Genomic DNA, 230,686 nt, shown 5'->3' on the forward strand with positions numbered 1-230,686 from the left:
ACGGGGACGACCAGCTCGGCCAGGGCAAGGAGAACGTCCGCCAATTCCTCGTCGACAACCCCGAGCTCGCCGACGAGATCGAGAACAAGATCCTCGTCGCCCTGGGGGTCGCCACGGGAACAGCTCCCGAGGCGGCCAGTCCGGACCCCGACGCCGGTGAGCCTGTCGACCCCTCCGAGGACGCCGGCTTCTGACATCCGCCATGGTTCGTTACACCGACCCCGACGAGCACCCCGACCTCGGGCCGCGCGAGCGCCGACCCGCGTCCTCGCCCGCCGAGCGCCTCGCGCGCCTGAGGGAGAAGAACGCGTCCCTCACGGGGACCGAGGCCGTGGAGGCCGCCCGTGAGGTCGCCCTGCGGCGCCTGGACGCCCGATCCCAGTCGCGTCGCGAACTCCTCGACGCGATGACCTCCAAGGGATTCGCGCCGGAAACGGCCGAGGAGGTCGCCTCCCGACTCGAGGCCGTCGGACTCGTCGACGACCGCGCCTACGCGGCGATGATCGTCCGCGACCGATTCGCCACCACGGGCAGGACCGGTCGAGCGCTGACGGAGGAACTCCGCCGCAAGGGGATCCCCCCGGGGATCATCGACGAGGCCCTCGCCCAGATCGACGAGGACGCCGAACGCCATCGAGCCGCCGACCTCGCCGAACGGAGGCTGCGGTCGATGGGAGGGGTCGACCGGGAGACGGCGTTCCGCAGGCTCTCGGGCATGCTCGCCCGCAAGGGGTACTCCCCGGCGGTCGCCTCGGCCACGATCCACGACGCCCTCGACTCTCGCGGCCAGGAGACGGGCGGCGGGCAATGGCGCGATTGGGAGGCGGATGATGAGCCTTCCTGAGCGAGCGACCGGCGCACTGAGCCCCGTGGACGTCAACGCCCTGGTGGAGGGCCTCACGGCCCGCGGACTGACGATCGCGACCGCCGAATCACTCACGGGCGGCGCCCTGTGCGCCCGGCTCGTCGACGTGCCCGGCGCCTCGGCGGTCGTCCGCGGGGGAGTATGCGCCTACGCCGTCGGCGCCAAAGCCGACATCCTCGGCGTCGATCCCGAGCGCCTGGCCGTCACCGGCCCCGTCGACCGGGAGATCGCCATCGAGATGGCCCGGGGGGCGGTCCGACTCTTCGGAGCCGATATCGGGGTGTCGACCACCGGCGTGGCGGGACCGGGCCCGGACGGCCCCCACCCCGCGGGCACCGTCTACATCGCCTGCGCGCACCCCGCGGGCATCCTCCACGACCGACTCCTCCTATCCGGGGGGAGGGCGCAGGTCCGTGCCGCGACCGTCGACGCGGCCCTCCGCCTCGTCGCCCGTGCCCTCGCATCCGCCGCCCCGACCCGCTGACTCCTCCACGCGAAGAAGACCCGGGGAGAGGACGACAAGGAGGACGGGGGAGAGTATCCTCCTCCGCGCGCAGGGGAAGAAGACCTCGCGCCCATACAAGCCCGCTCACGCCGAACTGGCCTCCTCCACGCGCAGGAGAAGAGGACGCCGGTCCGCCGGTGTCTCGCGAGTGGACGGGGGCTCCTTCGCGCGCAGGGGAAGAAAACCTGCGGACCGTGCCCCGGGCCGCTCGGGACAAGGGCCGGTCGAGCCCGACCGGCCAAGACGACTAGACTTCCCCTCGATGACTACCGCGACCCCCAGCCAGCAGACCGGCGCGCCCTCCCTGCCGCGCACCTACGCCGTACGCACCCTCGGATGCCAGATGAACGAGCACGACTCCGAGCGCATGGCCGGACTGCTCGAAGAAGCCGGACTCGTCCCCGTCGACCGCGTGCCGCAGGCCGCCGCCCGCGCGACCGACGCCGGCGACATGGGGGCCGACGTCGTCGTCATCAACACGTGCTCCGTGCGCGAGAACGCCGCGACGCGCCTGTTCGGAAACCTCGGGCAGCTCGCCGCCGTCAAGCGCGAACGGCCCGGTATGCAGATCGCCGTCGGCGGATGCCTCGCCCAGCAGATGCGCGACGGCATTATCGACAAGGCCCCGTGGGTCGACGCCGTCTTCGGCACCCACAACATCGACGTCCTGCCCGTCCTCCTGCGCCGCGCCGAGCACAACCGCGAGGCCTCCGTCGAGATCGAGGAATCCCTCAAGGTCTTCCCCTCGACCCTGCCCACCCGGCGCGAGAGCGCCTACGCCGCATGGGTGTCGATCTCCGTGGGCTGCAACAACACGTGCACCTTCTGCATCGTCCCCCACCTGCGCGGCAAGGAGCGCGACCGGCGCCCCGGCGAGATCCTCTCCGAAGTCCAGGCCGTCGTCGATCAGGGCGCCATCGAGGTCACCCTGCTCGGGCAGAACGTCAACTCCTACGGGGTCGGATTCGGCGAGCGCGGAGCCTTCGCCGCCCTCCTGCGCTCCGTCGGACGGATCGAGGGCCTCGAACGCGTCCGCTTCACCTCGCCGCATCCGGCGGCGTTCACCGACGACGTCATCGACGCCATGGCCCAGACGCCCACCGTCATGCCGAGCCTGCACATGCCGCTCCAATCCGGGTCTGACGCCGTGCTGCGCCACATGCGCCGCTCCTACCGGCGCGAGCGCTTCATGGGGATCCTCGACCGGGTGCGCGCCTCCATCCCCGATGCGGCCATCACCACCGACATCATCGTCGGCTTCCCCGGGGAGACCGAGGAGGATTTCGCCCAGACCCTCGAGGTTGTCGAGGAGGCCCGTTTCTCCTCGGCCTTCACCTTCCTCTACTCCCCCCGGCCCGGGACACCTGCCGCCGACCGCGACGACCAGGTGCCCGACGACGTGGCCCTCGAGCGCTACCAGCGGCTCGTCTCCCTCCAGGAGAGGATCTGCGCCGAGGACAACGCCGCCCTCGTCGGCCGCGAGGTCGAGATCCTCGTGTCCGAGGGCGATGGGCGCAAAGACGGGGCGACCCGCCGCATCTCCGGGCGGGCCCGCGACAACCGCCTCGTCCACGTCGCCCTGCCCGCCGGCTACGACGCGGAGCGCCGGCCCCGCCCCGGAGACATGATCCGAGCCCGCGTCACCCACGGCGCTCCCCACCATCTCATCGCTGACTCCGCCCTGTCCGGCGGGCTCTTCGAGGTTCGGCCGACCCGCGCCGGCGATGCCTGGCAGGAGCGCCAGGCTGCGCGAACCGAGACGACGGCGGTCTCCCTGGGGCTGCCGAGGCTGCGCGTCGGCGCCTGACCCGCACGACGAGGGCCACCACTAGGACCATGGGTCCGGTCGAGAGGGCGTGTCGGAAAAAGACACCGGTTCGAACCGAGCGAATACCCTCACCGGAGAGACTCCACCGGGGGAGGCGTCATAGGCTGACTGAGTCGCCGACTTCACAACGGGGTGAAGTCGGCGTCGCCTCACGATCGGCGCCGAGCCGAACTCACGCGCCGACGCACTCGCGCAACGACGTCATCGCCTGATGGGAGACCACCAGTCCGCGCCTGACCATCGTGTGGATCTGCCGGTCCGACAGCCCCTCGCCGACGAAGAAGCGCGTGACGAGGACGAACGCCGATTCCCCATCGGATTCCAGGGCGAAGACCGTCGGCTGGAGGTGATCCGCGTTCCACCCGTTCGCCAGCCGCCGGAGCTCCTCGGGCCCCAGCCGCGTCGTCGCCGCCGCGTCGAGGTCCATCCGGGCCTCGAGCTGCATCCACGGGCAGTCCGCGGGCTCCCGGTGAACCTGGAAGCGTTGCCCCTCGATCTGCGTGACGACGACGAACTCGCCGCGCCCATGACTCAGCCCGTCGCCGGCGAGCACCGCCTCGATGCGCTCAAGGGTCACCGGGAGGACCTCGGTGCCCCACTTCGCCGCCGGCTCGTCGGGAGCCGGACCGGCGGCCTCCTCCCGACCGGCGGTAGGAGCCGTCGCAGGGGTCGCGGAGGACAGGTCGAACGGCAGCGGATTCGAGGAATCCCCGTCCAGGGAGAAGGTCTTCCACTCAGGCATCGGCGGCCTCCTTCGACCACGGGTCGGTGAACTGCTCGTCGAGGCGGGCCATCGCCCCGATGGACGCGGTGACGAACTGGCGGACCTCGGCCGCGACCTGCGCGTCGCTGGCGCCCGCGGCCCACGTGAAGGTGTGCTGGAGGCGCACCGTCGCGGGACCCCCCTGATCCCCTCGGATGACGCACACCTTGGGCAGGTAGAGCGTCGCGTTGAGCCGGCCCGCAGCCTCCTCCAGGGCCTCGGCGTGCGCGGGGGAGAACGACCGCGGGTAGTCGGCGACCCCCTGAACGGGGCGCCCCTCGGGGACGATGATCCGCAGGACGCGTCCCGGCAGGATCGCCGCGACCTGGTTCTCGCCCCCGGTGAAGGGCACGATCCCGATCCGGGTGAGGGCCTGGCACACGCGCGCGAGCGTGACGGCGGGGGTGTCGATGGTCGTCATGGGCCCAGACTACCGGTTCCGACGAGGCGCCCCCGCCCGGCGCCGACGGCGAGGAGCGGGAGGACGGGGCCGGTGGAGTGGAGAGGAACGGCATGGAAGGACGGCGAGTAGAGGAGGATCGCCGAGCGGAAGGGATCGGTGGGCGAGGGAATCTGCGCCGAGTGGGGGAGAGACGCCCGGGCGAGGCTCCGTACACTGTCCCCATGCCCACCGACCCCGCACCGCCGACACCGGCCGCCCGCGTCGACGCCGTCTCCTGCCCGCCGCCCGTCGGCTGGACTCCCGATCGGCTGATCGTCGGCGTCGTCGGACCCACCGCCTCGGGCAAATCGGATCTCGCGCTCGACCTCGCCGAGACCCTCCCCGGGGACCTCGGCGCGACCGGCGCGGGCGAGATCGTCGGAGCCGACGCCCTCCAGCTCTACCGGGGCATGGACATCGGCACCGCGAAAACGCCGGTCGATGAGCGGCGCGGCATCGCCCACCACCAGATCGACGTCCTCGACGTCCTCGACGAGGCCTCCGTCGCCCGCTACCAGGATCGGGCCCGCTCCGACATCCGCGCGATCCACTCGCGCGGAGCCGTCGCCGTCGTCGCCGGAGGATCGGGCCTCTACCAGAGGGCCCTCCTCGACGTCATCGACTTCCCCGGCACCGACCCGCGGGTCCGGGCACGGCTCGAAGACCAAGCCGCCGGGCCCCTCGGTCCCCGGGGGCTCCACGAGCGCCTCGCCCTCCTCGACCCCGCGTCGGCCGAGCGCATCGACCCGCGCAACGCCCGGCGGATCATTCGCGCCCTCGAAGTCATCGAGATCACCGGGCGCCCCTATTCCGCGCACATGCCCGACCGGCGCTTCGCCGCCCCCGCGATCATGGTCGCCCCGCGCCACGACCTCGACGCCCTCGACGACAGGATCGCCCGCCGAACCCGGGCGATGTTCGACAAGGGACTCGTCGAGGAGACCCGCGGGCTCGTCGACCGGGGGCTGCGCCGGGCGAAGACCGCCTCCAAGGCCACCGGATACGCCCAGGCCCTCGCCGTCATCGACGGGCGGATGAGCGTCGACGAGGCCATCGACTCCGTCGCCCTGGCCACCCGGCAACTCGCTCGGCGCCAGATCAAGTGGCTGCGCCCCGACCCCCGGGTCGTGTGGATCGACGCCTCCGGGCGCGATCCCGGGAGGATCCTCGCCGAGGCCCGCGCGGCCGTCAGGGAGGCGGCCGACGCCCACCGGAGAACCCATGGGGCCCAGGACTCGGCCGAACCCGGCCTGTGAGCGCGAGCTCCCCTACGCCCTCCTCGACGGCGACGGATCCGACGACCCGCGCCGACTCGCCTGCGCGCTCGGGCCTTCGCCTCGGGCGCCCGGCTGATCGCGTCCACGCGCGCCGACTCGCCTGCGCGCTCGGCCTCAGGCGCCGGGGCGTACCTCGATGATCCGGTACCCCTTCTTCGACGCGAACTTCACCGCCCGGTACCCCCGTCCGCACAGCCACGCGATGAGGGAGTCTGCGCCGAGATTGCGCTGGACGACGAGGTAGGCCCGGCCGTCCTCGGACAGGAGCGAGAGCCACTCGTCCAAGAGGCGGTGCATCGCCTCCTTGCCGATCCTCACCGGCGGGTTCGACCAGATGACGTCGAAGCGGTCCCCGCGCTCGCGGGACGCCGCCAGGGCCTCGTCGGCCGGCGCGACCGTCAGGTTCTCGCAGCCGTTCGCCCGAGCGTTGCGGCGCGTGAGATCCAGCGCCCGGGAATTGACATCGACGGCGAGCACCGCGGCCCCGGGCGACTCCAGCGCCATCGTCACCGCGATGGGCCCCCACCCGCAGCCCAGGTCGAGCAGAGAGCCCCGATCGGGCAGGGAAGGGGCCAAGTCGAGGAGCTGGCGCGTCCCGAGGTCGAGCCTGGAGGCCGAGAACACCCGCGGCGACACGAGCATCCGCAGGTCGTGGCCGCGCGAATCGAGGAGCAGCGTGCGCAGCTCCTCGTCGGCGGCGGGCCGGTGATCGGTGAAGTACTGTTCGTCCACCCCACGAGCCTACCGGGCGTCGGGAGCGCCGATTGCGCCGGCGGCGAAGAACAGCGGGGGAGCGCCTCAGACGACGGCGGAACATGACACACTGAAGCCCGGTCGACACAAGGAGAATCCATGACCCATCCCGCCGAGCACGACGATCCTCGCACCCCGGACGATGCGGCGCGGCGCGCCCAGGACGTCGTCGCGCGGATCCTCGCCCGGCAGGGGACGGCGCTGGCGTCCACGGCGGGGCAGGACCGCAGCGGCGACGAGGGCGACCTCGAGCGCGAGGCCCGGGCCGGCACCCGCCGCGTCCAGGGCCTGGCCCACGACCGCGAGGAGATCTCCGAGGTCGAATACCGCCAGGTCCGCCTCGAGCGCGTCGTCCTCGTCGGACTGCGGATCGACACGACCGAGGAGGAGGCCGAGAACTCGCTGCGCGAACTCGCGGCCCTCGCCGAGACCGCCGGATCGGAGGTCCTCGACGGGCTGATCCAGCGGCGCTCCCAGCCCGACCCGGCGACCTACCTGGGATCGGGCAAGGCCAAGGAGCTCGCCGACATCGTCGCCGCCTGCGACGCCGACACGGTGATCGTCGACGAGGAGCTCTCCCCGTCCCAGCGCCGCGGCCTCGAGGACGTCGTCGACGCGAAAGTCGTCGACCGCACCGCCCTGATCCTCGACATCTTCGCCCAGCACGCCAAATCCCGGGAGGGCAAGGCGCAGGTCGAGCTCGCCCAGCTCGAGTACCTCCTGCCGCGACTGAGGGGCTGGGGCGACTCGATGTCGCGCCAGGCGGGAGGGCGCGTCGCCGGCGGCGCGGGCATCGGGTCGAGGGGGCCGGGCGAGACGAAGATCGAGCTCGACCGGCGCCGCATCCGCACCCGCATGGCCAAGCTCCGCGAGGACATCCGGAAGATGGAGCCCGCCCGGCGGACCCAGCGCCTCGCGCGCCGACGCGGCGCCGTCCCGTCGGTGGCCATCGCCGGCTACACGAACGCCGGGAAGTCGACGCTGCTCAACCGGCTGACCGGCGCCGGGGTCCTCGTCGAGGACGCGCTCTTCGCGACCCTCGACCCCACGGTGCGCCGGGCGACGACCCCCGACGGCCGCGCCTACACGCTCACCGACACCGTCGGCTTCGTCCGCAACCTGCCGACCCAGCTCGTCGAGGCCTTCCGCTCGACCCTCGAAGAAGTCGGCGAGGCCGACGTCATCGTCCACGTCGTCGACGCCGCCCATCCCGATCCCGTCGGCCAGGTCGAGGCGGTCCGCTCCGTCCTCGCCACCATCGAGGGGGCCGCCGACATCCCCGAGCTCATCGCCCTCAACAAGGCCGACCTGGCCACCCCCGAGCAGCTCGCCCTCCTGCGCACCGCGTTCCCCGGGGCGGTCGCCGTCTCGGCTCGCACCGGATTCGGCGTCGACGACCTGGCCCGCGTCCTCGAGGGCATGCTCCCGCGCCCGCGCATCGAGGTCGACCTCGTCGTCCCGTACTCGCGCGGCGACCTCGTCCACGCCGTCCACGAGGACGGGGAGGTCTCCTTCGAGGAGTACGTCGACCGGGGGACCCGCGTCGTCGCCCGCGTCGACGAGGCGCTCGCGGCCCGCTTGCGCGAGGCCGCAGCCAGTAGCGATGACTGAAAGCCCGGGGGAGGGCGCCGCCGGGACCGAGAGGCGTCAGGCCGCCGGGACCCGAAGCCTGGGCGACGAGGCCGCGCGGGTCCTCGCGGGCGTCGTCGAGTCGATGGGAGGGCAGGCCCGCGAGGGGCAGTCCCTCATGGTCGAGCGCGTCTGCTCCGCCATCGAGGAGAGGACCCGCCTCCTCGTCCAGGCGGGCACCGGGACCGGCAAGTCGATCGGGTATCTGACGCCCCTCCTCACCCACTGCGCCCGGACCGGCGTGCGCGCCCTCGTCTCGACCGCCACCCTGGCCCTCCAGCGCCAGATCATCGCCAAGGACGCGCCCCGCGTCGTCGACGAGGTCGCCGAGGCCACCGGCGTGCGCACGAGGGTCGCCGTCCTCAAGGGGTGGTCGAACTACGCGTGCCTCCATCGGGTCGGCGGCAGATACCCCGCCGAGGGGGCCCTCTTCGACATCGCCGACGCCGAATCCGCCGACGCCGAGCCCTCCTCGGACCTGGGCCGCGAGATCCTGAGGATCCGGGAGTGGACGGCCTCGACCGACACAGGCGACCGCGACGACCTCGTCCCCGGGGTCTCCGATCGCGCGTGGCGCTACGCGTCCGTCTCCGCCCGCGAATGCCTCGGGCGCCAGTGCCCCCTCGTCGACGAGTGCTTCGCCCAGGCGGCGCGCGACCGGGCGAACGAGGCGGACCTCGTCGTCACCAACCACTCCCTGTTCGGCATCCACGCGACGAGCGACTCCGACCTCTTCCCCGGCGTCGACGTCATCGTCGTCGACGAGGCCCACGAGCTCGCCGACCGCGTCCGGGACCAGGCGGCCCGCGAGGTCTCCCAGGCGATGATCGGACGCGTGTCGCGCGCCCTGCGGACCCACGCGAAGATCCCCGTCGAGCCGATCGAGCAGGCCGCGGCCGCGCTCGCCGCGGCCCTGGGGCCCCTCGACGAGGGACTGGTGACCGCCCGACCCGAGGCGCTCGTCCTGGCGATGAACGAGGTGGGCGCGGCCGCCCGCCAGGCCGCCACCGCCATCCAGGCGAGCCATGTCGACCAGACAGCCAAGCTCCTGGCGCGCGGGGCGCTCGACGAGCTGCTCGACGCCCTCCGGGCCTGGTCGGACGATCCCGCCCGGTCGATCACCTGGGTGACCCGGCCGGAGGAGTCTGGCGGGGAGAGGCTGTCGATCGCGCCTCTGGACGTCGCCGTCCCCCTGGGGACCGCGGGGTACGGGGACAGGCCGACGATCCTCACCTCGGCGACGCTGGCGCTCGGCGGCTCCTTCGACGCGATGGCCCGGCAGACGGGCCTCATGGTCTCCGACATCGCCTGGGAGGGCGTCGACGTCGGATCTCCCTTCGATGCGGCCCGTCAGGGGATCCTCTACGTCGCGACCCACCTGCCCGACCCGGGGCCCGCCGGTCCGAGCCCCGAGGCCCTCGACGAGCTCGTCGACCTGGTCCGGGCCTCCCGAGGCGGGGCCCTCGTCCTCTTCTCCTCGTGGCGGGCCGCCGAGGAGGGCGTCCGCGCCCTGCGCGAGCGCACCGACCTGGAGATCCTCGTCCAGGGGGAGGAGACGCTCTCCTCCCTCGTCGCCGGGTTCCGCCGGTCGCGCGACTCGTGCCTCGTCGGGACGATGTCCCTGTGGCAGGGGGTCGATGTCGTCGGCGACGCCTGCCGGCTCGTCGTCATCGACCGGATCCCCTTCCCCCATCCGGCGAATCCGATCGCCAAGGCGCGGGCCATCGACGCGGAGAGGAACGGGTACAACGGGTTCCGGTCCGTCTCCTTGACGCATGCGGCGCTCCTCATGGCGCAGGGCGCGGGCCGGCTCCTGCGGTCGACCGACGACCGGGGGGTGGTCGCGGTCCTCGACCGGAGGCTGCGCACGAAGGGCTACGGGGGGTTCATCCTCGCGTCGATGCCGCGGATGTGGCCGACGCAGGATCCCCGAGTCGTCCGCGAGGCGCTGGGACGCCTGTCCCAGGAGCGCCCGCGCTGACCGGGTCGGGGCGCCGGAGCCGGCGGGTCCGCTGATCGGGGGCTGTTGCGCAGGCCGCGACCGGGGGACAATGGGGATGCTCGAAACCTCAGAAGGAGAGAACCCCGTGGAACCCGACGTCAAGACCCTCTACCCCACGAAGTCGGCTGGACGACCCTCGAAGATCGCCGTCGTCGGCGCCGGGGCGGTCGGAACCGCCGTCGCCTACGCGTGCGCGATGCGCGGCGACGCGCGCTCGATCGTCCTCCAGGACATCAACAAGGCGAAGGTCGAGGCCGAGGCCCTCGACATGGCCCACGGCATCCAGTTCACCCCGTGCGGCTCGATCGAGGGCTCCGACGACGTCGAGATCATCCGCGGCTCGGACCTGGTCATCGTCACCGCGGGCGCCAAGCAGTTGCCGGGACAGTCGCGTCTGGAGCTCGCCGGTTCGACGGTCTCGCTGATGAAGAAGATCGTCCCGAACCTGACCGCCGTCGCCCCCGACGCGGTCTTCATGTTCATCACGAACCCCGTCGACGTCGTCACCTACGCGGCGTTGAAGATCACCGGCCTGCCCCGCACCCAGGTCTTCGGGTCGGGTACGGTCCTCGACACGTCGCGCCTGCGCTACCTCGTGTCGCGGGAGACGGGGGTGACGACCCGCAACATCCACGCTTACGTCGCCGGTGAGCACGGCGATTCGGAGGTCGCCCTGTGGTCGTCGGCCGAGATCGGCAACGTCCCGCTCAAGCACTGGGGGCCGACGCTGTCCGGCAGGCTCTTCGACTCCGAGCTGCGCCGGGAGATCGCCGACGAGGTCGTCCAGTCCGCGTACAAGATCATCGAGGGCAAGGGCGCGACGAACTACGCGATCGGCCTGGCGGCGGCCAATATCGCGGGCGCGGTCCTGCGCGACGAGCAGCGGGTGCTGACGATCTCGACGCTCTTGGAGGACTGGGAGGGGATCTCGGACGTGTGCATGGCGGCGCCGACGATCGTCGGCCGCGACGGGGCGGGTCGCGTCCTCACGCCGCCGTTGACGCTCAACGAGCGCGACGGGCTGACGGCGTCTGCGGAGCGGCTGCGCCAGGTCGCCCGCGATCTGGGGTTCTGATCGTCGATTCTGTGAGCACGGGGCCGGAGTCCATGGGGGCGCCGGCCCCGTCCCGCGCGCCACATGCGATGAGGAGCGGGCGCGGGGAGCGGGGGTCGATCACAGGGAGCGGATCACGGTGACGACGCGGCCGAGGACCGTCGCCTCGTCGGCGGGGATGGGGGAGTAGTCCTCGTTGCGGGGCAGGAGCCACACGTGCCCCTGCGAGTGGGAGAGGACTTTGACGGTGGCCTCCCCGTCGATCATGGCGGCGACGATCTCGCCGTCGTGGGCGGTGGGCTGGGATCGGACGACGACGTAGTCGCCGTCGAGGATGCCGGCGTCGATCATCGACTCGCCGCGGACCTCGAGCATGAAGAGGGAGCCCCGTCCGGTCAGGCGCGTCGGGAGCTGGAAGACGTCCTCGACGTACTGCTCGGCGGTGATGGGCGCTCCGGCCGCGATCCGCCCGACGAGGGGGATGCCCGACGAGTCGTCCTCGACGAGGCCGGCGGGCAGGTCGACGGTGACGACCCGGGCGGCGGGGGCCGCCAGGGCGGGTTCCTCGTCGGCCCCGAGGAGTCGGCGGCCGGCGTCGGTGACGTCGAGGGTGCGGGCCCGCGAGTCGTGGCGCTGGATGAGTCCCCGCGATTCGAGGGCGTCGAGGTGATGCTGGACGGTCGAGGGGGAGGCCAGTCCTACGGCGGTGCAGATCTCGCGAACGGACGGGGGGAAGCCGTGGTCGCGGATCCCGGTCTGGATGGCGGCGAGGACCTCGATCTGGCGCTGGGTCGGCTGGTCGTCGCCGGTCATGGCGGGTCCTCTCGTCCGGGTGGGGACGCAGATGCCCATGGGCCCTGGTCCACTGGTTCAGTCAGGCTATTCGAGCTCGGCGCGGATGTGAAACACATGTTCGAGCGGGTCTCGACATCCATCACCATCACTGATATCGTACAGGTGTTCGACGAACATATGTACGATTTCGGGAAGAGGAGGCGCTGATGAGCGCGATGACACTGGTCCCCACCGGGGGCGCCGAATCCCCGAGGCGCCGGCTGCTGGCCGTCGTCCCCGATCCCGTCGACGCCGAGGTCCTGTCGATCGACTCGGCGCCGTCGGCCCGGCGCCGTAGGCGCGCCCAACTCGCCGAGGAGCCGGCGATGCGCCGACGCCCGGCGGCGCCCCGGGCGGGGGATCGGGCGATCCGCGTCCCCCTCGGGCGCTTTCTCATTCATGGCGCGGTCGTCGTCTCCCTCGGCCTGGCGGGGGTCGGCGCCGGGATCCTCGTCCAACCCGATGCCTATGCCGGTCCGACCCGCGTCCACTCGGTCGTCGCCGGGGACTCCATGTGGAGCCTCGCCCAGGGGGTCGACACGGATCGTCCGCTCGAGGAGGTCGTCGTCGATATCGAGCGCCTCAACGGCCTCGACGGGGCCCTCGTCCAGGGGCAACGGGTCCTCGTGCCCGTGCGCTGATCGGCCCGACCGCCTGGGGCCGTCGATCCCCCGGCGGGACGGTCCCGGCCTCGTTCCCCGGGTCTGCGGGGCGGGGCGTTCGCCCACGCGGGCGGGACATCGGAGCGCGTCACCGTGTAGCGTGGGGGAGTGCACTGCCCGTTCTGCCACAACCCCGATTCGCGCGTCGTCGACACTCGCATCGCCGACGACGGCGCCTCGATCCGGCGCCGTCGCGAGTGCACCTCCTGCAAGAAGCGCTTCACCACCCTGGAGACCTCGTCCTTCCAGGTCGTCAAGCGCTCCAGCGTCGTCGAGCCCTTCTCCCGGGACAAAGTCGTCTCCGGGGTCAAAAAAGCCTGTCAGGGGCGCCCGGTCTCCGACGACGACCTCGCGCTCCTCGCCCAGCAGGTCGAGGAGGCGCTGCGCTCGACCGGCGTCTCGAACGTCTCCTCCGACGAAGTCGGTAAAGCGATCCTCCCGTTCCTGCGCGACCTCGACGAGATCGCCTACCTGCGCTTCGCCTCCGTCTACCAGGCCTTCGACAGCCTCGACGACTTCGCCGACGCCATCGCGGCGCTGCGCGACGACGACCCGGATCCGGCTCCCGCCGCCCGCCCCAAACGGCGATCCCCGCGCAGCCGCAAGAGCGCCGACGCCCCGACCCTCCTCGACGACTGACCGCCCGAGCCCAGGGGGACCGGGCGCGCCTCACTGACGGGGCATGCGCTCCGTGAACGCCCGGATCTTCTCGGCGGCCGAATCCGCGGCCTCGAGGATCTGGTCGCGGACCTTGCGCCGCATGACCTTGCCGAGCTGGGAGCGCGGGAGCTCCGAGACGACGACCAGCTGACGCGGCAGGGCGTAATGGGACAGAGACTTGCCCGCCCACTCGCGCAGATCCGCCAGCGTCACCGAGGCCCCGGCCTCCAGGACGATCGCGGCGACGACGTCCTCGCCCGACGACCCCGCCGGGATCCCGATGACCGCGACGTCGCGCACCCCCGGCATCGAGCGGACGGCGTCCTCGACCTGGCTCGGATAGACGTTGAACCCCGACGAGTTGATCATCTCCTTGCGCCGATCGGCCATGTAGATGAACCCGTCGCGCTCCTGGACGAGGTCGCCCGTGCGCAGCCACCCGTCGGCGAAGACCTCCTCCGTCTCGTCCTCGCGCCCCCAGTAGCCGGAGAACACCTGAGGGCCGGAGACGATGAGCTCGCCGACCTGCCCGTCGGCGACGTCGACCGACGGATCCTGCGGGTCGACGATGCGGATGCGCGTCGACGGGAAGGGCAGGCCCAGCGCTCCGGGCCTGCGCGCCGACGACAACGGGGACCCGAGGATCACCGGGGAGGCCTCGGTCATCCCGTAGCCCTCGATCATCAATCCGCCCGTCGTCTCCTCCCAGCGGGCCGCGAGTTCCGGCGACAGGGGCATCGCGCCCGACAGGGAGAACGTCATCGACGACAGGTCCGACTCCATCTCCGCGGCGGTCGTCAACAGTCGCTCGTACATCGGCGGGACCCCGAGGAAGAACGTGCACGGCAGGCGCTTCTGACTGGTGAGGATCATCGTCGTGTCGAACTTGGGGAAGAGGGCTATCGTCGCCCCCAGACTGATCCCCGCGAGGAAGCTGATCGTGAAGCCGAATGCGTGGAACAGGGGTAGGACGCAGTAGAACACCTCCGCCCCCTCGTGGAGGACCGGCACCCACGCCAGGGACTGGGCGACGTTGGCCATCAGGCAGCGGTGCGTTAGGCACGCCGCCTTGGGGGCTCCCGTCGTTCCGCCGGTGTGGATCAGCAGGGCGATGTCGTCCGGCGAGGCCGGGCAGGCGGGCTCCCACGGCCTGGCTCGGTCGACGATGACGTCCCAGGAGCGGGCGCGGGCCGGCGGGACGGCCGTCAGCTCGTCGCGGCGCGCCCGGGCCGAGGCGATCGGCAGGGACAGGAGGAGGCGGCTCATCGGCGGCAGGGCGCGCGTCAGGTCCATCGAGAAGATCCGCACGCCGGGGGCGAGGAAGGAGAGCTTGTCGAGACTCTTCGACCAGGCGACGACGACACGGGCCCCGTGGGATGCGAACTCCTCGGCGAGCTCCTTTTGCGGGGCCAACGGGTTGTGCTCGACGACGATCGCCCCCAGCTGCATCGTCGCGAGGATCGCCTCGACATGCTGCGGGCAGTTCGGCATGACGAGGGCCACCCGGTCCCCGGGGCGCACGCCGGCCTGGGCGAGCGCGCTGGCGCCTCGTCGCATCCTCTCGGCGAGCTCGGCGTAGGTCGTCTGGGAGGAGAAGAAATCGAGGGCGACGCGCTGCGGGTAGCGGGCGGCGACCTCGTCGACCATCTGGGGGATCGTCCGATCGGGGACGGCGATCGACGTCGCCACCCCTGGGGCGTATCCGGCGCGCAGCCGCTCGGTCAGGTCCATCGGCATCCTCCTCGTCTCGAAGAACTCACCCTACGGTACCGTAGGTTGTGAGTGCTCTTCACACACCGAAGAAGAGGTGTCCACGGCCCGGGGCGCGGATGACGACCGCGACGACCACGGCCTCGTCGGCTTCGCCCGGCGCCCGACTCGGGCCGGATGCGGGCCGGCGACGGAGCCGAGCGCCGCCCTGAGCACCTACCAGGGCGTGACGGTCATGCGGATCGTGTCGGGCATCATCCGGATCGTCTCCAGGGCGCCGGTCGGCAGCTGGGACGAGATGTCCGTCAGGGCGTAGCCGATCTGGCCGCGCGTCGACAGGATCTGCCCGCCGATATTCGCCCCCGACTCGGCGAAGGTCTGATTGACGCGGGCCAGGACGCCGGGAGTGTTGCGGTGGATCAGGCGGATCCGGAACCGGGACTCGTCCGAGGCCGGCAGCTGGAGGTTCGGCAGGTTGACGCTCATGTCCGTCGACCCGGTCCGCTCGTAGTCGCCGATCTTCGAGGCGACGAAGCGCCCGATGTCGTACTGGGCCTCCTCCGTCGACCCGCCGATGTGGGGGGTGAGGATCACGTTGTCGAGCCTGGCCAGCGGGGACGTGAAGGGATCTCCGTTGGCCTTGGGCTCCTCCGGGAAGACGTCGACGGCCGCCCCGCCCAGGTGCCCGGAGACGAGGGCGTCGTGGAGGGCGTCGATATCGACGATGAAGCCCCGAGACAGGTTGATGAACATCGCCCCCGGCTTCATCATCGCGAACTCGCGGGCGCCGATGAGGCCGCCGTTGGACTCCCTCCCGTCGACGTGGATCGACACGAGGTCGGCCTCGCGCAGGACCGACTCCATCGTCGGCATCCGCGTCGCATTGCCCAGGGCGAGGCGCTCGGCGGTGTCGTAGAAGATGACGTTGAGGCCCATCGCCTCGGCGAGCACCGACAGCTGGGTGCCGATCGACCCGTAGCCGATGATCCCCAAGGTGCGCCCGCGCACCTCGTGGGCCCCGTCCGCGGACTTGTCCCAGATCCCCCGGTGGAGCCGCGAGTTCTTCACGGTGACCCGGCGCGTCAGATCGATGATCTCCCCGATGGCCAGCTCGACGACCGATCGGGTGTTCGAGTACGGGGCGTTGAACACCGCGATGCCGCGCTCGGCGGCGTGAGCCAGGTCGATCTGATTCGTCCCGATGCAGAAGGCGCCGATCGCCTGGAGGCCCGGGCGGGCGTCGAGGACCCGGGCCGTGACCTCCGTCTTCGAGCGGATACCGAGGTAGTCGACGCCGTCGAGGGCCTCGATGAGCTCGTCCTCGTCGAGGGCGCCGCGCACCCGTTCGACGTCGACGCCGGCGCAGGCGAAGACCTCGTCGGCAGCGGAATGGGGGTTCTCCAAGAGCAATGCGCGCGTCATGGCCCCCATGGTCCCAGACAACGCCTCCTGGTCAAACCGGGGGCCGCCAGGCGGGCGCCGACGGCGGGAGCCCCGCCCCGCTCAGTCCCATTCCTCCATGCCCCGCGGCAGGTCCCCGGAGTGGACGACGCGCACGTCGTGGGTCGCCCTCGTCAACGCGACGAAGAGATCGCCCGGCCCGTCCGCGAGGATCTCCGAGGGCTCGACGAGGACCACCGAATCGAACTCGAGGCCCTTGGCCGCCGCCGCCGACAGGACACACACCCGCTCCGACAGCCCCGAGTCGCCGCGCAGGTCGGCTCCCCAGGCGACGGCGCGCTCCTGGCCGACGAGGACCGCGACCCTCCCCGAGCCGGCCCCCGACGCCTCGTCGAGGCGCGCGCAGGCGGCGTCGACGCCCTCGTGGGCCGCCGCCCACAGGGGATCGCGGTCGCGCGGGGCGGGCCCCGACCCGGGGACGAAACACGTCGAATAGCAGTCCTCGACGTCGCGCACCGCCGTCATCGGGTGGAGCACCGGCCGATCGTTGCGCGCCATGACGGCCTCGGCGAGCGCCGTCAGCGTCCGCGGCGTCCGGTAGGACACGGTGAGCGCGTACTCCGTCTCCAACGCGCGCGCCGCCGGCCCCAGGGCCTGCGCCCACGTGAGCGGCCGCCTCGGGCCGCGCCGCTGGTCGAGATCGCCGACGACGGTGAAGCTGCGCGCCGGGCACCGCCGCAGGAGCGCCCGCCACGCCATGGGCGACAAGTCCTGGGCCTCGTCGACGACGACGTGCCCGTAGGTCCACTGCCGATCCGCCATCGCCCGCTCCGCCAGCGGCGTCCACTCCCCGGGGGGCCGGGTCGAGGCGGCGAGCATCTCGGCGGTGACGATCCCGCCCCCCAGGCCCTGCGACTCGATCGCGCTGCGCGCCCGCGCGACGTCGGACCCGTCGTCGCCGGAGTCGTCGTGCGAGGACCGGCCCCGGCCCGGCATCGGGCCCAGGAGCTCCTCGAGCTCATCGATCAGCGGGACGTCGGCGCTCGTCAGGGGGGCGGTGCGCGCCCGCACGAGGACGGCCAGCTCGTCGCCCCGCAGGGGATGGCCCGCCGCCCCGTTGGCCCGGGCGAGGACCTCGGGGCGCGAGTAGAGGCGCGAGAGCAGGGTCGTCGGCGCGGTCGGCATCCACGCGAGGTTGATCGCCCGGCGCGCGTCCGCGGAATCCCGGATCTCCCCGAGCCAGGCGGTCACCTCGTCGGCCAGGGGGGCGCCGGACGCGTCGACGTCCCCGGCCTCCACGGCGAGGCGCTCGGCGAGGACCCGCATGACGTCGAGGGCGAAGGACTCGCGGGCCGCGTTGTGCGGGCGCCCGGACCTCTTCGCCCGGCGCACCGCGGCCTCGACGTCCCCGCGGCGCAGGACGACCCGCCGGTTCCACACCCGCAGCTCCTGATCCGATTCGGGGATTCGGACGAGTCCGAGGACGGCCTGCTTGAGGATCCGGGACCAGGCCGGCAGCCCCTTGAGGCGGGCCGCCTCGTCGGAGTCGACGCCCCGCGGGCGGACCCCGGGGACGAGGTCGTCCAGCGTCATCGACACGACGCCGGTCTCGCCCAGGGAGGGGAGGACCTGCTCGATGTAGCGCAGGAAGATCCGCGAGGGGCCGACGAGGAGGACGCCGGAGCGCTCGAGGCGCTCGCGCTGGGAGTAGAGGAGGTAGGCGATGCGGTGGAGGGCGACGGCGGTCTTGCCCGTCCCCGGGCCGCCCTGGACGACGACGAGACCGCGTTCGGGGGCGCGGATGATCCGATCCTGCTCGGCCTGGATCGTCGCGACGATATCCCCCATGCGCCCGTCCCGGGCCGCGTCGAGGGCGGACATGAGGGCCCCCTCGCCCTGCAGGTCGAGGTCGCGGGTGCGCGGGTGGGAGGCGTCGAGGAGCTCGTCCTCCAGGGCCGTGACACGACGGCCCCGCGTCGTGATGTGGCGGCGCCGGACGACCCCGGCGGGGTCGACCGCGGTCGCCTGGTAGAAGGGCCGGGCGGCCGGCGCCCGCCAGTCGATGAGAAGGGGGGAGCCGGACTCCTGGGACAGGGAGGCCCTGCCGATGTGGTGGGTCGTTCCCGAGGCCATGTCGAGGCGGCCGAAGACGAGGCGCTCCTCGATCCCCTCGAGGCGGGCGGCGACGTCGCCGAGGTGGGAGGAGATCGCGTCGCGCTCGGTCCACGCCTGGGCGTTGCCGACGCCGTGGACCGCGTGCGAGCGGCGCTGGCGCTCGCGGTAGGAGGCGCGCAGATCGTCGAGGCGCTCGTAGGCGCGGTCGACGAACCCCTGCTCGGGCAGGGGGCCGGTCGCGTCGTGGGGTGGTGTGCTCATCGATGCTCCCGCCTGTCGTTTCGGCCATCCATTGTGCCTCATCGGCCCGTCGACGCGCCGCGACGGCGGAGGGAGGGCCCCGCCTGACGGGATTCGCCCTCGGCTCAATCGGGGGGCCTCCCAAGACGCGGCGCCCGCCTCCGAGTAGCGTTACGGGCAGGAGGAGAACAGGAGGAGCGATGGTCCGCGATCTCGATGAGGCGCTGTACGAGCGGGGCGAGGCGTTCGGGGCCCGGGCGAAGATCCTCGTCATCCATTTCGACGGCGCGATGGACGCCGGCGGAGCCGGGCGCATGGCGGTCTCCCAGATGCTGCGCTCCCTCCAGGTCGAGCGCGTCGCCACCTTCGACTCCGACCTCCTCATCGACTACCGCTCCCACCGCCCCCTAGCCGTCGTCGAGAACTGGGTGACGACGGGGCTGGCCGCGCCGATCGTCGCCCTCGACCTCGTTCACGACGACCTCGGCCGGCCGATCCTCGTCCTCCACGGGCCCGAGCCGGACGCCCGCTGGGAGTCCTTCGCCGCGTGCGTCGCCGGCATCGCCGAAAGGGCCGGGGTCGAGATCTCCTTCGCCTTCCACGGGATCCCCTCGGGGGTCCCGCACACGCGGCCCGTGCCCGTCCACGTCCAGACGACCGACGCCTCCCTCCTGCCGGACCAGCCGCAGATGGCCAACGTCATGCAGTTCCCGGCGCCGATGACCTCGTTCCTCCAGTACCGTCTCGCCGAGCGCGGGGTCGGGGGGATGAACCTCCTGGGGGCGGTGCCCTACTACATGGCCGACACCCCGTACCCGTCGGCCTCATCGGCTCTCCTGCGCTCCCTGTCGGAGTTCGCCGACCTCACCCTGCCCGTCGGGGACCTCGAGCAGGGGGCCGCCCAGGATCAGGGGACGATCGAGCAGCTCATCGAGGCCAACCCCGACATCATGCACACGGTGACGATGCTCGAGCAGCACTACGACATGTGGACCGGCGAGGGGGGCGCGATCCCCCTCAACGGACTGGGCCAGCGCGCCGGCGTCTCCCAGGCGGCGAAGACCCCCAAGGATATCGGCGACGTCATCGAGGCCTATCTGGCGAACGTCTCGCGCCTCCAGGAGGGCCAGGACGAGGAGTCCTCGCCCGCCGCCGTCGGAGGCGACGAGGACGCCCCCGACACGCTGGAGGACGCCCTGCGCCGCGTCGAGGAGCGGCGGCGCCATCCCGGCGCGAGAACGGGAGCGGCCCCCCGCCACCGGGCCCCGGCCTCCCCGGAGCCGGAGGGGCGCAGCCGCCCGTCCGCCGACTCGGAGCGGGACGACGCCGATCCGGACGGCGCTCGGCGGAACGGGGACGGGTAGGGTTGGGACTAGTCGCCCGCCGGCCCGCGGCCGATCGACTCGTCGGTCAGGGGGCGGGCTCCTGCGATCCACGCGATGAGGTCGGCTCCGCGGGTCGCCCGCGCGGGCAGCGGGAGGCGGCGCAGGGCGCGATCGAGGTCGTCCATGTCGATCGGGTCGGCGCCGTCGGCCGGCGCCTGGGCGACGACGACGACATTCCCGCGCCGCCCCGACCGGCCGACCTTGGGGTCCTGGATCGAGGCGACGATGTCGAATTCCTCGAGGACAGCCGCCAGGTCGACGCGGGCGTCGGCCCCGCCCCCGTGGGCGCAGTTGAGGAGGTAGAGCCCGGCGGGTCTGAGGGCCCGGCGGGCGCTCGACGCCGCTTCGACGGTCCGCAACTGGTCGGGGACGCGGCCGTCGGCGAAGGCGTCGCGCACAATGACGTCGAGGGAGGAGGGGCGGGTGGAGTCGAGGACCTCCCGGCCCTCGCCCACGCGGATCCTCACCTCCGGTGAGCGGGGGATCGGGAAGTGATCGCGGACGACGGCGGCCAGGGCCGCGTCGATCTCGACGGCGCTCTGGCGGGACCCGGGGCGGGTGCGGGCCCAGGCGGTCGCCACTGCGCACGCCGCCGCGCCGATGTGGAGGGCGCGCACGGGGGCGGGCGCGGGCCGCGCGGTGTCGAGGGCGCACGTCAGGTGCTGCATGTACTCGAACTCGAGGACCTCGGGATGGTCGGCGTCGAGGCACGAGGATTCGACGCCGTTGAGGAGGAGCGTCGCGCGGGCCCCCTCCCAGCGGATCTCGGCCTCTCCGGAATCGACGGGGAAGCGGTGGGAGCCGCGTCCAGATGCACGTGCCATGGGCGACACTGTATCGGTCAGCATCCGATGCCCCGGAAGGAGGGACCGTGTCGAACGCTCCGCGCGATGCGCGCACCCGCAGGCATTGGGGCGATGACGACTCCCAGACCCCGATCCTCCACGTCGATATGGACTCCTTCTTCGCCCAGGTCGAGATGCAAGAGGACCCCTCGCTCGTCGGCCGCCCCCTGGTCGTCGCCGGGCTGGGCAACCGCGGAGTCGTCACCTCGGCGACCTACGAGGCGCGCGCCCTCGGCGTACGAGCGGGGATGCCGACGGCCCGGGCGCGGGCGCTGTGCCCGGGAGCCCGCTTCGTCCAGGGGAGCCGGGGGGTGTATTCGCGCTACTCGCGGCGGGTCATGGGGATCCTCTCGGAGATCACCCCCGTCGTCGAGCAGGTGAGTATCGACGAGGCATTCCTCGACGTTTCGGGGGCCCGGCGCCGACTCGGCTCGCCGACCGCGATCGCGCGCGAGCTGAGGGCCCGGATCCGGGAGGAGGTGGGGCTGCCGGCGTCGGTGGGGATCGCGTCGACCAAGTCGGTGGCGAAGATCGCGTCATCCAACGCCAAGCCCGACGGCCTCCTGCTGATCCCCCGCGACCAGACGACGGCCTTCCTCCACGGCCTGCCTGTCGGGGCCCTGTGGGGGGTGGGGGGAAGGACGGGGGCGGTCCTCGAACGCGAGGGGCTGACGACCATCGGGGACCTGGCGCACGCCCGGGTCGATCGCCTCGCCCGGCTCCTGGGGCCGGCCGCGGCCCATCACCTCCACGACCTCGCGTGGGGGATCGATCCTCGGCCGGTGCGCGCGGGGCGGGAGGAGAAATCCGTGGGCACAGAGCGGACCTTCGACCGGGATGTGCGCTCCCGAGACCAGATCGGCCAGTACATCCTCGCCGCCTCCCATGAGTGCGCCCATCGTCTGCGCGCGGCCGACGTAGTCGGGTGGACCGTGTCGATCAAGATGCGCGATCCCTCCTTCCAGACGGTGACAAGGTCGATGACGCTGCCCGTGCCGACGGACCTGGGGCGCGACATCGCGGCGGCCGCCGGCGAGCTCTTCTCGCGCGAGGCGATGCCGGTCGGGGGAGTGCGGCTCTTCGGCGTGCGCGTCGAGGGACTGCAATCGCGGGCCCAGGGGGTCCCCGTCGTCCTCGACACCGATGAGCGTCCCGAGCAGGCCGAACGGGCGATGGACCGTATCCGCGACCGCTTCGGCCCCGGGGCGATCACGCCGGCCTCGCTCCTGGCCCCCGAACAGGAATCGTCGGTTGGGGACGTCGAGCATTAGACTCGGATCGATCGTCCACTGCGAGGAACGAGGAGGTGCATCGTGGCTCTGTCCGAGTACGAGAAGCGGGTTCTCGAGGAGATGGAGGCCGACCTGCGCCGGGCGGATCCCGGTCTGGCCTCTCAGATGTCCTCCGCGGCATCGTCGGCGGACCCGTCGGGCAAGCGCCCGAGTCCGCGCCGGATCGGCCTGGGGGCCCTCATCGCGATAGCGGGTTTGGGAGTGCTCATCGCCGCGGTGTCCTTCGGCTATTCCCCGTGGACGATCCTCCTGGGCGTCGTCGGCTTCGCGCTGATGGTCGGGGGGATCTTCTTCGCGGTCACCCCCGGGGCCTCCTCGACCGATTCAGGTAAGGCCCGGTCCGGCCGCGCGTCCGGAGGATCGTCGTGGTCGGCGTTCCTCGCCGATCAGGAAAGACGGTGGGACGAGAGGCGCTGATCCAGGCGCCGGGCTGATCCGGGGCGCATCCGCATAGACGGATGCGCCCTCGTCTGCGTCGGCCCGCTCATGCGCTCGGATCCGATGGGGCAACGGGAGCGAACGTTATCGACGTCCCGTGCCCCCGCCTCGTCGGCCGCCCCGCGCCGTTCGACGACGACCCTGGCGCCGGGGCCCGCGCGGGCATCCCCGACACTCCCCGGCGACTGCGGCCGACATCGAAGAGCCCGCCCGTCCCGACCGATGCCCCCGACTTCGCGAGCGCTTCGCCCCGCCCCTGGACGGGGCCTGTCGCATCGCTCCCCGTGGGGCTGCGCGCACTCCTCCACATCGCTCCCCGGGGTCCCCCACATCGCTCCACGCCCGTGCTCCTCGTGTACGGCCGCTCGGCCGCCCAGACGGCGAGGGAGGGTCGTCGGCGGCTAGACCTCGCGCATTCCCGCGCCCTTTTCCTCCGTGCCGACCCGCCATCGGCGATCTCCCCCCTCCGCACCGCCTCGGGCCTTCGCGCGATCTTCACGGCGACACGCTAAAAATTCTCCCCACTTTCCTCCACCATGTTTTTTCCTTGTGATTACTTGGAAAAGAATGGTTAAGAAGCGTGGTATCGAGAGAATCTGCCCCCATAAACGGGTTCTTGTGGGTTAAAGTGGGGGATCATGGTGAGCGGGGGAAGGCGGTGAGACATGTTCCTGGGGACCTACGAGCCCAAGCTCGACGACAAGGGGCGCATGTTCCTCCCCGCCCGCTTCCGCGACGACATGGAGGGCGGCATCGTCCTCACCCGCGGTCAGGAGCACTGCCTCTACGCGTTCCCGGCTGCGGAGTTCGAGAACATGACGCGCGACCTCCTGCGGGCCCCCCTGTCCTCCAAGCAGGCCCGCGACTGGATCCGCGTCATGCTCTCGGGCGCCTACAAAGAGGTCCCTGACAAGCAGGGGCGGATCTCCGTCCCCGCCGATCTGCGGGCCTACGCCGGTCTCGACCGCGAGCTGACCGTCATCGGCGCCGGCTCGCGCGCAGAGATCTGGAACTCCTCGTCCTGGAGCGAGTACCTCGCAGTCCAGGAGGAGGTCTTCTCCAACACAGCAGACGAAATCATCCCCGGGATGTTCTGACCCGCACCTCCAGGTCTCCGCCCGCTGTTCCGACATCACTTCCCCGATGGCGGAGCACGGTGGGGGACCTGGACGTACGGGCCGCCCCGCGACCGGACCAGACGAGGAGCCGAGGTGACCCACACGCCCCGAGCCGCGCACCTGCACACCCCCGTGCTCCTCGACGAATGCCTCGACATGCTCGCCCCCGCGATCGACGGCCCCGGCGCCGTCCTCGTCGACGCCACCCTCGGCATGGGCGGCCACGCCGAGGCGGCCCTCACGAGATTCCCCGACCTGCGCCTCATCGGCATCGACCGCGACCCCCAGGCCCTCGCCCTCGCCTCCGAGCGCCTCGCGCTCTTCGACGACCGCTTCACCCCCGTCCACGCCACCTACGACCGCATCGACGAGGCCGTCGCCGACCACGGCCGGGACGGCGCCGTCGACGGCGTCCTCATGGACCTGGGCGTCTCCAGCCTCCAACTCGACGAAACCGACCGAGGTTTCTCCTACGCCCATGACGCGCCCCTCGACATGCGCATGGACCCCACCTCGGGACCCTCCGCCGCCGACCTGCTCGCCACCGCCGACGAGCGCGAGCTCACCCGGATCCTCAGGTCCTACGGCGAGGAGCGCTTCGCCCCGCGCATCGCCCGCCTCATCGTCCGGGCCCGCGACGAACGCCCCCTGACCCGTACCGGACAGCTCGTCGACCTCGTCAAGGAGGCGATCCCCGCGCCCGCGCGCCGCACCGGCGGCAACCCCGCCAAACGGACCTTCCAAGCGCTGCGCGTGGCCGTCAACGACGAGCTGCGGATCCTCCAGGACGCCCTGCCCCGCGCCCTCGGAGCCCTGAGGGTCGGCGGGCGCCTCGTCGTCGAGTCCTACCAATCCCTCGAGGACAGGATCGTCAAGGACGTTCTGCGACGAGGATCCACCGACTCGGCGCCCCCCGGACTGCCCGTCATCCCCGACGACATGCGCGCCAGCCTCCGCCTCCTCACCCGCGGGGCCGACCGCGCCCACGACGCCGAACTCGCCCACAACCCCCGATCCGCCTCCGTGCGCCTGCGCGGAGCCGAACTCATCCGCCCCTGGAAGGACCCCGCATGAGCGCCGCACCCGCCGCCACCCGTCCGGCCTCACGCCCCGAGCGCCTCCACGACGCCGCCCGCGAACTGCGCGTCATCGAGGGCGAGCGCCCGTCTCGGTCCATCGTCCTGCGCTCCCTGGCGGCCTGCCTCCTCGTCATCGCCGCGATCCTCGCCTCGATGGTCCTCAACACGCGGATGGCCCAGACCTCCTTCGCGATCCGCGACCAGCAGATCCTCCTCAACGAACTCGACGCCGAGGCGTGGACGATGCAGGCCCGGCTCGAAGAACTCGCCTCCCCCTCCTCCCTCCAACGGGCGGCCGAGGCCAACGGCATGGTCCCCGCCGGCCCCACCGGCTTCATCACCCTGAGCAGCGCCACCGTCGAGGGCGGCACCCCAGCCCGGTGAGGAAGGGGCAGGTCATGACGACCAGGAACAGACGATCCCGATGGATCCTCATCGCGACCGTCATCGCCCTCGTGATCTGCGCGGGCCAGCTCGTCTACCTCCAGATCGTCATCGGCCCCACCCTCGCCAGCGAAGGACAGGCGGTGCGGACCCGCTCGACCGCCATCGAGCCCAAACGAGGACGGATCGAGGACGCCACCGGCGTCGTCCTCGCCGACTCGATCCTCACCTACGACCTCGCCGTCAACCAGGTCAACATCGCCTCCTACATCCACCGGGACGACGACGGCGTCGTCATCGGCCGAGGTCCCGCCGAAGCGGCGCGCCAACTCGCCCCGCTCCTGGGGATGAGCGAGGCCGAGGTCGGCGGGCTCCTCGTCGGAGACTCCACCTACCAGTACGTCAAGCGCCACGTCGACGTCGTCACCTACCGGCAGATCCGCGCCCTCGACATCTACGGGATCGAGGCCGAGGCCGTCTACGAGCGCACCTACCCCAACGGCAACGTCGCCGCCCCCGTCATCGGCACCGTCAACGCCGAGGGCATCGGCTCGTCCGGCCTGGAAGCCGAATACGACACCCTCCTCACCGGGGTCGCCGGCGAGGAGGGCTACGAGATCGCCCCCAACGGGGCCGTGATCCCCGGGGCCAAGAAGACCCTCGTCGAGCCCACCGACGGCGCCTCCCTGAGCGTTACCCTCCACGCCGACCTCCAGCACCAGGTGCAGGCCCTCCTCGACGAGCGCGTCGTCCGCCACGAGGCCGAATGGGGGGCCGTCGTCATCGAGGACATCTCCACCGGGAAGATCCTCGTCATGGCCGACTCCGGGTCCACCGAGCCCGACAACGCCAAACCCCAGCCCGTCGCGGCCGTCCAGTACGCCTTCGAGCCCGGATCCGTCGGCAAGGTCCTCACCATCGCCTCCGCCCTCGACCACGGGGCCATCACTCCGACCACCCCTTTCACGGTCCCCGACACCCTCGACCTGCCCGACGCCGGAGGCCCGATCACCGACTTCCACCCGCACGAGGTCGAAACCCTCACCGCCACCGGGATCCTCGCCGAATCGTCGAACACCGGGACCGTCCTCATCGGCCAGAAGCTCTCCGACGAGCAGCGCCACGAGACCTTCACCGCCTTCGGGCTCGGCCAGGGCACCGGCATCGAACTGGCCGGCGAATCCCCCGGGCTCGTGCCGCCCTGGCAGGACTGGGTCGGGCGCGACCGCTACGTCAACATGTTCGGCCAGGCCTACATGATGACCGCCCTGCAGGAGGCGTCCGTCATGGCGACGATCGGCAACGGGGGAGTGCGCCTGCCCCCGAGGATCGTCAAGTCCTGGACGAACCCCGACGGCACCGTCGAGGCGCCCGCGCCCGCCGAACCCGTTCAGGCGATCACCGCCGAGCACTCCCGGCAGCTCCTGACGATGATGGAATCGGTCGTCGCCGCCGACACCGGTACCGCGAGCACCGCCAGGGTCGACGGCTACCGGCTCGCCGTCAAGACGGGGACCGCCGACATCATCATCGGCGGCGAGCACGGGATCGTGTCGACGACCGCGGGGATCGTCCCCGCCGACGAGCCTCGGCTCGCCATTTCCGTCGTGCTCTACAATCCGAAGGTCGCAGTGATCTCGTCGGACTCGTCGGCGCCCCTCTTCGGGGACATCACCGAGACCGCCGTGCGCAGCCTCGGCATCCCCGCCTCGGCGCAGCCCGCCGAGCTCTACCCGACGAACCCGTGAGCACCGACACGACGAGGCACCAGGGGCCAGGCCCCGGAGGGAGGACCATGCACCGGTCGACCGAGTGGATCGCCCGCGCGGTTCGCGGCACCCACCACGGCGAGGAGACCCTGGTCGTCGGACCAGTCGTCACGGACTCGCGCGAAGCCGGTCCCGGGAGCCTCTACATCGCCCGCAGGGGCGAGACCTCCGACGGCCACGACTACGTCGCCGCCGCCCGGCGCGCCGGCGCCGTCGCCGTCGTCGTCGAGAAGGCCGTCCCCCTCGACGAGGCCGACGGCCTCGCCCAGATCGTCGTCGACGACTCCACGCGGGCGCTCGGCCTGCTCGCCCGCGCCCACCTCGACGACCTGCGCGACCGGGGGCCCCTCGACGTCATCGCGGTCACCGGCTCGGCGGGGAAGACGACGACGAAGGACCTCCTCCTGCAGATCCTCTCCGCCGACGCGCCGACCGTCGCCCCCCGCCTGTCCTACAACAACGAGGTCGGGATGCCGCTGACCGTCTTGTCGTGCGACGAGACGACCCGCCACCTCGTCCTCGAGATGGGAGCCTCGGGCCCCGGGCACATCTCCTATCTGACGTCGATCGCCGCCCCCGACGCGGCCATCGAGCTCATGGTCGGGCACGCCCACCTCGGCGGCTTCGGGTCCGTCGAGGGGATCGCGGAGGCCAAGGCCGAACTGATCCGCGGCTCGCGCCCGGGCGCCCCGGCGATCCTCAACGCCGACGACCCGAACGTCCTCGCGATGGCCCCCCTCGCCACCGGCCCCGTCGTCCTCTTCTCGGCGGGCGGCCGCTCCGACGCCGACGTGCGCGCCGAGGACGTCGACATCGACGGCTCCGGCCACGCCGCCTTCACCGTCATCGCCCCCGAGGGCTCCGCCCCCATCCGGCTGGGGCTCGTCGGCGCCCACCACGTCCACAACGCCCTGGCGGCCATCGCCGGGGCCCGGGCGCTCGGCATGGGCCTGCCGCGGATCGTCGACGCCCTCAACGCGGCGACCGCCCTGTCGCCACACCGGATGGACGTGCGCGACCTCGTCGTCGACGGCACGGCCCTGACCCTCATCGACGACTCGTACAACGCGAACATCGACTCGATGCGCGCCGCGCTGGACGCCCTGGCGGCCATCGGGCGCGGGCGCCCCCGCATCGCCGTCCTCGGCGAGATGCTCGAACTGGGGCCGACGAGCCCCGACGCCCACCGCGAGGTCGGCCGGATCGCCGCGGCCGCCGGCGTCTCGACGCTCATCGCCCTGGGCGACGACGCCCCCCACTACCTCGACGGCGCCGGGCCGTCCGTCACGGGGATCTGCGCCGCCGGCGTCGACGAGGCCGTCGCGGCCCTCCTCGACGCCCTCGCCGACGGATGCGCGGTCCTCGTCAAGGGATCGTACGGATCGCACTCGTGGCGCGTCGCCGACGCGCTCCAGGACAGGGGGGCCCGTCGATGATCGGGATCATTGCCGCCTTCATCATCGCCATGGGGCTGTCGATCGGGACGACGCCCCTGCTGATCCGCTACCTCGTCACACACCAGTACGGCCAGTTCATCCGTCAGGACGGCCCCACCCAGCACCTGACCAAGCGCGGGACCCCGACGATGGGGGGGCTCGTCATCATCGTCGCCGCCGTGGCCGCCTGGATCATCGGCGCGTCCATCGCGGGCGTCGGCCCCTCCTGGTCGGGAGCCTGCTTGGCCTTCCTCGTCGTCGGCCTGGGGACCATCGGGCTGCTCGACGACGGCATCAAGATCATGCGTCAGCGCTCCCTGGGACTGCACGCCGGCGCCAAGCTCCTCGGCCAGATCGGCGTCGCCTCGCTCTTCGCCTGGGCCGTTCTGAGCCGGCCGAACCACGACGGCGTCACCCCGGCGTCCATGGCGGTCTCCGTCACCCGTCCGACGGCCCTGACCTTCGCCGCCGCGGGGCTGATCGTCGGCGCGATCCTCTTCCTCCTGTGGACGAACTTCGTCGTCGCCGCCTGGTCGAACGCCGTCAACCTCACCGACGGCCTCGACGGGCTGGCGACCGGATGCTCGATCTTCGTCTTCGGCGCCTACACGTTCATCGCCTACTTCCAGCGCCTCCAGTCCTGCGGGATCGGGGACGGGCTGGAGAACGCGTCCGCCTGCTACACGACCCGCGACCCCCTCGACCTGGCGATCTTCTCCGCCGCCCTCGTCGGGTCCCTCGCCGGTTTCCTCTGGTGGAACGCCTCCCCGGCGCAGATCTTCATGGGCGACACCGGCGCGCTCGCCCTGGGCGGGGCCGTCGCCGGTCTGTCGATGCTCACCCACACCGAGTTCCTCGCGATCGTCATCGGCGGCCTCTTCGTCGCCGTCACCCTGTCCGACGTCATCCAGATCTCCGTGTTCAAGATGACGCGCAGGCGCGTCTTCCGGATGGCGCCCCTCCACCACCACTTCGAACTCACAGGATGGCAGGAGGTGACGATCGTCATCCGCTTCTGGCTCGTCGCGGCGATCTTCGCCATCGCCGGGGCCGGCCTGTTCTACGCCGAGTGGGTGTCGAGGCTGTGACCGGCCCCGTCGCCGTCATCGGCTGGGGCTCGTCGGGCCGCAGCGCCGCCCGAGCCCTCGTCGACCGGGGGCGCGAGGTCGTCGCCTTCGACTCGCGCGAGCCCAGCGGACCGGCGGACGCCGCGATCGCGTCCGTCCCGGTCGTCGTCGAGCCCGACGCCGAACGCATGGCCGACCTCGTCGTCGAGGCCGCCCCGAACCTCGTCGTCGTCTCCCCGGGCGTGCCCGCTCGCTCGCCGGTCTTCGCGCGCTGCGCCGCGGCCGGCATCGACGTGTGGGGGGAGGTCGAGCTCGCCTGGCGCCTCCAGGAGGACGGGCCCCATGCGGGCCGCCCGTGGCTCGTCGTCACCGGCACCAACGGCAAGACGACGACCGTCGGCATGCTCGGGTCGATCCTGCGCGCCGCCGGCGAGGAGGTCCTCGAGGTCGGCAACATCGGCACGCCGATCACCCGCGCCATCGACTCCGACGCGAGCGTGTTCGCCGTGGAGCTGTCGAGCTTCCAGCTCCACACGTGCCGCACCGTGTCCCCCCGGGCGTCGGTGTGCCTCAACGTCGACGCCGACCACCTCGACTGGCACTCGACCGTCGAGGCCTACGCCGCCGACAAGGCCAGGGTCTACGAGAACACGCGCGTCGCCTGCGTGTACCCCGCCCACGACCGGCGCGTCGAGGCGATGGTCGAGGGGGCCGACGTGGTCGAGGGGGCGCGCGCCATCGGCATCGCCCTGGACGCCCCCGCAGTCTCCATGCTCGGCGTCGTCGAGGGGATGATCGTCGACCGGGCCTTCATCGAGGACCGGCGCACCAGCGCCCTGCGGCTGGCCGACCTGACGGACCTCGAGGGCGCCTACGGCCCCCGGCCGACGCCGGCCGTCGTCATGGACGCCCTGGCGGCCGCCGCCCTGGCCCGCGCCCACGGCGTCGCCCCCGAGGCCGTCGAGGAGGGGCTGCGGGCCTTCCGGCCCTCCGGACACCGGCGCGCCGTCGTCGCCCGCGCCGCCGACCTGACGTGGATCGACGACTCGAAGGCGACGAACGCCCACGCCGCCGCCGCCTCTCTCGCCGGGATCCCCGACGCCACCGCCGTGTGGATCTTCGGGGGCGACGCCAAGGGCCAGGACTTCACCGGCCTCGTCGAGCGCGTCGCCCCGCGCCTGCGCGGCGTCGTCGTCATCGGCGAGGACCGCGCGCCCCAGCTGGCCGCCCTGGCCTCCGGCGCCCCCCGGGTGCCGGTCGTCGAGGTCGACGGGCACGAGGACTGGATGTTCTCCGTCGTCAACGAGGCCGTCGCCCTGTCGCGGCCGGGAGACACCGTCGTCCTCGCCCCCGCGTGCGCCTCGTGGGACCAGTTCGACGACTACGGGCAGCGCGGCGACGCCTTCGCCGACGCCGTCCGGCGCCTCGCCGAGCAGTGGGGGGAGCCCCATGCCCCGGCGTAGGCGGCTGCGCGACCTGACGTGGAGGATCCCCCGGGAGCGCCTGCCCCGGGTGGCCTTCGGCGATCCTGACTCGGCCCCGCGCGAGCCGAATCCGGTGACGACCTACTACCTCGTCGTCGTGCCGGCCCTGATCCTCACGCTGTTCGGCCTCGTCATGGGCTTCTCGGCCCAGGCGGTGACGAACATCGCCGACGGGGAGGACCCGTACCTGGCGTACCTCAAGCCCCTCGGCGTCATCGTCGTCGCGGTCCTCCTGGCCGCGCTCACCCAGATGGTCCCCGCGAGGGTCTTCTACCGAGTCGCCGTCCCGGTGTTCGTCGGCGCGCTGATCCTCCAGTCCCTCGTCGTCACTCCGCTGGGCCTGTCGGCCGGCGGCAACTCGAACTGGGTGAAGCTCCCGGGCCTGCCCGCCTTCCAGCCCTCCGAGTTCCTCAAACTGGCGCTCGTCGTCGTCCTCGCCCGCCTCGTCGACCGCCGGGGGACGCGCATCGGCGATTGGCGCCAGATGGGCGTCGTCGTCGGGCTGCCCGTCGTCGTCTCCCTCGTGGACGTCATGCTCGGGCACGACCTGGGCACGATGATGGTCGTCTTCTCGGCCGCCGTCGGGTGCCTGTGGGTCGGAGGGCTCAAGGGGGCGTGGTTCCGCAACATCGGCCTGCTCGTCGTTCCGGTCCTCGGGTTCATCGTCGCCTCGAACCCGACGCGCATTAAGCGCGTTCTCGCCGTCCTCCCGGGGATGCGCCCGCCCAGGGACCTGTCCGCGCCCGAGCAGATCGACCACTCGTGGTGGGCCTTCGGTGCCGGGGGCCTGACGGGTCTGGGCCCCGGGGCTTCCCGGGAGAAGTGGAACTATCTGCAGGCGGCGCACACGGATTTCATCCTGGCGATCATCGGCGAGGAGTTCGGCCTCCTGGGAACCCTATCGGTCCTCCTGTGCATCGGGCTGCTCGTGTGGGGCGCGGTGCGCGTGTGCCGCGAGGCCCAGACGCTCTTCTCGGCGATGATCGCCGGCGGCGTCGCCTCGTGGATCGGCGCCCAGGCGGTGATCAACATCATGTCGGTCACCGGCATCGGCCCCGTCATCGGGGTCCCCCTGCCCCTCGTGTCCTATGGTGGGTCATCGTTCCTGTTCACCGCGGTCGCGGTCGGGGTGGTCGCCTCGCTGGCTCGCGGTCGGGCGGGAATGAAAATGTGGGGAGGGCCGGACGAGGCCTGGGCCGGGCGGGACCCGAGGGTCGCGCCGAGGCGCCGGAAGGCCCGCTGACGCCATCGCACCGAGGAGGACCGATAATGAGCGCACGGATCGTCATGGCGGGGGGCGGGACCGCCGGGCACGTCAATCCCCTCCTGGCCACCGCCCACGAACTCGTCGCCTCCGGATGCGATGTGACCGTCATCGGCACCGAGGAGGGCCTCGAGGCCCGGCTGGTCCCCGCCGCGGGGCTCGACCTCGTGACGATCCCCCGGGTCCCCCTCCCTCGACGCCCCTCCGCTCAGCTCCTCACCCTCGTCCCGCGCTGGCGTCGGGCGGTCGACCGCTGCGCCGAGGCCCTCGCGGGGGCCGACGCCCTCGTCGGGTTCGGCGGTTACGTGTCAACGCCCGCCTACCGGGCCGCGGCCAGGCTCGGCGTCCCCGTGGTCGTCCACGAGCAGAACGCCCGCCCGGGCCTGGCCAACAGGGTCGGGGCCCGTCGCGCCGCCGTCGTCGCCCTGACCTTCGCCTCGACCCCGTTGGCCGCGCGCGCGGGGCGCACGCAGGTCGTCGGCCTCCCGTTGCGCCCGGCGATCGCGGACCTGGCGCGGCGCCGGGAGGATCCCGACGCGGCGCGGGGGGCACGCGAGGAGGCGGCCGCGCGCCTGGGCATCGACCCGAGCCGGACGACCGTCCTCGTCACCGGGGGGTCCCTGGGGGCTGTGCGCCTCAACGAGGCGGTCGCGGCCGCGGCGCGCGACCTGCCCGAGGGCGCCCAGGTCGTCCACTTGACGGGGCGCGGCAAGGACGCCCCCGTGCGCGAGGCCATCGCTGCCGCGGGGGCGGCCGACCGGTGGCTCGTCCTCGACTATCTGACGACGATGGAGGACGCGCTGGCCGTCGCCGACCTCGTCGTGTGCCGGTCGGGCGCGGGGACGGTCGCGGAGATGACGGCGCTGGGCCTGCCCTGCGTCTACGTGCCGCTGCCGATCGGCAACGGGGAGCAGCGCCTCAACGCCCGCGACCACGTCGGGGCCGGCGGCGCGGTCCTCGTCGACGACGACGACTTCACCGCCGAGGCGGTCCGCACGCGGGTGTGGCCGCTCGTCGGATCCGACCGGCTCGTCGAGATGGCGCGGGCTTCGCGCGACCTGGGCGGGACGGACGCGGCGCGCGCCTTGGCCGATCTCGTCATCGACGCCGCCGAGGGGAGGATCCGGCGATGAACGACGCGACGTCCGTGCGAGGCTCCTACCACCTCATCGGGATCGGGGGGGCGGGCATGTCGGTGGTCGCCGAGCTCCTGGCGGCGCGCGGCGCCCGCGTGTCGGGTTCGGACCGCGCGGAGTCGCCGGTGCTCGAGCGGCTGCGCGCCCTGGGCGTCGACGCGCGCGTCGGCCATGACGGCGCGCACGTGCCCGAGGATTCGACGGTCGTCGTCTCGACGGCGATCCGCTCGACGAATCCGGAGCTGGTCGCGGCCCGCGAGCGCGGCCAGGAGGTGGTCCACCGCTCCGAGGCGCTGGCGGCGGCGGCGTCGGGGATGCGCTTCGTCGCGGTCGCGGGGGCGCACGGCAAGACGACGACCTCCGGGATGCTGGCGGTCGCCCTGCGCGAGGCGGGCGCGGATCCGTCGGTCGCCGTCGGCGGGACACTCCCGCAGTTCGGCTCGGGCGCTCACCTGGGGTCCGGGGACGTCTTCGTCGCCGAGGCCGACGAGTCGGACGGCTCCTTCCTCAATTACCGGCCGGCCGTCGAGATCGTCACCAATGTCGAACCGGATCACCTGGACCGCTACGGGACTCGCGAGGCCTTCGAGCGGGTGTTCGTCGACTTCTCCGACCGCCTGGTCGACGGGGGGCTCCTCATCGTCTGCGCCGAGGACGAGGGGGCTGCCCGCCTGGCCCGCACGGCTGCCGGGCGGGGACGTCGCGTCGTGGCCTACGGGCGCCCCGAGCGCTCCCTCATCGCCCCGGATGTGCAGATCCACGGGGTCGATGCGCGCGAGGCGGGCGCGGCCGCGGTCCTCGTGCGCGGCGACGACCGGGTCGAGCTCGCGCTGTCGGTGCCCGGCGAGCACAACGTCCTCAACGCGGCGGCCGCGTGGGCCGCGGGCGTCGAGGTGGGGATCGCCCCGGAGGCGATGGCGCGGGCCCTGACGGCGTTCACCGGGGCCGCCCGGCGCTTCGAGACGCGCGGGGAGGTTGGCGGGCGCCGGCTCGTCGACGACTACGCGCACCATCCGACGGAGGTCGCCACCGCCATCGCGCAGGCCCGTCTCGTCGCCGGCGACGGCGGTGTGTGCGTCGTCTTCCAGCCCCACTTGTACTCGCGGACCCGGATCTTCGCCGAGAGGTTCGCCGAGGCGCTCGCCGGGGCGGACCGGGTGGTGCTCACCGACGTCTACGCGGCGCGCGAGGATCCGGAGCCGGGAGTCGACGCGACGTTGATCTCCGAGCGCGTCGAGGGGGCGCGCTATGTCGAGGACATGCACGAGGCCGTCCGCTCGGCGGCCCGCGGCGTCGAACCTGGCGGGATACTGATGCTCATGGGGGCCGGGTCGATCACGACGTGCGCCGACGACGCCCTCGAGGAGTGGCGGCGCATGGAGGAGGGCCGGTGAGGCCCCCTCGTCCGAGGCGCCCCGCCGCTTCCGACGGGCGCAACCGGGAGGAGGGGCGTGCCGCGATCTCGCCGGCCGCAGAGGAGGGGGCTGCGGCGGGGCCGCGGGTAAATCGGCGCTCGGTCCTCGGTCGGGGCGGCGACGAGCGGCGCGACGAGCACGTCACGCCCCTGCAGGGCACCCCGGCGGGGGGCCGCGCGCCGGCTCGGCCCGATGCGACGAGGCGCGGGCCGGTGCGGCGCCTGTCCGGTCCGATCGGGCAGGGGGACGCGGCGGCGGTCCTCGGGCCGGCCTCGTCCTCCCGGGCGGCGGTGAGTATCGCCGATCGCCGGCGCGAGAGGCGGCGGGCGCGGACCATGCTGCGCCTCAACAGGGTCCTGACGGGCGCCGTCGCGCTCGGCGTCGTCGTCGTGGCGGCGTGGGTCGCGTTCTTCTCCCCGGTGTTCGCATTGTCGGCGTCGAATATCGAGGTGACGGGGGTCGATGGGACGTCGGTGACGGTCGATCAGGTGGTGTCGTCGGTCGCCCCCTACGCGGGCGTTCCGCTGACGCGCCTCGACGCGGGAGAGGTGGGGGCCGCGGTCGAGGCCCTTCCGGCGGTCAAGGACGCGCGGGTCGAGCGGCGATGGCCGACGGGGCTGGAGATCGCGGTGGTCCAGCGGACGGCGGTGATGTTCACGACCGGGCAGTCCGGCTACTGGCTGGTCGACGACGAGGGCGTCGCCTTCGAGGAGGTCCCGGAGACCCCCGCGGGCCTGCCGCAGGCGGTGCTGCCCGACGACGAGACGCGGGCGGGGGCGGCGGCCGACGCCCTGGAGGTGTGGGCGGCGCTTGACGAGTCGGTCCGTGGCCTCGTCGGCTCGGTCGAGGCCGACGGGTCGACGATCCGCCTGCTCCTCGCGTCGGGCGCGGTCGTTTCATGGGGGACAGTTGAGGACAGCGCGCTCAAGGCCCAGGTCCTGGCGATCCTCATCGATCAGCGGCCCGCCTCCGTGTACGACGTGTCCGCCCCCACGCATCCCGTGACGTCCTGAGGGGTCGCCGACGCTCGACACGCCCGCGCGCCTCCTTGAAGGGGGGTGGGGTCGCGCCTACCTTGTGCGCGCCACACACACGACCGAACATCAACCTTCGACTTGAGGTTGAAGGTCGATGACAACGGGGGAGAGCAGCACATGGCCGCACCGCAGAACCATCTCGCAGTGATCAAAGTCGTCGGCGTCGGCGGGGGCGGGGTCAACGCCGTCAACCGGATGATCGAGGTCGGGCTCAAGGGCGTCGAGTTCATCGCCGTCAACACCGACGCCCAGGCCCTCCTGATGTCCGACGCCGAGACGAAGCTCGACATCGGCCGCGACCTGACCCACGGCCTCGGGGCGGGAGCGGACCCCTCCGTGGGCCGCAAGGCCGCCGAGGACCACATCGATGAGATCAGCGCCTCCCTCGAGGGCGCCGACATGGTCTTCGTCACCGCCGGCGAGGGCGGCGGCACCGGCACGGGCGCGGCCCCCGTCGTCGCCAAGGTCGCCCGCGACGCGGGGGCCCTGACCGTCGGCGTCGTCACCCGCCCGTTCTCCTTCGAGGGCAATCGCCGCGCCGCCCAGGCCGAGACCGGCGTCGAGACCCTGCGCGACGAGGTCGACACCCTCATCGTCATCCCCAACGACCGCCTCCTGGAGATCTCCGACTCGAACATCTCCGTCCTCGACGCCTTCCGGGCCGCCGATCAGGTCCTCCTATCCGGTGTCCAGGGCATCACTGAGCTCATCACCACGCCCGGCCTCATCAACGTCGACTTCAACGACGTCAAGTCCGTGATGAAGGACGCCGGGTCGGCCCTCATGGGCATCGGCGCCGCGACCGGGGAGGACCGCGCGCTGCGAGCCGTCGAGACCGCGATCTCCTCGCCGCTGCTCGAGGCGTCCATCGACGGCGCCCACGGGGTCCTCATGTTCTTCCAGGGAGGGTCGAACCTCGGCCTTCAGGAGATCTACCACTCGTCGCAGCTCGTGCGCGAGGCCGCCCACCCCGAGGCGAACATCATCTTCGGCAACGTCATCGACGACGCCCTCGGCGATGAGATCCGCGTGACGATCATCGCCGCCGGATTCGACGAGAGCCCCGAGGCCCGCGCCCCCCAGACCGCGGCCGCCCCCTCGATGCGCCCCGCGCCGGCGGCCGCCCCCGCCGCCCAGACCGAGCGTCCCCTCGGCGAGGTCCCGCCGGCGGCCCCCGCCCACCGGGCCGCCCCCGAGGTGCCGACCCGCGCCGCCGCGATGCCGTCGGCCCAGACGCGGGACCGGTCCCGCGTCGAGCCGATCCGCAATGCCGATCAGTCGCTGGAGGTCCCCCGCGTCTTCGACGAGGAGGCCGACGCCGTCGACGATCTCGACGTGCCCGATTTCCTCCGCTGACGGTGGAGAGCCTGACCCTGGGCGGCGCCCGGATCCTCCTGACTCAGGCGGGTCCGGGCGCCGACCCGTACCGGGGGAATCTCGGACTGCACGTCGGCGACGACCCCGAGGCCGTCCACCGCCGACGCGGAGCCGTCCGCGAGACCATCGGCGCCCCCGTCGCATGGATGGAGCAGACGCATTCGACGCGCGTCGCCCTCCTGCGCCCCGTCGACGGCGGCCTCGAGGCCACCGTCGACGGGCAGGGCGTCCGCGTGGGGGAGCGCGCGGGAGGGGAGTGGGGGCCGATCGACGCCGACGGCCTCGTCGTCGACGCCCGGGACTGGCCCTCAGCGCCGGCCGTCGCGGTGATGACCGCCGACTGCCTGCCGGTCCTGCTCGCCGCGGACCGCGGCGGCCTCGTCGCCGCCGTTCACGCCGGGCGCCGCGGACTCGTCGGCGGGATCCTCGATCGAGCGGTGGAGATCCTCCGCGAGCTCGGGGCGACGCGGATCGACGCGCTCATCGGCCCGTCGATCTGCGCGGGATGCTACGAAGTCCCCGACGCGATGCGCGACGAGGCCGCGGGAGTTCTGCCCGGGGCGGCGGCGCGGACGACGTGGGGGACCGCCTCCCTCGATCTCGTCGCAGCGGCCGTCGGGCGCCTGACGGGCCTGGGATGCCGGGTCGACGCCGATCCGCGCTGCACCCGCGAGGACCCGCTCCTCCACTCGTTCCGGCGCGACCCCGGATGCGGGCGCCAGGCGAGCGTCATCGCCGCGGCCCCCCCGGATCTGAGCACCCCGTCGGCGCGCCTGCGGCCCCCTCGTCGATCGGCGCATTAGTTTGTGCAGTGCCGCTTCACGGGTCAGGAGGACATGATGAGCGAATCTTTCGGTGCACGGGCACGCAACTTCTTCGGCTGGGCTCCCGCCGATGACGACCTCGACGTCGACGACCGCTTCGACGAGTACGAGGAGCCCGCGCCGCTGGCGGAGGTCGCGCCGCTCGACCGCGTCGCCCCCTCGCGGATCCAGCGCCCCGAGACCCGCGCCGAAGCCGAGCCCGCCGCGGACCTGTCGCGCATCGTCACCGTCCACCCCGAGGGCTACTCCGACGCGATGCTCATCGGCGAGGCCTTCCGCGCCGGGACCCCCGTCATCATCAACCTCACCGAGCTGGCCGAGCCCGAGGCCCGCCGTCTCGTCGATTTCGCGGCCGGCCTGACCTTCGGCCTGCACGGTGCGTTCGAGCGGGTGACGAACCGCGTCTTCCTCCTGTCGCCGAGCACCGTCGAGGTGTGCGGGTCGACCAAGAACGGCCACCGCGGCCCCCTGTACACCCTCGGCTGATCGTGCTCGCGATCATCGCAGACCTCATCAGCCTGATCGGCGGCGCGATCCGCATCGTCGCCGGCCTCTACCTCCTCGTCCTCATCGTGCGGATGATCCTCGACTGGGTGCGGCTCCTCTCCCCGTCATGGCGTCCAGCGGGCGTCCTCCTTCCGGTCGCCAACGCCCTCTACTGGCTGACGGACCCCCCGCTCAGGTTCTTGCGCCGCTACATCCCGCCGCTGCGCCTGAGCGGAGGAGTCTCCCTCGATGTCGGGTTCATGGTGCTCTTCCTGGCGGTGCTCCTCGTCCGCAACATCGGCGGGGCCCTCCAGGCCATGTTCTGAGCGAGGCGGACGGCCCTGGCCGACGCCCGGCGGAGGGCTGTTTCGGATGAATGTCCTGTGAACTGGGGTGATTAGTGGTGCCGGTGTTGCGGAGTCGGCTATCATCAACGTGTTGTGTTAATCGGCGCTCGACATTGAGGGCGCTGAGATGCGCGCAGGAGTACCGCTTCGCCGCGTATCGCACCCCTAAGACCGAGAGGCGAGGAAATGGCTCTGCTCACCACTGAGGACGTCCTCAACAAGAAATTCCAGTACGTGAAGTTCCGCGAGGGATACGACCAGGTCGAGGTCGACGAGTTCCTCGACGAGGTCGTCTCGACGATCTACACGCTCCAGATGGAGAACCAGGACCTCAAGGAGAAGCTCGAGGCGGCCGAGCGCCGCATCGCCGAGCTCTCCCACGACGAGGCCCCGGCCCCCGCCGACCACGAGCCCGCCCCCGTCGCGGCGTCGGTCGTCGAGGAGCCCGTGGCCGCGGCGCCGATCGTCGAAGAGCCCGTCGTCGAGGCCCCGGTTGTTCAAGAGCAGCCCATGTCTGAGTCGGCCCAGTCCGCGACCTCGATGCTCGCCCTCGCCCAGCGCGTCCACGACGAGTACGTGCGCGACGGCAAGGAGGAGTCCGATCGGATCGTCGCCGAGGCCCGCGCCAAGGGCGACGAGATCATCGCCGACGCGCAGAAGCAGCACGAGACGATCCTCGCCCAGCTCGACCAGGAGCGCGGCCTCCTCGAGACGAAGATCAACGAGCTGCGGACCTTCGAGTCCGAGTACCGCTCGAATCTGCGCGGGCACTTGGAGACCCTGCTCTCCGAGATCAACGCGGGCGGCGAGGCCTGAGTCCCTTTTCCCCCCTCGTCGATGGCGGTGGCGCGGTGAGCGCCACCGCCATCGACGCGCCAGACCCGTTGGAGGACGCACACGATGATGACCCGGACCACTGCTCGACGAGCCGATCGGGGGTCCGCGATCGTCGGGCTCACCCTCCTTCTCATCTCCGTCGCCTCCGATCAGGCGACCAAGCAGTGGGCCCTGAACGGGCTCACCGAAGGAGAGCGGGTCCCCCTGGTCTCGGATCTCCTCACCCTCCAGCTCGTCCACAACTCGGGGGCCGCCTTCTCCCTGGGGGCGGGGTCGACCTGGGTCTTCACGGTCTTCACCGTCCTCATCCTCGCCGGCCTCGTGCTCGTCTGGCGCGCCCACCCGTCGATGAGCGCGCGAGCCGCCATCGGGCTCCTCGCCGGCGGCGCCATCGGCAACCTCATCGATCGGATGGTCCGGCCCCCCGCCATCGGTCAGGGGCACGTCGTCGACTTCATCAACTACAACGGCTGGTTCGTCGGCAACGTCGCCGACATCTGGATCGTCGTCGCCGCCGCGTGGCTCGCCCTCGTCCTCACCTCCCGGCAAGATCGCGCCGACGGCGGTCGTGAGCGCCGATGACCCGGCCCCGGATCCTGCCCGTCCCCGACGCGCTCGTCGGCGAGCGCGTCGACGCCGCCCTGTCGCGGATGCTCGGCATGTCGCGCAGCCGCTGCGCCGACCTCGCCGCCGACGGCCTCGTCCTCGTCAACGGGGCCCCTGCCTCGAAATCCGATCGCCTGACCGCCGTCGACCTCCTCGAGGTGACGATCCCCGAACCCGACGACGCACCCGCGCCGGTGACCGGCATGGACATCCTCTACGACGACGACGACCTCGTCGTCGTCGACAAGCCCGTCGGCGTCGCCGCCCACACCGGCCCCGGATGGGACGGGCCGACCGTCCTGGGCAACCTCGAAGCCGCGGGCTACCGGATCACCGGCTACGGCCCGCCCGAGCGCCAGGGGATCGTCCACCGCCTCGACGTGGGGACGTCCGGCGCGATGATGGTCGCGAAATCCGAACTCGCCTACTCGGTGATGAAAAGGGCGTTCAAGGAGCGCACGGTCCGCAAGATCTACCACGCGGTCGTCGCCGGCCACCCCGATCCGGCCTCCGGCACGATCGACGCCCCCATCGGGCGCCACCCCTCGCGCGAGTGGCGCATGGCCGTCGTCGACGGCGGCAAGAGGGCCGTCACCCACTACGACACCCTCGAGCTCATGGCCGGCGCGGCCCTCCTCGACATCCACCTGGAGACCGGGCGCACCCACCAGATCCGCGTCCACATGGCGGCTGTCGGCCACCCGTGCGTCGGCGACGTCTTCTACGGGGCCGATCCCGTCGCGGCCGACAGGCTCGGGCTCGGCCGGCAGTGGCTCCACGCCGTCGAGCTCGGGTTCTCCCACCCGAGGACTGGGCTGGCGACGACGGTCCGGTCGCCCTACCCGGAGGATCTGCGCCGCGCCCTCGACCGCCTGCGGGAGGCCCGGCGATGAACGGGCCGACGCCGGCCCCCGGCGCGCAGGTGCGCGTCGTCGAGGCCACGACGCGGGACCAGCGCCTCGCGTCCCTGGCGGTGCGCTGGGAGGTCTTCGTCGTCGAGCAGGGCTGCCCCCTCGTCCTCGAGATCGACGCGAGGGACATGCGCGACGACGTCGTCCACCTCAACGCGGTCGACCCCAGCGGCCTGACGGTCGGCACCTGCCGGATCATCCCCGACGCCCCCGGGCGCTACCACCTCGGCAGGATCGCCGTCCTCGCCGGGCATCGGGGCCGGCGCGTGGGCGCCGCCCTCGTCGAGGCCATGCACGCGGCCATCGCGGCGCGAACCCCGGTCGGGGGGTCGGCGCTCGTCCTCCTCGACGCCCAGGTGCGCGCCCGCGGCTTCTACGAGGCCCTCGGGTACGCGATCACGAGCGGCGAGGTCTTCATGGACGCCGGCATCGAGCACGTCGAGATGGCCCGCAGCATCGAGGGCACCCTCTCCAGGTGAGAGCCTCGGAGGCTACGATCTGACACATGGCTACAGACTCCTTCGTCCACCTGCACAACCACTCCGAGTACTCGATGCTCGACGGGGCGGCGAAGACCAAGGCCATGGCCGAGGAGGCCGCCCGTCTCGGGCAACCCGCCATCGGCCTCACCGACCACGGCTACCTCTTCGGCGCCTACGACTTCTACTCGAACTGCGTCAAGGCCGGCGTCAAGCCGATCATCGGCCTCGAGGCCTACGTGACGCCGGGGACCAGCCGCTTCGACCGGCAGAAGGTCACGTGGGGGGAGCCCTGGCAGCGCGGCGACGACGTGTCCGCCTCGGGCTCGTACAACCACCTGACGCTCATCGCCTACTCGACCCAGGGGATGCACAACCTCTTCAGGCTCGGCTCGTACGCCTCCACCGAGGGCCAGTTCGGCAAGTGGCCGCGCGCCGACAAAGAGCTCCTGAGCCGGTTCCACGAGGGGCTCATCGTCTTCACCGGATGCCCCTCGGGCGCCGTCCAGACCCGCCTGCGCCTGGGGCAGTGGGACGAGGCCGTCCGCGAGGCCGCGGAGCTGCGCGACATCTTCGGGCCCGAGAACTTCTACGTCGAGCTCATGGATCACGGCATCGAGTTCGAGCGGCGCACCCAGAAGCAGCTCCTCGAGCTCGCCGAGCTGATGAAGGCCCCGCTCGTGGCGACCAACGACGCCCACTACGTCAAGCGGGAGGACCGCAAGATCCAGGACGCCCTCCTGTGCATCAACTCCGGATCGCGGATCAACGACCCCGACCGCTTCAAATTCGACGGCGACGGCTACTACATCCGCCCCAGCGAGGAGATGCGCGAGATCTGGAAGGAGCTCCCCCAGGCGTGCAACTCCACCCTGGAGATCGCCGAGCGCTGCGAGGTCTCCTTCACCACGACCGCCGAGGGCGCGAACTACATGCCGGAATTCCCCGTGCCCGAGGGCGAGGACAAGACCTCGTGGTTCATCAAGGAGGTCGAGCGCGGCCTCAACGACCGCTTCCCCCAGGGGATCCCCGACGACGTGCGCAAGCAGGCGGAGTACGAGCAGAACGTCATCATCTCGATGGGGTTCCCCGGCTACTTCCTCACCGTCGCCGACTACATCAACTGGGCCAAGTCCGAGGGGATCCGCGTGGGCCCTGGGCGAGGCTCGGGTGCCGGATCGATGGTCGCCTACGCGATGAAGATCACCGAGCTCAACCCCCTCGAGCACGGCCTGATCTTCGAGAGGTTCCTCAACCCCGAGCGCATCTCGATGCCCGACTTCGATGTCGACTTCGACGAGCGCCGCCGCGACGAGGTCATCGAGTACGTCAAGCGCAAGTACGGCGAGGACCGGATCAGCCAGGTCGTCACCTACGGGACGATCAAGACGAAGCAGGCCCTCAAGGACTCCGCGCGCATCCTCGGCAGGGACTTCAAGGTCGGCGAGCAGCTGACCAAGGCCCTGCCCCCGGCGATCATGGGCAAGGACATCTCGGTCCACGGCATCTTCGACCAGAAGGACAAGCGCTACGCCGAGGCCACCGAGTTCCGCAAGTTCTACGAGGACAACCCCGACATCCACGAGGTCGTCGACTACGCCCTCGGCCTGGAGGGCCTGACCCGCCAGTGGGGCGTCCACGCGTGCGCCGTCATCATGAGCTCCCACGTCCTCACCGACATCATCCCCATCATGAAGCGCCCCCAGGACGGGGCGATCATCACCCAGTTCGACTACCCGACGTGCGAGACCCTCGGCCTGCTCAAGATGGACTTCCTCGGCCTGCGCAACCTCACGGTCATCTCGGACGCGCTGGAGAACATCGCCCTCAACGGCAAGCCCGACCCGGACCTCGACCACCTCGACACGGCAGACAAGGCCACCTACGAGCTGCTGTCGCGCGGGGACACCCTCGGCGTCTTCCAGCTCGACGGCGGCGGGATGCGCGACTTGCTCAAGCTCATGAAGCCCGACAACTTCGAGGACATCTCGGCCGTCGGCGCCCTCTACCGGCCCGGCCCCATGGGCGCGAACTCGCACACGAACTACGCCCTGCGCAAGAACGGGCGCCAGGAGATCGTCCCGATCCACCCCGAGCTCGCCGAGCCCCTCGAGGAGATCCTCGGCACGACCTACGGCCTGATCGTCTATCAAGAGCAGGTCATGCAGATCGCCCAGAAGCTCGCCGGGTACACGCTCGGCCAGGCCGACATCCTGCGCAAGGCGATGGGCAAGAAGAAGAAGGAGGTCCTCGACCAGCAGTTCAAGGGCTTCCAGCAGGGCATGCTCGACAACGGCTACTCCAAGGAGTCGATCCAAGCCCTGTGGGACGTCGTCGTCCCCTTCTCCGCGTACGCCTTCAACAAGGCCCACTCGGCGGCCTACGGGCTCGTCTCCTACTGGACCGCCTACCTCAAGGCGAACTTCCCCACCGAGTACATGGCGGCCCTGCTGACCTCGACGAAGGACAACAAGGACAGGCGCGCCCTGTACCTGGCCGAATGCCGCCACATGGACATCGAGGTCCTCCAGCCCGACGTCAACGCCTCCCTGGGCAACTTCGCCCCTGACGGCGAGGCGATCCGCTTCGGCCTCAACGCCGTGCAGAACGTCGGCGCCAACGTCGTCGAGGCGATCGTCCAGACCCGCAAGGAGAAGGGCAGGTTCGCCTCCTTCCAGGACTTCCTCGACAAAGTCCCCCAGGTCGTGTGCAACAAGCGGACGATCCAATCCCTCATCAAGGCAGGCGCATTCGACTCGATGGGGCATACCCGACGCGCGATGCTCGCCCGGTGCGACGAGGCGATCGACGCGATCATCGACGTCAAGCGCAACGAGGCGGTCGGGCAGTTCGACCTGTTCGGCGGCCTCGACGACGACGCGGGGGGCGGCTCGTCGCTGGCCATCGAGATCCCCGACGTGCCCGAGTTCGACCGCAAGCTCAAACTCGCCCAGGAGCGCGAGATGCTCGGCCTGTACGTGTCTGACCATCCGCTGCGCGGCGTCGAGTCGTCGCTCGCCCGCTATCAGGACGTCGAGATCGCCCAGGTCGTCGGCGCGGACGACCCGTCGACGATGTCCGACCGCGTCGTCAAGATCGCGGGGCTCGTGTCCGGAGTGCAGACGAAGGTCACCAAGCAGGGCAATGCGTGGGCGATCGCGACGATCGAGGACCTGTCGGGCTCGGTCGAGGTTCTGTTCTTCCCGCGCTCCTACGACACGATCCAGTCCTACCTCGCCCAGGACATCATCGTCCAGGTCGAGGGGAAGGTGAACGTCCGGGACGAGGGGATGGCCGTCTACGGCCAGTCGATGACGCTCCTCGACCTGTCGGACGGCTCCGACCTGCCCCTCGACCTCCAGTTGGCGACCTCCAGGTGCACGCCCGATCTGCTCACCCGCCTGCGCGGCGTCCTCGAGGCCTTCCCCGGCGGGTCGCCGGTGCGCCTCCACCTGCGCGAGCCCGGGCGCACGACGGTCGTCGAGCTCGACCCGAAGCTCAGAGTCGCCCAATCCAGCGCGTTCTTCTCCCATGTCAAGGCCGTCGTCGGACTCGACGGGGTGATGAACCAGGGGGGCTGATCGGCCGGTCAGCCGACGACGCGCACGCGCGCGGCGAGGAGCCCCCCGGGAGCGTCCACCTCGACGAGATCGCCGTCGGCGAGCCGGTGCCCCCGGCGGGTGTCGATCGAGCCGTTGACGACGACGTCGCCGCCCTGGACCATGGCGCGCGCCATGGCGCCGTCCTCGGCCAGGCCCGCGAGTTTGAGGAATTGGCCGAGCCTGATCTCGCCGGTGACGTCGACAACGGGGGGCTCGGGCATGATCTCCTCCAACGGACGAGGGCGGACGCGGTCGCCGGCCATTATCCCATCGGCGCGGGATCCCAGCGGCCCGGCGGTCCGCGCCCCGGTTGTCGGGGCCGTCGACGACGATCATCGCCTACCCTGGCACCATGAAGCGCATTGATCTGACCGGCCGACGCGTCTCGGCCGCAGAACTCGCCCGCGTCCTGCCCCGGGCCGCCCTCGACACCGCCGGGGCCGCCCGGGTCGTCGCCCCGATCATCGATCGGGTCCGCGACGAGGGGGCCCCCGTCCTCTACGAGCTCGCCGAGCGCTTCGACCGCGTCCGCCCCGAGCGGCTGCGCGTGCCCGCGCGTGCCCTCGACGACGCCCTCGCGGGCCTCGACCCCGCCGTGCGCGCCGCGCTGGAGACCGCCATCGCGCACGCGCGCATCGGCCACGCCCAGCAGATGCCCGTCGGCGCCGAGGCGACGATCGTCCCCGGCGGCACCATCGTCCAGCGGTGGCTGCCCGTCTCCCGCGTCGGCCTGTACGTCCCCGGGGGTCTGGCCGTCTACCCGTCGTCCGTCGTCATGAACGCCGTCGCCGCCCAGGTCGCCGGCGTCGGCTCCATCGCCCTGGCCTCCCCGCCGCAGGCGGACTTCTCGGGCCTGCCCCACCCGACGATCCTCGCGGCCTGCGCCCTCCTGGGGATCGACGAGGTGTGGGCGGTCGGCGGTGCCCAGGCGATCGCCGCCCTCGCCCTCGGCGTCGTCGACGGCGACGACGAGCTCGCCCGCGTCGACGTCGTCACGGGCCCCGGGAACATCTACGTCGCCGCCGCCAAGCGCCTCGTCCAGGGCGAGGTCGGCATCGACGCCGAGGCGGGCACGACCGAGATCGCCGTCCTCGCCGACGACTCCGCCGACCCCGTCTTCGTCGCCGCCGACCTCATCAGCCAGGCCGAGCACGACCCGGCCGCCGCTTCCGTCCTCGTCACCGACTCGCCGGCCCTGGCCGACGCCGTCGACGAGCAGATCGCCATCCAGGCCCGCCGGACCCTCCACACTGAGCGGATCCTCACCGCCCTCGACGGCCCCCAGTCCGGCATCGTCCTCGTCGACGACCTCGACGAGGGTCTGCGCGTCGTCGACGCCTACGGGGCCGAGCACCTCGAGATCCACACGGCGAACGCCCGCGAGGACGCCCTGCGGGTGCGCAACGCCGGGGCGATCTTCGTCGGCCCCTACTCGCCGGTGCCCCTGGGCGACTACGTCGCCGGATCCAACCACGTCCTGCCGACCGGGGGCACCTCCCGCTTCGCCTCCGGGCTCAACGTCACCCAGTACCTGCGCAGCCAGCAGGTCGTCGAGTACACGGCGGACGCCCTCGACGCCCTGACCGACGACCTCGTCGCCCTGGCCGAGGCCGAGGGCCTGCCCGCCCACGGGGCCGCCGCCCGGATCCGCCGCGCCCGGGGAGGACGCCGATGACCCGCCTGCCCGTGCGCGCCGACCTCGCCGGACTCGAGCCCTACGGCGCCCCGCAACTCGACGTTCCCGTGCGCCTCAACGTCAACGAGAACCCCTACGCCCCCTCGCCCGACGTCGTCGACGACATCGCCCGGTCCGTCGCGCGGGCCGCCGCCGGCCTCAACCGCTACCCGGACCGGGATTTCTCGGAGCTGCGAGCGGCACTGGCCGACTACCTCGCCGCCGAGTCCGGCGTGCGACTCGACCCCGCGCTCATCTGGGCCGCCAACGGGTCGAACGAGGTGATGACCCAGATCCTCCAGGCCTTCGGCGGCCCCGGCCGCACCGTCGTCTCGTTCGCTCCGACCTACTCGATGTACCACGAGTACGCGCGGGACACGAGCACCCGGTGGGTCCAGGGATCCCGGCGCGCCGACCACTGCCTCGACCTCGAGGAGGTCGAGCGGATCCTGCGGGCCGAGCGGCCCTCCGTGGTGCTCCTGGCCAGCCCGAACAACCCGACGGGCACATCCCTGCCCGTCGAGGACCAGCGGCGCGTCCTCGATCTCGCCGCCGGAACGGGCCCGCTCGTCGACGGGGGGCCGAGCGCCTCCCTCGTCGTCGTCGACGAGGCCTACGGGGAGTTCCGCCGCGACGGGGTGCCCTCGGCCCTCGAGCTGCTCGCCGACCACCCGCACCTCGTCGTCTCCCGGACGATGTCGAAGGCCTTCGGGATGGCGGGCCTGCGCCTGGGCTACATGGCGTGCGACCGGCGGATCATCGACGCCGTCATGCTCGTGCGACTGCCCTACCACCTGTCCGCCGTCACCCAGGCGGCCGCCCTGGCGGCCCTGCGCCACAGGGACGAGCTCATGGCCCAGGTCGCGGGCCTGCGCGCCGAGCGCGACGGCCTCGTCGACTGGCTGCGCTCCAAGGGCTTCGACGCCCTCGACTCCGACGCGAACTTCGTCCTCTTCGGACGCTTCGACGACCGCGACGCCGTCTTCCGCGCCCTGCTCGACCGGGGCGTCCTCATCCGCGTCGTTGGGCCCGACGGGTGGCTGCGCGTCAGCGTCGGCACCCCCGAGGAGACTCGCGCCTTCACCACAGCACTCGAGGAGATCACCGCATGAACGCCCCCCGCACCGCCGTCATCGACCGGGCGACCTCGGAATCGAGGATCCACCTTGAACTCGACCTCGACGGCACCGGCCGCACGGACATCTCGACGTCGGTCCCCTTCTACGACCACATGCTCACCGCCCTGGGCAAGCACTCCCTCATCGATCTGACCGTCCGCGCCGAGGGCGACATCGACGTCGACGTCCACCACACGGTCGAGGACACGGCGATCTGCCTGGGCCTGGCCCTCAAGGAGGCCCTGGGGGACAAGCGGGGGATCCGCCGCTTCGCCGACGCCACCGTCCCCCTCGACGAGGCCCTCGCGCGGGCCGTCGTCGACGTCGCGGGCCGCCCCTACGTCGTCCACTCGGGCGAGCCCGCCGGTCAGGAGTACCACCTGATCGGCGGCCACTACACGGGGTCGATGACCCGTCACGTCTTCGAGTCCCTGACCTTCAACTCCGGGATCTGCCTGCACATGACGGTTCTCGCCGGGCGCGATCCCCATCACATCGTCGAGGCCCAGTTCAAGGCCCTCGCGCGGGCTCTGCGCACGGCCGTCGAGAAGGACCCCCGGGTCGACGGGATCCCGTCGACCAAGGGCGCGCTCTGAGCGCCGTGGCCCGCGCTACAGTGGCCTGATCGGGAAGGGGCGGTGATGAACGACCACGACGACATCGACGCGCAGTTCCGCGACCTCGTCGCCGGGCTGGAGGACTCCGACGGGAGCCTCGACGCGGCGGAGGGGCCCGACGCGGGCGGGCGACCCGCCGAGGACGGTCGCGACGCCGACGACATCCCCGTCGACGAGTCCCTCCACCTGGAGGGGGGTCGGCTCTCGGTCGGCCTCGTCCTCGCGCCGATCTCCTCGCCCGAGGCCCTCCATTCGCTCCTGTCCCTGACGGGGATCCGCGAATCCGTCGTCCGCCTCAAGCCGTGGACCGGGGTGTGGCTGCGCGTCGAGACGCGTCCCACCGCCGAGGACGAGTTCGACGACCTGCTCGCCGACACCAAGCCGATGCCCGAGGCCGTCGACGCGGTCGCGCGCGTCGTCTCGCGCCTGTCGAAGTACGGGGCGGTCGCCCTCATGTCGTGGCTCGTCGAGGGCGAGGGCGCCGAGCCCGGCGTGTCCGGCCGGATCACGGCCCAGCGGTACGTCGCCGGCCGGCCCGAGGACCCCATCCCCGCGGGCGTCCTCCTCGGGGCCATGCCGCAGGCCGCCGAGGACCTCCTCCTGGGGCGCACCCGCCCCGGCGACTACGGCGATTCGGTGTCCTCCCAGGGCGCCAGGCGACGCCCCGGCGGTCCCATCGGCTGGTTCACGAAGAGACGGGGGTCGTGATGGCGCGCATCGTCGTCCTCGATTACGGATCGGGGAACGTCCGCTCGGCGTGCCGGGCCCTCGAACGGGTCGGGGCCCGGGTCGAGCTGACCGCCGACGCCGACGCCGTCCTGGGGGCCGATGGGCTCTTCGTGCCCGGGGTCGGGGCCTTCGCCGCCGTCATGGCGCAGTTGCGGGCCGTCGACGCGCCGCGCCTCATCGACAGGCGACTGGCCGGCGGCAGGCCCGTCATGGGCGTGTGCGTCGGCCTTCAGGTGATGTTCGAGCGGTCCGCGGAGAAGGGCGAGCACGAGGGCCTGGGGCAGTGGCCCGGACGGGTCCTCCTCCTCGACGCCCCCGTCGTCCCCCACATGGGCTGGTCGAGGGTCGAGGCGGGGGAGGGGTCCGTCCTGTTCAGGGGGGTGGAGGACCAGCGCTTCTACTTCGTCCACTCCTACGCCGCCGTCGACGACCCCGCGGCGCTGCTCGACGGGGGGCGAACGACCCCGCCGTTGACGAGCTGGGCGGTCCACGGGGCGTCGCGATTCGTCGCCGCCGTCGAGAACGGCCCCCTGTGCGGCACCCAGTTCCACCCGGAGAAATCCGGGGACGCGGGCCTGACCCTGCTGGAGAACTGGATCGCCTCGCTCTAAGGCCCGGCCTCCCGCTCAGAGGGCCTCCTCCTCTTCCACCGTCCACCAGCGATCCGCCGAGGCGCGATCCCCCCACTGAAAGGCCCGACATGCCGGCACTCATCCTCTTGCCCGCGGTCGATGTCGTCAACGGCCAGGCGGTCCGCCTCACGCAGGGCGAGGCCGGCACCGAGACCGTGTACGGCGCCTCGCTGGACGCGGCCCGCTCCTTCGTCGAGGAGGGGGCGCGGTGGCTGCACCTCGTCGACTTGGACGCGGCTTTCGGCCGGGGGTCGAACGCGGCCCTGCTGCAGTCGATCACCGCTCAGCTGCCGATCGACGTCGAGCTCACGGGCGGGATCCGCGACGACGAGTCCCTGCGCCGCGCGCTGGACGCTGGCGCCCGGCGGGTGAACCTCGGAACGGCGGCGATCGAGAACCCCGAGTGGACCGAGAGGGTCATCGGCCGGTTCGGCGATCGCATCGCGCTGGGGCTCGACGTGCGGGGCGAGACCCTGTCGGGGCGGGGCTGGACCACCGAGGGCCCCGATCTGTTCGAGACGATCGCCCGCTTCGACGCCGCCGGCTGCGCGCGCTACGTCGTCACCGACGTGTCGCGCGACGGGATGCTGTCGGGGCCCAACATCGACCTCCTCGCCCGCGTGTGCGCGGCCACGGACGCGGCCGTCGTCGCCTCGGGAGGGGTCTCGTCCCTCGACGACCTCGAGGCGCTGCGGGGCCTCGTCGGCGCCGGCCTCGAGGGCGCGATCATCGGCAAGGCCCTGTACTCCGGGCGCTTCACCCTCGCCGAGGCGCTCGCGGTCGCCGGCCCCCAGGACCGGCCGTGAGCGGCGCGACGGGACCCCTCCTCACCGAGGAGCAGCGCGCGAAGCTCGCCCAACGACTGGCGATGCGCAGCCGAGACCGCTCCGACGTCGGTCAGGCGCTGCCCATGACGGCGGCCGCGCTGGCGGTGGGAGCGGCCGACGACTGCGGGGCGGCCCGCCTGGAGGCCCTCGTCGAGGCGCTGGGCAGCGAGAGGGTCATCGTCCCCGTCCCCGTCGAGGCAGACCCGAGGGTCGCCGGGGTCCACGCGAACGCCGATCCGGACCGGTTCGACATCGATTTCGTCCGCGTCGACGCCGCCGCCGGACCCGCCCTGGCCGTCTACACCTGCGCCGAGTCGCTGGCCGCTGACCGACCCGGCGACCGGCCGATGGCCCTCGAGGCGCGCCGCGCCTGCTTGGCGGCCCTCGTCGAGACCTCCGGGCGCCTCCTCGTCGACCCGGCGGGGGCGGCCGTCCTCGTGCCCCGTCCGGCAACGGCCGCCCTCGCCCAGGGCGACCGCTGGCTGCCCGCGTGGCGCGACGCCGAGCTCGCCTCGGAACTGCGGCGCCTCGCCGGCGTCGGAGGTGCGGGCGGCGGGCCCGTGACGGACGTCAGGGTCCGCTACGCCGGGGAGGGGACGACCCGCGTCGAGATCGAGGTCGATCCCGACTACCCGCGCGCGGACGCCCGCGTCGAGGTCGACGCCGCCGTGCGGGCCGTGGGGGCCTCCCCGCGCCTGGCGGCGGCCGCGGACCGCATCGAGCTGACCCCGGTCCGGGCTGAGCGGAGGAAGGCCCGATGACCTGGGCCACTACCCGACGCGCGAGCCATGTCGGCTTCGTCGTCCAGGCGATCGTCAACAACCTCGCGCCCCTGCTGTTCATCGTCCTCCATCAGGCCTACGGCATCGACGTGGCCAGGTTGGGGCTCCTCGCCTCCTTGAACTTCGCGGTCCAGCTCCTCACGGACCTCGTCGCCATCGGCGTCATCGACCGGGTCGGCTATCGCCGCGCGATCGTCGCCGGGCACGCCTGCTCGGCGCTGGGACTGATCGCCCTGGCGGTCCTGCCCCTCGTCCTGGCGTCGCCCTTCGTCGGGCTGTGCCTGGCGATCAGCGTCTACGCGGTGGGCGGCGGCCTCCTGGAGGTCGTCGTCAGCCCGATCGTCGAGCACATCCCCGAGTCCGACCGGTCGAAGGCCGCGGGGATGGCGCTCCTGCACTCGTTCTACTGCTGGGGACAGCTCGGCGTGGTCCTCGTGACGACGGGGCTCCTCGCCGTCATCGGCGAGGGCAGGTGGTGGATGCTCCCGCTCCTGTGGGCGATCGTCCCGGTCGTCAACGGCCTGATCCTCCTGCGCGCGCCGATGCCGCCGGCGATCCCCGATGGCGAGCGCACGCCGCTGCGCGAACTGGGGGCCTCGGGAGTCTTCCTCGCGCTCCTGGCGCTCATGGCGATGGGCGGCGCGTCGGAGCTGACGATGTCGCAGTGGTCGTCGTTCTTCGCCCAGTCGGCGACGGGGATGCCCAAGCAGGTGGGGGACCTCCTGGGACCGGGCCTGTTCGCCCTCCTCATGGGCCTGGGGCGCATGTGGCACGCGACTCTGGGCGCGTCCGTCGATCTGCGCAGGCTCCTCATCGCCTCGGGGCTGGGGGCGGCGGTCTGCTATCTCATCTGCGCGGTGTCGTCGGCGCCGGTGGCGTCGCTTCTGGCGTGCGCCGGCTGCGGCGTCTTCGTGGCCCTCATGTGGCCGGGGACGTTCTCGTTGACGGCGGCGCGCTTCCCGACGGGCGGGGCGGCGATGTTCGCGGTCCTGGCGCTCGCGGGCGACACGGGGGCGACGCTGGGCCCGTCGGGCGCGGGGGTGATCTCCGAGGCGGCCGCCGTCACCTTCGCCCCGGTGTCGGCGCTTCTGCCCGATGACGGGGGGACGGGGCTGCGCACGGGGGTTCTCCTGTCGGCCCTGGTGCCGTTGCTCTTCGCGGTCGTCGTCGCGTCGCTGGGCCGGGGCCGGGCGCAGACGGAGGGGCGCCCGCGCGCGAACGCCGGCGTGTGAGGCAGTCCACCGCCGACGCGGGGCAGTGGTTTGGCCGGCGGCTCGGCCCGCTGGTAGTGTGGATCCGACCGTCCGGGCGAGCGCCCGGAATGCAAGCGGAGAGAATCCCACCTGGATCCCCGCTCGATCCGCGAGGATCGAGGTGCCGTCTCGGCGGACGCGAGGGGATCGGGTTCATGCGGTCGGCGCTTTCGCGCGTCGGCTGCACGGGCGGACCTCCGCGCGCATCGGGCGCAGCGGAGGTTTTTCGTTGCCCCGGAGAAGTTTCCGTGGAAGGAGCCACCCATCAGCGAGACTCGCATCAACGAGCGAATCCGCGTCCCCGAGGTTCGCCTCGTCGGACCCGGAGGGGAGCAGGTCGGCGTCGTCCGCGTCGAGGACGCGCTGCGCCTGGCCGAGGAGGCCGGTCTGGACCTCGTCGAGGTCGCGCCCGACGCGAAGCCGCCGGTCGCCAAGCTCATGGATTACGGCAAGTTCAAGTACGAAGCGGCCCAGAAGGCCCGCGACGCGCGCCGTAACCAGGCGAACACGCAGCTCAAGGAGATCCGCTTCCGACTGAAGATCGACGACCACGACTTCGGCGTCAAGAAGGGCCACGTCGAGCGCTTCCTGTCGGCCGGCGACAAGGTCAAGGTCATGATCATGTTCCGAGGCCGCGAGCAGTCCCGCCCCGAGGCCGGCGTCCGCCTCCTCCAGCGCCTGGCCGACGAGATCGGCGACTTGGCGACGGTCGAGTCGATGCCCCGCCAGGACGGGCGGAACATGACGATGGTGCTGGCCCCGACCAAGCGCAAGGCCGACGCCCTCAACGAGCAGCGCAAGCGCCGCGAGGCCGAGCGCGCGGAGCGCCGCGATAAGCGCGCCGAGCGATCGAGCAAGGTCCAGGCCCGGTCGGCCCGGGCCGAGGCGCCCGCCACGGAGAACGACTGAAGACAACGCGACGCCGTTGCCTGAGAAGAAGGAATAAGAGAGATGCCGAAGAACAAGACTCACTCCGGTGCCAAGAAGCGCTTCCGCGTGACCGGGTCGGGCAAGATCATGCGCGAGCAGGCCGGCGCCCGCCACCTGCTCGAGCACAAGTCCTCCCGCAAGACCCGCCGCCTGGCCACCGATCAGGTCCTGGAGACCGCCGACGTCAAGCGCGTCAAGCGCCTGCTCGGCAAGTGACCGGCTCGAACTAGGAGATATGAACACATATGGCACGTGTTAAGCGTTCACTCAACGCCAAGAAGAAGCGTCGCACAGTCCTCGAGCAGGCCTCCGGCTACCGCGGCCAGCGCTCGCGCATGTACCGCAAGGCCAAGGAGCAGGTCACTCACTCCTTCGTCTACTCCTACCGCGACCGCAAGGCCCGCAAGGGCGATTTCCGCCGCCTGTGGATCCAGCGCATCAACGCCGCCTCGCGCGCCCAGGGGATGACCTACAACCGCTTCATCCAGGGCCTGTCCCTGGCCGGTGTCGAGGTCGACCGCCGGATGCTCGCCGAGCTGGCCGTCAACGACATCGCCGCGTTCAACGCCCTGGTCCAGGTCGCCAAGGACGCGCTGCCCGCCGACGTCAACGCCCCCAGGGCCTGACGCGCGCGTGAGCCTCTCCGCCGGGCGCCCGCCCGTCCTCGACAACCCGCATTCCGACAGGGTGCGCAGGGTCGCGGGACTGGTCGGGCGCTCGGCGCGTTCGCGCTCGGGCCTCATGCTCGTCGAGGGGCCTCAGGCGGTGCGCGAGGTCGTCCGCCACCGGCGCGAAGCCGTGCGCGACGTCTACCTGACGCGCTCCGCCGCCGACCGCCATCCTCGGATCCTTCGGGAGGCCCGGGAGGCGACCCGATGGGTCCACGAGGTCAGCGACGGGGTCGCCGCGGCGATGAGCGCCGACGCCCAGGGGATCCTCGCGGTCGTGGGCCTCGACGCCGTTAAGGACGCGGCCGCGGCTCCCGCTCCGGGGTCGACGATCGTCCTGCTCGCCCAGGGGCGCGATCCCGGCAACGTGGGGACGATCATCCGAACGGCTGACGCGATGGGGGCAGCTGCCGTCGTCGCCGTCTCGGGCACGGTCGACGTGCGCGGCCCGAAGGTCGTGCGGGCCTCGGCCGGGTCGGTCTTCCACCTGCCGATCGTTCCGGCCGCCTCGTTGGACGAGGCGATCGCCCTTCAACGCCGATGGGGGTCGGTGGTCCTCGGCACCTCGGGAGGAGCGGGGACCGAGTCCCTCTCCGACCTCGTCCGCGCCGCCGAGCGCGGCGCGGGCTCGCCGCTGGAGGCGACCCACACGTGGGTCCTCGGCAATGAGGCGCGGGGCCTGTCCGAGGAGGAGATGGCGTTGTGCGATCTCCTCGTGGCGATCCCGATGACGGGGGAGGCCGAGTCCCTCAACGTCGCGTCGGCGGCGGCCATGTGCCTCTTCGCCTCCCAGCACTGCGCCCTCGCGCGCGGCTGAGCCCGCGGGGCGCGTCAGATCCGCGCCCGTGATGAGATCCGTCGTCTCACGACGAGGGGGCATCCGCGGACGCCGATGCCGTCGATTACCCTGTGACCATGATGCGCGTGGCACAGATGAGCGAGAGCGAACTCATTCGCCGTTTCGAGGAAATCCTACCCAGTGGCGACAGGACGCTCCTGGGCATCGGCGACGATTGCGCGCAGGTGGCCTCGCCGGAGGGGTCGTTCGTCGTCACGACCGACGTCATCGTCGAGGACCAGCACTTCCACCGCGCGTGGTCGGACCCCGAGCAGATCGGGGCGCGCATCGCCGCGCAGAACCTCTCCGACATCGCCTCGATGGGGGGGCGGACGTCGGCCCTCGTCGTCACCCTGGTCCTCACGCCCGACACCGAGGTCGAGTGGCTGATGCGACTCGTCTCGGGCCTGGGGGAGCGAGCCCGCGCGGCGGGCGCCGGCGTCGTCGGAGGAGACTTGTCGGCGGGGGAGAAGATGGTCCTGTCGATCACCGCCATGGGGTGGTGCGAGGCGGATCCGATCACCCGTTCGGGCGCCCGGCCGGGGGACGTGCTCGCGGCGGCCGGCCCCATCGGATTGTCCTACGCCGGCCTCGATCTGCTCCTCGGCGGCCACATCGACCCGGCCGTCCGCGACGAGGCGTCGATGGGGGTGTTCGCCGACGCGCTCAACGCCTACCGGGCGCCGACGCCGCCGCTGGAGGCGGGGCCCGCGGCCGCCGCCGCAGGGGTCCACGCGATGATGGACCTTTCCGACGGGATCGCCATGGACGGCGGGCGGATGGCGCGGGCCTCCGGAGTCGTCATCGAACTGGACGAGGAGCTGCTGGAGGTCCACGCGCAGCGTCTTCGCCCCGTCGCCGACATGATCGGCGCCGACCCACTCAGATGGGTGCTCGGCGGAGGGGAGGACCAGGGGATGCTCGCGGCTTTCGGCCCCGATACCCCGCTGCCCGACGGGTACGCCCCGTTGGGGACGATCCGGGCCCCTCGCGACGGCGAACGGCCGGCGATCCTCTTCCACGGCCGCGAGCTCCACGGGTTGTGGGACCACTTCGCCAACGACTGATCGCTTCCTCCACCACCGGCGGCGCGCCCTTCGTGAAGGAGCGCCGTGGCAGGAGGCGGGGAACGATCCGCGCTCCGCAGCTGCGCGGGACTCGAATCGTCGACTGACCGCATTCCTCGGCCCTTAGGCGACGAGCGTGTCCGATGACCGGGCGCACGGGAAACGGGAAGATCCTCGTCGAGGCTCGGTACCCGGCGATGGGCTCCGGAGGAACGAGGAGGGGCCCGCCGTACGGCGGGCCCCTCTGCTCCCATCCCCGATGACGGGGGACGGCCGACTCAGATCGCGCGAACGACCTTGTCGGACTTCAGGCACTTGGTGCACACGTTCAGGCGCTTGGGAGTCCCCTCGACCAGGGCGCGAACGCGCTGAATGTTCGGATTCCAGCGACGGCTGGTGCGAACGTGCGAGTGCGACACGCTCTTGCCGAAGCCGGGTCCCTTACCGCACACGTCACAAACGGCAGCCACGATGTTCTCCTCGGTTTCCTTGCAGTCAACCCCGCCGGGAGCGGGACGGTCATTCAACGGTGGAACCCCACCGCAGGCAACTATGACAGCGTAACGGATCCGAACAGGTCCCACCAAGTCGCCACCGCCGCGAATGCGTGTCAGGTGGCACACAACGATCGAGGGAAGCGACAATGTACGACACGCCCGAGACCGTCGATCGAACCGAGGGAACAGTGCCACTGACAGCCTCCAGCCTCGCCGCAGCCCTGGCGTCCGCGGCCGATGAAGCCGATCGGCTCGCCCCCTTCCTCAACGACCTCGACGGATGGGACGGATCCGACTGCGACACCGGGGCCAACGCAGCGCAGACCTTCGCCGCGATGTCGGCCGCGCTCAGAGCGCTCGACCCGCGCGCCACCTTCCTGTCCGGGCTCGAGATCGCCGTCGACGCGGGGATCCACCGGGGCGTCGGGCACGTCTCCTCCCTCCTGACGGGCCTGCTCGCGACCTGGGCCGCCTCCCTCGACGCCGACGCCGCCCCGACCCCCGTCTCCCTGCGGCGCATGCTCCGCTCGCTCCCCGACGAGGGCATCACCCGCATCGACGCGTCCGCCGCCGTCTCCACGATGCTCGCCGGCGCGCGCGACGACCTCGCGGGGCTCGGGGACACCCTCCCCGACGAGGACGACATCATCTCCCGCTTCTCCGCCCAGGCCCAGATGGGGCTCGTCGAGGCCACCAACGACCGCACCGGCCGCATCGACGCCGGCGGCGCCGTCCTCGCCCTCCTCCTGACCTGCCTCGACTCGTCCGTCCGCGACGACCCCGCGATGCTCGAATCCCTTGCGCAGATGCTCGCCGACCTCGCCGCCTCCACCGGAGGCGCCCCCTCGCCCCAGGCCCCGCCGCCCGGACGCGGCTTCACCGTCGACATCATCGTCCAGGGCATGCCCTCCGACCTCGTGGACGTCGTCGGCCGACTCGACTCCCTGGGGGCGCGCACCTCCTACGTCGGCCGCGTCGACCTGTTCGGCATGGGGGAGTGGCGACTCCACGTCGACACCTCCGCCCCCCTCGCCGCCCTCCCGCGCGCCGGCAGGATCCTGCGCTTCCAAGTCGCCGACGCCCGGCCCGACGACCAGATCGGCGTCGACGACCTCGCCGACGAGGGCCTGACCCACCGGGGCGTCCGGCTCCTCGAGCGCCGCCCCGTCCGCCGAGTCGAGCGGGCCCGCGTCATCGCCTGCACGCGCGCGCCCGGTCTCGTCGAGGACCTCGCCCGCGCCGGCGCCATCGTCTTCCTCGACCCCGCGGCCGACGACGCCGCCGGGCTGTGGCAGGCCGCCGCCTCGTCCTCCACCGGCATCGCCCTCATCGCCCCCTGCGACGAGGCCAGCGCCCGACTCGCCTCCTCCATCGCCCCGATGATCCCCGCCGCGGACTCCGAGGGCGGGCCCCGCCCCGGACTGATCCTCGCCGATACCGCCGACGACCTGTCCGCGCTCCTCGTCGCCCAGGCCTGCGCCCCTCTCTTCGTCCCCCAGCCCGGAGGGAGGGCCGTCGCCGGTACCATGACGACGATGCTGCGCGACACCGCCCGCACCGCCCTCGCCGACAGCGTCGTCTCGCCCATCCCGGACGCCCTCGACGACGAGGCGATGGCCGCCGCCGCGGCCCGTGTCCGCGCCAAGGGCTCGATCCGCTGCCGCCTCCTCGTCGCCCGAGGGGCCGACGGCCCCCTCGTGGCCGCCACCGCCCGTCAGATGCTCGCCCTGGAGGCGCCCGCCGTCGTCGACATCGACACGCGCGACGGCGGGCAGCCCGGCCCCAGCCTCCTCCAAGGGCTCGCCTGACGTGAACGCCCTCGACACCCCCATCGGCCTGCGCGTCCCCCAGGCGCTGGCCCGCAAGCTCGACGCCGTCGGCGTCGCCACCGTCGGGGACCTCCTCGCCCTGGCGCCCCGACGCTACTACCACTGGGGGAGGCTGACCCCCCTGTCCTCCCTGCGCGACGGCGACGACGTGACGATCCTCGCCGAAGTCGCCTCCACCAGGCTCGTGGCCAATCGGTCCGGCGCCGGCGTCCGCCTCGAAGTCGACCTCACCGACGGCTCCGACCGCATCGGCGCGACCTTCTTCGCCAAGAACCAGTACAAGCTGATCCCCCACGAGCGCCTCCTCGTCCCCGGGGCCTCGTTCCTCTTCGCCGGCAAGGTCGGCTCCTACCGGGGGCGCCTCCACCTGACCCATCCGAGCTTCGAGGGGGCCGACGGGGACGAGGAGGGCCTGCGCCGCCACGCCGAGCGCCCGATCCCCATCTACCCGTCCGTCTCGGGTCTGACCTCGTGGAGGCTCGCCCGAGCGATCGGCATGGCCCTCGACGCCCTCGACGACTCCGACGTGCCCGACGTCCTCGACGAGACCACTCGCGCCGAGCACGGCCTGCCGACCAAGGCCCGCGCCCTCAGGCTCCTCCACCGCCCCCAGACCGACGAGGACCACCGCATCGCCCGCACCGCTCTGGCCTGGGAGGAGGCCCTGATCCTCCAAACCGCCCTCGTCCTGGCCCGCGAGGGAGCGGCAGCCCGATCTGCGCCCGCGTGCCCGCGGGCCGGAAACGCCCTCCTCGACGCCCTCATGCGCGCCCTGCCCTTCGACCTCACCGACGCCCAGAGGCGCGCCGTCGACGAGATCGGCGCCGACCTGGAGGAGGAGCGCCCCATGCAGCGGCTCCTCCAGGGCGATGTCGGCTCCGGCAAGACCGTCGTCGCGCTCGCGGCCCTGATGCAGGTCGTCGGCTCCGGCCACCAGGGGGCCCTCGTCGCCCCCACGGAGGTCCTCGCCGAGCAGCACTTCTCCTCGATCACCCGGATGGTCGAACCTCTGACGGCGGACCACCCGATGCTCGACGTGCGCCTCCTCACCGGGTCGACGCCCACGGCGACCCGACGCCACATCGATCAGGCGATGCGCTCGGGCGCGCCCCTGATCGTCGTCGGCACGCACGCGCTCCTCCAGGACTCGGTGAGCTTCGCCGATCTGGGCCTCGTCGTCGTCGACGAGCAGCACCGCTTCGGGGTCGCCCAGCGCGACCGCCTGCGCTCGTCGCACGACCGGGCGGCCCATCAGCTCGTGATGACGGCGACCCCGATCCCCAGGACGGTCGCGATGACGGTCTTCGGGGACCTCGACGAAACGCGGATGACGGGGCTGCCGCCCGGCCGCTCGCCCGTGGCCACCCATCTCGTCGACGCGGCCAACGCCGCGTGGATGGGGCGCCTGTGGGAACGGGCCCGGGAGGAGGTCGACCGGGGCGGGCGCGTCTACGTCGTGTGCCCGAGGATCGACGAGGACGAGGCCGTCGCCGACTCGGACGCGGACGAGTCGGGTGCTCGCCGCCCCCCGTTGGCGAGCGTGAGCGCGGTCGCTGAGGATATCCGCACGCGCACGCCGCTGGCGGATACGGGCGTGCGCGAGCTCACCGGCCGCACGGGTGCCCAGGACAAGGCGAGGATCATGGAGGAGTTCGCCTCGGGCGCGGCCCCGGTCCTCGTCGCGACGACCGTCGTCGAGGTCGGCGTCGACGTGCCCGAGGCGACGATGATCGTCATCGTCGACGCCCAGCAGTTCGGGCTCTCCCAGCTCCACCAGCTGCGCGGGAGGGTCGGTCGCTCGTCGGCGGCGTCGATCTGCATGGCGGTCCACCGTCATGAGCTCACCCCCGCCGGACGCGAGCGCCTGGAGGCCTTCGCGTCGACGACCGACGGCTTCGCCCTGGCCGAGGCCGACCTGGTGCTGCGGCGCGAGGGCGACGTGCTGGGCGCCGACCAGTCGGGCCGGTCCTCGCACCTGGAGTTCCTCTCGGTGCGCCGAGACGCGGCGATCATCGAGGCGGCGCGGACGCTGGCGGACGGGATCGTCGCGGCGGACCCCGACCTGTCGAGGCGCCCGGAGCTTCGCCGGGCGATCGCCGATCGGTCGGGGGACTCCCTCGTGTGGCTCGAGCGCTCCTGAGGCGCGGCGGCGGGCGTGGGGCGGGGCCCGTAGAGTGTCGCCATGACTCGGATCGTCGCGGGCTCCTCGAAGGGCCGTCCCCTCGCCGTCCCCGCCAAGGGGACCCGTCCCACGTCGGAGCGGGTCCGCGAGGCGCTGTTCTCCCGGCTTGACCACATGGGGGCGATCGACGGGGCCGTCGTCCTCGACCTGTACGCCGGGTCGGGGGCGCTCGGCCTGGAGGCGGCGTCGCGGGGGGCCGGGCGCGTCGACCTCGTCGAACGCGCCTCGTCCGCGGTGCGCGTCATCGCCGCGAACATCCGGGCGACCGGCCTGGGGGCGCGCGTCCATTGCGCGGACGCCCGGGCGTTCCTCGCCGCCCGCTCGGGGGAGGAGCTGGGCGGCGATGTCGACCTCGTCCTCATCGACCCCCCCTACGACGTCGAGGAGGAGCGGCTCGCGCAGGTCCTCGCCGTCCTCGGCCCGTGGCTGCGCCCCGATGCTCTCGTCGTCGTCGAGCGTTCGGCGCGCAGTCCGGAGCCGATATGGCCGGGATTCCTCGTGCGAGAGGATCATCGGAGGTGGGGGGAGACGGCGATGTGGTTCGCGGGCCCCCCGGTGGGCGGCGACGAGGACGACGGGGGAGCGGCGCGGGAGGGGATCGTCGATGACGGGCCCGCCCCGGTGTGCGGCGGCCGATAGGGTGGTCCCATGATTTGCGCGATGATCCCCGGTTCTTTCGACCCGATCACCCTGGGCCACCTCGACGTCATCGAGCGCACGTGCCTCTTCGCCGACCGGGTCGTCGTCGCCCAGGGGACGAACCCGCGCAAGTCCTACCGGTTCGCCCCGGACGAGCGCCTCGCGATGATCCGCGAGGCCACCGCCCACCTGCCGGGGGTCGAGGCGATGGCGATGGACGGCGCCCTCGTCGACGCCGTGCGCGAGGTCGGCGCCGACCTCGTCGTCAAGGGGATCCGCGGCGGGGCCGACATCGAGTGGGAGCGCGCCCAGGCCGAGGCGAATTGGGAGATCGGCGGGGTGCAGACCGTGTGGCTGCCGACGCGCTCGGCCCTGTCGCACGTGTCCTCCTCCCTCGTGCGCGAGCTGCTCGCCCTGGGAAAGGACGCCTCGCGGTATGTTCCCGCGACGATCGCCGGGCGGATGACGGACAATGGGCGCTGACGCCGGAAACCCATGGACCTTGGAGGACCAGATGACGAATCCCGAGCCGACCACCGCCGACGACCAGGGCTGGGACGAGCCGACGGTCTACGGCCCGTCCACCGTCATCGCCGCCCTCGACCAGATCGAGGACCTCGTCGAGGCGGCCAGGGCCGTTCCCCTGTCCGCGACGATCATGCTCAACAAGGCCGAGATCCTCGATCTGCTCGATCAGGCCCGTGAGGCGCTCCCGGAGGACCTCATCGCCGCGGACGCGGTCGTCGCCGATGCCGACGCCGTCCTCGGGCGCGCGGACTCGGCCGCGGAGACGACGATCGCCGAGGCCAACAGCCGCGCGACGTCGACGCTCGAATCCGCCAACGAGAAGGCCGAGCAGATCCTCGCCAACGCCCGGGAGGAGGCTGAGCGGACCGTGACCCGCGCGAATGAGGAGGCCGAGGCGACCCGAGCCCAGGCTCGGTCCGACGCCGAGGCGACCCTCGTCGACGCGTCGAATCAGGCCGAGCGCCTGATCTCCACGGAGAACATCACGCGCATGGCCGAGGACCGGGCCCGTGAGATCGTCGAGCGGGCCCGCGAGGAGGAGGCCTCGTTGCGCGAGGGGGCGGACGAGTACGTCGCCAAGTCCCTGTCCGAGCTGTCGGGCCTGCTGTCGAACCTCCAGCGGCGCACCGACGCCGGGCGCAGGACCATCGCCGAGCGCCACGGGGTCGATGTCACCGATATCGAGCTGGCCGATGAGTGATCCCCGGCTCCTCGTCTCCCTGGCGGCCCTGCCGCGGGCCCTGGGGTCGATGCGCCACGAGGACATCGCGTGGACCGCTCCGGACGATCTGGGGACCCCGGCGATGGCGGTGCCCGAGGGGGACGCCGTCGACCTGTCCGTCGACCTGACGAGCGTCGACGACGGCGTCCTCGTCCAGATCGCGACGAGCGTCGATCTCGTCGGCGAGTGCGTGCGCTGCCTCGACGAGGTCCGCGCCCACCACGACGTGTCCTCGGCGGAGGTCTACGTCGAGCCGGCGGCGGCTCGCGCCGCTGCGGAGGACGACGGGGACGACGTGTTCGTCATCGGCGCGCGCGACACCGTCGACGTGGAGACGCAGGTGCGCGATGCGATCATCACTCTCGTCGACGAGCGCCCCCTGTGCCGTCCGGATTGCGCGGGCCTGTGCGATGTGTGCGGGCTCAAGTGGGAGGACCTGCCCGACGACCACGGGCACGAGTCGATCGACCCGCGCCTGGCCTCGCTCGCTGCCCTCCTGCCCGACGCGAGGGAGCAGGACTGATGGCCCGCGCGAAGAGGCTGCCGGTTCCCCCGCGCACCGATCTCGACGCGCTCGTGCGCGCGTGGGGGGCGGACATCGATCCCGGTCTGCTGTCCCTCGCCCTCGTCCACCGCTCCTACGCGAACGAGGCGGGCGGGATCGCGAACAACGAGCGCCTGGAGTTCCTCGGCGACTCGGTCCTGTCGATCGTCATCGCCGACCGCCTGTACCGGGATCACCCGGAGGTCCCCGAGTCGGACTTGTCGCGCATGAGGGCGGCGACGGTCTCCCAGGAGCCGTTGGCGCAGGCGGCCCGGCGGATCGACCTGGGGGCGTTCATCTCGCTGGGCAAGGGGGAGTCGCAGGGGGGCGGTCGCGATAAGCCGTCGATCCTGTCGGATACTTTCGAGGCGTTGATCGGCGCGACCTACTTGACCCATGGGATCGAGACTGCCCGAAGGGTCGTCCTCGCCCACTTGGACTTCCTCCTGGCCGACGCCCCTTCGCGCGGCCAGCATCAGGATTGGAAGACGATCCTCGTCGAGTACGCCCAGGCCCGCGGTCTGGGGGAGGTGTCCTACGAGGTCGAGGGCGAGGGACCCGACCATCAGCGGGTGTTCACCGCTCGGGTGTTGCTGTCCGGTGTCTCCGGGCCGGTCGGGGAGGGGAGGGCGTCGTCGAAGAAGCACGCGGAGAACGCCGCCGCTCGCGATGCGATGGAGCGCATGGACCCGGAGTCGGTGTGATCCTCGGACGCGTCGGGTGACGGGCCGCGGGTCGGCCCCGTGACCGGCTAGGATGCTCGGGTGAGTGAGAATGTGACTGCGCCCGCAAAGATCCGCGTGATGATCGTCGACGATCATGAGATCGTCCGGCGGGGGATCGCCGAGATCGTCGACCGAGCCGATGAGCTTGAGGTCGTCGCGGAGGCCGGATCGGTCGAGGACGCGCTGCGTCGCGCCGACCTGGTCCGACCCGATGTGATCCTCGTCGATTTGCAGCTGCCGGACGGCACGGGGATCGACATCATGGAATCGCTGGGGCAGACGCATCCGGAGATCCTCCCGATCGTCCTGACGTCCTTCGACGACGACGAGGCCCTGGCCGAGTCCTTGGCCGCGGGGGCCCGCGCCTACATCCTCAAGACGGTGCGCGGGGCGGAGATCACGGATGTCATCAAGGCGGTGGCCGGCGGCCGCGTCCTCCTCGATGAGCGCACGCTGACGCGCCGTCGGGCCGATCACGAGGATCCGACGGCGGATCTGACGCCGTCGGAGCGCAAGGTCCTCGATCTCATCGGCGATGGCCTGTCGAATCGGGAGATCGGCGAGAGGCTCGGCGTGGCGGAGAAGACCGTGAAGAACCACATCACCTCTCTCCTGTCGAAGATGGGGCTTCAGCGGCGCACCCAGGTGGCCGCGTGGGTGGCGGGCCAGCGGGCCGCCGCGTGGAGGAACTAGGCGTGACGTCTGGTGAGGTTGGCCGGTCTGCCGCGTGAGCGTCGAGGGCGCCTCGTGGGCCTCAGGTCGAGCCGAGCCGACCGGCCTGGACATCACGCCTAATGATTTCCCCGGAAAACGAAATTCTGGGTCTGTTTTTCGTGGGAAATGTTCGTTTTCAGGGGAAACGTGGTGCTGAGTGGATGTTCTGAGGAGGGACTTCACCCGGTGAACCCCAAGAGGAGCGCCCCGTTGCTGCCGGGGGCACAACGGGATCCGTTTGTTTTTCATGAGTGAAAAGACTGCGCGCGCGGTTTCGGTAGCGCTAACGTAAAAGGGTCCCTCAATGACGAGGGCGGGACAACGACGTCCATCAACGATTGTGCTCTGAAAGGACAACGCGTGAACCTCAGAAGAACCGCTCTGGGGACGATGTTGGCCGCTGCCCTGGGCATCGGCGGCCTCATCGGACCCGCATACGCGCAACCAGTGGATCAACCTCCCGGTGAGGGGGAGCCGGCCGCGACGATCGGCGTTCCCGCAGCGGTCCCGAACTCCCCGGTCGAGAAAGTCTCTGCGTGGCAGGACCTCCAATTCGGCTTATTCATGCACTGGGGCGTCTACTCGATGTTCGAAGGGTCCTTCAAGGGCCAGGCTCAGACGATCGGCTATCCCGAGCAGATCAAGGCGTGGTTGAAGATCTCCGACGAGGACTATCTCGCCGAGGCGGCGAAGATGACGGCGGACCAGTGGGACGCCGCGAAGATCTGCCAGACCGCCAAGAACACGGGGATGAACTACGTCATGGTGACGACCAAGCACCATGACGGCTTCGCCATGTGGGACACGAAGACGACAGATTTCAACGTCGTCAAGAAGACGGCCTTCGGCAAGGACCCGATGAAGCAGCTCGCCGACGAGTGCTCGAAGGTCGGCGTCAAGCTGGCGTTCTACTTCTCGATCATCGACTGGACGCAGCACGAGGCCGAGCCGTACCGGAATACGAATCCGATCAGCGAGGAGATGATGACGTCGATCATCAAGCCGCAGATCGACGAGCTGATGACGGGGTACGGCCCCATCGCCGAGTTCTGGTTCGACATGGGAGGCCCCACCGCCGACCAGTCGCAGCGCATGGCCCAGTGGGTGCACGCCCACCAGCCCAACACGATGGTCAATTCCCGGGTGTGGAACGACAAGGGCGATTTCGAGGTCGGGGGAGACAACTACGTTCCCCGGGACTTCCGTATTGGCCCTTGGGAGTCGATCCTGTCGGTTTTCCGCGACTGCTGGAGCTACTGCACCGATCGCCGGGCCGACCGTCGAGAGGGGAACATCCTGCCGAAGTCCCAAGAACTGACGAATGGCCTCATCACGACGATCTCGGGCGGAGGCCAGTTCGCCCTGAACATCGGCCCCAAGGGAGACGGCTCTTTCGACCCATTCGATCAGAAGGTCCTCGACAACCTCGCCGCGTGGATGAAGCGCCACCCGGACGCGATCACCGGGGCGAAGGCGACGTGGTTCCCCATTCCGTCCTGGGGCCGCATCACGACCAAGGGCAACGACCTGCACCTCTTCCCGAACACGTGGCGCGAGGGCGATGTCCTCACCCTGGAAGGGGTGGGAACGCGCGTCCAGTCGGTGACCGTCGACGGGACTGGAGCCCCGCTCGTCTTCCAGCAGGAGGGGACGACGCTGCGCATCACCCTCGCCGGGCAGGCCCCCGATGAGATCCGTTCGGTCATCAAGGTCTCCTTCGGCGCCGAGCCGACCTACGTGCCCACGACCCTCGTCGAGCTCGACGAGGGCACGGCGACAATCCCCCAGGCGAAGATGATCTCCCGGAACTCGGCGAAGGGCACGGGTGCGGTCGCGGTCGACGCCTACATCGTCGACCGTTCGGGGAAGACCTACGAGGACGTGCAGCTCACCCTCACCGGCTCGTTCAAGGATTCGGTCAAGTACCGGGTCTCCTACGGATCGACCTCGGTCGTGATGACCGGCGCTCAACTCAAAGCCGGTCCTTTCGGCGACGGGCTGGCGCTCGCACCCAATACGGTGACGAGGATCCGAGTCGAACTCGCTGATCCTCCCTATTACGCGCAGGCGCTCGGACTCAACGACCTGTCGATGAGGGTCGAGGCCTCCGAGAAAGCCCTGGTGGCGGGCCCCCCGGTGATCCGCCACCATCCGTCGGATCAACTCGTCAACGCCGGCCAGACAGTCGTCTTCATCGCGGCGGCGGCCTCCCGTCCGGCGGCCTCCTACCAGTGGTACAGACGCGATTCCGCCGACGCCCAAGCCGAGGCGATCGAGGGGGAGACCTCGCCGACCCTGAGCTTCACGGCGAGCGAGGAAGACAACGGAGCCCTCTTCTACGTCGTCGCGACGAACGCCCACGGATCGGCGACCTCGAATCCGGCCACGCTGACCGTGGCCAAGTCGAAGGACAACCTCGCCCTCGGGAAGGAGGCGACGCAGTCGTCGACCGGATGGGGCGGCGTCCCCTCCCGGGCCGTCGACGGGAACACGGACGGGGTCTGGGACCACGGATCGGTGGCTCACACCGGTTTCAACGCCAACCCGTGGTGGCAAGTCGACTTGGCGCAGACTCATCCCATCGGACTCGTCAAGGTGTGGAACCGAGATCCTGCGGACGACTGTCACGGCACGCCGTGCGCGAATCGGCTCTCCGACTTCTGGGTCGTCGCCTCCACCGAGCCCATCACTGACGGCATCGATCCGGAGACTCTGGAATCGAATGAGACGGTGAACGCGGTGAAGGTCCCGGGGGTCGCCGAGCGCCCATCGATCATCGATTTCGAGGGATTCGGCGCCCGGTACATCCGGGTGATCAAGCCCGGCGGCTACCGCGAGTTCGCCCTGGCAGAAGTCGAGGTGTTCGCTGCGGTCTCCGCGCAGGAGGAGCCGACGGTCTCCTCGATTGACGTCTTCGCGATGGGCGAGGGCGAGATGACGATGGCCGGTGACGGCGAGTTCCGGACGGTGACGGCTCCCGAGGGCATGACCGTTGAGATGTCGGCCGAGGTCACGGGCGATCCCGAGCCTCAGATCCAATGGCAGATCAAGAGGGCCGGCGAGTCCGAGTGGGAGCCGCTCGAAGGGACGACGGACACGATCCTCGTCGAACTGACGAAGGAGTTCAACGGCGCGATCGTCCGGCTGGTCGCGGTCAATGCCGCGGGACAGGCCGAGTCGGGACTCGTCGAGTTCATCGTCACGTCGACGCAGCCGGCGCCGAATCCGGATCCCGATCCCGCGCCGAGCCCGGATCCCGATCCCGCACCGAGCCCGGATCCCGATCCCGCACCGAGCCCGGATCCCGATCCCGCACCGAGCCCGGATCCCGACCCGGCACCGAATCCGGATCCCGACCCGGCACCGAACCCGGATCCCGATCCCGCGCCGAACCCGGATCCCGACCCGGCACCCAACCCGAAGCCGAACCCGGCACCCAACCCGGATCCCAACCCGGCACCCAACCCGAAGCCGACCCCGAAGCCGACCCCGGACGTCCCGGCGTCAGACGTGAAGGTCCTTCTCGACAAGGCGACGATCGCCCACGGACAGATCCTCACCATCACCGGACAGGGCTTCATCCCCGGCCACATGGTCCAGGCGACCCTGCACTCCAACCCGATGACGATCGGAACCGCGAAAGTCCGAGCGGACGGGACAGTCGTGTTCACCTACACGATCCCCACCACCGTCCCCGCCGGCGAGCACCACGTCGAACTCGTCGACAACGAGGCCGGATGGCACGCCGTCGCGGCCGTGACCATCAGGGCCGCGATCCAGCCGGGTCAACCGACCCCGCCCGTCCCCTCCCAGGACGCGTCGACGGACGCGACCCGGGGACACGGGGCTCCAGCGGATCAGAGGACCCGTCCCAAGTCGCCCAAAGGATCCTCCTTGGCGACGACGGGATCGGACGCGATGACCCTCGCCGCCCTGAGCGGTCTGTGCGCCCTCGCCGGAGCAGTCGCGCTGCGCCGCCGCAGGAGCTGATGCCCGGCATCGGCTGAGCACCGGAAACGGGGGGCGGGGATCCCACACGGGATCCCCGCCCCCACCTCGTTCCGGAGGCGTCCCGTCGCGCGCCCCGCCCGACGCCGACGGCACGCGATCGGTGAGCGCTCAGCCCAGCGGCGCCTCCCAGGACAATTGCGAGCCCAGACCGCCGATGCCCGGCTCGACCTCGAAGAGGCCGCCGTGGCGCCGCGCCCGCTCGCCCATGTTCGCCAACCCGGAATTGCGCGTCCGATGAGGATCGATGCCGCGGCCGTCGTCGGCGATCCTCACACTGATCCGACCGGCCTCGCCGTGGCCCGACACATCGATGCTGACGGCGGCCGCCGTCGCGTGCGCGTGCCGGGCGATATTCGACAGCCCCTCGCGCACCACCGCGACGACGTCGTCGCTCAGATCGTCGTCGACGCGGCCGTCGAGATCCTCGATGGTCGCCAGCTCCGTGTCCTCGTCGTCGTTGATGGGCCGCTCGTCGAGGGTGATGAGAAGAGACGGCGCATAGCCGAGGACCGCCCGCGTCAACGAGGACTCGCGGCGGATCCTCTCGACGAGGCCGACCGCCTGGTCGCGCTCGCGCAGATTATGAACGATCGCGCGGATCTGCCGGACAGCCTCGTCGATCGAGGCCAAGGACCGATCGAGCAGCTCCTCGATGGACCCCGGGTCGATGTCGCCGCCCGCGATCTTCTGCTTGGCGGCGTCGAGCTGCATGCCCGTCGCGAAGAGCTGCTGGATCGCGAAATCGTGGAGGTCGCGGCCGATGCGGTCGCGCTCGTCGAGGAGCGTGGCGACGTCCTCGGCGTGCCGGGCCGAGGCGAGCTCGAGGGCGAGGGTCGCCTGGGAGGCGAGGGACTCGGCGAGGGACAGCTCCGACCAGTCGAACTCCGGCGATCCGATCCGCCGCAGGAGGATGAGCACCCCCGACGAGTGCCCGCGCGAGCGCAGGGGCGCGTACAGGGCCGGACCGAACGCCGACAGCTCGGGGACGCGCATCGTCTGGGCGCGCGCCATCGAGTCGACGATCATGCCGGTCCCCTCGTTGAGGACGGACATCGCCCGCCCCTCGGGGGGGAAGACGAGGCCGAGGAGGTCGGCGGCCCCCACGCCGTCGGTGATCTCAGCGGCCCACGTGTCGCCCACCGACGGCAGGACGATGATCGCGGTATCCGCCCGGGAGACCTCGCGCACGGTCCGGGCGATGAGCTCGAGGGCCTCCTCCTCGTCGGCGCCCTCGAGCATCGTCGTCGTCAGGGACTGGGAGGCGGAGATCCACCTCTCGGTGCGCGTGGAGTCGGCGTAGAGGTGGGCGTTCTCGACGGCGACGCCGGCGGCGGGCGCCAACGCGGCGAGGACGGCGGCGTCGGCGGGCTCGAAGCCCCCGCGCTTGCCCGTCAGGTAGAGGCGCCCGTAGACCTGCTCGTGGACGAGGACGGAGACGCCGAGGAACGCGGGGGCGCCGTCGGGCACGACGACGTCGTCGATGTCGTCGGGGGTGTTGACGAGGAGATGCCCGGTGCGGGGGATCCTCGAGACGAGGGCGTCGGGCGCCGGCGGCAGGGGGGCGGCGTCGTGGTGCTCGATGAGCATCGAGGTGGCGCCCCAGGTGTCGAGGACGGACAGCGCCCCGTGGGGGGCGCGGGTCAGGGCGCACGCCTGGTCGACGAAGCTCTGGAGAGCCGCCTGCAGGTCGAGGGTGCTCGTCAGGTCGAGGGCGGCCCGCAGCAGGGCGAGGTCGGTGCGGTCTGGGCTCATCGGTTCTCCTGCTCCACGGCCCACCGGTAGGAGGCCCTGCTCTCGACGATACGCGAATGGGGGCCCCGGGCGACGATCGTCGCCGGGCCGGGGCCCTGCCGGTCGAGGACGACGACCTCGTCCGCGGCCTCGAGGGCCGACAGCCGGTGGGTGATGACGAGGATCCCGCGCGCCGGGTCGGCCGCCAGGAGAGCGTCCATCAGGGCGTCGGCGGTGGCGGCGTCGAGGTGCTCGCCCGCTTCGTCGACGATCATCAGGGGGGCCGGGGCGGCCAGGGCGCGGGCCATGAGGAGGCGTCGGCGCTCGCCGCCGGACACGGTCGTCCCGCCCGATCCGATGAGGGTGTCGAGGCCGTCGGGCAGGTCGGCGAGCCAGGGGCCGAGCCCGGCCCGGGCGAGGAGGGCGGCGGCGTCGTCGCGGGTCAGGTCGACGCGGGCGACCCGGAGGTTCTCGTAGACGGTGGTGGCGAAGACGTGGGCGTCCTCGGCGGTGACGGTGACGACGGAGGAGGCGTGGGCGCGCGAGGCCCCCCACGCGTCGACCCCGCAGATCAGGCTGCGCCCGGCGCGCGGTTCGAGCATCCCGGCGAGGGTCATCGCCAATGTCGTCTTGCCGATGCCGGAGGGGCCGACGAGGGCGATCCTGCGCCCGGGCCGCAGGTCGAGGTCGATGCCCTCGGCGACGACGGGGCCGCCGGGCCAGCCGATGGACAGCCCCCGGGCCTCGACGGCGGGCGCGGCGCCCGCGGGCAGGTCGTGCTCGGCCGTGGGCTCGTCCTCCCCGAGGAGGGCGGCGATCCGTTCGGCGGCCGCGGCCGAGCGGACGAGTTGGGCGGCTGCGGGGCCGAGCTCTGCCGTGCCTTCGAAGGAGGCGAGGGGGGTGAGGACGATGACGGCGAGGAGGACGGGGGCGAGGGATCCGGAGGCCGTGGCGGGGACGCCGATGACGAGTGCGGCGACGACGGCCAGACCCATCGCGAGCCGGTCGACGCCGGCGGCGATCGCCAGGACCCGCGAGGCGCGCGAGGTCGCGGCGGTCAGGGCGTCCTCGGTGCGCGCCAGGGTGCGGCGGACGACGGGTTCGACCCCGGAGACCTGGAGTTCGGTCGCGCCGTCCATGATCGTCATGGTCGAGGCGGCCAATTCGGTTCGGGCGCGCCTCGATGCGGCTTCGGCGAGGCGGGCGCCGCGCATCGACAGGACCGGGGCGACGACGCCGGACAGGAGGAGGCACAGGGCGAGGACGAGGCCGGTGGCGGGGGACAGGAGGGTCATCCCGATGACGGTGCCGATGCCGACGACCGCGCAGACCGCGGCGGGCAGGATCGTCTTGACGACGAGGTCGCCGACGTCGTCGACGTCGGCCCCGGTGCGGGCGAGGAGGTCCCCCCGGCGCAGCATCGTCAGGCGGTCGGTGCGCCGGCGCGACATGTGCGCGTAGAGGTTCTGTCGCAGCGCGTCCATCCCGTTGAGGGCGACCGAGTGGGAGGCGAGGCGCTGGCAGTAGCGCAGGACCGCCCGTGAGACGCCGAAGAGGCGGACGGCGGTCGCGGCCACTGTCAGGTAGAGGACGGGGGGTTGCTCGGAGGCGCGGGCGATGAGCCAGGCGCTCGTCGCGCTCAGGGCGATCGCGGAGCCCAAGCCGCAGGACCCGATGAGGATCGACAGGGCGAGCATTCGCCGGTCGATCCTCAGGAGGGGGAGGATGCGGCGCAGGGCCGTTCGTTCGGAGGGAGTGAGGAGTCGGATCATCGGGGGCCCTCCTGGAGGGCGGGGTCGAGGAAGCCCGGCAGGGCGGGGGCGGTGATCGGGGCCTGGGCCTGAGGGGTCAGGCCGGGGTGGGCGGCGATCTCGGCGTCGTCGGCGCTGCGCGTCTCGACCCGGATCCTCTCATCGGCGAGGGCGACGACGGCGCTGCGATGGGCGATGACGAGGACGGTGCGGCCCGAGCCGCGCAGGGCGCGGATCGCGTCGACGACGACGTCCTCGCTGACGGCGTCGAGGTGGGCGGTGGGCTCGTCGAGGATGACGAGGGGCGCGTCGTCGAGGAGGGCGCGGGTCAGGGCCAGGCGCTGGCGCTGGCCGACCGACAGACCGGCGCCGCCCAGGCCGATGCGGGTCGACCAGCCGTCGGGGAGGGAGTCGACGACGTCGAGGAACCCGGTGGCGCGCGCCGCCCGCACGAGGTCGGGGCCGGCCTCGTCGGCGTTGAGGTTGTCGAGGATCGTCCCGGGGGCGATGGTCGGGTTCTGGGGGACCCAGGTGATCTGGCTCCACCACGACTCGCGGTCGACGTCGGCCAGGTCGACGGGGCCGTCGGGGCCGTCGAGGAGGACACGGCCGAGGGTGGGATCCTCGACTCCGAGGATCGTCTGGACGGTGGTGGTCTTCCCCGCGCCGGAGGGCCCGACGAGGGCGCTGACCGTTCCGGGGCGGATCGTCGCGGACAGGCCGGCCGGGGCCCAGGCGCCGCGGGCGGCGACGGATACGGAGTCGAGGACGATGGTGCTGACTCGGGCGTCCGGCGCGGTTGCGGTCCGAAGAGAGTCTCCGGGCTCCTCGATGACGGCGAATGCGGAGTTCGCGGCGGCGACGCCGTTGGCGGAGGCGTGGAACTGCGTGCCGACCTGGCGCAGGGGCTCGAAGACCTCGGGGGTCAGCATGATGACGGCCAGGCCGCTGAAGAGGTCGATGTTCCCGTGGACCAGGCGCATGCCCACTTCGACGGCGACGAGGGCGACGCTGATGGTCGCGAGGAATTCGAGGACGGCGCCGGAGAGGAAAGCGATGGACAGGGTGGACATCGTCGTGCGCGTGTTGGCCCGTCCGAGGGCCCGCAGGTGGGACCGGGGGGTGTGCTCGCGGCCCAGGCCCCGCAGGGTCGGAAGGCCCGCCATGAGATCGAGGAGCTGGGAGCCGAGCCGTTCCATCGACGCGAGCTTGGCGGCGGAGGCGTCCTGGGTGAAGCGTCCGATGAGGATCATGAAGACGGGGATCAGGGGGAGGACGACGAGGGCGATGAGGGCGGACCAGAAGTCGAGGAGGAGGATCGTCAGCAGGGCGAGGGGGGTGACGGTGGAGACGAGGAAGAGCTGGGGGAGGAACTTGACGAAGTAGGGGGCCAGGTCGTCGAGGCCGCGGGTGACGAGGGTCGTCGTGTCGGCGCCGTGACGGGCGCGCCATCGGGGTCCGAGGGCCTCGGCCCGGTCGATGACGGCGGCTCGCAGGTCGCGGATCGCGGCGTCGGCTCCGCGGTGGGCGGTCGCCTCGCGCGCGGCGACCGCCAGGGCGCGGGCGACGACGACGCCCAGGAGCGCCCAGATCAGGGGCACGACGTCGCCGGGCGCCTTCTCCCCGGTGATGACGGGGGAGGCGGCTGCGGAGATCAGGAGGGCCTGGACGATGACGAGGGCGGCGGTGGCCAGGCCGAGGACCCCGGTCAGGAGGATATGCCGACGGGCCGAGCGGGCGTAGCGGAGCAATCGCGGATCGAATGGGCGCACCCGCCTATTGTGCCGTAATACAGTTCCTCGAGGAGGCGCGCTTGCCGTGGCGGCGCCATCGCGGATGAGGGGGAGGACGCGCCGATGAGCCGTGGTCTGAGGGAGGAGGCGGTCCGGTTGGTCCTGCTCCTCGTGGGCTTGACGATCGCCCATCTGGGGGTGTCGTTCTTCCTCGAGGCGGATTTGGGCTCCGACCCGTTCAACGTGCTCGTCCAGGGAGTCTTCCGGGTCCTCGACCCCGTGGCGGGCGGGGGAGCGATCACCCATGGGCGAGTCCACATGACGCTGTGCGTCCTCATCATCGTCGTCCTGCTGGTCGTCGACCGCGGGTACGTCAAGGCGGGGACGTTCGTGTGCATGGCGCTGGGTGGTCCGATCATCGATCTGTGGCGGTTCCTGATGGGATCGTGGATTCCGGTGGAGCCGTCGACGGCCATGCGCCTGGCCATGGTGGTCGTCGGGTGCGTGCTGCTGGCCTACGGGATGACCCTCGTGATCTCCTCGGACGCCGGCACCGGGCCCAACGACCTGGTGGCGGTGGTCCTCGCGGACCGGTCGGGTCTGCCGTTCTCCGTCGTCAAGATCGTCACCGACTGCCTCTTCGTCCTCGGAGGCTTCCTCCTGTCGGCCACAGTGGGGCTCGGCACCCTCGTGTGCATGGTCCTCGTGGGGATGGTGGCGGGCGTGTTCCTGCCGATCAATCGCCGATTCGTCGCCTCATCTGTGGGGCGCCTCGGGAGGAGGGCGGCGTCCGCGTCCGGGGCGCCGTCGGCGTAGGCGCGAGGACGGGGGCGGGCCGATGCGGCGCGGCCCCCGCCGTCGTGATGAAGACGGGCGGGGGCCGCGGTGGCATCGGGTCGGATCAGCCGGCGAGGAAGTTCTGGCCGAGGCGGATCGACGTGGGGTGCAGGCCGGTGCTCGTGTCGACGTCGTCGACGGACACCCGGTGGCGGAACACCCAGTACGACCAGGCGGTGTACGCCAGGACCACGGGGACCAGGCACACCGCGACGATCGTCATCACGGACAGGGTGGCGGGCGAGGAGGACGCCTGCTCGATCGTCAGGGAGTAGGCCGGGTCGATGGAGGACTTCTGGACCGCCGGGGCCATCGCGGCGAACACCCAGGCGACCGTTCCGGCGATCGCCAGCGACGAGAACGCGAAGGACTTGCCCTCGGCGCGCAGCGCCTTCTGGGAGAACGCGGCCGATGCGATGATCGACAGGGCGGCGACGAGCAGCGGGATCCATGCGAGGACCGATCCCGCGTAGGCGAACTGCCCCCAGATGAGGAGGATCGCCGCCAGAACGGTCGCCCCGATCGATGCGGGAGCCGCGATCGCGTTCGCCCGATCCCGAACCGCGCCCTCGGTCCTCAGGGCGAGGAACTGCGCCCCGTGCGCGAGGCAGACGACGACGATGACGACGCCGCCGAGCAGCGTGTACGGGGTGAGCAGGGAGAGGAATCCGCCGGTGAGCTGGTGGGCGGCTGTCGCCAGGGATCCGGCGGCTTCGGCGGGGGCCACGGCCTGGCCGGTCGCGGAGTCGATGACCTCGATGCGCATGCCCTGAACGAAGTTCGCGAAGGCGACGCCCAGGAGAAGGGGGACGAGCCAGGCGGAGACGGTGTGGGCCCAGTCCCAGTACCGGCGCCAGCGCTCCGTCGCCAGCTTCGAGCGCCACTCGAGGGCGCTGATGCGGACGATGAGGGCGAAGAGGATGAGGAAGAGGGCGAGGTACATGCCCGAGAACATCGTCGCGTACCACTCGGGGAACGCGGCGAAGGTCGCGCCGCCGGCGGTCAGGAGCCACACCTCGTTGCCGTCCCAGTGGGGGCCGATGGTGCGGGTCGCCTGCGTGCGCTCGGCATCGGATTTCGCGACGAGGGGCAGGAGCATGCCGACGCCGAAGTCGAAGCCCTCGAGGACCATGTACCCGGTCCACAGGACGGCGATGAGGATGAACCAGAGAATCGAAAGTGTCATGGCAGTGTCCTAGTCCTCAGTAGCCGAAGGAGAGGTCGCCGGCCGCGGCCGGGGCCTTCTCGGGGGTATCTGTGGTGTCCGCCTTGGAGGCGACGCCCTCGAGGGCGTAGCGCTTCATCAGGAGGAACCAGATGACGCCGAGGACGCCGTACAGGACGGTGAAGAGGATCAGCGTCGTCAGCATCTGCCAGGCGGGGACCGCGGTTGAGATTCCGGTCTCGGTCATCAGCAGGACCGAGCCCAGGCCCTCCCCGGTCGACAGCGCCTGGAGGTTGGGAACGACGACCCACGGCTGGCGGCCCATCTCGGTGAAGATCCAGCCGAAGGACGCGGCGAGGAACGGCAGGGGGAGGTTGATCAGGGCGAAGACGCCGAGCCGCTTCGAGTCGCTCACGCGCCCGCCCCGGGTGGCCCACAGGCCCCATGCCGCCAGGAGGAAGGCGATCATGCCCAGGCCGATCATCAGGCGGAAGGACCAGAACGTCACCATCTGCGGGGGGCGGAAGTCGTATTGGCCGGCGTCACCGTACTTGGCCGTGAAGTCCGCGTTCGAGTTGAGCAGGTCGACCATCCGGACCTGGATGTCGGCGACGCCCTCGGAGGTCGCGGTGAAGGAGTTGTGGGACAGGAAGGAGGCGACCCCGGGGATCTTGATGAACTGGGTCGGTTCGGAGGAGTCGTCGAGGGGGCAGGAGCCGAATTGGGCGACGGTGAAGGCGGCGCCGTCGGTGTCGACGCAGATGCCCTCTGCGGCGGCGATCTTCATCGGCTGGACCTTGACCATCTCCTGGCCCTGGACGTGGCCCGACAGGGCGGTGGTGATGCCGCCGATGAGGACGACGACCAGGCCGAAGCGGGCGATCGGGCGCCAGACCCGGCGGGCCTCGCTCGTCGCCGCCTCGGAGCCCTCGCGCTGGGCGCGGACCATCCACCACAGCCCCAGGCCGGCGACGAAGACGCCGGCGACGAGCCAGGAGGAGGCGAGGACGTGGGCGTACTCCGACAGGTAGACGCCGGAGGTGATGAGCGAGAGGAAGCCGCTCATCCCGTCGAGCTCGGCGCGGCCCGTCTCGGGGTTGAAGACGGCGCCGACGGGGTGCTGCATCCAGGCGTTGGCGGCGAGGATCCACGCGGCCGACAGCATCGTGCCGATGGCGACGCACCAGATGGTCGCCAGGTGCATCCCCTTGGACAGTCGGCCCCAGCCGAAGATCCACAGGCCGAGGAAGGTCGACTCGAGGAAGAAGGCGAGGAGGGCCTCGACGGCCAGGGGGGCGCCGAAGATGTCGCCGACGTAGCGGGAGTACTCCGACCAGTTCATGCCGAACTGGAACTCCTGGACGATGCCGGTGGCGACGCCGAGGGCGAAATTGATGAGGAGGAGCTTGCCGAAGAATCGCGTGGCCTTGAGCCACGTCTCATCGCCGGTGCGGTGCCATGTGGTCTGCATGATGGCGACCAGGAGCGACAGGCCGATGGTCAGCGGGACGAGGATGAAGTGATAGACGGTCGTGATGCCGAACTGCCATCGTCCGATCGTGACCGCGTCAAGCGCTGCTTGAGCGAGGGTCATGGTGCTCGCCTTCCCTTATATACGAGGGGGTGGGTGATGTGGACTAGTGGGACCTCGGTCCGTGGGACCAACGTCATGCACATGCGCAAAGATACCGGACCGGAGTCGGGCCGATGCCCAGAATCCGTCGATTGTGATGATTTTGGTGACATTGCTGTCGTGTCCTGCGCGTGTGGCGCCCCGCTCATCAACCCGTCGAGGGGATCGGGGCGGACTGTGCGACAATGATCGAAGAATCGGTCGTCGTGGGCGCACTTCCCGCGGCGCGAGCATCGCGAGGAGGGCCGTCGCCCCGCGCAGGTGCCGGTGCGACACCGCACTCCGACAAGATTTCCGCCCCTCGCGGGCGAGCGACGAGGACTGCCCCCGGTGCGGGAGGCGATCCGACAATTGGAGAAACGTGACAACTGAAAACACCCAGTCGGCGCCAGAAACGCCCGCTGCCTCCCTGCTGTTCCAGGCCCCCGCCTTCCAGGCGCCGGTCTTCCGGGCCCCCGAGCCGGCCGCTCCCGACGATGAGGGGGGCGACGAGGAGCCCCGGGCCAAGAAACCCCGTGCGCGACGCGCGACCACGGCTCAGGCCTCGCAGGCCACCCCGGAGGAGGCGCCCGGCGAGGAGCCGGCGCAAACCGCCGAGGACGACAAGCCGCGTCGGCGCCGCCGCTCGGCCCAAGTCGCCGAGGAGCCGGCGCAGACCCCGAAGAAGAAGGGGCGCCGCTCCGCCAAGGACAAGGACGCCGCCGAGGCTCAGGAGCCCGCCGATCAGGCCCCCTCGGTCGACGAGCCCGCCGACGAATCCCCCGCGGACGACTCCGAGGAGACCGAGGGGTCGACCCGCCGCCGACGCCGCCGCCGTACCCGTTCCACCTCCTCGTCGACCGAGGAATCAGCTGATCCCGTCGACCAGATCAAGGCCCTCAAGGGCTCGACCCGCTTGGAGGCGAAGAAGCAGCGCCGCCGCGAGGGGCGCAAGGAGGGGCGGCGCCACCACGGGATCACCGAGTCGGAGTTCCTCGCCCGCCGCGAATCGGTCAGCCGGACCATGGTCATCCGCGATCACGAGGGGCTCGACCAGATCGCGATCCTCGAGGACGGGCTCCTCGTCGAGCACTACGTCGCCCGCCGCACCCAGAAGTCGATGGTCGGCAACATCTACTTGGGCCGCGTCCAGAACGTCCTGCCGTCGATGGAGGCCGCCTTCGTCGACATCGGCCGCGGGCGCAACGCCGTGCTCTACGCCGGCGAGGTCAATTGGGACGCCGTCGGACTCGACGGCAAGCCGCGCCGCATCGAGTCCGCCCTCAAGTCCGGCGATCCCGTCCTCGTCCAGGTGACGAAGGACCCCATCGGTCATAAGGGCGCGCGCCTGACGAGCCAGATCACCCTGGCGGGCCGCTACCTCGTCCTCATCCCGAACGGGTCGATGATGGGCATCTCCCGTAAGCTCCCGGACAAGGAGCGCGCGCGCCTGAAGAAGATCCTCAAGCAGGTCGTCCCCGACGGCTCGGGCGTCATCGTGCGGACCGCGGCCGAGGGCGCCTCGGAGCAGCAGATCCGCGACGACGTCGCGCGCCTGACGAAGCAGTGGGCCGACATCGAGGCCAAGCGGAAGTCGACGAAGAGCGCGCCGGTCCTCCTGCGCGGAGAGCCCGAGCTCGCGGTGCGCGTCGTCCGCGACATCTTCAACGAGGACTTCACCTCCCTCATCGTCCAGGGCGGGCAGACCTTCCGGACGGTCCACGAGTACGTCGAGGAGCTGTCGCCCGAGCTCTCCGACCGGGTCGAGCAGTGGGTCGGGACCGAGGACGTGTTCCACGCCCATCGGATCGACGAGCAGCTCGCCAAGGGCATGGACCGCAAGGTCTGGCTGCCCAGCGGCGGCACGCTGGTCATCGACCGCACCGAGGCGATGACCGTCATCGACGTCAACACCGGCAAGTACATCGGCGCGGGGGGGACCCTCGAGGAGACGGTCACCCGCAACAACCTCGAGGCCGCCGAGGAGATCGTCCGCCAACTGCGGCTGCGCGACATCGGCGGGATCATCATCGTCGACTTCGTCGACATGGTCCTCGAGCAGAATCGCGACCTCGTCCTGCGCCGCCTCGTCGAGTGCCTGGGCCGGGACCGCACCCGCCACCAGGTCACGGAGATCACGTCGCTCGGGCTCGTTCAGATGACGCGCAAGCGCGTGGGGGAGGGGCTCGTCGAAGCGTTCTCCACGACGTGCGAGGCGTGCGAGGGACGCGGGTTCATCGTTCACGATCATCCGGTCGAGCTCACCGGCTCCCACGACCGGACGGGAGCCTCGCCCAAGTCGGGCAAGCGGAAGAAGGCGCAGGCCGAGCCCCGTCGCATCGAGGACACCCCCGAGCACGAGAAGGCCCGGGAGGCGCTGTCGGCGATCGCCGCGGCCACGCGCAAGGACGACAAGGAGGACGCGGCCGCTTCCGCCGCGGGCTCCGACGAGCAGGCGCCGGCGTCGAACGCGCAGTCCGTCGAGGCGGTCGAGGCTCCGGCTCCCAAGAGGCCGCGTCGTCGTCGGGCGGCCACCGCGGCTGTGGTCGAGCCGTCGTCGGATCCGTCTGAGGCCGTGGCGGTCGAGGCCGCGAAGGCCCGGGCCAAGGGTTCTGCGGGTCCCGAGGGGGACGCGGTTGAGCGCGTCGAGTCCGCCCCTACCGACACGCCGGCCCGTCCGCGCCGTCGGCGCGCGGCGACCGCCTCGGTCGTCGAGCCCGAGCAGGCGTCCTCTACTCCGGTCATCGACCTGCCGATCCGCGTCGAGCAGGCGCAGGAGGCTCCGCGGGCCGCGTCCGTCGACATCGCGCTGCCCGACGCGCCGTCGTCCGCGGACGCGCCGGCCCGGACCAAGCGCCGCCGCCGCGCCGTCTCGACGGGCGTCGTCGACGCGGGCTGAACCGCCCGCGGGGTGCCCAATCGCACAGTGATCGGGCGCCCCGCGGCGGGGGCCCGGCTTGCCTCGACCCCCGTCATTCCGATAAATTTGATCGTCGGTGCGACACTGCACCAACGGGAGCGCGACCGCTCGCCGGCCCCAGGGCCGATGCCGTCGAGTCCCTCCCGGTCCGTAACGAGAAGAGATGAGCTCCAACGTGGTCTACGCGATCGTCAAGGCTGGCGGCCGGCAGGAAAAGGTGTCCGTCGGCGACGTCGTCGTCGTCGACAAGCTGGCTGAGGAAATCGGTTCGTCCGTCGAACTCCGCCCGCTGATGCTGGTCGATGGCGACGCCATCACCGTCGACGCTGCCAAGCTGGACAAGGTCACCGTCAAGGCCGAGGTCGTTGACTCCGCCAAGGGGCCGAAGATCTCGATCATCAAGTACAAGAACAAGTCGGGCTACCGCAAGCGCCAGGGACACCGCCAGAAGCTGTCGGTCGTCAAGATCACCGAGATCGCCTGACCCGAACACTCGAGCAGAAAGTAGTTTCTGATGGCACATAAGAAGGGCCTCGGCTCCTCCCGCAACGGCCGCGACTCGAACGCTCAGCGTCTGGGCGTCAAGCGCTTCGGCGGCCAGCTCGTCAACGCCGGCGAGATCATCGTCCGCCAGCGCGGCACCCACTTCCACCCCGGTGACGGCGTGGGCCGCGGCAAGGACGACACCCTGTTCGCCCTGCGCGCCGGTGCCGTCGAGTTCGGCAGGAAGCGCGACCGCAAGGTCGTCAACATCGTCGAGCCGGTCTCTGCCTGAGACCGACCTCAGCAGTGGGCGTCCGGCTACGGCCGGGCGCCCTTTCGCTTAGAGCCGGGCCCCACCGCGAGGACCCCGGCCAACACACCAGCCCAGGGAGGCCCCAGTGGCAGACTTCGTCGATCGCGTGGTCATCCACGCCGCAGGCGGCAACGGCGGCAACGGCGTGGCCTCGATCAAACGCGAGAAGTTCAAGCCCCTCGCCGGCCCCGACGGGGGCGACGGCGGCAACGGCGGATCCGTGATCCTCGAAGTCGACCAGCAGGTGACGACCCTGCTGACCTACCACCGCAGCCCCCACCAGCGCGCCCAGAACGGCACGCCCGGCATGGGGGACTTCCGGCAGGGCAAGAACGGCCAGGACATCGTCCTGCCCGTCCCCGAGGGGACCGTCGTCAAGGCCCGCGACGGTCGGCTCCTCGCCGACCTGACCGGCGCCGGGGCCCGCTACACGGTCGCCGAGGGCGGCCGCGGGGGCCTGGGCAACGCCGCGCTCGCCTCGAAGGCCCGCAAAGCCCCCGGCTTCGCCCTCCTCGGCGAGCCGGGCGAGGAGCGCGACGTCGTCCTCGAACTCAAGTCCGTCGCCGACGTCGCCCTCGTCGGATTCCCCTCGGCCGGCAAATCCTCCCTCATCGCGGCCATGTCGTCGGCCCGACCGAAGATCGCCGACTACCCGTTCACCACGCTCATCCCCAACCTCGGCGTCGTCCAGGCCGGGGAGGAGCGCTACACGATCGCCGACGTGCCCGGCCTGATCCCCGGGGCCTCCACCGGCAAAGGACTCGGACTCGACTTCCTGCGCCACATCGAGCGCTGCGCCGTCATCGTCCACGTCCTCGACACCGCCACCTACGAGGCCGACCGCGACCCGGTCGCCGACCTGAGGACCATCGAGTCCGAACTGGCCGCCTACCAGGGCGACCTCGGCGAGGTCGAGGGGTACGTCCCGCTGATGGAACGGCCCCGCGTCATCGTCCTCAACAAGATCGACGTGCCCGACGGGCGGGACCTGGCGGAGATCACCCGTCAGGACCTCGAGGCCTTCGGCTGGCCGATCCACGAGGTCTCCGCCGTCACCCACGAGGGGCTGCGCGAGTTCTCCTTCACCCTGGCCCGCATCGTCGGCGAGCACCGGGCCGCCCTGCCGGCCATCGCCCCGGCCCGCCCGGTGATCCGCCCCGCGGCCGTCGGCTCGCGCGACAAGGTCGCGGTGACGCCGGTCGACGTCGACGGCGAGCGCGTCTACCAGGTCCGCGGCGAGAAGCCGGAGCGCTGGGTCCGCCAGACCGACTTCTCCAACGACGAGGCCATCGGCTACCTCGCGGATCGGCTGGCCGCCGCCGGCGTCGAGGACGCCCTCATGCGCGCCGGCGCCGTCGCCGGGGACACCGTCGTCATCGGGGATCTCGACGACGGCGTGATCTTCGACTGGGAGCCGACGCTGACAACCGGGCCCGAGCTGCTCGGCCACCGCGGCACAGACCTGCGCATCGACCAGCCCTCGCGGCCCACCCGCAAGGAGAAGAGGGAGATCTACCATCAGGTCATGGACGCGAAGTCCGCGGCCCGCGACGAACTGTGGAACGAGCGCCAGTCGGGCCTGTGGACCGACGCGAACGGGGGCGACGGCCGGTGAGGGGCCTGACCGACGCCAGGAGGATCGTCGTCAAGATCGGCTCCTCGTCGCTCACCCGTCCCGACGGGGGCCTCGACCTCAACCGGATCGACTCGGTGGCGCGCCTCATCGCCCGCTGGCGCCTCGGGGACGGGACGGACGAGCGGGACGCCGTCGTCGTGTCCTCCGGGGCGGTCGCCGCCGGCCTCGACCCCCTCAGGCTCTCGCGCAGGCCCCGCGACCTGGCCTCCATGCAGGCGGCGGCCGCGATGGGCCAGGGGCTCCTCGTCGCCCGGTGGACCGCGGCCTTCCACGCCCACCACCTCGACGCCGCCCAACTCCTGCTGACCACCGAGGACGTCATGCGCCGCGAGCACTACACGAATGTGCGCGCCGCCCTCGACAAGCTCCTCGGCTTCGGCGTCATCCCCGTCATCAACGAGAACGACGCGGTGACGACCCGGGAGGTCCGCTTCGGGGACAACGACCGACTCGCCGCCTCGATCGCCCAGATGATCCAGGCGGACGCCCTCGTCCTGCTCACCGACGTCGACGGCCTGTACACCGCGCCGCCCTCGCACCCGGGCGCCGAGCTCATCCGCGAGGTCCGCACGACCGACGACCTCCACTCGGTCCTCGTCACCGGGGCGGGGTCCGCCGTCGGCTCGGGCGGCATGGCGACGAAGGTCCAAGCCGCGTCGATGGCCGCCAACTCGGGGATCGGCGTGGTCCTGACCAGCGCCGATAACCTCGGCGAGGCCCTCGCCGGCGAGGACGTCGGCACGTGGTTCGAGCCGTCGCGCACGCGCCCGGCGTCCCGTCGGCTGTGGATCGCCCACGCCGCCCCCTCGCGCGGGGAGGTCGTCGTCGACGAGGGGGCCGTGCGCGCGATCATCGACGGGAAGAAGTCCCTGCTCGCCGCCGGGGTGACGAGGGTCCTCGGGCACTTCGAGGCGGGGTCGGTCGTCGACGTCGTCTCCGAGGCGCGCCTCATCGCCCGGGGCGTCGTCGCCTACGACTCCGATTCGCTGACGTCCATCGCGGGGATGAGCGGCGCCGACCTCGTCGCCTCGGGCTGGGAGCACCCGCGCCCCGTCGTCCACCGCGACGACCTGGCGCCACTGGTCTGACGCGGCTCCCCGCCCGAGGCTCTCCCCGGGCGGAGAGGGGCCGACCGGGCGGGCCGGTCCCGTCGGGCGTGCGCGCGCCGCGGTATGGGATCATGAACGGGTGAACGACACCACCGTTGATATCAGCGCGTTGACAGACGCGGCGCGCGCCGCGTCCCGGGTCCTGTCGCGCGCCCGGTCCGGGCGCAAGAACGACGCTCTCGCGGCGATCGCCGCCGCCCTCGTCGACCGTTCGGGGATGATCCTCGACGCGAACGCCCAGGACGTCGAGCGGGGGCGGGCCGCGGGGATGAGCGATGGGCTGCTCGACCGCCTCGCCCTCGACGAGGCCCGGCTGCGCTCGATCGCCGCGTCCGTGCGCGACGTCGCCGCCCTGCCCGACCCGGTCGGCCAGGTGCTGCGCGGATCGACGAACGACCTGGGGCTGCGCATCACCCAGGTGCGCGTCCCCCTGGGGGTCGTCGGCATGATCTACGAGGCGCGCCCCAACGTGACGGTCGACGCGGCGAGCCTGGCCCTCAAGGCCGGCAACGCGGTGATCCTGCGGGGAGGCAGCGCCGCCGAGGCGTCGAACCGGGCGATCATCGCCGTCATGCGCGACGCGTTGGCCGGCGTCGGCCTGCCCGCCGACCTCGTCCAGACGGTCGACCCGTGGGGGAGGGCCGGCGCCCAGGCGATGATGCGGGCGCGCGGCGGCATCGACGTCCTCATCCCCCGCGGAGGAGCGGGGCTGATCCGCGCGATCGTCGAGGAGTCCCGCGTGCCCGTCATCGAGACGGGGACGGGCAACTGCCACGTGTACGTCGACGACGGCGCCGACCTGGCGACCGCCGAGGACATCATCATCAACGCGAAGACCCAGCGGGTCGGCGTGTGCAACGCCGCCGAGACGCTCCTCGTCCACCGGGCGGTCGCCGAGGACTTCCTCGCCGCGGCCCTCACTCGGCTGACGACGGCGGGGGTGACGATCCACGCCGACGAGGAGGCCCGCCGGATCGCCGCGGGCGATGCATCGATCGATGCGGGGATGATCGTGGCCGCCACCGAGGAGGACTGGCGGACCGAGTACCTGTCGATGGACCTGGCGGTGCGCGTCGTCGACTCGCTCGACGAGGCCATCGACCACATCCGACGCTATTCGACGGGCCACACCGAGGCGATCTGCACCCGGTCCCTCGAATCCGCCCGCCGCTTCACCGCCGAGGTCGACGCCGCGGCCATCGCCGTCAACGCGTCGACGCGCTTCACGGACGGGGCCCAGGTCGGGTTGGGGGCCGAGATCGGGATCTCGACGCAGAAGCTCCACGCGCGCGGGCCGATGGGCCTGGAGGAGCTGACGACGTCGACGTGGATCATCGAGGGCGCCGGGACGGTCCGCCCGTGAGCGCCGAGGCCGGCCCCACGGCCCCCGCCCAGAGCGAGGGCGCCGACGGGGGGCGCCGCCGCAGGATCGGCATCATGGGCGGCACCTTCGACCCGATCCACCACGGGCATCTTGTGGCGGCCTCGGAGGTCATGGACGTGTTCGACCTCGACCAGGTCGTGTTTGTGCCTGCGTCGATGCAGCCCTTCAAGACGGGGCGCCGGGTGACCCCCGCCGAGCACCGCTACCTGATGACCGTGGTCGCGACCGCCTCGAACCCGCGTTTCACGGTGTCGCGCATCGACATCGACCGCGCGGGGACGACGTACACGATCGACACGCTCACGGACCTGGCGGATGAGTACCCGGAGTCGGACTTCTTCTTCATCACGGGGGCGGACGCGCTCGCGCAGATCCTCCAGTGGAAGGACTCCGACAGGCTCTTCGAGATGGCGCACTTCATCGGGGTGACCCGACCCGGCCACATCCTCACCGACCACGGGCTGCCCTCGGACGCGGTGTCGCTGCTGGAGGTGCCGGCGATGGCGATCTCGTCGACGGACTGTCGTCGCAGGGCGGCCCAGGGGCAGCCCGTGTGGTATCTCGTGCCCGACGGCGTCGTCCAGTACATCAAGAAATACGACCTCTACCGGGCGGCGGAGGCCGCGCCGGTGGTTGAGGAGGAGAAGTGACCCTGCCCGCCCCCATCCGCGACCTGGCGGTCGTCGCCGCCACGGCCGCCTCCGACAAGCTCGCGTCGTCCCCGGTGCTCGTTGACGTGTCGGGCCGGCTCGCGCTGGCCGACGCGTTCCTCGTCGTGTCGGCCCCGACGTCCAGGCAGGTCCGGGCGATCGGCGAGGAGATCATGGACCGCTTGGCCCGGGAACGGGGGGTTCGGCCCCGGAGGATCGAGGGGCGCGCCGAGGCGACGTGGATGCTCATCGATTACGGGGATCTGGTCGTCCACGTGTTCGGCGATGAGGAGCGCGAGTACTACGCGTTGGAGAAGCTGTGGGGCGATGGCCTGGCGGAGGATCTGACGGCGGAGGTGGAGCCGGGCCCCCGTCCGGCATCGGGTGCGGCGGTGATCGCGTGAGCGCGTCGCGCATCGTCTTCGTGCGCCACGGCCAGACGGATTTCAACGTCGAGCGGCGTTTCCAGGGTGTCGTCGACCGTCCGCTCAACGAGGTCGGGCGCGGTCAGGCGCGCAGCGCGGGCGCGGTGCTGGCGTCGCGGCTGGGCCGGGAGTCGGCGCAGATCGGCGTCGGCCAGGTGACGGCGTCGGGCGGGGGCGTGCGGGTCGTGTGCTCGCCGTTGTCGCGGGCCCGTGAGACCGCTGAGATCCTCGTTGCGGCGTTCGACGAGGCGGGGGTCGCGTGCTCGCGCCCGGTGGACGACGATCGACTGATCGAACGGGCCTACGGCGTGTTCGAGGGGCTGACGGTCGATGAGATCGTCGTCGGCCACGAGGCGGAGCTGGGGCAGTGGCGGTCGACGGGCGAGTGCGCTCTGGCGGGGATCGAGGCGTCGGACGAGGTCGGGCGGCGCGTCCACGAGGCCGCGTGCGAGGCGGCCGGGGCGTGCGAGGACGGGGAGGCGCTGGTCGTCGTGTCCCACGGCAGCGCGATCGTCAGGGGGCTGGTGACGTTCTTGGGGTTGGATCCGTTGGCGTTCGACGGGCTGCGGGGGTTGGACAACTGCCACTGGTCGGAGCTGGTTCTGGCCGGCGGCGGGGGCTCCGGCGCGTCGGGGGAGGCGAGGTGGCGCCTGGCGGCGCACAACGTCGGGCACCGCGAGGACGTCCTGGGGGCGTGAGGCGGGGGCGCCGGGTCCGGGGGCGGGTGCGTCGGTCGGGTGCCGAGACGGCCGCGTCGGGGGCGGGCGAGAGTCGGGTCGGGGGCCCCGGGGTGCTGTCCGATCGTCGTCCTGCGGTGATCTGGGGGGCGGTAAGCCCCTAGTCGTGGTGTGGCGGTGTCCTCCTCGGCGATGGGGCTTCGCGCTGCGAGTGCGGGCATCTGGGTATCGGTGGTGGGGTCGGGTGTGGCGACCGGCATAGTCGGCTGATTTTGCACATCGCGGATCGGACCGGTATCTTTATCAAGTCGTCCTGAGAGGGACGATGAACTGAATACGGGGCTATGGCGCAGTTGGTAGCGCGCTTCCATGGCATGGAAGAGGTCGGGGGTTCGAATCCCCCTAGCTCCACCGGCGTGAGGTCTCGGGACATCGTGAACGGATGTCCCGAGACTTCGTTTATTTCCCGGGTCGTCGTGGGGCTTCTGTGTGTGCTCGGGGTTTTCGCGTGCCCGGGTGAAGCCGGCGAGTCGTCCCGTATCGGCGCTCAGGGGCCTCGGTGGCATGGGTGTCCTGGGCACCGCCTAGCGGTTTCCCCGGAAAACGAAATTCTGGGCCCGTTTTTCGCAGGAAATGTTCGTTTTCGGGGGAAATCGTGGGAAGGGTGGGGCGGTGAGCGGGCTGGTGGCCGCCTCGTACGTCCCGTGTCCTGTTGCCTCTGTGCGCGGTCTTTTCGCGTGGTAGTCGATGCATGAGGTTGTCGGGCATGAAGCGGTTTTTCGTTACCACCGCCGACCGCAGGCGCCTGTCCTGCGTGAGCGTGGGTGCAGCGGACACGCTTGTTCTTTTCGAGGCCGGGCTCGGCATGGGGGCGCGCTACTGGGGGCCGGTCACGCGGATGCTCGCTGAGGACTACCAGTGTGTGTCCTACGACCGGTCCGGATTCGGGAGCAGCGATCCCGATCCGCAGCCTCGCACTCTCGACCGGCTCGCCGACGACCTCATGACGGTGGTCGGTCGTATCCCTCACCGCGTCCTCATTCTCGTCGGGCACAGCTGGGGAGGTCCGATCATTCGTGCGGCTTGCGCCCGCCCCGGGTATTCCGACCGCATAGCGGGGCTCGTCCTGGTCGACCCCAGTGATGAGACCCTGACCGACGAGTACGCGGCGTGGCAGCTCGCCCTCATGCGGCCCCTGACGGTCCTTGCCGCCCGGGTGAAGCTGCTCGGCAGGTCGGTCGACCCCCTTGTGCGGGGCCTGCCCGATGACGACCGACGAGTGCTTCTCGCCTCGTGCACCACGGTGTCGGCGGCGCGAGAGGTCTCTTCGGAGCTGAAAGAATTCTTGCCTGAACTACGACGCCTCGACGGCGTGGAGCCCCACGTGCCCACGGTGCTCATCAGCGGGGCCACGACCGACCGGGGGGGAAGAGAAGCGATCGCTGCGCGACCGCATCCACCGGGCGCATCGGATGAGCGCGCGACGGTGGGGCGCAACGTTCATTGCGGCTGCGGAATCGGGCCATCGTGTTCCCGTCACGGAACCGGGGCTCATCGCGAATGCGGTGCGTGAACTGGCCCGGACGATCGACGGCGGACCGCGGCCCTGAGCCCCCGAGCCTCGAACGGCCTCACGCACGACGACGGCCGGGCAGCTCACCTGCGACGAACTGAGTTTCCATAGAATTCCCCGGGGTTGAGCACACGATGATTGTTTGCGCCGACAATGGTGCTGACCATGAATAAAGCGCCGATGGCTTCGACGCGATCACCAAGTCGCTTCAGCGCGCCTTCCCGGTTGGAGAATATGTCGGCTCGGTCGAGTCGCAGCTGAACGGATCGGGCATCTGGTTGACGACAACCGGTGGAGCAGTCGTTGTCGTTGTGACTTCGACGAATGTGTGTGTCGCTTCCGCGTGACCTCCTCATCGTGCGGGGCGCGGGCGACGATGGCGGCCAGGACGGGGCGTCGACAGTTCGCTCGTCCGGTGAGAGGGGATAGGCGCGCGACGCGGCCCGTCAGGTGGAGGTGGAAGGCGGTCGTCGAGGGCGCGGCCGGGCGAGCCGGGGATATGGGATCAGAACGGATGCGCCCAGGGTTGGTGTCCGGCGAACCCGCGGTTCTCGCCAGTGAAGTCGGCGCGGTCGCCGCGGGAACAAAGCCGTTCGCGAGGCCGCTGATGCGCTGGTCGTGCAACGGGGGACCAAGTTGTCAGACAACTGATCTATTCTTTGGTACTGCGGTACTGAAGATCAACGAAGGAGTTATCTGATGAAAAATCGCGTCCGATGCTGGACAGCCGGCATCGCCGCCTCACTGCTCATCGTCTCGGGCCTGGCGACGCCGCCGGCCCCGGCGGTCGCCGACGACGCGGGAGCCCCTTCCTCGCGAGGGGCCGACCAGCCCACGGTCAGCGTCGACGAGAAGACGATGACCGACCGGCACGCCCTCGCCGAACGCGTCGACGGAAAGGTCTACTACCGTATTCCGTCGATCACGGCCACGCCGAAAGGCGACCTCATCGTCGCATTCGACGAGCGCCCCCTCAGCGCCAACGACCCGGGCAAGCGGGCCACCGAGGGATTCAACGGCGAGGACTGGTTCCTCGGGATGAAGGAGCGCGGAATCGCCACGTGGAAGAACGGCGAGGACTCGCCCAACCCCAATTCGATCAAGCAATGGCGCTCCACCGACGGCGGTCGCAACTGGACCGACGACGGCTACATCTGCCGAGGGAACCCCGTCGGCGACTGGTCGCAGATCGCGGGATGCTCCGACCCGTCCTACGTCGTCGACTGGGAAACGGGCAACATCTTCAACTTCCACGTCCTCTCCTACGAAGCCGGGCTCCAAGAATCCCAGCCGGGCAACGACGAGACCAGCCGGAACGTCATCCAGGCCCACGTGGCGAAATCGACCGATGACGGTCGCACCTGGACGACGAAGACCATCACGGCGACAGTGACCCCCGACCCCCGGGTCGCCTGGCGATTCGCGGCCTCGGGCCAGGGCATCCAGATCCGCCACGGAAAGCACGCCGGACGACTCGTCCAACAATTCACCCGCACCTACAAGCACGGAGGAGCCCAGGAGGCGTTCTCGCTGTACTCCGACGACGGCGGCGACACCTGGACTCCCGGCGCCCCCATCGGTACCGAGATGGACGAGAACAAAGTCGTCGAGCGCTCCGACGGATCGCTGCTGATGAGCTCGCGCGACCGCACGGGGAACAACCGCGTGCGGTGGCAGGCCGAATCCTTCGACGGCGGCGCGACCTGGACCAACGTCCGCGCGGCGGCCGACATCGTCGACGGCAAGACCAACGGCCAGCCGATCCGAGCCTTCCCCAACGCCGCCCCCGACGACCCGCGCGCGAAGATCCTCCTGTTCGCCAACGCCCAGACCCTCGTCCCGACGAACAACCGCCACAAGGGCACCATCTGGATGTCGTGCGACGACGGGCAGACCTGGCCGATCTCCAAAGTGTTCAACACGGATTCGACCGGCTACGCGACGATCGCCGTCCAACCCGACGGGCGCATCGGCCTCGTCACCGAGGACGGGAGCGGCAACACCAAGGAACTCGGGATCTACTACCGCTCCTTCGGACTGGGGTGGCTCGGCTCCTCGTGCGCGTCGATGCGCGCCGACGACGTGACCGTGAAGGGGGTCCCGGGGAGCGCCGTCATCACGGCGAGCGTCGACGCGCTCGGCGCGGACCCGACCGGCACGGTCACCGTGGAGAACCTCCCGGCCGGTTGGACAGCCGCCCCCGGCGAGGTGAGCGAGCAGAACGCCGGCGCCGTCACGATCCCCGTCGAGCTCTCCCGGGAGGCCAACGACGGCGTCTACGACCTCTCCCTGCGCTACACGAGCAAGGCCGGCGCGGTCGCCGGCGCCTCGATCCGCGTCACCGTCGAGGACGAATCGCGACTGGCCGCAGAGCACATCGCCTCCGTATGGGCGAACTCGGAGGACGCCGTCGAGGACAAGCCCATCGGGAACGCCTTCGACTCCGATCCGGCGACCTTCTGGCACTCCCAGTGGAAGAACAAGCCCGCATCCATTGAGAACAACCACGAGATCGTCATCACCTTGGACCAGCCCCACGACCTGACGAAGGTCACGTATCTGGCCCCGCAGCGCGATCTGGCCAACGGCGCGTTCAAGACGTACGAGGTGCTCGTCGCTCCTCTGGCCGACGGCGCCCGGTGCGCGGATGCCTCGTCGTGGACGACGGCCGGGTCGGGGACTTTGCCCTACGACCGACAGAACTACCTGCCGATGCTGCTGGAACCGCAGGCCGCCTCGGGCGTTCGCTGCGTGAAGATCCATGTGACGGGTGAGCAGACCGCGGGAACGAATGCCGCTGCGGCCGAGATCCGACTGTATGGAGAGCCCACGGGCGAGCCGGCGGCCCCGCTGGAGCCGGCGATCGTCTCGCGCGGGCACGTGTTCGTCGACTCGTCGCGGGTCGAGGCCGGGTCGACGGCGACATTCACCGGCTCCGGCTTCGCCGCGCACGAGCGCATCACGATCATGCGCAGCGCGGTCGAGCCCAAGGGAGATGCTCCCGGCGGAGCCCGGGGTCTCGGGGCCGCGGAGGAGATCGTCGAATTCGAGGGCGAGGCCGACGACGAGGGCGCGCTGACCTATGCGTGGAGGGTCGACGAGAACGAGGAGCCCGGTGTCCACAGCGTTCGTTTCGTCGGCTCGTACTCGAGCGCGCAGGCCGACGTGACGGTCGTCCGCGCCGTTGCGCTGACCCCGCTTCAGCCGGCCGAGCCGGTGGGGCCGGGGACCGCGCCGATGGCTCCGGACTCGACGACGCAGGACGTGGGGACGAATCCACGGACTCGCGACGAATCGACTGCCCAGGCCTCGTCCTCGACGGGGAAGACGAAGCGGTCCCTGGCTCATACGGGCGCCTCGGTCGATCCGGGCCTCGCCCTGGCGGCGATCCTCCTCCCGGTCGGATCCGGCGTCGTCCTGCGGCGCCGACGGGCCTGACGAGCGGACGAGCGCGCCGCTAGGCACGAGGACAGGGGCGGCATCCAGTTCACCGGGTGCCGCCCCGCCCATGGCGATCATCCACGACCCCCGAGCGGGCCCGCCGGGGCGAATGCGTCGAGAGCCGACGGGGGCCTCAGTGGGTGTTCTATCCCCTCCGACCCCTGGCGCCCCATCCGTCCGGCTCTCCGTCGAGGCCGAACCGAGCAAAATACCGCTGATCGGATCGATTCCGACAGCGCGCTCGCGGGAGACGCTCTACTCGGATCGCCCTCAGGGACCCGAGCCCCCTTGTCGGCGTGCCCGCGAATGGGGAGGAAGACCCGGGGGCGAAGAGGTGGGCCCGGCCAATCGGCCGGGCCCACCGTCATGGCTCCGCGGGGAGCAGCGGCCTCAGGCGGCCGGGGACATGTAGCCCTCGGTGACGACCGGCTTCTGCTCGGGGCGCCCCTCCATGAGCTTCGACAGCGCCAGGTGCAGGACGAAGGTGAGGATCAGGGCCCCCAGTCCCGCCGGGAAATCTCCCGGCAACGGCAACCGGTACTGGAAGGCGATGCCCGCGATCGCGCCGACGACGAACGAGATGACCGCGGGCCAACGCACCGCCGGCAGCCTCGTCGGATCGGCCGTCGCGTACTCGCCGGGGCGCACGACGTAGAAGTCCGCGAGGATCGGACCGGCGAGCGGGACGAACGCCGCCCCCAGGATCGTGATGAAATCGCCGAAGAACAGGGAGTAGAAGCCGAGCGCGCCCAGGACGGTGCCGAGCGCGCCCACCACGATGACGATCCGGCCGCGGCGCAGCCTCCAGCCGACCGCCTCGGCCGCCGGCCCCAGGTACAGGGCGTTGCAGTACAGCTCCGACATGTTCGTCGTCCACAGGGCGATGACCCACAGGGCCACGCCCAGAACCGTCAGGACCAGTCCGTTGTCGACCATCCACGAGATGAAGTTCGAATCGCCCGTCGCGATCGAGCCCGTGTAGCCGATGAGGTTGAGCAGCGGGTTGGTCAGGATGAAGCAGGCGCCCGCCCCGATGAGGACGTGCGTCGAGCGCTTCGCGTACCGGAAGATGTCGACGCCCATGATGACGCCCGCGATCCACGCGCCGATGATCACCGTGATCGCCGACCCCAGAGACAGGCCCGCCCGGGTCCCGGCCTCGTCGAGGACCCGGCCGAAGCCGCCGAACTCGCCGACCATGAGGACGGCGACGACGACGGCGACGACGAGGACGAAGGGGGCCGCGGCCGCCGAGATCTTCTCGATCGCCGAGATGCCCTTCCACGCCGACCACGTGAACACCGCGCCCCAGAACAGGCACAGGAGGACGTACTCCAGCGTCAGCCCGTTGACGACCGTGATCCCCGTCAGGTCGCCGACGGCGACGTCGAAGATGTCGCCGACCATGCCGACGATCGACGCGAACCAGCCCAGCGTCAGCATCGCCATGATGAGCATCGGCAGGACGATGCCCGTGCGCCCGTAGGAGAATCGGGAGATCAACGACAGGTTGAGGCCCGTGCGCATCGCCGCGTACCCCAGGGCGAAAGTCAGGGCCAGGAGGATCCCCTCGCCCAGGAGGATCGCCGCGACCGCCTGCCCGAAGGGCATGCCGGCGGCCCCTCCCTGCCCGGCGAGCTGCCCGCCGACGATCAAGCCGGTCGGCACGTAGCCGAAGCCCACCCAGATGGCGAACATCGACCACCATGAGCGCCTGGCGGCGCGCGGCACCGGTTCGAGCATGTACTCCTCGTGGTCCTCCGCGACCGGGGCGGGGGAGTCGATGGGGGAATGACTCATAGGGGTTCCTTCCAGTGTGATGGGATCAGAGCCGCCCTCGCAGCGCGAACTCGTCGGCGATCTCCTCGCGTGTCGCCCTCGTCGAGACGAGGACCGACAGGAGGAGTCGGGATTTGCGGGCATCAAGCCATCCGGCGCCGATGAGGCCCCGGCGCAGCAGGTCGACCTCTGAGCCCGGGTACCCGTACGAGTTGCGGGTCGTCGTGCCCGCGCCGGTGCGCGACGCGAAGACGACGGGGATGCCCGAGGCGACCGCCTCCTCCGCGGCGTCGGCCATGGCGACGGGCACGTGGCCCGATCCCATCGCCGAGATGACGAGGCCGCGCGGGCGGGACGCGCAGATCGCCCGGATCGCCTCGCCATCGTCGTCGAGGCCGGCCATGAGGATCGGGATGCGCGGGGCGTCGGGCGGGGGCAGCGGCAGGGGACGGGGACGGCCCACCGGCGCGTAGGCGACGACGACCTCCCCTTCGACGACCTTGGCGACGGGGCCCCAGCTCGTCGACTTGAACGCGGTCAGGGCGTTCGCGTCGACCTTGGTGACGAGGGACGCCAGGTGCGCCTCGTCGTTGAGGACCGCGAGCGCCCCCATCGATCGGATCCTCGGTTCGAGGGCGACTCGGACCGCGGCGACGAGATTGCCCATCCCCTCGGCTCCGGGGTCGTCGCTGGCGCGCATCGCGCCGGTGACGATCAGGGGCTCGGGGCGATCCCATACGAGGTCGAGGAGGTAGGCGACCTCCTCCAGGGTGTCGGTCCCCTGGACGATGACGACGCCGCGCGCGCCCTCGTCGACCGATCGACGGGCGAAGCCGATGACGCGCACGACGTCGGCGATCGTCAGTTCGGGGGAGCCGAGCCGCGCGAGGGTCGTCGACTCGATGTCGACGCCGGGGAGCCACGTCGACAGGGGAGCGGCGAGCTGCTCGCCCTCGACGGCGACGGCCACCGGCCCGTCGGGGCTCGAGGCCGCCATGGAGATCGTGCCGCCGGTGGTGCCGATGGCCACGCGTGGACGCATATCCGAGAATCCTCCGAAAATTGATGCGCGCTTGGCGCGTTCTTGAATGAAACTCTGGCAGGATTTTAACTGCTGTGTGAGCGCTCGCATAATACAGTGGCATCACGACACGCAACTCATCCCGGCAGAGAGGAAACCATGACCGATCAGTCCCAGGTTGGAAAGAACCACTGGTACCGCAACGACGACATCCCCGGCGTCCCCGGACCCGACCGGGAGATCATCGGCTACGGCGAGAAGCCCCCGCGCGTGCGCTGGGACAACGACGCCAAGGTCGCCATCAACATCGTCATCAACTACGAGGAGGGCTCCGAGAAGACCTTCGCCATGGGCGACGCGTGCAACGACGGCATGTACGAGCTGCCCTTCGAGGTCGACGACCAGCGCGACCTCGCCAAGGAGTCGATGTACGAGTACGGGTCGCGCGCCGGCATCTGGAGGATGTTCCGCACCTTCGACCGCTACGACGTCCCCGTCACCGTCTTCGGCGCCGCCGTCGCCCTCGAGCGCAACCCCGAGGTCGCCCGCAAGATCAACGAGCGCGGAGACGAGATCGTCGGGCACGGGTACCGGTGGATCGACCACTACGAGTACTCGCGCGAGGAGGAGAAGGAACTCATCGACCTGGCGATGGACTCCTTCCAGAAGACCCTGGGCCGCCAACCCGAGGGATGGTACTGCCGCGAGATGTCGGTCAACACCCGCGAGCTGCTCGTCGAGGACGGCCGCTTCCTGTACGACTCCGACTACTACGGCGACGACCTCCCCTTCTGGACCTTCGTCGGCGACAAGCCCCACCTCGTCGTGCCCTACTCCCTCGTCGTCAACGACTGCCGGTACATCATGGGGACCGGGTTCGCCGCCCCCTCGGACTTCGTCGAGGTCGCCAAGCGCACCCTCGACCAGCTCCTCGACGACGGCGACGACTGCGGCCGCATGATGTCCATCGGCATCCACCCGCGCATCACCGGCAACCCGGCCCGCATCAACGGCCTCGCCGAGTTCATCCGCTACGCGCAGGCCCAGGAGGGCGCGGTCTTCATGACCCGTTCGGCCATCGCCAAGAAGTTTATCGAGCAGGTCCCCGCGCCGGCCTCGGCCCAGGAGCGGCTCAACCGCTGACCCGCGGCGCCCCGAGCAATCGAGGCGCGAGCGGCCGCCCGGAGGCGTATGCCCCCGGGCGGCCGCTCATATCCGGAGCCCGGACCCCGCGGGCCCGCGTCGTCCCCGGTCCCGTCACAGCGGTCGATCGCCGGTCATCCGGGCCGCCGTCGCGGTCAGCTCGCGCTCGGCCGCAGCGGGGTCCTCGGCCCGCAGTCGCCGGATGTAACGCGCGTAGACGATCCACGCCCCGCCCAGGAACACGACGACGCCGCCGATGTTGTAGACCAGCGTCAGCCAGACCTCCTGGCCGTAGGGCAGCGTGCCCGTGATGAACACGAAGGTGAACACCACCATCATGAACGCCGCCATCGACATGCCGAAGGCGCGCGAGCCCACCCGGAACGACCGGGGGACCGAGTCGTAGTTCTTGCGGAAGAAGAAGTACGCCAGGTAGATGAACAGCGGCGGGATCAAGGCGGTGGCCGCCGTCATGTTAATGACGATCTCCAGCAGGCCGTTGATCGAGTCCGATCCCAGGGCCGGGATGATGAGGATGGGGACGACGATGAGGAACTGGAGCCACGCGGCGCGCCACGGGATCCCCTTGTCGTTGAGCTCGACGAGCCTGGGCCCGAAGACCCCCGAGGGGATCTCGGAGAAGAAGATCTTCACCGGCGTGGCCGTCCACATGAGGAGCGAGCCGAGGGTCGCGGCGAGCATGACGAAGCCGATGACCCGGTTGACGAGCCCGGCGTCCAGGCCCAGGTAGGCTCCCAGGCCTCCCATCGTCTGGAAGATGCCCGACGAGTACTCCAATTCGCCGGCGGGGACGAACACCGTCATCAGCAACGAGGCCACCGCGTACAGCAGGCCGATGAGCAGGCCGGCGAAGATGATCGTGCGGATGAAGGTCGTCACGCCGCCCTTGAGGTCGTTGATGTACACGCCGACGGACTCGGCCCCGCCCACGCCCTGGATGATCCATGCGAGCGTCCCGAAGAAGGCCCACATCGTCGCGAAGGACGACATGTCGGGGGCCATCGCGCCCACGGTGATCGGCGTCGCCGGCTCGAGGCCGCCGGCCAGCGCCCCGACGGTGAGGACGACGAAGGCCAGGGACATCGCCATCATCAAGGTGGCGCCCACGTTCGTCACCTTCCCGATCCACGTCGCGCCCTTAGTCGACACCCATGTCGCCAGGGCGAAGATCGCGATCGAGATGACGGTGATCGCCGTCTGCGAGAACACCTTCTCCTCGCCCCAGAAGGCGTAGGACGAGTAGACGAGGATGATCGGCAGGAGGGAGGCGAAGTAGAAGAGGTTGACGAACCAGTAGGAGAAGGCGCCCAGGAAGGCCCAGCGCCCGCCGAGCGACGTCTTGACCCATCGGTAGTCGCCGGATTCGGAGTCCTTGTTGAGGGCGACGAGCTCGGCGATGATCAGCGTGTACGGCAGGAAGTACAGGAGCGTGGCGAACAGGAAGGCCGGAGCCGAGGCCAGGCCGATCGACACGGAGTTGTTGATGACGTTGCGGAAGTTGAAGACGGCTGCCACCGTCATCGTCAGCAGCGCGTAGGTTCCCACGCGCGCGCGGGTTGTCTCGCTCATGATGGTGTCCTTCGGGAGGGTGTTACTTGTTGTGGAAACTGCGGCCCTCGACGGTGACCCGCAGGAGGGCGCCGGAGAAGTCCGGGGCGGGCACGAGCCGCGTGGCCTCGTGGATGTCGACGAGCAGGAGGGCGCCGGCGCCGAGGAGGATGGGCCGGTCGGGGCCGTCGGCCCCCTGCCGGTCGGACAGATCGCTGTAGGGGCAGGTGGGCGCCCAGTCGTCGCTGATGCGCACCTCGATGGACCCGGTCGCGCAGTAGACGACGCGCAGGTAGCGCCTCGAGGCTGTCAGCGACTCCTCGGCGCATTCGGGGCCGACGCCTCGCCAGGTCAGGGAGTCGCCCACCGAGTAGGCGATGCCGTGGGGCAGCCGGGCGGACGCGTCGATCGCCTCGAAGGCGCGGTCCCATTTCTTCTCGCCCGCCAGGTGGGCGCGGGCCTCATCGAGGGTGGTGAAGATCCTCATGATCGGCCTCCGGGGGCGACGGTGGACAGGGTGAGGCGGTGGTCGAAGGCCCTCCACCGCACGCGGTAGGAGTCGAGGACCTCCGACCCCCACGAGTTCGATCCCAGTCCGAGCAGCTCGGGGTCGATGTTGACCTCGATGAGGTCCTCGGGGGCGAGCTCGTCGAGGTGGCGGGCGGCGTCGAGCTGGGCGTCCGAGTACGGCAGGGCGCGGACGTTGAGCGGCCGTTGCGCGGCCTCGACGCGCAGCCCGTACCCGTCGTCGCCGGTCAACTCGGCCCATTCGACGTCTCCGCGGTTGCCCATGTCCTGGGGGACGACGTAGGGGGTGACCAGGTCGCGGACGCGGCTGCGGTGGACGCCGATGAGGTTCGCGCGCGCCGAGTCGGGGTAGTTCTCCCCGGGCCCGCGCCCGAGGTACTCGATCCGGTCGAGGCCGCCGGGCACGGCCAGGCGCACCCCGATGCGGGGGATGATGTCGTCGTAGTCGCCGTAGGGGAGTCCTGAGATCCTCAGGTGCGCCCGGCCGTCGGGGGAGATCCGCCACCGGTAGCGGCAGCGCATCCCGAAGTCCTGGGTGGGCGGGGCGATGGTCGAGGACACGTCGACGAGGACGGCGCCGTCCTCGCGGGTCCAGGAGACGCCTCGCGTGGCCTCCTGGCACAGGTGGAGCAGGCGCGGCAGCCACAGCTCATCGGCCTCCTGCCGGTGGTTGTCGATGATCGCGTGCCAGAAGGACAGGCGGGGGGCGCGGGCCAGGAGGGGGCGCCCGTCGCGCTCGATGCCGGTGAGGGAGCCGTCGACGAGGTCGAAGGAGAAGACGGCGGGTCCGGCCTCGATGACGAGGGCCTGGGCGGACGCGTCCTCGTGAACGGCGCACGCCCCGTCGGCGCCGGCCGATGGTCCCGACGGCGCCGGCGCGTGGGGGACCGGGGAGCCGAGGGGGAACTGGTCATGGGCGACGACGCGGCCGATGGGGGAGTAGGGCGTCGGCGCGGTCCTGACGACGCGGGCCGTCAGCCGGCGTGTCCCGTCGGCGCCGGTCTGGCGGGCGCTGCGTTCGGCCTCGTCGATGAGGTCGTGGACGTCGAGGTCCTCGGAGCAGCCGGGGCCCAGCTCGGGGCAGTCGATGACGCGCTCGGCCAGGGGGCGCCCGTCGGCGCTGACGTCGAGTCGCAGGGCGAGGCCCCGCAGGGGCTCGAACCACTGGCTGGAGGCGACCGTTAGCAGCCGGTCGCGCAGTTCCAGGCGGACGGGGGCGATGACCGCGGCGTACTCGGCGAGCCCGGGGCTGGGCTCGCGCCAGGGGAAGACGAGGCCGTCGATGCAGAAGTTGCCGTTGTTCGGCTCGTCGCCGAAGTCCCCGCCGTAGCGGTAGGACTCGACTCCGTCGGCGTCCACGACCCGCACGGCGTGGTCGATCCACTCCCACACGAAGTGGCCCTGGATCGAGTCCCAGCGGTCGAAGACCTCCTGGTACTCGCTCAGGCCGCCGGGGCCGTTGCCCATCGCGTGCCCGTACTCGCAGATGATCCGGGGCTTGGGGTGGGGGTGCTCGCCGAAGTCGTTCATCTGGGAGACCCGCGAGTACATCGTCGAGACGACGTCGACGACCTGCGCATGACGGTCCTCCTCGTAGTGGACGGGGCGGATCGGGTCGAGCGCCTTGCAGGCCCCGTACATCGCTCGGATGTTGCAGCCGAAGCCCGATTCGTTGCCGAGCGACCACATGATGATCGACGGGTGGTTGCGCTGGGCGAGGACGTGCCGTTCGATCCTGTCGACGTACGCGTCCTGCCAGGCGGGGTCGTCGGTGATCCTCGACAGGTCGCCGACGGTGGCGAAGCCGTGGCTCTCGAGGTCGGTCTCGGCGACGACCATGAGGCCGATGCGGTCGCACATCGTGTAGAAGCGGGGGTCGTTGGGGTAGTGGGCGGTGCGCACCGCGTTGATGTTGTGGTCCTTCATCAACTCGAGGTCGCGGGCGACGGCGTCCATGGGGATCGCCCTGCCCGCGTCGGGGTCGTGGTCGTGGCGGTTGACGCCGTGCATGACGAAGTAGCGGCCGTTGAGCAGCAGGCGGCCGTTCTCGATGCGGATGTCGCGAAAGCCGATCGGCTGGGCGACGACTTCGTCGGTCGCCGGGTCGTCGAGGCCGCCGATTCCCAGGGCGAGCGTGTAGAGCGCGGGGCTCTCGGGATTCCACCAGTCGACGTCGTCGACGAGTCCGGTGATGCTCCCGCGGCCCTGGGGGTCGACGGGGATCGTTCCGGAGGCGATCTCGCGGCGGCCGCGCCGGTGGTCGAGGATCGCCCAGGACACGTCCGCCCGGGCGATGCCGGCGACGCGGACGTCGAGGTCGATGCGGGCGGCTCCGGAGTCGTCGAGGCGCGTGCGGATGAAGAAGTCCTCGATGCGGGCGGCCGGGCGGCGCAGGAGGCCGACCTCGCGGAAGATCCCGGAGGCCCACCACATGTCCTGGTCCTCGATGTAGGTCCCGTCGCAGTACTGGCACACGACGACGGTCAGCAGGTTGTCCCCTTCGACGAGGGCGTCGGTCACGTCGAACTCGCTGCCCAGGCGCGATCCCTTGGTGAAGCCGATGGGGGAGCCGTTGACGAAGACCTCGGCGTAGGATTCGACGCCGTCGAAGCGGAGGATCCACCGGTGATCGGCGTCGAGGGAGTCGATGACGACGTCCTTCTGGTAGACGCCGGTGGGGTTCTGCGAGGGGACGAGGGGCGGGTCGATGGGGAAGGGGTAGCCCTCGTCGGTGTATTGGAGGCGACCGTGGCCGTCCATCTGCCACAGGTGGGGGATGGTGACGGTGTCGCTGTCGGGCATCGGGGCGCACCGGACGCCCGGGGGGACGCGCAGCGGGCTGTCGTAGAGGCGGAATCGCCAGGTCCCGGACAGGTCGAGGTAGCCGCTGGTGCGCTCGCGGCTGGGGATGAGTCCTTCCGAGTCGAGGCCGTCGAGGGCCTCGGCCAGGGTGGGGTAGGGGGTGAAGTGAGCGTGCGCGCGCAGTCTTCCCCGGTGGAGGGCGGCGGGGTTCTCCCACGGGTGGGCGGTCATGGCGGTCCTTGTCGTCGGTGACAATCACTCCGGTAGAAACCGGTCTCTATTATGAGGCGTCCCATCTTCACGTGATAGAAACCGGTTGTCAAGAGGGAGGAGGCGCGCCGCCGAGTCCACGTCGCGCGAGACGGGCGGCACGGGCGCCGCAGGGGCCGCGGACTCTTCTCCTGCGAACTGCCCGGGAAGCGGAACCGAGGGATCGGGCCCGGTGAGTACGAGTCGAGCTCTCGGGCGAGGACCGCCGCAGCGCACACGCCGATCCGCCGGCGCGGTGCCGCCGAATCGACACGTGTCGGGGCAAGGGGCGGGCTCGCCGGCGCGGGCGTCCTCGCATCGGCCGAATCGCCTCGCCCGGGGAGTCGGCACCGCGTCGTTCGAGCCGCCCGGGGGCGGTGCCGTCGAATCTGCGCGCATGAGGGACAATGGAGGCCGATACCGGTGCGAGCGCAGGAGTAGAGCCACACGACATGAGCAGGCGGACGACGATCAGCGATGTTGCCGCGCGCGCGGGCGTCTCCAAGGCCACGGTCTCGCGCGTCCTCTCGGGGACCTACCCCGTGTCGGAGCGAACGGCCCGCGCCGTGCGCCGCGCCGTCGACGACCTCGACTACACGGCCTCCGCCCGGGCTCGCTCGTTGGCCACCGGACGAGCCGACGCGATCGCCGTCGTCGTGTCCGAGCCCCTCGACGTGTTCTTCGCCGATCCGACCTTCTCCCGGATCCTCCAGGGGATCGCCGACGAGTTGAGCGGGACGGAGACCGTCCCCGTCCTCCTGCCCACCGCGACCCGCGCCGAGCAGCGCAAGGCCCTGCGCCTCGTCCTCAACCAGAGCGTCGACGCGGTCGTCCACCTGTCGCCATGGGTCGACTCCGGACTCCTCGACGAGCTCATCGACCATCGCGTCCCCGTCGTCCTCTGCGGGCAGGACGACGACCCCGAGCGGATGCGGCGCTTCTCCCTGGTCTACTCCGACGACCGCCTCGGCGCCGCGGACGCCGCCGAGCACCTGGTCCGGCGCGGCGCGCGCCGCCCCGTCGCGATCCTCGGCGTGCCCGATCAGCCGGCCGCCGTCGACCGCCTGTCGGGATACCGCCAGGCCTATCCCGATCTCGACGGGAGCCGGATCCGCTGGGGAGGCTGGTCCGAGGCCGCCGGGGCGCTCGCGATGCGCGAGCTCCTTGACGCCGGGGTTGATTTCGACGCCCTCCTGGCGGGATCGGATCGGATCGCCCGCGGCGCGATGTCGGTCCTCAGGGCCGAGGGGCTCGACGTCCCCGGGGACGTCGCCGTCATCGGATACGACGACCACCCCGTCGCCGTCGAACAGGCCCCTCGGCTGACGACCATCGCTCAGCCGATGCACCTCCAGGGGAGGACCGCGTGCCGCCTCGCTCGCGAGATGGTCGCCGGCGGGGAACCCCGGACGATCGTCCTTCCCACCGAACTGCGCGTTCGCGACACCGCCTGACGCCTCGTCCGCCCGGGTCGGTCTCTCGGACCGGTCCCCCGTCAGTCCTCGGCGACGGGATCGGGGCCGATCGGGGTGGAGAGCCGCACGAGGACCAGGGGCAGCGTTCGTTCGAGGAGCCCGGCCAGGTCGCCGTCGTCGCAGGACAGCCCGTCGAGCATGGACTGGTCGGCGATCCCCATGATCGCGGCGGTCAGATCCTCCAGGGGTAGGAGGCAGCGCCGCCCCAGCCGATGGAGCTCGCGATCGAGCAGGAGCGTCACACGGCTCTTGAGGGAGTCCATCCCCCTGCGCAGCCGTGTCGAGGCCTCGCCCTCCAATCGGGCGGCGTAGAGGTCGAACTCGGAGATCAGGAGGTAGAAGTCGCGCGTCAGCGGCAGGGACTCCTCGAAAAGGCCCCACAGGCGCGACAGGCCCTCGAGGGCTTCGTCCTCGGAACCGAGGGCGCCGGCGTCCTGCGACGCCGCGTCGAGAGCCGATTCGGCGGCTTCGATAACCCTCTCCCAGTGATCGGCGGCGAGCACCTGGACGAAATGGTCCTTGTCGGTGAAATTCGAGTAGAAGGCGCCGCGGGTGAATCCCGCTCGGGCGCACAGGTCGCCGATGCTCGTGCCGAGGATCCCCTGGGAGACGAAGAGCTCGCGGCCCGCATCGAGGAGGAGGCGCTGGGTCTGGGCCCGGCGGGGCGTGGCGGGCGCGGCCGAGATCCTCGCAACGGCCTGGCGCCGTTGCGACGGCTCGGGTCGGCGGGCGTCGTCGGATGCGGCTGCGGCGGTGTTCTCGGGAGCCATGTCCCCCCTTGGTGTGGTCGGCATCCACCCGAGGGTAATCGAGATCAGGGGCGCACGAGGAGCCGACACCTGATGGATGCGTTGGTGTATCCGCCGCCGATGGGATCCTGGCCCGAGGATCCGCGCGGATGCGCTCGGCGCGCACGCGGGCGCGAATGAGCCGACCGCGATTCGGATCGGGGACCCGTCATCCGCGGTCGGCTCCCGGCTTCACGCCCTCGCCGACCGGCGGAGCCCGTCGGCGAGAGCGCGGAGTCGCTCAGTGCTCGTCGTAGTGCTCCCCGTGGACGGCGTGGCGGTGCCCGTCGTGCAGGTAGTCGACGTGGTCGCCGTGCTGAACGGCTTCGTGGCCGCAGCCCTCGCCGTGCGCGTGCTCGGCGACGGTGTGCTCGGCGACGGCCTCGTGCTCGTCGTAGTGGTCCCCGTGCAGCGCGTGATGGTGGGTGCCGTGGACGTAGTCGATGTGGTCGCCGTGCTGAACGGCTTCGTGGCCGCAGCCCTCGCCGTGCGCGTGCTCGGCGACGGTGTGCTCGGCGTGGATGTCCTGCTCGGTCATGATGTCTCCTGTGTGTCGTGGCTGTGGCGGGGGTCCGCCAGGGCGTCGGTGATATGGGTGAACGCGTCGCCGACGACGTGTGCGACGTGATGGTCGTCGAGCGAGTAGGTGACCGTCTGTCCCGTTCTGGTACTGGCGATCAGATGGATCTGGCGGAGCACTTTGAGGTGCTGGGACACCAGCGGCTGCGACATCCCGGTGATCTCGACGAGTTCGCTGACGGTGCGGTCGGAGTCGATGAGGGCCTGGACGAGGCGCAGGCGCGATTCGTTGCCCAGTGCCTTGAAGAACTCGGCGACCTCGCGATGCACGTCCGGTGATGTCATGGCCTCAGCCTACGAGAGATATAAGGATATTGCAATACTTTGATTTATTGGGAACGGGGACGAGAACCACTCTCATCGACCCGCGAATCCTCGGCACGGCGCGCAGCCGCGCCCCGCCCCCTGTCCCACACGGGCAAAGCCGGTCCCACCGGGCGAATGCGAGCGCCGACCCACCGGCATCCGCCACCCCTGGGAGACGGCGACGGGCCCGCCGACCGGGACGAGGCCCCGATCGGACGGGCCCGCACGCGTGCGCCCGTGCGCGCTCGACTCACACGTCGGCGCGCTGGTTGGCCACCTGCCGCTCGCATACCGCGATCTGCTCGCGGATGATCCGCACCGTGCCCGCCGAAGCCTGCGGGTGGGCCTCGATCCACTCCCGGCCCATCTGCGCCGGATCCACCCCGTCCACATACCCGGCCAGATCCGACGGGAACAGCAGGACCGTCATGTCCTCGGCCGTGTGGAAGGTGTTCTCCGCCCACACCCGCTCGAGCGACGCGAAGTAGTCCTCGGCGAAACGCGCATAAGACCGCGGAGCGGTGCGCGCATGGGACCAGAAGCCCGAGATCATCGCCCACCGGGTGTCGTTGGGGATCGACTGATCCCGCACGACCAGCTCCCACACGCTCTCGCGGACCTCGTCCGAATCCAGGGCCGCCCGCGCGCACGCCGCGTTCTGATGCCCCGTCATCGTGTCGTCCTCGGCCTCCATCGCCGCGATCGCCTCCTCGTCGGCCAGGCCTCCGCGGACCAGGGCGATGAGCAGCGTCCACTTGACGTCGACGTCCAGATCGAGCCCCTCAAGGGTCTCCTCTCCCGAGTACAGGCCCCGCAGCGCCTCGAACTGCGCCGGCGAGGACGCGTTGCGCGCCGCCGCTTCCACGAGCATCCTCTGGGAGTCCGAGCCGGCCGCGGCAGTGCGGGCCAGGAGCATGAGGCGACGGCCCACCGCCTCCTGGGCGGCCGCCCGCGCCTCGGGGGCGACGAAGGTCCGCACCGTCTCGTCGATGTGGCGCAGCGTCAGCGTCAGCAGCTGCATATTCGTCTCGACCGGCACCGAGGCGAGAGCCAGATCCAAGTAGGCGCGCGCCGGCATCTGCGCGTCGCGCGTCATGTCCCACGCCGACGCCATGATGATCCCGCGCGTCAGGGAATCCGCGATCTTCGTGATGTTCGCCGTCGCGAACGCCAACGACTGCTCGTCCATGCGGACTTTCGCGTACGCCAGATCCCCCTCGTTGATGAGGATCATGTCGGGGCGGGGAAGACCCGCGGCCGACGCGACCTCGGTGCGCTCCCCCTCGACGTCGAGCTCCTCGACGAACACCCGGGACACGGACCCGTCCTCGCCGGCCGAGTAGCCGGCGACCGCCAATCGGTGCGGGCGCAGGCTCGCGCCCGGGGAGAACGCCTCCTGGACGACCGCCAGCGATCGCAGCGCCCCGTCCTCGTCGACCTCGATCTGCGGGCGCAGGAGCGTGACCCCGGCCTCCTCCAACCACACCCTCGACCACGCCGCGAGATCCCGGCCCGAGGCCTTCTCCAGCTCCCCGAGCAGATCCGCCAGCGTCGCGTTCGCGTAGGAGTGCGCCGTCAGGTACTCGTGCAGCCCCTGGAAGAACGCCTCGCGCCCGACGTAGGACACGAGCTGGCGCAGAACCGAGGCGCCCTTGGCGTAGGTGATCCCGTCGAAGTTGACCTCCACATCCGCCAGATCCCGGATCTCGGCGGTGATCGGGTGGGTCGTCGGCAGCTGGTCCTGCTTGAGGCCCCAGTCCTTGCGGACCATGAAGCCCGTCCACCCCTCGGTGAACTGGGTGCCCTCGGCCAGGGCCAGGTGGCTCATGAACTCGGCGAAGGACTCGTTGAGCCACAGGTCGTTCCACCACTTCATCGTCACCAGGTCGCCGAACCACATGTGCGCGAGCTCGTGGAGGATCGTGTTCGCCCGCGATTCGAGCTGGGCGTGAGTCGGGCGGGTGCGGAACACGTAGGCGTCGCGGAAGGTCACGCAGCCCGCGTTCTCCATCGCGCCCGCGTTGTACTCGGGGACGAAGATCTGATCGTACTTCGTGAACGGGTAGGCGATGCCGTACTGGGCCTCGAAGAAGGAGAACCCCTTGCGGGTGATGTCGAGGATCTCCTCGGCGTCGAGGTGCTCGACGATCGAGGCGCGGCAGTACACGCCCAGGTCGATCGTGCGCCCGTCGGAGGAGACGAGCGAGCCGGTGACCCCCTCGTAGGGGCCGGCGACGATCGCCGTGATGTACGTCGACATGCGCTCGGTCTGGGCGAAGCGGTAGACCCACGCGTCGCCGGCGGTCTCGGGCTCGGGCGTCGGGGCGTTGGAGAACACCGTCCACCCGGCCGGCACGGTGACGGTCAGCGTGAAGACGGATTTGAGGTCGGGCTGCTCGAACGTCGTGTAGACCCGGCGGGCGTCGGGCACCTCGAACTGCGAGTAGCAGTAGGCCCGCGAGTCCGCGGGGTCGACGAAGCGGTGGAGGCCCTCGCCCGTGTGCATGTACTGGCAGTCCGCCTCGACCTCGAGGACGTTGCGGGGGGCCAGGTCGTCGAGGGGGATGCGGGAGTCCTGGTGGATGATCGGATCGAGGCCGCGGTCGTTGAGGCGGATCGAGCGGATGTTGGAGGACACGAGATCGGCGAAGGTCGAGGCCCCCTCGACCGCCTCGAACTCGATGCGCGTGCGCGAGCCGAAATCGGTGTCGCCGCGCGTCAGATCGAGGTCGATGTCGTAGCTGATGACGGAGGTGATGACGTCCGCGCGGGCGCAGGCCTCGTCGCGCGTCAGATTCAAGCCCGGCATGGGATGCCTTTCGTGTCGTCGACAGGATGGGGCGACCGCGCGCCCGCGAGGGGCGCCGTCGGCCGCTGTCGAGGTGATCTTCTCATGTTCTCGCTGTTCGCGCGCCGAATGCGGGCGCGCCGGACGGGCCCTACCAGATGGCGATGCGCTCGGCGGGGTCCATCCACATCCCATCGCCGGGGCGAACCGCGAAGGCCTCGTGGAAGGCGTCGAGGTTCTTGAGGACCTGATTGCACCGGAACTCGGCGGGGGAATGGGGGTCGATGGCGAGCATCTGCACGGCGAAGCGCGGGCGCGAGGCGGTCCGCCAGATCCGCGCCCACGAGTAGAAGAAGCGCTGGGGCCCGGTGAGCCCGTCGATGACGGGGGCCGTGTCGGGGGTCAGCCCCTCCTCGGCCAGGGCCGCGGCCCACGCCTTCCACGCGATGGCGAGCCCGCCGAGGTCGCCGATGTTCTCGCCGATCGTCAGCGCCCCGTTGACGAGGTGCTCGGCGGGGGGCTCGTCGGAGTCGGCTGGCAGGGGCTCGCCCTCGGCGTCGGCCCCGACGAGGTCGGCGGGGGTCAGGGCGCCGTACTGGTCGATGAGGGCGCGGGTGCGCTCCTCGAAGCGGGCCCGGTCCTCGTCGTCCCACCAGTTCTCGAGGTTCCCCTCGGCGTCGAAGCGCGACCCCTGGTCGTCGAACCCGTGGCCGATCTCATGGCCGATGACGGCCCCGATGGCGCCGAAGTTCACCGCGTCGTCGGCCTCGGGGTCGAAGAACGGGGGCTGGAGGATCGCCGCGGGGAAGACGATCTCGTTGAGCGTCGGGTTGTAGTAGGCGTTAACCGTCTGGGGGGTCATCAGCCACTCGTCGCGGTCGACTTCGCGTGCGAGCTTGCGCCATTCGCGGTCGGTGCTGAAGGCGCAGGCCGCGCGCAGGTTCTCGACGAGCGTCCGGTCGGCGCCGACCTCCAGCCCGTCGAGGGGCTCCCACTTCTTCGGGTAGCCGATCTTCGGGTTGAAGGTCGCGAGCTTGCCCAGGGCCCGAGAGCGCGTCTCCTCGCCCATCCAGTCGAGGCCCTTGATGGACGCGGCGTAGGCGTCGAGGAGGCGGGAGACGAGGGCGTCCATGCGCTCTTTGGCGGCCGGGGGGAAGTGGCGGGCGACCCAGATGCGCCCGACGGACTCCCCGGCGACGGAATCGACGAGGCCGAGGGCGCGCTTCCACCGGGGGCGCAGTTCCTGCGTGCCGGCGAGGGCGCGGCCGTGGAAGTCGAAGTTCTCCTCGACGAACTCGCTCGATAGGAGGGAGGCGCGGGCATCGATGAGGGCGGCCCTCATCCACGCCTTGAGATCGGCCAGATCCGCGTCCGACCACAGTCGGCAGGCGGCCTGAAGGAAGTCCGGCTGGTCGATGTTGACGACGAGGCCGGGGACGACGGGCAGGCGGATCTCCCGGGCCCAGGCGCCCCAGTCGAATCCGGGGTGGTCGGCGACGAGGTCGGTCCACGCCGTGGGGTTGTCGCAGGCGAGGGGATCGCGGTTGGCGACCGCGTCGCGGTGGTGCGAGGCGATGCGGGTCTCGAGGTCCATGATCCGTCGGGCGGTCGCCTCGGCGCCGTCCGGGTCGGCGGCCCCGGCCAGGTCGAGGAGGCGGGCGACGTGGGCGACGTAGGCGTCGCGGATCGGGGCGTACTGCTCCTCGCGGTAGTAGGCCTCGTCGGGCAGCCCGATGCCCGACTGGACGATCGACACCATGTGGCGGGTCGAGTCGTGCGGGTCGGTGCCGACGTAGGCGCCGAACACGCCGCCGACGCCCTCGCGCATGAGCCGGCCCGACACGGCGGCGAGCGCGGCGGCGTCGGGGGCGGCGTCGATGGCGTCGAGGTCGGGGAGCAGCGGGGAGGCGCCGAGCGCCTCGATGGCGTCCTCGTCCATGAACTGCGAGTACAGGACGGCGATGATCCGGGCGTCCTCGTCGTCGAGGCGGCCGGCGACCGCGTCCTCGGCGATGGCGCGCTCGCGGTCCTGGGACAGGTCGCGCAGGGCGTGGAAGGCCCCGTCGATGGGCCGGTCCGCGGGGATCTCGTGCGCGTCGATCCAGGCGCCGTTGGCGTGACGGTAGAAGTCGTCCTGGGGGCGCGTCGCGGAGTCGGCGCTGGAGGTCTCGTAGACGTGGGCGAGGAGGGTGTCGGTCATGCGCCCCACTCTAGGCGGCGCGATCGGCGGGTGGCGCCGGGGGTGATGCAGACCCCGTTTTTCGTCATGTGCACATGATGATATTCCTGGACTTTTCCGCATGGGGGCGCCGAAAACGTGAACATGTCGAGTCGGTCGGCAGAGCAGGTGCACGTTTGTTCTGTCAGCGTGAACGATTCGATCATTCTTGTTGCGCAGAGGCACTATGGCATCGGCGAAGGGGCCGCGGGCCCGAACCCGAGCGAAGGGAGCGTGCTGTGAAAACCATCCGCACCGACGTCGTCGTCATCGGCGGGGGGTCCACCGGTGCGGGCGTCGTCCGAGACGTCGCCATGCGCGGCTACCGGGCCGTCCTCGTCGACCGGGCCGACATCGCTCAGGGCACCTCCGGGCGCTTCCACGGCCTCCTCCACTCCGGCGGGCGCTACATCGCCTCGGACCCCGAATCCGCCACCGAGTGCGCCCAGGAGAACGAGATCGTCAAGCGCATCAACGCCAACGCCGTCGAGGCCACCGGCGGGCTCTTCGTCGTCACCGCCGACGACGACGAGGACTACGCCGACCAGTTCCTCCACCGAGCCGCCGCCGCCAAGGTCCCCGCCCACGAGATCACCGTCTCCCAGGCCCTCGCCCGAGAGCCCCGCCTCGACCCGCGCATCAAGCGCGCCTTCGAGGTCGACGACGGGACCGTCGACGGCTGGCAGATGTGCTGGGGGGCGATCCGCTCGGCCCAGGCCTACGGCGCCACCATCCTCACCTACCACCGCGTCACCAGCATCGAACGCGACGGCGACCGCATCAGCTCGGTCCTCGTCCACGACGAGCGCGGAGGGGACGACCTGCGCATCGAATGCGCGTTCGTCCTCAACTGCGGCGGCCCCTGGGCCGGGCAGATCGCCGCCATGGCCGACTGCCACGGCGTCGACGTCGTCCCCGGCGCCGGCATCATGATCGCGATGAACCACCGCCTGTCCAACACGGTCATCAACCGGTGCATCTGGCCCGCCGACGGCGACATCCTCGTCCCCGACCACCCCGTGTGCATCATCGGCACCACCGACATCAAGGCGGAGGACCCCGACACTCTGTCGATCCCCGCCGACCAGGTCCAGCAGATGCTCGACGCGGGCGAGGCGATGATCCCCGGGTTCCGCAACGCCCGCCCCCTCCACGCCTGGGCCGGCGCCCGCCCCCTCGTCAAGGACTCCCGCGTCTCCGAGGCCGACACCCGCCACATGGCCCGCGGCATGAGCGTCATCGACCACCGCAGCCGCGACGGCGTCACCGGGATGCTGACCATCGCCGGGGGCAAACTGACGACCTACCGGCTCATGGCCGAGCGCATCGTCGACATCATGTGCGACGACATGGGGGACCGCCGCCCCTGCCGCACCGCCGACGAGGCCGTCCCCGCCGCCGAGGACCGCAGGCTCTACACCATCGGGCACCGCCTCGACGAGCTCGAGCACGGCAACGACGCCCCCAGCCGCCAACAGGTCGTCTGCGAATGCGAGCTCGTCACCCGCCAGATGCTCGAAGACGTCATGGACGCCCTGCCGGGCGCCCAACTCGACGACGTGCGCCGCCAGATCCGCCTGGGCATGGGCCCCTGCCAGGGGGGCTTCTGCTCCCAGCGCGCCACCGGCATCGCCCACGAGCGCGGCGACATCGACTCCGCCCGGGCCAACTCCCTCCTGCGTCTCTTCCTCAAGAACCGCTGGATCGGCCTGTGGCCCATCCTCTACGGCAAACAGGCCCGTCAAGCGGCCCTCGACAACTGGATCCACGAAGGGACCCTCGACGTCGAGCACCTGCCCGTCCCCGCACAGGAGGTCGTCCGATGAGAGACGCCGTCGTCATCGGAGCCGGCCTCGCCGGCCTCGCCGCAGCCATCAGGCTCGCCCGAGGAGGAGCCCGCGTCACCCTCGTGACGAAGGGGATCGGCGGCCTCCAACTCGGACAGGGCACCATCGACATCCTCGGATACAGCGGCGACCGGCGCATCGAGCACCCCCTCGACGCCATCGGGGACCACGTCGCCTCCCGGCCCACCCACCCCTACGCGCACTTCTCCCCCGAGGAGATCGCGGCGGCCGCCTCGTGGATCGCCGACCTCCTCGGCCCCGATCTGCTCGTCGGCGACCCCGCCCGCAACGTCCTGCTGCCCACCGCCGTCGGCGCCCTGCGCCCCACCGCCGTCTACCAGCCGTCGATGGCCGCCGGCATCCCCGCCGCCGGACGCGACTACGCGATCGTCGGGCTGGAGCGCCTCAAGGACTTCTACCCCGCGCTCGTCGCCGAGAACCTCTCGATGCAGCAGGGGCCCGACGCAGCGCCGATCCGGGCCCGCGCCCTGAGCCTCGACCTGGAGATCCGCCCCGGAGAGGCCGACACGACGAGCACCAATCACGCGCGCGCCCTCGACGACCCCGCCCAGCGCCAACGGCTCGTCGACGCCCTCGCCCCCCTCCTGCGCGACGGGGAGATCGTCGGCCTGCCCGGCGTCCTCGGGCTCGACGACACCGGCGCGTGGAGGGACATCGCCCGGCGCCTCGGCCACGAGGTCTTCGAGATCCCCCTCCAACCCCCCTCGATCCCCGGGATGCGCCTCAACCGGGCGCTCACCGCCCTCGTCAAGAAGGACTGCCGATTCATCCTCGGCTCGGCCGTCGCCGGCTTCTCCTCGCGCGACGGGAGAATCGTCTCCGTCGACATCTCCACCGCCGGGCGCACCACGACGATCGAGACCGCCACCGTCGTCCTGGCGGGAGGAGGATTCGAATCCGGGGCCCTCGACATGGACTCCCACGGGACCGTCTCCGACACGATCCTCGGGCTGCCGGTCCTCGGCGCGCAGGGGCAGCTGCTCCACGGCGACTTCTGGGGCGCCGAACAACCCCTGTTCCTCGCCGGACTGGCCGTCGACCGCGCCATGCGCCCCGTCGACGCCGCCGGGGCCCCCGTCTACGCCAACGTCTACGCCGCCGGCGCCAACCTCACCGGCTCCACCCGCTGGCGCGAGAAGTCGGGGGAGGGCATCGCCCTGGCCTCCGCCCTCCGCGCGGCCGACGACATCCTCGGGAGGATCGCATGACCATCGACCACTCGTCCGTCCTCGACCTGACCAGCGAGGAGCACGGCCTGCGGGCGAGCCTCGACGCCTGCGTCAAGTGCACGATCTGCGAGACCCAGTGCCCCGTCATGCGCGTCACCGACCTGTTCCCCGGACCCAAGTACTCCGGCCCCCAGGCCGAGCGCTACCGCAAGGACGGGGCGATCGTCGACAAGTCCATCGACTACTGCTCCTCGTGCGGCACCTGCTCCCTCGTGTGCCCCCAGGGGGTCAAGGTCACCGAGATGATCCACCACGCCCGCACCGACATGAAGAAGGCGAAGGGCGTCCCCTGGCGCGACCAGCTCATCGGCCGCACCGGCTTCATCGGGACCGTCATGACGCCGGTCGCCCCCATCGCCAACTGGGCGCTCGACGTCAAGCCGATACGCCTGGCCATGGAGAAGATCATCGGCGTCCACCGGGCCGCCCCCATGCCCCGGGCCGCCGGCCGCACCTTCGAGGGGTGGTTCGCCAAGCACACGCCGCTGCCCGGCTCGGGCACGAAGGGGCAGGTGATCTTCTTCCACGGATGCGCCGGCCAGTACTTCGAGGTCGAGACCTCGATCCACTCCGTCCAGGTCCTCGAGCACCTCGGGTACGAGGTCCTCGTCCCCAAGCACGGCTGCTGCGGCCTGGCACTGCAGTCCAACGGCCTGTACGACGAGTCCCGCGCGTACGTGTCGAAGCTGACGAACGACCTGCGCAAGGCCAACCGGGAGGCGCCGATCATCTCCTCGTCCGGGTCGTGCGCGGGGATGCTGCGCCACGAGGCCAAGGAGATCCTCGAGATGGACACCCCCGAGCTCGAGGACGTCGGCTCGCGGATGTGGGACATCTGCGAGTTCCTCATGCACCTGCACGACCGGGGCGAACTCGACCTCGACTTCCAGCGCATCGACGTGACGATCCCCTACCACGCCCCCTGCCAGCTCAAGAGCCAGGGATTGGGGATGCCCGCCGTCGAGCTCATGGAGCTGATCCCCGGCGTCCGGGTCGAGGAATCCGACCAGCCGTGCTGCGGCATCGCCGGCACCTACGGGATGAAGAAGGAGAAGTACGACATCGCGCAGGCCGTCGGCAAGCCCGTCTTCGACTTCATCACCCAGGTGAACGTCGAGCTCGCCGCCTGCGACACGGAGACGTGCCGCTGGCAGTTGCGCACCGCCACCGGGGCCAACGTCGTCCACCCGATCTGGCTCGTCCACAAGGCCTACGGCCTGCGCTGACCGGTCGGCGCTCCCGATCGGGCCGCCCGACCGGAGCGGACGACGGGGGAGGGGTTGCGATTCGGGGACGGAATACGGGATGTCGTCCCGCCTCGCGCCCGTTCCTGGCACGATCGAGCCATCGACGGCATCTCGGAGGTGGCCCATGACAACGTGCACGACGATCGCGCGAGCAGCCGGCCTGGCGCTCGTCCTCGGCTTGGCGGCGGGCGGGACGAGCGGATGCTCCTCGTCGGGGGCCGACTCGTCGGCAGCCCGCGACGCCATGCCGGCGGTCGGCTCGGGCCCCGCCCCCGCGTCCGAATGGGCCTTCGACGAGGAGCCGATCGGCCCCGAGGTGTCGGTCCAGCCGCAGATCATCGTCTCCGGGTCGATGCGGCTGAGCGTCGACGATCCGAAGAGCGCGCTCGACGAGGCGACGGCGATCGCCGCCGAGCACGGGGGGCAGGCCTCGACGACGGACCTCGTCGATCACGGCGACCGAATCCGTGCGACGGCGACCCTGCGCATCCCCTCCGACTCCTACGAGGAGGCGGTCGAGCAGATCTCCGGCCTCGGCGTCGTCGTCGAGCAGACGACGACCAACGAGGACGCCGGCGCCCAGATCGCCGACATCGACGCGCGCATCGCGGCCCTGACGACCTCGATCGACCGACTGAGCGGACTCATGTCCGACGCGCAGACGACCGCCGACCTCATCGAGGCCGAGCGCGAGCTGACGAGCCGCCAGAGCGAGCTCGACGCGCTCAACGCCCAGCGCGCCTGGTACGCCGATCGGGTCGCCTACTCGACGCTCGACGTGACCCTCAGCTCCGCGGCGTCGGCCGACGTCGCCTCCCCCTCGTCCTGGCAGCGCTCGTGGAGGGCCTTCGTCGAGGGGCTCGGACTCATCGCCTACATGCTCATCATGCTCGCCCCGTGGATGCTCGTCCTCGTCCCGCTGGCGCTCCTCGCCGGCTGGCTGTGGAGGAGGCGCCGGCGCCGGGGCACGTCCGGCGGGCCCGGGGCGGTCCCCCCGCCGCCCTCGGCCGCGTCCCCGATGGCCGCCCCGCCGACGTCCCCGAGCGCGGATACACTTCGAGACGACGAACCCCCAGCGGACGGACGAGGAGGCCACGGCCATGAGTGAGACCAGGAGAGCAGTCGTCACCGGAGCCTCGACCGGGATCGGCGAGGCCACCGTCGAGGGGCTGCGCGCCCTCGGATGGGAGGTCGTCGCCGTGGCCAGGCGCGAGGACAGGCTCAAGGCCCTCGCCGAGCGCACCGGATGCGACTATCGGGCGTGCGACCTGCGCGACGCGGAGGCGGTCGAGGAGATGACCCGGTCGATCCTCGCCGACGGCCCCGTCGACGCCCTCGTCAACAACGCCGGGGGAGCGATCGGCGTCGACCAGGTCGCCGAGGCCGACCCCGCCGTGTGGTCGGCGATGTACGAGCGCAACGTCCTCACCGCCCTCAACTGCACCCGCGCCCTCCTGCCGGGGATGCGCGAGCGCGGCGGCGACCTCGTCTTCCTCACATCGACGGCCGGTCACGACACGTACCCCGGGGGCGGCGGCTACGTGGCCGCCAAGCACGCCGAGAGGATCATCGCGAACACGCTGCGCCAAGAACTCGTCGGGGAGCCGGTGCGGATCATCGAGATCGCCCCGGGCATGGTCAAAACCCCGGAGTTCTCCCTCAACCGGCTCGGCTCCCAGGAGGCCGCCGACAAGGTGTACGAGGGCGTCGCCGAGCCCCTCGTCGCCCGGGATGTCGCCGACGCGATCATCTGGACACTCACGCGCCCCCGCCACGTCAACATCGATTCGATGATCGTACGCCCCGTCGCCCAGGCGACGAACACGCTCGTCGCCCGCGAGGACTGACCGCCGTCCGCACGTTGCGATAACAGCGTCCCGGTGAGAGCCGGCGCATCCTACGGAAGGCCCTCTATGCTGACCCTGGCCGATCTGAGGATCCCGATCATCGCCGCCCCCATGGCCGGCGGCTCCTCGACACCGGGGCTGGCCGCCGCAGTCGCCCGCGCCGGGGGGCTGGGTTTCCTCGCCGCCGGATACCGCAGTCCCGACGATGTCGCCCAGCAGGTCGAGCGGATCCGCGAGTCGGGGGTCGATCTTTTCGGCGTGAACCTCTTCGTCCCGGATCCTCGTGGCGCCGACCTGGAGGCAGCCCGCGCCTACCGTCGGCGCCTCGAGCCGATGGCCGAGGAACTCGGCGTCGACCTGCCGGACCCCCATCCCGATGACGACGGATGGGAGGCCAAGGTCGAGATGCTGCTCGGCCTCGACGTCCCCGCGGTCTCCTTCACCTTCGGATGCCCGCCCGCCGACATTGTCACGGCCTTCGTCCGACGGGGGACGCTGACGATCGCGACCGTCACCTCCGCTGAGGAGGCGTCTCAGGCGGCTGAAGCCGGAGTGGGGGCGCTCGTCGTCCAGGGACCCGGTGCCGGAGGACATCGGGCCGTTTTCGACGCCCTGGCGGATCCTCCCTCCCAGCCTCTTGAGGAACTCGTCGCGGCCGTGGCCGCGCGCATCGACCTGCCGCTGATCCCCACCGGGGGGATCACCTCAGCGCAGGATGTGGACCGGTGGATCCGACGGGTGCCCGCCGTTCAGCTGGGCACCGCCTTCCTCGACGCAGACGAGGCCGGAACCCATCCGGTGATCCGCACGGCGCTGCGGGACCCCCGCTTCACGAGGACGGTCGTGACCCGCGCCTTCTCGGGTCGATGGGCGCGCGGTCTCGATAACGACTTCATCGATGAGCACTCCGATGCCGCCCCCGCTTCGTATCCAGCGGTCAACCAGGTGACTGCGCCCCTGCGCGGCGCGGCTTGTGCCGCGGGAGACGCCGAGAAGATCTCGCTGTGGGCGGGAACGGAGTGGAAATCGGCGCCCCGCGGTCCCGTTTCCTCGATCATCGAAGGGCTCCTCGCATGAGAGTCGTGCAACCGCGCCATCAGTCGACGGCGTTCCTCGTCGTCGGAGGTCCCACCGTCGTCATCGACGTCGCCGGTCTGCGCCTCGTCACCGACCCGACGTTCGACGGGCCGGGCGACTACGGGGCGCTGCTCAAGACGGAGGGGCCGGCCATCGACCCCGCTGAGGTCGCCGACGCCGATGCCGTCCTCGTCTCCCACGCCGACCACGCGGACAACCTCGACGCATCGGGACGCGATTTCGCACTGGCCGCGCCCCTCATCGTCACGAATCCGGGGTCGGCTCGGGCACTGGGAGGCGCTGCCAGGGGGCTCTCCCCCTGGGAGGGGGTCGATGTCGGACGAGGGGTGCGCGTGACCGCGGTGCCGGCGACGCACGGGCCGGCCGATGGGGAGCTGGATGCGCGAGGGTGGGTCAACTGCGAGGTCACCGGCTTCGTCATCGAGGCCGGACGGGAGAGGATCTACGTGTCGGGCGACAACACGTCGATGGCGCACGTCGGGAGGATCAGGGACCGCTTCGGATCTTTCGATCATGCGGTCGTCCACGCCGGTCGCGCAACGGTGCCCGGCAAATTCTCGGGGAGGCCGCTGTCCTTGTCGTCCGAGCGCGCCTCGGCGGCCGCCCAGCTCCTCGAGGCCCCGCATGTCGTCGTGGTCCATCAGACCGGCTGGGCGCATTTCGTCGACGGGCCGGGGGCGACGATCAGGGCGTTCCGGGACGCCGGCATCCTCAACGTCCTCGATATGGCGCCGCACGGGCGCTGGTCGTCCGCCGCCCGCTGACCCGGTGCGCCGGTCGGGTGCCGGCGCACCGGCGCCGCGTCAGCGCTGCGGGGAGCGGGACTCGACGAGTCCGACGAAGGCCTCCAGGCGTCGGGCGAGGAAGTCGCGGGTCGTCGCGACGAACGCATCCTCATCGCCCTCGAAGAGGGACGGCGAGGAGGAGAGGAAGACCTCCGGCTGGCCGAGCATCGGCATGTCGAAATAGGACAGGGCCAGGAGCAGGTTCTTGTGGGCGCTGTAGCCGCCGATCCTGCCGACGGAATGACTGATGACCGTGCACGGCAGCGATGTCCAGGCCACGTCCGAGTTCGGCTTGGAGCCGACGTCGATCGCGTTCTTCAGGCACGCGGGGATCGTCCGATTGTTCTCGGGGGTGATGAAGACGATGCCGTCGCACGCCCGGACCGCCTGGCGGAACTCGACGTAGGCGTCGGGAACGGGAACGTCGGCCATGTTCGGGTCGTCGTAGTCGAAGCTGTACAGGGGCAGGGAGTCGATGGGGATGACGACGGGCTCGCAGCCCTGGGGCCACAGGCCGGTCAGGGCGCGGGCGATCCTCTTCGAGATCGCGTCTCGCCGCAGGCTGCCGATGATGATGCCGATTCTGCGGGTCATGGGAGGTCCCTCCTCGTGTGGTCGTGCCGCGGGCGCGCGCGGGCTCTAGTGGGCGTCGGGTGCGAACGGAACAACGATTCTTCGGCATGTCGAATAGTGAAGTTCGTTCCGCCTCACTTAAAGTACCACTTCGTCGCCGACACTAGATCTAGTGGTTGAGCGACCCTGTTAATCGAACATCTAGTGATGGTTGTGATTGTGAGAGGAGAACGCTCCATGCCCCAACCCCCCGGGCGCCCCCGCGCCGACATCGCGATCAAGCACCTCAGCCCCGACGAATCCCCCGACCTCGTCTACTTCTCCAGCGCCTCGGAGAACACCCACCGATTCGTCCAACGGCTCAACCGGCCCGCCGTGCGGATCCCCCTGCGCCCCCGGATCGACGGCACCATCCGGGTCGCCCGCCCCTACGTGCTCCTCGTCCCCTCCTACGGGGGAGGGGACCCCCGCGGCGCGGTGCCCCGACAAGTCGCCCTCTTCCTCAACGACCCCGCCAACCGGCGCCTCCTGCGCGGCGTCATCACCTCCGGCAACACGAACTTCGGCGAGCACTACTGCATCGCCGGACCCACCATCGCCGCCAAATGCCGCGTCCCCGAGCTCTACCGATTCGAACTCCTGGGGACCCAGCGCGACATCGACCTCGTCCGCGAGGGCCTCGACGCCTTCTGGAACGGGATCGGCGCCGACGAGCCCCCGACGGAAGACCCGCCGGGCCCCCGCAGACCCGCCCCCGACCGGGAGGCGTCCACCGCCACGTGACGGCGCGAACCACCGCCGCGCCGCCGCGCGCGAAACTGCCAGAACCACCACCCCAGGAGGACCAATGAGCACGACCCCCCAGCCCCTGACCGCCATCTCCGCGACCCCGCCCCACTACCGCCTCGACCCGACCGTCCGGCTCCGACCGATCAACTGGAACCGCATCGACGACGACAAGGACCTCGAAGTGTGGAACAGGCTGACCGCCAACTTCTGGCTCCCCGAGAAGGTCCCCCTGTCCAACGACCTGCCCTCCTGGCAGGCGATGACCGACCAGGAGCGGACCCTGACGATGCGCGTCTTCACGGGGCTGACGATGCTCGACACCGTCCAGGCCACCGTCGGCGAGATCTCCCAGATCCAAGACGCCAGGACCGAGCACGAGGAGGCCGTCTACACGAACATCGCGTTCATGCAGTCCGTCCACGCCCGCTCCTACTCCTCGATCTTCTCCACCCTGTCGAGCACCGAGCAGATCGACGACGCCTACCGGTGGGCGGTCGACAACGACCTCCTCCAACGCCGGGCCGCCACCGTCCTCGCCCACTACTACGGGGACAACCCCCTCAAGCGCAAGGCCTCGTCGACATTGCTGTCCTCCCTGCTCCTGTACGCCGGCTTCTACCTGCCCCTCCACTTCTCCGTGCGCGCCACCTTGATGAACACCGCCGACATGATCCGCCTCATCCTGCGCGACAAGGCCGTCCACGGCTACTACTCCGGATACAAGTACCAGCGGGGCCTCGAAACCCACTCGGCCGCCGAGCAGCGCGAGATGGACGAGTTCGTCCACTCCCTGCTCGCCGACCTGTACGCCCTGGAACTGGAGTACTCCGGGGAGCTCTACGAGCCCTTCGGCCTCATGGACGACGTCGCCGTGTTCGTCCGCTACAACGCGAACAAGGCGCTGATGAACCTCGGCTACCCCGCCTACTTCGCGCCCGAGACCACCGAGGTCAGCCCCGAGATCCTCGCGGCCCTGGCCCCCGGAGCCGACGAGAACCACGACTTCTTCTCCGGATCCGGCTCCTCCTACGTCATCGGCAAGGCGGAGGAGACCCGCGACGACGATTGGGATTTCTGACCCCGCAGAGCCCCGCGTCCCGATGCGGCCACCCGGTCCGGACCCGCAGACCCGCGCGGGCCCGGGCCGGCGCGGGTCTGCGCGTCAGATCCAGCCTTTGGCCCGGGCGGCTTCGGCGGCCGCGTGGCGGTTGGGGGCGCCGAGCTTGGCCATCGCGCTCGACAGGTAGTTGCGCACGGTCCCCGGGCTCAAGCAGACCCGCTCGGCGATCTCCTCGACGGGGGCCCCGTCGGCCGCCAGTTCGAGGACGTCGGACTCTCGCGGGGTCAGCGGGGAGTCGCCGGCGGCGATCGCCTCGGCCGACAACGCGGGGTCGACGTAGCGCTGACCGGACTCGATCCGACGGATGACGTTGGCGAGCTCCTTGCCCGACGTCGTCTTGGGGACGAAGCCCCGGGCCCCCGACCCCAGCGCCTTCTTCAAATAGCCGGGGCGGGCATGGCTGGTGACGATCAGGCACTTCGTCTCGGGGGCCGTCTCGGCGACGGCGCGCGTCACCTCGATGCCGTCGGCCGCGGGCATCTGCATGTCGAGGACGGCGACATCCGGGCGGGTGCGCTCGATGAGGGCGATCGCCTCAGGGCCGGACGCGGCGACGCCGACGACCTCGAGGTCGTCCTGCAGGGACAGGAGGGACTCGAGGGCGTCTCGCAGCAGGGTCTCGTCGTCGGCGACGATGACGCGGATCATCGGGGGCCTCTCTTCCTCACGGCGGTGGGCGACTCGGGCACGAACGCCTCCAGGCTGAAGGAGTCCCCGTTCATCCGCCACTCCAGAGTGCCGCCGGCCTCCTCGATCCGTCCGCGCAATCCGACCAGCCCCGATCCGTCGGACGAGGACGAGGCGTCGCGGGCGGCGTCGTTCGTCAGCTCCACCCCGTCGCCGTCGGGCCCGGTGCGCAAGCGGATGAGGGCGGTGCTCGCCGCGCAGTGGCGGACGATGTTCGTCGCCCCCTCGCGGACGACGAGGGCGAGCAGGGCGCCCGCCCGGGCGCGCACCCGAACGGGGTCCCCGACGACGCGAACCTTGGCGCCGGCCGAGGACAGGAGCGCCGCCGCGCCCGCCACCTCGGCGGCCAGGTCGGGCTCGCGATACCCGGCGATGGCGGCGCGCACCTCCGTGAGGGCGCTCCCGGCGAGCTCGTAGACCGCGCGGGATTCGGCGGCGGCGCGCGCCGCCCCCTCCGCGTCGGCGAGTTCCGCGGCGAGGTCCGACTTCAGGGCCACGGCCGTCAGCGTCCGGCCGAAGATGTCGTGCAGGTCCCGGGCGATGCGCAGGCGCTCGTCGGCGACCGCCAGGTCGGCCCTCATGCGGTCGAGGCGCTGCTGGGACTCGACCTCCCCGATGACGGTGAACGAGGTCTTCATCGTCGCGGGGGTGACGACGAGGACGAAGAGGTCGATCGCGAAGGCCGGCAGGACTCCGGACGTCACATCCGCGACCTGCGCCGGGTCGAGGAGGCGGGCGATGAGGATCGAGGCCGTGATGACGACGGCCCCGCCGACCCCCATCACGGCGTTCACCCGGTTCGAGAAGATCGGGGCGAGCGTCATGAGGAGGAGCAGCGCCGAGATCAGGAGCGCCGTGTGGAGGGGGGAGATCGGGCCCGGGCCGGGCGCGAACCCGAGGACCCCCGGGACGATGGACGCCCCGGCCAGGGCCGCCGAGGAGCGCGGCGGCCACCGGCGCGGCTGGGATCCGTCAACGAGGCGGCCGGTGACGTCGTGGATCGTCAGCGCGCAGGCCGTGGCGAGGAGGAAGTTGATGACGAGGAACAGGAGCGTCCACCCGTTGATCTCCTCCTGGCGGGCGATGTGCCCGGCGACGAAGAACGGCGCCGACGCGAGGAGGGCGAGAGCCGCCCACTCGGTCGTGTTGCGCAGTTTGCGCATGCTCGCGGTGAGCGGGGCGGGCGACGGCGAACCGCTCGCGCCCGATCCGGCGCCGCGCGTCATGGCGCCCATGGTCGCGTCCTCGCCCGTTCGAGTCGTCCCGATGGGGCTCACCGGCGCCGTCCGAAGCGCATGGTGGCCCTGGCCAGGAGGATCGCGAGCACCGTCCAGGCGCAGAGGACCACGAGGGGGCGGACGGCGGCGCCACAGGTGCCGAGGAACCCCGGGACGGCGTCGCCGCCGGTCAGGCCGATCCCCGTCAATCCGATGCCGATGAGGTCGTTGACCGCGTGGAGGGGGCTCATCGAGAAGGCGACCGCGACGCCGTGGGGCAGCAGACCCGCGGGGACCACCGTCCCGGAGGCGAGGAAGAGCACGATGAGCAGGGGAATGGTCGTGAACTGGGCGGCGGCGACATCGCTCGTCCACGAGGAGGTCCACGCGGCCGCCGCCGCCATGAACACGACGCCGCCGACGATCCCCGCGAGGGCGAGGAGCGGATTCGGCCAGGGGAACGGGAAGAGGACGAGGGCCGACGCGACCGTTCCCAGGAGGACCTGGACGACGACGATGACCGCCGAGGGCGCGCACGCGGCGACGAACGCCTCCCAGGGCGTCGCCTGCCCGGTCGCCATGCGCTGGTAGACGCCCTCGTTGCGCCGGGTCACGGCGATCATCGTCGTGTTGTAGTAGACGACGAGGAGCAGCGCCCACGAGGCGAGCGACTGAACGAGATAGGCGGAGAACGCCGTGCCTTCGAGCCGGGAGCCCAGCTGGGGTCCGAGGAGGAGGACCATCACGGGGCCCAGGAGCAGGGCGGGCAGGAGGATCAGGGGCTTGCGCAGGTAGAGGAGGACCTCGGCGCGGGTGATCGCGCCGAGGCGCTGGAGCGAGGAGCGCCGGCGGAGGCGCGGGGCCGGCGAGGGGGCGGATGCGGTGATCATGGTGGTCCTGTCGGTTAGGGGCGCGGGGCGTGCGGGTCGGCGGTCAGTGAGAGGAAGGCGTCCTCGAGAGAGGCCGAGCGGGCGTCGAACTGCTCGAGCCGCGCCCCGCGGGCGGCGGCGTAGGCGACGAGCGCGGGGACCGTATCGGCCAGGTCGGAGCTCGACACGAGGGTGCGCCCCCGTTCGTGCACCGGGGCGGCGACGACTCCGGGCAGGGACGCGAGATCGCGGTCGACGAGGGCCGGGGCGTCGGCGAAGGACACGGTCGAGGAGCGCGACGAGGCGAGGTCGCGGGGGCTCCCCTCGGAGACGATCCTCCCGCTCTCCATGATGAGGATCCGGTCGGCGAGCTGCTCGGCCTCGTCCATGTAGTGGGTCGTCAGGACGACGGTGGCGCCCTCGGCGAGCATCGAGGAGACGAGATCCCATGTGCGTCGGCGCGAGGCCGGGTCGAGGCCGGTGGTTGGCTCGTCGAGGAAGAGGACCTCGGGCCGACCGAGGATGGCCATCGCGAGGTCGAGGCGGCGCTGCTCGCCGCCGGACAGGGAGCCGACGCGCACGCCCGAGCGGTGGGCGAGCCCGGTGAGTGCCAGGGCCTCGTCGAGGGGCCGCGGGGCGTCGAGCGTCCCCGCCCACATGCGCAGGGTCTCGGCGACGGTCAGGTCGGCGGCGAATCCGGCCTCCTGGAGCATGATCCCCGTACGGGATCGGACGTCGCCGCGGTCGCGCACGGGGTCGAGTCCGAGGACGCGGACCGTCCCGGAGTCGGCCGGGGCGAGTCCCTCGAGGACTTCGACGAGGGAGGTCTTGCCCGCCCCGTTGACGCCGAGGATCGCGACGAGCTCGCCCGCGTCGATCCGCAGGCTCACCCGGTCGACGGCGGTGAACGCGCCCGGCCCCCTGCCGTAGACGCGGACCACGTCCCGTGCCTCGATAACGCTCATGTCTTTCCCTTTCCATCGTCGGTGACCCTATCCTCCCGTCGTCCCGGCAGCGCCGGTAGTGAGCCGAGTGAGGATTTCCCGTGGAGAGTGCACGACCCGCCCATGACATATGTCAGGCGAACTCGTTCACGGGTCTGCGAATCCTCGGATGCAGACGCGTGCTGCGCCGGATAGGGACGGGCATTGAGGCGCGGCGCCCTCCCGTCCTCATCGTCGGTGTCACCGGAATGGAGCGGGAGGGGAGCACGTGGAACGGCGTCATCGCTCTCCCGCTTCGACCGCTCGAGCCGTGAATCCTCCCGGAGCGCTGCCACCCACGACAGGAGCGGCATCGCGGTCGTCATAATGAGGGGCATGACTTCATGGAAACCGCCCGCCCGCGCCGACGCCGGCGCCCCGCTCATCCCCGTTCCGGGAGCGAAGGCGCTCGCGGCCCTGCCCTCGACGGGGCGCATGCCGATCCTTCAGGGGATCGTCCTGTTCTTCGGCATGGTCGCCGTGCAGATCGCTACGGGTCACCTCGTTCCGGCGCTCGTCGGCGGGTTCGGTCCGAGCGTCACGACCGTGGTGCGAGCCGCGGTCTCGCTCGCCCTCGTCATCGGGGTGTTCGTCGTGGCCGTCCGGCTGATCGGCGCACGGCCGACGACCGACTTCGAGAAGGACGGCTGGGCGGGGGAGCTCGCTGTCGGCCTCGTCCTCGGGGCCGTCCTCATGACCGCCGTCGTCGCGGTCGCCTGGATGATGGGCGCCTACCGGATCGACGGGATCAACGGGCACGCCCTCGTCGTGCAGGCCGCCGCCCAGTCGGTCCTCGCAGGCATCACCGAGGAGATGTTGTTCAGGGCGGGACTGCTGCGCCTGATCGAGCACCGGCTCGGGACGTGGTGGGCCCTTGCCCTGACCTCCCTTCTCTTCGGCGCCGCGCACCTCGCCAATCCCGAAGCCGGGGTATGGGCAGGCCTGGCGATCATGCTCGAGGCGGGCCTCCTGCTCGGCGCCTGCTACGTCGTGACGCGCCGCCTGTGGATGGTCATCGGCGTCCACGCGGCGTGGAACTTCGTCCAAGGGGGAGTGTTCTCCTCCGACGTGTCGGGAACGGGACAGGAGAACACGGGCCTGTTCGCCGCGACCATTGACGGGCCGTGGTGGGTGACGGGGGGCCAGACGGGCTTCGAGGGGTCGGTGACGGCGGTCGTCGTCTGCCTCGTCGTCGCGGTCGCGTTGATGAGGGTCGCGCATCGGCGTCGCCTCATCATCCCAGTCGGGGCGTTCCGCCATGAGGCCATCGGCCCGTGCGGTCCCATCGATCCGACCGAGGGGGCGTGCGCGCGGTGACGTTCTCGTCCTCCCGCTGCCAGCGGTACCCAGGACGCGAATCCCGCGGAAGACATCGACGCCGCGGTGGCGATCAAGGGGGCGTGGGCGATCGGTGAACCCGCTCCGAGCAGGGCGGCGCCGTCGCGATCCCGCTGCCGCTACGCCGCACCGGTGCTGAAGCACAGGGTCGGCCGTCTTCCCGGAATCGGGCATCCCCGCTGAGGCCAAGGGCACGCCGCCCGATGCGGACGCCGGCCCCGCAGTCGGCTAGAGTGAGGCGCGACAGCGATCCGGCCCCGCGCACGCGCGACGGGGGCATCACCGGGGAGTCATCCGGAAGAACGGGCCGCCTCCACGGGGCCTTACTAGAACCGGACGGGCCGGCCCGACACAGCCGACAACGAAGCGGCCCCGCCCTCGTCGACCGACGGGGAACGGGCAAGCGGGGTGGTACCGCGGGTCCCGGCGTCGCCGGTCCTCGTCCCTGTACGACGACCAGACGAGGACACCATGACGAAGCACGGCTTCTACCCCCGCCACCGCGACACCGAGGTGGACGCGAGCCCGTCCTTCCCGCAGATGGAGGGCGAGACCCTGGCCTTCTGGGCCGCCGACGACACCTTCCGCAGGTCCATCGCCTCCCGCGACGCCGGCGCGAACGGCTCCAACGAGTTCGTCTTCTACGACGGGCCCCCCTTCGCCAACGGCCTGCCCCACTACGGGCACCTCCTCACCGGCTACGTCAAGGACATCGTCGGCCGCTACCAGACGATGCTCGGCCACCGCGTCGAGCGCCGCTTCGGATGGGACACCCACGGCCTGCCCGCCGAACTCGAGGCCCAGCGGGTCCTCGGCATCGACGACGTCACCGAGATCACCCGCGACGGCGGCATCGGCATCGAGAAGTTCAACGAGGCGTGCCGCACCTCCGTGCTGCGCTACACCGACGAGTGGGAGGACTACGTCACCCGCCAGGCCCGGTGGGTCGACTTCTCCAACGACTACAAGACCCTCAACCCCGACTACATGGAGTCGGTGATCTGGGCGTTCAAGACCCTCTACGACAAGGGCCTGGCCTACCAGGGCCACCGCGTCCTGCCCTACTGCTGGCACGACCGCACGCCGCTGAGCAACCACGAGCTCAAGATGGACGACGACGTCTACCAGGACCGCCAGGACAACACCGTCACCGTCGGCATGCGCCTGACCGAGCCCATCGTCGAAGGCTCCGAGACCGGCGAGCTCGTCCTCATCTGGACGACGACCCCGTGGACCCTGCCGTCGAACCTCGCCGTCGCCGCCGGCCCGGCCATCGACTACGTCGTCGTGCGCGTCGCCGCCGACCTCGACTCGCCCGTCTCCGGCCAGGACGTCGTCCTCGCCGAGGCGCGCCTGGGCGCCTACGCCAAGGAGATCGGCGAGAACCCGCAGGTCGTCGCCCGCCTGACCGGGACGGAGCTGGCCGGGCGGCGCTACCACCCGATCTTCGACTACTACGACACGCCCGAGCGCCGCGCCGAAGGGGCCGCTCCCGGCCCCGACGGCTGGACGATCATCCCCGGCGACTACGTGTCCACCGAGGACGGCACCGGCCTGGTCCACATCGCCCCCGCATTCGGCGAGGACGACATGTTCGTCTGCCAGGAGCGCGGCATCCTCCCCGTCATCCCCGTCGACGAGGGCGGCTGCTTCACCTCCGAGGTCCCCGACTACCAGGGCCTCCAGGTCTTCGACGCCAGCAAGGCGATCACCGTCGACCTGCGCGACTCCACCGGCCCGCTGGCGCGCGTCGCCGCCGAGCGCCGCGCCGTCCTCGTCTCCCAGAAGTCGTACGTCCACTCGTACCCCCACTGCTGGCGCTGCCGCAAGCCCCTGATCTACAAGGCCGTGTCCAGCTGGTTCGTGCGCGTCAGCGCGATCCGCGACCGCATGGTCGAGCTCAACCAGGAGATCACCTGGGTCCCCGAGCACACCAAGGACGGGATCTTCGGCAACTGGCTGGCGGGCGCGCGCGACTGGTCGATCTCGCGCAACCGCTTCTGGGGCGCGCCCATCCCCGTGTGGCGCTCCGACGACCCCGCCTACCCGCGCGAGGACGTCTACGGGTCCTTCGCCGAGCTGGAGCGCGACTTCGGCGTCGAGGTCACCGACCTGCACCGGCCCTTCATCGACTCCCTCGTGCGCCCCAACCCGGACGACCCGACCGGAAAGTCGATGATGCGCCGCATCCCCGACGTCCTCGACTGCTGGTTCGAGTCCGGGTCGATGCCCTACGCGCAGGTGCACTACCCGTTCGAGAACCAGGAGTGGTTCGAGTCCCACTACCCGGGCGACTTCATCGTCGAGTACATCGGGCAGACCCGCGGATGGTTCTACACCCTGCACGTCCTGGCGACCGCCCTCTTCGACCGCCCGGCCTTCACGAACGTCGTCTCGCACGGCATCGTCCTGGGCGACGACGGGCGCAAGATGAGCAAGTCGCTGCGCAACTACCCGGATGTCACCGGGGTGTTCGACTCCTACGGGTCGGATGCGATGCGGTGGTTCCTCATGTCGAGCCCGGTCGTGCGCGGCGGCAACCTCATGGTGACGGACGCGGGCATCCGCGACACGGTCCGCCAGGTCCTCCTGCCGCTGTGGAACACCTACTACTTCTTCACCCTGTACGCGGGGGCGGCGAACGCGGGCGCGGGATTCGAGGCCGTCGAGCTCGACCTGGCCGATCCCGGGGTCGTCGCCGGCCTGGACCAGATGGACCGCTACCTGCTGGCCCACACGCGTCGCCTCGCCGAGCGGATGCGCGCGTCCTTGGACTGCTACGACATCGCTCAGGCGTGCGAGCTGGTGCGCGACCACCTGGACGTGTTGACGAACTGGTACGTGCGCACTCAGCGCCAGCGCTTCTGGGACGAGGACGCGGCGGCGTTCAACACGCTGTACACGGCGCTCGTGCGGCTCATGGAGCTGGCGGCGCCCCTGCTGCCGCTGCTGACCGAGGAGATCTGGCGGGGGCTGACGGGCGGGGAGTCCGTGCACCTCGTCGACTACCCGGTCGTGCCCGAGGCGGTGGCCGACGACGCGCTCGTCGCCGCGATGGACGAGGTCCGCGAGGTCGTGTCGACGGCTCACGCGCTGCGCAAGGCGAATCGGGTGCGCGTGCGCCAGCCGTTGGCGTCGATGTCGGTGGTCTCCGAGCAGTGCGCGGCGCTGCGCTCCTTCGCCGGGCTCATCGCCTCCGAGGTCAACGTCAAGGAGGTGCGCCTGACGACGCCGGCGGAGTCTGGCCTGTCGGTGACGACGGAGGTGTCGCTCAACCCGCGGGCGTTCTCGCCTGAGATCCGCACACTCACCTCGCAGCTGTTCCAGGCTCAGAAAGCGGGGGAGTGGCTGGTGTCGGAGGACGGGGCGTCCTGCACGTTCCCGGGGGTCGAGGCCGAGGGCGGGCCCGTGGTCCTGTCGGGCGAGCAGTTCTCCGTGTCGACGTCGGTCGACGCGCAGGAGGGGCAGGTCGCCGATGTCCTCGCGTCGGGCACGTTCGTGGTCCTCGACACCGAGGTGACCGCCGAGTTGGAGGCCGAGGGGTATGCGCGCGACGTGGTGCGCGCCGTCCAGGACGAGCGCAAGAGCGCGGGCCTGCACATCGCCGACCGGATCGACCTGGCGCTGACGGTGCCGGCGGATCGGGTCGCGGCCGTCGAGGCGCACCGGGAGATGATCTGCCGCGAGACCCTGGCTCTGGCGCTGTCGGTCGAGACGGGCGAGAAACTGGTCGTGGAGGTCGCCAAGCACTGAGCGGCGCGGCCGGTAGGGCCGCGAAGCCGGTGGAGCGCCGGCGCCCCGCGCGGGGCGCCGGCGCTCTGCTTTTGCGGCCTTCTCCCATGTCGGGGACCCTTCGTCCGAGAGCAGTCGCCTATGGCCTCGACTACACTCCTGTGCGGTGCGATTCCCGACGGCGTGAGGAGTGGCGTGGGACTGATCGACAACGTGAATACGCGTTTCGGCGATGTGCTGAAGGCCGAACTCGATGGCGGGTCGAAACTGCGCATCATGGCGGCGACCTTCTCGATCTACGCATTCGAGGCGCTGCGCGACGAGCTGGAGAAGATCGACGACCTCGAATTCATCTTCACCGACCCGGCCTTCGCTCCCGAAGAGGCGACTGATCGGATCCATAAGGAGAAGAGGACCTTCTTCATCCCCGGTCTCGCCGAGTCGTCGATCGCGGGTTCTGAGTTCGAGGTCCGGCTGCGCAACAAGCTCACCCAGAGGGCGATCGCGCGCGAATGCGCGGCGTGGGTCCGCCGCAAAGCCCGCTTCAAGGCGAATACGAGCGGCCAGCACATGCAGCCGGTCGCCCTCGTCGACGAGCGCACGACCTTCACCGGCCTGTCGGGCTTCACCTCGGCCGACCTCGGGTACGAGCGCACGAACGCCGTCTCGAACTTCGTCCATCAGACGGATGAAGGGGCGGTGTCCCGCCGGTACATCGACCTCTTCGATCAGATCTGGGCGTCGCCGGAGAAGGTCGCGGACGTGACGGAACGGGTCTGCGAATACATCGAGACCGTCTACCGGGAGAACTCCCCGGAGCGCGTCTACTTCCTCATCCTCTCCTCGATCTTCACGGATTTCCTCGAGGACATCTCCGAGGACGTCCTGCCGAATGATCGGACCGGCTTCAAAGAGACGAAGATCTGGAACACGCTCTACAACTTCCAGCGCGATGCGGCGACGGGCATCATCAACAAGCTCGAGACCTACAACGGGTGCATCCTCGCCGACTCGGTCGGCTTGGGGAAGACCTTCACGGCCCTCGCCGTCATCAAGTACTACGAGCTGCGCAACAAGTCGGTCCTGGTCCTGTGCCCGAAGAAGCTCGCGGAGAACTGGACCGCGTACAACTCGAACCTCAGGACGAATTTCCTCGTCGAGGACCGCTTCACCTACGACGTCCTGTGCCACACGGACCTGTCGCGCACGAAGGGCGAATCCCTGGGGATCCGCCTGGATCTGGTGAATTGGGGGAACTACGACCTCGTCGTCATCGACGAGTCGCACAACTTCCGCAACGCCGACTACGCGGAGGAGAAGGAGTCCCGCTATCAGCGCCTCATGCGCGAAGTGATCCGCGAGGGCGTGAAGACGAAGGTCCTCATGCTCTCGGCGACCCCGGTGAACAACCGGTTCAACGATCTGAAGAATCAACTCCAGCTCGCCTACGAGGGCGATTCTGAGAACTTGTCGAAGGCGCTGACGCTGTCGACGTCCGTTGACAAGGTCTTCTCCCAAGCCCAGGCGGTGTTCAACGAGTGGTCGAAACTGGCTCCGGCCGAGCGCACGACCGACCGGATCCTCGAGATGCTCGATTTCGACTTCTTCACCCTGCTCGACGCGGTGACGATCGCCCGCTCGCGCCGCCACATCCAGACCTTCTACGACACGACCGAGATCGGCCCTTTCCCGACGCGCTTGAAGCCGTTGGCGATTCGCGAGCCCCTGACGGATCTCGAGGGTGCTCCGACCTTCGACGAGATCTACGAGGCCCTCATCCACTTGACGATGGCCGTCTACACGCCGCTCGCCTACGTCCATCCGAGCAGGCGGGCGATGTACGAGGAGATGTCCGCCGTGACGGCCGGCAATGGACGGTCGAACATCGGACAAGGTGGCCGCGAGCAGGGATTGAAGACCCTCATGACCGTGAACCTCCTCAAGCGCCTCGAGTCCTCGGTCGCCGCCTTCCGCCTCACTCTCACTCGCGTGGCGGATCTCGTCGACCTGCGTCTTCGGCAGCTCGATGAATTCGCCGCGGCTCGGGGGACGGGCGCGGCGAACGCGACATTCGGCGGCATCGATTTCGATGCGGAGGATGCGGAAACAGTCGAGATGATGCTCGCCGTCAACGACTCGGTGCAGATCGATTTCCGCGACATCGACGACGAGTCGTGGAGGAGGGATCTTCGGGCCGATCGGGAGAGCCTGCGCGCGCTCATCGCCCAGATCGAGGGGATCACGCCCGAACACGATCTCAAGCTGCAACGGCTTCGGTCGCTCATCCGCGAGAAGCAGGAGAACCCGATCAATCCGGGGAATCGGAAGGTCATCGTCTTCTCGGCCTTCGCCGACACCGCGGCGTATCTGTACGCGAATCTCGCGCCCGCCCTGAAAGAGGCGGGTCTCGAAACGGGCCTCATCACCGGAGGGGGTGCGGGTGCGAGGACGACACTCGGTACGGGTATCGATTTTCAGACGGCGATGACCCTCTTCTCCCCGATGTCGAAGCATAAGGACGCGGTCCTCCCGAACGATCCACGCGAGATCGACGTCCTCTTCGGCACGGACGTCATCTCCGAGGGCCAGAACCTCCAGGACTGCGATTACCTGGTGAATTACGACATCCACTGGAACCCGGTGCGGATCATCCAGCGCTTCGGTCGCATCGATCGCATCGGTTCGCGCAATTCGACGATCCAAATGGTGAACTTCTGGCCGGACATCTCCCTCGACGAGTACATCAACCTCAAGGAGCGCGTCGAGAACCGCATGGTCATCGCCGACATCGCGGGCACGGCAGACGACAACGTCCTCACGTCGGAGAACGCCGATGCGCAGTTCCGCAGGGAGCAGCTGCGCAGACTCCAGGACGAGGTCATCGAACTCGAGGACGTGCGCACGGGCGTGTCGATCACGGACCTCGGGCTCAACGACTTCCGGATGGACTTGCTCGGCTACGTCGATCGTTACGGGGATTCGGCGCACTCGCCGAAGGGCCTGCATGCGGTCGTGCCCGCGGACCGGGAGAAGGGCCTGGTTCCCGGCGTGATCTTCGCGCTGCGGAACATCAAGGCGGGGGACCGGCTCAATCACGGCAACCGGCTGCATCCGCATTACCTGGTCTACCTCGACGAGGACGGGGAGGTCGTCGCGGATCATTCGGAGGCGAAGCGCCTGCTGGATCTGCTGCGCGCCGGCTGCCGACCGTATTCGGAACCGGTCGGTGAGGTCGTGAGGCTGTTCAACGTGGAGACGAAAGATGGTCTCGACATGCGTCGCTATTCGTCGCTGCTCTCGGAGGCGATCCGTTCGATGATCGAGGTCGACGAGGAGCAGTGCTTGGATTCCCTCTTCTCGCCGGGACCGACGAGGGCGGCGTCCGAGATCACGGGACTCGACGACTTCGAATTGACGGCGTTCGTCGCCGTCATTGATCCGGAGGATCGGGCATGACCGCAGATTCGGTGTTGTTCGCGTGGCCGGGGGAGTCTCTGGGCAGGAGGATCCCGAAGGAGCGGGTGTACACGGAGTCTGTTCAAGCCCGGCGCCTGCGCGAGAAGCTCGTCGGAGAGGTCGAGAGCCTCACCTGGAGTCGTCGTTTGAGCGAGGACTCGGTGAACCTCCCGGGCACGACGAAGGTCTGCGAGATCGAGGTGCTCGAGGTCGTCCTCAAGGGCGAGGAGGTCTCCGATGGTGTCCTCGAGGCGATCGATCGCGCGATTCCCCATCCTGTCGTCTTCGAGTTGCGGCGGATCCTCGGAGGTCTGGAGGAATCGCGCCAGCTCGTGGTCCTTTACGGCGCCGCCGGTGCGAAGGCGAAGCAGCGTCCGATCCTCGGGACATCGTGGGTGCCGACGGCTTCGCCTCGTACGGGTCTGCCGGTGGCTCTCGATCTGGAAGCCCTGTATGTGCGAATCGCCGCCGTCCTGGGCGGCCAGGAGGCTCGGGCGGGGGAGACTATCGCCCAGTACGGCTCCCGGATCGAGCGGATCCGGCGCCTACGAGCCGAGATCGATCGCGCGGATCGGAGGATCCGCGCGGAGAAGCAGTTCAATCGCAGGGTTGAGCTCAACGAGCGCCGCAAGGCCCTCGCTGCCGAGCTCGATGCTCTCACGAACGGAAGAATCGGAGCACACTGATGGACAAGATGAGGATGACGTCGCCGGATCTGATCGAGGCGAATATCGACAAGATCGCCGAGCTGTTCCCCTCGGTAGTCACTGAGATGTCGAGCGGGGGGGGGGGGAGCCTCGAAGAGGAATTGACTTCGACCTGCTAAGGCAGGAGCTCTCCGACCACATCGTCGAGGGCCCGCAGGAGCGCTACCGGCTGGAGTGGCCGGGCAAGCGCAAGGCCGCACTCGCGGCGAACACCCCGATCGCGAAGACCCTCCGACCGGATCTCGAAGAATCGGTGAACTTCGAGACGACGAAGAACATCTTCATCGAGGGCGACAACCTGGAAGCACTGAAGCTTCTGCAGGAGTCCTACCTCGGCAAGGTGAAGCTCATCTACATCGACCCGCCCTACAACACGGGCCATGACTTCATCTACAACGACGACTTCGCCGAGACCCGCCAGGAGTACCTCGAGCGCTCAGGCCAGGTCGACGACTCCGGCGCGCGCCTCGTCGCCAACACCGAGTCGAACGGACGCTTCCACTCCGACTGGCTCTCGATGATGTACCCCAGGCTGAAGCTGGCGAGGAACCTCCTGAAAAGTGATGGAGTGTTCGTCATGTCGATCAGTGATGTCGAGGTGGCGAATGCTAGAAGCCTACTTGATGAGATATTTGGTGAAAGAAATCTTGTTTCTCAAGTGGTAGTCAAGGCGCGTGCTTCGATTTCGAATGACAAGATCATTTCGGAGAGTCATTCGCACCTTCTGATTTATGCTCGCGATGTGACTGAACTGGATTCTCTGCGTTCATCAATTGGGATTGATCCTGACTTGTCTGGATTTTCGAATCCCGATGGAGATTCGAGAGGGGCTTGGAAAGCTGTGCCACTGGATGGTCCTGGTGGAGCGAAGAAGGGTAATCCTTATTATGAGTTTCTTGGAGTTAAAGGATTCTGGCGATATTCGGAACGTACGATGCAAGAAAAGTATGAAGAGGGTTTGATTGTTCGTTCAAAGAATGGGTTGCAACAGAAGTACTTTCTCTCTCAGGCTTGCGCGAAGAGGAAGACTGTTTCGTCATGGTGGGATGATTGTGGTTTAAATTCGACGGCGACTCGACGTCTCTCTCTGTTGATGGGAGGTAGTGTTTTTGATACTCCGAAGCCGTTGGAACTCTTGGTGAAAATAATTAAAATGTTTACGTTTGGTGAAAGTGTCCCTATTGTCTTTGATTTCTTTTGCGGTTCTTCCACGATGGGACATGCGCTTTTGTCTGTAAATGCGGAAGATGGTGCGAGGAGGCGCTTCGTCATGGTTCAACTCGATGAGAAGACTGATCCGAAGTTAGAAGCGGCAAAGGCTGGATATTCGACGATCGCAGAACTCTCTCGTGAGCGTATTCGCCGTGCGGGACGGAAGATCCTCGAAGAGTCTGGGAAGAGCGAGGACGAGCTCGACATCGGGTTCCGCGCGTTCAGAATCGATTCCTCGAATCGTCTCGACGTGCAGAAGAGCGCGGATGAGACCGTGCAGTCCGATCTTCTGTCCCTCACTTCGGGGATCGAGACTGATCGCACCAGCCTGGACCTCCTCATCCAGGTGATGCTCGAGTGGGGCCTCGAACTCTCCCTTCCGATCGTGCGCGACGACCTCGCCGGCCGCGAGGTCTTCTTCGTCGCGGACGACGCCGTGGCCGCGTGCTTCGAAGAATCCGTTGCCCTCGACCTCGTTCGTGAGATCGCCGAGCGCCAGCCGCTGCGCGCCGTCTTCCGGGATGACGCCTTCGCCTCGGACGCCGAGAGGATCAACGTCGAGCAGGTGTTCCGCGAGCTCTCGCCCGTGACCGACCTCAAGGTGATCTGATGACCGGATATCGACCGCTTGGTTTTGATGCTTCATCTTATTTGACGGAGCGAGAATACTCGATTAATGCGTTGACTGCAGATGATTTCTATAGGCGGATTGCTAAGGTGCTTGATGGGCTGACGAGTCATACGTCGCTCAATGCTCAGCTGGGGGGATCGTTGGGCTCGGCAAAGAAGCTTCTTTTGTATCGGGGTCAGGCTGATGAGAATTGGGCTTTGACTTCGAGCCTATATCGTAGAATTGTTGATAAATTTGGCTCTTATGTCTCTGTCGATGAAGTTGAGAATGTGATGCGACGTGTTGAGAATGAGATGCTTGAAAAGTGTGAAAAAGATGGTTGGCTTCGAGGGTTTAAGTCCTTTGAAAGACTTGCCGTGATGCAGCACTATGGTGTCCCCACGAGGCTTCTAGATGTTACATCTGATTGGCGAGTGGCGCTCTATTTTTCCTGTGAGTTTCTGTCGGATTGCCCTGATATTGACGGTCGTCTGTTTTTGTTGACGATCAATGTGAGGAAAGGTGAGCGGAGTAAGTCGTGGATCTCGTCTGATGACGCTGATCCAATGCGTTCAAATAATGTCTCTTGGGTTGATAAATATGTATCGGATCACTCGGCTTGGCCGGTTCTCCTTACTCCTTTTGATAGTCGCATTGCCGCTCAAAGAGCCTCTTTTCTTGTTGGTGGTTTGAGGTTGCCAAAGATTGATTCTGGGAGTAACCTTAGGAGGTGGCTTATCGGAAATGTTCAAAAGGAAGAGTCGGAAGTACTTGTTTCCGCCTTGCCGATTAATTTCTTACCTCCCGGACCATTACGTTTTCGGGAGTTTTCGAGTGGTGTTAAAGATCTTCTTCGCGTGTCACCTGGATATGGCGAAGAATCCTTGAAGGTCTGGTCGGCTTCTGCAATTAGCCTTAGGGTCCCTTCGAGATTTAAGGCCTCTCTCTGTGAGCTTCTGCGTAAAGATGGGGTGTCGCGCGAGGTCCTGTTCCCCAATGTTGAATTGCAAATGAACGGCTTGTCTGAATTTGTGGAAGCTGCAGTTGTTCAACTTGAGAGTGGGAGATATAGTCGATTTCAGCGGAAATTTAGAGAGTCGATGGGGGAATTTTTGCTGGAAGGTAAGAAGAGTTTGCGTTTAAGCTCTTCGGAATCTTCTTCGGGAATGTGAGCGCGGGGATTCTAATGCAACTGAAATTCAAGAATCAGAGGTATCAGAGCGATGCGGTCTCTTCGGTCGTCGATGTCTTCGTCGGTCAGCCCCGAGTTGAGGGGATCAACTACCGCATCGATCCTGGTGTGGCGAGTATGGACCCGGACGGCGGTGTGCAGTCGGCATTCGACGTGGATGAAACTGCGTCTGGCCTCCGGAACGAGGAAATCCAACTCTCCGCCGCCGAGCTCCTTGCGAACATCCAAAGCGTCCAGAGGCATCTACATCTCGCTCCGACAAAGTCGCTCGCTCCATCGAAGCCGGGCGCGCCCGTGGTGCCGAACCTCGACATCGAGATGGAGACCGGGACGGGCAAGACTTATGTCTACATCAAGACGATCATGGAACTCCACCGCCGCTACGGATGGTCGAAGTACATCGTCGTCGTCCCCTCCATCGCGATCCGCGAAGGCGTGAAGAAGACCTTCGACATCACCGCCGAGCACTTCCAGCAGCTCTACGGCACGAAGCCCCGCGTCTTCGTCTACGACTCCAAGCGCCTGCACGACGTCGAGCACTTTTCCGCCGACGCGGGCATCCAGGTGATGATCATCAACATCCAGGCCTTCAACTCGACGGGCAAGGACAACCGGCGGATCTACGACGTCCTCGACGAGTTCGCCTCCCGCAGGCCCATCGACGTCATCAAGGCGAACCGGCCGATCCTCATCATCGACGAGCCTCAGAAGATGAGCGCCAAGAAGTCGCTTGAGTCGCTCGCAGAGTTCAACGCCCTCATGGTCCTGCGCTACTCGGCCACCCACAAGATCGAGCATGTGAAAGTCCACCGACTCGACGCCGTCGACGCCTACAACCAGAAGCTCGTCAAGAGGATCGCCGTCCGCGGCATCACCGTCAAGGGCCTCGCCGGCACCACCGCCTACCTCTACCTCGAAGAGATCGAGGTGAAGAAGGGCTCATCTCCCCGGGCCCGCATCGAACTCGAAGTGCAGACCGGCAGCGGGATCAAGCGCCGGGTCAAGAGGATCGACAAGGGGACGAACCTCCACGACCTCTCGAACGGCCTCGAAGCGTATCGGGGCCTTGTCGTCACCGACATCGACGCCGTCCGCGACCTCGTCGAACTGTCCAACGGAGACGTCCTCATCGCCGGCCAACTCGCCGACCGCGACGCCACCGAGGAGACGAAACGGCGCATCCAGATCCGCGAAGTCGTCCGCGCGCACCTCGACAAGGAACGCCGACTCTTCAACCGCGGAATCAAGACCCTGTCGCTCTTCTTCATCGACGAAGTCGTCAAGTACCGCGACTACTCGCGCGAGGACACCCTCGGCGACTACGCGCGGATCTTCGAAGAGGAGTACACGGCCGCCCGCGAGGAGATCCTCGGCGAACTCGACCTCGACGACGACGCCGTGAACTACAGGAAATACCTCGAGCGCGACGAGGTTCGCGCGGTCCACCAGGGGTACTTCTCCATCGACAAGAAAGGGCGCCTCGTCGACGGGAAGATCTCCGGCCGCGGCGACGACAAGGGACAATCCAGCGACCAGAGCGCCTACGACCTCATCCTCAAGGACAAGGAGCGCCTGCTCTCCTTCGAGGAGCCCGTCCGGTTCATCTTCTCCCACTCGGCCCTGCGCGAAGGATGGGACAACCCCAACGTCTTCGTCATGGGCATGCTGAAGAAATCCGACAACACCGTCTCCAGGCGCCAGGAGATCGGACGCGGCCTGCGCCTCGCCGTCGACCAGAACGGCGAGAGGCAGGACTCCGCGCAAGTCGGCGACCGAGTCCACGAGATCAACGAGCTCACCGTCGTCACCGACGAGTCCTACACGGACTTCGTCGACGGACTTCAGAAGGAGATCGCGGAGACGCTTTCCGCCAGGCCCCGCAAGGCGGAAGCCGCCTACTTCGAGGGCAAGACCGTCGAGAACGCCGAAACCGGCGAAGAGCACACGATCACCCTCGACGAGGCGAAGCGCCTCCATCACTGGCTCGTGCAGAACGACTTCATCGACTACGACGACGAGATCACCGACACGTGGCGCGCCCGCGCCGACCTCGAGGAGATTCCCGAGCTGCCTGCCGAACTCGCGCCCTACCACTACCAGGTCGCCGCCCTCGTCGACTCCCTCATCGCCGACATCCCCCTGCCCGTCGATGGGCGCAAGCCCAAGGCGATCCCGCTCAACGAACGCAACTTCGCGCGCAAGGAATTCCAAGCCCTCTGGAAGCGCATCAACCACCGCGCCGTCTACCAGGTCGAATTCGACTCCGACGAACTCATCGCCAAAGCCGTCGCGCACCTCGACAAGCACCTGCGCGTCGACCCCCTGCGCTACCTCGTCGAATCGGGCGTCCAGCGCGACGAACTCGACGCCGACGACCTCGCCAAGAGGACCGGCTTCACCGCCTCCCGCACGCGCACGCGGCAGGAGACCGTCAGCGCCTCCTCCTCCGTCCGCTACGACCTGCTCGGCGAGATCGCTGAGAAGACGCGCCTCACCCGCCGGACCTGCGCCGAGATCCTCACCCGGATCCGCCCCGAGGTCTTCGCGCACTTCAAGCGCAACCCCGAGCAGTTCATCACCGACGCGGCAAAACTCATCAACGAGCAGAAGGCGACGACGATCGTCGAGCACCTCGCCTACGACGCCCTCGACGAGACCTTCGAATCCTCGATCTTCACTGAGAACCAGAGCAAGGAGGACTTCACGAAGGTCGGGGAGAAGCTCGAGAAGCACATCTACGACTACGTCGTCACCGACTCGGCCGTCGAGAGGCGGTTCGTCCAGGCGCTCGATAGGAGCGCCGAAGTCGCGGTGTACGCGAAACTGCCCAGGGGCTTCGTCATCCCGACGCCCGTCGGCGACTACACCCCCGACTGGGCGATCGCCTTCACCGAGGGCAGCGTCAAGCACGTCTACTTCGTCGCCGAGACGAAGGGCTCCTTGTCGACCCTCCATCTCAAGGGCGCCGAGCAGGCGAAGATCGAATGCGCTCGGCGCTTCTTCGAAGCCGTGAGTCGCAAGAACGGGGGAGAGGTCGTCTACGACGTCGTCACCGACTACGACGAACTCCTCAGGCTCGTCGTCGGCTGACACCGAGGGAGCATCGGGGCGCGCGTGGGACGATCCGCTTGCACCGCTCTTCTGATCCTGTTGCTCGCGATCGTCGACGGACCGTTCTCAAGATTATAGCATGTGCTATATTCGGAGTGTGGAGGAGACCCTGAGCGAGATCGCCGAGCGCTGCGACCGCGCCGTCGTGGACGCGCGAGCCGAGCTCGTCGCCGCCATTCGCCGCAGCAGGCGTCAGGGCCTCACCCAGGAGCAGATCGCGACCGCGACAGGGCGCAGTCAACCGGAGATCCACAGGCTCCTGCGCTTTCACGGCATGACCCCCCTCGGCAAACGAGTCGCTCGGCATCGCGGGCGTATCGAATCGACGGTCGCGAGCCTGGGAGGAAGCGACCCCCGCATCTTCGGCTCGGTCGCAACCGGACGCGACGATTCCGATTCGGACGTCGACATCCTCTATTCGGCCGGATCCGCGGTGTCGATGCTCGCCCTCGCCCGCGCGCAAGAGGAGCTCTCGAAGGCCATCGGCACCCCTGTCGAGATCATCGCGGAATCAGACCTCGCTCCCTGGGCGAAGCGGCGGATCCTCGAAGAGGCCGTGCCGCTATGAGTAGGGAACGCAGGGCGCCCGAGCAACTCGTCGCCGAAGCGCTCTTCCGCTTCGCCAAGGCCGTGGCCTATGCGGATTCCGGACTCGATGAAATGGCGATCGAAGGGAATGGCGTGCCGGATCCGAATAAGGACATCGCCGTCCCGCTTGGGCGAAAGACCGCTGCGCCCTCGGCGAGCATCGCGCGAGCGGTCGGGTCATCGCGTCGTCGCCAGGCGCCTCGAGATCCCCTCGCAGTGGGAGCGCAATAGCTCCTCGACATCGCGGATCCGCGAAAGGGACTCCGCAGGCGCGGTGTCCGAGAGCTCTTCGACGGCGATCGCGAAGGCCTCCGGGACGACAAGCGCACAAGCGGCGACGAAATCCAGGAGCGAATCCCCGTCGACATCGAGCGCCTCCGCGAATCGCAGAACATGGTCGCGGCGTACCTGCGACATCGCTTTCTTGCCGCCGATCCCCATCGCGAGCTTCTCGTAGGGGATCGACTGACCCAGGCCGGTCGCGACGTCGTACATGTGTGCGAACACCGCGGATCCATCGGTGAGGATCGCGGAGAAATTCTTCGCATGCCCGTCGGGAGCGGCGACGATCCAATTGAGAAGGACGCCTCTGGCGAAGAGGTCGATCTGCTCCTCCGCGGTGCCTGTCCTGCGGAGAGCGGAGACGATTCGGGTGGGCGTGACCTCGTACTTGCGGTCGGGAAGGGTCGAGGTCGATTGGCAGAAATCCTCCTGGTGGAGCCTGTAGAGAGTCCCTGCGTGATCTCGGTAGCGGTCGTAGCGGGTCACAACGATCGTGGGGATGTTGTCGAAGAGCTTGAAAGCCGACTCGGCGATCAACGGGAAGGGCATCGTCGGACCCAGTACGCGCCCCGCGAGGAGGAGTGCTCGCATGGTGAGATGCTCCAGGAGGGCGTGATCGTTCAAACCTGGGATTCCCGGCTTGAAGATGTGCGTTGTCGCCTGGGAACCGCGCGCCTCGAACCATCGGTCGTTCTCCAGGCGCAACGCGAACTTGCTCTGCTGGCCTCCAAGGGACCAGTGCTCGCCCTCGGCGATCCAGGGACTCGCCGGGCTTGAAACGCTCTCTCGTAAGCGGGCGGCGATCCGTTCCTCGTCGATGGGGACGAGGGCATCGTCCTCGTTTCGGCCCGCCGGATCTTCTGGGATGAATTGGACGGCGCCGGGGCAGTCCATGCCGATCTTCTCCAAGAGGGAGAAGGGGTTGTTCGCATTCGCCCCCGTCCGGCGCGCGGTGGCGGAACGGACCTCGGAGTTCTCCGGCAGGAGTCCTTCGATATAGGCCCGTGTGAGGCGGGGCGGGATCGGGCGCGTCGAGGGCTCGAAGGCCAACGATAGACGCGGAACGCCCTCCATCGGGGGAGCGGTGAGAGTCGTCTTCCCGCGGTCGTCTTGATCGAGGTGCCCGATCGTGCGGCCGTTCATCACCATGAGGAGGCGCTTCATCGGCGGCGACCCGTATTCTCGTCGGCAAGCGCGTCCTCGGCCGTCGCGGTCCGTGTCGAGAACGAGCGGAGCGCCGCGTTGATCGCCCTCGAAAGCTCCTGCGTCGGCGGAAGAGAACTCTCGCTCGTTCGCTGGGCGTCGTCCGCGCTTCCGCCTGCTCGTCCGATCGCTTCCCGCAGACTGTCGGTCTGGAGGGGCGCGGTCGACCGTGCGAATCGAGTGGAATCCGCGCCCCGAGTCCTGGCCTCCGCGAGGGCCCTGCGCGTCGCCTCGAGGGTCGTGAGGACGGGGGCCACGGTCTTCGCGGGCGCCGACGTCGGGGTGCCGGCCGGATACGGGCCGCTCGTGTCGTCGCCCTCCGAGGACGATCGAAGGATGATCTCCAGCTCGAGAGCGCTGAGGACCCGCAGGACCTTCGACAGCTCGGCGCCGGCGCGTTCACCGCGCTCGACCCCGGAGAGCCATTCACGCGACACGCGTGCCATGGACGCCAATTCGGCTTGGGTGAGTCCCCGCTCGAGGCGCTCCTCGCGAATCGCAGCGCCGATGCCCTGCGTGCCGCTGAGTCGTCGTGATCGCATGGTGTGATGATACGTCCACATTCAACGTATGTGTACGTTCATGCGCATTCATGTCGTGTTGACGTACTGTCACATCTCTTGCCCGCTCCGCTCGGGTGACGACTACGCGTCAGGGGGGGAGCACGCGACCGTCCTCGACAATCACTTCGCGGACGGTGGAGTCATCACCTCGCGTGAAGAGGGGAGAGCAGCGCGCGGACGGGCGGGATAGAATCGTCAACCGCGCCCGCGCCGAACGGAGGGCTACCCCGGAACGTTCGAGCGCGAGCCCTCGCCGAGGGCTCGCGGCGCCCGACCCCAAGACGCCTTCGCGGCGGCCGGGTCCCGAAGCGATGGAGGACGAGATGGCGAACGAGCACCCCGCATTCTTCGGCGACGACGAGGACGCCCACGGCCACGGCGACCGCGTTCCCCCCGCGGAGCCGGGCGGCATCCCCGCCGACCTCCTCCCGTACCTCGACGCCGCAGACGAGCCCGACGACGCCCCCGACTCCGACGCGCCCGACGACGGCCCCGACCCCGAGGCCGAGCGCGCCGCCGCCCTTCGGGCCCTCGTCGAGCACTCCCTCCTCGTCGGCCCCGACCCGTCGATCCTCGCCGAGATCGACGGCGACGCCGACGACGACTGGGACGAGGACGACGCGACGACGGGGGAGGAGCCCACCGGCCCCTCCGCCCACGACCGGGCCCTCGACGCCGCCCAGGCCGCCGTCGCCCTCGACGCCCGAGTCGACGAGATCTACCAGTCGATCATCGACCGCGCCCCCGAGCACAGGGTCCAGCCCTCCCTCGACCGCGTCCGCACCGCCCTCGACATCCTCGGCGACCCGCACACCGCCTACCCCGCCATCCACATCACCGGCACCAACGGCAAAACCTCCACCGCCCGCATGGCCGACGCCCTCCTCACCGCCTTCGGCATGCGCGTCGGGCGCTTCACCTCCCCACACCTCCTCGACGTGCGCGAACGGATCAGCCTCGAGGGCGAGCCCATCAGCCGCGAAGGATTCATCGCCGCCTGGGAGGACGTCGCCCCCTACATCTCCATGGCGGACGACGCGTCGACGGCCGACGGAGGGCCCCGCCTGTCCTTCTTCGAGGTCTTCACCGTCATGGCCTACGCGGCCTTCGCCGACTACCCCGTCGACGCCGCCGTCGTCGAAGTCGGCATGGGCGGGCAATGGGACGCCACCAACGTGCTCGACGCCGGAGTCGGCGTCATCACCCCCATCGGCCTCGATCACACCGCCTGGCTGGGCCCCACCATCGCCGACATCGCCCGCGAGAAAGCCGGGATCATCGCCCCCGGCCAGATCACCGTCATCGCCGAGCAGCCCGACGAGGCCCTCGACGTCCTCCTCGAGCGCGCCCGCCGATGCGACGCGATCGTCCGCCTCGAAGGCCGCGACTACGAGGTCCTCGACCGCCAGATCGGCGTCGGCGGCCAACTCGTGTCGATCCGCACCCCCGCCGCCGTCTACGAGGACGTCTTCATCCCCCTCTTCGGCGAGCATCAGGCCCGCAACGCCGCCGCCGCCCTCGTCGCCGTCGAGGCGTTCATGGGCGGGCGCGCCCTCGACCCGAGGATCGTCGAGCAGGCGATGATGACCGCGACCTCGCCCGGGCGCCTCCACGTCGTGCGCACCTCCCCGACGATCCTCGTCGACGCCGCCCACAACCCCGCCGGCGCGCGGACCCTGCGCGGCGCCCTCGACGAGTCCTTCGGATTCGCCCACGCCGTCGGCGTCTACTCCGCCATGGGAGACAAGGACGCCGAAGGGGTGCTCGCCGAGGTCGAGCCCTTCCTCGACCACCTCGTCGTCACCCAGATGCCGGGGGAGCGGGCCGCCGACGTCGACGATCTGCGGGCCGTCGCCGAGGACGTCTTCGGCCCCGACCGGGTCGACGTGCGCGAGGGCCTCGCAGACGCCGTCGACCGGGCGGCCGAGCTCGCCGAGGCCTCCACCGACCCCTCCGACCGCTCCGGCGTCGTCGTCTTCGGCTCAGTGGCCCTCGCCGGGCAGATGCTCGCCCTGGCGGGCAAACGCCCCTGAGAGGACCGCCGAGCGGTCATTCGTGCCGTCCCCATGACCATCGGCCCGCGAGATGGCACGATGGACGGTGATCGACCACTTGATCGTTGCAAGGAGGCATCATGAAGAAGCTGGTCAACGACGTCCACGACGTCGTCAAGGAAACCCTCGAGGGCTTCGCCCTGGCCCACGCCGATCTCGTCGACGTCCGCCTCGACCCCGACTACGTCGTCCGCGCCACGCCCAAGGCCGACGGGAAGGTCGGCATCGTCTCCGGCGGCGGCTCCGGTCACGAGCCCCTCCACGCGGGATTCGTCGGCGAGGGCATGCTCGACGCCGCCGTCCCCGGCGCCGTCTTCACCTCCCCCACCCCCGACCCGATCCTCGAGGCCACCAGGGCCGCCGACCACGGGGCCGGCGTCCTCCACATCGTCAAGAACTACACGGGCGACGTCCTCAACTTCGAGACCGCCGCCGAGATGGCCGAGATGGACGACATCGAGGTGCGCACGGTCGTCGTCAACGACGATGTCGCCGTCGAGGACTCCCTGTACACGGCGGGGCGCCGAGGCGTCGCTGGCACCGTCCTCGTCGAGAAGATCGCCGGGGCCGCCGCCGAACGCGGGGACGACCTCGACGCGGTGACCGCCGTGGCCGCGCGCGTCAACGACTCCATGCGCTCGATGGGCCTGGCCCTGGGCCCCTGCACCGTCCCCCACGCGGGCGCCCCCTCCTTCGACCTGGACGACGACGAGATCGAACTGGGCATCGGCATCCACGGGGAGCCCGGCTACCGCAGGGGCGCCATGGAGTCCGCCGATGCGCTCATCGCCGAGCTCTACGCCAGAGTCCGCGACGACCTGGGCCTGACGTCCGGCGACAGGGTCGTCACCCTCGTCAACGGCATGGGCGGCACCCCCTCCTCCGAGCTGTACATCTGCCACCGGGCGCTCGCACGGCTCCTCGAGGCCGACGGCGTCGAGATCGCCCGCTGCCTCGTCGGCGACTACGTCACCTCCCTGGAGATGCCCGGCGTGTCGGTGACGCTCCTGCGCGTCGACGACGAGCTGCTCGACCTGTTCGACGCGCCGGCGACCACGCCGGCCTGGAAGTGAGGACATGATGATTCTGGACGCCGATTGGGCCATCCGCTGGATGATGGCGGCCCGTCAGGAGGTCGCCGCGCAACGCGACTACCTCATCGACCTCGATCGCCGGATCGGCGACGGCGATCACGGGGAGAACCTCGATCGGGGCTTCTGCCGGGTCGGCGCCGTCCTCGAGGCGGACCCCCCGTCGAGTGTCCAGGGCGTCCTCACAGTCGTTGCGAAGACCCTGATGTCGACCGTCGGCGGGGCCGCCGGCCCCCTCTACGGGACGGCGTTCCTGCGGGCGGCGAAATCCTGCGCCGTCGAGCCCCTGACGGGCGCCGGCGTCGCCGACCTCATCGCCGCCGCCCTCGAGGGCATCCAGGCCCGGGGCAAGGCCGAGCGCGGGGAGAAGACGATGGTCGACGCGTGGGGCCCGGCCGCGGACGCGGCCCGGGCCGCCGCGGACGCCGGGTTGGACGGGCCCGCGGTCCTGCGGGCCGCGGCCGACGCCGCCGAGGAGGGCGCTCGGGCGACCGAGCCGATGAAGGCGACGAAGGGGCGGGCCTCCTACCTGGGGGAGCGCTCGATCGGGCACCTCGACCCGGGATCGGCGTCCTCGGCGATGATCCTCGTCCAGGCCGCGCGGGCCGCGGAGGAGCACCGATGATCAAGGTCGCGTTCGTCATCGTCTCCCACTCCGAGCCGCTGGCCCGAGGGCTCGCCGAGTTGGCCGCCCAAATGGCCCCGGACGTCCATTTCGAGGCCGCCGGCGGCACCGACGACGGCGGGCTGGGCACGTCCTACGACAGGATCGAGTCGGCCGTCGACCGCGCGCTCGCAGCGGTCGACGACGGTCCGGGCTGCGGCGTCGTCGTGTCCACCGACCTGGGGTCGGCGACGATGACGGCCGATGCCGTCGTCGAGATCCACGACGAGGCCGGGCGGATCGCCCTCGTCGATGCGCCCATCGTCGAGGGGACCATCGCCGCCGCCGTGCGCGCTCAGCTCGGCGACCCGTTGAAGGCGGTCGCCGCGGCCGCGACGAGCGCCTGGATGTCGAGGATCGACGGCGAGGGGGCCGACGGCCCCGACGGCGCGGCCGATCCCCAGGACCCGGCTCAGGAGGAGGCGACCCGGCCGTCGTCGCCCGACGGGCAGGTGCGCGCCGACGCGGTGGTCGCCGACCCGGTGGGGCTGCACGCCCGCCCGGCCGCCCTCCTGGCCAGGCTCGCGGGGACCTTCGACGCCCAGATCACCGTCGATGGGGCGGACGCCGCGTCGGTGCTGGAGATCATGGCGCTCGGCGTCCCCCAGGGGCGCACCGTGTCGGTCGTCGCCACGGGCAACGAGGCGTCGGAGGCGGTCGCGGCTCTCGTCGACATGCTCGAGGGGCGGACCCCCTGACGGGCCGCTCGGCGTCGGATCGGGAGGAACCGATTCCCCACCGCGAATTGTTACGCGCGTCTCAAAAGCGCGGCTGGGGCCGGATCGGGGCCCGGGACGTTTATCCTAATGATCCTCACCCATCGATGGATCTTCAGAGAGGACGACCCGCATGCCCCAGCACCTGCCAGATGACGCTCCGGAGCGCACCCTGATCCTCGTCAAGCCGGACGGGGTCGCCCGCGGCCTCACTGGCGAGATCCTGCGCCGCATCGAGGCCAAGGGCTACGTGCTCAAGGGGCTCCGGCTCGAAGTGGCCCCGCGCGAGACCCTCGAGCAGCACTACGCCGAGCACCGGGGGCGCCCGTTCTACGAGGGGCTCGTCTCCTTCATGGGATCCGGTCCGCTGGTCGCCGCCCTCGTCGAGGGCGAGCGCGTCGTCGAGGGGATGCGCGTCCTCATGGGGTCGACCGACCCGACGCTCGCGCCTGCCGGCACGATCCGCGGCGACCTCGGGCGCGCGTGGGACACCCCGCACATGGAGAACCTCATCCACGGCTCCGATTCGGTCGAATCCGCGCGGCGCGAGATCGCCCTGTGGTTCCCCGAGGCCGACTGACCCGGCTCGACGACGGCCCGTCGCCGAGCCCTCGGGGCCCCGGCGGCGGGTTTTCGCCGCGCCCAAGCCGTATCCTGGGCCCGTGCACCTCAAGACCCTGACGCTGCGAGGATTCAAATCCTTCGCCGGCGCGACGACCCTCCGCCTGGAGCCGGGGATCACCTGCGTCGTCGGCCCCAACGGGTCGGGCAAGTCGAACGTCGTCGACGCCCTCGCCTGGGTCATGGGGGAGCAGGGCGCGAAGACCCTGCGCGGCGGCCAGATGGCCGACGTGATCTTCGCCGGGACGAGCGGCCGGGCGCCCCTGGGCCGCGCCCAGGTGGACTTGACGATCGACAACTCCGACGGGGTCCTCGACATCGACTACTCCGAGGTGACGATCAGTCGGACCCTCTTCCGCGGGGGCGGCTCGGAGTACCGGATCAACGGGGCGCCCGCGCGCCTCCTCGACGTCCAGGAGCTCCTGTCGGACACCGGCATGGGCCGCCAGATGCACGTCATCGTCGGGCAGGGCCAGCTCGACGCGATCCTCTCGTCCACCCCCGAGGAGCGCCGGGGCTTCATCGAGGAGGCCGCCGGCGTCCTCAAGCACCGGCGGCGCAAGGAACGGGCCCTGCGCAAGCTCGCCGACATGGACGCCAACCTCGTCCGCGTTCTCGACCTCACCGAGGAGATCCGCCGACAACTCGGCCCCCTCGCCCGCCAGGCGAAGACCGCCCGGCGCGCCTCGCTGATCCAGGCGCGCGTGCGCGACGCCCGCGCCCGCCTCCTCGCCGACGACCTCGTGACCACCGGCGAGCAGCTCGCCTCCCAGACCGCCGACGACCGGGCCCTCGCCGAGCGCCGCGCCGCCCTCGAAGAAAGGATCGCCGCCGCCCGCGCCGACCTCGCCCGGATCGAGGCCGCCGAGGCCGCCGCATCGCCCCGCGCCGACGAGGCGATGCGCGCCTGGCAGGAACTGACGACCCTCCACGAGCGCCTCAAGGGCACGAGGATGGCCGCCGAGGAGAGGATCGCCCTGCGCTCGCGCCCCGAACCCGAATCGGAGGGCGAGGACCCGGAGGAGCTCGACCGGCGAGCCCAGGAGTCCTCCGACGAGGACGTCCGCCTCGCCGAGGAGGTCGAGGCGGCGCGCACCGCCCTGGCCGAGCAGACCCGCGCGCGCGAGCGCCTCGAGGAGGCCGACGCCGCCGCGAACGCCGACCTCGCCCGCGTCAACCGCGACATCGCCGACCGACGCGAGCAGATCGCGCGCCTGACCGGAGACGTGTCCTCCGCGGTGTCCCGCCACGAGGCCGCCGTCGCCGAGGCCGAGCGGGCCGGCGGGGCCGCCGCCGAGGCTCGCGCCCGCGCCGCGTCCGCCCAGGCGCAGGCCGACGCGACGGCCGCGCCCGACGACGAGGGCGCCGATGAGGGCAGCGCGGCCGCGGCCCACGCGGCCGCCACCGCCGCCAGGGACGCCGCCCGGGCGCGCGTCGACGAACTCCTGGGCGCCGAGCGCGCCGCCCGCGCCGACCGCTCCCACTGGGAGGCCCGGCGCGACACCCTCGCCCAATCGCTCGCCCCGGAGGACGCGACCGCCGACCTGCTCGGCGGTCCCGGCGCCATCGACCAGGTCGCGGCCCTCCTGCGGGCCCAGACCGGGTTCGAGGACGCGATCGCCGCGCTCATCGCGCCCTTCTCGGATGCGGTCGCCGTCGAATCCGATGCGGCGGCCCGAGCGAACCTCGCGCACGCGCGGAAGCGCGGCTCGGGGATGATCCGCATGGTCGTCGCCTCCCCGTCGGACCGCCCCGGGACGGGATCCGACGGCGCGCGACGAAGGGGTCTGCCCGGGGCGGCCGTGTGGGCGCGGGACGCCGTCGAGCTCGACCCGCGCCTCGACGCCGCCCTCGCCGACCTCCTCGACGGGGCCGTCGTCGTCGACGACCTCGACGGGGCCGCGGGGCTCGCGGACCGCGACGACGTCACGGCGATCGTCACCCGCCGGGGGGATGTGCTGCGCCGGGGGCGCATCACCGGCTCCGGCGTCGAGGCGGCGTCGATCCTGACCCTGCGGGCCCGCTACGACGAGGCCCGCGACGGCGCCGACGGGGCCGCGGACCGTCAGCGCGCCGTCGAGGCCGACCTGGAGGAGGCCAGCGCCGCCCTCGACGCCGCGATCAGGGCCGCCAACGAGGCGCTGCGGGCCCTGCGCGACGAGGACGCCCAACGCGCCCGAGCCGCCCAGGAGTCCGCTCGCGCGCACTCCGCGGCCGCCGCCGCCCAGGGCGAGGCCGAGCGCGCCGAGGCGATCGCCGCCCGCGCCGCCGAGCAGGTCGAGTGGACGCGGGCCCAGGTCGACGACGCGCGCGCCCGGCTCGACGCCGCCGACGGGCTCGACGCCGGCGAGGACCTCGACGCCGCGGAGACGGCCGCGCGCCGGGCCTCCGCGGCCGCGCGCGCCGCACGCGAGGAGGAGACCTCGATGCGCCTGGCCCTGCGGGCCCTCGAGGAGCAGTCCCGTCAGGTTCAGGGGCGCGCCCGCTCCCTGCGCCAGGCGGCGGCCCGGGAGCGCGAGGAGCGCCGCCAACGGGCCCGGCGCGAGGCCCGGCGCCGAGCCGAGCTGGCCGTCGCCGAAGAGGTCGCGGCCGGCGCCGGCCTCGCCCTCGACGCGGCCTCCCGGGCCCTGGCCGACGCCGAGGCGGAGCGCCGGTCCGCCCAGGAGGAGCGGGCCAGGGCCTCGACGGCGATCGCTGACGCGCGCCGCTCGATCGACGCGATGAACGTCGAGCTCGCAGAGCTCACCTCCGCGTCTCACCGCGATGAGATCGCCCGCGCGCAGACGCAGATGCGACTCGACCAGCTGCGCCAGCGCAGCCTCGACGACCTGTCGATGGAGGCCGACGCCCTTGTCGAGGAGTACGGCCCGCACCTGCTCGTCCCCGTCCTGCCCAACGACCCCGACGCCGACCCCGATGAGGCGCCGGACCCGGTCGCCTACGTCCGCGCCGAGCAGGAGAGGGCCCTCGAGGCTGCGATGAGGGACCTCGAGCGCCTCGGCCGCGTCAACCCCCTGGCCCTGGAGGAGCACGCGGCGTTGGCCAAGCGCCACGAGTTCCTCGTCTCGCAGGTCGGCGACCTGAAGAAGTCGAAGGCCGACCTCCTGAGGATCGTCGAGGACGTCGACCGGCTCGTCGAGGAGGCCTTCGCCTCGGCGTTCCGCGACACCCGAGAGCAGTTCGCCCACACCTTCGAGGTCCTCTTCCCCGGCGGGCAGGGCGACCTCGTCCTCACGGACCCGGACTCGATGCTGACGACGGGCATCGAGATCGAGGCCCGACCCGCGGGCAAGAAGGTCAAGAGGCTGTCGCTGCTGTCGGGAGGCGAGCGCTCGTTGGCGGCGATCGCGTTCCTCGTGGCGATCTTCAAGGCCCGGCCCTCGCCGTTCTACGTCATGGACGAGGTGGAGGCCGCTCTCGACGACATCAACTTGGGGAGGCTGCTGGCGATCTTCCAGGAGCTCCAGGAGGAGTCTCAGCTCATCGTCATCACCCATCAGAAGCGGACGATGGAGATCGCGGACGCGCTGTACGGGGTGACGATGCGCGCGGGGGTGACGACGGTGGTCTCCCAGCGCCTCGACGCGTGAGGCCCGGGCGCGGTCCGGTGCCGGTCGGATCGGCGAGGGCGGACGGGACGCTTCCGGGACGATCCTGCCCGCGATATAATTGTTAACAATGTTGATCGATAGTTGATCGACACGGGTTCGAGCTCGACTCGCACGGAGGCCGTCGACGACCACCCTGCCCGCCGACCCGCCCCACGCCCCGCCCCATCAACCGAGAACGGAACCCAGGGAAGATGCCCCAGACCCTGAACGTCTACATCGCGCGCCTCCTGACCGACAACGTCCAGGAGCGCCTCGCCTCCATCGACGACGTCGTCTTCGACGTCGGGCGGATCGAACCGCCGAGCCGCGAGGAGCTCCTGACCCGCGTCGCCGGCAAGGACGCGGCGATCGTCACCCTGACCGAGAGGATCGACGAGGAGTTCTTCCAGGCCGCCGGTCCCCGGCTCAAAGTCGTCGCCAACGTCGCCGTCGGCTACGACAACATCGACGTCGAGGCCGCCGCCCGCCACGGCGTCGTCGTCACCAACACCCCCGGCGTCCTCGACGGGGCGACCGCCGACCACACCTTCGCCCTGATCCTCGCCGTGTGCCGCAGGATCGTCGAGGCCGACGCGTTCGTCAACGAGGGGACCGAATGGATCTGGGGCCCGAGGATGTTCGTCGGGCTCGACGTGTCGGCCGGGGCGACCCTGGGGATCATCGGCTTCGGGCGCATCGGCCAGGCTGTCGCCGCCCGCGCCGCGGCCTTCGACATGAAGGTCGTCGCCGCCGACGCGACCCGCGCGGTCGGCGACGTCGTCGAGGGCGTCGAGATCGTCTCCCAGGACGACCTGCTCGCCCAGTCCGACGTCGTCTCCCTCCACGTCCCCCTCCTGGAATCGACCCGCCATCTGATGAACGCCGAGACCATTGCGAAGATGAAGAAGGGCGCGTACCTCATCAACTGCGCGCGCGGCGGGGTCGTCGACGAGCAGGCGCTCATCGACGCCATCGACTCCGGCCATCTGCGCGGGGCCGGCATCGACACCTTCGAGGGGGAGCCGACGATCAACCCCGGGCTCAAGGCCCGCCCGCAGATCGTGTGCACCCCGCACACGGCATCCGCCGGCGAGGCGACCCGCGACCGGATGGGGGACCTCGCCGTCGACAACGTCATCGCCGTCCTGCGCGGCCAAGAGGCGCTGACGCCCGTGCGCTGACGCCCGCGACCTCCCGATATGCGCGAGGGGGCGGGACCATGCGGTCCCGCCCCCTCGGATTGCCGGAGGACGAGGTCAGCCGACCTCGTCGGCGATGAGCAGATGCCGCTCGTCGAGGACGTCGAGGGCCGAGCCGACCATCGCCTCGAGATGACGATTCGCATGGTGGGCGCAGAAGAAGAGCCGGCCCCCGGACGCGAGGGTCACGCGCACCCACGCTCGCGCGCCGCACTGATCGCAGCGATCGGCGGCGGTCAGGACCGGTTCGGCGGTCGTCGGACGTTCCAGGGTCAGTGCGTTCATACCCTCATCACACACCATTGACGGCTCCCGCGCACGGCGCGACCGCCGATGTTCACCCGCGGCGCAATCCGCCCCCGCCCGGACCCTCCCCGCAGGATCAGCGCCCTTGTGCCGAGCCTCCCGCCCGGCCCTCGCCTCGTCCCCTCGCGCAGGACAGCGGCGCGCCCGACGGGGCGTCGGGCCCGGGGCCGCGGTCAATCGTCCCGGCCCCGGCGGGGCCTGGGGCATCGGGGCCCGCGGTATCCCTACAATGCCCGGGTGAGTCCTGCCGCCGTTCCCGCTTCCGACTACTCCGCCCGCCACCTCTCGGTCCTCGAAGGGCTCGAAGCCGTGCGCAAGCGCCCCGGCATGTACATCGGGTCCACCGACCACCGCGGACTCATGCACTGCCTGTGGGAGATCATCGACAACGCCGTCGACGAGGCCCTCGAAGGGCACTGCGACACCATCGACGTGCGCCTCCACCCCGACCACTCCGCCTCCGTGTCCGACAACGGCCGCGGGATCCCCGTCGACGAGGTCCCCGGGGTCGGCCTGTCCGGCGTCGAGGTCGTCTTCACCAAGCTCCACGCCGGCGGCAAATTCGGGGGAGGCTCCTACGCCGCCTCCGGCGGCCTCCACGGCGTCGGCGCCTCCGTCGTCAACGCCCTGTCGGCCCGCATGGACGTCGAGGTCGACCGCGGGTCCAAGACCTGGCAGATGTGCTTCCGGCGCGGCGAGCCCGGAGAATTCGACGACACCCGCCAGCGCACCCCGAATTCGCCCTTCACCCCCTTTACCGACTCCTCCAGGCTCAGGACCGTCGCCAAGGTGAAGAAGGCGACGACCGGGACGCGAGTGCGATTCTGGGCGGACTTCCAGATCTTCCCCGCCGACGAGGGCTTCTCGTGGGAGACGCTGCTCGCCCGGGCCCGGCAGACCGCGTTCCTCGTCCCGGGGCTGACGATCAACTGCTGGGACGAGCGCGGAGACACGGAAGCCCACGAGTCCTTCCGCTTCGATGGCGGAGTCGTCGACTTCGCGAACTGGCTGGCCCCCGACGGCCCGGTCACGGACACCTGGCGCATCACCGGTCAGGGCTCCTACACCGAGACCGTCCAGGCCCTCGACCCCGACACCGGCCACCTGACCCCCACCGAGGTCGAGCGCACCTGCGAGGTCGACTGCGCGCTGCGCTGGGGCATCGGCTACGAGACGAACGTCCAATCCTTCGTCAACATCATCGCCACCCCCAAGGGGGGCACCCACGTCGCAGGCTTCGAGCAGGCCGTCCTCAAGGTCCTGCGCGCGCAGATCGACAAGAACGCCCGCAAGCTCAAGGTCGGGGCCAAGGACGGGCGGCCCGAGAAAGAGGACGTCCAGGCCGGCATGACGGCCGTCGTCACCGTGCGCTTCCCCGAACCCCAATTCGAGGGGCAGACGAAGGAGGTCCTGGGCACCCCGCAGGTGCGCGCCGTCGTCGCCCGCGTCGTCTCCGACTGGCTGGCGGCGAAGTTCTCCTCCTCCAAGCGCGACGACAAGCAGCAGACCTCCCTTCTGATGGAGAAGGTCGTCGGCGAGATGAAGGCCCGTGTTTCGGCCAGGATCCACAAGGAGATCTCCCGCAAGAAGAACGCGCTGGAGACCTCCTCCCTGCCCGCCAAACTCGCCGACTGCCGGATGGAGGACGCCTGGAACACCGAGTTGTTCATCGTCGAGGGCGACTCCGCGCTGGGGACCGCCAAGGCCGCCCGTAACAGCCAGTACCAGGCGCTCTTCCCGATCCGCGGGAAGATCCTCAACGTCCAGAAGTCCTCGACCGCGGACATGCTCGCCAACGCCGAGTGCGCGAACATCATCCAGGTCATCGGCGCCGGTTCGGGGCGCACCTTCGACCTCGACTCGGCCCGCTACGGCAAGGTGATCCTCATGACGGACGCCGACGTCGACGGCGCCCACATCCGCACCCTCCTGCTCACCCTGTTCTTCCGCTACATGCGGCCCATGGTCGAGGCCGGGCGCGTCTACGCGGCCGTCCCGCCCCTGCACCGCATCGAGGTCGCCGGCAAGGGGCGGCGGGCCCGGGAGTTCGTGTACACGTACTCCGAGGAGGAGCTCCACCGCACGCTGGCGTCCCTGCGCAAGTCGGGCCGCACGTGGAAGGAGCCGATCCAGCGCTACAAGGGCCTGGGCGAGATGGACGCCGATCAGCTGGCCGAGACGACGATGGACCGGGCCCACCGGTCGCTGCGCCGGATCACCCTGGCCGACGAGGAGGCCCTGCGGCGGGCCGAGGACGTGTTCGAACTGCTCATGGGATCGGTCGTCGGCCCTCGGCGCGACTTCATCGTCGAGGGGTCGGCGGCCCTCGACCGCGAGAGGATTGACGCCTGAGGACGCCCGCTGGCGGGCCCCGCCTCCCGGGAGCCCGACGCATATGTGACCTTGGGCCCGGTCTGCCCGTATCATGTGACGCATGACAGGACTTGCCGAGCGACTCGCGCCGCCCGAGTCCGTCCCATACCCGGGGGAGCATCTGGGACTGCGATGGCGGACGTTCACCGCGTCCGACGCGCCGGCCGTCTTCGACCTCATCCGATCGGTCGAGCACGCCGACTCGTCGTTCCGGCGCACCGGGGCCGGCGAGATCGCCGACATGATCGAGGGGCGCTTCGGGCGCGACTGGGTCGACACGATCATCGGCCTGGACGCCGACAGGCGGATCTGCGCCGTCGGGATTGTCAGGGTCCTGAGGGCGGTCGACGACGGGGCCCACGCCGTCATCAACGCCTTCATCCACCCCCATTGGCGGGGCCGGGGGATCGGACGGGCCCTCCTGTACTGGCAGGACGGACGCGCCCGGCAGATGCTCGTCGAGGCCTTCGGCGGCCAGTCCCCGATCCCCGCGTCCATCGCGAACTTCGTCGACGCCCACATGACGGACCGGCGCCGCCTGTACATCGCCGCGGGCTTCTACGCCAAGCGGACCTTCCAGGTGATGTACCGCGAACTGACCGGCGGGGAGATCATGCCCCAGGCTCGCCACGGCTACCGCGTCGTCGGATGGGACGACGCCCCCATCGACCGTGTCCGCGATATCCACCTGCGGGCCTTCCGCGATCACTTCCACTCGCAGATGAGCCCGGTGTGGTGGGACGAGGCGATGAACGAGCTCGACCCGCGCTGGTCGTTCATCGCGCTGTCTCCCGAGGGCGAGCCCGTCGGCTACTGCTTGACGGGGCGGCCCGCCGACCGTTGGGCCGCGACCGGGCGGACCGAGGCCTACGTCTCGCTCCTGGGGGTCGACCGCGATCACCGGGGCAAATCCCTGGCGCGGGTCCTCCTGGAGTCCTCGGCAGCGGCCGCCGCGGCCAACGGCATGACGAGGATCGGCTTGGACGTCGACACGCTCAGCGCCTCGAACGCCCATGGCATCTACGAGCATCTCGGCTTCGTCGACGACCAGGCAGAGGTCTATTACACGATCGATCTGTGAAAGGGACGCCGTCATGAACGACTACGCGCCCCCGACCGGCGAGATCCCCCTGGCGGTGCGCGCCGGCGCCGCCGAATCGGTGCCCATGCCCGACAGCCACCACGGCGTCGTCTGGGAGGACCTGACCGAGGGGCACCTGTACGCGCTGACGTCCCTCCTGGCCCGCATCGAGGCGCAGGACAATCCGGCGTACCGCACGTCGCGCGACGAGGTCGCCGAGATGCTCGCGGACACGGCCCGATGGCGGGGGATCGCCGGATTCGCCACCCGCGGGATGGCCCAGGGGAGGATGGTGGCCTTCGCCCAGGTCGCGCTCCGCTTCCCCGGTCACGTCGAGTGCGTGTGCCAGGGCGGGGTCGATCCCGCGTTCCGGCGCGTCGGCCTGGGGGGGACGCTCGTCGACTGGCAGGAGGCGACGGCCCGCCAGATGCTCGCCGAGATCCCCGGTTCGCCGCGCGCCCAGATCGTCGCCCACGTCGAGGCCGGGCAGCACGACCTCGAGGAGCAGCTCAAATCCCGGGGCTTCCACTGGGCGAGGACCTACTACGAGCTGCGCGCCGACCTGGCGGACATCCCCGAGCCGCCGATGCTCGGACGGTACCTGTCGATCGAGCCGTGGGCCGACGAGTGGGAAGAGCCGGCTCGGCGCGCCGCGAACCTCCTCAACGAGCAGGAGTGGGGCAGGCCCCCGATCACCGAGGAGCAGTGGCTTCAGGGGCGCACCTCCTTCGCCCCCGAATGGTCCTTCGTCGCCGTCGACCGGCAGGGGGACCGGCCCCGCATCGCCGGGTTCCTCCTCGCCTCGCGCTACGAGCAGGACTGGGCGGCGCTGGGATGGAAGGAGGGCTACATCGACCAGATGGGGGTCCTCGAGGAGTGGCGGCTCACCCACGCGGTCGACGCCCTGATCCTCGCCTCGATGAGGGCCCAGGCGCGCGACGGCATGGATCGTATCGGCGCCGGCCTGGGCTCGGCGAACCGCTCGGGGGCGCTGGCCGTCTACGACTACCTGGGCTTTAGGACCCTCGGGCAGACGCGCCTGTACGCCATCGAGGTCTGAGCCCGGCGAGAGCCCGGGTCGCGCGGACGCCGGTCGGCACGACGTCGGCGTCCCGGACCGCGCCGACGGGGCCGCCCCTCAGCCGATGGAGGCGATGGCGAAGGTCAGGGGGGATCCGGAGCCGTCGCGGCGCTCGTCGAGATCCGGCAGCTCCACGGGCGCCCCATCCGCGGAGGCGGCCCGCGCCGGCGCCTGGCCGACCCACCCGATGTCGAGGCGGTCCTCCCCGCGCAGGAAGCGCTGAGCGCGCACCCCCTGGCCGCCGCGGCCCTTGGACGGGTAGAGGGCCAGGGGCGTGACCTTGGCCGTCGTCTGCCCGGTGCCGGGCAGCGCCCCCTCGGCGGCGGCGACCGTGACGACGACGGCCTCGTCGGGGGCGTCGACGACCCAGAAGCCGATGACGCAGGCCCCGTCGGAGACCTTGATGCCGGCCATGCCGCCGGCGGTGCGCCCCTGGGGTCGGACTTTGGCCGCCGGGGTGCGCAGGAGCTGGGCGTCCGACGTGAGGAACACGAGGTCGGAGGCGTCCGAGGAGGGGCCCGCGCCGACGAGCCGGTCGCCCTCGTCGAGGGAGATCACCTCCCATTCGTCGCGCTGGAGGACGTCGGGGCGCAGGCGCTTGACGACGCCTCGGGCCGTGCCCATCGCGATGACGGACTCCCCCTCGGGGTCGAGGAGGCCGACGGCCGGGGAGTCCGAGTGGAGGAGCAGGGAGGCGGGGGTGGCGGCCGCCAGGGACAGCCCCGTGTCGAAGCGGGGGAGGGCCGGCAGGGAGACGACGTCGATCCGGCGGGCCAGGCCGTCGGCGGTGATGACGGCGACCTGGGAGCGGGCCGTCGAGGGGAGCTGGGCTCGCCAGCCGTCGTGGGCGGCGCGGGGCCCGGCCTCGAGCGGGTCTCCGCCCTCGATGCGGGCCAGGGCCCCCGCGGCGGACAGGACGACGACGCACGGGTCGTCGGGGATCTGCAGATCCATCCCCTTGCCGGAGCGGGACACGGCGGGCAGGGCGGCGAGGGAGGCGTCCGAGCCCGCGACGTCGGCGGCGGCCTCGGCTCCCGTGGACGCCAGGAGGAGGGTGCGCCGCGGAGTGCCCAGGCGGGCGGACACGTCGGCGAGCTCCGTCTTGACGAGGGCGCGCAGCAGGTGGGGCTGGTCGAGGATCTCGCGCAGCTCGGCGATCCGGGCGGCCAGGTCGTCGCGCTCCGACTCCAGTTCGATCCGCGAGAATTTCGTCAGGCGGCGCAGGCGCAGTTCGAGGATGTAGGACGCCTGAGCCTCGGACAGGTCGAAGGCCGTCATCAGGCGGGCGCGGGCGGTCTCGGCGTCGTCGGAGGAGCGGATGATCGCGATGACGTCGTCGATGTCGAGGATCGCGACGAGGAGGCCCTCGACGAGGTGGAGCCGCTCCTCGTGGCGGGCGAGGCGATGCCGGCTGCGGCGGGTCGTCACGTCGATGCGGTGGTCGACGAAGACCCGGAGCATCTCCTTGAGGCCGAGGGTCTGCGGCTGGCCGTCGACGAGGGCGACCGCGTTGATCGAGAAGGAGTCCTCCAGGGGGGTGCGCTTGTAGAGCTGCTGGAGGACGGCCTCGGGGTTGAACCCGTTCTTCACCTCGATGACGAGGCGCAGCCCGTGGATGCGGTCCGTGTAGTTCTGGACGGCGGAGATCCCCTTGAGGCGCCCGGCCGACACGTTCTCCTTGATCTTCTCGATGACCTTCTCCGGGCCGACCATGTACGGCAGCTCGGTGACGACCAGGCCGGTCTTGCGCGCGGTGATCCGTTCGACGGCGACTTTCGCCCGGGTCCTGAAGGCGCCGCGCCCCGTCTCGTAGGCCTCCTTGATCCCGTCGAGGCCGACGATGACGCCGCCCTCGGGCAGGTCGGGGCCCGGGACGAATCGCATGAGGTCGGCGACCGAGGCGTCGGGGTGGTCGAGGAGGTGGATCGCGGCGGCGATCGTCTCGGCGAGGTTGTGCGGCGCGATGTTCGTCGCCATGCCCACGGCGATGCCGGAGGCGCCGTTGACGAGGAGCTGGGGGAAGGCCGCCGGCAGGACGTCGGGCTGCATGAACTGGTTGTCGTAGTTGGGGACGAAGTCGACGGTGTCCTCGTCCAGGCCCGTGACGAGGTCGAGGGCCGACGGGGCCATCCGCGCCTCGGTGTAGCGGGCCGCCGCCGGCCCGTCGTCGAGGGACCCGAAGTTGCCGTGCCCGTCGATCAGGGGGACGCGCAGGTTGAAGGGTTGGGCGAGGCGGACGAGGGCCTCGTAGATCGCGGAGTCTCCGTGGGGGTGGAGCTTGCCCATGACCTCGCCGACGACCCGCTGGGACTTGACGTGCCCGCGGTCGGGGCGCAGCCCCATCTGATCCATCTGGTAGAGGATGCGGCGCTGGACGGGCTTGAGGCCGTCACGGGCGTCGGGCAGGGCCCGGGCGTAGATGACGGAGACCGCATATTCGAGGAAGGACCCCTTCATCTCGGCGGAGACATCGATCTCGGAGATGTGCTCGTCCTCGGGCAGGTCGACGATCAGGTCCTTCTTCGGCATGATCGGCATTATCCCGAGCCTGGTGGAGCGGTTTCGACTCCCACGCCGCTCGACGGCACAATGGGTGGATGGACACATGGGAGAGGATCGAGCGGACGGGCTTCTACCCGCGGGTCGTCGCGCGGGCGCTCGCCCGGGCCCTCGCGGGGGACGAGCCGCTGGCGAGCGTGTGCCAGGTCGACGCGGCCTTCGACCGGGGCTCGGTCTTCCGCCACCTGACGGTAGCGGTCCTCACCGAGCGGAGCCTGATCCACGTCCACGTCGACGAGCTCGACGGCGGGGGAGCGGGCCTGGCGTCGTCGGTCCACCCGATCGGCAGGATCGGCGCCGTGTCGACGATGGAGGTCCTCGACGACCCGGAGGCCGACGGGTCGGTCAGCGAGCTGACGATCGCCATCGACCTGGGGGGCCAGCGCCGCACGGAGGTCGAGCCCGCCCAATGCGACGATCCCGAGTGCCCCGCCGATCACGGCTACACGGCCTCGTCCTTCCCCGACGACCTGACGCTGCGCGTGTCGGCGGCGGCCGACGGCCCCGACCTGCTCGCCGAGGCCGAGCGCTTCGTTGACGAACTGCGCCGGGTGATGGGAGGGGCCCGTGCGTGAACGGCCCGTCGGACTCGACCTGCCCGGCGCCGACCTGCCCGGCGCTGACGCGCTGCGCCTGACGGACGTCCTCCCGGCCGCCCTCGCCGTCCTCGACGGGGGACTGCCCGGCGCGGACGCGGCGGCCCGAGACGCCCTGGGGCTCGACGGCGGCGCCGACCAGCTCCTCGTGGTCCTCGTCGACGGCCTGGGCCTCGTCCCCCTGATGGACCGCCTCGGGCACGCGCCGGTCCTTCGGTCCCTGCGCGACGAGTTCCGGACGGCCCACACCGTCGCCCCGTCGACGACGGCGGCGGCGATCACCGCTTTCGGCACCGGCGCGTTCCCGGGCGCCACCCGGATGACCGGCTACTCGGTGCTCTACGACTACCGGGTGATGAACCTCCTCGCCTTCGAGGGCGGGCCCGTCGTCGAGGAATGGCAGGCGCTCCCGACGCTCTTCGAGGGGCTCGCGGGCGCGGGGGTCGACTCCGCGGTGGTCTCCCCGTCGAGCTTCGCCGGCTCGGGCCTGACCCGCGCGGCCCTGCGCGGGGCCCGGCACGTCGGCGCCCTGTCCCTCGACGACCGGTGCGACGCGGCTCTGCGGGAGCTGCGCGCGGGGACCCGGGTCGTCTACCTCTACTGGTCGCAGATCGACCACGTCGGCCATGCCCACGGCCTCGCCTCGCCCCAGTGGGAGGACGCCCTGGAGGAACTCGACGGGGCGATCGGCGCGTTGATCCGTCGGGCGGGCCCGCGCGTGCGAATGGTCCTGACCGCAGACCACGGGATGGTTGACGTCGCCGCCTCCGGCCTCATCGACGTCGCCGGGGACGCGGCGCTGTCCGACGGGGTGCTCGCCATCGCCGGGGAGACCCGCGCCGTCCACCTCCACGCGGAGCCGGGGCGCGCCGACGAGGTCGTCGCCCGGTGGCGGGAGGTCCTCGGCGAGCGCGCGTGGATCGTCGGATCGTCCGATCTGGCGGCCGTCCTGGGCGAGGGGCCGGGTGCCGATACGGTCGGCGACGCCCTCGTGTTCATGCGCGGGCGCCACGGGGTCGTCGATTCGCGGACCCAGTCGGCGCACTCGATCGCCATGCCCGGGGTGCACGGGTCGTTGACGTCCGACGAGATGCTGATCCCCGTGCTGCCCCTGACCTGAGGTGCGTCCGGTCGGGCCCGTCCGGGACGGCGCCGGACACGCGGGATGCCCGGGCCGACGTCTTTCGATCGGGCCGGTCGTCGGCCGGGCCGACTACTTGGGCTTGGACCCGAAGACGATCTCGTCCCAACTGGGGACCGACCGCCGCTTCGACTTCGCCTTCCTCGACGGCTCCTGCTCGTCGAGGTCCTCCATCCCGGGCAGGGCCCCCGTCCGGGGCTCGTCGATGACGCGGATCGAGGGGGCGGTCGCGGCGGGAGGGACCGGCGCAGCGGCGGGCCCCTCCACGGGATCCGGCTGGTCGTCGGCGCCGGCGGTTTCGGTGGGGTGCTCCGGCCGGGAGGGCGCGGAGGCGGTCAGCCAGAACGCGGTCGTGTCGCGGGAGGCCGGGGCCCTCTCGTCGTGGTCGTCCACAACGAGAGGCTCCTCCTTGGTCCGCGCGTGGGCCAGCGAGTAGATCCTCGCCGAGATCGACGAGGGCTCCGCCTCGGGGGAGGCGGGCTCCTCATCGACGGGCGCGGCCTCGTCCCGAGGGTCGTCGTCGAGGTCGTACTCGATCTCCTGGCGCTTGCCCCGGGCGGCGTTGAGCCGGTCGAGGATCGCTTCACGGGACCGGACCTCCTCGAGGTCGGCCTCGTCGCGCTCGGGCGCGGGCAGCGGGGTGAAGATCGAGGCGGCCGGCGTCTGCGAGACGGTCTCGGTGATCCACCGGGCCTCCTGGTCGACGGCCTCGAGGGCCCCCGACGCGGTGAACAGCCAGTGGGCGCCGTGCTCGGCCGCGCCCTGGACGAAGGTCAGGCAGATCTGCCAGGGGCCCGAGGCCTCGCGCTGGGCGCTCCATTCGAGGGAGTCGGGGGAGACGCCGCGGGCGGCGAGCCGGTCGATGACGAGGTCGCGCATCGTGGGCCCGTCGGACTCCTGGCCGATCCGCGTCGCCAGGGCGCGGGAGAGGGCGTAGTCCTTCTCGGCGGCGACCGGGGCCTCGAAGCGCTGGACATGGCGCAGCTCCATGCCGTGGCGCGAGGCGATGTCCTCGGGGGTCGCGCCGGCTCGCAGGAGGGCCTGGATCTCGCCGGGGCGCAGGACCGGTCGGGCGAGGTCGGGGGCGGCGTCGATCCTCGGGCGATCCCGGCGGACCGAGCCGCGCAGTTCGTCGGTGATCTGAACGCTGTACCGCTCCCCCTGGCGATCGGTGAGCACCAGGGTCTCACCGTCGCCGCCGATACCGAGCAGTTCGAGCTCGATCATGGACACCTCCTGGACGTCGTCATCGGAATCGTCTCAAATGAAGAGAGGCCTCGCTCGGTCTCGTCTCGCGTGTCCGCAATGTCGATGGCGCCACACCCCGTCAAGTGTTATCCTCCCTGCGCCGAGACCCGTAAGGGAGGGAACGACCATGGCCACCGATTACGACGCACCGCGTAAGAACGAGGACGATGTCGCCGAGGATTCCATCGAGGAGCTCAAGGCGCGTCGAAATGATGCCGGTTCCGCAGAGATCGAGGAGGACGAGAACGAGGCGGCGGAGAACTTCGAACTGCCCGGCGCCGACCTGTCCAAGGAGGAGTTGACGGTCCACGTCGTGCCCCGTCAGGACGACGAGTTCACGTGCTCGATGTGCTTCCTCGTCCACCACTCCTCCCAGATCGCTTACGTCGACGACGCGGGACTCCCCGTGTGCACCGAGTGCGCGGGCTGAGGCGAGAACATGTTCTCCCGGTCGAAGAGGAACCCCCCCGTTGACGAGGCACCCGTCGTCGAGACGAGGGCGCTGCCGACGCTGACGGACGACGACCCCGTGTGGTCGCGGCCCGGCCCGCGCACGATCCACGAGGTCGACCCCTCTTCCGGCTACGTCGACATGGGAGCGATCCGCATCCCCGCGATCCAGGGGATGCAGCTGCGCACCCAGGTCGCCGACGACCAGAAGACGGTCCTGCGGGTCCTCGTCGTCCTGGGGGCGTCCGGCATCCAGATGAGCGTCGCCGCGGCCCCCCGGTCCGGCGGCGTGTGGGACGAGCTGCGCGAGCAGATCCGCCAGTCGCTGGTGAGCGACGGGGCGACCGTCGAGGACGTCGACTCGCGCTACGGGCGCGAGCTGCTCGCCGACATCCCGGTGTCCATGCCCGACGGGCGCACCGCGACCTCGAAGATGCGGATCATCGGGCGAGAAGGCGACCGGTGGTTCTCCCGCATCGACGTCCTCGGACCCGCGGCCGTGTCCCCCGAGGCCGGGGCCGAGCTGGAGAAGGTCATCGACCGGATCGTCGTCGTGCGCGACGACCAGCCGCGCGCGCGCCTCGACCTCCTGCCGATCCACGTGCCCTCCGGAGCCGTCGAGGTCCCCGGTGCCTGACGATCAGCCCCGGTTCTCGCTGCTCGACCGCCTGTCCGACCTGTGGGGCAGCGACTCGAGGCTGGCCGACGAGGCCGAGGACGAGGACCGTTCGCGCCGCAACCGCGGGACGATCCCGATCGCCGAGGTCGCCGACCGCCAGCGCGTCACGCTCTTCGGGTCCCTCCTGTCGATGACGTTCCCCCCGGCGTCGGCCCCCGCCGTCCTCGTCGCGACCCTGTACGACGGGACCGGGTCCATCGAGTTGCGCTGGCCGGGTCGCACGCACATCCCGGGGCTGAGCGTCGGCGTCCACATCGAGGTCGAGGGCACCGCCGGCTTCCAGGGCGACCAGCTCGTCATCGTCAACCCCCTGTACCGAGTCGTCACCGCCGAGTCCGCATGAGCGCCCCCGAATCCCCCGAGAACGCGTCCCCGGGCCGGGCGGGCGCATGGACGAGGGTCCTCGACGAGGACTCGTTCTCGTGGCGGGACGCCGTCGGAGGGGCCCGCGGCGTCGTCGAAGCGGTCGCCCCCGGCCTCGTCTTCGTCGTCGCCTTCGTCGCGACTTCGCGACTGTGGCCGACGCTCATCGCCAGCGCGGCGGTCGCCCTCGTCGCCTGCGCGGTCCGCCTCGTCCAGCGCCAGCCGCTGACCCAGGCCCTGTCGGGCCTCGTCGGGGTCGGCATCGGCGTCGCATGGGCGGCCCTGTCCGGGCGGGGCGAGAACTACTTCACGTGGGGGCTCATCACGGCGACGGCCTTCCTCGCGGCCATCCTCGTATCGGTCCTCGTCGGCAGATCGGCGGCGTCGATCGGGGTGGGCCTCGCGTGGGAGCTGCCCGACGGGTGGAGGTCCGATCCGCGGATGCGCCCGCTCGTGCGCCGCTGCACGCAGGTGTCGCTCCTGTGGGCGGCGATGTTCGCGATCCGCCTGGGCATCCAGCTGCCCCTCTGGTGGGCGGGGATGGTCGCGGAGCTGGGGATCGCCAAACTGGTCCTCGGACTGCCCCTGTTCGCCCTGGCCTGCTGGGCGACGTGGGCGGGGTTGCGCCCCTTCGCCCCCGCGGCCGGGCGTCCGGGGCGCTGAGCGGCTACCGGCCGTCGGCCTCTAGCTCCTCGTCCTCGTCGGGTGCGGGGGCGATGAGCCCGGTCAGGCGCGGCACCGCCGTCTGATCGGTGTCGGAGATCAGCAGGAGCAGTTCGTCCCCGGCTTCGAGGAGGTCGTCGGCGCTGGGCGTCAGCGGGCGCCCGTCGCGCAGGATCGCCGTGAGGACGGACCTGGGGGGCAGGTCGAGGGAAGCGACGCGGGTCCCGGCCACGGGCGAGTCGTCGGGGACGACGATCGCGTACATCGACACCTCGGCGCTGTTGAAGGAGAAGAGACGCACAGGCGTGCCGATCGACACGGCCTCCTCCACCAGCGCCGTCATCATCCTCGGGGTCGACACGGACACGTCGACGCCCCAGGACTCGTCGAAGAGCCACTCGTTCTTCGGGTTGTTCAAGCGGGCGACGACGCGGGGGACGGCGAACTCGGTCTTGGCCAGGAGGGACACGACGAGATTGACCTTGTCGTCCCCCGTGGCGGCGACCATGACGTCGGCCTCGGCCAGCCCGGCGTCACGCAGGGCCTCGGGGGAGCAGGCGTCGGCGAGCACCCAGTCGGCGTCGGCCACCGAGGCGACGCGCAGCTGATCGGGCTGGTTGTCGATGAGGGTGATCTCGTGGTCGTGGTCGAGGAGCTCGAGGGCCACCGATCGACCGACGGAGCCGGCTCCGGCGATGACGATCTTCATGTCAGGCCTCCAGATTCGGGGCGTCGGTCAGGAGGTTGCGCAGCGGGGCGGCGTCGGTCCCGGTGATGGCGAAGTACAACTGATCGTGCTCCTGGACGACGAGTTCGGGCGAGGCGGGGCGGATGATGCCCAGGCGCGAGGCGAAGGCGATCCTCGCCCCGGCGAGCTCCTCGACGGTCGAGAAGGGGATCCCGTACCAGGAGGGCGCGGGGGTGGCGTTGACGAGGGAGACCTCTCCCGTCGGATGCGTCCAGGTGACGGCGGCGTCGGGCGGCAGGAGGCGGCGCATGACCGATTCGGTGGTCCGCTTGACGGAGGCGACCGTGGGGATGCCGAGGCGCTCGTAGACGTAGGCGCGGGCCGGGTCGTAGATGCGGGCGACGACCCGCTCGACGTGGAAGACCTCGCGGGCCACGCGAGCGGCGATGATGTTCGAGTTGTCCCCCGAGGACACGGCCGCGAAGGCGTAGGCGTCCTTGATGCCGGCCTGGCGCAGGGCGTCGCGGTCCATTCCCAGTCCCGTGACGCGGCGCCCGGAGAAGTCCGGGGGCAGGCGGTTGAAGGCCTTGGAGTCGATGTCGATGACGGCGACGGAATGGCCGTCGGCGTCAAGCGTGGCGGCGAGTCGGGCTCCGACGCGTCCGCATCCCATGATGACGAAATGCACGGGACCAACGTACTCGCCCCGGCGCCCCGTTCCAATCCCGCGGGCGGATGAGGGCGGGGGCGCGGGAATGGATCCCCGCGCCCCCCGCCGGGTGGCGTCCGCCCGCCGGCGTCAGGACCTGCGGCGCCGACCCGCGAGGGCCGCCAGGCCCAGGACCGCCAGGGCGGATCCGGCGGACAGGGCCAGTGCGGAGTCCGCGCCGGTTACGGCCAGGGGCCTGGACCGCCCGGTCGTGGCCGCGCTCGAGGGCCGGGCCCCGGGGGCCGACGGTTTCGCGGACGGCGCGGAGGCGCCTGATCCGGGTCCGGGAGTCGCTCCCGGACCCTCATCCGAGGGGACGGGCGTGGCCGGGACGAGCGGCGTCCAGGGGACGGATGTCGGTCCGTCGTCCGGCGAGGCGGTGAAAGGCCGGGCCGCCGGGGAAGACGAAGACGATGGGCGCGGCGTCGGCAGCGGCGGGTCTAGGCTTGCCCTCGTGCTGCACAACCTCCTGACCCGCACCAAGCGGATCCTCATCGGGCGCCCGATGCGCTCCGACGCCATGGGGCACCAGCTGCTCCCCAAGAGGATCGCCCTGCCGGTTTTCGCCTCCGACGCGCTCTCGTCGGTCGCCTACGCGCCCGACGAGATCCTCCTGACCCTCGCCCTCGCCGGAGGACTGGCCGCCCTCCAGTCCTTCTGGGTCGGCGTCGCCGTTGCCGGCGTCCTCGCGGTCGTCGTCCTGTCCTACCGCCAGACCGTCCACGCCTACCCATCCGGCGGCGGCGACTACGAGGTGGTGACGACCAACCTCGGGCGCACCTGGGGCCTCGTCGTCGCCTCCGCGCTCCTCGTCGACTACATCCTCACCGTCGCCGTGTCGATCTCCTCGGGCGCCGCCTACATCACGACGGCGGTCCCCGCCCTCGACGGCTACGAGGTCCCCATCGCCGTCGTCCTCGTCGTCGTCCTCGCCGTCCTCAACCTGCGCGGCACGAGAGAGGCCGGCGGGGCCTTCGCCGTCCCGACCTACCTCTACATGTTCTCGATCCTCCTCATGGTCGCGGTCGGCGCCGTCGAATGGGCCACCGGAACCCTCGGGGAGGCGCCGACCGCCGCCTACGACCTCGTCCCCGACGCCGTCCACGCCGACGGCCTCGTCGGACTGGGCGGGGCCTTCCTCCTCATGCGGGCCTTCTCCTCCGGGTGCGCGGCCCTGACCGGCGTCGAGGCGATCTCCAACGGCGTCCCCCTCTTCAAACGTCCTAAGTCGGCCAACGCGGCCGCCACCCTTGGCCTCCTCGGCGCGATCGCCGCCTCGATGATGCTGTCGATCCTCCTGCTCGCCCGCGCCACCGGGCTGAAGATCGTCGACGACCCCGCCTCCCAGCTCACCCTCGACGGCGCCCCCGCGCCCGAGGACACCCCCGTCGCCCCCGCGATCTCCCAGATCGCCACCGCGGTCTTCGGCCAGGGGTCCCTCCTCTTCCTCCTCATCACCGTCGTCACCGGCCTGATCCTCGTCCTCGCCGCCAACACCGCGTTCAACGGGTTCCCGACCCTGGCGTCGGTGCTCTCCAAGGACTCCTACCTGCCGCGCCAGATGATCCGCCGGGGCGACCGCCTGTCCTACTCGAACGGCATCGGCATCCTCACGGTCGCCGCGATCGCCCTGATCGTCGGCTTCGAGGCGGAGACGACCCGCCTGATCCAGCTCTACGTCGTCGGCGTCTTCATCTCCTTCACCCTGTCCCAGCTGGGGATGATCCGGCACTGGAACACGATCCTGCGGACCCGCCAGACCGGCGTCGAACGAGGGCGCGTCCTGCGCTCGCGCGCCGTCAACGTCATCGGTTTCATGATGACCGGGATCGTCCTCGTCGTCGTCCTCGTGACGAAATTCGCCCACGGCGCGTGGATCACCCTCCTGATGATGGCGGTGGTGCTCCTCACCCAACTGCGGATCCACCGCCACTACGACACGATCCGACGCCAGCTCAAAGTCGAGGACTGGTCCGCCAAGCGCGCCCTGCCCTCGCGCGTGCGCGCCCTCGTCCTCGTCTCCAACCTCTCGCGCCCCTCGATGCGCGCCGTCGCAGCGGCCCGCGCCTCCCAACCCTCCGCCCTCGAACTCGTCTGCGTCGTCGCCGACGAGGCCGAGGAGCGCAAGATCCGCTCGGAGTGGGTCGAATCCGGACTGCCGATCCCCCTGACGATCCTGTCGAGCCCCTATCGCGACCTGACGACGGTGATCCTCCAGTACATCCGAGGCAGGCGGCGCCGATCGCCGGGGGAGATGCTCATCGTCTACATGCCCCAGTTCATCGTCCGGCGCTGGTGGGAGAACGCCCTGCACAACCAGACGGCCCTGCGGCTCAGACGCGCCCTGTTCGACGTCCCCGGGGTCCTCATCACCCTGGTGCCCTGGAAACTCGGCGAGGACGACGCCGTCGAGGGCCGCCAGCTCGTCAACGACCCCTTCAAACGACCGGCGACGACTGCGGCCGAACCCGCCCCGTCCGACGCCTCGACGACCCCCGCACCGGAGACCCCATGAGCCCGCGCCCCCGACCTCGCCGCGCCCCCCGCCCCCGTGCCGATCGGGGCGCCGGCGATATCCTCGACCTCGTCCTCGCCGAACCCGCCCACGGAGGGGCCTGCGTCGCCCGGGACCGCGATGGCCGGGTCGTCTTCGTCCGCCACGGCCTGCCCGGCGAGAGGGTCCGCGCCCGCGTCACCTCGACCCGTAAGGCCCTCGCCTGGGCCGACGCCGTCGAGGTCCTCGACCCTTCGCCCGACCGCGTCGATCCCGCGTGGCCGCAGGCCGGGCCCGGAGGCGTCGGCGGGGGAGAGCTCTCCCACGTCGCCCCGCCCGCGCAGCGCCGATGGAAGGCCGACGTCCTGCGCGGCCAGCTGCGGCGCATCGGCGGGCCGGACCTGGCCGCGCGCGTCGACGAGATCGGCGGCGCCGACGTCCTGCCCGCCCCCGGCGACGAGTCCGCCGACGACCCCCTGACGGGCCGGCGCACCCGCATCGAACTCGTCATCGGCGCCGACGGCCGCCCCGGGATGCGCACCCACCGCGGTCACGATGTCGTCGCCCTCGACGACATGCCGCTGGCGGTCGAGTCGATCCGCGCCCTGGGCCTCTTCGACGCCGATTCCCCGTGGCGGCGCGTGTGGAAGGTGGGCGACCGCATCCGGGTCGTCGCCGCGAACGGCGCCGATCCTCTGGTCCTGACCCCGCAGGGCGCCCGCGACGCCCGGATGCGGCTGGTCGACGTTGATCGGCTGACGTGGAGGATCCGGGCGGGGGGCCGCGACTACTCCTATGGTGTGCGCCCGCGGGGGTTCTGGCAGACGCACGTGCGCGGAGCCGAGGCCCTCGCCTCGGCCCTCGTCGACCTGGCGGTCCCGCGGACGGGGGAGGCCGTCGCCGAGCTGTACTCCGGGGCGGGGCTCTTCTCCGCGGTCCTGGCCGACGCGATCGGGCCGTCGGGCTCGTTGGCGTGCCTGGAGGGGGATGAGGCCGCCGTGGCCGACGCGGCCGAGAACCTCAGTGGGGCCGCGTGGGCGCAGGCTTTCGTCGGGGCCGTCGACGCGTCGGCGGTCGGCGAGCTCGTCGTGGAGCTCGGACGCTCCCCGGACCTTCTCGTCCTCGACCCTCCGCGTGCGGGGGCCGGGCGGGGCGTGTGCGAGGCGATCGGTGCGACCGGCGCCGGGCGGGTCGTCCTCGTCTCCTGCGATCCGGCGGCCGGCGCGCGCGACCTGCGCGCCCTCGTTGACTCCGGTTACCGGGTCGACGCGCTGCGGGCCTGGGACCTGTTCCCCCACACCCATCATGTCGAGACAATGGTGTTGCTACAAAGAGAAGTCTTGTAGAAATCCTTAGATTTAGACACTTTTTGCCTCCTGCAGGAAATGCTTGAAAAAACAGGTGTGATCGAGGGGAATGTTCACAGATTTTATATCGGGCAAGGAAAAGCTGAAAGGCAATCTGGAAGCTGAAGGAGGTGTCATGGCGGCAAGGGATGCTTTAGAGGCCTTTTTCAAGGCTGAAAATGAGCGAGATTGGGATGCTTACCGGCAGTTCTTGCATGAGGAAATCGTTTGGAGGCTGTTTGATAAAGAGGAAAGGCGCATTTGTGGCATACTGAATTATATGCAGACGATGCAGAAAGTCTATGAGAACTCGGATGTTCGATTTCGTTGCCAAGATATGCAGGTGTCTAACGAGGGGAATAGGGTCGTTGCCTACTTGATAAATGATTTTGGAGCTCGATCGTTGGACATTTTCGATTTCAAAGATGGTCTCATCTATCGAGAATATGAATTTATATTAGATTGATATCCTCTCGTTTTGATAATCGCCAGAAAGAAAAGCGGTCTTCAGGATGTCATCTCCCTCTCTCTAAAAACTGAATAATCGCCGCTCAAAATAGTGGTGCAAAAGCAGTAAGTCTTGAAAAAGATTCGCTGCTTTTTGTGTCTATTTTGGCATTCTGGAAATCAAGTTGAATTAAAGGCGCTAGAAAAAATTGAAGAAACGTGCTCCCTGTGAGAATAGGTGCCCCTGTCTGCCGTTGTAGTGACGAAAGGAAAAGGTGGAAAAGTGGGTATGCAGCGGCCTTACGGGTGTTGTCTTAGCAGAAGGAAAAAGCTTTTTAAAACCGCCTTTTCTTGCTTTGGTCGATTGTGCTGATAATGATGGAAGCGGGGGTGGGAGAAGTCTGTAGAAGTCGCAGAGTAGGGTTTTGTCGAGGTGTCATAATTTACTTTCCGATCATTTTGCCATCTCCGGAATCTTGTTAGGGAATTCCTTTATTAGGCTCGACACATGTCGAGACGATGACCCTGCTGACCCGGGCCGGTTCCCGAAGATCCTGCCCGCCGCGGGCCCGTATTTGCCACGCGAGGTGTTGCGTAAAAAGCGGTGAGATCGGTGCCCCGAGGAGGACGAGGGACGCAGGAATCGTTGGAATCCCGCGCCTTGTCGGGGGAGGGGGTGAGCTGTTGCGGGCCCTTGGCCGCTTAGATATCTTGATTTCGAGATAAATGTTCCTAGGCCCGCACGGGAGACCACGATGAGTATCGACACCTTCGGCGCCCGCTCGACCCTCGACGTCGGCTCGCGCACCTACACGATCTACCGACTCGACGCCGTCGACGGCCTCGACCGCCTCCCGTACTCGCTGAAGGTCCTCGCCGAGAACCTCCTGCGCACCGAGGACGGCGCCAATGTCACCGCCGACCAGATCCGCGCCCTCGCCGCCTGGGACCCCGACGCCGAACCCGACACGGAGATCCAATTCACCCCCGCCCGCGTCGTCATGCAGGACTTCACCGGCGTCCCCTGCATCGTCGACCTGGCCACCATGCGCGAAGCCGTCGCCGACCTCGGCGGGGACCCCACGCGGATCAACCCCCTCGCCCCCGCCGAGATGGTCATCGACCACTCCGTCCAGATCGACGTCGCGGGAACCCGCCTCGCCTTCGAGGCCAATATCGAGCGCGAGTACGAGCGCAACGGAGAGCGCTACCAGTTCCTGCGCTGGGGGCAGGGGGCCTTCGACAACTTCCGCGTCGTCCCCCCCTCGACCGGCATCGTCCACCAGGTCAACATCGAGCACCTCGCCCGCACCGTCTTCACCCGCGACGAGGCCGACGGGACCACCACCGCCTACCCCGACACGTGCGTCGGCACCGACTCCCACACGACCATGGTCAACGGGCTCGGCGTCCTCGGCTGGGGCGTCGGCGGCATCGAGGCCGAGGCCGCCATGCTCGGCCAGCCCGTCTCCATGCTGATCCCCCGGGTCGTCGGCTTCAAACTGTCCGGATCCATCCCCGCCGGGGCGACCGCCACCGACGTCGTCCTGACGATCACCCAGATGCTGCGCGCCCACGGCGTCGTCGGCAAATTCGTCGAGTTCTACGGCGACGGCGTCTCCCACGTCCCGTTGGCCAACCGCGCGACCATCGGCAACATGAGCCCCGAGTTCGGCTCCACCGCCGCGATCTTCCCCATCGACGACGTCACCCTCGACTACCTGCGACTCACCGGTCGCGCCGAGGAGTCCATCGCCCTCGTCAAGGCCTACGCCCAGGAGCAGGGGCTGTGGCACGACCCGGCCCACGAGGCCCGGTACTCGGAGTACCTCGAACTCGACCTGTCCACCGTCGTCCCCTCGATCGCCGGGCCCAAGCGCCCCCAGGACCGCATCGACCTGGCCGAGTCCAAGGACTCCTTCGCCCGGACGATCCCGTCCTACGCCCCCGATGGGCCCCGGCCAGACGTCCCCGTCGACCTCGCCGACGGCACGCGCACGCGGATCAACCACGGGGACGTCGCCATCGCCTCGATCACCTCGTGCACGAACACCTCGAACCCCTCGGTGATGATGGCCGCCGGCCTCCTCGCCCGCAACGCCGTCGCCCGCGGACTGTCCTCGAAGCCGTGGGTCAAGACCTCCCTGGCCCCCGGCTCGATGGTCGTCACCGACTACTACGAGAAGGCAGGCCTGTGGAAGGACCTCGACGCCCTCGGCTTCCACCTGGTCGGCTACGGGTGCGCGACCTGCATCGGCAACTCCGGGCCCCTGGCCCCCGAGATCTCCCGGGCCGTCGCCGACAACGACCTCGCCGTCGTCTCCGTCCTGTCGGGCAACCGGAACTTCGAGGGACGCATCAACCCCGACGTCAAGATGAACTACCTGGCCTCCCCGCCCCTCGTCATCGCTTACGCGCTCGCCGGGACCATGGACTTCGACTTCGAGACGGAGCCCCTGGGAGTCGACCCCGCGACCGGCGAGGACGTGTTCCTGCGCGACATCTGGCCCGACCCCGCCGAGGTCCAGGCCGTCATCGACGCCTCCATCGACCGCTCGATGTTCGAACGTGGCTACGCCGACGCCTTCACCGGCGACGCCCGATGGCGCGGGCTCGACACCCCCGAGGGCGACACCTTCGCCTGGGACGAGGACTCGACCTACGTGCGCAGGCCCCCGTACTTCGAGGGCATGACCCTGACCCCCGAGCCCGTCTCCGACATCCGCGGGGCCCGGGTCCTCCTCAAGCTCGGCGACTCCGTGACGACCGACCACATCTCCCCGGCCGGAGCGTTCTCCCCCGAGACCCCCGCCGGGCGCTACCTCCTCGCCCACGGCGTCGACCGGCGCGACTTCAACTCCTACGGGTCCAGGCGAGGCAACCACGAGGTGATGATCCGCGGGACCTTCGCCAACATCCGGATCCGCAACGAGATGGTCCCCGGCGTCGAGGGCGGCTTCACCAAGGACTTCGTTCGCGGCGGCGAGACGACGACGGTCTACGAGGCCGCGCAGGACTACCTGGCCGCTCGGACCCCCCTCGTCGTCCTCGGCGGCAAGGAGTACGGCTCCGGGTCGAGCCGCGACTGGGCCGCCAAGGGCACGTCCCTGCTCGGCGTGCGCGCGGTGATTTGCGAGTCCTTCGAACGGATCCACCGGTCGAACCTCATCGGGATGGGCGTCCTGCCCCTCCAGTTCCCCGCCGGACAGACCCGCGACTCCCTGGGGCTGACCGGGGACGAGGTCATCGACATCACCGGCATCGAGGCCCTCAACGAGGGGAGGACTCCGGCGACAGTGTCCGTCGTCGCCGTCCGCGAGGGCGCCGACCCGATCCGCTTCGACGCGGTCGTGCGCATCGATACCCCCGGGGAGGCCGACTACTACCGCAACGGCGGCATCCTCCAGTACGTGCTGCGCGACCTGGCGACCCGGGGCTGAGAACCCCCGCCGACCGGCGCCCGATCAGCGCGGGCGGTGGCGCTCCTGGAAGCGCGACCCCCACGACGACTGCCGACGCGCGTCGATGGCGCGGCGCTGGTCCCGGTACATCCGGTCGACGAGGTCGCGTTGACTGACCCATCCGACGACCCGTCGATCCTCGCCGAGGACCGGCAGGGCCGTCAGCCCCGTTCGCCGGAGGCGCTCGAGGACCGTCGCTGGCCCGTCCGACTCCCGCGCGGCATCCGCCCCCAGTGGGAGCTCGGCGAGCGGGGAGTTCGCCGAGGCATCCTCGTGGCGCAGCACCGCCGCGTCGAGGGCGCTGATCGTCCCGACGAAGGCACCCGACCCGTCGACGACCGGCAGGGAGGGCTCGCGCGTGCGCCGCAGCGCCTCCACCGCCGCCGACAGCGGCAGGGACGAGTCGAGAGCCTCGGGAACGGGCCCCATCCATTGGGCGACCGGTTTGGCGCCCAGCAGCGTCCCCTCGACCGGGTCGTCGAGGACGTCGCCGCGCCGGCGCAGCTTCTCGGTGTAGATCGTCGAACGCGTGAGGAAGCGCGACGCCCCCGTCGCCACGACCACCGCGAGCATCATCGGCATGATGAGGGAGAACTGCCCCGTCATCTCGACGATGATGAGCACCGCCGTCATCGGGGCGCGGGCCGCCCCCGCGAAGGCCGCGCCCATGCCGATGACGCCGAACACGCCGACGTAGGAGTCCGCCACCGGGTCGATGATCCTGCCGTAGGCGGCTCCCGCCATCGCCCCGATGAACAGCGTCGGAGCGAACACCCCGCCCGATCCGCCGATGCCGATCGTGTACGAGGTGTACAGGGCGCGGCCCGCCATGAGCAGGAGGAGGAACCCCACCGAGTACTCGCCGGCCAGGGCCGCCTCCTCCAGGGGGTACCCCGACCCGTACATGTGGGGGAACGCGACGAGGCCGGCGCCCAGGCCGATCCCCAGGACCGCCGGGCGCGACCACTCCGGCAGTCCCGTCCTCGTCCACACGGCGTCGATCCCGTCCTCGACGAGGTAGAGGAGCTTGGAGAAGCCCAGGCCCGTCAGCCCGGCGACGAGTCCGAGGAGGGCGACCCACCACATGTCCGTCAACGACGAGAACTCCAGCGGTCCGGCGACGGCGATGACGACCTCGTCGCCCTGGACCGCCCGGGCGACGACCGACGCGGTCACCGCCGACACGACGACGAAACCGAAGGACTCGGCGGTGAAGCGCGTGAGGATCACCTCGAGGGCGAACACGGCGCCGGCCAGCGGGGCGTGGAAGGTCGCCGCGATCCCCCCTGCGGCTCCGCACGAGGCGAGCAGGACGATCCGCGAGGTCGGCAGGCCCAGCCGAGTCGCCAGCGCCGACCCCAGCGACGCGCCGACCTGGACGATCGGCCCCTCGCGCCCCGCGGACCCGCCCGCCCCGATCGTCAACGACGAGGCGATGAGCTTGACGACCGCGATCCGCCCCGGAATACGGCCCCCCTTGCGCCTGACCGCGAGCATCACCTCGGGGATGCCGTGCCCCCGGGCGCTCGGCGCGAAGCGCTGAACGAGGGGGCCGTAGACGAGGGCGGCCGCCACCGGCGACAGGAGGAGCACGACCCACGCCGGCCACCCCCACAGGCCATGATCCTGACCGATGTGGCGCGTGTACTCCTCGAACCCCGTCGAGGCCCGCGTCCACCCGCGGATCATCGCGTCGAAGAGGACGGCGGCGGCGCCGACGAGGACTCCGACGACGGCGGCCGCGACCCCCAGGAGCAGACGATGATCGGCGACGAGGCGCCCCGCTCGGGTGAGGGGACCGCCGAGGGCGCGGCCCTCACCGGGATGCTCGACTGAACCGCTCATCGGACGGAGGGCGCCTCCTCATCGCACTGCAACCCCCACACGCGCCGGTAGAACGCCAATTCCGTCTGCCACGCGTCCTTGATGTGCTCCGCGCTGCGGAAGCCGTGCCCCTCGCCCTCGTAGATCTTGAGCTCCACGTCGGCGCCGCGCGCCGCCATCGCGTCGTGCATCGCCGTCGCCTGGGACGGGGGAACGACGCGGTCCTCCGAGCCCTGGAGGAGCAGGAGGGGGGCGGTGATCCGGTCGATGTGGGTCAGCGGCGAGCGCTCCTGCCACACCGGGTCGTCCAAGTCCTCGGTGCCCAGCAGGCGGAACGCGTAATGGGATTCGAACTTGTGGGTCTCGCGCGTCAGCGCCCGCAGGTCGGCGACCCCGTAGAACGAGGTGCCGGCGGTGAAGACGTCCGTCGTGGCCAGGGCGCCGAGAGTCGTGAACCCGCCTGCCGATCCACCGCGGATCGCGATGCGCCCAGGGTCGACGAGGCCCCGGTCGACGAGGTACCGGGCCCCGTCCGCGCAGTCCGACACGTCCATGACCCCCCAGTTCCCGTTGAGGCGCTCCCGGTAGGCCCGGCCGAAACCCGTCGACCCCCGGTAGTTGACGTCGAGGACGGCGAAGCCGCGGCTCGTCCAGTACTGGAAGGGCACCTGGAGCCCGGGCCGAGAGGCGGAAGTCGGGCCCCCGTGGACGTGGACGATCAACGGGGGCAGATCGCCCTCGGGGGCCTTGAAATCCGGGTTCGTCGGGGGGTAGTAGAACCCGTGGGCCTTCTCCCCGTCCGCGGTCGGCCACGAGACGATCTGCGCGGCGGAGATCAGCCCGGCGTCGACCTCGGCCTCCGTCGACGGGCGGATGACGCGTGTCTTCCCGTTCTTCACCTCGACGATCGCCGGCGAGCTCGTCGCGGAGTCGGCGAGAAAGACGACGCGCCCGTCGCAGGAGGCGACGTTGCCGATCGGCCACCAGCCGGTCGCCCATTCCTCGGCGAGGCCGTTGTCGATGCGGACCGTCCCGATGTGCCAGGTGAGGTCCTCGGCCCATGAGCACACGAGATGGTCGGCGTCGAAGGTGTCGAAGGAGTGCAGGCCCAGCTGCCAATGCGGGTGGGAGAAGGCCCGGGCCCCGGGGTGCATCGAGCGGGTCCTCAGACGCCCGGTCCACGCCGACGGATCGTCGTCCTCGGACTGGTCGAAGCCCTCGGTGCGGAAGAGGTTGGCCCATCCTGTCGAGTCGTCGACGTGGATGAGGTCCCCCGACAGGGTCCATCGCGGCTCGTACACGCACACGTCGGGCGCGTCGACGATCGTCACCGTGTCGACGAGGAGGCCCTGGATGTCGAGGGAGGCGACGCGCAGGCACGAACGGGTCCACGGCATTTCGGGGTGGTCCCACGTCAACCACGCGAGCTTCGTGCCGTCGGGCGACAGCGCGGGGGCGGCGACGAAGTCCGTCCCCTCGAAGACGCGGATCACCGCGTCGTCGGTGCGGCCGGCCGATCCGTCCAGGGGGATCGCGACGAGGCGGTTCTCCGGCTCGCCCTGCCCCGAGTGGTCCTCGGCGACGGCGTAGGCGAGCCCCCGGACCTCGTCGATCTCGAAATCGCCGTAGCGGGTCTTCGACAGCATCGTCAGGGGGACGATCCCGCGCGAGGGGTCGTTGACGTCGAAGCGGTAGACCCGCGAGTCGAAACCGTCGGAGAACACGACGAGGCCGTCCTTGACGGCGTAGGCGCGCCCGCCGTACTCCTGGACCCTCGTGCGCACGTCGGGCAGGCGCACGCCGTCGATCATCGGCAGGACCTCGCTCGTCTCGCCCGACGCCAGTTGGCGCAGGAGGGTCCCGCGGCCGTTGTCCCGGGGATGCCCTTCGACCCAATAGGTGTCCGGACCGTCGACTCGAACCTGGGAGAGGGTGACGGAGCGTGCGGTGAAGGAGTCGCCAGTGATCGGCGACGCCCACTTCCCGTAAGGGGCGACGGTGACGGACATGAGGCCTCCTGGATCCATGGACGGCGCGGCTGCGCGCCTGATCAGATCCTAGTCCGATCCTGACGGGGCTTCGCCCCGGCGGTGCCGGTGCCCGAGGCGGAGACATTAGGATTGGGCTCATGTCGTCGTCCCCCGAGCCCCGGTCCCTCCTCGCGCGCATCCACGAGCCGGCAGACCTCCAGGCCCTGACCCCCTCCGAGCTCGTCGACCTCGCCGCGCAGATCCGCGAGTTCCTCATCTCCTCGGTGTCTCGCACCGGCGGGCACCTGGGGCCCAACCTCGGCGTCGTCGAGGTGACGATCGCCCTGCACCGGGTCCTGGACTCGCCGACCGACACCCTGATCTTCGACACCGGTCACCAGTCCTACGTCCACAAGCTCCTCACCGGGCGGCACGACTTCTCCCGCCTGCGTTCGGCCGGGGGCCTGTCGGGGTACCCGTCGCGGACCGAATCGGTTCACGACGTCGTCGAGTCCTCCCACGCCTCGTCATCGCTGGCCTGGGCCGATGGGATCTCCCGGGAGAAGCGCCGGGCGAACGACCCCTCGTGGACGGTCGTCGTCATCGGGGACGGCGCGCTGACCGGCGGTATGGCCTGGGAGGCCCTCAACACGATCGCCGCCTCGCGCAACCGCCGGGTGATGATCGTCGTCAACGACAACGGGCGCTCCTACGCGCCGACCATCGGCGCGCTGTCGCGCCACCTCGACGCCCTGCGGACCTCGGAGGGCTACGAGCGGGCGCTCGCCTGGGGCAAGCGGCATCTCCTGTCGATGGGGGAGCCCGGCAAGGCCGCCTACGACGCCCTCCACGGGCTCAAATCGGGCCTCAAAGACGTCTTCCTGCCGCAGGCCATGTTCGAGGACCTCGGCCTGAAGTACCTCGGCCCCGTCGACGGTCACGACATCGTCGCCCTTGAAACCGCGTTCAGCCGCGCCCTGGGAGTGGATGCCCCGGTCCTCGTCCACGTCATCACCGAGAAGGGGAGGGGGTACACCCCGGCGGAGGAGGACATCGCCGACCGCTTCCACGCCGTCGGGCCCATCCATCCCGAGACGGGGCTGCCGGTGGCCCCGGCCCGATTCGGCTGGACGAGCGTCTTCGCCGAGGAGATCGTCGCGATCGCCCGGGAGCGCCCCGATGTCATCGGCATCACCGCTGCGATGATGGAGCCGGTGGGGCTCGCCCCCTTCAAGAGCGCCTTCCCCGATCGCGTCGTCGATGTCGGGATCGCCGAACAGGAGGCGATCGCCTCGGCCGCCGGCATGGCGTTCATGGGAGCCCACCCCGTCGTCGCCCTCTACGCGACCTTCCTCAACCGGGCCTTCGACCAGTTGCTCATGGATGCGGCCCTCCACCGCGCGGGGATCACCGTGGTCCTCGACCGGGCGGGGGTCACGGGGGTCGACGGGGCCTCGCACAACGGCGTGTGGGACATCGCGATGTGCCAGATGATCCCGGGGCTGGCGATGGCCGCCCCCCGGGACGAGGCGACTTTGCGCGAGGAGCTGCGCGAGGCCGTCGACGTGGCGGACAGGCCGACCGTCGTGCGCTATCGCAAGGGGGCGCTGCCCGAGCCGATGCCGGCCCTGTGCCGAGTCGGCGGCGTGGACGTCCTCGTCGAGCCGGATGAGGGGGCGCCCGCCCGGGTCCTCCTCGTGGCGACGGGGGCACTGGTGCCCGGGTGCGTGGAGGCCGCCGGACGCCTGGAGGAGGAGGGCGTCGCCGTGCGGGTCGTCGATCCGCGGTGGCTGCTGCCGGTCCCGGAGGCTCTTGTCGGGTTGGCCCGCGGATGCGATCTCGTCGTCGCCGTCGAGGACGGGGTCGTCGCCGGAGGCTTCGGCTGGGCCGTGCGGGATCTGCTCGACGGGTCGGGGCCGCGCACCGTGTGCCTGGGGATCCCCAGGGAGTTCATCGATCATGACGAGCGAGAGGCGATCCTTGCGCGCTGCGGTCTCGATGCCGATGCGATCGCGGAGTCGATCCGGGGGGCTCTGGGCGATCGCTGCGCGTGATCCGGGTCGGCGCGATCCGGACCCTGATCGGGGGCGCGGTGGAAGGGGCTTGGATCGGAGGCCCGATGCGGGGGCGCTGCGCATCGCTTCGCGTGGTCGCGCTCGTCATCCTGGCCGTCGTCACGGCGGGGCCTGCGGGGCGTCGCCGTCGAGTTCGGTGGGGCGGCGCGGGAAAGGAGCCGGGCATATGTGCGCGCCGTCGGATCCGGGGTGAGCGGATCATCCGATTCCGGGTATCCCCCGGGGGATTTTTGGGGGAAAAATCAGGGATTCGCACATCTTGCCGTATCGCATGACGATCATATGATGATGGCGCTTCAAATCCTGTTTGAGCTGGTCATACCGGTGCTTTGAGCCGGGTCGATCGTGCTGGTGCGCCCTTGGTGGTGCGCCGTTATTGGCGTTTCGATCGTCGGGTCGTGATCCGGTGGGGATTCGCTCTGCCTCCCAGAGGCCGATTCAGGCGTTCGAATGCTCGTGTCGTTAATCGTGTGTGGAAAGGTGTGACGTGCGTATTTCTTCCGGAGTCCGGGGAACAACGGTCAAACGAAGGATCCTCGGGTCCTGCGCCGCAGTGACCTGCGGCGGTCTCTTGATGTTCGGCCTGGGCCATGGGGCTTTCGCCGCCGACGGGCCCGTGCCCGCGGCTCCGGCCGAGGCGGGCGAGGAACAGCCCGTTGAGGAGGAGCAGGAGGGGCTTTTGCTCCTCGATCTCGTCGACGAGAACGGCCGCTCAGAGGGGCCGGATCAAGCCCCCGTCCTCGAGGTCGGCCAGCGCAAGAGGATTCAGTTGCTGTTGAAGAATGGGGGAAAGCTTCCCCTCGACAGGGTGAATGTATTCGATATCACCGTCCCGCCGTTCCTCGAGCTCGTTGCGAAGGCGTGCGACTCGAAGCAGGGGGACCTGTTTTCCCCCGATTCCCAGGTGCGGCTCGATCCCGGTCAGATGATCTCGTGCGACCTCGACGTCGAGGCGAAGTCCGCCGGGGCAGGCGCGATCGCCCTGGGGGCGCTCGGTGTTGATCCCGGTAAGAACAACACGGGTTCATATCGCAGCTTCTCCATCAAGGTCAAGGACAAGGAGCCCGAGACCCCGGAAAAGCCCGAGGCTCCTGAGAAGCCGGAGGCTCCGGAAAAGCCTGAGGCCCCCGAAAAGCCTGAGACCCCGGCACCGGGAAAGCCTGAGGTTCCTGAGAAGCCGGAGGTTCCGGGTAAGCCTGAGGCTCCCGCTCCGGAAAAGCCTGAGACCCCCGAAAAGCCAGAGGTTCCCGCTCCGAACAAGCCCGAGGCTCCTGAGAAGCCGGAGGTTCCGGCACCGGAAAAGCCTGAAGTTCCTGAGAAGCCGGAGGTTCCGGGTAAGCCTGAGGCTCCCGCTCCGGAAAAGCCTGAGACCCCCGAAAAGCCAGAGGTTCCCGCTCCGAACAAGCCCGAGGCTCCTGAGAAGCCGGAGGTTCCGGCACCGGAAAAGCCTGAGGTTCCTGAGAAGCCGGAGGTTCCGGGTAAGCCTGAGGCTCCGGCTCCGGAAAACCCCGAGACCCCGGAAAAGCCCGAGAAGAAGCCGGAGGCTCCGGAAAAGCCCGAGAAGAAGCCTGAGATCCCGGAAAAGAAGCCGGAGGCTCCGGAAAAGCCCGAGACCCCGGCCCCGAAGAAGCCCGAGGCCGCTCCGGCACCCGAAAAGCCCCGGACGGATCAAAAGACCCCGTCGGTCCACTCGGACGCTTCCCCCACGACCTCCCCGAAGACGACGGCCAAGCTCGCGCGAACGGGTTCCGACTCCCTCGCCATCGCATCCGGCGCCGGACTCATGGCCCTCCTCGGCCTCGCCCTGCGACGCACCATGAAGTGACCCGTACCACCGATCCATGAATGGACACATACGCCGGGGGGCGCGAGTTCGATGCTCGCGCCCCCCGGCGCTTCGCCGTCCCCTCCCCGATAGGAGCGGGTCACGCCTCGAGGGCGTCGCAGATCGGATCGAGGCAGACGTCCATCTGCCAATCGCGCGCGCCGTGATCGTACATGCGCTCCTCGACCTCGTCGCCGGACTCCCGGGACGGGTCCAACGGCGCCCAAGCCACGTACCGTTGAACCCGGGGCTCGAGGACGATCTCCGGGGCCAGGCCAAGGCGATCGGCAATACCGGACACGGCGTCCCGCACGAGCGCCAAACGTCGAGCGGCCTTCTCGTCGATGCGCCCCCAGTGACGCGCATCGGGCACTGACCCGGGGACGTGAGGACGGTGGACGCTGGGGAGGCGATCCTCCTCCATCTGCATCGCCCGGGTGATCGCCCTCATCCACGTGTCCGCGTATTGGCGGGCGCGGGGGGAGCGGAACTCCGACAGGGACATCAGGGCGCGCTGATTGCGGGGAGGCTGCTGGGCGGCGCGCACGAGCGCGGCATTGCGGATCAAGCGCCCCGGGGACAGATCGATGCGCTCGGCAACGGCCTCGCGGGCCTCCCACAACTCGCGCAGAACGGCCAACGACCGGCGCGAACGGATCTTGCCCGCCCCGGGGAGGCCGCGCCATCGGTCGGGCTTGGGCTCGGGAGCTGGGCGAGACGCCGCATAAGCGAACTCCTCCAGGGCCCATTCCCAGCGGCCCATGTCGTGGAGGGACACCGACAGGTGTCGATACAGCTCGGTCAGCAGCTCGACGTCGAGGGCCGCGTAGCGCAGCCAGTCTGGGGGCAGGGGACGGACCGACCAGTCGGAGGCCTGGTGGTCCTTGACGAGCGCGAGGCCGAGGACCTGCTCGCACACGGCGGCCAGACCGAAGCGGGTCAACCCCGTCAGGCGCGCGGCGATCTCGGTGTCGAAGAGCTGGGGGCAGGCCAGCCCCGTCGAGCGCAGATTCGGCAGATCCTGCTCGGCGTTGTGGAGGATCCACACGTCGTCGACCCCGGCCTGGAGGGGGGACAGATCCGGCAGCGCGGCGGTGTCGATGAGGTAGGTGCCCACGCCCTCGCGCCGGATCTGCACGAGGTAGGGGTCGGCGCCGTACCTGAACCCCTGAGCCCGTTCGACGTCGAGGGCGATCGGGGAAGAGCCCGTCGCGAGCTCCTCGGCGGCGCGCGCCAATCCCGTCGGCGAATCGATGATCGCGGGGACCCCTGCGCGAGGGGCGGCGATGAGGACGGGGTCCTCGGTATCGCCCTGGGGGAGTCCGTCGCGATTGTCGATGAGCACGAGGAATCAGACTCCTTCGAGGAAGTGTTCGGTGACGACGCCGCAGATGCGGCACATGAGATCGGACCAGCCGCGGACGTGCTCGCCGAGGTGCTCGGTCGTCGGCGTCCACGAGGCACGCAGCTCGACGTGGAGGTTCGTCCCCCTCAGCGTCAGGCCTCCGAAGGACTCGGACAGGTCGCGCGTCACCGTGCCGGTCAGGTCGTGCAGGCCGGCCCCGGCCTCGTCGAGGCACTCGGCCGCCCACCCCCATAGGGCTTCGCCGAGCAGCGGATCGGTGCCCATCTCCGGATCGACTGGGGATCGGAGTTGGGCGACGATGCGGAAGCGCCCGTTCCACCCGGGTTGCGTCGCCGGATCGTGGAGGACGACGAAGCGGCCGGAGGCCAGCGGCCGATCGAATTCCTCCTTGACAGTGCGCAGGGCGAGGGCCGCGGTGAAAGGGGCGAGGCGCCGGGGAGGGGGGATCTCCTCGATGAGGACGTGCGGGTGATCGGCGGCGTCGCGCAACGAGAGCAGCGCCGTGACGAAAACGTCGGGCGGGGTCTGCTCATTCACGGATTCAGCCTAGGAGCCGTCGTCAGCGGGAGGGCGGACGGCGCGCCGTCGAGTGCGAGATGACCAGGCCAGCCGGTGATTCGCAGGAAGCACCCGCGTCATGATGAAGACTCGCACGCGCCTGTGGCCCGGGGCATCCGGCGGCGCACCCCCCGCCATCGCCCGAGAAAAGAGCCGTGCGCCTGCGGCCCCGTCGGTCGTGCAAGGCGGATGTGATCGATGCGACAGGCGGCGTTCGGACCGCGGGGATTGGCGAGTCGGCGAGGTCGCCACGATGATCCGGCGGTTCGAGGGGGGCTGCCGGCCGCCCGGCGATGGAGTCGACTGGTCCGCCTGAGGCTTGAAAGAGCGGGAATCCCGTGGGAAAACCGTGGTCGAGAAGGATTCGGGCCGTCGTGATTTCACATTCGGGGCGGGAACCTGTTAGGATTCTATTCCGTTGGAACGGACCCCACGGGTTCGGAACACGACGCGGATGTGGCTCAGTTGGTAGAGCATCACCTTGCCAAGGTGAGGGTCGCGGGTTCGAGTCCCGTCATCCGCTCGGGCGATTGGCGCAGCGGGAGCGCGCTTCCCTGACACGGAAGAGGTCACTGGTTCGATCCCAGTATCGCCCACTGTCGTTCCGGATCAACCGGAGTCGGCGGGGCAGGTCCCCAGCCGCTGGTGCGGTTTTCGCGGATGTGGCTCAGTTGGTAGAGCATCACCTTGCCAAGGTGAGGGTCGCGGGTTCGAGTCCCGTCATCCGCTCGTTCACCTCTGGGAATCCCTGATCCCCACGGTGGCGTGGTGGGTTGGCCGAGAGGCGAGGCAGCGGCCTGCAAAGCCGTATACACGGGTTCGAATCCCGTACCCACCTCGGGCGATTGGCGCAGGGGTAGCGCGCTTCCTTCACACGGAAGAGGTCACTGGTTCGAAACCAGTATCGCCCACGAGATGCCGGGCCCGGATCCACACAGGATCCGGGCCCGGCCTCGTCGAAGGGCGCTCCCACCCGCGGGAGGGCCGTCGCCCGCGCGGGCCAGGAACTGCTCCGCGCCCCGGCCGTGCGGGGCGGCGCCGCCGAGGACGCTCGGGGAGGGCCTCCCGTCCGGCGACTCTCGGGGATTCGGGAGCCCGACCGAGAGACATCGGGGCAATCGGTCGAGCCGGGCAGAACGGCCGTCCCGCGACCTGACGCGCCATCGGCCGGGGAGGCCCCCGATGGATTCCGTCCTAGGCTTGGCCTAGTGTGTTCGCAGCGAGAGAGGCGGTCCTCAATGAATCCCAGCGCGTCCGACGCGCCCCTCCTCCCGGTCATCCTCGGAGGGGACTTCGGGGTCTACGGCATCGGGAGGTCCTTCAACGAGGCATTCGGCTGCCGCTGCCTGTGCGTGGCCAACGCGCCGACCGAGGCGATCACCGGATCCGAATTCTTCGACGTGCGCACGATCCGCGCAGGCATCGACGACGCGGGCCTCCTGGCCGAACTGCGGGCCATCGCCGCCTCCCACCCCGACCGCAGCCTCGTCCTCATGGCGAACCACGACCTCCACTCCTCCTTCATCGCCCGCAACGCCGAGGCCCTGGGGCACGATTACGCCCTGCCCTTCCCCTCCCTCGACGTCATCGAGCGCCTGACGGACAAGGCCGCCTTCGACCGAGCCTGCCGCGAGCGTGGGATCGACACCCCCGGAACCGTCGTCGTCGATTTCTCCGGGGCTTCCGACGACTCGTGGCGCGCCCCCGAGATCCCCTTCGACTTCCCCGTCGTCGCCAAGGCGGCGCGCGGCGACGCCTACGACCGCTTGGAGTTCGAGGGCAAGCGCAAAATCTGGTTCATCGAGGACGCCGACGACCTCGAGCGCCTGTGGGACGCCCTGAGGGGCGCAGGGTTCCGCGACGCCTTCCTCGTCCAGGAGCTGATCCCCGGCGACAACACGGCGATGCGCTCGATCACCGCGTACGTCGACTCCCGCGGCCAGGTGGCCCTCATCGGCTCGGCACGCGTCCTCCTCGAGGATCACGCGCCCACGATGATCGGCAACCCCGTCGCCATGATCACCGAGCCCTTCCCGGAGCTGTGGGAGCAGGCCACGCGCCTCCTCGTCGAATCCGGCTACCGGGGATTCGCCAACTTCGACGTCAAGATCGACCCCCGCGACGGACGGGCCGTCTTCTTCGAGGTCAACCCCCGCATCGGCCGGAACAACTGGTACATGACCGCCGCCGGGGCGAACCCCATGACGGTCATGGTCTCCGACCTCGTTCTCGGCGAACGGGTCGCACCCGTCCAGGCGCGCGACGAGGCCCTGTACTCGATGGTCCCCGACCGCCTCCTCATGCGCTACCTGCGCGACGACTCCCTGCGCGAGCGCGTGCGCCGCCTGATCCGCTCGGGCAGGCGCGTCGACCCCCTGCTCAACCCGGTCGAGCGCAACCCGCGCCGAGCCGTCATCGTCCTCCTCCAGAAACTCAACCACTACCGCAAGTTCCGGCGCTTCTACCCCGAGGCGACGGATCGATCCTTCTGAAAGGCCGCCCACCCCATGACGACGACCACCAGACTCGAACCGATCGACGCCCAGCAGATGCGGGCCGCCGCATCGGGCGCCTCCGGGCTGCCCGTCGAGCAGTCCGAGGCCTGGGAGCGTTTCGAGATCTCCCAGGGCCGCGGCTGCTGGGGGCGCTTCGCGTGGTTCGAGGGGTCCAAGCGCGTCGCCGTCATCGCCCTCTACGAGTACCGGGTGCGCAACTGGCGCTACCTGTGGGCCAAATGGGGGCCGGTGTGGATCAAGGAGGCGACGCCCGAGCGCGAGGCCGCGCTGAGAGCCGACCTGGCCGCCCACGCGCGAGCCACCGACCCGGGCCTGACCTTCATCCGGCTCCACGCCACCTATTCCGCCCCGGACCTGCGCCCCCTCCTCCAGACGATGACCTTCGACCGGACCATCGTCGTCGACACCTCCTCCGGCACCGAGGAGGGGATCCTCGACTCGATGCCGACCGACGGCAAGCGCTCGATCCGGCGCGCCCTCAAGCGAGCGGACGAGGAGTCCCTGACCCTCACCGAGGACACGGGGGTCGACGAGGCCGGCTTCGCCGAGCACTACGCGGTCCTCGTCGAGACCGCCGAGCGCGACGGATTCAGGCCCCACCCGGCCTCGACGTACCTCTCGATGCTCGACACCCTCGGGCCCGAGCACGCCCGACTCTTCTCCATGCGAGACGCGCAGGGCCGCGTCCTGTGCTGGGACATCGTCCTCGTCAACGACCGCCGGGCCCAGGCCGAATACGGCGCCTCGACCGACGCGGCCCGTCGGCTCGGCGCCCCCCCGCTCCTGGACTACAGGGTCGCCGCGATCCTCGGGGCCGAGGGCGTGCGCGGCTTCGACCTCATGGGCATCCACTCGCCGCGAGTCCCCGAGCTGTTCGGCGTCGGCAAGTACAAGAGCGCCTTCGCGGCCCGCTACACCGACGTCCCCGGGGGATGGGATATGCCTCTCAAGGAGCGCACCTACGCGATGCTCGTCTCGCTCCTGCGCCTCAAGTACCGCGCCCGCTGACCCCGAGCCCCCGTCCCGGGGCGGCGCCCCGCACCCGGGCGGGCAGCACGGGTAGCATGGGCCCGGAGACCACACGACACCGAGGAGACCACGTGCCCACCATCGAGCTCACCATCGACGGAACCCCCCAGACCATCGAGGTCGGCACGACCGGCACGACGTGGTACGCGCAGCGCAGGGACGTCGTCGCCGTCAGCGTCGACGGCCAGCCTCGCGACCTCGACACGGCGCTGACCGCGGGGACGAGCGTCGAGGCGATCACCCTCGAGTCCGAGGAGGGCCTGCAGATCCTGCGCCACAGCGCCACCCATGTCCTCGCCCAGGCAGTCCAGGACGTCTTCCCCGACGTCAATCTCGGCATCGGCCCGTTCATCACCGACGGCTTCTACTACGACTTCGGCAACATCGACGCTGTGACCCCCGATCTGCTGCGCGACCTCGAGAAGAGGATGAAGAGGATCGTCAAGGAGGGCCAGGCGTTCCGCAGGCGCGTCATCACCGAGGACGAGGCCCGCGTCGAATTGGCCGACCAGCCCTACAAGCTCGAACTCATCACCACCAAGGGCGGCGGCGCCGAGGGAGCCTCCGTCGAGGTCGGCGGCGCCGAGCTGACGATCTACGACAACGTCCGCCGCGACGGCACCGTCGCCTGGAAGGACCTGTGCCGCGGCCCGCACCTGCCGTCGACGCGGCTCATCGGCAACGGGTTCGCCTTGACGAAGGCCTCGGCGGCCTACTGGAGGGGCGACCAGTCCGGCGACCACCTCCAGCGCATCTACGGGACCGCCTGGGCCTCCAAGGACGACCTCGTCGCCTACCAGGAGCGGATCAAGGAGGCCGAGCGCCGCGACCACCGCAGGCTCGGCGCCGAACTCGACCTGTTCTCCTTCCCCGAGGAGATCGGCCCGGGCCTCGTCGTCTTCCACCCCAAGGGCGGGATCCTGCGCCACGAGATCGAGTCCTACGTCATCGATCGGCATCGCCAGGCCGGATTCGACTTCGTCCACACGCCCGAGATCTCCAAGGGGGGGCTGTTCCACACCTCGGGGCACCTGCCGTACTACGCCGACACGATGTTCCCGCCGATGCTCGCCGACGAGGAGCGCGACGCCGAGGGGAACATCACCAAGGCCGGCCAGGAGTACTACCTCAAGGCCATGAACTGCCCGATGCACAACCTGATCTTCCGATCGCGCGGGCGCTCCTACCGAGAGCTGCCCCTGCGGTTCTTCGAGATGGGCCGCGACTACCGCTACGAGAAGTCCGGCGTCGTCCACGGTCTGACCCGGATGAGGGGCTTCACCCAGGACGACTCCCACACCTACTGCACCCCCGAGCAGGCCGGCGAGGAGATCCGCACCCAGATCAACTTCTTCCTCTCGATCCTCCAGGCCTTCGGCCTCGACGACTTCTACCTCGAGCTGTCGACCCGCGACGAGGACGGCAAGAAGAAGGACAAGTTCATCGGCTCCGATGAGGACTGGGACAACGCCACTCGGGCGCTGGAGGAGGCCTGCGCGGCCACCGGGCTCGACCTCGTGCCCGATCCGGGCGGCGCCGCCTTCTACGGCCCGAAGGTCTCCATCCAGGTCAAGGACGCCATCGGCCGGACGTGGCAGATGTCGACGATCCAGTACGACTTCAACCAGCCCGAGCGCTTCGACCTGGAGTACACGGCCCCCGACGGCTCCCGGCGGCGGCCCGTGATGATCCACTCGGCCAAGCTCGGCTCCGTCGAGCGGTTCATCGGGGTCCTCACCGAGCACTACGCCGGCGCCTTCCCCGCCTGGCTCGCCCCCGTTCAGGTCCGCCTGATCCCCGTGGCCGAGGCCTTCGGCGCCTATGCGGACGCGATCGCCGCGAAGCTGCGCGAACGCGGGGTCCGGGTGGAGGTCGACCACTCCGACGACCGCTTCGGCAAGAAGATCCGCAACGCCTCGAAGGACAAGATCCCCTTCACCCTCATCGCCGGCGGGGACGACATGGACGCCGAAGCGGTGTCCTTCCGCTACCGCGACGGCGTGCAGGACAACCAGGTCCCCCTCGAGCAGGCGATCGACCTGATCGTCGACCACATCCGTTCGCGGTCGAACTCGGATCGCCTGGCCCACGACCTGTCATGACCTCGGGCGACACGGCGGGAGCAGCGCTGCCCGTCGAGGACGCCCGTTCGATGGCGGGCATCCCGGACGGATTCGGGCGATTCTGGACCCCCTACCGGATGGCCTACATCCACGGGGAGGGCAAGCCGGCCGACTCCTCCGCCCGGGACTGCCCGTTCTGCGCGGCCCCCGGCAAGAGCGACGAGGAGGGGCTGATCGTCCACCGCGGCGACTCGTGCTTCGTCCTGATGAACCTGTACCCCTACAACTCCGGGCATCTCCTCGTGTGCCCGTACCGCCACGTCTCGATGTACACGGACCTGGACGCCGACGAGCGCGCCGAGTTCGGGGAACTGACGGCGACGGCGATGCGCGTCGAGCGGGCGACCGCCGGATGCCAGGGCTTCAACCTGGGGATGAACCAGGGGGAGGTCGCCGGGGCCGGCATCGCCGCCCACCTGCACCAGCACATCGTCCCCAGGTGGTTGGGCGACGCGAACTTCCTGCCGATCATCGCGCGCACGAAGGCCGTCCCCGAGCTCCTGGAGGACGCCCGCGCGCGGCTGGCGGCGGCCTGGCCGGGGGAGGACTGACGTGCTCGGCGCCCATGGACGATCGATCACCCGGGCCCTCTTCACCCCCTTGGCCCGTCTCCTGGCCCGCCGGGGAGTGACCCCCGATGCCGTGACGATCGCCGGCACGGTCGTGTCGATCGGCACGGCCGTCGTGGCCCTCCCCCTCGGGTGGGTCTGGCAGGGGGCCCTCGTCCTGGCGGTCGTCCTGTTCCTCGATTCCGTGGACGGCACCCTCGCGCGGATGACGACGGGGGGCACCCCCTTCGGGGCGTTCCTCGACTCGACCCTCGACCGCCTCTCCGACGGCGCCGTCTTCGCCTCCCTCACGGCGTTCGCGGTCTTCTCGATGAGCGAGGGGCCGGCGCGCACGGCGGCGATCATCGCCGGGCTCGTCGCCGTGGTCGGCGCCGCGACGGTGCCCTACGCCCGGGCCCGCGCCGAATCGGTGGGGGTGTCGGCGGCGGTCGGGATCGCCGAGCGCACCGACCGGCTCGTCGTGGCCCTGACGGGCGCGTTCCTCGCGGACGTGGGGCTGTCCGACTGGTTCGTGGCGGTCGGCCTGATCTGGGTGGCGTTCGCCTCCCTCGTCACCGTCGTCCAGCGGATCGCGGTGACAGCCCGGGAGCTGGGCCGATGAGCGCGCGGGCACGGGTCGGCGGGGTGCGCATCGACTCCTGCGCCGGGCCCGCGGGACGGGTGAGCCGATGAGCGGGTTAGGCGACGAGTGGCCCGTCGACGAGGACGGGTACCCCCATCGTCAAGCCGCCCGCGTCGTCCTCTTCGACGATGACGGGAGGGTTCTCCTGGCCAGGGGGCACGACCGCGACGAGCCGGATCGGCATTGGTGGTTCACCATCGGCGGCGGTATCGAGACGGGGGAGAGCCCGCGCGAGGCGGCGGTCCGCGAGATGCGCGAGGAGACGGGGATCGACCTGGATCCCGAGGAGCTCGTCGGTCCGGTGCTCCACCGCAGCGCCGAGTTCGACTTCCTCCGGGTGACGGCGCGTCAGGACGAGTGGTTCTTCATCGCCCGCGCCCGTGCGCAGGAGACGAGCGACGAGGGGTGGACGGATCTCGAGCGGGACGTCATCGACGAGCAGGCGTGGTGGGATCTCGACGAGTTGGAGGAGGCCAGCGCCGGCCAGGAGGTCTATCCGCGCCGACTGGTGGATCTCGCGCGGAGGTGGCGGCTCGGGTGGGACGGCGTCACGGAGTGGATCGAGGAGAGGCAGTCCTGAGCGGCGCGGCCGTCCGATTCATCCGGACAGGCCGAGGGGCTCGATGAGGACGTCGAGGCGCCGGACGTCGACCCGGTAGGGGACGCGCTCGCGCACCGCGGGCTTGGCGCAGAAAGCGATCCCGGTCCCGGCGGCGGACATCATCGCGATGTCGTTGGCCCCGTCCCCGATGGCGGCGGTGCGGGCCGGGTCGATGCCGTGGAGCCGGGCCCATCGGCCCAGGCGCTCGGCCTTGACGTCGGCGGTGACGATCTCGCCGACGAGGCGCCCGGTGAGGGTCCCGTCGCGGACTTCCAGGCGGTTGGCGCACCAGTGGTCGATCCCGAGCCTGCGGCACAGGGGGGCGATGACCTCCTCGAAGCCCCCGGAGACGACCCCGAAGACGCCGCCGGCGCGGTGGACGGCACCGATGAGGTCGGGCGCCCCGGGGGTGACGTCGAGGGAATCGAGGACTGCGGCGAAGGCGGACCGGGGGACGCCGGCGAGGGCGGCGACCCTGGCCCGCAGGGAGGCGGCGAAGTCGAGCTCGCCGTTCATCGCGCGTTCGGTGATGCGGGCGACGTCGTCGCCGACGCCGGCGAACGCGGCGAGCTCGTCGATGACCTCCTGGGCGATGAGCGTCGAGTCGACGTCGGTGACGACGAGGAGGGGGCGCTCGGCGGAGGTCAGGCGGGGGACGAGGACGGCGCCGGCACGGGGAGCTCCGGCGCTCACCTGGTGACGACCGAGCCCTTGGGGACGATCGTGATCCCCGAGTCGGTGACGGTGAAGCCCCGTTCGAGGTCGCGGTCGCGGTCCAGCCCGATCGAGGCGCCCTCGTGGACCTCGACGTGCTTGTCGAGGATCGCCTTGGAGACGACCGCGTGACGGCCGATGCGCGACCCGTGGAGGAGCACCGAGTCCGTGACCTGCGCCCACGAGTGGATGTAGGTGTTGGGGGAGACGATCGAGTGGTAGACCTCTCCGCCGGAGATGATGACGCCGGGGGAGACGAAGGAGTCGACGGCGTGGCCCATGCGCGAGCGCTCCGCCCCGTAGACGAATTTCGCCGGCGGCAGGGCGCCGTCGATCATCGTCATCGTCGGCCACGCCCGGTTGTAGAGGTTGAACACGGGGTGGACGCTGATGAGGTCCATGTTCGCCTCGTAGTAGGCGTCGAGGGTTCCGACGTCGCGCCAGTAGTCGCGATCGCGGTCGGTCGAGCCGGGGACGTCGTTGTCCTTGAAGTCGTAGACGCCGCATTCGCCGCGCTCGACGAACCAGGGGATGATATCGCCGCCCATGTCGTGCTTCGAGGAGTCGTCGGCGCCGTCGACGCGCAGGGCGTTGACGAGGGCGTCGGTGGTGAAGACGTAGTTGCCCATCGAGGCGAGGACCTTCGTCGGGTCGTCGGCCAGTCCCTCGGCGTGGGCGGGCTTCTCGTGGAAGTGCTTGACGTGCCCGTCGACCGCGTCGATGACGCCCAGGGCGGGGGCGAGCTCGATCGGCTGGCGGATGCCGGCGACGGTGGCGGGCAGGCCGGAGTCGATGTGGTGCTGGACCATCTGGGAGAAGTCCATGCGGTAGATGTTGTCGGCGCCGATGATGACGATGTAGTCGGGGCGCTCGTCGTCGACGATGTTGAGGGACTGGTAGATCGCGTCGGCGCTGCCGAGGTACCAGTGGGGTCCGCGGCGCTGCTGGGCGGGCACGGGGGCGATGAAGTTGCCCAGGAGGGGGGAGGTATACCACGTCTTCGTCACGTGGCGGTCGAGGGAGTGGGATTTGTACTGGGTGAGGACGACGACCTTGAGGTAGCCGGAGTTGACGATGTTCGACAGAGCGAAATCGATGAGTCGGAAGTGCCCCCCGAAGGGGACCGCGGGCTTCGCGCGGTCCTGCGTCAGCGGCATGAGGCGCTTGCCCTCGCCGCCGGCCAGGACGATCGCCAGTACGTTGTTCTTCGCCATGCGCATACTTTAAGCGCCGGTGTGGCCCAGCGCACGTTCGGCTCGCCAAGTGGCGCAAGTCACATTTTTGGACGTAGGCTCTCCCTGTCCATCGGATCCCCTTCGCCCCCGGACCCGGCGGCGTCCGGCTAGGCTCGATCCCCGGACGTGTCCCGCGCCGAAAGGAAGCACATGCGCATCGACCTGCTGACCCGCGAGTACCCGCCCCACGTCTACGGGGGGGCCGGGGTCCACGTCGTCGAACTGGCCAAAGTCCTGCGCGGCCTCGTCGACGAGGTGCGCGTCCACGCCTTCGACGGGCCCCGCGAGCCCGGCGGCCCCGGCGCCGACGCAGGAGTCCTCGGGCACCGCGACCTCCCCGAGCTCGAAGCCGCCAACCCCGCCCTGCGCACCTTCGGCGTCGACCTCCTCATCGCCGAGGCCGCGGCCGGCGCCGACCTCGTCCACTCCCACACGTGGTACGCGAACTTCGCCGGGCACCTCGCCTCGCTCCTGCACGACGTCCCCCACGTCGTCTCCGCCCACTCCCTCGAGCCCCTGCGCCCCTGGAAGGCCGAGCAGCTCGGCGGGGGGTATCGGCTCTCCTCCTACGTCGAGAAGGCCTCCTACGAGGCCGCGGCGGCGATCATCGCCGTGTCCAACGGGATGCGCGACGACATCCTGCGCTGCTACCCGGGCATCGACCCGGACCGCGTCCACGTCATCCACAACGGTATCGATCTCGACGCGTGGAAGGCCCCCGCGACCGACGACGAGAGGGCCCTGCAGGCCGCCGTCCTCGACGAGCACGGGATCGACCCGGATCGGCGCACCGTCGTCTTCGTCGGGCGCATCACCCGGCAGAAAGGACTGCCCCACTTCCTGCGCGCCGCCCGCCGCCTGCCCGACGACGTCCAGATCGTCCTATGCGCCGGCGCCCCCGATACCCCCGAGATCGCCGCCGAGGTCGACGCCCTCGTCGCCGACCTGCGCGCCCAGCGATCCGGAGTCGTCCTCATCACCGAGATGCTCCCCAGGCCCCACCTGACCGCCGTCCTCGACGCCGCCGACGTCTTCATCACCCCCTCCGTCTACGAGCCCCTCGGCATCGTCAACCTCGAGGCCATGGCCCTGGGCCTGCCCGTCGTCGGCACCGCCACAGGCGGCATCCCCGACGTCATCGTCGACGGCCAGACCGGCCTGCTCATCCCCATCGAGCAGGAATCCGACGGCACCGGAACCCCCCTGGACCCCTCCCGATTCGAGGCCGACATGGCCGATCGCCTCATCGCCGTCCTCGACGACCCCGAGGGCGCCCGGCGCATGGGGCAAGCGGGTCTGGAGCGGGCCAGGGACCTCTTCTCCTGGCAGTCCATCGGGGAGCGGACCGTCGACCTGTACCGCGCCCTCGTGTGAGCCCCTCCCCACGGCCGCCCCGGCGGCGATAGGCTGGGACCCATGACCCATGTCCTCGAACTCGACCGGGCAGTCGTGTCCCGCAACTCCACGACGATCCTCGACAGCGCCTCCTGGGCGACCGACAACGACCAGCACTGGGCGATCCTCGGGCCCAACGGCGCCGGCAAGACCACCCTCCTGCGCGCCGCCGTCGGACGCGAGCCCCTCGACTCCGGCACGGCCTCGTTCGCCGGCGCCCCCGTCACCGACATCGACCCCGCCGAGCTCGCCACCCGCATCGGCTTCGCGTCGTCCTCCCTGGCCCCCCGGGTCCGCCCGCGCACCCTCGTCGGGGAGCTCGTCCGAACCGCCGCCTGGGGAGTCCACGTCGGACGCGGCCTCGACTACGAGGACGTCGACGACGAGCGCGCCGCCGACCTCATGGCGGCCTTCGGCGTCTCCCCGCTCGCCGACCGCACGTTCTCCAGCCTGTCCCAGGGGGAGGCCCAGCGCGTCCTCCTCGCCCGCTCGCTGATGACCGACCCCGAGGTGCTCGTCCTCGACGAGCCCACCGCCGGCCTCGACCTGGGCGCCCGCGAGATGCTCGTCGCCGCCCTGACCGAGATCATCTCCGGCCCCGCGGCCCCCCAGATCGTCCTCGTCACCCACCAGGTCGAGGAGATCCCCGAGGGCATCACCCACGCCGCGCTGATGAGCGGCGGGAGGATCGTCGCCGCCGGCCCCATCGAGGAGACCCTCACCGGCGTCGCCCTCTCCCACGCCTTCGCCCTGCCGCTGACCGCCGGGCGCTCCGACGGCCGCTGGTGGGCCCGCGGCATCTGACCGATCACACGCAGGAGAAGGAGAACCCATGTCCATCGGCTGGTGGCTCGCCATCGCCCTCGTGCTCGTCATCATCGAGGTCCTCACCGTCGACCTCGTCTTCCTCATGCTCGCCATCGGCACGCTCGCGGCCGCCCTCGCCGGCTACCTCGGCGGAGGATTCGCCGTCCAGGTCGCCGCCCTCGCCGTCGTCTCGACCGCCCTCCTCTTCCTCGTCCGGCCCGCGATCAAACGCCACCTGACCGCGGGCGGCGTCGAGACCAACGCCCTCGGGCTCGTCGGCGAGACCGGGACGCTCACCCGTCCGATCGGACAGGCCCCCGGACTCGTGCGCCTGCCCGGCGGCGAATGGACCGCCCGCACCCCCGACGACGCCCCTCTCGCGCAGGGAACGACCGTGCGCGTCGTCGCCATCGACGGGGCCACCGCCCTCGTCGTCCACGAACCGACCGACTGACCCCCGACCGAAAGCAGGCCCACATGCTCCTGACCGAACTCGCCGCCGGCGTCGGAGGATTCGTCCTCCTCCTCATCGTCGCCCTCGTCGTCATCGTCCTGGCGCGCGCCGTCCAGATCGTCCCCCAGTCGCGTGCCCTCGTCATCGAGCGCCTCGGGAAGTTCCACTCGGTGATGTACGGAGGCTTCCACGTCGTCATCCCCTTCATCGACAGGATCGCCAACCGCGTCGACCTGCGCGAGCAGGTGACGAGCTTCCCCCCGCAGCCCGTCATCACCGCCGACAACGTCGTCGTCTCCATCGACTCGGTGATCTACTACCAGGTCACCGACCCCATGCACGCGACCTACGAGATCGCCAACTACATCCAGGCCATCGAGCAGCTCACCGTCACCACCCTGCGCAACGTCATCGGCTCCCTCGACCTGGAGGCGACCCTGACGAGCCGCGACTCGATCAACTCCCAACTGCGCGGCGTCCTCGACGAGGCCACCGGGCGCTGGGGGATCCGCGTCAACCGCGTCGAGCTCAAGGCCATCGACCCGCCGCCGTCGATCCAGCAGGCCATGGAGCAGCAGCTGCGCGCCGAGCGGGACAAGCGGGCCGCGATCCTCACCGCGGAGGGCGTCCGCCAGTCCCAGATCCTCAAGGCCGAGGGCGAGAAGCAGGCCGCGATCCTCACCGCCGAAGGCCAATCCCAGGCGGCCATCACCCGCGCCCAGGGCGACGCCCAGGCCATCCAGACGGTCTTCGACGCCATCCACGCGGGCAACCCCACCCCCGACCTCCTGAGCTACCAGTACCTCCAGATGCTCCCGCAGATCGCCCGCGGAGAGGCGTCGAAGGTGTGGGTCGTCCCCACCGAGCTCACCGCCGCACTCGACTCGATCGCCAAGGGCTTCGCCCCCAAGGCCGACTGACACGACACCGGAGACCAGGACATGGACGCCCAGCACGACAAGGTCATGCGCGAGGTCGCCCAGCGCGACATCCGCTTCATCCGACTGTGGTTCACCGATGTCGCCGGCGTCCTCAAATCGGTCGCCATCGACCCCGGGGAGCTCGAGGCCGCATTCGACGAGGGCATCGGCTTCGACGGATCCGCCATCGAGGGCCTGACCCGCGTCCACGAGTCCGACATGCTCCTCAAGCCCGACCCCTCGACCTTCCAGCTCCTGCCCTGGAGGTCCGAGAACGAGGCCGTCGCGCGGATGTTCTGCGACGTACTGACCCCCGACGGCCGGCCGGCCCGCTCCGATCCGCGCGGCGCCCTCGAGCGGGCCGTCCAACGCGCCCACGACCTCGGGTTCACCGTCATGGTCCACCCCGAGATCGAGTTCTACCTCCTGCACCAGCCCTTCACCATCGACCACATGGTCCCCGTCGACAACGCCGGCTACTTCGACCACGTCGCCCGAGGGGACTCCAACGACTTCAGGCGCCGGGCGATCCAGATGCTCGAGGCCATGGGGATCCCCGTCGAGTTCTCCCACCACGAGGGGGGCCCCGGGCAGAACGAGATCGACCTGCGCGCCGTCGACGCGGTCGCCGCCGCCGACAACATCATGACGGCCCGGACCCTCATCGAGGAGGTCGCGCTGCGCGAGGACCTCGTCGCCACCTTCATGCCCAAACCGTTCATCGACCACCCCGGCTCGGGCATGCACACCCACATCTCCCTCTTCGAGGGGGGCGAGAACGCCTTCTACTCGGCCTCCGGCGAATACCAGCTCTCCCGCACAGGCCGGTGCTTCATCGCCGGGCTCCTCCATCACGCCTCCGAGATCTGCGCGATCACCAACCAGCACGTCAACTCGTACAAGCGCCTGTGGGGCGGGGGAGAGGCGCCCTCCTACGTGTGCTGGGGGCACAACAACCGCTCCGCCCTCGTGCGCGTCCCCCTGTACAAGCCCAACAAGCGCGCCGCCGCCCGGATCGAGTACCGGGCCCTCGATCCCTCCGCCAACCCCTATTTGGCCCTCGCCGTCCTCATCACCGCCGGCCTCGACGGCATCGAGCGCGGCCTCGACCTCATGCCCGAGGCGGAGGACAACGTCTGGGACCTCACCGATCGCGAGCGCCAGGTGCTCGGCATCGAGGCGCTGCCCGCCTCCCTGTCCTCGGCGGTCGCCGCGATGCGCGGCTCGGACCTCGTCGCCCGCGCCCTCGGGGAGGAGGTCTTCGACTACGTCCTTCGCAACAAGGAGAAGGAGTGGATCGAGTACCGCCACCAGGTGACCCCCCAGGAGATCCGCCAGTTCCTCAAGGTCAACTGATGCCCCCCGACCCCAAGCCCCTGCGAGGCGCGGGAGTCGTCGACGCGGGGAGGGCGGCCGAGCTCCTCGACGCGCTCCCCGGCCCCCGCCCGGAGTGGATCCGGGCGCTGGGCGCCTGCGCCGACCCCGACCTCGCCCTCATCCAGGCCCTCAGGCTCTCCGATGCGGCCCCCGGCGCGACCGCCGACGCGGCCTCGAACGCGGACCCGGAGCGGTTGAGGAGGCTCGTCGCCCTCCTCGGAGGCTCGCGCGCCCTCGGGGACCTCGTCATCGCCGCTCCCCGCGAGCGCCTGAACGCCGTATGGGAGGATCCCACCGACCCCCGGCCCCTCCTGCTCGCCGCCGTCGGGGCCGACCCCGGGGAACCGGATCCCATCGCGGCCCCCGGGCGCTCCGGCGACGACCTGCGGCGAGCCTACCGGCGGGCCCTGATCCCCATCGCCGTCGACGATCTGACCGCCCCCGACGTCGCCGCCCGCATGCCCGTCGTCGGGCGGCGCCTCGCCGACCTCGTCGACGCCGCGCTCGCCGCGGCCCTGGCCCTGGCCCGCCGGGACATCGACCCCGGGAGGACCGCCCGTCTCGCCGTGATCGCGATGGGCAAGACCGGGGCGCGCGAGCTCAACTACATCTCCGACGTCGACGTCGTCTACGCCGTCGAGCCGGCTCCCGGCCAGGACGAGCGGGAGGCCGTCGAGATCGGGACTCGACTGGCGGCGATGCTCACCCAGGCCTGCTCGGGGGCGGGGGCGGAGCCTCCGCTGTGGACCATCGACGCGAATCTTCGGCCCGAGGGGCGCAGCGGAGCCCTCGTGCGGACCGTCGAGTCCTACCGGTCCTACTGGGACGCGTGGGCGCAGACGTGGGAGTTCCAGGCGCTCCTCAAAGCCCGGGCGTGCGCGGGCGACGCGCGGGTGGGACGGGCCTTCGAGGAGGCCGCCGCCCCCTACGTGTGGAGCGCGGCCGGCCGCGAGGGGTTCGTCGACTCGGCGCGACGGATGCGAGCCCGCGTCGAGGAGACGATCCCCAGGCGCCAGGCGGACCGTGAGCTCAAGCTCGGACGAGGCGGGCTGCGCGACGTCGAATTCTCCGTCCAGCTCCTCCAGCTCGTCCACGGGCGGGCCGACGAGGAGCTGCGCGTGCGCTCGACGCTCGACGCGATCGATGCGCTGTCCCGCGGAGGCTACGTCGCCAGGACCGACGCCGCGGAGCTCGCCGACTGCTACCGGTTCCTGCGCGCCATCGAGCACCGCGCCCAGCTGCCGAGGATGCGGCGCACCCACCTGATCCCCTCGGACCCCGAGGAGCTGCGGATCATGGGGCGGGCGGTGGACCCGCGCAGCTGGAGCGCGCCGGGCGCCCTCGCCGACGAGATCGCCCGGGTGCGGGAGAGGGTCCGGGCCCTCCACGAGGACCTCTTCTACAGGCCGATCATCTCGGCGACCGCGGGCCTGAGCCCCGACGAGGCCCGTCTCGACGAGGACGCCGCCCGCGCCCGCCTGGCCGCCGTCGGCTACCTCGATCCGGCCGGGGCCCTCTCCCACATCCGGGCCCTGACCTCGGGCACGAGCAGGCGCGCGACGATCCAGCGCCACCTCCTGCCCGTCTTCATCTCCTGGCTCGCCGACGGCGCGGACCCCGGTCTGGGGCTCCTCAACTTCCGTGCCCTGTCGGAGCGCATCGGGGACTCCCACTGGTACCTCGCGCTCCTGAGGGACTCCGGGGTCGCCGCCCAGCGCCTGTGCCGGATGCTCCCGAACTCCAAGTGGATCGCCGACGCCCTGGCGACCCGCCCCGAGGCCGTCGCGTGGCTCGACCGCGACGACGACCTCGCGCCCGCGCCCGTCGACCGCCTGCGCGCCGAGGTGGCCTCCCTGGTCTCGCGCCACCCCGATCCCCAGGACGCCGCCGCCCGCGTGCGCGCGGTCCGCTCGCGCGAGGTCGCCCGCCAGGCGATGGCCGACATCCTCGACGGATTGCGCGCCGGGCGCCGGGCGATATCTGAGGCGACCGACGCCGCCCTCGAGGGGGCGCTCGCCATCGCCGAGCGCGAGGACGCGCGGGCGCACGGGGGGGCCAGGGCCGAGGTGGCCCTGGTGGCCATGGGCCGCTACGGGGGCCGCGAGTCCTCCTACGCCTCCGACGCCGACGTCATCGCCGTCCATCGGCCCGTCGCCGGCGCCCGCGAGGACGAGGCACTCGAATCGGCGACCGCGATCGTCACCCGCGTTAAGGCCCTCCTCGGGGAGGTGACGAATCAGATGAGCGTCCTCGTCGACCTCGGCCTGCGCCCCGAGGGGCGCAACGGGGCGATGAGCCGCACCTGCGCGTCCTACGCCGACTACTACGGGAAATGGGCGTCGACGTGGGAGCGACAGGCGCTCGTCCGCGCCCGCCGGGCGTGCGGCCCCGACGACCTCCTCGACTCCTTCTTCGCCGTCGTCGAGGGGCACTGCTACGGATCCGCGCTCGACGAGCCGTCGGCCCGCCAGATCCGCCTCCTCAAGGCCCGGATGGAGTCCGAGCGCCTTCCTCGCGGCATCGAGCCGAGCCGTCATGTCAAACTCGGTCCCGGGGGGCTCAGCGACGTCGAGTGGGTCGTCCAGCTCCTCCAGCTGCGCCACGGCCACGACCTGCCCGAGCTGCGCACCCCGTCGACGCTGGGGGCGCTGAGCGCGCTGGAGGCCGCCGGTCTCGTCGCCGGCGCGGACGCCGCGGCGCTGCGCGAGGCGTGGGAGCTGGCCTCGCGGATCCGCGCGGGCAACGTCCTGACGAGCGGCCGGACCTCGGGGCCGCGACTCGACGTCCTCGCGCGCGAGGCGAAGGACCTCGTCCCGCTGGCCCGGATGCTCGGCTACCCCGCGGGCCGGGAGAATATCCTCGAAGAGGAGTGGCTGCGCGCCGCTCGACGCTCGCGGGCCGTGATGGACCGCCTGTTCTGGGAGTGAACCCGTATGCTCATCGTCCTCGTCCGCCACGGGCGGACCTACGCGAACGCGCTCATGGCGCTCGATACGGCCCGACCCGGGCTCCCGCTGACCGAGGAGGGACTGGCCCAGGCCTCGCGACTGGCTGAACGGTGGGAGTCGGAGGTGGCCCCGGCCCCGTCGGTCGTCGCGGTCTCCCCGTTGACGCGCACGCGGCAGACGGCGGCGCCCCTGTGCGCGCGCTTCGGCGTGGAGCCGATGATCCGGCCGGGGCTGCGCGAGCTGCGCAGCGGCGACCTGGAGATGAACGACGACCTGCTCTCCGATCTGGGGTACCACACGACCGTGGGGACCTGGTCCTGCGGCGGGACGGGGACCCGGATGGGGGGCGGGGAAACGGGGGACGAGGCGCGGGCTCGGGCCCTGCCGGTCGTCCGCGAGGTCGGGCGGCTCGTGCGCGAGCGGGCGGGGGAGGAGGGCGTGGGGGCGCTCATCGCCCACGGGGCGTTGATCCGGCTCCTGGCGTCGACGCTGGCCGACAACATCGACGGCGGCCTCGTCATGCGCCATTTCATGGGCAACACGGGCACGGTCGTCCTGCGATGGCCCCGCGGGCTCGACCCCGAGGGGCTGGAGGGGCTGGTGGGGGCCCTGCACGCGCTGACGTGGAATGATCGGCCCGTCGGGGACTGGACCTAATGGTAACGGTGATAAATTAAGCAAAAGCGCTTCATCTAGTATTGTTTAAGTGAAACAGCTTAATCTAAGCGAATGGTCGCCGGGCCACTCGCAGAGGGGAGGACGGATGATCGTCGTGACGATCGACCAAGAGAACTCGCGCCATCGGGGAGACCGCGTGGACGATCTCCTCGCGGCCTTCCGCTCCGACGGGCCCGACCCGGTCCTCGAACGGACCGCCGGCGACGAGGCCCAGGGGGCCTTCGAGGAGCCCGCTGCGGCTCTGAGCGTCGTCCTGTGGGCCCTGCGCGACGGCGGCTGGCATATCGGCATCGGAGCGGGCGCGGGACGGCTGTCCCCCGATCGCAGTCCGCGCGCGGGGACGGGCCCGGCCTTCATCCGCGCGCGCGAGGCCGTCGAGGCCTCGAAAAAGGCCCCGATCTCGATCGCCGTGCGCTCCGAGGAGCGAGAGGAGCGGGCGGGCCTGCTCGAAGGACTCCTGCGCCTCTACGGCGTCCTCTCCCAGCGTCGGACGGCCCGGCAATGGGAGATCATCGACGCCTACGCGAAGTCGCACAGCGCCAGTGAGGCCGCGTCGGTCCTCGGGATCAGCGACCCGGCCGTCTCGCAGTCGCTGCGCTCGTCGGCGTGGCGGGAGGAGTCGGCGACCCACCCCCTCGCCGTCGAACTGCTCGGGGAGATCTCGCGATGACCCCGATCGGAATCGCCGTCAGCGTCGCCGGGGCGCTGCTGTCCATCGGACTCGGATGGCTCGTCACCCTCCTCGTCCTCAGGATCGCCAAAGTCGTCGACTCCGCCCCCGACACTGTCGGCGCCGCCGACGGGAGGGCGAGGCTCCTGAGAGGGCCGACCGCGTCGTCGCACGTCCTGCGCGGCGGGACCTGGATCGGCATCCTCGAGCGCCTCGCCGTGTACACGGCGATCCTATCGGGCCAACCGATGCTGATCTCCGCGGTGATCGCCGTCAAGGGCCTGGGCCGCTACCCCGAGCTCAGGGAGAACCCCGCGGCCGCCGAGCGCTTCCTCATCGGCACCGGGGCCTCGATCCTCACCGCGGTCCTCGTGGCGATCGGCGCCGCTGGGGCCCTCGACGCCCTCGCCTGATCAGCCGTCGGCCCCGTCCTGCGTCCGCAGATCCTCGATGGGGACGAATTCGTAGGGGAACGACCGGTACCGCATGTAATCGGCGAGGAAATCCACGTGCTCGGGGCAGGCGAGCCACGTCTTCGTCCGATGCCGCGGGATCGACGGGTTGCGCCAGCGGATCGCCGTCGTCGCCCCCTCCCGGCACCCGCGCGCCGAGCACGTCAGGTCCCGCGGTCCGTGAGTCAGTGCCATCAACGCCTCCTCGTCGGCTGACACTGTACCCTGGTCGGCATGGCGCGCCGCACGCTGATCCTCGTCCGCCACGGGCACGCGAGTCCCGGCGCCGTCGACGCCGACCGCCCGCTCGACCGGCGCGGCCAGGGCGAGGCCCGCGCCCTGGGCCTCGCCCTGGCGGCTCTCGTCCCTGCCGTCGACCAGTGCGCCTCCTCCGACGCCCGCCGGACCCGGCAGACCGCCGCCGCGATCCTCGATCGCGTATCGGCCGCCGTGTCGTGGGCCGACCGGTCCCTCTACCTGTGCGCCGCCGCCGACCTCATCGACCTCGCGCGGGGATTCGAGGGGGAGACGGGGATCATCGTCGGGCACGAGCCGTCCTTGTCGCTCGCGGTCCTCGACCTGTGCGGGCCCGATGCTGGCCCCGTCGTCGACGCGGGAGTGGCGACCGGCACCGCGGTCGTCATGACGTTCGACGGGCGGTGGGAGGACCTGCGGCCCGGATGCGCGCGGGCGGCGCGGCGGATCGACCCCGCCGAGGCGCCGCGCTGACCGGATCGGCCCGGACGGGACCCGTGAGGACACGCCGCCGGGCCCGTCCCCGATTCGGGCGCTGCGGCGGCGGGCGGGTACGCTGACGACGTATGTCGAACCATCCCAAGGGGGAGCACTGATGTCGGGACACTCCAAGTGGGCGACCACCAAGCACAAGAAGGCGGCGATCGACGCCAAGCGGGGCAAGCTCTTCGCCCGCCTCATCAAGAACATCGAAGTCGCGGCCCGCACGGGCGGGGGTGATCCGGCCGGCAACCCGACGCTGTACGACGCGATCCAGAAGGCCAAGAAGAACTCCGTCCCGGCCGACAACATCGACCGCGCCGTCAAGCGCGGATCCGGCGCCGAGGCCGGCGGCGCCTCCTACGAGACGATCATGTACGAGGGCTACGGGCCCGGCGGCGTGGCCCTCCTCGTCGAGTGCCTCACCGATAACAAGAACCGCGCCGCCTCCGACGTGCGCCTGGGATTCAACCGCTCCGGCGGGTCGCTCGCCGACCCGGGGTCGGTCTCCTACCTGTTCTCCCGCCGGGGGGTCGTCGAGGTCGCCGGCGGCGACGGCGTCGATGAGGACGCGATCATGGAGGCCGTCCTCGACGCCGGCGCGGAGGAGGTCACGTCGACCGGCGACGGATTCGTCATCGAGTCGGAGCCCCAGGACGTCGTCGCCGTGCGCACCGCCCTGCAGGAGGCGGGCATCGACTACGAGTCCGCCGAGGTCCAGTTCGTCGCCTCGACCGAGGTCGAGATGGACCTCGAGGGGGCCCTCAAGGTCCAGCGCCTCATCGACGCCCTCGAGGAGTCCGACGACGTCCAGAACATCTACACGAACATGTCTCTTCCCGACGAGGTCCGCGCCCAGCTCGAGGACGAGGACTGATCGACGCGGGAGGATCCCGGGCGGAGCGAAGCGCGGGCGACCGGAGGAGCCGGCGCCCGCGCGCGCGTTCCCGGGGCGACGGGCCGATGGCAGGAGGGGGCGCGGCGTGCGAGTGATGGGGATCGACCCGGGACTCACGAGGTGCGGCCTGGGAGTCGTCGACGTCGACGGGTCGCGCCGCGCCTCCCTCGTCTACGTCGGGGTCGCCCGATCCGACAAGGACCTGGCCACCCACTTCCGATTGCGGACGATCGCCGAGGCCATCGACGCCGTCATCGAGGCCCACGCCCCCGAGGTCGTCGCCATCGAACGGGTCTTCGCCCAGGACAACCTCCAGTCGGTGACGACCACCATGCAGGTCATGGGTGCGGCGATGACGTGCGTCGGCCGGGCCGGCCTGCCGATGGCGGTCCACACCCCCTCCGAGGTCAAGTCCGCGGTGTCCGGGAACGGCAACGCCGACAAGGCCCAGATCCAGGCGATGGTCACGCGCATCCTCGGGTTGTCCCGGCCCCCCAAGCCGGCCGACGCCGCCGACTCCCTGGCCGTCGCCATCTGCCACGCGTGGCGGGGGACCGGGCTGCTGGGGGCGGGGGACGACTCCCAGGTGTCGGTGTCGCTCTCGGGGAGGCTGACCTCCAAAGGGGACCTGACCCCCGCTCAGCGGGCGTGGGCCGAGGCCGCCGCCGCGCAACGCCGCACGGGCGCGGTCGATCCGCGCCTGAGGCGCGGGTAGGATCGTACATGTGTTCGCCCCGGTGTGATGACGCCGGGCAGGGAGGGAATCAGTGATCGCACAGTTGCGCGGGACCGTCGAGTCCGTCGGTCTCGACGAGATCGTCGTCCTCGTCTCCGGGATCGGCTTCGCCGTCCGCGTCGCGCCCGTCCTCGCCCAGGGCGTCCGCGCCGGTCAGGAGGTCGTCGTCCACACGTCGATGGTCGTGCGCGAGGACTCGATGACCCTCTTCGGCTTCAGGACCGCCGATGAGAGGGCCGTCTTCGAGACCCTGATGACTGTCAGCGGGATCGGCCCGAAGATCGCCCTCGCCGCGCTCGCCGTCCTCGCCCCCGACGACCTGCGCCGCGCCGTGCGGGACCAGGACATCGCCGCCCTGCAGAGGATCCCCGGGGTCGGCAAGAAGTCCGCCCAGCGCATGGCCCTGGAGATCGGCGACAAGCTCGGGACCCCGGCGGCCCTCGACGGGACGGCCCCAGCGCCCTTGTCGGCCCCCTCCGGGCAGGTCGAGGCCGAGGTTCGGGCGGCCCTCGTCGGCCTGGGGTGGACCGAGGCGGTCGCCGCCAAGGCCGTCGACTCGCTCGGAGGCAACGGCCTGGGGGCCTCGGACCTCCTCAAGGCCGCGCTCGTGACGCTCGGGGGCAGCCGTGGCTGAGCCCTTCGACCCGATGTCCTCCGACCTCGCCGATTCCCTGCGCGTCGTCGCCCCCGACGCCGGGGAGCTCGAGCGCGCCGCCGAAGCTGCCCTGCGTCCCAAGCGTCTCAGCGAGTTCGTCGGCCAGCGCACCGTCCGCGACCAGCTCCAACTCGTCCTCGACGCGGCGCGCGGCAGGGGGACCCCCTCCGACCACGTCCTCCTGGCCGGCCCCCCCGGGCTCGGCAAGACGACGCTGGCGATGATCATCGCCGCCGAGATGGGCACCTCCCTGCGGCTCACCTCGGGGCCCGCCATCCAGCACGCCGGCGACCTCGCGTCGATCCTCTCGGGACTTCAAGAGGGCGACGTCCTCTTCATCGACGAGATCCACCGCCTGGCCAGAACCGCCGAGGAGATGCTCTACCTGGCGATGGAGGACTTCCGCGTCGACGTCGTCGTCGGCAAGGGCCCGGGGGCGACCTCGATCCCCCTGACCCTGCCGCCCTTCACCGTCGTCGGCGCGACGACCCGGTCGGGCCTGCTGCCCGCCCCGCTGCGCGACCGGTTCGGTTTCACCGCCCACCTCGAGTTCTACGAGACCGACGAGCTCGAATCCGTCGTCACCCGCTCCGCCTCCCTCCTCGGCGCCCCGCTCGATCGGCGCGCCGCCCACGAGATCGCCTCGCGCTCGCGCGGCACGCCCCGCATCGCCAACAGGCTCCTGCGCCGCGTCGTCGACTTCGCGCAGGTGCGGGGCACCGGCGAGCTCACCCTCGACGCGGCCCGCGGCGCCCTCGACCTCTTCGAGGTCGATGCCTCCGGCCTCGACCGGCTCGACCGGGCGGTCCTCGAGGCCGTGTGCGCGCGCTTCGCCGGAGGACCCGTGGGCCTGACGACCCTGGCCGTCACCGTCGGCGAGGAGGCCGAGACCGTCGAGACGGTCGCCGAGCCCTATCTCGTGCGCGAGGGGTTCCTCGTGCGCACGACCCGCGGCCGGGCGGCGACCCCCAAGGCGTGGGCCCATCTGGGCCTGACCCCGCCTCAGGACGGCGCCCTCTTCGCGTAGGCCGGCCCCCCGGGCTGTGAGAACCGGCCCAAACGGGCGGCGCGTCGCGTCGGGCCCCGCGGACGCACTACACTGCAACGGGCGCGTATTCGCGCGCACGAAGGACGTCGACGAAAGAGGCTGTCAGTGGCCGAGGTCTTCCAGCAGTACTCGCTGTACATCATCATGGGCATCGTGCTCATCGGCATGATGTGGTTCAGCTCCAGGTCCCGCAAGCAGATGCAGGCGCAGCAGGCCGAGCGCGAGCGCTCGATGGCCGAGAACATGGTCCCCGGCGCCTGGGTCCACACCGCCGTCGGCTTCTGGGGACGCTTCGTCGACGCGGACGGGGACGTCATCGTCCTGGAGACCGCCGACGGCGTCGAGATGTACTGGGACCGCTCGATGATCCGCGAGGTCGGCACCGAGCCTCCCTTCGCCGCCGATCCCCAGGACGAGGAGGAGGCCGACGACGCGCCCGCGGTCCTCGGACTGGACGAGCCCGCGGACCCGCAGGAATCGGACTCCGCCGAGCAGCGCTGAGCCCGAGGGACCGAAGGAAGAAACGAGTAACGTGGCAACGAAGAAGCGCCGACCCCTGCGCTCCCTGATCGTCCTCCTCGTCGCGATGATCGCGGCCGCCGGGACGCTCGTCTACGGGAACATCGCCAAGGGAGTCTCCTACATCCCCGACCTGGCCCTCGACCTGCAGGGCGGCACCCAGCTGATCCTCACGCCGACCTCGACGCAGGAGGGCGAGCGGGCCATCACCGACGATGACATCGCCGAGGCGATCAGCATCATCCGCAACCGCATCGACGCCTCCGGCGTCGCCGAGTCGGAGATCGCGTCGCTGGGGACGTCGAACATCGTCGTGTCGATCCCCGGCACTCCGTCGCAGGAGACCCTCGACCTCATCCGCCAGTCCTCGCAGATGAACTTCCGGCCGGTCCTCAAGGTCGGGGCCGCGATGATGGCCCCTCCCTCGGCGGACTCGGCGGCGGTCGACGCGCCGCAGTCGGGCGAATCCGCCCAGTCGGGGCAGGCCCCTCAATCCGGTCAGCCCGCGGAACCGGCGAACGGGGAGCAGTCCGGAGCCGTCGCCGAGGACGAGCCCCAGTCGGCCGTTGACGGGCCCCAGTCGACCGGCGTCGAGGCCGCCGCCCCCGTGACGACCGCGATGGACGAGGCGACCGCGATGTCCCTCGCCGATTCCGACCAGGACGGCGTCCTGTCGTCCGAGCCCGCGACCGCCCCCGAGAACGCGTCCGACCTCGCGTGGATCACCGAGCAGGCGCTCTACGACTTCTACACCCTCGACTGCGTGGCCGCCGTCCGCACGGAGGGCCCCGCCGACCTGCCGTACGCGGCCTGCGACACGACATCGGGCCTGAAGTACCTCCTCGGCCCGGTGACCGTCCCCGGCTCCGACCTCGAATCGGCATCCGCCGGCCAGGTCTACAACTCGACGGGTCAGACGACCGGCGAATGGGGCGTCGACCTGCAGTTCAACCAGGCCGGCACCGAGGCCTTCGCCGAGTCCTCCGAGATCCTCTACTCCTTCCATGACGCCGACGCCGACGGATCGACCTTCTTCACCACGCCCGACCGCAACCACTTCGCGGTCGTCCTCGACGGCTCGGTCATCACCGCGCCCTCGATGAACGCGATCATCAGCTCCGGCCAGGCCCAGATCACCGGCTCCTTCACGGCCTCCAGCGCCTCGTCGCTGGCCAACCAGCTGAACTTCGGCTCCCTTCCGCTGAACTTCGACGTCGAGTCCGAGCAGCAGATCTCCGCCACGCTGGGATCCGATCACCTGCGGATGGGCCTGTGGGCCGGCCTCATCGGCCTGCTCCTCGTCGTCGTCTACCTCATCTGGCAGTACCGGGGGCTGGCGATCGTCTCCGCCGGATCCCTCGTCATCGCCAGCGTCATCACCTACCTCGTGATCTCCCTGCTCTCGTGGTGGATGGGCTACCGACTGTCCCTGGCGGGCGTGGCCGGCCTCATCATGGCGATCGGCGTGACGACCGACTCCTTCATCGTCTACTTCGAGCGCATCCGCGACGAGGTCCGCGACGGGCGCCCGCTGGTCGCCGCCGTCAACGAGGGCTGGGACCGGGCGAAGCGGACGATCGTCGTGTCCGACGCGGTGAACCTCGTCGCAGCGGCCGTCCTCTATTTCCTGGCCGTCGGCGGCGTCCAGGGATTCGCCTTCACCCTGGGCGTGACGACCGTCATCGACCTCGTCGTCATCTTCCTCTTCACCCACCCGGCGATGGAGCTGCTGATCCGCACCCGATTCTTCGGCCAGGGCCACAGGCTCTCGGGCCTGGACCCCGAGCACCTCGGAGCGAAGAACTCCCTGGTCTACGCCGGTCGCGGCCGAGTCGTCGCCCGCGGGGACGCCGCCTCATCGGCCCCCGCCGCGGCCGCCCCGGCGATGTCCCTGGCCGAGCGCCGCCGCCTCGAGCGGATCGAGGCCGAGCGCGAGTCCGCCCAGGAGCGGAGCGCGGCCGACGGACCGGTGACGGCCGTCGACGCGCCCGCCGACGAACAGGAAGGACAGAAGCGATGATGAGCTTCGCCCAGTGGGGCAACGCCCTCTACTCGGGGGAGAAGTCCTACCGAGTCGTCCCCAACCGCAGGATCTTCGCCGGCGTCGCCGCGGCGGTCATCGTCCTGGGCTTCGCCCTGGCCGCGATCATCGGCCTCAACCGGTCGATCGAGTTCACCGGCGGATCCCAGTTCGACGTGACGAACATCTCCGATCAGTCGGAGTCGGCCGCGGCCGCGGCGGTCAGGGGAACCGGCCTCGTCGACGACGTGCGCGTGACCCTCGTCGGCTCCGAGGGCGTCCGGATCCAGACCCCGTCCCTGGACTCGGCCTCCACCGCCGCCGTGCGCGACGCCCTCGTCTCCGCCTACGGCGTGTCCGACGCCGATGTCCAGTCCTCCTCGATCGGCCCCTCGTGGGGCGCCTCGGTGACGTCGAAGGCCGCCCAATCGCTGGTGATCTTCATGATCCTCGTCGCGATCCTCATGACGATCTACTTCCGCTCGTGGGAGATGGCCGCCGCCGCCCTGCTCGCCCTCCTCCACGACGTCGCCGTCACCGTCGGCGTCTTCGCGATCGGCCAGTTCGAGGTCTCCCCGGCCACCGTCATCGGCTTCCTGACGATCCTCGGGTACTCGCTCTACGACACCGTCGTCGTCTTCGACAAGGTGCGCGAGCTGACGACCGACGTCTACGACCAGAAGCGGTACACCTTCGCCGAGTACGTCAACCTCGCCGTCAACCAGACGATGGTCCGGTCGATCAACACCTCGGTCGTCGCGCTCCTGCCGGTCGGGGCGATCCTCTTCATCGGCCTGGCCACCCTCGGCTCGGGGACCCTGACCGACATCTCCCTGGCCCTCTTCACCGGCATGATCGCGGGAACCTACTCGTCGATCTTCATCGCCTCGCCACTCCTCGTCCTGTTCCGCGAGCGCGGGACCCGCACGCGCGAGCACGACGCCCTCGTCGCCCGCTCCCGGGCGGCGTCCTCCGAGGACGGGGCCGCCCCCGCGCCGGTCCGCGTCGCCCCGATCACCCCGGGTCGCCGCCTGAGCAACGACCACCAGCCGACGAGGAAGAGGACCCGCCGATGAGCGCCGAACTCGGCGAGAGGATCGCCCGCCTCGTCTCGGACAACCTCGGCCTCGTCGAGGACTTCCCCGAGCCGGGCGTGCTCTTCCGCGACATCACCCCCCTGATCGCCAACGGACCGGCCTTCAAGGAGCTCATCGACCTGCTCTGCGACCGCTACGCGGGCAGGATCGACGCGGTCGCCGGACTCGAATCGCGCGGATTCATCCTCGGAGCCCCCGTGGCGGCCCAGCTGGGCATCGGGATGCTGACCATCCGCAAGGCCGGCAAGCTGCCGGGTCGCGTCATCGGCGTCGACTACGCCCTCGAGTACGGCACCGCCCGGATGGAGATCCACCCCGAGGCCGTCGAGGAGGGCTCGCGCGTCCTCATCGTCGACGACGTCCTGGCGACCGGCGGGACCGCCGGGGCCTCCGTCGAGCTGCTCCGCCGCTGCGGGGCCGAGATCGAGGCGATCGCCGTCCTCCTCGAGCTCGAGGCCCTCCGGGGGCGCGACGCGCTCCCGGGAGTCGCAGTGGAGTCCGCTCTTCTCGTCTGACGAGGGACGAATGTACCGCAGGTCACACCCGGGTATCATGGAGCAATGAGCGACCACGACACCTCCCAGGGGCCACGGATCCCCGCCGCCAGCTCCTTCGTCCGCTCGGGGCTCGTGTGGTTCGGAGCCCGGTCGCGCGCCTCGATCCCCGAGATCGAGCCCCTGATCCGCGCGCTGCGCGCCAACCACCCCAAGGCCGACGTGTCGGTCATCGAGCGCGCCTACCGCACCGCCGAGCTCCAGCACCGCGGGCAGATCAGGAAGTCCGGCGAACCCTACATCACCCATCCCGTGGCGGTGGCGACGATCCTCGCGGAGATGGGGATGACGACGCCGACGCTGGTCGCCGCCCTCCTGCACGACACCGTCGAGGACACCGACTACACCGTCGAGGAACTGACCGCCGACTACGGGCAGGCCATCGCCGCCCTCGTCGACGGCGTCACCAAGCTCGACAAGGTCCAGTACGGGGCGGCCGCGCAGGCCGAGACGCTGCGCAAGATGCTCGTCGCCATGAGCCACGACATCCGCGTCCTGCTCATCAAACTCGCCGATCGCCTCCACAACGCGCGGACCTGGCGCTTCGTCCCCGTGGGATCGGCGAAGAAGAAGGCCCAGGAGACCCTCGAGATCTACGCGCCCCTGGCCCACCGCCTCGGCATGAACATGGTCAAGTGGGAGCTCGAGGAGCTCTCGTTCAAGACCCTCTATCCGGAGATCTACTCCGAGATCGACCACCTCGTCGCCGAGCGCGCCCCCCAGCGCGAGGTCTACCTGCGCGACGTCATCGCCCAGATCGAGGAGGACCTGCGCCGTTCGGGCACCAAGGGCACGGTCACCGGCCGCCCGAAGAACCACTACTCGATCTATCAGAAGATGATCGTGCGCGGCAAGGCCTTCGACGAGATCTTCGACCTCGTCGCCGTTCGGGTCCTCGTCGACTCCATCAAGGACTGCTACGCGGTCCTCGGCTCGCTCCACGGCCGCTGGAACCCCATCCCCGGGCGTTTCAAGGACTACATCGCGATGCCGAAGTTCAACCTCTACCAGTCCCTCCACACGACGGTCATCGGCCCGGGCGGCAAGCCCGTCGAGATCCAGATCCGCACCTTCGAGATGCACGAGCGCGCCGAGCACGGCGTCGCCGCCCACTGGAAGTACAAGCAGAACCCGAACGCGACCTCGGGCGCCGACCCGGACAAGATGAGCTCGGAGGAGCAGGCGAACTGGCTGCGCTCCCTCGTCGAGATGGAGCGGGAGACCGGGGACCCGGAGGAGTTCCTCGATTCGTTGCGCTACGAGATCGCCGGCGACGAGGTCTACGTCTTCACCCCCAAGGGCGAGGTCGTCGTCCTGCCGGCCAGGGCCACGCCCGTCGACTTCGCCTACGCCGTCCACACCGAGGTGGGGCACCGCACCGTGGGGGCGAAGGTCAACGGGCGCCTCGTCTCCCTCGACACCCGGCTCGAATCGGGAGAGACCGTCGAGGTCGTCACCTCGAAGTCGGACAAGGCCGGGCCCTCGCGGGACTGGCTCGCGTTCGTCGCCTCGCCGCGCGCCCGATCGAAGATCAAGTCGTGGTTCTCCCGCGAGCGCCGCGACGAGGCCATCGAGGAGGGCAAGGAGCACCTGGCCCGCGCGATGCGCAAGCAGAATCTGCCGCTTCAGCGGCTGATGAACCACGACTCGGTGATGTCGGTGGCGACCTCGCTGGGCTACTCCGACGTGTCGAGCCTGTACGCGGCCGTCGGGGAGAACCAGATCTCCCCGCAGAACGTCGTGTCGAAGCTCGTCGAGATCCTCGGCGGCGGCGACGGGACGGAGGAGACCCTGGCCGAGGCGATCACCCCCTCGACGGCGCGAGCCCGGTCGGGCGCTCACGAGACCGGCGGCATCGAGGTCTCCGGTATGGACGCCAACGAGATCTGGATCAAGCTCGCCAAATGCTGCACGCCGGTGCCGGGCGACGAGATCGTCGGCTTCATCACCCGCGGCCAGGGGGTGTCGGTCCATCGCAGCTCGTGCCACAACGCCGTCCGGCTCGAGGAGCTCCAGCCCGAGCGCTTCGTCGACGTCGCGTGGAGCGCCGACCGGACGGGAACGCCCTTCAGGGTGCAGATCGAGATCCGCGCGCTCGACCGGGGAGGGCTCCTGTCGGATCTGACGAGGGTCCTGTCCGACTACCGGGTGAACATCCTCTCGGTGGCGATGCGCACCTCGGCCGACCAGGTGTCGACGGGCCGGTTCGGCTTCGAGTTGGCGGACCTGGGGCATCTGGACGCGATCCTGTCGGCGCTGCGCCGCGTCGACGGGGTGTTCGAGGCCGTGCGCTTGACGGGGGAGCAGCGCAACGGGGCCCAGACCGCGAAAGTGTGACCTGCGCGGGGTTTCGCCTCGCCTCGTTCCGGCTTTCGAACCGTTGCGACTACCATAGGAGAGGTGTGCCACACTGGCACTCGGCGTGCCCGCTCATCCGGGCGCGCAGCACCGCGCCCGGGCATTACGCCCTCGTCAATATTGTGAGGAACATCGTGACCACGACGTCGATTCCGCAGGCCAACGACCCCGACACCTCCGAACCGCAGCAGAGCGCCGCCGCGTCGGAGGAGGCGGCGACCCCGATCGACTCGGCTCCCGCGGCCGAAAGGGACGACCAGGCCCCGGCCTCACCGGCCCCGCAGACCTCGACCGAGGACGCGGCCGCCCCCGTGACGCCCTCCTCCGACGACCAGGCGCCCGCGCCCGCCCAGCCCGCCACCGCCGCCCTCGACGCGGGGTCCGCCGTCTCGGACGAGAAGATCGCCTGGAGCGATGTCCCCGCCCACCCGTTCGCCCGCATCGATGAGGCCGGCACCGTCTACGTCGTCGATGACGGCTCCGAGCGCGTCATCGGCGGATACCCCGAGGGCATCCCCGCCGCCCCCTACGCGCTCTACGAGCGGCGCTTCGCCGACCTCGAGGCGACGATCCGCCTCTTCGAGGACCGCCTGGCCTCCCTGGCGCCCAAGGAGATCGACCAGACCCTGACGACGATCCGCGAGGCCGTCGTCTCCCCGAACGCGATCGGCGACCTGGCCGGCCTGCGCGCGCGCGTCGAGGCCCTCGGGGCCGTCGCCGAGCAGCGCAAGGAGCAGGCCCGCGAGGAACGCAGGGCCGCGCGCGAGGCGGCCCTCGTCGAGCGCACCGCGGTGGTCGAGAGGGCCGAGGCGATCGGCTCCCAGGACCCGGACAAGACCCATTGGAAGCAGTCCGGGCAGGCGCTGCGCGATCTCCTCGACGAGTGGAAGACCCTCCAGAGGCGCGGCCCGCGCCTCGACAAGTCGACCGAGGACGAGCTGTGGAAGCGCTTCTCCTCGGCGCGCACCCAGTTCGACCGCCGACGCCGCCAGTACTTCTCCGCCCTCGACCAGGCCCAGGCCGAGGCCAAGCACATCAAGGAGGCGCTCATCGCCGAGGCCGAGGCCCTTCAGGGCTCGACCGACTGGGGGGCGACCTCGGGGGCCTACCGCGACCTGATGAACCGGTGGAAGGCCGCTCCGCGGGCCTCGCGCAGGGAGGACGACGCCCTGTGGGCGCGGTTCCGCGCCGCGCAGCAGGTGTTCTTCGACGCCCGACGCGCCAAGGACGAGGCCACCGATTCGGAGTACCGGGCGAATCTGGAGGCGAAGGAGGCGATCCTCGTCGAGGCTGAGAAGATCCTCCCGATCACCGACCTCGAACAGGCCAAGTCGCAGCTCCGCCAGATCCAGGACCGCTGGGACGAGGTCGGCCGCGTCCCCTCCGCCGACCTGCACCGCATCGACGCGCGATTGCGCGCCGTCGAATCCGCGGTCCGCCAGGCCGAGGAGAAGGAATGGCAGCGGACCAACCCCGAGACGCGCGCCCGCGCCGAGGGGATGCTCGGCCAGCTCGAGGACCAGGTCGCCCAGCTCGAAGCGGACGTGGCGCGGGCCCGGGCCGAGGGCGACGACAAGAAGGCCGCGAACCTCGCCGACGCCCTGTCGACGAAGAAGGCATGGCTCGACCAGATCCGCGCGTCGATGGCCTGATCCCCATGCGGATTCACGTGATCCCGTCGCCGTACTACGCGGCGAACTCCCTCGTCCTCGTCCCCGGCGGGGGCTCACAGGCCCTCGTCGTCGACCCCTCGGCGGGAGTGCGCGACGAGCTCCGCTCGGTCCTCGACGAGGCCGGCGCCCGTGCGGCGGCCGTCCTGGCCACCCACGGGCACCCGGATCACGTGTGGGACTGCGCGGAGGTCGCCTCATGGGGCGGGGACGGTCGGGACGCGCCGCCGGCGCCGGTGTACGTCCCCGGCCCGGACCTCTACCGGATGGACGACCCCCTGGCGGGCGTCCCGATGGAGCCCCCCATCGAACTCGGGCCGTGGCGCAAGCCGGAGGATCTGCGGGCCTTCCCCGCGGGCTCGGTCGAGATCGTCGAGGGCGTCTGGCTCAAGATGATCCCGGCCCCCGGTCATTCCGAGGGGTCGGCCGTGTTCATCGGCCACTGCGACATCGAGGTGCGCGTCGGGCGGGAGACCTTCGTCCGGGCCGACACCCCGGTCCCGTGGGCGATGCCCGGGGACGTGATCTTCGCCGGCTCGGTCGGCCGCACCGACCTGCCCGGCGGGGACGAGACGCAGATGCGCCATTCGCTGCGGACGATCTCCAACGCCCTCGACCCCCGGACGATCCTCATCCCCGGCCACGGCCCGGCCACGCGGCTGTCGGACGAGATCACGACGAACCCGTACCTCATCCGCGCCCGGACCCTCGGCTGACCGCCCGGGCCGGCGGAGCCGGCCCGGGGCCCGTCCGGTTCGGGTCGGCGGGTCCGCCGTGGAAGAATGGCCTCATGGCACGCACGTCTCTTTCCGGTTTCCCCGAATGGCTCCCCGACGGCCGCATCATCGAGCAGGCCGTCCTCGACCACCTCCGCCGGGTCTTCGAGCTCCACGGCTTCAGCGGGATCGAGACCCGCGCCGTCGAGACCCTCGACCAGCTCGAGGCCAAGGGGGAGACCTCGAAGGAGGTCTACGTCCTCGACCGCCTCCAGGCCCTCAAAGAGGCCGAGGCCGGACGCCGCTCCTCGAAGGAGAGACGCATGGGCCTGCACTTCGACCTGACGGTGCCCTTCGCCCGCTACGTCGTCGAGAACGCCAACGAGCTCGACTTCCCCTTCAAGCGCTACCAGATTCAGAAGGTCTGGCGCGGCGAGCGCCCCCAGGAGGGCCGGTTCCGCGAGTTCACCCAGGCCGACATCGACGTCGTCGGCAACGGCGACCTGCCCTTCCATTTCGAGGTCGATCTGCCCCTCGTCATGGCCGAGGCCCTCAACGGGCTCCCGATCCCCCCGGTGCGCGTCCTCGTCAACAACCGCAAGGTCGTCCAGGGCGTGTGCGAGTCCCTCGGCGTCGACGACGTCGAGGCGGCCCTGCGCGGCCTCGACAAGATCGACAAGATCGGGCCCGAGGGCGTCGCCGAGGAGCTCGCCTCCTCCGGGATTGGCGCGGATCAGGCGCGCGCGCTCCTGACGATGGCGCAGATCCGCTCCGAGGACCCCGGGGAGGTCCGTCGTCGCGTCCTCGCCCTGGGAGTCGGCGGCGAGCTGCTCGACGAGGGCCTGGGGGAGCTGTGCGCGCTCCTGGAGGAGGCCGCGACCCGGATGCCCGGGGCGGTCGTCGCCGACCTGAAGATCGCCAGGGGCCTGGACTACTACACCGGCTCGGTCTACGAGTCGATGGTCGAGGGGCACGAGGACCTCGGGTCGATCTGCTCGGGAGGGCGCTACGACTCGCTCGCCAAGGACGGCAAGCGGACCTATCCGGGCGTCGGCCTGTCGATCGGCGTGTCCCGCCTCGTATCACGGATGATCTCCGCTCCGATGGTGCGCGCGACCCGCAAGGCGCCCAGCGCCGTCGTCGTGGCCGTCGTCGACGAGGCCGACCGCTCCCGGTCGGACGCGGTCGCCGCGCAGCTGCGGGCCCGCGGTATCCCCGTCGACGTCTCCCCGTCGGCGGCCAAGTTCGGCAAGCAGATCAAGTACGCGGACAAGCGGGGCGTCCCCTTCGTCTGGTTCCCCGGGGAGGGGGGCGCGGCCGACACGGTCAAGGACATCCGCTCGGGCGAGCAGGTCGAGGCGGACGCGGCCTCGTGGGACCCGCCCGCCGACGACCTCCATCCGCGCATCGTGGCGGTGTGACCATGGCCGACGAGCGCGGGCTCGCCGCCCTGCGGGACGCCCTCGCCGGCGTCGGGCCGGTCCTGCCCGTCGACGCGCGCGAGGACGGCGAAGCGGCGAGGGCCCGTGCGATCCGACGCCTCGACGACCACGTCCTCCCCAGGCTCGCCTCCCTCGACGCCCCGCTCCTGGGCGTCGTCGGGGGATCGACCGGGGCCGGCAAGTCCGCCCTCGTCAACTCCCTCGTCGGCCGCGTCGTCTCCCGGTCGTCGGCGGTGCGCCCGACGACCCGGCGCCCCACCCTGATCTGCCGGCCGGAGGACGCCCACTGGTTCCTCGACGCGAGGATCCTCCCGACGCTCGCGCGCGTGCGCGTCGATGAAGGGGCCCCTGCCGGGGCCGTCGAAGACGAACGGGCCGGTTCGAGCCTGGCCGTGACGACCTGCGAGGGGCTCGCCGACTCCCTCGCCCTCGTCGACGCCCCCGACGTGGACTCGGTGGCGGCCGAGAACCGCCGGCTCGCCGGCCAGCTCCTCGACGCGGCGGACCTGTGGATCTTCGTCACCACTGCGGCGCGCTACGCCGACGCGGTGCCGTGGCGCCATCTGGACGAGGCGGCCGCGCGCGGCGTCGACGTGGCGGTCGTCCTCAACCGCGTGCCCGCGGGCGCCCGGGACGAGGTGGAGGCGGACCTGCGGCGCATGCTCGACGAGCGAGGCCTCCTCGCCGCCCCGATCTTCCCCGTCGACGAGCAGGACCTCGTCGATTCCCTGCTGCCGACCGGAGCGGTCGCCCCGATCGCGCGGTGGCTGGGCTCCCTGGCGGCCGACGCCTCGGCCCGGGCCGAGGTCGCCAGGAGGGCCCTCGACGGGTCGATCCGCTCGCTCGCGGATGACGCCGCCGTCGTCGTTGAGATGGTGGCCGCCCACAACGAGGCGGTGCGCCGCGGCGAGGGGATCCTCGACGAGGCCGTCGCCCACTCCCTGAGGCGGATCCGCCAGGGGCTGGGGGACGGGGCGCTCCTGCGCGGCGAGGTCCTCGCCCGCTGGCAGGAGGTCGTCGGCGCATGGGACATCAGCAGGACGATCGACCGCACCGTCTCGTCGCTGCGCGACCGCCTGTCGGCGGCCCTCAGGGGCCGGCCTTCTCCGGTGGCCCCCGTCGAGGAGGCTCTCGAGGAGGGGCTGGCGGGGGTGATCCGCGAGGAGCTCCTGCGGGTCCGCGAATCCGCCGAGGAGGCGATGCGGGGGGATCGGGCCCTCGCCGCAGTCTCCGCGACCGCCGACTCCCCGTCGGACGCCCTTGCCGACGAGGCCGCGCGGGAGACGACCGTCGCCTGGCAGCGGGCGCTCCTCGGCCTCGTGCGCGAGCAGGGAGGGTCGCGTCGGACTCGGGCCAGGGTCCTGGCGGTCGGCGTCAACATCGTCGCCGTCGCCCTGATGATCGTCCTGTTCTCCGCGACCGGCGGGTTGACCGGGGCGGAGGTCGGCGTCGCGGGGGCGTCGGCGGTCCTCGCCCAGCGGCTCCTCGAAGCGGTCTTCGGCGACCAGGGGGTGCGGACGATGGCGGCCCGGGCCGAGTCGATGCTCGACGAGATGTGCGCTCGCGCCCTGCGCGACCGGCTGGAGCCCCTCGCCCGAGCCGTGCCGGGGCCGATCGACGCCTCGGCCATTGACGAGGCCCTCCGGGCGGTCGAGGGGGAGGGGCGATGAGCGCTCTCGCGCGCGACGGGGCTCCTCGTCAGGAGCCGCCGGACCCCGTGTCCCGGCTGTCGGAGGCCCTCGACCTGACGCGGGGGGATCTCGCCCCCGACGTCGCCGATGAGGCCCGGGCGCTGATCGACGCCGCCGGCGAGCGCAGGGTCCTCGGCGCCGAGACGACGGTCATCGGCATGCTCGGCGCGACCGGCTCGGGCAAGTCCTCTCTCGTCAACGCGCTGACGGGGGCCCGGGTCGCGCGCCCCGGCGTCATCCGGCCGACGACGACCAGCGCCCTGGCGGTGACGACGGGGGAGGCCCGGGCCGATCGGCTCCTCGACTGGATCGGCATCCCCGACCGCGTCGAGCTCGGCGCGGAATCGCGTCTCCCCGACGGCGCCGTCCTCGTCGACCTGCCCGACATCGACTCGGTGTCGACGTCGAACCGCGGGCTCGCGGCTCGCCTCGCCGAGCGCCTCGACCTCGTGGTCTGGGTGGTCGACCCGCAGAAGTACGCGGACGGGGTGATCCACGAGGAGTGGATCGCGCCCCTCCACGAGCGCCTCGCCTCCTCGGTGGTCGTCCTCACCCACGCCGATGCGCTGGGGGAGGAGGACCTCGCCCTCGTCATCGCCGACCTCGAACGGCTCGCGGTGCGCGACGGCATCCCGAGCGCCCGGGTGATCCCCGTCTCGTCGACGACCGGTCGGGGGATCGACGACCTGCGCGTCCTCATCGGGCGGGAGGCGCAGGAGAACCGACTGCGATCCACCCGCGATCGGGCGCGCCTGCGGGCGGCGGCCGACCTGATGGCCGACGGCCTCGACCTCGACGCCCCCATCCGGGCGGTCGACACCGGGGGGCTCGCCGACGCCCTCACCGGGATGGCCGGGGAGGTCGTCGGAGCTGGGCGCGTCGTCGACGCCGTCCGCTCGTCCTACCGCCATCGCGCGGGGCGCCGCGTCGGCTGGCTGGCCCTGCGGTGGCTGCGCACCCTGCGCGCCGACCCGTTGGCCGCGATGGGGCTGAGGGGAGGATCGGGCTCCGGCCCGATCGAGGATCTCGCCGTTCCGAGCCTCCCGGCCCCGTCGGCGCCCGCCCGCGCGGCTCTCAACCGGGGGCTGAGGGCGGTCGTCGAGGAGACGACGCGGGGCCGTCCGCAGGTGTGGCGCCGCGCGATGCTCGCCCGGGTCCTGGGGGCCTCGGACCGGCTGGCCGACGAGCTCGACGTGTCGGTCGCCTCGGCCGACCTGGGACCCGGACGTGCCCCGGCGTGGTGGGCGTGGGCGGACGCCGTTCAGTGGCTCGGCTGGCTCGTCGGAGCCGTCGGCGCGGGGTGGCTCGCGGCGATCCACCTCATCCGCTCGTTCCTGCTCGTCTCGTGGGAGCCGCCGCAGTGGCGGGGGGTTCCCGTCCCGGTCCTCCTGGTCGGGGCCGGACTGGCGTGGACGGCGGTCGTTGCGGTCATCGCGCTGGTCGCGGCCGGGATCGCCGCCGGCCGGGTGGGACGCCGGGCGCGGCGGAGCATCGACGGGAGGATCCGCGCGGCCGTGGAGCGCACCGTCGTCGCCGTCATCGAGGAGGAGGACCGGCGCCAGGGGGGTGTCTGCGACGCCCTCGCAACGGCGATCCCCCGGGAGGAGGAGTGGGGACGAGGAACCGCCCGGTGAGGGAATTCACCGGGGAGGGGGGCGGGAGACGACGGAGCCCCCGATAGGCTGGGGGGACGATGAGGCGCAGCCCCCTGTGATGGTGCCCGGATGATCCGGTGAGTGTTGTTGTGGAGATGCGAGGCGGCGCCGAAGGTCGACCCCGACCCGGCCCCGATCCCGAGGGGCCTCGATCCAGACCGATCCCGATGAGGACCACCTGTGCCCATGCATGACGCCCCCTCCCTGTTCGACGACGCCCCCGAACCGCGCGCGCTCGACGCCCAGACTCGAGAAGATCCCGTCGAGGCCCCGATCCCGGCGGCCGATCCCGAGGACTCGCAGATCCCCCCGACCGACGAGACCCCGGGCGGCGCGGAGGACGGGGGGCCGTCCGTCGCGGATGGCGCCGACGGGGCGGACGATCCCGGCGATCCCGGGGAGGATGGAGCGGACGATCCCGACGACCCCCGGGAGGACGAGGAGGACGACTCCGAGGACGATGAGGAGGGCGCCAACGGGGACGAGGGCGTCAGCTTCGCCTCCCTCGGCCTGCCCGAGGACATCCTCGCCGCCGTCACCGACATGGGCTACCGGACGCCCACGCCGATCCAGGAGCAGGCGATCCCCGCGCTCCTCGACCTGCGCGACGTCGTCGGCATCGCCCAGACCGGCACCGGCAAGACCGCCGCCTTCGGCCTGCCGATGCTCGCCATCGTCGAGGCCGCCGAGAAGAGGGTCCAGTCCCTCGTCCTCGCCCCCACTCGCGAACTCGCCCTCCAGTCGGCTCAGGCCATCGAGGACTTCGCGGCCCAATCCCGTGGACTGGACGTCGTCGCCGTCTACGGCGGATCGCCCTACGGCCCTCAGATCGCCGCGTTGAAGAAGGGGGCGCAGGTCGTCGTCGGGACTCCCGGCCGCGTCATCGACCTCATCGAGAAGGGGGCCCTCGATCTGTCCGGCATCCGCATGCTCGTCCTCGACGAGGCCGACGAGATGCTGCGGATGGGGTTCGCGGAGGACGTCGAGACGATCGCCTCGTCCGCCCCGGCCGAGCGCCTGACCGCGCTCTTCTCGGCGACGATGCCCGCCGCCATCGAGCGGGTCGCCAACACGCATCTGACCGATCCGGTCAGGATCGCCGTCTCCGACGAGTCCTCGACTGTCGACACGATCCACCAGACCTACGCGGTCGTCCCCTACAAGCACAAGATCGGCGCGCTGACCCGTGTCCTGGCCACCCGCGCCCAACACATCGCCGAGGGGCAGGAGGAAGCCGACGCCGCGATCGTCTTCGTTCGGACCCGGGCCGACGTCGAGGAGATCTCGTTGGAGATGGCGGCCCGCGGTTTCCGAGCCGCCGGGATCTCCGGGGACGTCGCCCAGGCCGAGCGCGAGCGCATGGTCGAGCGCCTGCGCTCGGGGACACTCGACGTCCTCGTCGCCACGGACGTCGCCGCGCGCGGGCTCGACGTTGAGCGGATCTCCCTGGTCGTCAACTTCGACGTGCCCCGCGAACCGGAGGCCTACGTCCACCGCATCGGCCGGACGGGTCGCGCTGGGCGCGCCGGCAGGTCGCTGACGTTCTTCACCCCCCGGGAGCATGGGAGGCTTCGGCGGATCGAGAAACTCACCGGGGCGCCGATGGAGGAGGTGGCGATCCCCTCGCCGGCGGCGGTCTCGGAGTTCCGGGCCCGGCGCCTCCTCGAGGGGGTGGGACGACGGATCAAGCGCGGCAGGCTCGACATGTACAAGAGCCTCCTCGCCGATCTGCGGGTCGGGGACGGCGCCTCGTCGGACGGCGGAGGGGGCGTGGACGTCGTCGACGTCGCAGCGGCGCTCCTCGCGCAGGCCGTGGGGGACGAGGGGCCCGCGCCCCGGATCGACAAGGACCGGCGGGGCCCGGCCAGGACCCGCCGCGAGGAGGAGGTCGACGAGTCCGGGGAATTCCTCGGCGCCTCCTTCGAGGGCGGGCGGGACAAGGACCGCCCCCTCAAGCCCGGGCGGGACCGCAAGCGCTCGGCGTCGCGCCCCTCCGTCGGCGCCGGGATCCGCTATCGGGTCGAGGTCGGCAAGAAGGACCGGGTCAAGCCCGGATCGATCGTCGGAGCCATCGCCGGCGAGGGCGGGGTCGACGGCAAGGACATCGGCCATATCGAGATCTTCCCGACCTTCTCCCTCGTCGAGATCTCCGGCGACCTCAGCGAGGACCAGATGCGCCGGATCGGCAAGGGCTACGTCCAGGGGCGCCCGTTGCGCATCCGCGTCGACGAGGGGCCCGGCCAGCGCGGCGCCCGAGACCGCCGTCCCGGGTGGGACCGCTCGGAGCGGGGGGAAGGCGTCGATCGCCCCGATCCCGCGGACCGCGAGGGGAGGGCCCCTCGCGATCGGGAGGGGGCCCCGACTCGTCACCGGTCGGTCCGATCCGAGCGCTGGGAGCGCGAGATCCGCAAGGGGCGGGACGAGCGCTACGGCGAGGAGAGGCGCGCGTCGGGGGCCCGGTCCTTCAAGGCGGCTCGCGCCGGGCGCCGGGAGCGCGACGACCGAGGGTCGACCGGCAGGGCATTCGGCACGAGGCCTCGCCACCGCTGACGGTGGGAGTCGGGGGTCGGGGCTGCTCAGCCCGGCCCCCCCATTTCCCCTCGGCGGCCTCGGGCATGTGCGTCCGGGGGGTGGGATCGCTCAGCTCAGCCCCCATTTCCCCCGAAAACGAACATTTCCCACCTGACCCGGTAGGAAATGTTCGTTTTCGGGGGACGTCCCTAGGGGGTGTGTCAAGCGGCGGCGGTCAGTGATGGTGCGGGTTGTGTGTTGTAGAGGGCGCCGTCTCGGATCATGGCGTGCACGGCGAGGACGCGGCGATGGGCTCAGGCCGACCGGTTCCTCCGCGCGGGTCGAGCTGGAACAGTCCGGGCGAGAAGCAGTGGTGGGCTCAGGCCGGCCGGATCCTCCGCGAGGAGGCGAGCGCCGTCGCCCCGATGACGAGGGCGACGACCAGGGCCGGGGCGTAGGAGAGCCCCCCGCTCGCCCCCGTCGCGGCCCATGCCGCCATGAGGATCGACACGATCGCCAGCTCCACCGACGAGCCGGCCGAGTCGGCGACTTGCAGCCAGCTCGAGACCTTGCCGTGCTTCTCTGCCGGCATCAGGCCCAGGGCCAGGACGGACAGCGTCGAGTGCATGAGTCCCACTCCGGCGCCCATGATCATCCATCCGATGAGGGCCGGCCACGCGGGGGCCGAGCCGGAGAGGAGACTGAGGACGGGCAGCATCCCGCCGACGATCAACGAGGTGCCGATGACGGGCAGGCGCAGCCGGACCTCGTCGTTCGACACCCGCGACTGGATGAACGCACCGGCCGCCCACGACACCGTCCCCAGGGTGACGGACAGGGACGCGGCATCGGGCTGCCAATGGTGGATCCTCTGGAGGACCAGCGGCAGGAACGCGCCGACTCCCGCCTGGACGCCCATCGCGAGCATCCGGGTGAGGATCGCGGAGGGCACCCCCCGGCGCATGGAGAACGCCCCGCGGGGCATGAGGCGGGGGAGCGCCCATCCGGTGAGCACCAGACCCGCGAGAACGAGGACGGCGAAGACCGTGCCCGTCACGGCCCCGGACAGCTGGAGGAAGAGGACGCCCAGACCGGCGACGAGCGCCATCAGGGACAGCGACCGGAGTCGGGGCGGAACCGCGCCCGAGCGGGATCCGAGCCTGGACAGGACGGAGATCAGGGGGATGGTGGCGACGGCGACGAGGATGGGCACGGCCCAGAACACCGGCCGCCATCCCGCACGGGCGACGACGATCCCGGCGATGGCCGGGCCGACGAGGGAGGGCAGCACCCACGCCAGTGAGAACGCCGCGAAGAACGAGGGGCGGTGCGGGGCGGACACGACCGATCCGACGAGGACGTACAGGGGGACGATGAGGAGCCCGGCGCCGAGGCCCTGAACGATCCTGCCGATGACGAAGAGCAGGATCGTCGGGGCCCAGGCGGAGGCGAGGAGCCCGGCGGCGAAGAGCCCCAGCCCGGCCAGGAGCACCGGGCGCGGCCCCTTCCAATCCGCCAGGGCTCCGGCGATGACCGTCGCGGTCAGCTGGGCGGCCAGCGATGATCCGGAGGCGACGGAGAACCAGGATTCGGCATCGAGGTCCTCGACGACGCTCGGCATGATCGTCGTCGTCGCCAGTCCCTCGAAGGCGCACAGGGTGATGAGGAGGACCGAGCCGAGCATGAGGGACGACTCGAGAGGGGTCCAGGGGAGATCGCGGCGGCGGGGGGAGATGAAGGGCACGCGCGATTATCCCACCGGTGATTCTCGACCGGCAACGCCGCTGACGTACACTCGCGATGCCGCCGCCCGTCTCGCGGATGGCACCGACGAAAGGACTACCAGTGCTTCGCACTCACACCATCGGAACGCTCGGCACCGATCTCATTGGGCAGACCGTCACCCTGACCGGCTGGGTCGATCGACGCCGCGATCACGGGGGCGTCGCCTTCGTCGACCTGCGCGACGCCTCGGGCATCGCCCAGGTGGTCGTCCGCGACGAATCGGTCGCCCACGACCTGCGCTCCGAGTTTGTCCTCAAAGTCACCGGTGAGGTCTGCGCCCGCCCCGAGGGCAACGAGAACCCGAATCTGGCCACCGGCGCCATCGAGGTCATGGGCGACGACATCGAGGTCCTCAACACCTCCGCGCCCCTGCCGTTCCAGGTGTCCTCGAACGCCGAGGACTCCGGCAACGTCGGCGAGGAGACCCGCCTGAAGTACCGCTACCTCGACCTGCGCCGCGAACCGGAGCAGTACGCGCTCCGACTGCGGTCGAGGGTGTCGCGGGCGGCTCGCGACACCCTCTACGAGCACGATTTCGTCGAGATCGAGACCCCGACGCTCACGCGCTCGACCCCCGAGGGCGCGCGCGACTTCATCGTTCCGGCCCGCCTGTCGCCCGGATCCTGGTACGCCCTGCCGCAGTCGCCCCAGCTCTTCAAGCAGATGCTCATGGTCGCCGGAATGGAGCGGTACTTCCAGATCGCCCGCTGCTATCGCGATGAGGACTTCCGCGCCGATCGTCAGCCGGAGTTCACCCAGCTCGACATCGAGATGAGCTTCGTCGATCAGGACGACGTCATCGCCGTCGCCGAGGACGTCATGAGAAGGGTGTGGGCGCTCATCGACTACGACCTGCCGACCCCGCTGCCGCGCATGACCTACAGGGACGCGATGGAGAAGTACGGGTCGGATAAGCCGGATCTGCGCTTCGGCCTCGAACTCGTCGATCTCACCGACTACTTCGCGGACACGACCTTCCGGGTCTTCCAGGCGCCGTACGTCGGCGCGGTCGTCATGCCCGGCGGGGGCTCGCAGCCGCGCCGGACCTTCGACAAGTGGCAGGAGTGGGCCAAAGCCCGCGGTGCCAAGGGCCTGGCGTACGTGACGATCGGCGAGGACGGAACGCTCGCAGGCCCGGTCGCCAAGAACATCACCGAGGCCGAGCGCGAGGGCCTGGCCGCCGCGACAGGGGCGGCCCCCGGGGACTGCGTCTTCTTCGCGGCGGGTCGGCCGACGCCCTCGCGCGAGCTCCTGGGCGCGGCGCGACTCGAGATCGGCAAGCGCTGCGGCCTCATCGACCCCGATGCCTGGGCGTTCACCTGGGTCGTCGACGCGCCTCTGTTCAAGCCGGCCGGCGAGGCCCAGGCCGAGGGGGATGTCGCGCTGGGCGATGGCGCGTGGACCGCGGTCCACCACGCCTTCACCTCGCCCAAGCCCGAGTGGCTCGACTCCTTCGACGAGGATCCGGCGAACGCCCTGGCGTACGCCTACGACATCGTGTGCAACGGCAACGAGATCGGCGGCGGGTCGATCCGAATCCATCGCCGGGACGTGCAGAACCGCGTGTTCAACGTCATGGGGATCGACGACGAGCAGGCCCAGGAGCAGTTCGGGTTCCTCCTCGACGCCTTCAAGTTCGGCGCCCCGCCGCACGGCGGCATCGCCTTCGGCTGGGATCGGATCGTCTCCCTGTTGACGAAGTCGGAGTCGATCCGCGATGTCATCGCCTTCCCGAAGTCGGGCGGCGGCTACGACCCGCTGACCGAGGCGCCGGCCCCGATCACGGTGGCCCAGCGCAAGGAGGCCGGCGTGGACGCGGTCCCGAGGAGGAGGGGCGAGGAGTCGGCGTCGGACGAGGCCTGATCGACGATTCCAGCGGTGGGGGGTGCGGGACGGATCCGTCCCGCACCCCCCACCGCTTCGTCGATATGCGTTTCATGAATGAAATAGTCTTGTCATTGGACTATTGCGAGTATATGCCCATGACATGGGACGTTCATTGACGCACAACTCATTCTGGATCCTCACGGCGCTGGCCGACGGGCGCAGGCACGGGTACGACATCCTGCGCGAAGTGTCCTCCCTGTCCGACGGCGCGGCGGCCCTGCGCCCCACGACGCTGTACGCCGCGCTCGAGCGCCTCGAGAGGGAGGGGCTCGTCGTCGTCGACTCCGAGGAGATCGTCGACGGCCGCGCCCGGCGCTACTACAGGCTCACCGACGAGGGGCGCGACGCCCTCGGCGAGGAGAGCGCGGCCCTCGAAACGATGGCGCGCACCGCCCGGGCCCGTCTTCGAGCCCGGCCCATCGCCCCGGCGCACCGGTGGGCCGCGCCATTGCGCGCCCGGAACGGCTCGGGACTCGGGAGGAGGCCCTCCCATGCCTGACGAGCGCGCATTCGCCCGCCTGCTGCACTGGTACCCCCGACGGTGGCGCGAGAGCAACGGCGACGTATTCCTCGCCACCGTCCTCGCCGAGGCCCGCGAACGCGGCTCCCGGGAGCCCGACGCCCGGCTGAGGGCCTCCTCGATGCTCCACGGAATCGGGATGAGGCTCAACGGCTGGACCGTCGGGATCTGCCTGATCCTCATCGTGGGCTCCGTCTGGGGATGGTCGCTGATGACATTCTCGCCGGTTCGAGACGGGTCCGGGCAGGGCCCGTGGGAGTGGGTCGACGTGGCCCTCAGGGGGCTCGTCCTCCCCGGCGCGATCGTCGTCGCCGGCGCGGCCACCCTGCGAGAACGCGGCCTCCTGGGTCCGGTCCGGGCCTGCGGGGCCCTGGCGGCGGGAGGGGCCGCCGTCGTCGCCAACGCCGTCGCGCAGGGGCTGTGGGTGTGGGGCCCTCTAGTCGGGGCAGAGGCGCCGGTGCTCGCCGACCCGATGGCGTGGACGCTGCGGACGATCGCGTGGGGGCTCTTCGCGGTAATCGGCGCGGCCGTCGCCGACGAGTCCTCCCGGCCCCGGTTCGCGAGCCGCGCGGTTGGTTGGGCCGTCGGGGCCGGGGTCGGCTGGTCGCTCGGTGGGATGATCGTCTTCACCTCCGAATTCCCTCCGCTCGGCCTCCTGTGCGCGGCCGTGATCGCGGTCGGGCTCCTTCTGCGCAGGAGCCGTTCCCGCGTCGCGCGTCGTGGGGAGCCCCTGACGGGCCGGGTTCGAGGGGCCGTCACCGTCCTCGCGCTGACGGCCCTGCTCATGATGGTGGGGGCGAACGCGCTCCTGCTCCCCGGTGCCGGGGATCTTCTCGCCCCCGTCCTGGGCATGCGCGCCGACGAGCTGTCGATGTGGGCGCTGGTCCCCTGCTCGTCGCGTAGGGGATCATGGAGACGGCCGTCACCCGCAGATCCCGGGTGGGGATCTGGGCGATGCTCCTCCTCGTTCTCGTCTCGTGGATCCCCGTCCTCCTGCCGGTGTCGACCGTGCCCTGGATTGGGGAGGCTATCGCGCAGATCGGCGAATCCGTCTGGGGGCAGTACTACGGGAGTGCTCTCGTCCTCTCGCCGGCGTCGTGGATCGGCGTGTCGTGGCTGATCTGGCCGCGCCTTCCCGTAGGTCGGTGGGCGCGCGCGGCCGTCCTCGCCGGTCTTGCCGCAGTCTGGTCCCCACTGTTCCTCATCGTCGCCCACGTCGGACCGTTCTTCGTCTTCCCCGTACTCGCGATCGTCCTGGGCGCATGGGCGTGGACCGTCCGCGTGCCGGTCGTCGACGCCTGAGAGCTGTCGTCGGGAGCATCGGAGGAGAGGGAGGCTCGCCGTCGTCTGCACGCAGGAGTGATCTGGGGCACAATAGAGGCATGTCCTACGTCGAAATGCATCCGGTCAATCCTCAAACCCGTTTCCTCGCGAGGGCCGCGGAGATCATCCGCGGCGGGGGAGTGATCGCCTTGCCGACCGACTCCGGCTACGCGATCGCCTGCCGGTTGGGCAACAAGGAGGGGATGGACGTCATCCGCTCCGTCCGCCGCCTCGACGACAAGCACAACTTCTCCCTCCTGTGCCGCTCCTTCGCTCAACTCGGAGAGCTCGTCATCATCGACAACTCGGCCTTCCGCGCGATCAAGGCGCTGACTCCCGGCCCCTACACGTTCATCCTCCCGGGGACCAAGGAGGTCCCTCGGATGACGCTCAACAAGAAGAAGCACACGATCGGCGTACGGATCCCCGATCATGCCATCGTCCAGTCGCTCCTCGACGAGCTCGACGAGCCGCTCCTGTGCTCGACGCTCATCCTGCCGGGGCGGGAGGATCCGATGATCGACGGATTCGAGGTCGACGAGGAGATCGGTCATCGGGTGGATCTCGTCCTCGTCGGACCGGTGGGGGACGGCGGGGCGACGACCGTCGTCGATTTCACATCGGGGGGCCCGCAGGTGGTGCGCCGCGGAGCGGGCGACGTCTCGCTCTTCGAATGATGCCGGCGGCGGGCTCCGCAACGGTCGGGGGAGGAGCGCTGATAGGCTGAGTCCGACTGTCGAGTGGTCCCGCGCTTCGTGCGGCGACTTCCATTGACGGGCCCGAGGAGGCGACGGTCGGAGGGGATGGGATCGTGGCGGGACAGGCGAGGCGCGTGCGGGTCGGTCGTGGGATCCGTGCGGTCGCCGCGGCTCTCCTCGTCGGTGTCATCGCGAATCCGGGAGCGGCTCGCGCCGCTGATGAGCCCTCGCTCGTGCCTTTCGTCATTCCTCAGGCCCTGCCCTCGGTCTCCGTCGTCGGGACCTGCGTGCCTGAGGAGGGCTCCGTGGCCTATGCCGTGGGGATCGCCGATGGCGGTTTGGTGACCTCGCCGGGCGGCCTCATTAACCCGGCGACGAACGGGACGATCGACGACCGGACGGTTTGGGCCGTGGCCCCGGTTGACGAGGACGGGGGCTACGAGATCGAGCTCCTCATTCCCGATGGGAAGAACACTCCGTCCGGCATCGAGTGGGGTCTGGGGGAGACCCACATCTTCGACGTCTCTATTCATGCGGTGTCGGGCGATCTCCTGTGCTCGTCCCGATGGAGCATCGTCCGCGAGGCCGGGAACCCGGACTCCCCGGAGCCCGCTCCTCCCGTTGATCCGGTGGAGCCGGTCGAGCCTGTCCATCCGGTAGAACCCGTTGATCCGGTCGTGCCTGTTGAGCCGGTGGAGCCTGTTGAGCCGGTGGAGCCTGTTGACCCCGTCGTGCCTGTTGAGCCGGTGGATCCTGTCGAGCCTGTTGATCCCGTCGTGCCTGTTGAGCCCGTCGTGCCTGTTGAGCCGGTGGAGCCTGTTGACCCCGTCGTGCCCGTTGCGCCGGTGGATCCGGTCGAGCCTGTTGATGTGGAGCCCGTCAAACCGACTGCCCCTGCCGTGCCGGAGGAGCCGGCCATCCTCATCGAGCCCGCGGTTCCTGCTGAAGAACGCCGCCGAGACCCACCGGCAGCACCGGGGAACGAAGAGGTCGCGACGCCCGCCGACCCCACCGGACGCGAAGACGACGGGAGGAGGGCCTCATCCGCCGCAGCCGAAGGCGGGACCGATCCCGCCGCGGCGACCGGTTTCTTCAGCCGATGGCCCCAGCGGGCCCCCGTTGACGGCCTCAACGAGATCGACGTCATAGACGTCGGCGCCCCGCAGCCCTCCCGGGCGAGCGAACCCGCGGGAGCCCCGGGGAAGACCGCGATGCGCCCGACCGTCGACGCTCGCGCGCTTGTCGCCGCCCACGACGGGTCCCTCGCCCGAGCAGCCGCGTCGAACAGCCTCGTCGTCCTCAACTCCTCCCTGTTCTTCGCCGGCGCCGCCCTCCTGCTCCTCGGGGGAGGAGTCGTCCTCAGAGTCCTCAACCGGTCCTTCGCCCCCTCCTCGCGGTAACGGGCGCGCCTGAGCCGATTAGTCTTGACGCATGGACCTTTTCGAGACCCAGGGGATCGCCGACACGGGGATCCCCGCGTATTCGCCCGACGCGCCCCTGGCCGTGCGGATGCGCCCGACGAGTCTCGACGAGGTCGTCGGCCAAGGGCACATCCTCGCCGACGGAGCCCCTCTCAGGCGCCTCCTCGAGCCCTCCTCCAACGGGTCGCCCGGCCTGTCCTCCGTGATCCTCTGGGGCCCTCCCGGCACCGGCAAGACGACGCTCGCCTATCTCGTCGCGCGCGCCTCCCAGCGCCGCTTCGCCGAGATCTCCGCGGTGTCCGCCGGCGTCAAGGACATCCGCGAGGTCGTCGCCTCGGCCAAGCGGAGAACCGCCGCGACGGGCGAGGACACCATCCTCTTCGTCGACGAGGTCCACCGCTTCTCCAAATCCCAGCAGGACGCCCTCCTGCCCGCGGTCGAGAACCGGTGGGTGACGCTCGTCGCCGCGACCACCGAGAACCCCTCGTTCTCCGTGATCTCCCCCCTCCTGTCGCGCTCCCTCC

At 70.6% G+C, this 230,686-nt stretch carries 191 protein-coding genes and 6 tRNA genes (2 of these 197 only partly in view); 152 read left to right on the forward strand and 45 right to left on the reverse strand.

Features of this window, described 5'->3' with window-relative positions; translation table 11 throughout:
* The 4 genes from recA to miaB all read left to right on the forward strand — a co-directional run.
* On the forward strand, nucleotides 1-194 hold the final stretch of the coding sequence (recA, locus tag M3T53_RS04885) for a recombinase RecA (protein ID WP_272433357.1). It extends 907 nt beyond the left edge of the window; the window shows 194 of its 1,101 coding nt (coding positions 908-1,101); the start codon falls outside the window, past its left edge; the stop codon is at nucleotides 192-194.
* A gap of 8 nt (nucleotides 195-202) precedes the next feature.
* Entirely contained in the window at nucleotides 203-844 is a 642-nt protein-coding gene (locus tag M3T53_RS04890; RefSeq protein ID WP_272433358.1) for a regulatory protein RecX, read from the forward strand.
* The gene (locus M3T53_RS04895; RefSeq protein ID WP_272433359.1) at nucleotides 831-1,349 is read left to right on the forward strand and encodes a CinA family protein; all 519 of its coding nucleotides are present in this window, start codon (nucleotides 831-833) and stop codon (nucleotides 1,347-1,349) included. The genes M3T53_RS04890 and M3T53_RS04895 overlap by 14 nt, the downstream gene beginning before the upstream one ends.
* A 283-nt stretch (nucleotides 1,350-1,632) precedes the next feature.
* Nucleotides 1,633-3,177 (forward strand): tRNA (N6-isopentenyl adenosine(37)-C2)-methylthiotransferase MiaB, encoded by a 1,545-nt coding sequence (miaB, locus tag M3T53_RS04900; RefSeq protein ID WP_272433360.1) that lies wholly within the window; start codon nucleotides 1,633-1,635, stop codon nucleotides 3,175-3,177.
* 193 nt (nucleotides 3,178-3,370) lie between these two features.
* Here miaB and M3T53_RS04905 read toward each other — a convergent pair whose 3' ends face one another.
* Nucleotides 3,371-3,940, reverse strand: a complete 570-nt coding sequence (locus M3T53_RS04905; protein ID WP_272433361.1) for a YbjN domain-containing protein — start codon at nucleotides 3,938-3,940, stop codon at nucleotides 3,371-3,373.
* Nucleotides 3,933-4,382 (reverse strand): YbjN domain-containing protein, encoded by a 450-nt coding sequence (locus tag M3T53_RS04910; protein WP_272433362.1) that lies wholly within the window; start codon nucleotides 4,380-4,382, stop codon nucleotides 3,933-3,935. The genes M3T53_RS04905 and M3T53_RS04910 overlap by 8 nt, the downstream gene beginning before the upstream one ends.
* A 203-nt stretch (nucleotides 4,383-4,585) precedes the next feature.
* Here M3T53_RS04910 and miaA point away from each other — a divergent pair, with 203 nt between their 5' ends.
* Nucleotides 4,586-5,659, forward strand: a complete 1,074-nt coding sequence (miaA, locus tag M3T53_RS04915; protein WP_272433363.1) for a tRNA (adenosine(37)-N6)-dimethylallyltransferase MiaA — start codon at nucleotides 4,586-4,588, stop codon at nucleotides 5,657-5,659.
* A 135-nt stretch (nucleotides 5,660-5,794) separates the two neighbouring features.
* On the opposite strand, the gene M3T53_RS04920 is transcribed toward miaA, so the two are convergent.
* Nucleotides 5,795-6,412 (reverse strand): class I SAM-dependent methyltransferase, encoded by a 618-nt coding sequence (locus M3T53_RS04920; protein ID WP_272433364.1) that lies wholly within the window; start codon nucleotides 6,410-6,412, stop codon nucleotides 5,795-5,797.
* A gap of 120 nt (nucleotides 6,413-6,532) precedes the next feature.
* Between M3T53_RS04920 and hflX the strand changes: the two genes are divergently transcribed.
* From hflX to M3T53_RS04935, 3 genes are all read left to right on the forward strand, one after another.
* A complete protein-coding gene (hflX, locus tag M3T53_RS04925) occupies nucleotides 6,533-8,044 on the forward strand; it encodes a GTPase HflX (RefSeq protein WP_272433365.1) in 1,512 nt (503 codons plus the stop codon).
* On the forward strand, nucleotides 8,037-10,043 hold the full coding sequence (locus tag M3T53_RS04930; protein WP_442866926.1) for an ATP-dependent DNA helicase: 2,007 nt from the start codon (nucleotides 8,037-8,039) through the stop codon (nucleotides 10,041-10,043). The genes hflX and M3T53_RS04930 overlap by 8 nt, the downstream gene beginning before the upstream one ends.
* Nucleotides 10,044-10,149: 106 nt before the next feature.
* Nucleotides 10,150-11,139 (forward strand): L-lactate dehydrogenase, encoded by a 990-nt coding sequence (locus M3T53_RS04935; protein WP_272433367.1) that lies wholly within the window; start codon nucleotides 10,150-10,152, stop codon nucleotides 11,137-11,139.
* Nucleotides 11,140-11,238: 99 nt separating this feature from the next.
* Here M3T53_RS04935 and lexA read toward each other — a convergent pair whose 3' ends face one another.
* On the reverse strand, nucleotides 11,239-11,931 hold the full coding sequence (lexA, locus tag M3T53_RS04940) for a transcriptional repressor LexA (RefSeq protein WP_272433368.1): 693 nt from the start codon (nucleotides 11,929-11,931) through the stop codon (nucleotides 11,239-11,241).
* A 188-nt stretch (nucleotides 11,932-12,119) separates the two neighbouring features.
* Here lexA and M3T53_RS04945 point away from each other — a divergent pair, with 188 nt between their 5' ends.
* Entirely contained in the window at nucleotides 12,120-12,593 is a 474-nt protein-coding gene (locus tag M3T53_RS04945) for a LysM peptidoglycan-binding domain-containing protein (RefSeq protein ID WP_272433370.1), read from the forward strand.
* A gap of 129 nt (nucleotides 12,594-12,722) precedes the next feature.
* On the forward strand, nucleotides 12,723-13,253 hold the full coding sequence (gene nrdR, locus M3T53_RS04950; RefSeq protein WP_272433371.1) for a transcriptional regulator NrdR: 531 nt from the start codon (nucleotides 12,723-12,725) through the stop codon (nucleotides 13,251-13,253).
* Nucleotides 13,254-13,283: 30 nt separating this feature from the next.
* On the opposite strand, the gene M3T53_RS04955 is transcribed toward nrdR, so the two are convergent.
* The 3 genes from M3T53_RS04955 to M3T53_RS04965 all read right to left on the reverse strand — a co-directional run bounded on the left by M3T53_RS04955 (nucleotide 13,284) and on the right by M3T53_RS04965 (nucleotide 18,761).
* Nucleotides 13,284-15,005 carry an AMP-binding protein gene (locus M3T53_RS04955; protein WP_272433372.1) on the reverse strand — a complete coding sequence of 574 codons (1,722 nt, stop codon included), beginning with the start codon at nucleotides 15,003-15,005 and terminating at the stop codon, nucleotides 13,284-13,286.
* A 195-nt stretch (nucleotides 15,006-15,200) separates the two neighbouring features.
* Nucleotides 15,201-16,406, reverse strand: a complete 1,206-nt coding sequence (gene serA / locus M3T53_RS04960) for a phosphoglycerate dehydrogenase (RefSeq protein ID WP_272433373.1) — start codon at nucleotides 16,404-16,406, stop codon at nucleotides 15,201-15,203.
* 81 nt (nucleotides 16,407-16,487) lie between these two features.
* A complete protein-coding gene (locus M3T53_RS04965; RefSeq protein WP_272433374.1) occupies nucleotides 16,488-18,761 on the reverse strand; it encodes a HelD family protein in 2,274 nt (757 codons plus the stop codon).
* 179 nt (nucleotides 18,762-18,940) lie between these two features.
* Here M3T53_RS04965 and M3T53_RS04970 point away from each other — a divergent pair, with 179 nt between their 5' ends.
* Nucleotides 18,941-20,104 (forward strand): PAC2 family protein, encoded by a 1,164-nt coding sequence (locus M3T53_RS04970; protein ID WP_272433375.1) that lies wholly within the window; start codon nucleotides 18,941-18,943, stop codon nucleotides 20,102-20,104.
* 8 nt (nucleotides 20,105-20,112) lie between these two features.
* On the opposite strand, the gene M3T53_RS04975 is transcribed toward M3T53_RS04970, so the two are convergent.
* Nucleotides 20,113-20,949, reverse strand: coding sequence for a spermidine synthase (locus M3T53_RS04975; protein ID WP_272433376.1), 837 nt, complete (start codon nucleotides 20,947-20,949; stop codon nucleotides 20,113-20,115).
* A 47-nt stretch (nucleotides 20,950-20,996) separates the two neighbouring features.
* Here M3T53_RS04975 and dinB point away from each other — a divergent pair, with 47 nt between their 5' ends.
* The 22 genes from dinB to dnaE all read left to right on the forward strand — a co-directional run bounded on the left by dinB (nucleotide 20,997) and on the right by dnaE (nucleotide 45,337).
* Nucleotides 20,997-22,241 carry a DNA polymerase IV gene (gene dinB, locus M3T53_RS04980; protein WP_272433377.1) on the forward strand — a complete coding sequence of 415 codons (1,245 nt, stop codon included), beginning with the start codon at nucleotides 20,997-20,999 and terminating at the stop codon, nucleotides 22,239-22,241.
* A 42-nt stretch (nucleotides 22,242-22,283) separates the two neighbouring features.
* Entirely contained in the window at nucleotides 22,284-22,679 is a 396-nt protein-coding gene (locus M3T53_RS04985; protein ID WP_272433378.1) for a DUF3040 domain-containing protein, read from the forward strand.
* A gap of 686 nt (nucleotides 22,680-23,365) precedes the next feature.
* Nucleotides 23,366-23,797, forward strand: coding sequence for a division/cell wall cluster transcriptional repressor MraZ (mraZ, locus tag M3T53_RS04990; RefSeq protein WP_272433379.1), 432 nt, complete (start codon nucleotides 23,366-23,368; stop codon nucleotides 23,795-23,797).
* A gap of 114 nt (nucleotides 23,798-23,911) precedes the next feature.
* The gene (gene rsmH, locus M3T53_RS04995) at nucleotides 23,912-24,892 is read left to right on the forward strand and encodes a 16S rRNA (cytosine(1402)-N(4))-methyltransferase RsmH (protein ID WP_272433380.1); all 981 of its coding nucleotides are present in this window, start codon (nucleotides 23,912-23,914) and stop codon (nucleotides 24,890-24,892) included.
* Nucleotides 24,889-25,281 carry a hypothetical protein gene (locus M3T53_RS05000; protein WP_272433381.1) on the forward strand — a complete coding sequence of 131 codons (393 nt, stop codon included), beginning with the start codon at nucleotides 24,889-24,891 and terminating at the stop codon, nucleotides 25,279-25,281. Before rsmH ends, M3T53_RS05000 begins: the two co-directional genes overlap by 4 nt.
* Before the next feature lie 14 nt (nucleotides 25,282-25,295).
* Entirely contained in the window at nucleotides 25,296-27,029 is a 1,734-nt protein-coding gene (locus M3T53_RS05005; RefSeq protein WP_272433382.1) for a peptidoglycan D,D-transpeptidase FtsI family protein, read from the forward strand.
* 47 nt (nucleotides 27,030-27,076) lie between these two features.
* Nucleotides 27,077-28,486, forward strand: coding sequence for a UDP-N-acetylmuramoyl-tripeptide--D-alanyl-D-alanine ligase (locus M3T53_RS05010; RefSeq protein ID WP_272433383.1), 1,410 nt, complete (start codon nucleotides 27,077-27,079; stop codon nucleotides 28,484-28,486).
* Nucleotides 28,483-29,574, forward strand: a complete 1,092-nt coding sequence (gene mraY, locus M3T53_RS05015; RefSeq protein ID WP_272433384.1) for a phospho-N-acetylmuramoyl-pentapeptide-transferase — start codon at nucleotides 28,483-28,485, stop codon at nucleotides 29,572-29,574. The genes M3T53_RS05010 and mraY overlap by 4 nt, the downstream gene beginning before the upstream one ends.
* On the forward strand, nucleotides 29,571-31,016 hold the full coding sequence (gene murD, locus M3T53_RS05020) for a UDP-N-acetylmuramoyl-L-alanine--D-glutamate ligase (RefSeq protein WP_272433385.1): 1,446 nt from the start codon (nucleotides 29,571-29,573) through the stop codon (nucleotides 31,014-31,016). The genes mraY and murD overlap by 4 nt, the downstream gene beginning before the upstream one ends.
* Nucleotides 31,003-32,280 carry an FtsW/RodA/SpoVE family cell cycle protein gene (locus M3T53_RS05025; RefSeq protein WP_272433386.1) on the forward strand — a complete coding sequence of 426 codons (1,278 nt, stop codon included), beginning with the start codon at nucleotides 31,003-31,005 and terminating at the stop codon, nucleotides 32,278-32,280. The genes murD and M3T53_RS05025 overlap by 14 nt, the downstream gene beginning before the upstream one ends.
* A 26-nt stretch (nucleotides 32,281-32,306) precedes the next feature.
* Nucleotides 32,307-33,434 carry a UDP-N-acetylglucosamine--N-acetylmuramyl-(pentapeptide) pyrophosphoryl-undecaprenol N-acetylglucosamine transferase gene (locus M3T53_RS05030; protein ID WP_272433387.1) on the forward strand — a complete coding sequence of 376 codons (1,128 nt, stop codon included), beginning with the start codon at nucleotides 32,307-32,309 and terminating at the stop codon, nucleotides 33,432-33,434.
* Nucleotides 33,431-34,831 (forward strand): UDP-N-acetylmuramate--L-alanine ligase, encoded by a 1,401-nt coding sequence (gene murC, locus M3T53_RS05035; RefSeq protein WP_272433388.1) that lies wholly within the window; start codon nucleotides 33,431-33,433, stop codon nucleotides 34,829-34,831. The genes M3T53_RS05030 and murC overlap by 4 nt, the downstream gene beginning before the upstream one ends.
* Nucleotides 34,828-35,865 carry a cell division protein FtsQ/DivIB gene (locus tag M3T53_RS05040; RefSeq protein ID WP_272433389.1) on the forward strand — a complete coding sequence of 346 codons (1,038 nt, stop codon included), beginning with the start codon at nucleotides 34,828-34,830 and terminating at the stop codon, nucleotides 35,863-35,865. The genes murC and M3T53_RS05040 overlap by 4 nt, the downstream gene beginning before the upstream one ends.
* A gap of 141 nt (nucleotides 35,866-36,006) precedes the next feature.
* Nucleotides 36,007-37,245: a cell division protein FtsZ gene (gene ftsZ / locus M3T53_RS05045; RefSeq protein WP_272433390.1), complete on the forward strand. Its 1,239-nt coding sequence runs from the start codon at nucleotides 36,007-36,009 to the stop codon at nucleotides 37,243-37,245.
* A gap of 2 nt (nucleotides 37,246-37,247) precedes the next feature.
* The gene (locus tag M3T53_RS05050) at nucleotides 37,248-38,069 is read left to right on the forward strand and encodes a polyphenol oxidase family protein (protein WP_272433391.1); all 822 of its coding nucleotides are present in this window, start codon (nucleotides 37,248-37,250) and stop codon (nucleotides 38,067-38,069) included.
* Between the two features lie 36 nt (nucleotides 38,070-38,105).
* Entirely contained in the window at nucleotides 38,106-38,576 is a 471-nt protein-coding gene (locus M3T53_RS05055; RefSeq protein WP_272433697.1) for a cell division protein SepF, read from the forward strand.
* Between the two features lie 2 nt (nucleotides 38,577-38,578).
* Nucleotides 38,579-38,902, forward strand: coding sequence for a YggT family protein (locus M3T53_RS05060; RefSeq protein ID WP_272433392.1), 324 nt, complete (start codon nucleotides 38,579-38,581; stop codon nucleotides 38,900-38,902).
* 207 nt (nucleotides 38,903-39,109) lie between these two features.
* Nucleotides 39,110-39,739: a DivIVA domain-containing protein gene (locus M3T53_RS05065; RefSeq protein ID WP_272433393.1), complete on the forward strand. Its 630-nt coding sequence runs from the start codon at nucleotides 39,110-39,112 to the stop codon at nucleotides 39,737-39,739.
* An 84-nt stretch (nucleotides 39,740-39,823) separates the two neighbouring features.
* Nucleotides 39,824-40,342 (forward strand): signal peptidase II, encoded by a 519-nt coding sequence (lspA, locus tag M3T53_RS05070; protein ID WP_272433394.1) that lies wholly within the window; start codon nucleotides 39,824-39,826, stop codon nucleotides 40,340-40,342.
* Nucleotides 40,339-41,259, forward strand: a complete 921-nt coding sequence (locus M3T53_RS05075) for an RluA family pseudouridine synthase (protein ID WP_272433396.1) — start codon at nucleotides 40,339-40,341, stop codon at nucleotides 41,257-41,259. The genes lspA and M3T53_RS05075 overlap by 4 nt, the downstream gene beginning before the upstream one ends.
* The gene (locus M3T53_RS05080) at nucleotides 41,256-41,756 is read left to right on the forward strand and encodes a GNAT family N-acetyltransferase (RefSeq protein ID WP_272433397.1); all 501 of its coding nucleotides are present in this window, start codon (nucleotides 41,256-41,258) and stop codon (nucleotides 41,754-41,756) included. The genes M3T53_RS05075 and M3T53_RS05080 overlap by 4 nt, the downstream gene beginning before the upstream one ends.
* A gap of 26 nt (nucleotides 41,757-41,782) precedes the next feature.
* Entirely contained in the window at nucleotides 41,783-45,337 is a 3,555-nt protein-coding gene (dnaE, locus tag M3T53_RS05085) for a DNA polymerase III subunit alpha (RefSeq protein ID WP_272433398.1), read from the forward strand.
* Between the two features lie 8 nt (nucleotides 45,338-45,345).
* On the opposite strand, the gene M3T53_RS05090 is transcribed toward dnaE, so the two are convergent.
* Nucleotides 45,346-45,579: an RNA-binding S4 domain-containing protein gene (locus M3T53_RS05090; RefSeq protein WP_272433399.1), complete on the reverse strand. Its 234-nt coding sequence runs from the start codon at nucleotides 45,577-45,579 to the stop codon at nucleotides 45,346-45,348.
* A 131-nt stretch (nucleotides 45,580-45,710) separates the two neighbouring features.
* On the opposite strand from M3T53_RS05090, the gene hisD reads away from it, so the two are divergent.
* From hisD to thiL, 13 genes are all read left to right on the forward strand, one after another.
* Nucleotides 45,711-47,033 carry a histidinol dehydrogenase gene (hisD, locus tag M3T53_RS05095; protein ID WP_272433400.1) on the forward strand — a complete coding sequence of 441 codons (1,323 nt, stop codon included), beginning with the start codon at nucleotides 45,711-45,713 and terminating at the stop codon, nucleotides 47,031-47,033.
* Nucleotides 47,030-48,145: a histidinol-phosphate transaminase gene (locus M3T53_RS05100; protein ID WP_272433401.1), complete on the forward strand. Its 1,116-nt coding sequence runs from the start codon at nucleotides 47,030-47,032 to the stop codon at nucleotides 48,143-48,145. The genes hisD and M3T53_RS05100 overlap by 4 nt, the downstream gene beginning before the upstream one ends.
* Nucleotides 48,142-48,747, forward strand: coding sequence for an imidazoleglycerol-phosphate dehydratase HisB (hisB, locus tag M3T53_RS05105; RefSeq protein ID WP_272433403.1), 606 nt, complete (start codon nucleotides 48,142-48,144; stop codon nucleotides 48,745-48,747). Before M3T53_RS05100 ends, hisB begins: the two co-directional genes overlap by 4 nt.
* A gap of 45 nt (nucleotides 48,748-48,792) precedes the next feature.
* On the forward strand, nucleotides 48,793-49,476 hold the full coding sequence (locus tag M3T53_RS05110) for a hypothetical protein (RefSeq protein WP_272433404.1): 684 nt from the start codon (nucleotides 48,793-48,795) through the stop codon (nucleotides 49,474-49,476).
* Complete coding sequence (gene hisH, locus M3T53_RS05115) at nucleotides 49,476-50,108, forward strand: imidazole glycerol phosphate synthase subunit HisH (RefSeq protein ID WP_272433698.1); 633 nt, start codon at nucleotides 49,476-49,478, stop codon at nucleotides 50,106-50,108. Before M3T53_RS05110 ends, hisH begins: the two co-directional genes overlap by 1 nt.
* Nucleotides 50,109-50,197: 89 nt before the next feature.
* Nucleotides 50,198-50,935 (forward strand): bifunctional 1-(5-phosphoribosyl)-5-((5-phosphoribosylamino)methylideneamino)imidazole-4-carboxamide isomerase/phosphoribosylanthranilate isomerase PriA, encoded by a 738-nt coding sequence (gene priA / locus M3T53_RS05120; protein ID WP_272433405.1) that lies wholly within the window; start codon nucleotides 50,198-50,200, stop codon nucleotides 50,933-50,935.
* On the forward strand, nucleotides 50,932-51,717 hold the full coding sequence (locus M3T53_RS05125; protein ID WP_272433406.1) for an SseB family protein: 786 nt from the start codon (nucleotides 50,932-50,934) through the stop codon (nucleotides 51,715-51,717). The genes priA and M3T53_RS05125 overlap by 4 nt, the downstream gene beginning before the upstream one ends.
* Entirely contained in the window at nucleotides 51,714-52,970 is a 1,257-nt protein-coding gene (locus M3T53_RS05130; RefSeq protein WP_272433407.1) for an MFS transporter, read from the forward strand. Before M3T53_RS05125 ends, M3T53_RS05130 begins: the two co-directional genes overlap by 4 nt.
* 300 nt (nucleotides 52,971-53,270) lie before the next feature.
* Nucleotides 53,271-53,900, forward strand: a complete 630-nt coding sequence (gene infC / locus M3T53_RS05135) for a translation initiation factor IF-3 (RefSeq protein WP_272433699.1) — start codon at nucleotides 53,271-53,273, stop codon at nucleotides 53,898-53,900.
* A gap of 42 nt (nucleotides 53,901-53,942) precedes the next feature.
* Complete coding sequence (gene rpmI, locus M3T53_RS05140) at nucleotides 53,943-54,137, forward strand: 50S ribosomal protein L35 (RefSeq protein ID WP_154478621.1); 195 nt, start codon at nucleotides 53,943-53,945, stop codon at nucleotides 54,135-54,137.
* Between the two features lie 29 nt (nucleotides 54,138-54,166).
* Nucleotides 54,167-54,547: a 50S ribosomal protein L20 gene (rplT, locus tag M3T53_RS05145; RefSeq protein ID WP_272433408.1), complete on the forward strand. Its 381-nt coding sequence runs from the start codon at nucleotides 54,167-54,169 to the stop codon at nucleotides 54,545-54,547.
* A 7-nt stretch (nucleotides 54,548-54,554) separates the two neighbouring features.
* A complete protein-coding gene (locus tag M3T53_RS05150; RefSeq protein WP_272433409.1) occupies nucleotides 54,555-55,406 on the forward strand; it encodes a TrmH family RNA methyltransferase in 852 nt (283 codons plus the stop codon).
* 101 nt (nucleotides 55,407-55,507) lie between these two features.
* A complete protein-coding gene (gene thiL, locus M3T53_RS05155) occupies nucleotides 55,508-56,494 on the forward strand; it encodes a thiamine-phosphate kinase (RefSeq protein ID WP_272433700.1) in 987 nt (328 codons plus the stop codon).
* Between the two features lie 278 nt (nucleotides 56,495-56,772).
* Here thiL and rpmB read toward each other — a convergent pair whose 3' ends face one another.
* Nucleotides 56,773-56,964, reverse strand: coding sequence for a 50S ribosomal protein L28 (rpmB, locus tag M3T53_RS05160; protein ID WP_272433410.1), 192 nt, complete (start codon nucleotides 56,962-56,964; stop codon nucleotides 56,773-56,775).
* A 215-nt stretch (nucleotides 56,965-57,179) separates the two neighbouring features.
* Here rpmB and M3T53_RS05165 point away from each other — a divergent pair, with 215 nt between their 5' ends.
* The 9 genes from M3T53_RS05165 (at nucleotide 57,180) to M3T53_RS05205 (ending at nucleotide 68,863) form a co-directional block, all read left to right on the forward strand.
* Nucleotides 57,180-58,799 (forward strand): hypothetical protein, encoded by a 1,620-nt coding sequence (locus M3T53_RS05165; RefSeq protein ID WP_272433411.1) that lies wholly within the window; start codon nucleotides 57,180-57,182, stop codon nucleotides 58,797-58,799.
* Nucleotide 58,800: 1 nt separating this feature from the next.
* Nucleotides 58,801-60,960, forward strand: a complete 2,160-nt coding sequence (locus M3T53_RS05170; RefSeq protein WP_272433412.1) for an ATP-dependent DNA helicase RecG — start codon at nucleotides 58,801-58,803, stop codon at nucleotides 60,958-60,960.
* Nucleotides 60,961-61,002: 42 nt separating this feature from the next.
* Nucleotides 61,003-61,641 (forward strand): 16S rRNA (guanine(966)-N(2))-methyltransferase RsmD, encoded by a 639-nt coding sequence (gene rsmD, locus M3T53_RS05175; protein WP_272433413.1) that lies wholly within the window; start codon nucleotides 61,003-61,005, stop codon nucleotides 61,639-61,641.
* Nucleotides 61,642-61,650: 9 nt separating this feature from the next.
* Nucleotides 61,651-62,124, forward strand: a complete 474-nt coding sequence (gene coaD / locus M3T53_RS05180; protein ID WP_272433414.1) for a pantetheine-phosphate adenylyltransferase — start codon at nucleotides 61,651-61,653, stop codon at nucleotides 62,122-62,124.
* Between the two features lie 31 nt (nucleotides 62,125-62,155).
* Nucleotides 62,156-62,869 (forward strand): hypothetical protein, encoded by a 714-nt coding sequence (locus tag M3T53_RS05185; protein ID WP_272433415.1) that lies wholly within the window; start codon nucleotides 62,156-62,158, stop codon nucleotides 62,867-62,869.
* A complete protein-coding gene (locus M3T53_RS05190; protein WP_272433416.1) occupies nucleotides 62,862-63,413 on the forward strand; it encodes a YceD family protein in 552 nt (183 codons plus the stop codon). Before M3T53_RS05185 ends, M3T53_RS05190 begins: the two co-directional genes overlap by 8 nt.
* Nucleotides 63,413-64,138 carry a ribonuclease III gene (rnc, locus tag M3T53_RS05195; RefSeq protein WP_272433417.1) on the forward strand — a complete coding sequence of 242 codons (726 nt, stop codon included), beginning with the start codon at nucleotides 63,413-63,415 and terminating at the stop codon, nucleotides 64,136-64,138. The genes M3T53_RS05190 and rnc overlap by 1 nt, the downstream gene beginning before the upstream one ends.
* 99 nt (nucleotides 64,139-64,237) lie before the next feature.
* On the forward strand, nucleotides 64,238-64,852 hold the full coding sequence (locus M3T53_RS05200; protein WP_272433701.1) for a response regulator: 615 nt from the start codon (nucleotides 64,238-64,240) through the stop codon (nucleotides 64,850-64,852).
* 381 nt (nucleotides 64,853-65,233) lie between these two features.
* Nucleotides 65,234-68,863, forward strand: a complete 3,630-nt coding sequence (locus tag M3T53_RS05205; RefSeq protein ID WP_272433419.1) for an alpha-L-fucosidase — start codon at nucleotides 65,234-65,236, stop codon at nucleotides 68,861-68,863.
* A 129-nt stretch (nucleotides 68,864-68,992) separates the two neighbouring features.
* On the opposite strand, the gene M3T53_RS05210 is transcribed toward M3T53_RS05205, so the two are convergent.
* From M3T53_RS05210 to cydD, 3 genes are read right to left on the reverse strand one after another with little or no spacing between them, the layout of a single operon-like run.
* Nucleotides 68,993-70,636 carry a GAF domain-containing sensor histidine kinase gene (locus tag M3T53_RS05210; protein ID WP_272433420.1) on the reverse strand — a complete coding sequence of 548 codons (1,644 nt, stop codon included), beginning with the start codon at nucleotides 70,634-70,636 and terminating at the stop codon, nucleotides 68,993-68,995.
* Nucleotides 70,633-72,387, reverse strand: a complete 1,755-nt coding sequence (cydC, locus tag M3T53_RS05215) for a thiol reductant ABC exporter subunit CydC (RefSeq protein ID WP_272433421.1) — start codon at nucleotides 72,385-72,387, stop codon at nucleotides 70,633-70,635. The genes M3T53_RS05210 and cydC overlap by 4 nt, the downstream gene beginning before the upstream one ends.
* Entirely contained in the window at nucleotides 72,384-74,138 is a 1,755-nt protein-coding gene (cydD, locus tag M3T53_RS05220; RefSeq protein WP_272433422.1) for a thiol reductant ABC exporter subunit CydD, read from the reverse strand. Before cydD ends, cydC begins: the two co-directional genes overlap by 4 nt.
* An 84-nt stretch (nucleotides 74,139-74,222) precedes the next feature.
* Here cydD and M3T53_RS05225 point away from each other — a divergent pair, with 84 nt between their 5' ends.
* Nucleotides 74,223-74,915, forward strand: a complete 693-nt coding sequence (locus M3T53_RS05225; RefSeq protein ID WP_272433423.1) for a YczE/YyaS/YitT family protein — start codon at nucleotides 74,223-74,225, stop codon at nucleotides 74,913-74,915.
* 85 nt (nucleotides 74,916-75,000) lie between these two features.
* On the opposite strand, the gene cydB is transcribed toward M3T53_RS05225, so the two are convergent.
* Both cydB and M3T53_RS05235 read right to left on the reverse strand, forming a co-directional pair.
* Complete coding sequence (gene cydB / locus M3T53_RS05230; protein ID WP_272433424.1) at nucleotides 75,001-76,122, reverse strand: cytochrome d ubiquinol oxidase subunit II; 1,122 nt, start codon at nucleotides 76,120-76,122, stop codon at nucleotides 75,001-75,003.
* Nucleotides 76,123-76,138: 16 nt separating this feature from the next.
* Nucleotides 76,139-77,695, reverse strand: coding sequence for a cytochrome ubiquinol oxidase subunit I (locus M3T53_RS05235; RefSeq protein WP_272433425.1), 1,557 nt, complete (start codon nucleotides 77,693-77,695; stop codon nucleotides 76,139-76,141).
* 400 nt (nucleotides 77,696-78,095) lie between these two features.
* On the opposite strand from M3T53_RS05235, the gene M3T53_RS05240 reads away from it, so the two are divergent.
* The 12 genes from M3T53_RS05240 to M3T53_RS05295 all read left to right on the forward strand — a co-directional run bounded on the left by M3T53_RS05240 (nucleotide 78,096) and on the right by M3T53_RS05295 (nucleotide 92,321).
* Nucleotides 78,096-80,612, forward strand: a complete 2,517-nt coding sequence (locus tag M3T53_RS05240; RefSeq protein ID WP_272433426.1) for an Rne/Rng family ribonuclease — start codon at nucleotides 78,096-78,098, stop codon at nucleotides 80,610-80,612.
* A 184-nt stretch (nucleotides 80,613-80,796) separates the two neighbouring features.
* Nucleotides 80,797-81,117, forward strand: coding sequence for a 50S ribosomal protein L21 (gene rplU, locus M3T53_RS05245; RefSeq protein ID WP_272433427.1), 321 nt, complete (start codon nucleotides 80,797-80,799; stop codon nucleotides 81,115-81,117).
* Between the two features lie 30 nt (nucleotides 81,118-81,147).
* Nucleotides 81,148-81,408: a 50S ribosomal protein L27 gene (gene rpmA / locus M3T53_RS05250; RefSeq protein WP_272433428.1), complete on the forward strand. Its 261-nt coding sequence runs from the start codon at nucleotides 81,148-81,150 to the stop codon at nucleotides 81,406-81,408.
* Nucleotides 81,409-81,514: 106 nt separating this feature from the next.
* Nucleotides 81,515-83,044: a GTPase ObgE gene (gene obgE / locus M3T53_RS05255; protein ID WP_272433429.1), complete on the forward strand. Its 1,530-nt coding sequence runs from the start codon at nucleotides 81,515-81,517 to the stop codon at nucleotides 83,042-83,044.
* Nucleotides 83,045-83,049: 5 nt separating this feature from the next.
* Complete coding sequence (proB, locus tag M3T53_RS05260) at nucleotides 83,050-84,153, forward strand: glutamate 5-kinase (RefSeq protein WP_442866933.1); 1,104 nt, start codon at nucleotides 83,050-83,052, stop codon at nucleotides 84,151-84,153.
* Between the two features lie 100 nt (nucleotides 84,154-84,253).
* Nucleotides 84,254-85,537 carry a glutamate-5-semialdehyde dehydrogenase gene (locus tag M3T53_RS05265; protein ID WP_272433431.1) on the forward strand — a complete coding sequence of 428 codons (1,284 nt, stop codon included), beginning with the start codon at nucleotides 84,254-84,256 and terminating at the stop codon, nucleotides 85,535-85,537.
* Nucleotides 85,534-86,208, forward strand: a complete 675-nt coding sequence (gene nadD, locus M3T53_RS05270; RefSeq protein ID WP_442866927.1) for a nicotinate-nucleotide adenylyltransferase — start codon at nucleotides 85,534-85,536, stop codon at nucleotides 86,206-86,208. Before M3T53_RS05265 ends, nadD begins: the two co-directional genes overlap by 4 nt.
* On the forward strand, nucleotides 86,205-86,612 hold the full coding sequence (gene rsfS / locus M3T53_RS05275; RefSeq protein WP_272433432.1) for a ribosome silencing factor: 408 nt from the start codon (nucleotides 86,205-86,207) through the stop codon (nucleotides 86,610-86,612). The genes nadD and rsfS overlap by 4 nt, the downstream gene beginning before the upstream one ends.
* Complete coding sequence (locus tag M3T53_RS05280; RefSeq protein WP_272433433.1) at nucleotides 86,609-87,331, forward strand: histidine phosphatase family protein; 723 nt, start codon at nucleotides 86,609-86,611, stop codon at nucleotides 87,329-87,331. Before rsfS ends, M3T53_RS05280 begins: the two co-directional genes overlap by 4 nt.
* Nucleotides 87,332-87,648: 317 nt before the next feature.
* Nucleotides 87,649-87,721 (forward strand) — tRNA-Ala (locus tag M3T53_RS05285).
* Between the two features lie 355 nt (nucleotides 87,722-88,076).
* On the forward strand, nucleotides 88,077-88,883 hold the full coding sequence (locus tag M3T53_RS05290; RefSeq protein ID WP_272433434.1) for an alpha/beta fold hydrolase: 807 nt from the start codon (nucleotides 88,077-88,079) through the stop codon (nucleotides 88,881-88,883).
* A 699-nt stretch (nucleotides 88,884-89,582) separates the two neighbouring features.
* Nucleotides 89,583-92,321, forward strand: coding sequence for an exo-alpha-sialidase (locus M3T53_RS05295; protein ID WP_272433435.1), 2,739 nt, complete (start codon nucleotides 89,583-89,585; stop codon nucleotides 92,319-92,321).
* A 393-nt stretch (nucleotides 92,322-92,714) separates the two neighbouring features.
* Here the strand turns inward: M3T53_RS05295 and M3T53_RS05300 are convergent, their stop codons facing one another.
* Nucleotides 92,715-94,124 carry a purine-cytosine permease family protein gene (locus M3T53_RS05300; protein WP_272433436.1) on the reverse strand — a complete coding sequence of 470 codons (1,410 nt, stop codon included), beginning with the start codon at nucleotides 94,122-94,124 and terminating at the stop codon, nucleotides 92,715-92,717.
* A 25-nt stretch (nucleotides 94,125-94,149) separates the two neighbouring features.
* On the reverse strand, nucleotides 94,150-95,145 hold the full coding sequence (locus tag M3T53_RS05305) for an asparaginase (protein ID WP_272433437.1): 996 nt from the start codon (nucleotides 95,143-95,145) through the stop codon (nucleotides 94,150-94,152).
* Nucleotides 95,146-95,283: 138 nt separating this feature from the next.
* Here M3T53_RS05305 and M3T53_RS05310 point away from each other — a divergent pair, with 138 nt between their 5' ends.
* On the forward strand, nucleotides 95,284-96,267 hold the full coding sequence (locus M3T53_RS05310) for a polysaccharide deacetylase family protein (RefSeq protein WP_272433438.1): 984 nt from the start codon (nucleotides 95,284-95,286) through the stop codon (nucleotides 96,265-96,267).
* A gap of 114 nt (nucleotides 96,268-96,381) precedes the next feature.
* Here the strand turns inward: M3T53_RS05310 and M3T53_RS05315 are convergent, their stop codons facing one another.
* Genes M3T53_RS05315 through M3T53_RS05325 form a run of 3 tightly spaced genes read right to left on the reverse strand, consistent with a single transcriptional unit; the run spans nucleotide 96,382 to nucleotide 101,397 of the window.
* Entirely contained in the window at nucleotides 96,382-97,857 is a 1,476-nt protein-coding gene (locus tag M3T53_RS05315; protein WP_272433439.1) for an amino acid permease, read from the reverse strand.
* A gap of 22 nt (nucleotides 97,858-97,879) precedes the next feature.
* On the reverse strand, nucleotides 97,880-98,323 hold the full coding sequence (locus M3T53_RS05320; protein WP_272433440.1) for a hypothetical protein: 444 nt from the start codon (nucleotides 98,321-98,323) through the stop codon (nucleotides 97,880-97,882).
* Nucleotides 98,320-101,397: a glycoside hydrolase family 2 TIM barrel-domain containing protein gene (locus M3T53_RS05325; protein WP_272433441.1), complete on the reverse strand. Its 3,078-nt coding sequence runs from the start codon at nucleotides 101,395-101,397 to the stop codon at nucleotides 98,320-98,322. The genes M3T53_RS05320 and M3T53_RS05325 overlap by 4 nt, the downstream gene beginning before the upstream one ends.
* 470 nt (nucleotides 101,398-101,867) lie before the next feature.
* On the opposite strand from M3T53_RS05325, the gene M3T53_RS05330 reads away from it, so the two are divergent.
* Nucleotides 101,868-102,869 (forward strand): LacI family DNA-binding transcriptional regulator, encoded by a 1,002-nt coding sequence (locus M3T53_RS05330; RefSeq protein ID WP_272433442.1) that lies wholly within the window; start codon nucleotides 101,868-101,870, stop codon nucleotides 102,867-102,869.
* A gap of 41 nt (nucleotides 102,870-102,910) precedes the next feature.
* Here M3T53_RS05330 and M3T53_RS05335 read toward each other — a convergent pair whose 3' ends face one another.
* The 5 genes from M3T53_RS05335 to M3T53_RS05355 form a co-directional block, all read right to left on the reverse strand.
* The gene (locus M3T53_RS05335) at nucleotides 102,911-103,684 is read right to left on the reverse strand and encodes a TetR/AcrR family transcriptional regulator (RefSeq protein WP_272433443.1); all 774 of its coding nucleotides are present in this window, start codon (nucleotides 103,682-103,684) and stop codon (nucleotides 102,911-102,913) included.
* 235 nt (nucleotides 103,685-103,919) lie between these two features.
* Nucleotides 103,920-104,216: a hypothetical protein gene (locus tag M3T53_RS05340; protein ID WP_272433444.1), complete on the reverse strand. Its 297-nt coding sequence runs from the start codon at nucleotides 104,214-104,216 to the stop codon at nucleotides 103,920-103,922.
* Nucleotides 104,213-104,542 carry an ArsR/SmtB family transcription factor gene (locus M3T53_RS05345; RefSeq protein WP_272433445.1) on the reverse strand — a complete coding sequence of 110 codons (330 nt, stop codon included), beginning with the start codon at nucleotides 104,540-104,542 and terminating at the stop codon, nucleotides 104,213-104,215. Before M3T53_RS05345 ends, M3T53_RS05340 begins: the two co-directional genes overlap by 4 nt.
* A gap of 271 nt (nucleotides 104,543-104,813) precedes the next feature.
* Entirely contained in the window at nucleotides 104,814-107,372 is a 2,559-nt protein-coding gene (pepN, locus tag M3T53_RS05350) for an aminopeptidase N (protein WP_272433446.1), read from the reverse strand.
* A gap of 130 nt (nucleotides 107,373-107,502) precedes the next feature.
* A complete protein-coding gene (locus tag M3T53_RS05355; protein ID WP_272433447.1) occupies nucleotides 107,503-109,551 on the reverse strand; it encodes a M13 family metallopeptidase in 2,049 nt (682 codons plus the stop codon).
* A gap of 257 nt (nucleotides 109,552-109,808) precedes the next feature.
* Between M3T53_RS05355 and glpA the strand changes: the two genes are divergently transcribed.
* The 7 genes from glpA (at nucleotide 109,809) to M3T53_RS05390 (ending at nucleotide 117,622) form a co-directional block, all read left to right on the forward strand.
* Complete coding sequence (gene glpA / locus M3T53_RS05360; RefSeq protein ID WP_272433448.1) at nucleotides 109,809-111,395, forward strand: anaerobic glycerol-3-phosphate dehydrogenase subunit GlpA; 1,587 nt, start codon at nucleotides 109,809-109,811, stop codon at nucleotides 111,393-111,395.
* On the forward strand, nucleotides 111,392-112,645 hold the full coding sequence (gene glpB, locus M3T53_RS05365) for a glycerol-3-phosphate dehydrogenase subunit GlpB (RefSeq protein ID WP_272433449.1): 1,254 nt from the start codon (nucleotides 111,392-111,394) through the stop codon (nucleotides 112,643-112,645). The genes glpA and glpB overlap by 4 nt, the downstream gene beginning before the upstream one ends.
* Nucleotides 112,642-113,892: an anaerobic glycerol-3-phosphate dehydrogenase subunit C gene (locus M3T53_RS05370; RefSeq protein WP_272433450.1), complete on the forward strand. Its 1,251-nt coding sequence runs from the start codon at nucleotides 112,642-112,644 to the stop codon at nucleotides 113,890-113,892. Before glpB ends, M3T53_RS05370 begins: the two co-directional genes overlap by 4 nt.
* Nucleotides 113,893-114,037: 145 nt before the next feature.
* On the forward strand, nucleotides 114,038-115,021 hold the full coding sequence (locus tag M3T53_RS05375; RefSeq protein ID WP_272433451.1) for a DUF4349 domain-containing protein: 984 nt from the start codon (nucleotides 114,038-114,040) through the stop codon (nucleotides 115,019-115,021).
* Nucleotides 115,014-115,760 carry an SDR family oxidoreductase gene (locus tag M3T53_RS05380; protein WP_272433452.1) on the forward strand — a complete coding sequence of 249 codons (747 nt, stop codon included), beginning with the start codon at nucleotides 115,014-115,016 and terminating at the stop codon, nucleotides 115,758-115,760. The genes M3T53_RS05375 and M3T53_RS05380 overlap by 8 nt, the downstream gene beginning before the upstream one ends.
* A 66-nt stretch (nucleotides 115,761-115,826) precedes the next feature.
* Entirely contained in the window at nucleotides 115,827-116,837 is a 1,011-nt protein-coding gene (locus M3T53_RS05385) for a nitronate monooxygenase (RefSeq protein WP_272433453.1), read from the forward strand.
* Nucleotides 116,834-117,622 (forward strand): MBL fold metallo-hydrolase, encoded by a 789-nt coding sequence (locus M3T53_RS05390; RefSeq protein WP_272433454.1) that lies wholly within the window; start codon nucleotides 116,834-116,836, stop codon nucleotides 117,620-117,622. Before M3T53_RS05385 ends, M3T53_RS05390 begins: the two co-directional genes overlap by 4 nt.
* 39 nt (nucleotides 117,623-117,661) lie before the next feature.
* Here M3T53_RS05390 and M3T53_RS05395 read toward each other — a convergent pair whose 3' ends face one another.
* The gene (locus M3T53_RS05395) at nucleotides 117,662-118,237 is read right to left on the reverse strand and encodes an NADPH-dependent FMN reductase (RefSeq protein WP_272433456.1); all 576 of its coding nucleotides are present in this window, start codon (nucleotides 118,235-118,237) and stop codon (nucleotides 117,662-117,664) included.
* Between the two features lie 216 nt (nucleotides 118,238-118,453).
* On the opposite strand from M3T53_RS05395, the gene nrdI reads away from it, so the two are divergent.
* Complete coding sequence (gene nrdI / locus M3T53_RS05400) at nucleotides 118,454-118,999, forward strand: class Ib ribonucleoside-diphosphate reductase assembly flavoprotein NrdI (RefSeq protein WP_272433457.1); 546 nt, start codon at nucleotides 118,454-118,456, stop codon at nucleotides 118,997-118,999.
* A gap of 64 nt (nucleotides 119,000-119,063) precedes the next feature.
* Complete coding sequence (gene nrdF, locus M3T53_RS05405) at nucleotides 119,064-120,083, forward strand: class 1b ribonucleoside-diphosphate reductase subunit beta (protein WP_272433458.1); 1,020 nt, start codon at nucleotides 119,064-119,066, stop codon at nucleotides 120,081-120,083.
* Nucleotides 120,084-120,167: 84 nt separating this feature from the next.
* Here nrdF and M3T53_RS05410 read toward each other — a convergent pair whose 3' ends face one another.
* The 4 genes from M3T53_RS05410 to M3T53_RS05425 are packed head-to-tail and all read right to left on the reverse strand — an operon-like array spanning nucleotide 120,168 to nucleotide 123,863.
* Nucleotides 120,168-120,773 carry a response regulator transcription factor gene (locus tag M3T53_RS05410; RefSeq protein WP_272433459.1) on the reverse strand — a complete coding sequence of 202 codons (606 nt, stop codon included), beginning with the start codon at nucleotides 120,771-120,773 and terminating at the stop codon, nucleotides 120,168-120,170.
* Nucleotides 120,770-122,047, reverse strand: coding sequence for a sensor histidine kinase (locus M3T53_RS05415; RefSeq protein ID WP_272433460.1), 1,278 nt, complete (start codon nucleotides 122,045-122,047; stop codon nucleotides 120,770-120,772). The genes M3T53_RS05410 and M3T53_RS05415 overlap by 4 nt, the downstream gene beginning before the upstream one ends.
* Nucleotides 122,048-122,085: 38 nt before the next feature.
* The gene (locus tag M3T53_RS05420; protein ID WP_272433461.1) at nucleotides 122,086-122,919 is read right to left on the reverse strand and encodes an ABC transporter permease; all 834 of its coding nucleotides are present in this window, start codon (nucleotides 122,917-122,919) and stop codon (nucleotides 122,086-122,088) included.
* Between the two features lie 14 nt (nucleotides 122,920-122,933).
* Complete coding sequence (locus M3T53_RS05425; protein ID WP_272433462.1) at nucleotides 122,934-123,863, reverse strand: ABC transporter ATP-binding protein; 930 nt, start codon at nucleotides 123,861-123,863, stop codon at nucleotides 122,934-122,936.
* Nucleotides 123,864-124,217: 354 nt separating this feature from the next.
* Here M3T53_RS05425 and M3T53_RS05430 point away from each other — a divergent pair, with 354 nt between their 5' ends.
* The 8 genes from M3T53_RS05430 (at nucleotide 124,218) to M3T53_RS05465 (ending at nucleotide 139,807) form a co-directional block, all read left to right on the forward strand.
* Nucleotides 124,218-125,198: a CPBP family intramembrane glutamic endopeptidase gene (locus tag M3T53_RS05430; protein WP_272433463.1), complete on the forward strand. Its 981-nt coding sequence runs from the start codon at nucleotides 124,218-124,220 to the stop codon at nucleotides 125,196-125,198.
* 492 nt (nucleotides 125,199-125,690) lie between these two features.
* The gene (gene ileS, locus M3T53_RS05435; protein WP_272433464.1) at nucleotides 125,691-128,972 is read left to right on the forward strand and encodes an isoleucine--tRNA ligase; all 3,282 of its coding nucleotides are present in this window, start codon (nucleotides 125,691-125,693) and stop codon (nucleotides 128,970-128,972) included.
* A 192-nt stretch (nucleotides 128,973-129,164) separates the two neighbouring features.
* Nucleotides 129,165-132,407 carry a helicase-related protein gene (locus M3T53_RS05440; protein ID WP_272433465.1) on the forward strand — a complete coding sequence of 1,081 codons (3,243 nt, stop codon included), beginning with the start codon at nucleotides 129,165-129,167 and terminating at the stop codon, nucleotides 132,405-132,407.
* Nucleotides 132,404-133,093 (forward strand): DUF4391 domain-containing protein, encoded by a 690-nt coding sequence (locus M3T53_RS05445; RefSeq protein WP_272433466.1) that lies wholly within the window; start codon nucleotides 132,404-132,406, stop codon nucleotides 133,091-133,093. Before M3T53_RS05440 ends, M3T53_RS05445 begins: the two co-directional genes overlap by 4 nt.
* A gap of 274 nt (nucleotides 133,094-133,367) precedes the next feature.
* The gene (locus M3T53_RS05450) at nucleotides 133,368-134,936 is read left to right on the forward strand and encodes a site-specific DNA-methyltransferase (RefSeq protein ID WP_272433467.1); all 1,569 of its coding nucleotides are present in this window, start codon (nucleotides 133,368-133,370) and stop codon (nucleotides 134,934-134,936) included.
* Entirely contained in the window at nucleotides 134,936-136,108 is a 1,173-nt protein-coding gene (locus M3T53_RS05455; RefSeq protein ID WP_272433468.1) for an FRG domain-containing protein, read from the forward strand. Before M3T53_RS05450 ends, M3T53_RS05455 begins: the two co-directional genes overlap by 1 nt.
* Nucleotides 136,109-136,422: 314 nt before the next feature.
* Complete coding sequence (locus tag M3T53_RS05460; protein ID WP_272433469.1) at nucleotides 136,423-139,218, forward strand: type III restriction-modification system endonuclease; 2,796 nt, start codon at nucleotides 136,423-136,425, stop codon at nucleotides 139,216-139,218.
* 118 nt (nucleotides 139,219-139,336) lie between these two features.
* Nucleotides 139,337-139,807: a nucleotidyltransferase domain-containing protein gene (locus M3T53_RS05465; protein ID WP_272433470.1), complete on the forward strand. Its 471-nt coding sequence runs from the start codon at nucleotides 139,337-139,339 to the stop codon at nucleotides 139,805-139,807.
* A 197-nt stretch (nucleotides 139,808-140,004) separates the two neighbouring features.
* Here M3T53_RS05465 and M3T53_RS05470 read toward each other — a convergent pair whose 3' ends face one another.
* The gene (locus tag M3T53_RS05470; protein WP_272433471.1) at nucleotides 140,005-141,273 is read right to left on the reverse strand and encodes a HipA domain-containing protein; all 1,269 of its coding nucleotides are present in this window, start codon (nucleotides 141,271-141,273) and stop codon (nucleotides 140,005-140,007) included.
* Nucleotides 141,270-141,854 (reverse strand): helix-turn-helix transcriptional regulator, encoded by a 585-nt coding sequence (locus M3T53_RS05475; protein ID WP_272433472.1) that lies wholly within the window; start codon nucleotides 141,852-141,854, stop codon nucleotides 141,270-141,272. The genes M3T53_RS05470 and M3T53_RS05475 overlap by 4 nt, the downstream gene beginning before the upstream one ends.
* Before the next feature lie 344 nt (nucleotides 141,855-142,198).
* Between M3T53_RS05475 and M3T53_RS05480 the strand changes: the two genes are divergently transcribed.
* From M3T53_RS05480 to M3T53_RS05510, 7 genes are all read left to right on the forward strand, one after another.
* Nucleotides 142,199-143,908, forward strand: coding sequence for a bifunctional folylpolyglutamate synthase/dihydrofolate synthase (locus tag M3T53_RS05480; protein ID WP_272433473.1), 1,710 nt, complete (start codon nucleotides 142,199-142,201; stop codon nucleotides 143,906-143,908).
* 101 nt (nucleotides 143,909-144,009) lie between these two features.
* Nucleotides 144,010-145,002 carry a dihydroxyacetone kinase subunit DhaK gene (gene dhaK, locus M3T53_RS05485; RefSeq protein WP_272433474.1) on the forward strand — a complete coding sequence of 331 codons (993 nt, stop codon included), beginning with the start codon at nucleotides 144,010-144,012 and terminating at the stop codon, nucleotides 145,000-145,002.
* A gap of 7 nt (nucleotides 145,003-145,009) precedes the next feature.
* Nucleotides 145,010-145,645 carry a dihydroxyacetone kinase subunit DhaL gene (gene dhaL / locus M3T53_RS05490; protein WP_272433703.1) on the forward strand — a complete coding sequence of 212 codons (636 nt, stop codon included), beginning with the start codon at nucleotides 145,010-145,012 and terminating at the stop codon, nucleotides 145,643-145,645.
* On the forward strand, nucleotides 145,642-146,382 hold the full coding sequence (gene dhaM / locus M3T53_RS05495; RefSeq protein WP_272433475.1) for a dihydroxyacetone kinase phosphoryl donor subunit DhaM: 741 nt from the start codon (nucleotides 145,642-145,644) through the stop codon (nucleotides 146,380-146,382). The genes dhaL and dhaM overlap by 4 nt, the downstream gene beginning before the upstream one ends.
* 151 nt (nucleotides 146,383-146,533) lie before the next feature.
* Complete coding sequence (gene ndk / locus M3T53_RS05500; RefSeq protein ID WP_272433476.1) at nucleotides 146,534-146,980, forward strand: nucleoside-diphosphate kinase; 447 nt, start codon at nucleotides 146,534-146,536, stop codon at nucleotides 146,978-146,980.
* 82 nt (nucleotides 146,981-147,062) lie between these two features.
* The gene (gene smc / locus M3T53_RS05505) at nucleotides 147,063-150,611 is read left to right on the forward strand and encodes a chromosome segregation protein SMC (protein WP_272433477.1); all 3,549 of its coding nucleotides are present in this window, start codon (nucleotides 147,063-147,065) and stop codon (nucleotides 150,609-150,611) included.
* Between the two features lie 212 nt (nucleotides 150,612-150,823).
* Complete coding sequence (locus M3T53_RS05510; protein ID WP_272433478.1) at nucleotides 150,824-151,792, forward strand: 2-hydroxyacid dehydrogenase; 969 nt, start codon at nucleotides 150,824-150,826, stop codon at nucleotides 151,790-151,792.
* Nucleotides 151,793-151,867: 75 nt separating this feature from the next.
* Here the strand turns inward: M3T53_RS05510 and M3T53_RS05515 are convergent, their stop codons facing one another.
* Complete coding sequence (locus tag M3T53_RS05515) at nucleotides 151,868-152,095, reverse strand: DUF7455 domain-containing protein (RefSeq protein WP_272433479.1); 228 nt, start codon at nucleotides 152,093-152,095, stop codon at nucleotides 151,868-151,870.
* 348 nt (nucleotides 152,096-152,443) lie between these two features.
* Here M3T53_RS05515 and M3T53_RS05520 point away from each other — a divergent pair, with 348 nt between their 5' ends.
* The 3 genes from M3T53_RS05520 (at nucleotide 152,444) to M3T53_RS05530 (ending at nucleotide 156,630) form a co-directional block, all read left to right on the forward strand.
* The gene (locus M3T53_RS05520) at nucleotides 152,444-154,468 is read left to right on the forward strand and encodes a DNA gyrase/topoisomerase IV subunit B (RefSeq protein WP_272433704.1); all 2,025 of its coding nucleotides are present in this window, start codon (nucleotides 152,444-152,446) and stop codon (nucleotides 154,466-154,468) included.
* A gap of 82 nt (nucleotides 154,469-154,550) precedes the next feature.
* Complete coding sequence (locus tag M3T53_RS05525) at nucleotides 154,551-155,570, forward strand: GNAT family N-acetyltransferase (protein ID WP_272433480.1); 1,020 nt, start codon at nucleotides 154,551-154,553, stop codon at nucleotides 155,568-155,570.
* Between the two features lie 13 nt (nucleotides 155,571-155,583).
* Nucleotides 155,584-156,630, forward strand: a complete 1,047-nt coding sequence (locus M3T53_RS05530) for a GNAT family N-acetyltransferase (protein WP_272433481.1) — start codon at nucleotides 155,584-155,586, stop codon at nucleotides 156,628-156,630.
* A 78-nt stretch (nucleotides 156,631-156,708) separates the two neighbouring features.
* On the opposite strand, the gene M3T53_RS05535 is transcribed toward M3T53_RS05530, so the two are convergent.
* On the reverse strand, nucleotides 156,709-159,180 hold the full coding sequence (locus M3T53_RS05535) for a DNA gyrase/topoisomerase IV subunit A (protein ID WP_272433482.1): 2,472 nt from the start codon (nucleotides 159,178-159,180) through the stop codon (nucleotides 156,709-156,711).
* A gap of 68 nt (nucleotides 159,181-159,248) precedes the next feature.
* Here M3T53_RS05535 and M3T53_RS05540 point away from each other — a divergent pair, with 68 nt between their 5' ends.
* Nucleotides 159,249-159,785 carry a DUF5998 family protein gene (locus M3T53_RS05540; protein WP_272433483.1) on the forward strand — a complete coding sequence of 179 codons (537 nt, stop codon included), beginning with the start codon at nucleotides 159,249-159,251 and terminating at the stop codon, nucleotides 159,783-159,785.
* Nucleotides 159,778-160,926 carry an alkaline phosphatase family protein gene (locus tag M3T53_RS05545; protein ID WP_272433484.1) on the forward strand — a complete coding sequence of 383 codons (1,149 nt, stop codon included), beginning with the start codon at nucleotides 159,778-159,780 and terminating at the stop codon, nucleotides 160,924-160,926. Before M3T53_RS05540 ends, M3T53_RS05545 begins: the two co-directional genes overlap by 8 nt.
* Before the next feature lie 93 nt (nucleotides 160,927-161,019).
* Here the strand turns inward: M3T53_RS05545 and sepH are convergent, their stop codons facing one another.
* Nucleotides 161,020-162,174: a septation protein SepH gene (sepH, locus tag M3T53_RS05550; protein WP_272433485.1), complete on the reverse strand. Its 1,155-nt coding sequence runs from the start codon at nucleotides 162,172-162,174 to the stop codon at nucleotides 161,020-161,022.
* 148 nt (nucleotides 162,175-162,322) lie between these two features.
* Here sepH and M3T53_RS05555 point away from each other — a divergent pair, with 148 nt between their 5' ends.
* Genes M3T53_RS05555 through M3T53_RS05570 form a run of 4 tightly spaced genes read left to right on the forward strand, consistent with a single transcriptional unit; the run spans nucleotide 162,323 to nucleotide 164,350 of the window.
* Complete coding sequence (locus M3T53_RS05555) at nucleotides 162,323-162,625, forward strand: DUF4193 domain-containing protein (RefSeq protein ID WP_272433487.1); 303 nt, start codon at nucleotides 162,323-162,325, stop codon at nucleotides 162,623-162,625.
* A 9-nt stretch (nucleotides 162,626-162,634) separates the two neighbouring features.
* Nucleotides 162,635-163,282 (forward strand): DUF3710 domain-containing protein, encoded by a 648-nt coding sequence (locus tag M3T53_RS05560; protein ID WP_272433488.1) that lies wholly within the window; start codon nucleotides 162,635-162,637, stop codon nucleotides 163,280-163,282.
* Nucleotides 163,275-163,667 (forward strand): DNA-binding protein, encoded by a 393-nt coding sequence (locus tag M3T53_RS05565; RefSeq protein ID WP_272433489.1) that lies wholly within the window; start codon nucleotides 163,275-163,277, stop codon nucleotides 163,665-163,667. The genes M3T53_RS05560 and M3T53_RS05565 overlap by 8 nt, the downstream gene beginning before the upstream one ends.
* On the forward strand, nucleotides 163,664-164,350 hold the full coding sequence (locus M3T53_RS05570; protein WP_272433490.1) for a DUF3159 domain-containing protein: 687 nt from the start codon (nucleotides 163,664-163,666) through the stop codon (nucleotides 164,348-164,350). Before M3T53_RS05565 ends, M3T53_RS05570 begins: the two co-directional genes overlap by 4 nt.
* A 4-nt stretch (nucleotides 164,351-164,354) precedes the next feature.
* On the opposite strand, the gene M3T53_RS05575 is transcribed toward M3T53_RS05570, so the two are convergent.
* On the reverse strand, nucleotides 164,355-165,059 hold the full coding sequence (locus M3T53_RS05575) for a potassium channel family protein (protein WP_272433491.1): 705 nt from the start codon (nucleotides 165,057-165,059) through the stop codon (nucleotides 164,355-164,357).
* Nucleotide 165,060: 1 nt separating this feature from the next.
* On the reverse strand, nucleotides 165,061-165,711 hold the full coding sequence (locus M3T53_RS05580) for a potassium channel family protein (RefSeq protein ID WP_272433705.1): 651 nt from the start codon (nucleotides 165,709-165,711) through the stop codon (nucleotides 165,061-165,063).
* Between the two features lie 541 nt (nucleotides 165,712-166,252).
* Here M3T53_RS05580 and M3T53_RS05585 point away from each other — a divergent pair.
* The 4 genes from M3T53_RS05585 to acnA all read left to right on the forward strand — a co-directional run bounded on the left by M3T53_RS05585 (nucleotide 166,253) and on the right by acnA (nucleotide 173,474).
* Nucleotides 166,253-168,262: an APC family permease gene (locus M3T53_RS05585; RefSeq protein ID WP_442866934.1), complete on the forward strand. Its 2,010-nt coding sequence runs from the start codon at nucleotides 166,253-166,255 to the stop codon at nucleotides 168,260-168,262.
* The gene (locus tag M3T53_RS05590) at nucleotides 168,259-169,587 is read left to right on the forward strand and encodes a class I SAM-dependent RNA methyltransferase (RefSeq protein ID WP_272433492.1); all 1,329 of its coding nucleotides are present in this window, start codon (nucleotides 168,259-168,261) and stop codon (nucleotides 169,585-169,587) included. The genes M3T53_RS05585 and M3T53_RS05590 overlap by 4 nt, the downstream gene beginning before the upstream one ends.
* Nucleotides 169,588-169,657: 70 nt before the next feature.
* Nucleotides 169,658-170,053, forward strand: coding sequence for a nuclear transport factor 2 family protein (locus M3T53_RS05595; RefSeq protein WP_272433493.1), 396 nt, complete (start codon nucleotides 169,658-169,660; stop codon nucleotides 170,051-170,053).
* A 736-nt stretch (nucleotides 170,054-170,789) separates the two neighbouring features.
* On the forward strand, nucleotides 170,790-173,474 hold the full coding sequence (gene acnA / locus M3T53_RS05600) for an aconitate hydratase AcnA (RefSeq protein WP_272433494.1): 2,685 nt from the start codon (nucleotides 170,790-170,792) through the stop codon (nucleotides 173,472-173,474).
* Nucleotides 173,475-173,498: 24 nt separating this feature from the next.
* Here acnA and M3T53_RS05605 read toward each other — a convergent pair whose 3' ends face one another.
* Both M3T53_RS05605 and M3T53_RS05610 read right to left on the reverse strand, forming a co-directional pair.
* Nucleotides 173,499-175,340 (reverse strand): chloride channel protein, encoded by a 1,842-nt coding sequence (locus tag M3T53_RS05605; protein WP_272433495.1) that lies wholly within the window; start codon nucleotides 175,338-175,340, stop codon nucleotides 173,499-173,501.
* On the reverse strand, nucleotides 175,337-177,328 hold the full coding sequence (locus M3T53_RS05610) for an alpha/beta hydrolase family protein (RefSeq protein ID WP_272433496.1): 1,992 nt from the start codon (nucleotides 177,326-177,328) through the stop codon (nucleotides 175,337-175,339). The genes M3T53_RS05605 and M3T53_RS05610 overlap by 4 nt, the downstream gene beginning before the upstream one ends.
* A 119-nt stretch (nucleotides 177,329-177,447) precedes the next feature.
* On the opposite strand from M3T53_RS05610, the gene dxs reads away from it, so the two are divergent.
* Together dxs and M3T53_RS05620 are read left to right on the forward strand one after the other, a co-directional pair.
* Entirely contained in the window at nucleotides 177,448-179,343 is a 1,896-nt protein-coding gene (dxs, locus tag M3T53_RS05615) for a 1-deoxy-D-xylulose-5-phosphate synthase (RefSeq protein ID WP_272433497.1), read from the forward strand.
* Between the two features lie 595 nt (nucleotides 179,344-179,938).
* On the forward strand, nucleotides 179,939-181,189 hold the full coding sequence (locus M3T53_RS05620; RefSeq protein ID WP_272433498.1) for a hypothetical protein: 1,251 nt from the start codon (nucleotides 179,939-179,941) through the stop codon (nucleotides 181,187-181,189).
* Nucleotides 181,190-181,289: 100 nt separating this feature from the next.
* Here M3T53_RS05620 and M3T53_RS05625 read toward each other — a convergent pair whose 3' ends face one another.
* Nucleotides 181,290-182,534 (reverse strand): HRDC domain-containing protein, encoded by a 1,245-nt coding sequence (locus M3T53_RS05625; RefSeq protein WP_272433499.1) that lies wholly within the window; start codon nucleotides 182,532-182,534, stop codon nucleotides 181,290-181,292.
* Between the two features lie 6 nt (nucleotides 182,535-182,540).
* Nucleotides 182,541-183,092, reverse strand: coding sequence for a DUF3000 domain-containing protein (locus M3T53_RS05630; RefSeq protein WP_272433500.1), 552 nt, complete (start codon nucleotides 183,090-183,092; stop codon nucleotides 182,541-182,543).
* 471 nt (nucleotides 183,093-183,563) lie between these two features.
* Between M3T53_RS05630 and M3T53_RS05635 the strand changes: the two genes are divergently transcribed.
* The 11 genes from M3T53_RS05635 (at nucleotide 183,564) to M3T53_RS05685 (ending at nucleotide 190,552) form a co-directional block, all read left to right on the forward strand.
* A tRNA-Gly gene (locus tag M3T53_RS05635) sits at nucleotides 183,564-183,636 on the forward strand.
* A 1-nt stretch (nucleotide 183,637) separates the two neighbouring features.
* A tRNA-Val gene (locus M3T53_RS05640) sits at nucleotides 183,638-183,709 on the forward strand.
* A 60-nt stretch (nucleotides 183,710-183,769) separates the two neighbouring features.
* Nucleotides 183,770-183,842: transfer RNA gene (locus M3T53_RS05645), tRNA-Gly, on the forward strand.
* Between the two features lie 38 nt (nucleotides 183,843-183,880).
* Nucleotides 183,881-183,951: transfer RNA gene (locus M3T53_RS05650), tRNA-Cys, on the forward strand.
* 1 nt (nucleotide 183,952) lies between these two features.
* Nucleotides 183,953-184,024 (forward strand) — tRNA-Val (locus tag M3T53_RS05655).
* Between the two features lie 327 nt (nucleotides 184,025-184,351).
* Complete coding sequence (locus M3T53_RS05660; protein WP_272433501.1) at nucleotides 184,352-185,605, forward strand: carboxylate--amine ligase; 1,254 nt, start codon at nucleotides 184,352-184,354, stop codon at nucleotides 185,603-185,605.
* Nucleotides 185,606-185,620: 15 nt separating this feature from the next.
* Nucleotides 185,621-186,637, forward strand: coding sequence for a lipid II:glycine glycyltransferase FemX (locus tag M3T53_RS05665; protein ID WP_442866928.1), 1,017 nt, complete (start codon nucleotides 185,621-185,623; stop codon nucleotides 186,635-186,637).
* A 92-nt stretch (nucleotides 186,638-186,729) separates the two neighbouring features.
* On the forward strand, nucleotides 186,730-188,760 hold the full coding sequence (thrS, locus tag M3T53_RS05670; protein ID WP_272433502.1) for a threonine--tRNA ligase: 2,031 nt from the start codon (nucleotides 186,730-186,732) through the stop codon (nucleotides 188,758-188,760).
* Nucleotides 188,757-189,332 (forward strand): HIT family protein, encoded by a 576-nt coding sequence (locus M3T53_RS05675; protein ID WP_272433503.1) that lies wholly within the window; start codon nucleotides 188,757-188,759, stop codon nucleotides 189,330-189,332. Before thrS ends, M3T53_RS05675 begins: the two co-directional genes overlap by 4 nt.
* Nucleotide 189,333: 1 nt before the next feature.
* Entirely contained in the window at nucleotides 189,334-189,951 is a 618-nt protein-coding gene (pgsA, locus tag M3T53_RS05680; RefSeq protein WP_272433504.1) for a phosphatidylinositol phosphate synthase, read from the forward strand.
* 67 nt (nucleotides 189,952-190,018) lie between these two features.
* Entirely contained in the window at nucleotides 190,019-190,552 is a 534-nt protein-coding gene (locus M3T53_RS05685) for an NUDIX hydrolase (RefSeq protein WP_272433505.1), read from the forward strand.
* Nucleotides 190,553-190,570: 18 nt separating this feature from the next.
* Here M3T53_RS05685 and serB read toward each other — a convergent pair whose 3' ends face one another.
* Together serB and M3T53_RS05695 are read right to left on the reverse strand one after the other, a co-directional pair.
* Nucleotides 190,571-191,266, reverse strand: coding sequence for a phosphoserine phosphatase SerB (gene serB / locus M3T53_RS05690; protein WP_442866929.1), 696 nt, complete (start codon nucleotides 191,264-191,266; stop codon nucleotides 190,571-190,573).
* On the reverse strand, nucleotides 191,263-192,501 hold the full coding sequence (locus tag M3T53_RS05695; protein ID WP_272433506.1) for a glucose-1-phosphate adenylyltransferase: 1,239 nt from the start codon (nucleotides 192,499-192,501) through the stop codon (nucleotides 191,263-191,265). Before M3T53_RS05695 ends, serB begins: the two co-directional genes overlap by 4 nt.
* A gap of 171 nt (nucleotides 192,502-192,672) precedes the next feature.
* Between M3T53_RS05695 and glgA the strand changes: the two genes are divergently transcribed.
* The 9 genes from glgA to M3T53_RS05740 all read left to right on the forward strand — a co-directional run bounded on the left by glgA (nucleotide 192,673) and on the right by M3T53_RS05740 (nucleotide 202,184).
* Entirely contained in the window at nucleotides 192,673-193,896 is a 1,224-nt protein-coding gene (gene glgA, locus M3T53_RS05700; RefSeq protein WP_272433507.1) for a glycogen synthase, read from the forward strand.
* 42 nt (nucleotides 193,897-193,938) lie between these two features.
* A complete protein-coding gene (locus M3T53_RS05705) occupies nucleotides 193,939-194,721 on the forward strand; it encodes an ABC transporter ATP-binding protein (protein WP_272433508.1) in 783 nt (260 codons plus the stop codon).
* A 28-nt stretch (nucleotides 194,722-194,749) separates the two neighbouring features.
* Entirely contained in the window at nucleotides 194,750-195,178 is a 429-nt protein-coding gene (locus M3T53_RS05710) for an NfeD family protein (protein WP_272433509.1), read from the forward strand.
* Between the two features lie 23 nt (nucleotides 195,179-195,201).
* Nucleotides 195,202-196,098 (forward strand): SPFH domain-containing protein, encoded by an 897-nt coding sequence (locus M3T53_RS05715; protein ID WP_272433510.1) that lies wholly within the window; start codon nucleotides 195,202-195,204, stop codon nucleotides 196,096-196,098.
* A gap of 21 nt (nucleotides 196,099-196,119) precedes the next feature.
* On the forward strand, nucleotides 196,120-197,454 hold the full coding sequence (locus M3T53_RS05720; RefSeq protein WP_272433511.1) for a glutamine synthetase family protein: 1,335 nt from the start codon (nucleotides 196,120-196,122) through the stop codon (nucleotides 197,452-197,454).
* Entirely contained in the window at nucleotides 197,454-200,402 is a 2,949-nt protein-coding gene (locus M3T53_RS05725) for a bifunctional [glutamine synthetase] adenylyltransferase/[glutamine synthetase]-adenylyl-L-tyrosine phosphorylase (protein ID WP_272433512.1), read from the forward strand. The genes M3T53_RS05720 and M3T53_RS05725 overlap by 1 nt, the downstream gene beginning before the upstream one ends.
* 6 nt (nucleotides 200,403-200,408) lie before the next feature.
* The gene (locus M3T53_RS05730; protein ID WP_272433513.1) at nucleotides 200,409-201,080 is read left to right on the forward strand and encodes a histidine phosphatase family protein; all 672 of its coding nucleotides are present in this window, start codon (nucleotides 200,409-200,411) and stop codon (nucleotides 201,078-201,080) included.
* Nucleotides 201,081-201,195: 115 nt separating this feature from the next.
* Nucleotides 201,196-201,771 carry a hypothetical protein gene (locus M3T53_RS05735; RefSeq protein ID WP_272433514.1) on the forward strand — a complete coding sequence of 192 codons (576 nt, stop codon included), beginning with the start codon at nucleotides 201,196-201,198 and terminating at the stop codon, nucleotides 201,769-201,771.
* Nucleotides 201,768-202,184 (forward strand): hypothetical protein, encoded by a 417-nt coding sequence (locus M3T53_RS05740; RefSeq protein WP_272433516.1) that lies wholly within the window; start codon nucleotides 201,768-201,770, stop codon nucleotides 202,182-202,184. The genes M3T53_RS05735 and M3T53_RS05740 overlap by 4 nt, the downstream gene beginning before the upstream one ends.
* Here the strand turns inward: M3T53_RS05740 and M3T53_RS05745 are convergent, their stop codons facing one another.
* Nucleotides 202,185-202,418 (reverse strand): hypothetical protein, encoded by a 234-nt coding sequence (locus M3T53_RS05745; protein WP_272433518.1) that lies wholly within the window; start codon nucleotides 202,416-202,418, stop codon nucleotides 202,185-202,187. It lies immediately after the preceding gene.
* Between the two features lie 39 nt (nucleotides 202,419-202,457).
* Between M3T53_RS05745 and M3T53_RS05750 the strand changes: the two genes are divergently transcribed.
* The 16 genes from M3T53_RS05750 (at nucleotide 202,458) to M3T53_RS05825 (ending at nucleotide 222,567) form a co-directional block, all read left to right on the forward strand.
* On the forward strand, nucleotides 202,458-202,952 hold the full coding sequence (locus tag M3T53_RS05750; RefSeq protein WP_272433519.1) for a SixA phosphatase family protein: 495 nt from the start codon (nucleotides 202,458-202,460) through the stop codon (nucleotides 202,950-202,952).
* Between the two features lie 121 nt (nucleotides 202,953-203,073).
* Nucleotides 203,074-203,835 (forward strand): YebC/PmpR family DNA-binding transcriptional regulator, encoded by a 762-nt coding sequence (locus tag M3T53_RS05755; RefSeq protein ID WP_272433520.1) that lies wholly within the window; start codon nucleotides 203,074-203,076, stop codon nucleotides 203,833-203,835.
* A 106-nt stretch (nucleotides 203,836-203,941) separates the two neighbouring features.
* Nucleotides 203,942-204,571 (forward strand): crossover junction endodeoxyribonuclease RuvC, encoded by a 630-nt coding sequence (gene ruvC / locus M3T53_RS05760; RefSeq protein ID WP_272433521.1) that lies wholly within the window; start codon nucleotides 203,942-203,944, stop codon nucleotides 204,569-204,571.
* 52 nt (nucleotides 204,572-204,623) lie between these two features.
* The gene (gene ruvA, locus M3T53_RS05765; protein ID WP_272433522.1) at nucleotides 204,624-205,226 is read left to right on the forward strand and encodes a Holliday junction branch migration protein RuvA; all 603 of its coding nucleotides are present in this window, start codon (nucleotides 204,624-204,626) and stop codon (nucleotides 205,224-205,226) included.
* Between the two features lie 13 nt (nucleotides 205,227-205,239).
* Nucleotides 205,240-206,274, forward strand: coding sequence for a Holliday junction branch migration DNA helicase RuvB (ruvB, locus tag M3T53_RS05770; RefSeq protein ID WP_272433710.1), 1,035 nt, complete (start codon nucleotides 205,240-205,242; stop codon nucleotides 206,272-206,274).
* Between the two features lie 126 nt (nucleotides 206,275-206,400).
* Nucleotides 206,401-206,796: a preprotein translocase subunit YajC gene (yajC, locus tag M3T53_RS05775; RefSeq protein WP_272433523.1), complete on the forward strand. Its 396-nt coding sequence runs from the start codon at nucleotides 206,401-206,403 to the stop codon at nucleotides 206,794-206,796.
* A gap of 31 nt (nucleotides 206,797-206,827) precedes the next feature.
* Nucleotides 206,828-208,834: a protein translocase subunit SecD gene (gene secD, locus M3T53_RS05780; protein WP_272433524.1), complete on the forward strand. Its 2,007-nt coding sequence runs from the start codon at nucleotides 206,828-206,830 to the stop codon at nucleotides 208,832-208,834.
* Nucleotides 208,831-209,910 (forward strand): protein translocase subunit SecF, encoded by a 1,080-nt coding sequence (gene secF / locus M3T53_RS05785; protein ID WP_272433525.1) that lies wholly within the window; start codon nucleotides 208,831-208,833, stop codon nucleotides 209,908-209,910. Before secD ends, secF begins: the two co-directional genes overlap by 4 nt.
* Nucleotides 209,907-210,446 carry an adenine phosphoribosyltransferase gene (locus M3T53_RS05790; protein ID WP_272433526.1) on the forward strand — a complete coding sequence of 180 codons (540 nt, stop codon included), beginning with the start codon at nucleotides 209,907-209,909 and terminating at the stop codon, nucleotides 210,444-210,446. Before secF ends, M3T53_RS05790 begins: the two co-directional genes overlap by 4 nt.
* A gap of 45 nt (nucleotides 210,447-210,491) precedes the next feature.
* The gene (locus M3T53_RS05795; protein WP_272433527.1) at nucleotides 210,492-212,822 is read left to right on the forward strand and encodes a RelA/SpoT family protein; all 2,331 of its coding nucleotides are present in this window, start codon (nucleotides 210,492-210,494) and stop codon (nucleotides 212,820-212,822) included.
* A gap of 332 nt (nucleotides 212,823-213,154) precedes the next feature.
* Nucleotides 213,155-214,495, forward strand: coding sequence for a DUF349 domain-containing protein (locus M3T53_RS05800; protein ID WP_442866935.1), 1,341 nt, complete (start codon nucleotides 213,155-213,157; stop codon nucleotides 214,493-214,495).
* A 5-nt stretch (nucleotides 214,496-214,500) separates the two neighbouring features.
* On the forward strand, nucleotides 214,501-215,229 hold the full coding sequence (locus tag M3T53_RS05805; protein WP_272433712.1) for an MBL fold metallo-hydrolase: 729 nt from the start codon (nucleotides 214,501-214,503) through the stop codon (nucleotides 215,227-215,229).
* A gap of 74 nt (nucleotides 215,230-215,303) precedes the next feature.
* Nucleotides 215,304-216,650 (forward strand): histidine--tRNA ligase, encoded by a 1,347-nt coding sequence (gene hisS / locus M3T53_RS05810; protein ID WP_272433529.1) that lies wholly within the window; start codon nucleotides 215,304-215,306, stop codon nucleotides 216,648-216,650.
* A gap of 2 nt (nucleotides 216,651-216,652) precedes the next feature.
* Entirely contained in the window at nucleotides 216,653-218,341 is a 1,689-nt protein-coding gene (locus tag M3T53_RS05815; RefSeq protein WP_272433530.1) for a dynamin family protein, read from the forward strand.
* The gene (locus M3T53_RS05820) at nucleotides 218,338-219,996 is read left to right on the forward strand and encodes a GTPase (RefSeq protein ID WP_272433531.1); all 1,659 of its coding nucleotides are present in this window, start codon (nucleotides 218,338-218,340) and stop codon (nucleotides 219,994-219,996) included. The genes M3T53_RS05815 and M3T53_RS05820 overlap by 4 nt, the downstream gene beginning before the upstream one ends.
* A gap of 207 nt (nucleotides 219,997-220,203) precedes the next feature.
* The gene (locus M3T53_RS05825) at nucleotides 220,204-222,567 is read left to right on the forward strand and encodes a DEAD/DEAH box helicase (protein WP_272433532.1); all 2,364 of its coding nucleotides are present in this window, start codon (nucleotides 220,204-220,206) and stop codon (nucleotides 222,565-222,567) included.
* Between the two features lie 340 nt (nucleotides 222,568-222,907).
* Here the strand turns inward: M3T53_RS05825 and M3T53_RS05830 are convergent, their stop codons facing one another.
* A complete protein-coding gene (locus M3T53_RS05830; RefSeq protein WP_334540411.1) occupies nucleotides 222,908-224,272 on the reverse strand; it encodes an MFS transporter in 1,365 nt (454 codons plus the stop codon).
* Between the two features lie 101 nt (nucleotides 224,273-224,373).
* Between M3T53_RS05830 and aspS the strand changes: the two genes are divergently transcribed.
* The 7 genes from aspS to M3T53_RS05865 all read left to right on the forward strand — a co-directional run.
* Nucleotides 224,374-226,176 carry an aspartate--tRNA ligase gene (aspS, locus tag M3T53_RS05835; protein ID WP_272433533.1) on the forward strand — a complete coding sequence of 601 codons (1,803 nt, stop codon included), beginning with the start codon at nucleotides 224,374-224,376 and terminating at the stop codon, nucleotides 226,174-226,176.
* 136 nt (nucleotides 226,177-226,312) lie between these two features.
* Nucleotides 226,313-226,699 (forward strand): PadR family transcriptional regulator, encoded by a 387-nt coding sequence (locus M3T53_RS05840; protein ID WP_272433534.1) that lies wholly within the window; start codon nucleotides 226,313-226,315, stop codon nucleotides 226,697-226,699.
* Nucleotides 226,692-227,840, forward strand: a complete 1,149-nt coding sequence (locus M3T53_RS05845; RefSeq protein WP_272433535.1) for a hypothetical protein — start codon at nucleotides 226,692-226,694, stop codon at nucleotides 227,838-227,840. Before M3T53_RS05840 ends, M3T53_RS05845 begins: the two co-directional genes overlap by 8 nt.
* A complete protein-coding gene (locus M3T53_RS05850; protein WP_272433536.1) occupies nucleotides 227,828-228,022 on the forward strand; it encodes a hypothetical protein in 195 nt (64 codons plus the stop codon). Before M3T53_RS05845 ends, M3T53_RS05850 begins: the two co-directional genes overlap by 13 nt.
* 80 nt (nucleotides 228,023-228,102) lie before the next feature.
* A complete protein-coding gene (locus M3T53_RS05855) occupies nucleotides 228,103-228,720 on the forward strand; it encodes an L-threonylcarbamoyladenylate synthase (RefSeq protein ID WP_272433537.1) in 618 nt (205 codons plus the stop codon).
* Between the two features lie 254 nt (nucleotides 228,721-228,974).
* Complete coding sequence (locus M3T53_RS05860) at nucleotides 228,975-230,141, forward strand: hypothetical protein (protein WP_272433538.1); 1,167 nt, start codon at nucleotides 228,975-228,977, stop codon at nucleotides 230,139-230,141.
* A 31-nt stretch (nucleotides 230,142-230,172) separates the two neighbouring features.
* A protein-coding gene (locus M3T53_RS05865; protein ID WP_272433539.1) for a replication-associated recombination protein A crosses the window boundary here: on the forward strand, nucleotides 230,173-230,686 show its start. The gene runs 830 nt beyond the window's last position; only the first 514 of its 1,344 coding nucleotides appear in the window; the start codon lies at nucleotides 230,173-230,175; its stop codon lies beyond the right edge, outside the window.

Origin of the sequence: Actinomyces sp. B33 (genome assembly GCF_028437565.1) — a bacterium.
In the GTDB taxonomy this organism is placed as follows: Bacteria; Actinomycetota; Actinomycetes; order Actinomycetales; family Actinomycetaceae; genus Pauljensenia.

What these genes read in the sequence shown, in the direction of transcription:
- M3T53_RS04890 (WP_272433358.1), top strand. Translation starts at nt 203, where the DNA reads ATGGTTCGTTACACCGACCCCGACGAGCACCCCGACCTCGGGCCGCGC.
- M3T53_RS04895 (WP_272433359.1), top strand. Translation starts at nt 831, where the DNA reads ATGAGCCTTCCTGAGCGAGCGACCGGCGCACTGAGCCCCGTGGACGTC.
- miaB (WP_272433360.1), top strand. Translation starts at nt 1,633, where the DNA reads ATGACTACCGCGACCCCCAGCCAGCAGACCGGCGCGCCCTCCCTGCCG.
- M3T53_RS04905 (WP_272433361.1), bottom strand. Translation starts at nt 3,940, where the DNA reads ATGCCTGAGTGGAAGACCTTCTCCCTGGACGGGGATTCCTCGAATCCG.
- M3T53_RS04910 (WP_272433362.1), bottom strand. Translation starts at nt 4,382, where the DNA reads ATGACGACCATCGACACCCCCGCCGTCACGCTCGCGCGCGTGTGCCAG.
- miaA (WP_272433363.1), top strand. Translation starts at nt 4,586, where the DNA reads ATGCCCACCGACCCCGCACCGCCGACACCGGCCGCCCGCGTCGACGCC.
- hflX (WP_272433365.1), top strand. Translation starts at nt 6,533, where the DNA reads ATGACCCATCCCGCCGAGCACGACGATCCTCGCACCCCGGACGATGCG.
- M3T53_RS04930 (WP_442866926.1), top strand. Translation starts at nt 8,037, where the DNA reads ATGACTGAAAGCCCGGGGGAGGGCGCCGCCGGGACCGAGAGGCGTCAG.
- lexA (WP_272433368.1), bottom strand. Translation starts at nt 11,931, where the DNA reads ATGACCGGCGACGACCAGCCGACCCAGCGCCAGATCGAGGTCCTCGCC.
- M3T53_RS04945 (WP_272433370.1), top strand. Translation starts at nt 12,120, where the DNA reads ATGAGCGCGATGACACTGGTCCCCACCGGGGGCGCCGAATCCCCGAGG.
- M3T53_RS04955 (WP_272433372.1), bottom strand. Translation starts at nt 15,005, where the DNA reads ATGGACCTGACCGAGCGGCTGCGCGCCGGATACGCCCCAGGGGTGGCG.
- serA (WP_272433373.1), bottom strand. Translation starts at nt 16,406, where the DNA reads ATGACGCGCGCATTGCTCTTGGAGAACCCCCATTCCGCTGCCGACGAG.
- M3T53_RS04965 (WP_272433374.1), bottom strand. Translation starts at nt 18,761, where the DNA reads ATGAGCACACCACCCCACGACGCGACCGGCCCCCTGCCCGAGCAGGGG.
- M3T53_RS04970 (WP_272433375.1), top strand. Translation starts at nt 18,941, where the DNA reads ATGGTCCGCGATCTCGATGAGGCGCTGTACGAGCGGGGCGAGGCGTTC.
- M3T53_RS04975 (WP_272433376.1), bottom strand. Translation starts at nt 20,949, where the DNA reads ATGGCACGTGCATCTGGACGCGGCTCCCACCGCTTCCCCGTCGATTCC.
- mraZ (WP_272433379.1), top strand. Translation starts at nt 23,366, where the DNA reads ATGTTCCTGGGGACCTACGAGCCCAAGCTCGACGACAAGGGGCGCATG.
- M3T53_RS05000 (WP_272433381.1), top strand. Translation starts at nt 24,889, where the DNA reads ATGAGCGCCGCACCCGCCGCCACCCGTCCGGCCTCACGCCCCGAGCGC.
- M3T53_RS05005 (WP_272433382.1), top strand. Translation starts at nt 25,296, where the DNA reads ATGACGACCAGGAACAGACGATCCCGATGGATCCTCATCGCGACCGTC.
- M3T53_RS05010 (WP_272433383.1), top strand. Translation starts at nt 27,077, where the DNA reads ATGCACCGGTCGACCGAGTGGATCGCCCGCGCGGTTCGCGGCACCCAC.
- mraY (WP_272433384.1), top strand. Translation starts at nt 28,483, where the DNA reads ATGATCGGGATCATTGCCGCCTTCATCATCGCCATGGGGCTGTCGATC.
- M3T53_RS05025 (WP_272433386.1), top strand. Translation starts at nt 31,003, where the DNA reads ATGCCCCGGCGTAGGCGGCTGCGCGACCTGACGTGGAGGATCCCCCGG.
- M3T53_RS05030 (WP_272433387.1), top strand. Translation starts at nt 32,307, where the DNA reads ATGAGCGCACGGATCGTCATGGCGGGGGGCGGGACCGCCGGGCACGTC.
- murC (WP_272433388.1), top strand. Translation starts at nt 33,431, where the DNA reads ATGAACGACGCGACGTCCGTGCGAGGCTCCTACCACCTCATCGGGATC.
- ftsZ (WP_272433390.1), top strand. Translation starts at nt 36,007, where the DNA reads ATGGCCGCACCGCAGAACCATCTCGCAGTGATCAAAGTCGTCGGCGTC.
- M3T53_RS05055 (WP_272433697.1), top strand. Translation starts at nt 38,106, where the DNA reads ATGAGCGAATCTTTCGGTGCACGGGCACGCAACTTCTTCGGCTGGGCT.
- M3T53_RS05065 (WP_272433393.1), top strand. Translation starts at nt 39,110, where the DNA reads ATGGCTCTGCTCACCACTGAGGACGTCCTCAACAAGAAATTCCAGTAC.
- lspA (WP_272433394.1), top strand. Translation starts at nt 39,824, where the DNA reads ATGATGACCCGGACCACTGCTCGACGAGCCGATCGGGGGTCCGCGATC.
- M3T53_RS05075 (WP_272433396.1), top strand. Translation starts at nt 40,339, where the DNA reads ATGACCCGGCCCCGGATCCTGCCCGTCCCCGACGCGCTCGTCGGCGAG.
- M3T53_RS05080 (WP_272433397.1), top strand. Translation starts at nt 41,256, where the DNA reads ATGAACGGGCCGACGCCGGCCCCCGGCGCGCAGGTGCGCGTCGTCGAG.
- dnaE (WP_272433398.1), top strand. Translation starts at nt 41,783, where the DNA reads ATGGCTACAGACTCCTTCGTCCACCTGCACAACCACTCCGAGTACTCG.
- M3T53_RS05090 (WP_272433399.1), bottom strand. Translation starts at nt 45,579, where the DNA reads ATGCCCGAGCCCCCCGTTGTCGACGTCACCGGCGAGATCAGGCTCGGC.
- hisD (WP_272433400.1), top strand. Translation starts at nt 45,711, where the DNA reads ATGAAGCGCATTGATCTGACCGGCCGACGCGTCTCGGCCGCAGAACTC.
- M3T53_RS05100 (WP_272433401.1), top strand. Translation starts at nt 47,030, where the DNA reads ATGACCCGCCTGCCCGTGCGCGCCGACCTCGCCGGACTCGAGCCCTAC.
- hisB (WP_272433403.1), top strand. Translation starts at nt 48,142, where the DNA reads ATGAACGCCCCCCGCACCGCCGTCATCGACCGGGCGACCTCGGAATCG.
- M3T53_RS05110 (WP_272433404.1), top strand. Translation starts at nt 48,793, where the DNA reads ATGAACGACCACGACGACATCGACGCGCAGTTCCGCGACCTCGTCGCC.
- hisH (WP_272433698.1), top strand. Translation starts at nt 49,476, where the DNA reads ATGGCGCGCATCGTCGTCCTCGATTACGGATCGGGGAACGTCCGCTCG.
- priA (WP_272433405.1), top strand. Translation starts at nt 50,198, where the DNA reads ATGCCGGCACTCATCCTCTTGCCCGCGGTCGATGTCGTCAACGGCCAG.
- M3T53_RS05130 (WP_272433407.1), top strand. Translation starts at nt 51,714, where the DNA reads ATGACCTGGGCCACTACCCGACGCGCGAGCCATGTCGGCTTCGTCGTC.
- rpmI (WP_154478621.1), top strand. Translation starts at nt 53,943, where the DNA reads ATGCCGAAGAACAAGACTCACTCCGGTGCCAAGAAGCGCTTCCGCGTG.
- rplT (WP_272433408.1), top strand. Translation starts at nt 54,167, where the DNA reads ATGGCACGTGTTAAGCGTTCACTCAACGCCAAGAAGAAGCGTCGCACA.
- thiL (WP_272433700.1), top strand. Translation starts at nt 55,508, where the DNA reads ATGCGCGTGGCACAGATGAGCGAGAGCGAACTCATTCGCCGTTTCGAG.
- rsmD (WP_272433413.1), top strand. Translation starts at nt 61,003, where the DNA reads ATGACTCGGATCGTCGCGGGCTCCTCGAAGGGCCGTCCCCTCGCCGTC.
- coaD (WP_272433414.1), top strand. Translation starts at nt 61,651, where the DNA reads ATGATTTGCGCGATGATCCCCGGTTCTTTCGACCCGATCACCCTGGGC.
- M3T53_RS05185 (WP_272433415.1), top strand. Translation starts at nt 62,156, where the DNA reads ATGACGAATCCCGAGCCGACCACCGCCGACGACCAGGGCTGGGACGAG.
- M3T53_RS05190 (WP_272433416.1), top strand. Translation starts at nt 62,862, where the DNA reads ATGAGTGATCCCCGGCTCCTCGTCTCCCTGGCGGCCCTGCCGCGGGCC.
- rnc (WP_272433417.1), top strand. Translation starts at nt 63,413, where the DNA reads ATGGCCCGCGCGAAGAGGCTGCCGGTTCCCCCGCGCACCGATCTCGAC.
- M3T53_RS05200 (WP_272433701.1), top strand. Translation starts at nt 64,238, where the DNA reads ATGATCGTCGACGATCATGAGATCGTCCGGCGGGGGATCGCCGAGATC.
- M3T53_RS05210 (WP_272433420.1), bottom strand. Translation starts at nt 70,636, where the DNA reads ATGAGCCCAGACCGCACCGACCTCGCCCTGCTGCGGGCCGCCCTCGAC.
- cydC (WP_272433421.1), bottom strand. Translation starts at nt 72,387, where the DNA reads ATGATCCGACTCCTCACTCCCTCCGAACGAACGGCCCTGCGCCGCATC.
- M3T53_RS05225 (WP_272433423.1), top strand. Translation starts at nt 74,223, where the DNA reads ATGAGCCGTGGTCTGAGGGAGGAGGCGGTCCGGTTGGTCCTGCTCCTC.
- cydB (WP_272433424.1), bottom strand. Translation starts at nt 76,122, where the DNA reads ATGACACTTTCGATTCTCTGGTTCATCCTCATCGCCGTCCTGTGGACC.
- M3T53_RS05235 (WP_272433425.1), bottom strand. Translation starts at nt 77,695, where the DNA reads ATGACCCTCGCTCAAGCAGCGCTTGACGCGGTCACGATCGGACGATGG.
- rplU (WP_272433427.1), top strand. Translation starts at nt 80,797, where the DNA reads ATGAGCTCCAACGTGGTCTACGCGATCGTCAAGGCTGGCGGCCGGCAG.
- rpmA (WP_272433428.1), top strand. Translation starts at nt 81,148, where the DNA reads ATGGCACATAAGAAGGGCCTCGGCTCCTCCCGCAACGGCCGCGACTCG.
- M3T53_RS05290 (WP_272433434.1), top strand. Translation starts at nt 88,077, where the DNA reads ATGAAGCGGTTTTTCGTTACCACCGCCGACCGCAGGCGCCTGTCCTGC.
- M3T53_RS05295 (WP_272433435.1), top strand. Translation starts at nt 89,583, where the DNA reads ATGAAAAATCGCGTCCGATGCTGGACAGCCGGCATCGCCGCCTCACTG.
- M3T53_RS05300 (WP_272433436.1), bottom strand. Translation starts at nt 94,124, where the DNA reads ATGAGTCATTCCCCCATCGACTCCCCCGCCCCGGTCGCGGAGGACCAC.
- M3T53_RS05305 (WP_272433437.1), bottom strand. Translation starts at nt 95,145, where the DNA reads ATGCGTCCACGCGTGGCCATCGGCACCACCGGCGGCACGATCTCCATG.
- M3T53_RS05310 (WP_272433438.1), top strand. Translation starts at nt 95,284, where the DNA reads ATGACCGATCAGTCCCAGGTTGGAAAGAACCACTGGTACCGCAACGAC.
- M3T53_RS05315 (WP_272433439.1), bottom strand. Translation starts at nt 97,857, where the DNA reads ATGAGCGAGACAACCCGCGCGCGCGTGGGAACCTACGCGCTGCTGACG.
- M3T53_RS05320 (WP_272433440.1), bottom strand. Translation starts at nt 98,323, where the DNA reads ATGAGGATCTTCACCACCCTCGATGAGGCCCGCGCCCACCTGGCGGGC.
- M3T53_RS05325 (WP_272433441.1), bottom strand. Translation starts at nt 101,397, where the DNA reads ATGACCGCCCACCCGTGGGAGAACCCCGCCGCCCTCCACCGGGGAAGA.
- M3T53_RS05330 (WP_272433442.1), top strand. Translation starts at nt 101,868, where the DNA reads ATGAGCAGGCGGACGACGATCAGCGATGTTGCCGCGCGCGCGGGCGTC.
- M3T53_RS05335 (WP_272433443.1), bottom strand. Translation starts at nt 103,684, where the DNA reads ATGCCGACCACACCAAGGGGGGACATGGCTCCCGAGAACACCGCCGCA.
- M3T53_RS05340 (WP_272433444.1), bottom strand. Translation starts at nt 104,216, where the DNA reads ATGACCGAGCAGGACATCCACGCCGAGCACACCGTCGCCGAGCACGCG.
- M3T53_RS05345 (WP_272433445.1), bottom strand. Translation starts at nt 104,542, where the DNA reads ATGACATCACCGGACGTGCATCGCGAGGTCGCCGAGTTCTTCAAGGCA.
- pepN (WP_272433446.1), bottom strand. Translation starts at nt 107,372, where the DNA reads ATGCCGGGCTTGAATCTGACGCGCGACGAGGCCTGCGCCCGCGCGGAC.
- M3T53_RS05355 (WP_272433447.1), bottom strand. Translation starts at nt 109,551, where the DNA reads ATGACCGACACCCTCCTCGCCCACGTCTACGAGACCTCCAGCGCCGAC.
- glpB (WP_272433449.1), top strand. Translation starts at nt 111,392, where the DNA reads ATGAGAGACGCCGTCGTCATCGGAGCCGGCCTCGCCGGCCTCGCCGCA.
- M3T53_RS05370 (WP_272433450.1), top strand. Translation starts at nt 112,642, where the DNA reads ATGACCATCGACCACTCGTCCGTCCTCGACCTGACCAGCGAGGAGCAC.
- M3T53_RS05375 (WP_272433451.1), top strand. Translation starts at nt 114,038, where the DNA reads ATGACAACGTGCACGACGATCGCGCGAGCAGCCGGCCTGGCGCTCGTC.
- M3T53_RS05380 (WP_272433452.1), top strand. Translation starts at nt 115,014, where the DNA reads ATGAGTGAGACCAGGAGAGCAGTCGTCACCGGAGCCTCGACCGGGATC.
- M3T53_RS05385 (WP_272433453.1), top strand. Translation starts at nt 115,827, where the DNA reads ATGCTGACCCTGGCCGATCTGAGGATCCCGATCATCGCCGCCCCCATG.
- M3T53_RS05390 (WP_272433454.1), top strand. Translation starts at nt 116,834, where the DNA reads ATGAGAGTCGTGCAACCGCGCCATCAGTCGACGGCGTTCCTCGTCGTC.
- M3T53_RS05395 (WP_272433456.1), bottom strand. Translation starts at nt 118,237, where the DNA reads ATGACCCGCAGAATCGGCATCATCATCGGCAGCCTGCGGCGAGACGCG.
- nrdI (WP_272433457.1), top strand. Translation starts at nt 118,454, where the DNA reads ATGCCCCAACCCCCCGGGCGCCCCCGCGCCGACATCGCGATCAAGCAC.
- nrdF (WP_272433458.1), top strand. Translation starts at nt 119,064, where the DNA reads ATGAGCACGACCCCCCAGCCCCTGACCGCCATCTCCGCGACCCCGCCC.
- M3T53_RS05410 (WP_272433459.1), bottom strand. Translation starts at nt 120,773, where the DNA reads ATGATCCGCGTCATCGTCGCCGACGACGAGACCCTGCTGCGAGACGCC.
- M3T53_RS05415 (WP_272433460.1), bottom strand. Translation starts at nt 122,047, where the DNA reads ATGGGCGCCATGACGCGCGGCGCCGGATCGGGCGCGAGCGGTTCGCCG.
- M3T53_RS05420 (WP_272433461.1), bottom strand. Translation starts at nt 122,919, where the DNA reads ATGATCACCGCATCCGCCCCCTCGCCGGCCCCGCGCCTCCGCCGGCGC.
- M3T53_RS05425 (WP_272433462.1), bottom strand. Translation starts at nt 123,863, where the DNA reads ATGAGCGTTATCGAGGCACGGGACGTGGTCCGCGTCTACGGCAGGGGG.
- M3T53_RS05430 (WP_272433463.1), top strand. Translation starts at nt 124,218, where the DNA reads ATGACTTCATGGAAACCGCCCGCCCGCGCCGACGCCGGCGCCCCGCTC.
- ileS (WP_272433464.1), top strand. Translation starts at nt 125,691, where the DNA reads ATGACGAAGCACGGCTTCTACCCCCGCCACCGCGACACCGAGGTGGAC.
- M3T53_RS05445 (WP_272433466.1), top strand. Translation starts at nt 132,404, where the DNA reads ATGACCGCAGATTCGGTGTTGTTCGCGTGGCCGGGGGAGTCTCTGGGC.
- M3T53_RS05455 (WP_272433468.1), top strand. Translation starts at nt 134,936, where the DNA reads ATGACCGGATATCGACCGCTTGGTTTTGATGCTTCATCTTATTTGACG.
- M3T53_RS05470 (WP_272433471.1), bottom strand. Translation starts at nt 141,273, where the DNA reads ATGAAGCGCCTCCTCATGGTGATGAACGGCCGCACGATCGGGCACCTC.
- M3T53_RS05475 (WP_272433472.1), bottom strand. Translation starts at nt 141,854, where the DNA reads ATGCGATCACGACGACTCAGCGGCACGCAGGGCATCGGCGCTGCGATT.
- M3T53_RS05480 (WP_272433473.1), top strand. Translation starts at nt 142,199, where the DNA reads ATGGCGAACGAGCACCCCGCATTCTTCGGCGACGACGAGGACGCCCAC.
- dhaK (WP_272433474.1), top strand. Translation starts at nt 144,010, where the DNA reads ATGAAGAAGCTGGTCAACGACGTCCACGACGTCGTCAAGGAAACCCTC.
- dhaL (WP_272433703.1), top strand. Translation starts at nt 145,010, where the DNA reads ATGATTCTGGACGCCGATTGGGCCATCCGCTGGATGATGGCGGCCCGT.
- dhaM (WP_272433475.1), top strand. Translation starts at nt 145,642, where the DNA reads ATGATCAAGGTCGCGTTCGTCATCGTCTCCCACTCCGAGCCGCTGGCC.
- ndk (WP_272433476.1), top strand. Translation starts at nt 146,534, where the DNA reads ATGCCCCAGCACCTGCCAGATGACGCTCCGGAGCGCACCCTGATCCTC.
- M3T53_RS05510 (WP_272433478.1), top strand. Translation starts at nt 150,824, where the DNA reads ATGCCCCAGACCCTGAACGTCTACATCGCGCGCCTCCTGACCGACAAC.
- M3T53_RS05515 (WP_272433479.1), bottom strand. Translation starts at nt 152,095, where the DNA reads ATGAACGCACTGACCCTGGAACGTCCGACGACCGCCGAACCGGTCCTG.
- M3T53_RS05520 (WP_272433704.1), top strand. Translation starts at nt 152,444, where the DNA reads ATGTACATCGGGTCCACCGACCACCGCGGACTCATGCACTGCCTGTGG.
- M3T53_RS05525 (WP_272433480.1), top strand. Translation starts at nt 154,551, where the DNA reads ATGACAGGACTTGCCGAGCGACTCGCGCCGCCCGAGTCCGTCCCATAC.
- M3T53_RS05530 (WP_272433481.1), top strand. Translation starts at nt 155,584, where the DNA reads ATGAACGACTACGCGCCCCCGACCGGCGAGATCCCCCTGGCGGTGCGC.
- M3T53_RS05535 (WP_272433482.1), bottom strand. Translation starts at nt 159,180, where the DNA reads ATGCCGAAGAAGGACCTGATCGTCGACCTGCCCGAGGACGAGCACATC.
- M3T53_RS05540 (WP_272433483.1), top strand. Translation starts at nt 159,249, where the DNA reads ATGGACACATGGGAGAGGATCGAGCGGACGGGCTTCTACCCGCGGGTC.
- sepH (WP_272433485.1), bottom strand. Translation starts at nt 162,174, where the DNA reads ATGATCGAGCTCGAACTGCTCGGTATCGGCGGCGACGGTGAGACCCTG.
- M3T53_RS05555 (WP_272433487.1), top strand. Translation starts at nt 162,323, where the DNA reads ATGGCCACCGATTACGACGCACCGCGTAAGAACGAGGACGATGTCGCC.
- M3T53_RS05560 (WP_272433488.1), top strand. Translation starts at nt 162,635, where the DNA reads ATGTTCTCCCGGTCGAAGAGGAACCCCCCCGTTGACGAGGCACCCGTC.
- M3T53_RS05570 (WP_272433490.1), top strand. Translation starts at nt 163,664, where the DNA reads ATGAGCGCCCCCGAATCCCCCGAGAACGCGTCCCCGGGCCGGGCGGGC.
- M3T53_RS05575 (WP_272433491.1), bottom strand. Translation starts at nt 165,059, where the DNA reads ATGAAGATCGTCATCGCCGGAGCCGGCTCCGTCGGTCGATCGGTGGCC.
- M3T53_RS05580 (WP_272433705.1), bottom strand. Translation starts at nt 165,711, where the DNA reads ATGGGATGCGGACGCGTCGGAGCCCGACTCGCCGCCACGCTTGACGCC.
- M3T53_RS05585 (WP_442866934.1), top strand. Translation starts at nt 166,253, where the DNA reads ATGCGCTCCGACGCCATGGGGCACCAGCTGCTCCCCAAGAGGATCGCC.
- M3T53_RS05590 (WP_272433492.1), top strand. Translation starts at nt 168,259, where the DNA reads ATGAGCCCGCGCCCCCGACCTCGCCGCGCCCCCCGCCCCCGTGCCGAT.
- M3T53_RS05595 (WP_272433493.1), top strand. Translation starts at nt 169,658, where the DNA reads ATGTTCACAGATTTTATATCGGGCAAGGAAAAGCTGAAAGGCAATCTG.
- acnA (WP_272433494.1), top strand. Translation starts at nt 170,790, where the DNA reads ATGAGTATCGACACCTTCGGCGCCCGCTCGACCCTCGACGTCGGCTCG.
- M3T53_RS05605 (WP_272433495.1), bottom strand. Translation starts at nt 175,340, where the DNA reads ATGAGCGGTTCAGTCGAGCATCCCGGTGAGGGCCGCGCCCTCGGCGGT.
- M3T53_RS05610 (WP_272433496.1), bottom strand. Translation starts at nt 177,328, where the DNA reads ATGTCCGTCACCGTCGCCCCTTACGGGAAGTGGGCGTCGCCGATCACT.
- dxs (WP_272433497.1), top strand. Translation starts at nt 177,448, where the DNA reads ATGTCGTCGTCCCCCGAGCCCCGGTCCCTCCTCGCGCGCATCCACGAG.
- M3T53_RS05620 (WP_272433498.1), top strand. Translation starts at nt 179,939, where the DNA reads ATGTTCGGCCTGGGCCATGGGGCTTTCGCCGCCGACGGGCCCGTGCCC.
- M3T53_RS05660 (WP_272433501.1), top strand. Translation starts at nt 184,352, where the DNA reads ATGAATCCCAGCGCGTCCGACGCGCCCCTCCTCCCGGTCATCCTCGGA.
- M3T53_RS05665 (WP_442866928.1), top strand. Translation starts at nt 185,621, where the DNA reads ATGACGACGACCACCAGACTCGAACCGATCGACGCCCAGCAGATGCGG.
- M3T53_RS05675 (WP_272433503.1), top strand. Translation starts at nt 188,757, where the DNA reads ATGACCTCGGGCGACACGGCGGGAGCAGCGCTGCCCGTCGAGGACGCC.
- M3T53_RS05685 (WP_272433505.1), top strand. Translation starts at nt 190,019, where the DNA reads ATGAGCGGGTTAGGCGACGAGTGGCCCGTCGACGAGGACGGGTACCCC.
- M3T53_RS05695 (WP_272433506.1), bottom strand. Translation starts at nt 192,501, where the DNA reads ATGGCGAAGAACAACGTACTGGCGATCGTCCTGGCCGGCGGCGAGGGC.
- glgA (WP_272433507.1), top strand. Translation starts at nt 192,673, where the DNA reads ATGCGCATCGACCTGCTGACCCGCGAGTACCCGCCCCACGTCTACGGG.
- M3T53_RS05705 (WP_272433508.1), top strand. Translation starts at nt 193,939, where the DNA reads ATGACCCATGTCCTCGAACTCGACCGGGCAGTCGTGTCCCGCAACTCC.
- M3T53_RS05710 (WP_272433509.1), top strand. Translation starts at nt 194,750, where the DNA reads ATGTCCATCGGCTGGTGGCTCGCCATCGCCCTCGTGCTCGTCATCATC.
- M3T53_RS05715 (WP_272433510.1), top strand. Translation starts at nt 195,202, where the DNA reads ATGCTCCTGACCGAACTCGCCGCCGGCGTCGGAGGATTCGTCCTCCTC.
- M3T53_RS05720 (WP_272433511.1), top strand. Translation starts at nt 196,120, where the DNA reads ATGGACGCCCAGCACGACAAGGTCATGCGCGAGGTCGCCCAGCGCGAC.
- M3T53_RS05725 (WP_272433512.1), top strand. Translation starts at nt 197,454, where the DNA reads ATGCCCCCCGACCCCAAGCCCCTGCGAGGCGCGGGAGTCGTCGACGCG.
- M3T53_RS05730 (WP_272433513.1), top strand. Translation starts at nt 200,409, where the DNA reads ATGCTCATCGTCCTCGTCCGCCACGGGCGGACCTACGCGAACGCGCTC.
- M3T53_RS05740 (WP_272433516.1), top strand. Translation starts at nt 201,768, where the DNA reads ATGACCCCGATCGGAATCGCCGTCAGCGTCGCCGGGGCGCTGCTGTCC.
- M3T53_RS05745 (WP_272433518.1), bottom strand. Translation starts at nt 202,418, where the DNA reads ATGGCACTGACTCACGGACCGCGGGACCTGACGTGCTCGGCGCGCGGG.
- M3T53_RS05750 (WP_272433519.1), top strand. Translation starts at nt 202,458, where the DNA reads ATGGCGCGCCGCACGCTGATCCTCGTCCGCCACGGGCACGCGAGTCCC.
- M3T53_RS05755 (WP_272433520.1), top strand. Translation starts at nt 203,074, where the DNA reads ATGTCGGGACACTCCAAGTGGGCGACCACCAAGCACAAGAAGGCGGCG.
- ruvB (WP_272433710.1), top strand. Translation starts at nt 205,240, where the DNA reads ATGTCCTCCGACCTCGCCGATTCCCTGCGCGTCGTCGCCCCCGACGCC.
- secF (WP_272433525.1), top strand. Translation starts at nt 208,831, where the DNA reads ATGATGAGCTTCGCCCAGTGGGGCAACGCCCTCTACTCGGGGGAGAAG.
- M3T53_RS05790 (WP_272433526.1), top strand. Translation starts at nt 209,907, where the DNA reads ATGAGCGCCGAACTCGGCGAGAGGATCGCCCGCCTCGTCTCGGACAAC.
- M3T53_RS05795 (WP_272433527.1), top strand. Translation starts at nt 210,492, where the DNA reads ATGAGCGACCACGACACCTCCCAGGGGCCACGGATCCCCGCCGCCAGC.
- M3T53_RS05805 (WP_272433712.1), top strand. Translation starts at nt 214,501, where the DNA reads ATGCGGATTCACGTGATCCCGTCGCCGTACTACGCGGCGAACTCCCTC.
- hisS (WP_272433529.1), top strand. Translation starts at nt 215,304, where the DNA reads ATGGCACGCACGTCTCTTTCCGGTTTCCCCGAATGGCTCCCCGACGGC.
- M3T53_RS05815 (WP_272433530.1), top strand. Translation starts at nt 216,653, where the DNA reads ATGGCCGACGAGCGCGGGCTCGCCGCCCTGCGGGACGCCCTCGCCGGC.
- M3T53_RS05820 (WP_272433531.1), top strand. Translation starts at nt 218,338, where the DNA reads ATGAGCGCTCTCGCGCGCGACGGGGCTCCTCGTCAGGAGCCGCCGGAC.
- M3T53_RS05825 (WP_272433532.1), top strand. Translation starts at nt 220,204, where the DNA reads ATGCATGACGCCCCCTCCCTGTTCGACGACGCCCCCGAACCGCGCGCG.
- M3T53_RS05845 (WP_272433535.1), top strand. Translation starts at nt 226,692, where the DNA reads ATGCCTGACGAGCGCGCATTCGCCCGCCTGCTGCACTGGTACCCCCGA.
- M3T53_RS05855 (WP_272433537.1), top strand. Translation starts at nt 228,103, where the DNA reads ATGTCCTACGTCGAAATGCATCCGGTCAATCCTCAAACCCGTTTCCTC.